202 protein-coding genes, 1 tRNA gene, 1 other RNA gene and 3 pseudogenes (2 of these 207 only partly in view) are annotated in these 227037 nt (G+C 68.8%); 93 read left to right on the plus strand and 114 right to left on the minus strand.

All coding sequences use genetic code 11. The features are described 5' to 3' along the window. Positions 1-1385, plus strand: partial view of a TrlF family AAA-like ATPase gene (locus tag G9Q37_RS07190; RefSeq protein WP_240936560.1) — the 3' portion only. It extends 1243 nt beyond the left edge of the window; only the last 1385 of its 2628 coding nucleotides appear in the window; the start codon falls outside the window, past its left edge; the stop codon is at positions 1383-1385. After that, positions 1367-2542: an RNA-binding domain-containing protein gene (locus G9Q37_RS07195; RefSeq protein ID WP_166226536.1), complete on the plus strand. Its 1176-nt coding sequence runs from the start codon at positions 1367-1369 to the stop codon at positions 2540-2542. The genes G9Q37_RS07190 and G9Q37_RS07195 overlap by 19 nt, the downstream gene beginning before the upstream one ends. A 35-nt stretch (positions 2543-2577) precedes the next feature. Here G9Q37_RS07195 and G9Q37_RS07200 read toward each other — a convergent pair whose 3' ends face one another. Then, complete coding sequence (locus tag G9Q37_RS07200; RefSeq protein ID WP_003131969.1) at positions 2578-3012, minus strand: mercury resistance transcriptional regulator MerR; 435 nt, start codon at positions 3010-3012, stop codon at positions 2578-2580. Positions 3013-3083: 71 nt separating this feature from the next. Here G9Q37_RS07200 and merT point away from each other — a divergent pair, with 71 nt between their 5' ends. From merT to G9Q37_RS07240, 8 genes are all read left to right on the plus strand, one after another. After that, positions 3084-3434 (plus strand): mercuric ion transporter MerT, encoded by a 351-nt coding sequence (merT, locus tag G9Q37_RS07205; protein ID WP_003131974.1) that lies wholly within the window; start codon positions 3084-3086, stop codon positions 3432-3434. Positions 3435-3446: 12 nt separating this feature from the next. Then, on the plus strand, positions 3447-3722 hold the full coding sequence (gene merP / locus G9Q37_RS07210) for a mercury resistance system periplasmic binding protein MerP (RefSeq protein ID WP_003131987.1): 276 nt from the start codon (positions 3447-3449) through the stop codon (positions 3720-3722). A 71-nt stretch (positions 3723-3793) separates the two neighbouring features. Then, the gene (gene merA / locus G9Q37_RS07215) at positions 3794-5479 is read left to right on the plus strand and encodes a mercury(II) reductase (RefSeq protein WP_003158917.1); all 1686 of its coding nucleotides are present in this window, start codon (positions 3794-3796) and stop codon (positions 5477-5479) included. Between the two features lie 17 nt (positions 5480-5496). Next, positions 5497-5862 (plus strand): mercury resistance co-regulator MerD, encoded by a 366-nt coding sequence (gene merD / locus G9Q37_RS07220; RefSeq protein ID WP_000995360.1) that lies wholly within the window; start codon positions 5497-5499, stop codon positions 5860-5862. Continuing rightward, positions 5859-6095, plus strand: coding sequence for a broad-spectrum mercury transporter MerE (gene merE / locus G9Q37_RS07225; protein ID WP_003132004.1), 237 nt, complete (start codon positions 5859-5861; stop codon positions 6093-6095). Before merD ends, merE begins: the two co-directional genes overlap by 4 nt. Further along, positions 6092-7081, plus strand: a complete 990-nt coding sequence (locus G9Q37_RS22015) for a DUF3330 domain-containing protein (protein ID WP_003132006.1) — start codon at positions 6092-6094, stop codon at positions 7079-7081. The genes merE and G9Q37_RS22015 overlap by 4 nt, the downstream gene beginning before the upstream one ends. A 129-nt stretch (positions 7082-7210) precedes the next feature. Next, complete coding sequence (locus tag G9Q37_RS07235; protein ID WP_011239984.1) at positions 7211-7771, plus strand: recombinase family protein; 561 nt, start codon at positions 7211-7213, stop codon at positions 7769-7771. Positions 7772-7773: 2 nt separating this feature from the next. Then, complete coding sequence (locus G9Q37_RS07240) at positions 7774-10743, plus strand: Tn3 family transposase (RefSeq protein WP_011239983.1); 2970 nt, start codon at positions 7774-7776, stop codon at positions 10741-10743. A gap of 32 nt (positions 10744-10775) precedes the next feature. On the opposite strand, the pseudogene G9Q37_RS07245 reads toward G9Q37_RS07240, so the two are convergent. Beyond that, positions 10776-11660: pseudogene (locus G9Q37_RS07245) on the minus strand (acyl-CoA dehydrogenase family protein); the annotation flags it as partial. A gap of 273 nt (positions 11661-11933) precedes the next feature. On the opposite strand from G9Q37_RS07245, the gene G9Q37_RS07250 reads away from it, so the two are divergent. From G9Q37_RS07250 to G9Q37_RS07275, 6 genes are all read left to right on the plus strand, one after another. Then, complete coding sequence (locus tag G9Q37_RS07250) at positions 11934-12836, plus strand: alpha/beta hydrolase (RefSeq protein ID WP_067399857.1); 903 nt, start codon at positions 11934-11936, stop codon at positions 12834-12836. Between the two features lie 120 nt (positions 12837-12956). Next, on the plus strand, positions 12957-14552 hold the full coding sequence (locus tag G9Q37_RS07255; protein ID WP_125953050.1) for a flavin-containing monooxygenase: 1596 nt from the start codon (positions 12957-12959) through the stop codon (positions 14550-14552). Between the two features lie 36 nt (positions 14553-14588). Then, positions 14589-15341: a glucose 1-dehydrogenase gene (locus G9Q37_RS07260; RefSeq protein WP_067399863.1), complete on the plus strand. Its 753-nt coding sequence runs from the start codon at positions 14589-14591 to the stop codon at positions 15339-15341. 89 nt (positions 15342-15430) lie between these two features. Next, positions 15431-16321: a transporter gene (locus tag G9Q37_RS07265; protein WP_067399865.1), complete on the plus strand. Its 891-nt coding sequence runs from the start codon at positions 15431-15433 to the stop codon at positions 16319-16321. A 140-nt stretch (positions 16322-16461) separates the two neighbouring features. After that, on the plus strand, positions 16462-17514 hold the full coding sequence (locus G9Q37_RS07270; protein ID WP_067399868.1) for an alcohol dehydrogenase: 1053 nt from the start codon (positions 16462-16464) through the stop codon (positions 17512-17514). Positions 17515-17545: 31 nt separating this feature from the next. Further along, positions 17546-18976: an NAD-dependent succinate-semialdehyde dehydrogenase gene (locus G9Q37_RS07275; protein ID WP_067399871.1), complete on the plus strand. Its 1431-nt coding sequence runs from the start codon at positions 17546-17548 to the stop codon at positions 18974-18976. 319 nt (positions 18977-19295) lie between these two features. Here G9Q37_RS07275 and G9Q37_RS07280 read toward each other — a convergent pair whose 3' ends face one another. Together G9Q37_RS07280 and G9Q37_RS07285 are read right to left on the minus strand one after the other, a co-directional pair. Next, positions 19296-20333, minus strand: a complete 1038-nt coding sequence (locus G9Q37_RS07280) for a helix-turn-helix domain-containing protein (protein WP_233146004.1) — start codon at positions 20331-20333, stop codon at positions 19296-19298. Positions 20334-20517: 184 nt separating this feature from the next. Beyond that, complete coding sequence (locus G9Q37_RS07285; RefSeq protein ID WP_067407181.1) at positions 20518-21564, minus strand: acetyl-CoA C-acyltransferase; 1047 nt, start codon at positions 21562-21564, stop codon at positions 20518-20520. A 160-nt stretch (positions 21565-21724) separates the two neighbouring features. Between G9Q37_RS07285 and G9Q37_RS07290 the strand changes: the two genes are divergently transcribed. The 3 genes from G9Q37_RS07290 to G9Q37_RS07300 all read left to right on the plus strand — a co-directional run bounded on the left by G9Q37_RS07290 (position 21725) and on the right by G9Q37_RS07300 (position 26319). After that, positions 21725-24640 (plus strand): Tn3-like element IS1071 family transposase, encoded by a 2916-nt coding sequence (locus G9Q37_RS07290; protein WP_166226538.1) that lies wholly within the window; start codon positions 21725-21727, stop codon positions 24638-24640. A gap of 194 nt (positions 24641-24834) precedes the next feature. Then, on the plus strand, positions 24835-25230 hold the full coding sequence (locus G9Q37_RS07295; protein ID WP_240936638.1) for a transporter: 396 nt from the start codon (positions 24835-24837) through the stop codon (positions 25228-25230). Positions 25231-25428: 198 nt separating this feature from the next. After that, the gene (locus G9Q37_RS07300; protein ID WP_166226540.1) at positions 25429-26319 is read left to right on the plus strand and encodes a helix-turn-helix domain-containing protein; all 891 of its coding nucleotides are present in this window, start codon (positions 25429-25431) and stop codon (positions 26317-26319) included. 17 nt (positions 26320-26336) lie between these two features. Here G9Q37_RS07300 and G9Q37_RS07305 read toward each other — a convergent pair whose 3' ends face one another. Further along, a complete protein-coding gene (locus tag G9Q37_RS07305; RefSeq protein WP_086920794.1) occupies positions 26337-27230 on the minus strand; it encodes a LysR family transcriptional regulator in 894 nt (297 codons plus the stop codon). A gap of 131 nt (positions 27231-27361) precedes the next feature. On the opposite strand from G9Q37_RS07305, the gene G9Q37_RS07310 reads away from it, so the two are divergent. The 10 genes and pseudogenes from G9Q37_RS07310 (at position 27362) to G9Q37_RS07355 (ending at position 39761) form a co-directional block, all read left to right on the plus strand. Next, the gene (locus G9Q37_RS07310) at positions 27362-28522 is read left to right on the plus strand and encodes an acyl-CoA dehydrogenase family protein (protein WP_086920795.1); all 1161 of its coding nucleotides are present in this window, start codon (positions 27362-27364) and stop codon (positions 28520-28522) included. Positions 28523-28564: 42 nt separating this feature from the next. Then, positions 28565-29554, plus strand: a complete 990-nt coding sequence (locus tag G9Q37_RS07315) for a Bug family tripartite tricarboxylate transporter substrate binding protein (RefSeq protein WP_166226542.1) — start codon at positions 28565-28567, stop codon at positions 29552-29554. A gap of 4 nt (positions 29555-29558) precedes the next feature. Further along, positions 29559-30779, plus strand: a complete 1221-nt coding sequence (locus G9Q37_RS07320) for a CaiB/BaiF CoA transferase family protein (protein WP_166226544.1) — start codon at positions 29559-29561, stop codon at positions 30777-30779. Between the two features lie 4 nt (positions 30780-30783). After that, positions 30784-32859 (plus strand): 3-hydroxyacyl-CoA dehydrogenase NAD-binding domain-containing protein, encoded by a 2076-nt coding sequence (locus tag G9Q37_RS07325; protein WP_240936561.1) that lies wholly within the window; start codon positions 30784-30786, stop codon positions 32857-32859. A gap of 57 nt (positions 32860-32916) precedes the next feature. Beyond that, complete coding sequence (gene pcaF, locus G9Q37_RS07330) at positions 32917-34119, plus strand: 3-oxoadipyl-CoA thiolase (RefSeq protein ID WP_166231060.1); 1203 nt, start codon at positions 32917-32919, stop codon at positions 34117-34119. A 13-nt stretch (positions 34120-34132) separates the two neighbouring features. Next, complete coding sequence (locus G9Q37_RS07335; RefSeq protein ID WP_166226545.1) at positions 34133-34882, plus strand: electron transfer flavoprotein subunit beta/FixA family protein; 750 nt, start codon at positions 34133-34135, stop codon at positions 34880-34882. Positions 34883-34894: 12 nt separating this feature from the next. Further along, on the plus strand, positions 34895-35824 hold the full coding sequence (locus G9Q37_RS07340; RefSeq protein ID WP_166226547.1) for an electron transfer flavoprotein subunit alpha/FixB family protein: 930 nt from the start codon (positions 34895-34897) through the stop codon (positions 35822-35824). A 341-nt stretch (positions 35825-36165) separates the two neighbouring features. Continuing rightward, positions 36166-39081, plus strand: coding sequence for a Tn3-like element IS1071 family transposase (locus tag G9Q37_RS07345; protein WP_166226538.1), 2916 nt, complete (start codon positions 36166-36168; stop codon positions 39079-39081). Positions 39082-39224: 143 nt separating this feature from the next. Beyond that, positions 39225-39464 (plus strand): annotated as a pseudogene (locus G9Q37_RS07350) (Tn3 family transposase); the annotation flags it as partial. 99 nt (positions 39465-39563) lie between these two features. Continuing rightward, the gene (locus G9Q37_RS07355; protein WP_063570105.1) at positions 39564-39761 is read left to right on the plus strand and encodes a hypothetical protein; all 198 of its coding nucleotides are present in this window, start codon (positions 39564-39566) and stop codon (positions 39759-39761) included. Positions 39762-39872: 111 nt separating this feature from the next. Here the strand turns inward: G9Q37_RS07355 and G9Q37_RS07360 are convergent, their stop codons facing one another. Continuing rightward, on the minus strand, positions 39873-40676 hold the full coding sequence (locus G9Q37_RS07360) for a class I SAM-dependent methyltransferase (protein WP_205710733.1): 804 nt from the start codon (positions 40674-40676) through the stop codon (positions 39873-39875). A 32-nt stretch (positions 40677-40708) separates the two neighbouring features. Here G9Q37_RS07360 and G9Q37_RS07365 point away from each other — a divergent pair, with 32 nt between their 5' ends. Continuing rightward, entirely contained in the window at positions 40709-41716 is a 1008-nt protein-coding gene (locus G9Q37_RS07365) for a LysR family transcriptional regulator (protein WP_166226549.1), read from the plus strand. 10 nt (positions 41717-41726) lie between these two features. On the opposite strand, the gene G9Q37_RS07370 is transcribed toward G9Q37_RS07365, so the two are convergent. Then, complete coding sequence (locus tag G9Q37_RS07370; RefSeq protein WP_166226551.1) at positions 41727-42692, minus strand: tripartite tricarboxylate transporter substrate binding protein; 966 nt, start codon at positions 42690-42692, stop codon at positions 41727-41729. Between the two features lie 143 nt (positions 42693-42835). Then, the gene (locus tag G9Q37_RS07375) at positions 42836-43615 is read right to left on the minus strand and encodes a class I SAM-dependent methyltransferase (protein ID WP_166226553.1); all 780 of its coding nucleotides are present in this window, start codon (positions 43613-43615) and stop codon (positions 42836-42838) included. 125 nt (positions 43616-43740) lie between these two features. Between G9Q37_RS07375 and G9Q37_RS07380 the strand changes: the two genes are divergently transcribed. Then, positions 43741-44526, plus strand: coding sequence for an FkbM family methyltransferase (locus G9Q37_RS07380; RefSeq protein ID WP_166226555.1), 786 nt, complete (start codon positions 43741-43743; stop codon positions 44524-44526). Here the strand turns inward: G9Q37_RS07380 and G9Q37_RS07385 are convergent. Genes G9Q37_RS07385 through G9Q37_RS07395 form a run of 3 tightly spaced genes read right to left on the minus strand, consistent with a single transcriptional unit; the run spans position 44467 to position 47545 of the window. Further along, positions 44467-46164: an alkaline phosphatase family protein gene (locus G9Q37_RS07385; RefSeq protein WP_166226557.1), complete on the minus strand. Its 1698-nt coding sequence runs from the start codon at positions 46162-46164 to the stop codon at positions 44467-44469. The two genes, G9Q37_RS07380 and G9Q37_RS07385, sit on opposite strands and share 60 nt — an antisense overlap. Next, positions 46161-46763 carry a YceI family protein gene (locus G9Q37_RS07390; protein WP_166226559.1) on the minus strand — a complete coding sequence of 201 codons (603 nt, stop codon included), beginning with the start codon at positions 46761-46763 and terminating at the stop codon, positions 46161-46163. The genes G9Q37_RS07385 and G9Q37_RS07390 overlap by 4 nt, the downstream gene beginning before the upstream one ends. After that, positions 46760-47545, minus strand: coding sequence for a CDP-alcohol phosphatidyltransferase family protein (locus G9Q37_RS07395; protein ID WP_166226561.1), 786 nt, complete (start codon positions 47543-47545; stop codon positions 46760-46762). Before G9Q37_RS07395 ends, G9Q37_RS07390 begins: the two co-directional genes overlap by 4 nt. Positions 47546-47691: 146 nt before the next feature. On the opposite strand from G9Q37_RS07395, the gene G9Q37_RS07400 reads away from it, so the two are divergent. Genes G9Q37_RS07400 through G9Q37_RS07415 form a run of 4 tightly spaced genes read left to right on the plus strand, consistent with a single transcriptional unit; the run spans position 47692 to position 51035 of the window. Then, a complete protein-coding gene (locus G9Q37_RS07400) occupies positions 47692-48663 on the plus strand; it encodes a zinc-dependent alcohol dehydrogenase (protein ID WP_166226563.1) in 972 nt (323 codons plus the stop codon). Between the two features lie 22 nt (positions 48664-48685). Continuing rightward, the gene (locus tag G9Q37_RS07405; protein ID WP_166226565.1) at positions 48686-49111 is read left to right on the plus strand and encodes a 6-pyruvoyl trahydropterin synthase family protein; all 426 of its coding nucleotides are present in this window, start codon (positions 48686-48688) and stop codon (positions 49109-49111) included. Continuing rightward, the gene (locus tag G9Q37_RS07410; protein WP_166226567.1) at positions 49108-50175 is read left to right on the plus strand and encodes a glycosyltransferase family 4 protein; all 1068 of its coding nucleotides are present in this window, start codon (positions 49108-49110) and stop codon (positions 50173-50175) included. The genes G9Q37_RS07405 and G9Q37_RS07410 overlap by 4 nt, the downstream gene beginning before the upstream one ends. Beyond that, on the plus strand, positions 50172-51035 hold the full coding sequence (locus G9Q37_RS07415; protein ID WP_166226568.1) for a class I SAM-dependent methyltransferase: 864 nt from the start codon (positions 50172-50174) through the stop codon (positions 51033-51035). Before G9Q37_RS07410 ends, G9Q37_RS07415 begins: the two co-directional genes overlap by 4 nt. Positions 51036-51059: 24 nt before the next feature. Here G9Q37_RS07415 and G9Q37_RS07420 read toward each other — a convergent pair whose 3' ends face one another. Both G9Q37_RS07420 and G9Q37_RS07425 read right to left on the minus strand, forming a co-directional pair. Further along, a complete protein-coding gene (locus G9Q37_RS07420; protein WP_166226570.1) occupies positions 51060-52004 on the minus strand; it encodes a RibD family protein in 945 nt (314 codons plus the stop codon). Positions 52005-52082: 78 nt separating this feature from the next. Then, complete coding sequence (locus G9Q37_RS07425) at positions 52083-52679, minus strand: hypothetical protein (protein ID WP_166226572.1); 597 nt, start codon at positions 52677-52679, stop codon at positions 52083-52085. Positions 52680-52795: 116 nt separating this feature from the next. Between G9Q37_RS07425 and G9Q37_RS07430 the strand changes: the two genes are divergently transcribed. Then, positions 52796-53419: an FMN-binding negative transcriptional regulator gene (locus tag G9Q37_RS07430; RefSeq protein ID WP_166226574.1), complete on the plus strand. Its 624-nt coding sequence runs from the start codon at positions 52796-52798 to the stop codon at positions 53417-53419. Between the two features lie 8 nt (positions 53420-53427). After that, positions 53428-54165 carry an SGNH/GDSL hydrolase family protein gene (locus tag G9Q37_RS07435; RefSeq protein ID WP_166226576.1) on the plus strand — a complete coding sequence of 246 codons (738 nt, stop codon included), beginning with the start codon at positions 53428-53430 and terminating at the stop codon, positions 54163-54165. A 12-nt stretch (positions 54166-54177) separates the two neighbouring features. Here G9Q37_RS07435 and opgC read toward each other — a convergent pair whose 3' ends face one another. After that, entirely contained in the window at positions 54178-55305 is a 1128-nt protein-coding gene (gene opgC, locus G9Q37_RS07440) for an OpgC domain-containing protein (protein WP_166226578.1), read from the minus strand. A 101-nt stretch (positions 55306-55406) separates the two neighbouring features. Here opgC and tadA point away from each other — a divergent pair, with 101 nt between their 5' ends. Then, a complete protein-coding gene (tadA, locus tag G9Q37_RS07445) occupies positions 55407-56783 on the plus strand; it encodes a tRNA adenosine(34) deaminase TadA (protein ID WP_166226580.1) in 1377 nt (458 codons plus the stop codon). Positions 56784-56785: 2 nt separating this feature from the next. Then, entirely contained in the window at positions 56786-57745 is a 960-nt protein-coding gene (locus tag G9Q37_RS07450; protein WP_166226582.1) for an LD-carboxypeptidase, read from the plus strand. A gap of 20 nt (positions 57746-57765) precedes the next feature. Here the strand turns inward: G9Q37_RS07450 and G9Q37_RS07455 are convergent, their stop codons facing one another. Then, entirely contained in the window at positions 57766-58104 is a 339-nt protein-coding gene (locus G9Q37_RS07455) for a hypothetical protein (RefSeq protein WP_166226583.1), read from the minus strand. Between the two features lie 299 nt (positions 58105-58403). Here G9Q37_RS07455 and G9Q37_RS07460 point away from each other — a divergent pair, with 299 nt between their 5' ends. Further along, positions 58404-59348, plus strand: a complete 945-nt coding sequence (locus G9Q37_RS07460; protein ID WP_166226585.1) for an adenylate/guanylate cyclase domain-containing protein — start codon at positions 58404-58406, stop codon at positions 59346-59348. A gap of 83 nt (positions 59349-59431) precedes the next feature. Then, positions 59432-61927: a penicillin acylase family protein gene (locus G9Q37_RS07465; protein WP_166231066.1), complete on the plus strand. Its 2496-nt coding sequence runs from the start codon at positions 59432-59434 to the stop codon at positions 61925-61927. A 13-nt stretch (positions 61928-61940) separates the two neighbouring features. On the opposite strand, the gene G9Q37_RS07470 is transcribed toward G9Q37_RS07465, so the two are convergent. From G9Q37_RS07470 to G9Q37_RS07490, 5 genes are read right to left on the minus strand one after another with little or no spacing between them, the layout of a single operon-like run. After that, positions 61941-62735, minus strand: a complete 795-nt coding sequence (locus G9Q37_RS07470; RefSeq protein WP_166226587.1) for an ABC transporter ATP-binding protein — start codon at positions 62733-62735, stop codon at positions 61941-61943. 22 nt (positions 62736-62757) lie between these two features. After that, positions 62758-63894, minus strand: a complete 1137-nt coding sequence (locus tag G9Q37_RS07475) for a M14 family metallopeptidase (protein WP_166226589.1) — start codon at positions 63892-63894, stop codon at positions 62758-62760. Between the two features lie 28 nt (positions 63895-63922). After that, positions 63923-64636, minus strand: a complete 714-nt coding sequence (locus G9Q37_RS07480) for an ABC transporter permease (RefSeq protein ID WP_166226591.1) — start codon at positions 64634-64636, stop codon at positions 63923-63925. Between the two features lie 12 nt (positions 64637-64648). Further along, positions 64649-65335, minus strand: a complete 687-nt coding sequence (locus G9Q37_RS07485; protein WP_205710734.1) for an ABC transporter permease — start codon at positions 65333-65335, stop codon at positions 64649-64651. Between the two features lie 12 nt (positions 65336-65347). Then, positions 65348-66184, minus strand: a complete 837-nt coding sequence (locus G9Q37_RS07490) for an ABC transporter substrate-binding protein (protein WP_166226593.1) — start codon at positions 66182-66184, stop codon at positions 65348-65350. A 226-nt stretch (positions 66185-66410) separates the two neighbouring features. Between G9Q37_RS07490 and modA the strand changes: the two genes are divergently transcribed. The 4 genes from modA to G9Q37_RS07510 are packed head-to-tail and all read left to right on the plus strand — an operon-like array spanning position 66411 to position 69434. Beyond that, entirely contained in the window at positions 66411-67166 is a 756-nt protein-coding gene (modA, locus tag G9Q37_RS07495; RefSeq protein WP_166226595.1) for a molybdate ABC transporter substrate-binding protein, read from the plus strand. A gap of 12 nt (positions 67167-67178) precedes the next feature. Then, positions 67179-67853, plus strand: coding sequence for a molybdate ABC transporter permease subunit (gene modB / locus G9Q37_RS07500; RefSeq protein WP_166226596.1), 675 nt, complete (start codon positions 67179-67181; stop codon positions 67851-67853). Between the two features lie 3 nt (positions 67854-67856). After that, positions 67857-68558, plus strand: coding sequence for an ATP-binding cassette domain-containing protein (locus G9Q37_RS07505; RefSeq protein WP_166226597.1), 702 nt, complete (start codon positions 67857-67859; stop codon positions 68556-68558). A gap of 33 nt (positions 68559-68591) precedes the next feature. Beyond that, positions 68592-69434, plus strand: a complete 843-nt coding sequence (locus tag G9Q37_RS07510; RefSeq protein ID WP_166226598.1) for a TOBE domain-containing protein — start codon at positions 68592-68594, stop codon at positions 69432-69434. A gap of 120 nt (positions 69435-69554) precedes the next feature. On the opposite strand, the gene G9Q37_RS07515 is transcribed toward G9Q37_RS07510, so the two are convergent. The 8 genes from G9Q37_RS07515 to mltG all read right to left on the minus strand — a co-directional run bounded on the left by G9Q37_RS07515 (position 69555) and on the right by mltG (position 76396). After that, the gene (locus G9Q37_RS07515; RefSeq protein WP_166226599.1) at positions 69555-71066 is read right to left on the minus strand and encodes a tripartite tricarboxylate transporter permease; all 1512 of its coding nucleotides are present in this window, start codon (positions 71064-71066) and stop codon (positions 69555-69557) included. A gap of 18 nt (positions 71067-71084) precedes the next feature. Further along, entirely contained in the window at positions 71085-71570 is a 486-nt protein-coding gene (locus tag G9Q37_RS07520; RefSeq protein WP_166226600.1) for a tripartite tricarboxylate transporter TctB family protein, read from the minus strand. A gap of 118 nt (positions 71571-71688) precedes the next feature. Beyond that, entirely contained in the window at positions 71689-72354 is a 666-nt protein-coding gene (locus G9Q37_RS07525) for an ankyrin repeat domain-containing protein (protein ID WP_166226601.1), read from the minus strand. A 23-nt stretch (positions 72355-72377) separates the two neighbouring features. Then, entirely contained in the window at positions 72378-73196 is an 819-nt protein-coding gene (locus G9Q37_RS07530) for a TatD family hydrolase (protein WP_166231072.1), read from the minus strand. Positions 73197-73265: 69 nt separating this feature from the next. Then, the gene (locus G9Q37_RS07535) at positions 73266-73631 is read right to left on the minus strand and encodes a PilZ domain-containing protein (RefSeq protein ID WP_166226602.1); all 366 of its coding nucleotides are present in this window, start codon (positions 73629-73631) and stop codon (positions 73266-73268) included. Between the two features lie 94 nt (positions 73632-73725). Next, positions 73726-74736, minus strand: a complete 1011-nt coding sequence (locus G9Q37_RS07540; RefSeq protein ID WP_166226603.1) for a DNA polymerase III subunit delta' — start codon at positions 74734-74736, stop codon at positions 73726-73728. Continuing rightward, a complete protein-coding gene (gene tmk / locus G9Q37_RS07545; RefSeq protein WP_166226604.1) occupies positions 74733-75383 on the minus strand; it encodes a dTMP kinase in 651 nt (216 codons plus the stop codon). Before tmk ends, G9Q37_RS07540 begins: the two co-directional genes overlap by 4 nt. Positions 75384-75388: 5 nt before the next feature. Beyond that, positions 75389-76396: an endolytic transglycosylase MltG gene (gene mltG / locus G9Q37_RS07550; protein WP_166226605.1), complete on the minus strand. Its 1008-nt coding sequence runs from the start codon at positions 76394-76396 to the stop codon at positions 75389-75391. 136 nt (positions 76397-76532) lie between these two features. On the opposite strand from mltG, the gene ygfZ reads away from it, so the two are divergent. Continuing rightward, positions 76533-77468 (plus strand): CAF17-like 4Fe-4S cluster assembly/insertion protein YgfZ, encoded by a 936-nt coding sequence (gene ygfZ / locus G9Q37_RS07555; RefSeq protein WP_166226606.1) that lies wholly within the window; start codon positions 76533-76535, stop codon positions 77466-77468. 6 nt (positions 77469-77474) lie between these two features. Then, on the plus strand, positions 77475-78308 hold the full coding sequence (locus tag G9Q37_RS07560) for an NRDE family protein (protein ID WP_166226607.1): 834 nt from the start codon (positions 77475-77477) through the stop codon (positions 78306-78308). Here G9Q37_RS07560 and G9Q37_RS07565 read toward each other — a convergent pair. Both G9Q37_RS07565 and G9Q37_RS07570 read right to left on the minus strand, forming a co-directional pair. Then, positions 78295-79161, minus strand: a complete 867-nt coding sequence (locus G9Q37_RS07565; RefSeq protein WP_166226608.1) for a YbgC/FadM family acyl-CoA thioesterase — start codon at positions 79159-79161, stop codon at positions 78295-78297. The genes G9Q37_RS07560 and G9Q37_RS07565 overlap by 14 nt on opposite strands. Before the next feature lies 1 nt (position 79162). Next, on the minus strand, positions 79163-80149 hold the full coding sequence (locus tag G9Q37_RS07570; protein ID WP_240936563.1) for an alpha/beta hydrolase: 987 nt from the start codon (positions 80147-80149) through the stop codon (positions 79163-79165). Between the two features lie 85 nt (positions 80150-80234). Here G9Q37_RS07570 and G9Q37_RS07575 point away from each other — a divergent pair, with 85 nt between their 5' ends. Together G9Q37_RS07575 and G9Q37_RS07580 are read left to right on the plus strand one after the other, a co-directional pair. Then, the gene (locus G9Q37_RS07575) at positions 80235-81374 is read left to right on the plus strand and encodes an iron-containing alcohol dehydrogenase (RefSeq protein ID WP_166226609.1); all 1140 of its coding nucleotides are present in this window, start codon (positions 80235-80237) and stop codon (positions 81372-81374) included. A gap of 93 nt (positions 81375-81467) precedes the next feature. Beyond that, positions 81468-83654: a winged helix-turn-helix domain-containing protein gene (locus G9Q37_RS07580; RefSeq protein WP_166226610.1), complete on the plus strand. Its 2187-nt coding sequence runs from the start codon at positions 81468-81470 to the stop codon at positions 83652-83654. Here G9Q37_RS07580 and trhO read toward each other — a convergent pair. The 5 genes from trhO to G9Q37_RS07605 form a co-directional block, all read right to left on the minus strand. After that, a complete protein-coding gene (trhO, locus tag G9Q37_RS07585) occupies positions 83603-84592 on the minus strand; it encodes an oxygen-dependent tRNA uridine(34) hydroxylase TrhO (protein WP_166226611.1) in 990 nt (329 codons plus the stop codon). The genes G9Q37_RS07580 and trhO overlap by 52 nt on opposite strands. Before the next feature lie 42 nt (positions 84593-84634). Further along, positions 84635-85729, minus strand: a complete 1095-nt coding sequence (locus tag G9Q37_RS07590; RefSeq protein WP_166226612.1) for a patatin-like phospholipase domain-containing protein — start codon at positions 85727-85729, stop codon at positions 84635-84637. A gap of 46 nt (positions 85730-85775) precedes the next feature. Continuing rightward, a complete protein-coding gene (locus G9Q37_RS07595; protein WP_166226613.1) occupies positions 85776-86639 on the minus strand; it encodes an HDOD domain-containing protein in 864 nt (287 codons plus the stop codon). A 76-nt stretch (positions 86640-86715) separates the two neighbouring features. Further along, positions 86716-87543, minus strand: a complete 828-nt coding sequence (locus G9Q37_RS07600) for an HDOD domain-containing protein (protein WP_166226614.1) — start codon at positions 87541-87543, stop codon at positions 86716-86718. Between the two features lie 130 nt (positions 87544-87673). Continuing rightward, positions 87674-89986: a Tex family protein gene (locus G9Q37_RS07605; RefSeq protein ID WP_166226615.1), complete on the minus strand. Its 2313-nt coding sequence runs from the start codon at positions 89984-89986 to the stop codon at positions 87674-87676. Positions 89987-90223: 237 nt separating this feature from the next. On the opposite strand from G9Q37_RS07605, the gene G9Q37_RS07610 reads away from it, so the two are divergent. Beyond that, complete coding sequence (locus tag G9Q37_RS07610; protein WP_166226616.1) at positions 90224-91159, plus strand: response regulator; 936 nt, start codon at positions 90224-90226, stop codon at positions 91157-91159. Between the two features lie 9 nt (positions 91160-91168). Continuing rightward, entirely contained in the window at positions 91169-92197 is a 1029-nt protein-coding gene (locus tag G9Q37_RS07615; protein WP_166226617.1) for a DUF72 domain-containing protein, read from the plus strand. Here G9Q37_RS07615 and G9Q37_RS07620 read toward each other — a convergent pair whose 3' ends face one another. From G9Q37_RS07620 to G9Q37_RS07685, 14 genes are all read right to left on the minus strand, one after another. Continuing rightward, positions 92198-93103, minus strand: a complete 906-nt coding sequence (locus G9Q37_RS07620; protein WP_166226618.1) for an SDR family oxidoreductase — start codon at positions 93101-93103, stop codon at positions 92198-92200. It lies immediately after the preceding gene. Positions 93104-93132: 29 nt separating this feature from the next. Then, positions 93133-93588, minus strand: a complete 456-nt coding sequence (locus G9Q37_RS07625; protein ID WP_240936565.1) for a GNAT family N-acetyltransferase — start codon at positions 93586-93588, stop codon at positions 93133-93135. Beyond that, positions 93585-94523, minus strand: a complete 939-nt coding sequence (locus tag G9Q37_RS07630; RefSeq protein WP_166231081.1) for a glutathione S-transferase family protein — start codon at positions 94521-94523, stop codon at positions 93585-93587. The genes G9Q37_RS07625 and G9Q37_RS07630 overlap by 4 nt, the downstream gene beginning before the upstream one ends. Before the next feature lie 25 nt (positions 94524-94548). Then, positions 94549-96198 (minus strand): isovaleryl-CoA dehydrogenase, encoded by a 1650-nt coding sequence (locus G9Q37_RS07635; RefSeq protein ID WP_166226619.1) that lies wholly within the window; start codon positions 96196-96198, stop codon positions 94549-94551. Positions 96199-96289: 91 nt separating this feature from the next. Then, on the minus strand, positions 96290-97306 hold the full coding sequence (locus G9Q37_RS07640; protein WP_166226620.1) for an NADP-dependent oxidoreductase: 1017 nt from the start codon (positions 97304-97306) through the stop codon (positions 96290-96292). Between the two features lie 16 nt (positions 97307-97322). Further along, positions 97323-97751 carry a PaaI family thioesterase gene (locus tag G9Q37_RS07645; protein ID WP_166226621.1) on the minus strand — a complete coding sequence of 143 codons (429 nt, stop codon included), beginning with the start codon at positions 97749-97751 and terminating at the stop codon, positions 97323-97325. A gap of 5 nt (positions 97752-97756) precedes the next feature. Further along, complete coding sequence (locus tag G9Q37_RS07650) at positions 97757-98548, minus strand: SDR family oxidoreductase (protein WP_166226622.1); 792 nt, start codon at positions 98546-98548, stop codon at positions 97757-97759. Then, positions 98545-98871, minus strand: coding sequence for a Dabb family protein (locus tag G9Q37_RS07655; protein WP_166226623.1), 327 nt, complete (start codon positions 98869-98871; stop codon positions 98545-98547). Before G9Q37_RS07655 ends, G9Q37_RS07650 begins: the two co-directional genes overlap by 4 nt. Before the next feature lie 20 nt (positions 98872-98891). Continuing rightward, on the minus strand, positions 98892-100715 hold the full coding sequence (locus G9Q37_RS07660; protein WP_166226624.1) for an acyl-CoA dehydrogenase: 1824 nt from the start codon (positions 100713-100715) through the stop codon (positions 98892-98894). 1 nt (position 100716) lies between these two features. Next, positions 100717-101562 (minus strand): hypothetical protein, encoded by an 846-nt coding sequence (locus G9Q37_RS07665; RefSeq protein WP_166226625.1) that lies wholly within the window; start codon positions 101560-101562, stop codon positions 100717-100719. A gap of 259 nt (positions 101563-101821) precedes the next feature. Then, complete coding sequence (locus G9Q37_RS07670) at positions 101822-103528, minus strand: AAA family ATPase (RefSeq protein ID WP_166226626.1); 1707 nt, start codon at positions 103526-103528, stop codon at positions 101822-101824. Positions 103529-103582: 54 nt separating this feature from the next. After that, positions 103583-104017 (minus strand): PaaI family thioesterase, encoded by a 435-nt coding sequence (locus G9Q37_RS07675; RefSeq protein ID WP_166226627.1) that lies wholly within the window; start codon positions 104015-104017, stop codon positions 103583-103585. Between the two features lie 10 nt (positions 104018-104027). Next, positions 104028-105203, minus strand: a complete 1176-nt coding sequence (locus tag G9Q37_RS07680) for an acetyl-CoA C-acyltransferase (protein WP_166226628.1) — start codon at positions 105201-105203, stop codon at positions 104028-104030. Between the two features lie 28 nt (positions 105204-105231). Further along, the gene (locus G9Q37_RS07685) at positions 105232-107346 is read right to left on the minus strand and encodes a 3-hydroxyacyl-CoA dehydrogenase NAD-binding domain-containing protein (RefSeq protein ID WP_166226629.1); all 2115 of its coding nucleotides are present in this window, start codon (positions 107344-107346) and stop codon (positions 105232-105234) included. A gap of 403 nt (positions 107347-107749) precedes the next feature. Here G9Q37_RS07685 and G9Q37_RS07690 point away from each other — a divergent pair, with 403 nt between their 5' ends. Beyond that, positions 107750-108412 carry a hypothetical protein gene (locus tag G9Q37_RS07690; RefSeq protein ID WP_166226630.1) on the plus strand — a complete coding sequence of 221 codons (663 nt, stop codon included), beginning with the start codon at positions 107750-107752 and terminating at the stop codon, positions 108410-108412. A gap of 126 nt (positions 108413-108538) precedes the next feature. Beyond that, positions 108539-110596, plus strand: coding sequence for an ATP-binding response regulator (locus tag G9Q37_RS07695; RefSeq protein ID WP_166226631.1), 2058 nt, complete (start codon positions 108539-108541; stop codon positions 110594-110596). Between the two features lie 22 nt (positions 110597-110618). On the opposite strand, the gene G9Q37_RS07700 is transcribed toward G9Q37_RS07695, so the two are convergent. The 8 genes from G9Q37_RS07700 to G9Q37_RS07735 all read right to left on the minus strand — a co-directional run bounded on the left by G9Q37_RS07700 (position 110619) and on the right by G9Q37_RS07735 (position 120414). Continuing rightward, positions 110619-112163, minus strand: a complete 1545-nt coding sequence (locus tag G9Q37_RS07700) for a hypothetical protein (protein WP_166226632.1) — start codon at positions 112161-112163, stop codon at positions 110619-110621. Between the two features lie 95 nt (positions 112164-112258). Continuing rightward, positions 112259-112954, minus strand: coding sequence for an ABC transporter ATP-binding protein (locus tag G9Q37_RS07705; protein WP_166226633.1), 696 nt, complete (start codon positions 112952-112954; stop codon positions 112259-112261). Next, on the minus strand, positions 112954-113742 hold the full coding sequence (locus tag G9Q37_RS07710) for an ABC transporter ATP-binding protein (protein ID WP_166226634.1): 789 nt from the start codon (positions 113740-113742) through the stop codon (positions 112954-112956). The genes G9Q37_RS07705 and G9Q37_RS07710 overlap by 1 nt, the downstream gene beginning before the upstream one ends. Next, positions 113739-115016: a branched-chain amino acid ABC transporter permease gene (locus tag G9Q37_RS07715; protein ID WP_166226635.1), complete on the minus strand. Its 1278-nt coding sequence runs from the start codon at positions 115014-115016 to the stop codon at positions 113739-113741. The genes G9Q37_RS07710 and G9Q37_RS07715 overlap by 4 nt, the downstream gene beginning before the upstream one ends. 1 nt (position 115017) lies before the next feature. Next, a complete protein-coding gene (locus G9Q37_RS07720; protein WP_166226636.1) occupies positions 115018-116052 on the minus strand; it encodes a branched-chain amino acid ABC transporter permease in 1035 nt (344 codons plus the stop codon). A gap of 84 nt (positions 116053-116136) precedes the next feature. Further along, on the minus strand, positions 116137-117369 hold the full coding sequence (locus G9Q37_RS07725; RefSeq protein WP_166226637.1) for a branched-chain amino acid ABC transporter substrate-binding protein: 1233 nt from the start codon (positions 117367-117369) through the stop codon (positions 116137-116139). Between the two features lie 141 nt (positions 117370-117510). Next, positions 117511-119154, minus strand: a complete 1644-nt coding sequence (locus G9Q37_RS07730) for a 3-(methylthio)propionyl-CoA ligase (RefSeq protein WP_166226638.1) — start codon at positions 119152-119154, stop codon at positions 117511-117513. A 93-nt stretch (positions 119155-119247) separates the two neighbouring features. After that, positions 119248-120414 carry a hybrid sensor histidine kinase/response regulator gene (locus G9Q37_RS07735; RefSeq protein ID WP_166226639.1) on the minus strand — a complete coding sequence of 389 codons (1167 nt, stop codon included), beginning with the start codon at positions 120412-120414 and terminating at the stop codon, positions 119248-119250. Between the two features lie 148 nt (positions 120415-120562). Between G9Q37_RS07735 and G9Q37_RS07740 the strand changes: the two genes are divergently transcribed. From G9Q37_RS07740 to G9Q37_RS07750, 3 genes are read left to right on the plus strand one after another with little or no spacing between them, the layout of a single operon-like run. After that, entirely contained in the window at positions 120563-122062 is a 1500-nt protein-coding gene (locus tag G9Q37_RS07740; protein WP_166226640.1) for a protein adenylyltransferase SelO, read from the plus strand. Between the two features lie 19 nt (positions 122063-122081). Then, complete coding sequence (gene msrB / locus G9Q37_RS07745) at positions 122082-122489, plus strand: peptide-methionine (R)-S-oxide reductase MsrB (protein WP_166226641.1); 408 nt, start codon at positions 122082-122084, stop codon at positions 122487-122489. A gap of 4 nt (positions 122490-122493) precedes the next feature. Further along, the gene (locus tag G9Q37_RS07750) at positions 122494-123516 is read left to right on the plus strand and encodes an LLM class flavin-dependent oxidoreductase (protein WP_166226642.1); all 1023 of its coding nucleotides are present in this window, start codon (positions 122494-122496) and stop codon (positions 123514-123516) included. A 16-nt stretch (positions 123517-123532) separates the two neighbouring features. On the opposite strand, the gene G9Q37_RS07755 is transcribed toward G9Q37_RS07750, so the two are convergent. Continuing rightward, positions 123533-124507 carry a YcjF family protein gene (locus tag G9Q37_RS07755; protein WP_166226643.1) on the minus strand — a complete coding sequence of 325 codons (975 nt, stop codon included), beginning with the start codon at positions 124505-124507 and terminating at the stop codon, positions 123533-123535. An 80-nt stretch (positions 124508-124587) separates the two neighbouring features. On the opposite strand from G9Q37_RS07755, the gene G9Q37_RS07760 reads away from it, so the two are divergent. The 3 genes from G9Q37_RS07760 to G9Q37_RS07770 all read left to right on the plus strand — a co-directional run bounded on the left by G9Q37_RS07760 (position 124588) and on the right by G9Q37_RS07770 (position 126266). Further along, positions 124588-125130, plus strand: coding sequence for a septation protein A (locus G9Q37_RS07760; protein ID WP_166226644.1), 543 nt, complete (start codon positions 124588-124590; stop codon positions 125128-125130). Continuing rightward, the gene (locus G9Q37_RS07765; protein WP_166226645.1) at positions 125127-125402 is read left to right on the plus strand and encodes a BolA family protein; all 276 of its coding nucleotides are present in this window, start codon (positions 125127-125129) and stop codon (positions 125400-125402) included. Before G9Q37_RS07760 ends, G9Q37_RS07765 begins: the two co-directional genes overlap by 4 nt. An 84-nt stretch (positions 125403-125486) precedes the next feature. Further along, positions 125487-126266, plus strand: coding sequence for a foldase protein PrsA (locus G9Q37_RS07770; RefSeq protein WP_166226646.1), 780 nt, complete (start codon positions 125487-125489; stop codon positions 126264-126266). A gap of 53 nt (positions 126267-126319) precedes the next feature. Here the strand turns inward: G9Q37_RS07770 and G9Q37_RS07775 are convergent, their stop codons facing one another. Together G9Q37_RS07775 and G9Q37_RS07780 are read right to left on the minus strand one after the other, a co-directional pair. Next, a complete protein-coding gene (locus G9Q37_RS07775) occupies positions 126320-127060 on the minus strand; it encodes a heparan-alpha-glucosaminide N-acetyltransferase (protein WP_166226647.1) in 741 nt (246 codons plus the stop codon). 2 nt (positions 127061-127062) lie between these two features. Further along, entirely contained in the window at positions 127063-127797 is a 735-nt protein-coding gene (locus G9Q37_RS07780; RefSeq protein ID WP_166226648.1) for an alpha/beta fold hydrolase, read from the minus strand. Between the two features lie 48 nt (positions 127798-127845). On the opposite strand from G9Q37_RS07780, the gene G9Q37_RS07785 reads away from it, so the two are divergent. Then, positions 127846-129813 (plus strand): peptidase U32 family protein, encoded by a 1968-nt coding sequence (locus tag G9Q37_RS07785; protein WP_166226649.1) that lies wholly within the window; start codon positions 127846-127848, stop codon positions 129811-129813. A gap of 9 nt (positions 129814-129822) precedes the next feature. On the opposite strand, the gene G9Q37_RS07790 is transcribed toward G9Q37_RS07785, so the two are convergent. The 3 genes from G9Q37_RS07790 to G9Q37_RS07800 form a co-directional block, all read right to left on the minus strand. Next, positions 129823-130350, minus strand: coding sequence for a hemerythrin domain-containing protein (locus G9Q37_RS07790; protein WP_166226650.1), 528 nt, complete (start codon positions 130348-130350; stop codon positions 129823-129825). A 10-nt stretch (positions 130351-130360) separates the two neighbouring features. Continuing rightward, positions 130361-130906 carry a hemerythrin domain-containing protein gene (locus G9Q37_RS07795; RefSeq protein ID WP_166226651.1) on the minus strand — a complete coding sequence of 182 codons (546 nt, stop codon included), beginning with the start codon at positions 130904-130906 and terminating at the stop codon, positions 130361-130363. A 92-nt stretch (positions 130907-130998) separates the two neighbouring features. Continuing rightward, positions 130999-132177, minus strand: a complete 1179-nt coding sequence (locus G9Q37_RS07800) for an FG-GAP repeat domain-containing protein (RefSeq protein ID WP_166226652.1) — start codon at positions 132175-132177, stop codon at positions 130999-131001. A 229-nt stretch (positions 132178-132406) separates the two neighbouring features. Between G9Q37_RS07800 and moaA the strand changes: the two genes are divergently transcribed. Genes moaA through moeA form a run of 3 tightly spaced genes read left to right on the plus strand, consistent with a single transcriptional unit; the run spans position 132407 to position 135436 of the window. Further along, the gene (gene moaA, locus G9Q37_RS07805) at positions 132407-133525 is read left to right on the plus strand and encodes a GTP 3',8-cyclase MoaA (protein ID WP_166226653.1); all 1119 of its coding nucleotides are present in this window, start codon (positions 132407-132409) and stop codon (positions 133523-133525) included. Between the two features lies 1 nt (position 133526). Continuing rightward, on the plus strand, positions 133527-134153 hold the full coding sequence (gene mobA, locus G9Q37_RS07810; RefSeq protein ID WP_166226654.1) for a molybdenum cofactor guanylyltransferase MobA: 627 nt from the start codon (positions 133527-133529) through the stop codon (positions 134151-134153). After that, a complete protein-coding gene (gene moeA, locus G9Q37_RS07815) occupies positions 134150-135436 on the plus strand; it encodes a molybdopterin molybdotransferase MoeA (protein WP_166226655.1) in 1287 nt (428 codons plus the stop codon). The genes mobA and moeA overlap by 4 nt, the downstream gene beginning before the upstream one ends. Before the next feature lie 12 nt (positions 135437-135448). On the opposite strand, the gene G9Q37_RS07820 is transcribed toward moeA, so the two are convergent. The 5 genes from G9Q37_RS07820 to G9Q37_RS07840 all read right to left on the minus strand — a co-directional run bounded on the left by G9Q37_RS07820 (position 135449) and on the right by G9Q37_RS07840 (position 142747). Continuing rightward, on the minus strand, positions 135449-137017 hold the full coding sequence (locus G9Q37_RS07820; protein ID WP_166226656.1) for a Fic family protein: 1569 nt from the start codon (positions 137015-137017) through the stop codon (positions 135449-135451). A 98-nt stretch (positions 137018-137115) separates the two neighbouring features. Continuing rightward, positions 137116-140196: an efflux RND transporter permease subunit gene (locus tag G9Q37_RS07825; protein WP_166226657.1), complete on the minus strand. Its 3081-nt coding sequence runs from the start codon at positions 140194-140196 to the stop codon at positions 137116-137118. 19 nt (positions 140197-140215) lie between these two features. Beyond that, positions 140216-141382 carry an efflux RND transporter periplasmic adaptor subunit gene (locus G9Q37_RS07830; protein ID WP_166226658.1) on the minus strand — a complete coding sequence of 389 codons (1167 nt, stop codon included), beginning with the start codon at positions 141380-141382 and terminating at the stop codon, positions 140216-140218. Positions 141383-141511: 129 nt separating this feature from the next. Continuing rightward, on the minus strand, positions 141512-141946 hold the full coding sequence (rnhA, locus tag G9Q37_RS07835; protein WP_166226659.1) for a ribonuclease HI: 435 nt from the start codon (positions 141944-141946) through the stop codon (positions 141512-141514). Between the two features lie 33 nt (positions 141947-141979). Further along, positions 141980-142747, minus strand: coding sequence for a class I SAM-dependent methyltransferase (locus tag G9Q37_RS07840; RefSeq protein WP_166226660.1), 768 nt, complete (start codon positions 142745-142747; stop codon positions 141980-141982). A gap of 116 nt (positions 142748-142863) precedes the next feature. Between G9Q37_RS07840 and gloB the strand changes: the two genes are divergently transcribed. Together gloB and G9Q37_RS07850 are read left to right on the plus strand one after the other, a co-directional pair. Next, positions 142864-143637: a hydroxyacylglutathione hydrolase gene (gene gloB / locus G9Q37_RS07845; RefSeq protein WP_166226661.1), complete on the plus strand. Its 774-nt coding sequence runs from the start codon at positions 142864-142866 to the stop codon at positions 143635-143637. Further along, positions 143634-145301 carry a transglycosylase SLT domain-containing protein gene (locus G9Q37_RS07850; RefSeq protein ID WP_166226662.1) on the plus strand — a complete coding sequence of 556 codons (1668 nt, stop codon included), beginning with the start codon at positions 143634-143636 and terminating at the stop codon, positions 145299-145301. Before gloB ends, G9Q37_RS07850 begins: the two co-directional genes overlap by 4 nt. 26 nt (positions 145302-145327) lie before the next feature. Here G9Q37_RS07850 and G9Q37_RS07855 read toward each other — a convergent pair whose 3' ends face one another. The 4 genes from G9Q37_RS07855 to dnaX form a co-directional block, all read right to left on the minus strand. After that, complete coding sequence (locus G9Q37_RS07855) at positions 145328-146428, minus strand: ABC transporter substrate-binding protein (protein WP_166226663.1); 1101 nt, start codon at positions 146426-146428, stop codon at positions 145328-145330. A 103-nt stretch (positions 146429-146531) separates the two neighbouring features. Then, positions 146532-147134 (minus strand): recombination mediator RecR, encoded by a 603-nt coding sequence (gene recR / locus G9Q37_RS07860; protein WP_166226664.1) that lies wholly within the window; start codon positions 147132-147134, stop codon positions 146532-146534. A 34-nt stretch (positions 147135-147168) separates the two neighbouring features. Continuing rightward, complete coding sequence (locus tag G9Q37_RS07865; RefSeq protein ID WP_166226665.1) at positions 147169-147501, minus strand: YbaB/EbfC family nucleoid-associated protein; 333 nt, start codon at positions 147499-147501, stop codon at positions 147169-147171. Positions 147502-147523: 22 nt separating this feature from the next. Further along, entirely contained in the window at positions 147524-149464 is a 1941-nt protein-coding gene (gene dnaX, locus G9Q37_RS07870; RefSeq protein ID WP_166226666.1) for a DNA polymerase III subunit gamma/tau, read from the minus strand. 69 nt (positions 149465-149533) lie between these two features. Here dnaX and ffs point away from each other — a divergent pair. Continuing rightward, positions 149534-149630: signal recognition particle sRNA small type (gene ffs / locus G9Q37_RS07875), an RNA gene on the plus strand. Between the two features lie 134 nt (positions 149631-149764). Next, positions 149765-151801: a fused MFS/spermidine synthase gene (locus G9Q37_RS07880; RefSeq protein WP_166226667.1), complete on the plus strand. Its 2037-nt coding sequence runs from the start codon at positions 149765-149767 to the stop codon at positions 151799-151801. Here the strand turns inward: G9Q37_RS07880 and G9Q37_RS07885 are convergent. The 3 genes from G9Q37_RS07885 to G9Q37_RS07895 are packed head-to-tail and all read right to left on the minus strand — an operon-like array spanning position 151794 to position 158850. Then, positions 151794-153080, minus strand: a complete 1287-nt coding sequence (locus tag G9Q37_RS07885; protein ID WP_166226668.1) for a TIGR03862 family flavoprotein — start codon at positions 153078-153080, stop codon at positions 151794-151796. The genes G9Q37_RS07880 and G9Q37_RS07885 overlap by 8 nt on opposite strands. Beyond that, complete coding sequence (locus tag G9Q37_RS07890; protein WP_166226669.1) at positions 153077-156367, minus strand: UvrD-helicase domain-containing protein; 3291 nt, start codon at positions 156365-156367, stop codon at positions 153077-153079. The genes G9Q37_RS07885 and G9Q37_RS07890 overlap by 4 nt, the downstream gene beginning before the upstream one ends. After that, entirely contained in the window at positions 156364-158850 is a 2487-nt protein-coding gene (locus G9Q37_RS07895) for a PD-(D/E)XK nuclease family protein (RefSeq protein WP_240936567.1), read from the minus strand. The genes G9Q37_RS07890 and G9Q37_RS07895 overlap by 4 nt, the downstream gene beginning before the upstream one ends. Before the next feature lie 221 nt (positions 158851-159071). Here G9Q37_RS07895 and trxA point away from each other — a divergent pair, with 221 nt between their 5' ends. From trxA to G9Q37_RS07915, 4 genes are all read left to right on the plus strand, one after another. After that, positions 159072-159404, plus strand: a complete 333-nt coding sequence (gene trxA, locus G9Q37_RS07900; RefSeq protein ID WP_166226671.1) for a thioredoxin TrxA — start codon at positions 159072-159074, stop codon at positions 159402-159404. Between the two features lie 205 nt (positions 159405-159609). Beyond that, positions 159610-160875: a transcription termination factor Rho gene (gene rho / locus G9Q37_RS07905; RefSeq protein WP_166226672.1), complete on the plus strand. Its 1266-nt coding sequence runs from the start codon at positions 159610-159612 to the stop codon at positions 160873-160875. A gap of 96 nt (positions 160876-160971) precedes the next feature. After that, positions 160972-161226, plus strand: a complete 255-nt coding sequence (locus G9Q37_RS07910) for a type B 50S ribosomal protein L31 (RefSeq protein ID WP_166226673.1) — start codon at positions 160972-160974, stop codon at positions 161224-161226. A gap of 92 nt (positions 161227-161318) precedes the next feature. After that, positions 161319-163031, plus strand: coding sequence for a hypothetical protein (locus G9Q37_RS07915; protein WP_166226674.1), 1713 nt, complete (start codon positions 161319-161321; stop codon positions 163029-163031). 10 nt (positions 163032-163041) lie between these two features. On the opposite strand, the gene phoR is transcribed toward G9Q37_RS07915, so the two are convergent. The 7 genes from phoR to pstS form a co-directional block, all read right to left on the minus strand. Then, positions 163042-164364, minus strand: a complete 1323-nt coding sequence (phoR, locus tag G9Q37_RS07920; RefSeq protein WP_166226675.1) for a phosphate regulon sensor histidine kinase PhoR — start codon at positions 164362-164364, stop codon at positions 163042-163044. Further along, positions 164361-165095 (minus strand): phosphate regulon transcriptional regulator PhoB, encoded by a 735-nt coding sequence (gene phoB / locus G9Q37_RS07925; RefSeq protein WP_166226676.1) that lies wholly within the window; start codon positions 165093-165095, stop codon positions 164361-164363. Before phoB ends, phoR begins: the two co-directional genes overlap by 4 nt. Then, positions 165092-165793, minus strand: coding sequence for a phosphate signaling complex protein PhoU (gene phoU / locus G9Q37_RS07930; RefSeq protein ID WP_166226677.1), 702 nt, complete (start codon positions 165791-165793; stop codon positions 165092-165094). The genes phoB and phoU overlap by 4 nt, the downstream gene beginning before the upstream one ends. A gap of 26 nt (positions 165794-165819) precedes the next feature. Continuing rightward, positions 165820-166641: a phosphate ABC transporter ATP-binding protein PstB gene (pstB, locus tag G9Q37_RS07935; RefSeq protein WP_240936569.1), complete on the minus strand. Its 822-nt coding sequence runs from the start codon at positions 166639-166641 to the stop codon at positions 165820-165822. A 39-nt stretch (positions 166642-166680) separates the two neighbouring features. Beyond that, positions 166681-167535, minus strand: coding sequence for a phosphate ABC transporter permease PstA (gene pstA, locus G9Q37_RS07940; RefSeq protein WP_166226678.1), 855 nt, complete (start codon positions 167533-167535; stop codon positions 166681-166683). Between the two features lie 22 nt (positions 167536-167557). Further along, positions 167558-168550, minus strand: coding sequence for a phosphate ABC transporter permease subunit PstC (gene pstC / locus G9Q37_RS07945; protein ID WP_166231086.1), 993 nt, complete (start codon positions 168548-168550; stop codon positions 167558-167560). Between the two features lie 148 nt (positions 168551-168698). Further along, positions 168699-169730, minus strand: a complete 1032-nt coding sequence (gene pstS / locus G9Q37_RS07950) for a phosphate ABC transporter substrate-binding protein PstS (protein ID WP_166226679.1) — start codon at positions 169728-169730, stop codon at positions 168699-168701. Positions 169731-169918: 188 nt separating this feature from the next. Here pstS and G9Q37_RS07955 point away from each other — a divergent pair, with 188 nt between their 5' ends. Then, positions 169919-171403 carry a Ppx/GppA phosphatase family protein gene (locus G9Q37_RS07955; protein ID WP_166226680.1) on the plus strand — a complete coding sequence of 495 codons (1485 nt, stop codon included), beginning with the start codon at positions 169919-169921 and terminating at the stop codon, positions 171401-171403. Positions 171404-171489: 86 nt separating this feature from the next. Beyond that, positions 171490-171918, plus strand: a complete 429-nt coding sequence (locus tag G9Q37_RS21765) for a hypothetical protein (RefSeq protein WP_205710735.1) — start codon at positions 171490-171492, stop codon at positions 171916-171918. A 4-nt stretch (positions 171919-171922) separates the two neighbouring features. On the opposite strand, the gene G9Q37_RS07965 is transcribed toward G9Q37_RS21765, so the two are convergent. The 5 genes from G9Q37_RS07965 to G9Q37_RS07985 are packed head-to-tail and all read right to left on the minus strand — an operon-like array spanning position 171923 to position 177293. Further along, positions 171923-172420, minus strand: coding sequence for a SixA phosphatase family protein (locus G9Q37_RS07965; RefSeq protein ID WP_166226681.1), 498 nt, complete (start codon positions 172418-172420; stop codon positions 171923-171925). A gap of 7 nt (positions 172421-172427) precedes the next feature. Then, positions 172428-174503 carry a polyphosphate kinase 1 gene (gene ppk1 / locus G9Q37_RS07970; protein ID WP_166226682.1) on the minus strand — a complete coding sequence of 692 codons (2076 nt, stop codon included), beginning with the start codon at positions 174501-174503 and terminating at the stop codon, positions 172428-172430. Beyond that, positions 174500-175573, minus strand: coding sequence for a glycosyltransferase (locus tag G9Q37_RS07975; protein ID WP_166226683.1), 1074 nt, complete (start codon positions 175571-175573; stop codon positions 174500-174502). Before G9Q37_RS07975 ends, ppk1 begins: the two co-directional genes overlap by 4 nt. A gap of 14 nt (positions 175574-175587) precedes the next feature. Then, entirely contained in the window at positions 175588-176508 is a 921-nt protein-coding gene (locus G9Q37_RS07980; protein ID WP_166226684.1) for a UDP-2,3-diacylglucosamine diphosphatase, read from the minus strand. Further along, complete coding sequence (locus G9Q37_RS07985) at positions 176508-177293, minus strand: GNAT family N-acetyltransferase (RefSeq protein WP_166226685.1); 786 nt, start codon at positions 177291-177293, stop codon at positions 176508-176510. Before G9Q37_RS07985 ends, G9Q37_RS07980 begins: the two co-directional genes overlap by 1 nt. A gap of 108 nt (positions 177294-177401) precedes the next feature. On the opposite strand from G9Q37_RS07985, the gene G9Q37_RS07990 reads away from it, so the two are divergent. Further along, positions 177402-177932, plus strand: a complete 531-nt coding sequence (locus tag G9Q37_RS07990; RefSeq protein WP_166226686.1) for a DOMON-like domain-containing protein — start codon at positions 177402-177404, stop codon at positions 177930-177932. Positions 177933-177953: 21 nt separating this feature from the next. After that, positions 177954-179159 carry an exo-beta-N-acetylmuramidase NamZ family protein gene (locus G9Q37_RS07995; protein ID WP_166226687.1) on the plus strand — a complete coding sequence of 402 codons (1206 nt, stop codon included), beginning with the start codon at positions 177954-177956 and terminating at the stop codon, positions 179157-179159. A 27-nt stretch (positions 179160-179186) separates the two neighbouring features. Here G9Q37_RS07995 and G9Q37_RS08000 read toward each other — a convergent pair. From G9Q37_RS08000 to G9Q37_RS08020, 5 genes and pseudogenes are all read right to left on the minus strand, one after another. Next, a pseudogene (locus tag G9Q37_RS08000) lies at positions 179187-179447 on the minus strand (GNAT family N-acetyltransferase); the annotation flags it as partial. Between the two features lie 2 nt (positions 179448-179449). After that, entirely contained in the window at positions 179450-180784 is a 1335-nt protein-coding gene (glmM, locus tag G9Q37_RS08005; RefSeq protein WP_166226688.1) for a phosphoglucosamine mutase, read from the minus strand. Positions 180785-180847: 63 nt separating this feature from the next. Next, positions 180848-181672, minus strand: a complete 825-nt coding sequence (gene folP / locus G9Q37_RS08010; RefSeq protein WP_166226689.1) for a dihydropteroate synthase — start codon at positions 181670-181672, stop codon at positions 180848-180850. Between the two features lie 59 nt (positions 181673-181731). Beyond that, complete coding sequence (ftsH, locus tag G9Q37_RS08015) at positions 181732-183645, minus strand: ATP-dependent zinc metalloprotease FtsH (RefSeq protein WP_166226690.1); 1914 nt, start codon at positions 183643-183645, stop codon at positions 181732-181734. Positions 183646-183806: 161 nt separating this feature from the next. After that, complete coding sequence (locus G9Q37_RS08020; RefSeq protein WP_166231089.1) at positions 183807-184472, minus strand: RlmE family RNA methyltransferase; 666 nt, start codon at positions 184470-184472, stop codon at positions 183807-183809. Between the two features lie 40 nt (positions 184473-184512). Here G9Q37_RS08020 and G9Q37_RS08025 point away from each other — a divergent pair, with 40 nt between their 5' ends. Genes G9Q37_RS08025 through G9Q37_RS08035 form a run of 3 tightly spaced genes read left to right on the plus strand, consistent with a single transcriptional unit; the run spans position 184513 to position 187784 of the window. Next, positions 184513-184983, plus strand: a complete 471-nt coding sequence (locus tag G9Q37_RS08025; RefSeq protein WP_166226691.1) for a YhbY family RNA-binding protein — start codon at positions 184513-184515, stop codon at positions 184981-184983. Positions 184984-185041: 58 nt separating this feature from the next. Further along, a complete protein-coding gene (locus tag G9Q37_RS08030) occupies positions 185042-187105 on the plus strand; it encodes a M3 family metallopeptidase (RefSeq protein WP_166226692.1) in 2064 nt (687 codons plus the stop codon). Between the two features lie 28 nt (positions 187106-187133). Further along, entirely contained in the window at positions 187134-187784 is a 651-nt protein-coding gene (locus G9Q37_RS08035) for a glutaredoxin family protein (protein WP_166226693.1), read from the plus strand. A gap of 9 nt (positions 187785-187793) precedes the next feature. Here G9Q37_RS08035 and rpiA read toward each other — a convergent pair whose 3' ends face one another. Further along, complete coding sequence (gene rpiA / locus G9Q37_RS08040; protein ID WP_166226694.1) at positions 187794-188465, minus strand: ribose-5-phosphate isomerase RpiA; 672 nt, start codon at positions 188463-188465, stop codon at positions 187794-187796. Positions 188466-188506: 41 nt separating this feature from the next. Between rpiA and G9Q37_RS08045 the strand changes: the two genes are divergently transcribed. Continuing rightward, positions 188507-189589, plus strand: coding sequence for a quinone-dependent dihydroorotate dehydrogenase (locus tag G9Q37_RS08045; RefSeq protein ID WP_166226695.1), 1083 nt, complete (start codon positions 188507-188509; stop codon positions 189587-189589). A 119-nt stretch (positions 189590-189708) separates the two neighbouring features. Next, entirely contained in the window at positions 189709-190749 is a 1041-nt protein-coding gene (locus tag G9Q37_RS08050; RefSeq protein WP_166226696.1) for a hypothetical protein, read from the plus strand. 14 nt (positions 190750-190763) lie between these two features. Here the strand turns inward: G9Q37_RS08050 and G9Q37_RS08055 are convergent, their stop codons facing one another. The 14 genes from G9Q37_RS08055 to G9Q37_RS08120 all read right to left on the minus strand — a co-directional run bounded on the left by G9Q37_RS08055 (position 190764) and on the right by G9Q37_RS08120 (position 207863). Continuing rightward, positions 190764-191861, minus strand: coding sequence for an enoyl-CoA hydratase/isomerase family protein (locus G9Q37_RS08055; RefSeq protein WP_166226697.1), 1098 nt, complete (start codon positions 191859-191861; stop codon positions 190764-190766). A gap of 24 nt (positions 191862-191885) precedes the next feature. Then, on the minus strand, positions 191886-192902 hold the full coding sequence (locus G9Q37_RS08060) for a DMT family transporter (RefSeq protein WP_166226698.1): 1017 nt from the start codon (positions 192900-192902) through the stop codon (positions 191886-191888). 7 nt (positions 192903-192909) lie between these two features. Then, positions 192910-194736 (minus strand): translational GTPase TypA, encoded by a 1827-nt coding sequence (gene typA / locus G9Q37_RS08065; protein ID WP_166226699.1) that lies wholly within the window; start codon positions 194734-194736, stop codon positions 192910-192912. Continuing rightward, positions 194733-195710, minus strand: a complete 978-nt coding sequence (gene truB, locus G9Q37_RS08070) for a tRNA pseudouridine(55) synthase TruB (protein ID WP_166226700.1) — start codon at positions 195708-195710, stop codon at positions 194733-194735. Before truB ends, typA begins: the two co-directional genes overlap by 4 nt. Next, complete coding sequence (gene rbfA / locus G9Q37_RS08075; RefSeq protein WP_166226701.1) at positions 195710-196087, minus strand: 30S ribosome-binding factor RbfA; 378 nt, start codon at positions 196085-196087, stop codon at positions 195710-195712. The genes truB and rbfA overlap by 1 nt, the downstream gene beginning before the upstream one ends. 24 nt (positions 196088-196111) lie before the next feature. Beyond that, positions 196112-198970 (minus strand): translation initiation factor IF-2, encoded by a 2859-nt coding sequence (gene infB, locus G9Q37_RS08080; protein ID WP_166226702.1) that lies wholly within the window; start codon positions 198968-198970, stop codon positions 196112-196114. A 28-nt stretch (positions 198971-198998) separates the two neighbouring features. Further along, a complete protein-coding gene (gene nusA, locus G9Q37_RS08085) occupies positions 198999-200501 on the minus strand; it encodes a transcription termination factor NusA (protein WP_166226703.1) in 1503 nt (500 codons plus the stop codon). Between the two features lie 49 nt (positions 200502-200550). Beyond that, on the minus strand, positions 200551-201135 hold the full coding sequence (gene rimP, locus G9Q37_RS08090) for a ribosome maturation factor RimP (protein WP_166226704.1): 585 nt from the start codon (positions 201133-201135) through the stop codon (positions 200551-200553). A 136-nt stretch (positions 201136-201271) separates the two neighbouring features. After that, positions 201272-201496 carry a DUF2788 domain-containing protein gene (locus tag G9Q37_RS08095; RefSeq protein WP_166226705.1) on the minus strand — a complete coding sequence of 75 codons (225 nt, stop codon included), beginning with the start codon at positions 201494-201496 and terminating at the stop codon, positions 201272-201274. Between the two features lie 3 nt (positions 201497-201499). Then, positions 201500-202246 (minus strand): DUF2189 domain-containing protein, encoded by a 747-nt coding sequence (locus G9Q37_RS08100; protein ID WP_166226706.1) that lies wholly within the window; start codon positions 202244-202246, stop codon positions 201500-201502. Positions 202247-202292: 46 nt separating this feature from the next. Beyond that, positions 202293-203912 carry an ABC transporter ATP-binding protein gene (locus G9Q37_RS08105; protein WP_166226707.1) on the minus strand — a complete coding sequence of 540 codons (1620 nt, stop codon included), beginning with the start codon at positions 203910-203912 and terminating at the stop codon, positions 202293-202295. After that, the gene (locus tag G9Q37_RS08110; RefSeq protein WP_166226708.1) at positions 203905-204960 is read right to left on the minus strand and encodes an ABC transporter permease; all 1056 of its coding nucleotides are present in this window, start codon (positions 204958-204960) and stop codon (positions 203905-203907) included. Before G9Q37_RS08110 ends, G9Q37_RS08105 begins: the two co-directional genes overlap by 8 nt. Beyond that, the gene (locus G9Q37_RS08115; RefSeq protein ID WP_166226709.1) at positions 204960-205985 is read right to left on the minus strand and encodes a microcin C ABC transporter permease YejB; all 1026 of its coding nucleotides are present in this window, start codon (positions 205983-205985) and stop codon (positions 204960-204962) included. Before G9Q37_RS08115 ends, G9Q37_RS08110 begins: the two co-directional genes overlap by 1 nt. Positions 205986-205991: 6 nt before the next feature. After that, a complete protein-coding gene (locus G9Q37_RS08120) occupies positions 205992-207863 on the minus strand; it encodes an extracellular solute-binding protein (RefSeq protein WP_240936571.1) in 1872 nt (623 codons plus the stop codon). A gap of 38 nt (positions 207864-207901) precedes the next feature. Between G9Q37_RS08120 and fabI the strand changes: the two genes are divergently transcribed. Continuing rightward, on the plus strand, positions 207902-208690 hold the full coding sequence (fabI, locus tag G9Q37_RS08125; protein ID WP_166226710.1) for an enoyl-ACP reductase FabI: 789 nt from the start codon (positions 207902-207904) through the stop codon (positions 208688-208690). 28 nt (positions 208691-208718) lie between these two features. Here the strand turns inward: fabI and G9Q37_RS08130 are convergent, their stop codons facing one another. Beyond that, entirely contained in the window at positions 208719-211007 is a 2289-nt protein-coding gene (locus G9Q37_RS08130; RefSeq protein ID WP_166226711.1) for an arginine/lysine/ornithine decarboxylase, read from the minus strand. Positions 211008-211139: 132 nt separating this feature from the next. Here G9Q37_RS08130 and G9Q37_RS08135 point away from each other — a divergent pair, with 132 nt between their 5' ends. The 8 genes from G9Q37_RS08135 (at position 211140) to proX (ending at position 217193) form a co-directional block, all read left to right on the plus strand. Beyond that, positions 211140-211565, plus strand: coding sequence for an NfeD family protein (locus tag G9Q37_RS08135; protein ID WP_166226712.1), 426 nt, complete (start codon positions 211140-211142; stop codon positions 211563-211565). Between the two features lie 40 nt (positions 211566-211605). Further along, on the plus strand, positions 211606-212523 hold the full coding sequence (locus G9Q37_RS08140; protein WP_166226713.1) for an SPFH domain-containing protein: 918 nt from the start codon (positions 211606-211608) through the stop codon (positions 212521-212523). 24 nt (positions 212524-212547) lie between these two features. After that, positions 212548-212943: a DUF2237 family protein gene (locus G9Q37_RS08145; RefSeq protein WP_166226714.1), complete on the plus strand. Its 396-nt coding sequence runs from the start codon at positions 212548-212550 to the stop codon at positions 212941-212943. A gap of 20 nt (positions 212944-212963) precedes the next feature. Further along, a tRNA-Ser gene (locus G9Q37_RS08150) sits at positions 212964-213053 on the plus strand. An 82-nt stretch (positions 213054-213135) separates the two neighbouring features. After that, on the plus strand, positions 213136-213339 hold the full coding sequence (locus tag G9Q37_RS08155; RefSeq protein WP_166226715.1) for a SlyX family protein: 204 nt from the start codon (positions 213136-213138) through the stop codon (positions 213337-213339). 464 nt (positions 213340-213803) lie between these two features. Continuing rightward, positions 213804-215003: a glycine betaine/L-proline ABC transporter ATP-binding protein ProV gene (gene proV / locus G9Q37_RS08160; protein ID WP_166226716.1), complete on the plus strand. Its 1200-nt coding sequence runs from the start codon at positions 213804-213806 to the stop codon at positions 215001-215003. 16 nt (positions 215004-215019) lie between these two features. After that, on the plus strand, positions 215020-216129 hold the full coding sequence (gene proW / locus G9Q37_RS08165; RefSeq protein ID WP_166226717.1) for a glycine betaine/L-proline ABC transporter permease ProW: 1110 nt from the start codon (positions 215020-215022) through the stop codon (positions 216127-216129). A 38-nt stretch (positions 216130-216167) separates the two neighbouring features. After that, on the plus strand, positions 216168-217193 hold the full coding sequence (gene proX, locus G9Q37_RS08170; RefSeq protein ID WP_166226718.1) for a glycine betaine/L-proline ABC transporter substrate-binding protein ProX: 1026 nt from the start codon (positions 216168-216170) through the stop codon (positions 217191-217193). A 6-nt stretch (positions 217194-217199) separates the two neighbouring features. Here the strand turns inward: proX and G9Q37_RS08175 are convergent, their stop codons facing one another. After that, positions 217200-218459, minus strand: a complete 1260-nt coding sequence (locus G9Q37_RS08175) for an NRAMP family divalent metal transporter (RefSeq protein ID WP_205710736.1) — start codon at positions 218457-218459, stop codon at positions 217200-217202. Between the two features lie 105 nt (positions 218460-218564). On the opposite strand from G9Q37_RS08175, the gene G9Q37_RS08180 reads away from it, so the two are divergent. Then, on the plus strand, positions 218565-219401 hold the full coding sequence (locus G9Q37_RS08180) for an SIR2 family NAD-dependent protein deacylase (RefSeq protein ID WP_166226719.1): 837 nt from the start codon (positions 218565-218567) through the stop codon (positions 219399-219401). On the opposite strand, the gene G9Q37_RS08185 is transcribed toward G9Q37_RS08180, so the two are convergent. Next, positions 219402-220160, minus strand: a complete 759-nt coding sequence (locus tag G9Q37_RS08185) for a sulfite exporter TauE/SafE family protein (protein ID WP_166226720.1) — start codon at positions 220158-220160, stop codon at positions 219402-219404. A gap of 21 nt (positions 220161-220181) precedes the next feature. Further along, entirely contained in the window at positions 220182-220703 is a 522-nt protein-coding gene (locus G9Q37_RS08190) for a TlpA family protein disulfide reductase (protein ID WP_166226721.1), read from the minus strand. 293 nt (positions 220704-220996) lie between these two features. Here G9Q37_RS08190 and G9Q37_RS08195 point away from each other — a divergent pair, with 293 nt between their 5' ends. Further along, the gene (locus tag G9Q37_RS08195; protein ID WP_420810310.1) at positions 220997-221554 is read left to right on the plus strand and encodes a glutathione peroxidase; all 558 of its coding nucleotides are present in this window, start codon (positions 220997-220999) and stop codon (positions 221552-221554) included. An 81-nt stretch (positions 221555-221635) separates the two neighbouring features. On the opposite strand, the gene G9Q37_RS08200 is transcribed toward G9Q37_RS08195, so the two are convergent. The 3 genes from G9Q37_RS08200 to G9Q37_RS08210 form a co-directional block, all read right to left on the minus strand. Next, positions 221636-222829, minus strand: coding sequence for a branched-chain amino acid ABC transporter substrate-binding protein (locus G9Q37_RS08200; RefSeq protein ID WP_166226722.1), 1194 nt, complete (start codon positions 222827-222829; stop codon positions 221636-221638). 177 nt (positions 222830-223006) lie between these two features. Further along, the gene (locus G9Q37_RS08205; RefSeq protein ID WP_166226723.1) at positions 223007-223444 is read right to left on the minus strand and encodes a DNA polymerase III subunit chi; all 438 of its coding nucleotides are present in this window, start codon (positions 223442-223444) and stop codon (positions 223007-223009) included. Between the two features lie 9 nt (positions 223445-223453). Continuing rightward, positions 223454-224935, minus strand: coding sequence for a leucyl aminopeptidase (locus G9Q37_RS08210; protein WP_166226724.1), 1482 nt, complete (start codon positions 224933-224935; stop codon positions 223454-223456). A 27-nt stretch (positions 224936-224962) separates the two neighbouring features. Between G9Q37_RS08210 and lptF the strand changes: the two genes are divergently transcribed. After that, positions 224963-226075 carry an LPS export ABC transporter permease LptF gene (lptF, locus tag G9Q37_RS08215; protein ID WP_166226725.1) on the plus strand — a complete coding sequence of 371 codons (1113 nt, stop codon included), beginning with the start codon at positions 224963-224965 and terminating at the stop codon, positions 226073-226075. Next, positions 226072-227037, plus strand: the 5' portion of a protein-coding gene (gene lptG / locus G9Q37_RS08220; protein WP_166226726.1) for an LPS export ABC transporter permease LptG. The gene runs 153 nt beyond the window's last position; the window shows 966 of its 1119 coding nt (coding positions 1-966); its start codon is at positions 226072-226074; the stop codon falls past the right edge of the window. Before lptF ends, lptG begins: the two co-directional genes overlap by 4 nt.

Raw genomic sequence — 227037 nt, forward strand, 5'->3', positions numbered from 1 at the left:
TGCTGCGTGACGAAATAGAGGTTCAACGCCAGCGCGTGCGTGACGCTGCTCAGCGCTGGCTCAAGCTCAGCAACACGGCCGAACTCAAGCGCGACTTCGAGACCCAACTAAATGATGCCAACTTCCGTCTGACCAAGTTCGCGGAGCACGGTGTCGCCGATAAGCTCCAAAAGCGACTTGGCTTCCAGCAGGACGCCACAGCGCTCGCGCGCATGATGGAGCGGGCAGACAGCTTCATCCTCGCTCTAGGAAGTCTGATTGCCGAGCATGAGGACGAGCTGCGGAACGCAACGAGCTACGTTTCCAAGCAGAACCCGGATTTCTTCACGGCCTACTACGCTGAGTTCTCCAGCCTCGTTGCCAAGGTCGATCAGCTCAAGCAGATCGAGCGAGAAGCGAACGTCATTGCAGCTCGCCTCAAGACCAAACAGGGCGAATTTGAAGGCGCAAGCAGGAGCCTTCAGGAGGAGTTCGCACAAGTCGAGCGCCAACTGGCTCAGGAGCTCAAGCAAACCGGCATGACTGCCATCCAGCCGGACGACTTCCTGGCCCAGCAGCAGCGCAAAACCAAGGCGGAGCAAATGCTGGAGGCGCTGGCCAAGCAGGAATCACAGCAGACCAGCATCCGCGACGCGCTGTTTGCCGAGATCGACAAACTCAATGAACTATGGCTGCGCGAGTTCAATACCATCAAGGTAGAGCTGGACCGCGTGAACGCTGGCCACACCGCCCTGCAGATCGAAGCGGACTTCAAGGGCGACAAGGAAGCCGCCATCAGCTTCATGCAGCAGCTCTTCAAGGGCAGCAACATTCGCGAAACCACGCTGCGCGCAGTGATGGAGGACTATGCCGATTTTGGCGGCCTCCTACGTGCCTTGCCGGGAGCCTTGGCGAAGGCCGGCAGCACCCCCGAGGTCTTCGAAAAGACCTTCATGCAGAACCTGACCGATTTCGTCACCTGGCAGGTGCCCAACCGCTTCGTCATCCGCTATCGCGGCAAAGAGTTGAAGCACCACTCTCTCGGGCAGCGCGCTTCGGCGCTGTTGCTGTACGTGCTCAGTCAACGCCAGAACGACGTGATCATCATCGACCAACCGGAAGACGATCTGGACAACCAGACCATTTACGACGATGTGATCAAGCTGCTACGGGAAATGAAGCCTCACGCCCAATTCATCTTCGCCACCCACAACGCCAACTTCCCGGTGCTGGGTGACGCGGAACAGGTGCACGCCTGCCAATACCAGGACGAGAAGGTCGCCACGCGAAGCGGCAGCATCGACGCCCGCCCGGTGCAGGACGCCATCATCAACATCATGGAAGGAGGCCAGGAAGCCTTCAACCGTCGCAAAGAGGTCTACAACCTATGGAAACCACAGAGCTGATCGACCTGCTCAGCCGGGGCGAGGACAGTCGGCAGCAGTTCAAGACGGACATCAACAATGCCGACGCCTTGGCAGCAGAGATCGTTGCCTTCAGCAACACCGCTGGTGGTCGCATCTTCATTGGGGTGAACGACGACGGTTCGGTGCGCGGTCTATCCGGCGCCGACGTTGCTCGTCTCAACATGCTCATCGCCAACGTGGCCTCGCAGGTCGTGCGTCCCGCCGTGAACCCGCTCACGGAAAACGTGCCTCACCCGGCAGGCACGGTGCTGGTGCTCTCTATCGCTGAGGGCGTCAACAAGCCCTACATGGACAAGAACGGCGCGATTTGGGTGAAGAACGGCTCGGACAAGCGCCGCGCCACCTCGCGCGAGGAATTGCAGCGCCTGTTCCAGCAGGCGGGTTTGGTGCACGCCGACGAAACGCCCGTAGCGGGCTTGAGCGCGGGCGATGTGGACATGCCCTATTTCGAAACCTTCTTCGAGCAGCAATTCGGTGAGCCGCTCGCCCAGCATAACCAGCCGCTGCCGCAGTTGCTGACCAACATGAACCTGATGAACCAGGGGCAGCTCAACGTGGCGGGCGGTCTGCTGTTCGCCAAATCACCGCACTACGCGCTACCCGCCTTCGTCGTCAAGGCCGTCGCCTTTGTCGGCACCCAGATTGAGGACGAACGCTACATCGACAGCCGCGACATCGTCGGCAAGCTGGCCGACGTGTTCCAGCAGACGTTGGGCTTTATCGTCGCTAACACCCGCGCCGCGCAGGGCGAGCAGGGCTTCAACTCCCAGGGGCAGCCTGAGATTCCCCGCATCGTCTGGGAAGAACTGGTCGCCAACGCCCTCATTCACCGCGACTACTTCGTCAGCGCGCCGATCCGCGTACTGGTCTTCGCGGATCGTGTCGAGATCATCAGCCCTGGCCACCTGCCCAACAACCTGACTATCGAGAACATCAAGGCCGGCAACTCCAATATGCGCAACCCCATCCTGGCGTCCTTTGCCGCCAAGCTCCTGCCTTATCGCGGATTGGGTAGCGGCCTGCTGCGCTCACTGAGGGCATGGCCGCAGATCGAACTCATCGATGATCGGTCCGCCAATCTGTTCAAGGCTATCGTGGCGCGTCCCAGCTTGCTGGAGCCGGCCGGAAGTTCTTGACTGGGGTCGTCTCAGAAAACGGAAAATAAAGCACGCTAAGGCATAGCCGAACCTGCCAAGCTTGCTCCACCCTGTAGTGACGCGATCAGCGGGCAGGAAACGTTCCCCCTTCGCGCATGGCAGGCGCACACCAACTCAGACAGCACGGCCTCCATGCGCGCCAGGTCAGCCATTTTCTCGCGCACGTCCTTGAGCTTGTGCTCGGCCAGACTGCTGGCTTCCTCGCAATGGGTGCCATCCTCCAGCCGCAGCAGCTCGGCGATCTCATCCAGGCTGAAGCCCAGCCGCTGGGCTGATTTCACGAAGCGCACCCGCGTTACATCCGCCTCGCCATAGCGGCGGATGCTGCCATAGGGCTTGTCAGGCTCCAGCAACAAGCCCTTGCGCTGATAGAAACGGATGGTCTCCACATTGACCCCGGCCGCCTTGGCGAAAACGCCAATGGTCAGGTTCTCCAAATTGTTTTCCATATCGCTTGACTCCGTACATGAGTACGGAAGTAAGGTTACGCTATCCAATTTCAATTCGAAAGGACAAGCGCATGTCTGAACCAAAAACCGGGCGCGGCGCGCTCTTCACTGGAGGGCTTGCCGCCATCCTCGCCTCGGCTTGCTGCCTCGGGCCGTTGGTTCTGATCGCCTTGGGGTTCAGCGGCGCTTGGATCGGCAACTTGGCGGTGTTGGAACCCTATCGCCCCATCTTTATCGGCGTGGCGCTGGTGGCGTTGTTCTTCGCCTGGCGGCGCATCTACCGGCAGGCAGCGGCCTGCAAACCGGGTGAGGTCTGCGCGATTCCCCAAGTGCGAGCTACTTACAAGCTCATTTTCTGGATCGTGGCCGCGCTGGTTCTGGTCGCGCTCGGATTTCCCTACGTCATGCCATTTTTCTACTGATCGGAGTTCACCATGAAGAAACTGTTTGCCTCCCTCGCCCTCGCCGCCGTTGTTGCCCCCGTCTGGGCCGCCACCCAGACCGTCACGCTGTCCGTACCGGGCATGACCTGCTCCGCCTGCCCGATCACTGTCAAGAAGGCGATTTCCAAGGTCGAAGGCGTCAGCAAAGTTGACGTGACTTTCGAGACACGCCAAGCGGTCGTCACCTTCGACGATGCCAAGACCAGCGTGCAGAAGCTGACCAAGGCAACCGCAGACGCGGGCTATCCGTCCAGCGTCAAGCAGTGAGTCACTGAAAACGGCACCGCAGCACAACGGACGTCATTGTCTGGCGCCACAAACGATAAAGGATCTGTTGCATGACCCATCTAAAAATCACCGGCATGACTTGCGACTCGTGCGCGGCGCACGTCAAGGAAGCGCTGGAAAAAGTGCCAGGCGTGCAGTCGGCGCTGGTGTCCTATCCGAAGGGCACAGCGCAACTCGCCATCGTGCCGGGCACATCGCCGGACGCGCTGACTGCCGCCGTGGCCGGACTGGGCTACAAGGCAACGCTAGCCGATGCGCCACTGGCGGACAACCGCGTCGGACTGCTCGACAAGGTGCGGGGATGGATGGCCGCCGCCGAAAAGCACAGTGGCAACGAGCCCCCGGTGCAGGTAGCGGTCATTGGCAGCGGTGGAGCCGCGATGGCGGCGGCGCTGAAAGCCGTCGAGCAAGGCGCGCAGGTCACGCTGATCGAGCGCGGCACCATCGGCGGCACCTGCGTCAATGTCGGCTGTGTGCCGTCCAAGATCATGATCCGCGCCGCCCACATCGCCCATCTGCGCCGGGAAAGCCCGTTCGATGGCGGTATTGCGGCAACTGTGCCTACGATTGACCGCAGTAAGCTGCTGGCCCAGCAGCAGGCCCGCGTCGACGAACTGCGGCACGCCAAGTACGAAGGCATCCTGGGCGGTAATCCGGCCATCACCGTTGTGCACGGTGAGGCGCGCTTCAAGGACGACCAGAGCCTTACCGTCCGTTTGAACGAGGGTGGCGAGCGCGTCGTGATGTTCGACCGCTGCCTGGTCGCCACGGGTGCCAGCCCGGCGGTCCCGCCGATTCCGGGCTTGAAAGAGTCACCCTACTGGACTTCCACCGAGGCCCTGGCGAGCGACACCATTCCCGAACGCCTTGCCGTAATCGGCTCGTCGGTGGTGGCGCTGGAGCTGGCGCAAGCCTTTGCCCGGCTGGGCAGCAAGGTCACGGTCCTGGCGCGCAATACCTTGTTCTTCCGTGAAGACCCGGCCATCGGCGAGGCGGTGACAGCCGCTTTCCGTGCCGAGGGCATCGAGGTGCTGGAGCACACGCAAGCCAGCCAGGTCGCCCATATGGACGGTGAATTCGTGCTGACCACCACGCACGGTGAATTGCGCGCCGACAAACTGCTGGTTGCCACCGGTCGGACACCGAACACGCGCAGCCTCGCGCTGGACGCAGCGGGGGTCACTGTCAATGCGCAAGGTGCCATCGCCATCGACCAAGGCATGCGCACGAGCAACCCGAACATCTACGCGGCCGGCGACTGCACCGACCAGCCGCAGTTCGTCTATGTGGCGGCAGCGGCCGGCACCCGTGCCGCGATCAACATGACCGGCGGCGATGCGGCGCTCGACCTGACCGCAATGCCGGCCGTGGTGTTCACCGATCCGCAAGTGGCGACCGTGGGCTACAGCGAGGCGGAAGCCCACCACGACGGGATCGAGACCGACAGCCGCACCTTGACCTTGGACAACGTGCCGCGTGCGCTCGCCAACTTCGACACACGCGGCTTCATCAAGTTGGTTATCGAGGAAGGCAGCCATCGGCTGATCGGCGTACAGGCGGTCGCGCCGGAAGCGGGTGAACTGATCCAGACGGCGGCTCTGGCCATTCGCAACCGCATGACGGTGCAGGAACTGGCCGACCAGTTGTTCCCCTACCTGACGATGGTCGAGGGGTTGAAGCTCGCGGCGCAGACCTTCAACAAGGATGTGAAGCAGCTTTCCTGCTGCGCCGGGTGAGAAAAAGGAGGTGTTCAATGAACGCCTACACGGTGTCCCGGCTGGCTCTTGATGCCGGGGTGAGCGTGCATATCGTGCGCGACTACCTGCTGCGCGGATTGCTGCGCCCGGTGGCGTGCACACCAGGCGGCTACGGCTTGTTCGATGACGCCGCCTTGCAACGGCTGTGCTTCGTGCGGGCGGCCTTCGAGGCGGGCATCGGCCTCGACGCGCTGGCGCGGCTGTGCCGGGCGCTGGATGCGGCGGACGGCGACGAAGCGGCCGCGCAGCTTGCCCTGCTGCGTCAGTTCGTCGAGCGTCGGCGCGAAGCGTTGGCCGATCTGGAAGTGCAGTTGGCCACCCTGCCGACCGAGCCGGCACAGCACGCGGAGAGTCTGCCATGAACAACCCCGAGCGCTTGCCGTCCGAGACGCACAAACCGATCACCGGCTACCTGTGGGGCGGACTGGCTGTGCTGACTTGCCCCTGCCACCTGCCCATCCTCGCTGTCGTGCTGGCCGGCACAACCGCCGGTGCTTTCCTCGGCGAGCATTGGGTCATCGCGGCGCTCGGTTTGACCGGCCTGTTCCTTCTGTCCCTGTCGCGGGCGTTGCGGGCATTCAGGGAAAGAGAATGAGCGCTTTCCGGCCGGATGGATGGACGACGCCGGAACTGGCCCAAGCGGTCGAGCGCGGGCAGCTTGAACTGCACTACCAGCCCGTCGTCGATCTGCGCAGTGGTGGGATTGTCGGCGCGGAAGCCCTGTTGCGCTGGCGTCATCCGACGCTTGGACTATTGCCACCGGGCCAGTTCCTGCCCGTGGTCGAATCGTCCGGCCTGATGCCTGAAATCGGCGCTTGGGTGCTGGGCGAAGCCTGCCGCCAGATGCGTGACTGGCGAATGCTGGCATGGCGACCGTTCCGGCTGGCCGTCAATGTTTCGGCGAGCCAAGTGGGACCGGACTTCGACGGGTGGGTAAAGGGCGTGCTGGCTGATGCCGAGTTGCCCGCCGAGTATCTCGAAATCGAGCTGACCGAATCGGTCGCGTTTGGTGATCCGGCGATCTTCCCCGCCCTGGACGCCTTGCGGCAGATCGGTGTGCGCTTCGCCGCCGATGACTTCGGGACGGGGTATTCCTGTCTGCAACATCTGAAGTGCTGCCCAATCAGCACGCTCAAGATCGACCAATCGTTTGTCGCCGGGCTCGCCAACGACCGCCGCGACCAAACCATCGTGCACACCGTGATTCAGCTTGCGCACGGGCTGGGCATGGATGTGGTGGCTGAAGGCGTGGAAACATCGGCGAGTCTTGATCTATTGCGACAAGCGGACTGCGACACAGGACAAGGCTTCCTGTTCGCGAAGCCAATGCCGGCGGCGGCATTCGCCGTCTTCGTCAGTCAATGGAGGGGTGCCACCATGAATGCAAGTGACTCGACCACCACCAGTTGCTGCGTGTGCTGCAAGGAAATCCCGCTCGATGCCGCCTTCACCCCGGAAGGCGCGGAATACGTCGAGCACTTCTGCGGGTTGGAGTGTTATCAACGCTTCGAAGCGCGTGCCAAGACAGGGAACGAAACCGATGCCGATCCGAACGCCTGCGACTCGCTACCGTCAGATTGAGGCATACCCTAACCGGATGTCAGGGTAGACTGCCTCACAACGTCAGAATAGAGTCGGTTGTGTTATTTATTGACACTAGCTGAAAAAGGTCATAGATTTCTTCCTGACATTTTCGTCCAGGGAGGCATCTTGCAGGGTCAACGCATCGGCTACGTCCGGGTCAGCAGCTTCGACCAGAACCCGGAACGGCAACTTGAACACGTCGAAGTCGGCAAGGTGTTCACCGACAAGGCGTCGGGCAAGGACACCCAGCGGCCCGAGCTTGATTCGCTGCTGGCCTTCGTGCGCGAAGGCGACACCGTGGTGGTTCACAGCATGGATCGCTTGGCGCGCAACCTCGATGACTTGCGCCGCCTCGTGCAAAAGCTCACCAAGCGCGGCGTGCGCATCGAGTTCGTCAAGGAGAGCCTGACCTTCACCGGCGAGGATTCGCCGATGGCGAACCTGATGCTGTCGGTCATGGGGGCGTTCGCTGAATTCGAGCGGGCCTTGATCCGCGAGCGGCAGAGGGAAGGCATCGCGCTCGCCAAGCAACGCGGAGCCTACCGGGGCCGCAAGAAAGCGCTGTCGCCCGAACAGGTAGCCGATCTGCGGCAGCGGGCCGCCGCCGGCGAACAAAAAGCGAAGCTGGCCCGCGAGTTTGGTGTCAGCCGGGAGACCCTGTATCAATACTTGAGAGCGGATCAGTAAATATGCCACGTCGTTCCATTCTGTCCGCCGCCGAGCGGGAAAGCCTGTTGGCGTTGCCGGATACCAAGGACGACTTGATCCGATACTACACGTTCAGCGATACCGACCTCTCCATCATCCGGCAACGGCGCGGGCCTGCGAACCGCTTGGGCTTTGCAGTTCAGCTCTGCTACCTGCGCTTTCCCGGCATCCTCCTTGGCGTCGATGAGCCGCCGTTTCCGCCCTTGCTGAAACTGGTCGCCGACCAGCTCAAGGTCAGTGTCGAAAGCTGGGGCGAGTACGGGCAGCGGGAGCAGACCCGGCGCGAGCATCTGGTCGAGTTGCAAACGGTGTTCGGCTTCCAGCCCTTCACCATGAGCCACTACCGGCAGGCCGTCCACACGCTGACCGAGCTGGCCATGCAAACCGACAAGGGCATTGTGCTGGCCAGCGCCTTGATCGAGCATCTGCGGCGGCAGTCGGTCATTCTGCCTGCCCTCAACGCCGTCGAGCGGGCGAGCGCCGAAGCGATCACCCGCGCCAACCGGCGCATCTACTACGCCTTGGCCGAACCACTGTCGGACGCGCATCGCCGCCGCCTCGACGATCTGCTCAAGCGCCGGGACAACGGCAAGACGACTTGGCTGGCCTGGCTGCGCCAGTCACCCGTCAAGCCCAATTCGCGGCATATGCTGGAGCACATCGAACGACTCAAGGCATGGCAGGCGCTCGATCTGCCTACCGGCATCGAGCGGCTGATCCACCAAAACCGGCTGCTCAAGATCGCCCGCGAGGGCGGCCAGATGACACCCGCCGACCTGGCCAAGTTCGAGGCGCAGCGGCGCTACGCGACCCTGGTGGCGCTCGCCATTGAAGGCATGGCCACCGTCACCGACGAAATCATCGACCTGCACGACCGCATCCTGGGCAAGCTGTTCAACGCCGCCAAGAACAAGCATCAGCAGCAGTTCCAGGCGTCCGGCAAGGCGATCAACGCCAAGGTGCGGCTGTTCGGGCGTATCGGTCAGGCACTGATCGAGGCCAAGCAATCGGGCCGCGATCCGTTTGCCGCCATCGAGGCCGTCATGTCCTGGGACGCCTTCGCCGAGAGCGTCACCGAAGCGCAGAAGCTCGCGCAGCCCGAGGACTTCGATTTCCTGCACCGCATCGGCGAGAGCTACGCCACGCTGCGTCGCTACGCGCCGGAATTCCTCGCCGTGCTCAAGCTGCGGGCCGCGCCCGCTGCCAAGGATGTGCTGGAGGCCATCGAAGTGCTGCGCAACATGAACAGCGACAACGCCCGCAAGGTGCCCGCCGACGCGCCAACCGATTTCATCAAGCCGCGCTGGCAGAAGCTGGTGATGACCGACACCGGCATCGATCGGCGCTACTACGAACTGTGCGCGCTGTCGGAGATGAAAAACGCCCTGCGCTCCGGCGACATCTGGGTGCAGGGATCGCGCCAGTTCAAGGACTTCGAGGACTACCTGGTGCCACCCGCGAAATTCGCCAGCCTCAAGCAGGCCAGCGAATTGCCGCTGGCCGTGGCCACCGATTGCGACCAGTACCTGCATGACCGGCTGACGCTGCTGGAAACGCAGCTCGCCACCGTCAACCGCATGGCGCTGGCCAACGAGCTGCCGGACGCCATCATCACGGAGTCGGGCCTGAAGATCACGCCGCTCGATGCGGCGGTGCCCGACACCGCGCAGGCGCTGATCGACCAGACAGCAATGATCCTGCCGCACGTCAAGATCACCGAACTGCTGCTGGAGGTAGACGAATGGACAGGCTTCACCCGGCACTTCGCGCACCTGAAATCGGGCGACCTGGCCAAGGACAAGAACCTGCTGCTGACCACGATCCTGGCCGACGCCATCAACCTGGGTCTGACCAAGATGGCGGAGTCCTGCCCCGGAACGACCTACGCCAAGCTCGCCTGGCTCCAAGCCTGGCATACCCGCGACGAAACCTATTCGTCGGCGCTGGCCGAACTGGTCAATGCGCAGTTCCGGCATCCCTTCGCCGAGCACTGGGGCGACGGCACCACGTCATCGTCGGACGGCCAGAATTTCCGAACCGGCAGCAAGGCCGAGAGCACTGGCCACATCAACCCGAAATATGGCAGCAGTCCTGGGCGGACTTTCTACACCCACATCTCCGACCAGTACGCGCCATTCCACACCAAGGTGGTCAATGTCGGCGTGCGCGACTCGACCTATGTGCTCGACGGCTTGCTGTACCACGAGTCCGACCTGCGCATCGAGGAGCACTACACCGATACGGCAGGATTCACCGATCATGTATTTGGCCTGATGCACCTGCTGGGCTTCCGCTTTGCGCCGCGCATCCGCGACCTGGGCGACACCAAGCTGTTCATCCCCAAGGGCGACACCGTCTACGACGCGCTCAAGCCGATGATTAGCAGCGACAGACTGAACATCAAGGCTATTCGCGCCCATTGGGATGAAATTCTACGGCTGGCCACGTCGATCAAGCAGGGCACGGTGACGGCTTCGCTGATGCTGCGCAAGCTCGGCAGCTATCCGCGCCAGAACGGCCTGGCCGTGGCCCTGCGCGAGCTGGGGCGTATCGAGCGCACGCTGTTCATCCTGGATTGGTTGCAAAGCGTGGAGCTGCGCCGTCGCGTGCACGCTGGGCTGAACAAGGGCGAAGCCCGCAATGCGCTGGCCCGCGCCGTGTTCTTCAACCGTCTGGGTGAAATCCGCGACCGCAGCTTTGAGCAGCAGCGCTACCGTGCCAGCGGCCTCAACCTGGTGACGGCGGCCGTCGTGCTATGGAACACGGTCTATCTGGAACGGGCTGCGCACGCGCTGCGGGGCAACGGCCACGCCGTCGATGACGCGCTGTTGCAGTACCTGTCGCCGCTCGGCTGGGAGCACATCAACCTGACCGGCGATTACCTCTGGCGCAGCAGCGCCAAGATCGGCGCGGGCAAGTTCAGGCCGCTGCGGCCGTTGCAACCTGCTTAGCGTGCTTTATTTTCCGTTTTCTGAGACGACCCCAGGTAGCCCACGGCGCCTGGCTCGCCATCCACAGGGTACTTGCCTTCACCAAAGTTCAGCAGCGTGTTGGTGGTGCCGCGCCAGCCGAGCTTGTGGTTCAGGCCCGCCAGGGCCACGTCGTTGCGCACGCCAGTCAGTTGGCCTTCGGCATCCACCAGTTTCTTGGGCACGATGAACAGCGAGATGCCCTTGGTGCCCGGCACCAGCTTGCCGTCCGGCCCCGGGATCTTGGCCAGCACCAGGTGCACGATGTTTTCGGTCAGCTCGTGGTCGCCGGAACTGATCCACATCTTGTTGCCTTTGAGGCGATAGCGCGGGCCCAGCGGGTCGCTCTCAAAGCCCTCGCCATCCGGCACGGCGCGCGTGGCCACGTCGGACAGGGACGAGCCCGCCTGCGGCTCCGACAGGCACATGGTGCCCGACCAGCGGCCGTTGAATTCGTTGAGCGCAAACACCTGCTTTTGCAGATCGGTGCCATGCACCATGAGCAGGTTGGCGTTGCCCGAGGTGAGCAGGTTGGACCCAATGCTGATCGACGCGGCCGCAAAAAAGCTGTTGGCCGCAGCCTCCACCGTGTAGGGCAGCTGCATGCCGCCAATGTCGTAGTCCTGCGCCGCGCTGAGCATGCCCGAGGCGGCGTAGGCGTCATACGCATCCTTGGTGGCCTGCGGCAGCGTGACGCGTTCACCATCGAAATGCGGCTCGTGCGTGTCCACCGTGCGGTTGAACGGCGCGTACTTCTCGCGCGCGATGCGCTCGCAGGTGTCGAGCACCGCGTCAAACGTCTCGCGCGAATGGTCGGCAAAGCGCTCGCGTGTGTTCAGCGTTTCGGCTTGCAGCCAGTTGTAAAGCAGGAAATCGAGGGTGGAGCGCAGGGTCGTCATGCGGGAAATTATGGGTGTGCACATCCCGTCGGGCATGTCCGTTGCGCGACGCGGCGAGGAGGGTGACCCAGGCCGACCGCTCCCGCACATTACTGCGGCCACACCCCTGCTGTGGCAATGGAATGCCATTGGCTCCGTAAATCCCGGGGGTTTACCCGTAGAACCATCCGTCACTGCGCATTTTCTACAACGCGCGTGCGCAGGACCTTCAATACGGGAGGGCAATGCCTCCGAATAATCAGTCGCTGCTCACCACAACCGAAGGAGACATGCATGGGTACTTCACCCCAATCCGATTTTCTGCGCGCGCTGTACCAGTCCTGGTCAGACCGCATGGCCGCCAACCCCGCGATGACCCTCGCCGACCTGCGCAGCCTGTTCGACGAGTGGCATCAACCCACGCTCGAGCCTGAAGGCGTGACCTACAAGTCGGACGTGCTCGCCGGCGTGGAAGCCATCTGGGCCCTGCCCCATGGCGCAGACACCAAGAAGGTCATCCTGTACACGCACGGCGGCGGCTTTGCCGTGGGCTCGGCCGCCAGCCATCGCAAGCTGGCCGGTCACCTGGCCAAGCATCTGGGCGCGACCGCGGTGGTGATCGACTACCGCCGGGCGCCCGAGCATCCGTATCCGGCCCAGATCGAGGATTCGACGGCTGTCTACAAAGAACTGCTGGCGCGTGGCTTCAAAGCAGCCGACATCGTCACCAGCGGCGACTCGGCGGGCGGCAACCTGGCCATCTCCACGGTGCTGAAGCTGCGCCAGGACGGCGTGGCGCTGCCGGGCGCGGTGATTGCCTTTTCGCCCTGGCTCGACATGGAGCATGTCGGCAAGACGCTGCAGACCAACGCGGCCACCGACGCCCTGGTCAGCAAGGCCGTTCTGGAGGGCATGTCGGGCATGTTCCTGGGCGAGAAGGGCTCACGCACCGACCCGCTGGCCAATCCGCTGAAGGCCGACTACACGGGCTTTCCGCGCCTGTACATCAACGCCGGCAGTGCCGAAACCCTGCTGGACAACGCGCAAGACCTGGAGCGCATCGCCAAGGCGGCGGGCGTGAACGTCACGCTATCGGTGGTGGACGGCATGCAGCACGTCTTCCCGTTCCTGGCGGGTCGCGCCCCCGAGGCCGACGACGAGCTGCGGCGCATTGCCCAGTGGTTCAAGGGCGCCTGAGCTCCAGTTAGCCAAGACCCCGAGGCCGAGGAGCCTTGGGGAAATTTTCCTCATTGCAACAACGCAGGCCACTACGTCGCCGCCAGGCGCAGCTGTGGCCGCAACTTAGAGAGACTCACCATGAAAAACACCAAACATCTGGACGCAATCGTCATCGGCGCCGGCTTTGGCGGCATGTACATGCTGAAAAAGCTGCGCGACGAGCAGGGCCTGAAAGTGCGCGTCTTCGACAAGGCCGGCGGCGTGGGCGGCACCTGGTACTGGAACCGCTACCCCGGCGCGCTGTCGGACACCGAGACCTTTGTTTACTGCTATTCGTGGGATAAAGAGCTGCTGCAGGAGATGCACATCACCACGCGCTATGTGACGCAGCCGCAAATCCTGTCGTATCTGGAGCATGTGGCCGACCGCTACAACCTGCGCCCCGACATTCAGCTGAACACCGGCGTCACGGCCGCGCACTTCAACGAAACCACCAACCTGTGGGAAGTGAAAACCGACACCGGCGAGGCCTACACCGCCAAGTTTTTGGTGACCGCGCTGGGCCTGCTGTCGGCCACCAACGTCCCCAAGATCAAGGGCCTGGACACCTTCCAGGGCGAGTGGCTGCACACCGGCAACTGGCCCGAAGGCGTGCAATACGACGGCAAGCGCGTGGGCGTGATTGGCACGGGCTCCACCGGCACCCAGGTCATCACCGCCATTGCGCCCAAGGTGGGCCATCTGACGGTGTTCCAACGCTCGCCCCAGTACAGCGTGCCCGTGGGCAACGGCCCGGTCACGCCCGAATACGTGGCAGAGGTGAAGAAGAACTACGACGAGATCTGGGAGCAGGTGAAGGGCTCGGTGGTGGCCTTTGGCTTCAAGGAGAGCACCGTGTCGGCCATGAGCGTGTCGGAAGAAGAGCGCCAGGCCGTGTTCCAGAAAGCCTGGGACAACGGCGGCGGTTTCCGCTTCATGTTCGAAACCTTCTGCGACATCGCCACCGATGAGCGCGCCAACAAGGCGGCGCAAGACTTCATCCGCGGCAAGATTGCCGAAATCGTCAAGGACCCCGAGACGGCGCGCAAGCTCATGCCGCAAGACCTGTACGCCAAGCGCCCTTTGTGCGACAGCGGCTACTACGCCACCTACAACCGGCCCAATGTCGATCTGGTCGATGTCAAGGCCAACCCGATTGTCGAAATCACCCCCAAGGGCGTGAAAACCACCGATGGCGTGGAGCACGAACTGGACATGCTGATTTTTGCCACCGGCTTTGATGCGGTGGATGGCAACTACACCAAGATCGACATCCGTGGCCGCAATGGCCTGACGATTCAAGAGCAATGGAAATCGGGCCCCAGCAGCTACATGGGCGTGGCCAATGCCAACTTCCCCAACATGTTCATGGTGCTGGGCCCCAACGGCCCGTTCACCAACCTGCCGCCGTCGATTGAGAGCCAGGTCGAGTGGATTGCCGCGCTGATCAAGGATGTGAACGCCAAGGATCTGAAAACCGTGGAAGCCACCACCGAGGCCGAAGCCGGTTGGACCAAAACCTGCCACGACATCGCCCACATGACGCTGTTCCCCAAGGCCGACTCCTGGATTTTTGGCGCCAACATCCCGGGCAAAACCAACACCGTGTATTTCTACATGGCCGGCCTCGGCGCTTACCGGCAAGAGCTGTCTGCAGTGCAAAACAAGGGCTACGAGGGTTTCGTATTCCAGTAAATGCGCATTTTTTAAAAAACCAACCAAGGAGACAACATGAAACGCGTAGAAAACAAAGTGATTTTGGTGACCGGCGGTGCCATGGGCATGGGCCGCTCGCACAGCGAGCTGCTGGCAGCGCAAGGCGCCTGGGTGTTCGTGGCCGACGTGAACGCAGCCGAAGGGCAAGCCACCGTGGACAGCATCCGCAAAAACGGTGGCAAGGCCGACTTTTTGCAGCTGGATGTGACACAAGAAGCCCAATGGAACGCCGCGCTGGCGCAAATCACAGAGCGTGCAGGCCGTCTGGATGTGCTGGTGAACAACGCCGGCATTCTGATCCTCAAGCCCATGCAAGACACGACCAACGACGAGTGGGATCGCGTCTTCGATGTGAACGTGCGCGGCCTGTTCATCGGCACCCGTGCGGCGGTGCCGCTGATGCAAAAGGCCGGCGGCGGCACCATCGTCAACGTGTCGTCGATTTACGGCCTGGTCGGTGCCCCCGGTGCCAGCGCCTATGAAGCCTCCAAGGGCGCGGTCCGCCTGTTCACCAAGTCTTGCGCCGTGGATCTGGCACCGTTCAATATCCGCGTCAACTCGGTGCACCCCGGCGTGATTGAGACCCAGATGACCAAGGCCATGCTGGACGACCCGGTCATCCGCCCGGCACTGCTCGGCCCCACGCTGCTCAAGCGCCCCGCGCAACCGATCGAGGTGTCACAGGCCGTGCTGTTCCTGGCCTCGGACGAATCATCGTTCGTGCATGGCGCAGAACTGGTCGTTGACGGCGGCTACACGGCCAATTGATCGTCAACCGCAACGCGCCGGACTCAAGCCGCGAGCGGGTAGTCCGGGGCGTCGCTGCAAGCACAAGACCCCCATCAGGAGACAAACCAATGAAGCAATTTTTCAAGCGACTGGCACCCCTGGCCACCGCACTGGCTGCCCTCGCGCAGGCCGGCACGGCCAGCGCCATCGAACTTGACGCCGGTGACTACACACCGCTGCCGGCCGGCACCACCGCGCTGGTGGTCTATGGCCAGCACACCACGCGCGACAAGCTATACAGCCAGGGCAACCGGCAGGCGATCAACCCGCAGCTGGACTCCACCGTGGGCATCTTGCGCGGTGTGCGCTTCATGGAAGTGGGCGGCCTCATCATCGACCCGCAGTTTCTGCTGCCCTTTGGCCGGCTCAGCGCCAAGGACGACATTGCGGGCCTGGGCTCGAAAAGCAGCGTGGGCGACCTGATCCTCGCGTCCGCAATCTGGTTCACCAAACCCGGTGACAAGAACCACTTCGCCATCACGCCTTACCTGTGGCTGCCGACCGGCTCGTATGACCGCAACCAGTCTTTGGGCCTGGGCGAAAACCGCTACAAGTTTGCGCTGCAGGCTGGCGGCATCGTGCAACTGGCGCCCGGCATCCACTGGGACTACGCCGGTGACGTGACGCTCTTTGGCAAGAACGACGACTTCAACAACGGCGCGGGCGGCAGAACCGAGATGAAGCAAAAGCCGCTGTACCAGCTGCAGACCCATTTGCGCTACCAGCTCAGCCCGACGCTGGACCTGCGCGCTGCCCTGTTCCACACCTTCGGTGGCGAGACCAAGGTGGGCGGCGTGGACCAGAACAACCGCCAGTCCACCACCAAGTTCAACGTGGGCACCGCGTGGTTCATGCAGCCCGACCTGCAGTTGATCGCCACCTATGGCCGCGACATCCATGTGCGCGAAGGCTTCAAGGCCAACAACCAGATCAACCTGCGCCTGCTGAAGCTGTATTGATCGCGCAGGCGGCCGCCGGGCACCGACGGCCGCCTGAAGAATTGGATGGCTCAGTTATAGCAAGCTGCCATTAGGCGATGGCCGCTGCGATGTAGCGTCTGCCATTTTTTGAAATCCAGATACTCAAGGAAACACACACCATGCGCTGTTATTGCGTGATGCACCATTCAAAGCCGCTTGAACTCGTCGAGCGTGAGACTCCGCAGCCCGTGGAAACCGAGGTGCTTGTGCGGGTGAAGGCCGCTGGCCTTTGCCACACGGACCTGCACATCTGGGAGGGCTTTTACGACCTGGGAGGCGGCAAGCGGCTGAACCTGGCGGACCGGGGCATCAAGCCGCCCATCATCCTCAGCCACGAAATCTGTGGCGAGGTGGTATCGGCCGGTGCGGACGCTGGTGAGGTCAAGGTGGGTGGCCGCTTCCTGATCCATCCCTGGATCGGTTGCGGTGAATGCCCCACCTGCCTGCGCGGCGACGAGAATCTCTGCCTGAAGGGCCGCGCCCTTGGCGTGGCACGCCCCGGTGGTTTTGCCGACTACGTGATCGTTCCCCACCCGCGCTACCTGGTCAACATCGACGGCCTGGACGAGGCCGAGGCAGCGCCTCTGGCCTGCGCGGGCGTGACGACCTACAGCGCCATCAAGAAGCTGGGCGACGGCATCCACCATGAGCCCGTCGTCATCATCGGTGCCGGCGGCCTGGGCCTGATGGCCATCGAGGTGCTCAAGGCCCTGGGAGGCAAAGGCGCCATCGTGGTGGACATCGACCCTGCCAAGCGCGAAGCCGCATTGGCCGCTGGCGCGCTGTCGGTGATCGACGGCAAGGCGGCCGATGCGGCCAGCCAGATCATCGCGGCGACCGAAGGCGGTGCCGGCCAGATTCTGGACCTGGTGGGCTCGGCCCCGACTGTCTCGCTGGCGATGCAAAGTGCCCGCCGCGGCGGACACATCGTCATCTGCGGGCTTATGGGTGGTGACCTGACCATCTCGCTGGCGACCATCCCGCTGCGCCCGCTGTGCATCGAGGGCAGCTACGTCGGCACCCTGTCCGAACTGCGAGAGCTGGTGGAACTGGTCAAGCGCAGCGGCATGAAGTCGATTCCGGTGTCGCGCCGCCCGATGGCCCAGGTGAACCAGGCCATTGACGACCTGCACCACGGCAAGGTGATCGGGCGTGCCGTACTGATCCCATGACTGATCCCATGAGTTTCTGAAAGAGCACACCATGTATCCCCAACTCAGCCTCTACATTGACGGACAAATGCTGCGCGGCGAAGGCCGCCGCGAGCAGGATGTACTGAACCCCGCCAACAACCAGGTGATCGGCCAGCTGCCGCATGCCACCCAGGCCGACCTGGACATGGCGCTGGCAGCGGCACAGCGCGCCTTCGCGTCGTGGCGCAGCAGCACGGCGATGCAGCGCGCGCAGGTGCTGAAAGCCGTCGCAGGATTGATTCGCGAACGTGCGCCGCAAATCGGCCGCAATCTCACCCTGGAGCAGGGCAAGCCCCTGGCCGAGGGCGTGGGCGAAGTGGCGGTCTGCGCCGAGCACGCCGAGTGGCATGCCGAGGAATGCCGGCGCATCTATGGCCGCCTCATTCCACCCCGCGATGCCAGCGTGCAGCAGACGGTGCTGCGTGAACCCATCGGCGTGTGCGTGGCCTTCTCGCCCTGGAACTTCCCGTTCAGCCAAGCCTTTCGCAAGGTGGTCGCGGCCATTGGCGCGGGGTGCACTGTCATCCTCAAAGGTTCCAGCGACACACCGGCCTCGGTGCTGGCAATTGCCCAGCTGTTTCATGACGCCGGCTTGCCGCCGGGCGTGCTGAATGTGGTGTCGGGCGATTCCGGAATGATCTCGGACTACCTGATCCGCTCTCCCATCGTGCGTAAGATTTCCTTCACGGGCTCCACACCTGTGGGGCAGCAGCTGGCAGCGCTGGCCGGTGCGAACATGAAGCGCAGCACCATGGAGCTGGGCGGCCACGCGCCCGTGATCGTGTGTGACGATGCGGACATCGACCGCGCGGCAGACGTGCTGTCGGGCTTCAAGTTCCGCAACGCGGGACAGGTGTGCATCTCCCCCACGCGCTTTTATGTGCAGGACGGCGTGTATGACCGTTTCGTCGAACGATTTGCGCAGCGGGCACAGGCACTGGCGGTCGGAGACGGGCTGGTTGAAACCAACCGCATGGGGCCGTTGGCGCAACCGCGCCGCGTCGCTGCCATGGAGGGTTTCGTGGAAGACGCCCGCCAGCGCGGCGCCAAGATCGTAACGGGCGGCCATCGGCTGCAAGGCGACGGCAACTTCTTCGCCCCCACGGTGCTGGCCGACCTGCCCGACGACTCGCGCTTCATGACCGAAGAGCCCTTCGGCCCGATGGCCGGCATGGTGCGATTCAAGACCGTGGAAGAAGTGCTTTCGCGCGCCAACAGCCTGCCCTTTGGCCTGGCGTCGTATGCCTTCACCACGTCACTGAAGAACGCGCACCAGATCTCGCGCGGGCTGGAAGCCGGCATGGTGTCCATCAACCACATCGGGCTTGCGCTGGCCGAGACACCGTTTGGCGGCATCAAGGAAAGCGGCTATGGCAGCGAGGGCGGCAGTGAAACCTTCGACGGCTACCTGACCACCAAGTTCGTGTCGCAACTCAATTAAGGCGCAAAGACTGCCAATCCACAAAAATGGGCAGTCTCACTGAAGCGCAGGCTGCCATTGCCCGCCAGCAGCACCCCATGGCGGCGCGGGCGTGTCGCGAACGGGCAGCTGACATTGGTACTCGTCAATTATTGATATTGCACGGTTTATTGCTGAGACATAACCCCGTTCAACCTGTGCTTGTCGAAGGGCTCAGCCCGAACGGGGTTGGCGAATAAATCCCGCCGGATCAACAGATCGCCCCCAGGCCCCGCTTGGCGCGTGCCACATGGATGAGGACCCTGACCTCGTCCATCGTCGGGTTTGACCAGCAGGCCGCTCAGTTGATGAAATTTTCGGTCGCGCGCAGCGCCGCCGCGTTCACCGTGCTGCGGTACTCCACGGGCGTTTGCTTGAAAGCCCGCTTGAAGTGGCGCACCAGATGGCTCTGGTCGGAGAAGCCGCAGTCCATGGCAATGCACTTCAGCGGCACAGCCACCGGACGGCTGAGCAGGCGCCGGGCGCGCTCCAGGCGCTGGCGCAAAACATAGGCGTGCGGTGCGCAGCCAAACTCTGCATGGAACTTGCGGATCAGCCCGGACACACTCACGCCCGCCTCGCGCGCCATCTCATCGAGCTTGAGGTTGCGATCCAGGTTGTCCTCGACATACTGCACAAGGCGCCGCCGCTGCCAATCTGCCATGCGGCCGGCCAGCGGCACCTCGCGCACGCCGGCCTTGGCATAGCGGCGAAGCAGATGAACGCAAAGCTGATTCACCAGCGACGACCGGTACAGCCCGCCGCCAAGCCCGCCGCTTTCCAACTCGGACTCGAAGGCGGACATTAGGCCGGGCAGGATGTCGTCCTGGGCACGCACGCAGTCTTCCATGCCCACATCACTCACGCTTCGCTCAAAAACTTCTTCGGCGACACGGCACAGCTCGGTGTGCGCCAGGTAGATGTGCGTGACGTCAATCGGGCGGTCCCACTTCCACTGAGACGACTCGCCGCGCGTCAGCAGCGAACACACGCCCCGCCCCACCCGCTCGCTGCGCCAAGCGCCACCTGCGCGCCGGCTCATGACCGCGTCATCGCACTTGTAACGCACGAGCATGTAGTCGCGCATGGAGGGAATTTCAACGTCAAGGGACGTGTACTGATAGCCCTTGAGCGTCACCTGATCCCAACCGACCGGCACGCTGTCAAGCGTCAGCTGGCCGGGTATCCAGCGGGGAACTTCATCAGGCGCAACAAGTTGACTCATAAACAGCAACTCCGGCAGGCCCATATGCAGGCCAAAGGTTTGATTTTCATCAAAGCAACCGGCGCCTACATCGGGGTTAACCCCATTTGCGGACTGCGCTCTGAGAACGAGCAAGATTGGACGTGGCCTTCATGCGGTCGAGCGGCGCGCACCCTTGGCATCTCCTCTGCGCGACACAGCGCGACGAAGCTGCGTTGTCAACTTGAAGCCGCCCGTTGGCAGGCCGTTCCACCCCCGACTGTGGAAGGCTGGCGTCCGGCCTGCGCAGGGCGTGTTCGCTTCAACCCGTCGTCAGCAACTACAACACTTCAAACACGCCCGCCGCGCCCATGCCGCCGCCAATGCACATGGTCACGCAGACTTTCTTTGCCCCGCGGCGCTTGCCTTCGATCAGCGCATGGCCCGTGAGGCGCTGGCCCGACACACCATAGGGGTGGCCCAGGGCGATGGCGCCGCCGTTCACGTTCAGGCGGTCCGCCGGGATGCCCAGCTTGTCGCGGCAGTACAGCACCTGCACGGCAAAAGCCTCGTTCAGCTCCCACAGGTCGATGTCCTGCACCGTCAGGCCCAGCTTCTTGAGCACCTTGGGCACGGCGAACACGGGGCCAATGCCCATTTCGTCAGGCTCGCAGCCGGCCACCGCAAAGCCGAGGAAACGGCCCAGAGGCTTCAGGCCCTTCTTGCTGGCGTACTCTTCGCTGGCCACCACGCAGGCGCCAGCGCCATCGCTGAACTGGCTGGCGTTGCCAGCAGAGATCAGACCACCCGGCAGTGCCGAGCGCAGGCCGCTGATGGCATCCACCGTGGTGCCTTCCCGCGTGCCTTCGTCCTTGCTCACCGTGACCTGCTTGGTGATCAGGCCCAGCGTCTTGTCAGCCACGCCGGCCGTCACGGTGATGGGGGCGATTTCGGCATCGAACAGGCCGGCGGCCTGGGCAGCGCAGGCCTTTTGCTGGCTGCCCGCACCGTACTCGTCCATGGCTTCGCGGCCGATGTTGTAGCGCTTGGCCACCTGCTCGGCAGTCTGCAGCATGCTCCAGTAGATCTCGGGCTTTTGCTTGGCCAGGGCCAGGTCCTGGATCATGTGCAGATTCATCTCCTGCTGCACGCAGGAGATGCTTTCGACGCCCCCGGCCACAAACACATCGGCCTCGCCCGCGATGATGCGCTGGGCAGCCATGGCGATGGTCTGCAGGCCCGACGAACAGAAGCGGTTGACGGTCACGCCCGATGCCGTGATGGGCAGGCCGGCCTTCAGCGCGATCTGGCGTGCGATGTTGCTGCCCGTGGCGCCTTCGGGCGTAGCGCAACCCATGATGACGTCGTCCACGTCAGCGGCGTCGATGCCGGCGCGCTGTACGGGGTCTCCTCGTTTTCAGTGCAATAAGTGACGGTACGCAAAGCTAGCACTGGCGCGGGGGTGGTCTGGGTAGACCGTTGATTTCATTGACTTTCCTGTTCGCTTTGTAAACGGGTATGGTGGCCTCCCACTTTTGAGGTTCACGATGCAGGGTTGGCACACAACGTTTTTGGGGATGCGTGGGCTCCCCCGCGATATCAGCGACTTCGAGATGAAGGCATTTTTCACCCTCGATGGTGCCGAGCGCGACGCAATCAATGCACGCCGAGGTGATTCCCACAAGCTTGGTCTGGCGCTCCATATTGGTTTCCTGCGCATGAGTGGGCGTTTGCTCGGTGCCTTTCGGGTAATTCCAGTAGCCTTGTGGCGCCACCTTGGCAACGAGCTTGGCATTGCAGCACCAGAAGTCGCCTCGCTGAGAGCCATGTATGAACGCGGGCGCACGCTATTCGATCACCAACAAGTAGCCTGCACGGTCCTTGGATTCCAGTGGATGAGCGAGCACCAGCGCCGCTCACTGGTACGTGAACTGCGCGACGAAGTGGCGCGCTGCGCCGACCGCGATCAGCTACTCGTGCGGGCGCGTCAATGGCTGTACAAGAACAAGCTGGTGATCGTGCACGAGCGGGCAATTCGGACACTGATTGCGGCGGCACTTGCCCAGCTTGAAGTTGAAACAGGCACCGCCATCGCCGCCAGCGTTGATCCAGCAACACTTGATCGCTGGCGAGCCTCAGTTTCAGAGCTGCGCCCAGATGGACAAACCCAGCAGAGTTGGCTATGGGCTGCACCGGCGAAACACTCAACCCGCCAAATCAGCGAGGTACTGGAGCGCATCGACCTGCTTTACACGCTGGACGTTCATAAGCACCTGGCAGACATCCCCGATCTCATCTTGCGCCGCTACGCGCGCCGACTTGTCTCCAGGCCGCCCTCAGCCGGAGCCAAGATCAAAGAGCCAGCGCGCACCGTGGAGGTCGCATGCTTTCTTCGGTATTGCCTGTTCACCACCACAGACCAGTTGATCCTTATGGTGCAGCGCCGGATCGCCGATCTGTGGCGTCAGGCTGCCGCCGATGTCCCCGCTACCGTCAATTGGGCCGCAATGTACAAAACGCTGCTCGGCGAACTTGTTGCCTTGAGCGCGCAAGGTGCGGTGCCAGATGCTGAGTTGCGTGCCCGTCTTGAAGCCTTGATCACCGAAACCCAGAAACGCAAACCACCGAGCAGGGCCTCCCTGGTCCGCGAGGGATTGATTGATGGAATTCGCCCCGTGCGGTCGTTGCTCGTCGCCATTGCAAAGCTGCCCTGGCAGGCCACCGGCGAGCATCCTGCCATCGAGTACCTTGCCAAGCTGCAAGCTTTATATCTCAAAGGATCCAGAAAGCTGCCAGTTGAAGTGGTGGCACCAAGTCTGGGAATGATCTGGCAGGTTTCGATCTCCAGCCCAGACCGGGAACGGGCGTTTCAGGCGTTGGAGGTGGCCACCCTGTTTGCCCTGCGCCGCGCGGTGCGCAATGGCTCGGTCTGGATTGAGCACAGCCTGAGCTTTCGGGGTCGTGCGCGCTTGTTCTTCACGGACGAGCGTTGGCAGGCAGAGTCCAAGAAACACTATGCCCGTCTATCGTTACCCAGCAAGGCTGCCACTTTCTTGAAGCCTTTGCTGGCCAGAGTAACTGCCGGTGTCGATGCGGTGGCCGCTGCAGCCCGCAGTGGCGTACTGCGCGTGGATGATGAACTCCATTTGTCGCCATTGCCCGCAGAGGACGAAGACCCAGAAGTGACCAAGCTGCGCGCGGCTTTGGATCACCGCATCGGTGAGGTTCAATTGCCGGAAGTGATTCTGGCCGTTGACGCCCAGGTGCGCTTTAGCTGGATCATGCTCGGACGTGAGCCGCGCTCTACCGACGAGCTGCTGATGGTCTATGCCGGCATCATGGCCCACGGCACCAGTCTGACTGCGGTCGAATGCGCGCGCATGATTCCGCAATTGTCTGCCACCAGCATTCGCCAGGCCATGCGCTGGGCGCGGGACGAACGGCGTCTGAGCCAGGCCTGCCAGGCTGTGCTGGAATTCATGCAGCGACACCCGATTGCCGCCACCTGGGGGCGGTCCGATTTGGCATCTTCTGACATGATGACCATGGAGACCACCAAACGGGTGTGGCAAGCCCGGCTTGATCCTCGGCGCAACACACCTTCCATTGGAATCTACTCCCATGTAAAAGACCGGTGGGGCATCTTCCATGCGCAGCCCTTTGTGCTCAATGAGCGCCAGGCGGGCGTGGCCATTGAAGGTGTCATCCGCCAAGAAAAGCTGGAGACCAGCCAGCTTGCTGTGGATACCCATGGCTACACCGACTTTGCCATGTCACATGCCCGTTTGCTTGGTTTTGATCTTTGCCCGCGGTTGAAGGAACTCAAACAGCGCCACCTCTTTGTGCCACGCGGCACCAAAGTGCCCGCAGAAATCGCTGCGGTGTGCGAAGCCAATGTCGACGTCGCTTTGATCGAAAAGCATTGGGATAGTCTGGTGCACCTGGCAGCCTCGGTCATGAGCGGACATGCCAGTGCGGTGGCAGCTCTTGCGCGGTTCGGTTCTGCCGCCCAGGGCGATCCAATCTATGAGGCTGGCGTGCAATTGGGGCGGTTGCTGCGTACGGCGTTTTTGGCTGACTACTTTGTCAAGGACGCTTTCAGGAACGAGTTGCGCCGGGTGCTCAATCGGGGCGAGGCTGTTAACGCCCTCAAGCGCGCCATTTATACCGGCCGGATCAGCCCGGCGCAGGCCAAACGTATCGATGAAATGCAGGCTGTGGCCGATGCGTTGAGCCTGATGGCCAACATCGTGATGGCGTGGAATACCTCACAGATGCAGGCGGTCCTGGATCGCTGGTCGAACCGCCGCCAGGTCATTCCACCGGAACTGATCGGGAAGATTGCGCCCACCAGGCTGGAGAGCATCAACTTGCGGGGTGTGTTTCGCTTCCCGGTTGACCGCTATGCTGACCAAATCCTGCCTTCGCGGCCAAATGCATCGATAACTGGCACCAATGGATGAAACCGACCACGGTTTGACGCCACGAATCGCAGATTTGAAAGTGAACAGGAAAGTCAATGAAATCAACGATCTACCAACACCACCTCCGCGCCAGTGCTAGCTTTTCGTACCGTCACTTATTGCACTGAAAACGAGGAGACCCCGACTACGACACAGGTCAGACACTAAACATTGGAGAGAACCGATGGAAAGCCATTTTCCAGTTCGGTGGCACGTATCAATTGAGCCAACAGCTTGATGCGGAGGGAGCTGTCGACGCAACCCTGTTTGGGAAGAACAAGAAATTTGGTGCCTCCGGAGCGGACACGCTTCAACAAAAAGCCCTCTACCAACTGCAGGGTTCTCTGAACTGGCACCAAGGCCCAGGCACCTTGTTGGCGGCAGGTCTGTCGCACACCTTTGGTGGTATTCAGAGAGTGAACGGTGTGTCCCTGGAAAACGAGATCACCACCACGAAAGCGACACTGACAGCATCAACTTTTGTGAGCCCTTCGTTGCAAGTACTGGTGTCTGTCGGTCGCGATCTGAAGGTCGGCAACGGGTTCAAAGAGTCCAGTCGACTGAACGTGAGGTTGCTCCAAGTATTTTGACTTGGTAGTGCTTGCCCTAACAAACAATCATCGATTTTTGCAGTGTCGACGGTTGGGTGTGAGCGCTGCAGCCGATAGGCATTGACTGTCTTAGCCGTTGGAATATTCGGCACTGACTGCACAGCATGGGTAAACCCTAGGGGCGGTCTCGCCGGGAAACGGTAATTTGGCCAGTTGGTGAACGTGGAGCACCGGTGTATGAACTCATTGATCACGCCCGACGAAGTGCCGCGCTGGATCCCCGGCCGGCTCACTCTGGATAGCTCACCTCTTGGGTGGGAAGAAACCATTTTGAAGGGTTATCGCTACGACAGCCTCGACGTTGAGATACCCACAATGCGTGATTACATGATCGTCGTGTATCGGAGTGGGGTGGCAGAGATGAGCCGGCGAAGCGGGGGGCCCTGGCAGTCCGCGAGGGTCGAACCAGGCGTTGTTTCCGTTTTGACCCGTGCCGAACAATCACAGTGGCGTTGGGACAAAGGGATCAATGTGTCTCATCTCTACCTTTCCCAAAGCGCTGTCGCTCGTGTCGCAGGCGAGGTTTTCGACAAAGACGTGAGGGATGTGGAGATGCAGGACATGGTTCGATCCGAAGATCCAGTTCTGCCGGCTTTAGTCTCCCTGTTTGAGAACGAACTGAAATGCGGATTGGTTGGCGGTCAGATTTATGTGGACGCTCTTAAGGCTCAGCTATGCATTCATATGCTGCGCCAATATGCAAAAGTCGTTTTTCGGGATTACCGCAACTATGGTCGGCTGTCTCGTGCCCAATGTCGACTGGTGGTTCAGTACATAGAAGAACACCTTGATAAGAACATTTCGCTGCAGGATCTGGCCAGCCTTTCCCAATTGAGCGTCTTCGCCTTCATGCGAAAGTTTCGGGCTGATTTCCAGTGTGCACCGCACGCCTACGTACTGGCCCAGCGTGTCAAGCGAGCACAACAACAACTTGCGCGCCCTGACATTCCGCTCAAGGTGGTTGCCGCAAACTGCGGATTTTCTGATCAGAGCCACATGACCCGCGTTTTTCGACGCATGCTGAATGTGACACCTGCCGAATACCGGCGGTCTTCGTCCACCGCATGACAATCCAGGCCCCTGCATCACCGCCAGCGTGAAGCTTTCTCGATGACGAAATCGATGAAAGTTCGCACCGCCTGGGTCTGGTAGCGCCCTGGCATGCGCAGCAAAAACAGCCGGGTTCCGAAGATGCTCAGGCGCCAGTTGTTCAGCGCGGTCACAACACGGCCGGTGTTCACGTCTTCCTGAACCACATAGCTCGGCACCAGACCAACCCCCAGCCCCGACAGGATGGCCTCTCGCAGAAACTGGAAGTTCTCGGAAGCCAGCGTCGGGCTCAGTGTGACTTCCTGACGCACCTGATCCTTGTAGGCCGAAAGCCTGAGTTCCCGTCCAACCACCGACGAGGTGATCAGCGGCATGCGCCGCAGGTCTTCCAGATCATCCGGCAGACCGTGTATGCGGGTGAACACGTCCGAGGCACACGCCACGTATCGCACCTGCGCCAGTTCTCTGGCCACAAGTGCTTCCGGTGGCTCGGACATCACCCGAATCGCCACATCCACCTCGTCGCGCAGCAGGTCGTCCACCCGGTTCTCGAACAGCAACTCCAGACTGATGTCGGGGTATTGGCGCTTGAATTCCAGCAGCCAGCCGGTCATGACCAGTTGCCCGAAGCCGGTGGGCACGCTGACCCGCACGGCGCCGTGCAGGCCGCGACCCAGGGAGTCTATGGCTTCCCTGGCGGCGGTCAGTTCGTCTCGGATGGCGCGTCCGTGGCGGTAGAGCGTTTGACCGATCTCCGTCGGTTCGATGCGCCGGGTGGTGCGCCGCACCAGCTGCGCGCCCACCGATTTCTCCAGCTGCTGCAGGTGGTAGCTCACGTTGGCGCGGCTGACTTTGAGTTTGCGCGCCGCGCTGCTCAGGTTGCCGGCATCGAGGATGTCCACCAGCAGCACCAGTCCGGTCAGGTCCATGGGATGACTGTCAAACAGCGTTTGACAGAGTGTTAAACATTGATCGGATTGTCAAGTCAATGTGCGATCAACACAATCCCCCAACCCCAAACAGCCCTGATCCCAGGGCCCTCTTCGGAAATTCAAATCACATGGCACTCGACACGGAAACCTTCTCCCTGCTCAAGGACAGCGTGCAACGCTTCATTCGCGAGCGTCTGGTCCCCTCTGAAAACAGCGTGGAAGAGCACGACGACGTTCCCTCGGACATCGTGGATGACATGAAAGAGCTGGGCCTGTTTGGCCTGTCGATCCCGGAAGAGTTCGGCGGTATCGGCCTGTCGATGGCGCAAGAGTGCGAGGTGGCCTTCGAGCTGGGGCAGACCGCGCTGGCGTTCCGCTCGGTGGTGGGCACCAACATCGGCATCGGGTCGCAGGGCATCCTGATGGACGGGACGGCCGAGCAGAAAGCCGAGTACCTGCCTCGTATCGCCAGTGGCGAGCTGATCATTTCGTTCGCGCTGACCGAGCCCAACGCCGGTTCGGACGCCGCAGCCCTGCAGACCCGTGGCGTGCGCGACGGTGACGACTACCTGCTCAGCGGCAGCAAGCGCTACATCACCAACGCACCGCGCGCCGGCGCCTTCACGCTGATGGCGCGCACCGACGGCCCGGGGGCCGGCGGCATCTCGGCCTTTATCGTGCCCTCGGACCTGCCCGGCATCACCCTGGGCAAGCCGGACAAGAAGATGGGCCAGCGCGGCACCAAGACCTGCGATGTCAACCTGGACAACGTGCGGGTGCCGGCGTCCCACATCATCGGCGGCGTACCCGGCAAGGGCTTCAAGACGGCCATGAAGGTGCTGGACCGCGGACGGCTGCACGTCTCGGCCCTGGCTTGCGGCATGGCCCAGCGCATCCTGAACGAGTCTGTCGCCTATGCCCAGGAGCGCAAACAGTTCGGGCAACGCATCGGTGACTTTCAGCTGGTGCAGGCCATGCTGGCCGACAGCCAGGCCGAGCTGCTGGCGGGTTGGTCCATGGTGCAGGCGGTGGCGCAGCGCTACGACGCCAAGCCCTTTAGTGTGACCGATCCGGCGGTGAGCATGCAGGCCTCGTGCACCAAGCTCTTCACGACAGAGATGGTGGGCCGCGTGGCCGACCGTGGTGTGCAGATCCATGGCGGCGCGGGCTACATCAACGAATACAAGGTTGAGCGCTTCTACCGCGACGTTCGCCTGCTGCGACTGTATGAGGGCACGACCCAGATCCAGCAGCTCATCATTGGCAAGCAGCTGATGCGTCAAGACTGATCCGAGACCGCCATTTCGCATTCCAAACACCGGAGACACACCATGTCCAGACCACACGATCCCAGCATCAATCGTCGCCAGATCCTGACCCTGACAGCCATGACTCTGGCAGTGCCCACTTGGGCACAAACGGGTTATCCGAGCAAACCGATCACCATGCTGGTGCCTTTCCCGGCTGGTGGAACCACCGACATTCTGGGGCGTCTAGTCGGCCGCCATCTGGCCACCCGCCTCGGAGGCACCGTGGTGGTCGAAAACAAGCCAGGCGCTGGTGGCGCCGTGGGATCCGCCCTGGTAGCGAAGGCTGCGGGGGACGGTCACGCCCTGCTGATGGGAACCATTGGGACCCATGCCATCAACCAGTATCTCTACAAAAAGCTGGCCTACGATCCGTTCAAGGACTTTTCCCCAATCAGCCTGGTCGCCATGGTCCCGAACGTGCTGGTGGTTAATGCATCCTCACCAATCAAGACGGTGAAGGATCTGATCGCTGCCGCCAAGGCCGAACCTGGAAAGCTGAGCTATGCATCAGCCGGCAATGGGACCTCGATACACCTGTGCGGGGCGCTGTTCGAGCAGATGGCGCAGGTTTCCATGGCGCACGTACCCTATCGGGGGAGTGCCCCAGCCATCACGGATCTGCTGGGAGGTCAGACCACCTGCATGTTCGACAACCTGCCGTCGGCTATGCCGCACATCAGATCCGGCGCATTGCGTGCTGTAGCGGTAACGACAGTCCGGCGTTCCGCTGCGCTGCCCGATGTGCCCACCATCGCAGAGGCCGGTGTGGCGGGCTATGACGCCAGTTCATGGTTTGGAATCTGGGCACCCGCGTCGACGTCCGCAAGCCTGGTCAGCCGTCTGAATGAGGAAATCAGACAGATCCTGGCCCAGCCCGATGTCAGGCAGACATTGAAGGAGCAGGGGGCAGAAGCCGCACCCGATAGTCCGTCGCAGTTCGCAGCCTTCATCCAGGCAGAGGCTGCCAAGTGGGCGAAGGTGGTTAAAACGGCCAACGTGCAACTGGACTGAAGACATGGGAGCCCTCAGCCACATTCGGGTGCTGGACCTGACGCGGGTCCTGGCAGGCCCCTGGTGCACGCAGACGTTGGCCGACCTAGGTGCCGACGTGATCAAGATCGAACGTCCTGGCCAGGGCGACGACACACGGCAATGGGGGCCGCCCTATGCGCGCGATGCGCATGGGCAGGACACCACCGAGGCCGCGTACTACCTGGCGGTGAACCGCAACAAGCGGTCCGTCACGCTCGACATCGCCACCGCCGAGGGCCAGGACCTGGTCCGCCGCCTGGTGGCCCAATGCGATGTGCTGGTCGAGAACTTCAAGGTGGGCGACATGCAGCGTTACGGGCTCGACCACGAAAGCCTGCGCCGCGAGCACCCCGGTCTCATCTACTGCTCCATCACCGGCTTCGGCCAGACCGGTCCGTACGCGCCGCGCGCCGGCTACGACTTCATCGTGCAGGGCATGGGCGGCTTCATGAGCGTCACCGGGGAGCGCGACGGCCAGCCTGGCGCGTCGCCCCAGAAGGCCGGTGTCGCGATCGCCGACCTGTTCACCGGGGCGCACGCCACCATCGCCATCCTGGCGGCGTTGAACCACAAGGAGCGCACCGGCGAAGGCCAGCACCTGGACATCTGCCTGCTGGACACCCAGGTGGCCATGATGGCCAACATGGCCACAAACTACCTGGCCACGGGAAAGCCGCCCACGCGCTGGGGCAACGCGCACCCCAACATCGTCCCTTACCAGGTGTTCAAGGTGGCGGATGGCTGGGTCATCGTCGCCTGTGGCAACGACAGCCAGTTCCGCAAGCTGACCCAGGTCGCAGGGCAGCCGGAACTGGCCGACGACCCTCGTTTCGCCACCAACCCCGCCCGGGTGCGGCACCGCGACCAGCTGGTGCCCTTGCTGGAGGTGCTGATGCAGCAGCGCCCTCGCGACGAGTGGATCCGTCTGCTGGAAGCGGTGGGCGTGCCCTGTGGGCCCATCAACGACATGGCCGACGTGTTCCGCGACCCGCAGGTGCTGGCCCGCGACATGCGCCAGGAACTTCCCCATCCCACCGCCGGGCAGGTCAGCGTGCCGGGCAGCGCGCTCAAGCTCTCGGCCACGCCCGTGACCTACCGCAGCGCGCCGCCGCTGCTGGGCCAGCACACACAGGAAGTGCTGCAGTCGCTCGCTGCCCTGTCGGTGGACGAGCTGGACGCCTTGAAGAACCGACAGATCATCTGAACCCGTGAACCATCCCATGAGCCAGCCCTTACCGACAGCGCTTCGCGTCGAACGCATCGAACTCAATGCCCCTCCCGTCAACAGCCTGGGTATCGCGCTGCGAAGGCACATCGTCGACGCGGTGCGCGCCGCCGAGGCAGATCCCGAAGTCGCGGCGATCGTGCTCATCGGCAACGACAAAGCCTTCTCGGCTGGTGCCGACGTTTCCGAGTTCGGCACGCCGCTGCAGTTTGAAACACCCATGCTGCGCGATGTCATCGCCACCCTGGAAGGCTGCTCGAAGCCGGTGGTGGCCGCCATCTCGGGTGTCGCCCTGGGTGGTGGGCTGGAGCTGGCCCTGGGCTGCCATGCCCGCGTGGCCCTGGCATCGGCCCGCCTGGGCACGCCGGAAATCCAGCTGGGCCTGATCCCCGGTTCGGGGGCGACCCAGAAGCTGCCGCGGCTGATGGGGCCCGAGAAAGCCCTGGCGATGATGCTCTCGGGCCAGCCCCAGGCGGCCGCCGACCTCTCGGCCTCCGGCCTGCTGGACCAAGTGGTGTCGCAAGATCTGTGGGCAGCGGCCTCCGCACTGGCCCTGGCGCTGGCACAGGACGGCAAGGTCCTGCCTCGGGCACGGGACCGCAGCGTCGATGCCGCGGCCTGCCAGGCCGCGGTCGATCAGGCGTCCGCCCGCTTCAACCCGCGCCAGCGCGCCCAGCCTTCCTACCAGGCCCTGCTGGACGCGGTGCAGGCCAGCGCGCTGCCGTTCGACGCCGGCATGCAGCGCGAGCGCGAACTGTTCCTCTCGCTGATGCAGAGCGGCGAAGCCGCCGCCTTGCGCTACCAGTTCCGGGTCCAGCGCGAATCGGCCAAACTGCCAGCCCACCTTTCGGCCGAGCCCCGTGCGTTGGAGCGCGTGGCCGTCATCGGCGCCGGCACCATGGGCTCGGGCATCGCCATCGCCGCGCTGGAAGCCGGCTTGCAGGTCTGCCTGCTGGAGCAGTCGGGCGATGCGCTGGCGCGCGGTTCGGCGCGCATCGCCGAGCACTTCGCCTCGCGCGTGAAGGCCGGCAAGGTGGACTCGGCCAAAGCCGAGCGCCTGCTGGGCTGCCTGACGGCGACGCTGGAGTGGTCGGCGCTGCAGGCAACCGATGTGGTGATCGAGGCGGTTTTTGAAGACCTGGCGGTCAAGCAGTCGGTGTTCCGTCAGATCGACCAGCACGCCCGGCCGGGTGCGGTGCTGGCCACCAACACCTCGTACCTCGACATTGATGCGATTGCCTCGGCCACTGCCCGGGCCCAGGACGTGGTGGGCTTGCACTTTTTCAGTCCGGCCAACGTCATGAAGTTGCTGGAGGTGGTGCAAGGCCGCGACAGCGCGCCCGACGTCATCGCCACCGGCATGGCCCTGGGGCGCCAGCTCAAGAAGACGCCCATCCTCTGTGGCAACGCCTTCGGCTTCATTGGCAACCGCATCTACAACGCTTACCGCAAGCAGTGCGAGTTCATGCTGGAAGACGGTGCCTGGCCCGAGGACGTGGACCGCGCCCTGACCGATTTCGGCTTTGCCATGGGACCGTTTGCCGTGGCCGATCTGTCGGGGCTGGACATCGCGTGGCGCATGCGGCAGGCCAACGCGGCCTCCCGCGACCCACGGGAGCGCTATGTGCACATCCTGGACCGCCTGTGCGAGATGGGGCGCATGGGCCGCAAAACCCAGGCGGGCTATTACAGCTACGCCGACGGCAAGCCCAGCCCCGCAACCGATGAGGTGGTGCGCGAAGTCATCGTCCAGGCCGCGGCCGAGCGCGGCATCGTGCGTGTGCCGCTGGAGGCCGGCGCGATCCAGCGCCGTGCGCTGCTGGCCATGGTGAACGAGGCCGCGCTGCTGTTCAGCGAAGGTGTCGCGCACCGGGCTGGCGACATCGATGTGGTGCTGGTCAACGGCTACGGTTTTCCGTCCTGGGTGGGCGGCCCCGTGCACTGGGCCCGGACTCAGCCCCGCGCCCGTCTGGAGCAGGAGCTTGACCAGCTCATCGCAGCCAACGGCTTTGGCGCGGTGCGCGCCACGCCGGCCATGCTGGTCCGCCTGCTCGATTGAAACGTTCGAACCCATTTTTCCGCTGTTGTCCCTTTTCCTTTCTGCATTGCCATGACCATGTCCCATGCCTTCATCTGCGACGCGATCCGCACCCCGTTTGGCCGCTATGGCGGCGCCCTCAGTTCTGTCCGGGCCGACGACCTGGGCGCCGTCCCGCTGCGCGCGCTGATGGCGCGCAACCCAGGCGCGGATTGGGCCGCCGTAACCGACATCATCTTCGGCTGCGCCAACCAGGCCGGTGAAGACAACCGCAACGTGGCGCGCATGAGCGGCCTGCTCGCCGGTCTGCCGATGGAGGTGCCCGGCAGTACAGTCAACCGACTGTGCGGCTCGGGCCTGGACGCCATCGGTACCGCTGCGCGTGCCATCAAGTCAGGCGAAGCCGGGCTGATGATCGCCGGCGGTGTGGAGAGCATGAGCCGCGCCCCCTTCGTCATGCCCAAGGCCGAGAGCGCCTTCAGCCGCGCCAACGCCGTCTACGACACCACCATCGGCTGGCGCTTCGTCAACAAACTCATGAAGGCGCAGTACGGCGTGGACTCCATGCCAGAGACGGCCGAGAACGTGGCGACCGATTTCAAGGTCGAGCGTGAGGCGCAGGACCGCATGGCCCTGGCCAGCCAGATGAAGGCCGTGGCGGCGATCAAGGCTGGCCACCTGGCGCGCGAGATCTGCGCGGTGAGCATTCCGCAGAAGAAGGGCGATGCCCTGATCGTCGACACCGACGAACACCCGCGTGAGACCAGCCTGGAAGCCCTGGCCAAGCTCAAGGGCGTGGTGCGTCCGGACGGCACGGTGACCGCGGGCAACGCCAGCGGCGTCAACGATGGTGCCTGCGCACTGCTGCTGGCCGACGAGGCCACGGCGGCGAAGAACGGCCTGACGCCCAAGGCTCGTATCGTCGGCATGGCGACGGCCGGTGTGGCGCCCCGCATCATGGGCATCGGCCCGGCCCCGGCGACGCAGAAGGTGCTGGCGTTGACCGGCCTCACGCTCGAACAGCTGGACGTGATCGAACTCAACGAAGCCTTTGCCGCGCAAGGCCTGGCTGTGCTGCGCCAGCTGGGCTTGCAGGACGACGATGCACGCGTCAACGCCTGGGGTGGCGCCATCGCCCTGGGCCATCCGCTGGGCGCCAGCGGCGCGCGGCTGGCCACCACCGCCATCAACCGCCTGCACGCCACCGGCGGCCGCTACGCGCTGTGCACCATGTGCATTGGGGTGGGGCAGGGCATTGCCTTGATCATCGAACGCGTCTGAAGGGAGTCGCACCATGAGAATCCTCGTCCCCGTCAAACGTGTGGTGGACTACAACGTCAAGGTGCGCGTCAAGAGCGACGGCACCGGTGTGGACATCGCCAACGTCAAGATGAGCATGAACCCGTTTGACGAAATCGCGGTGGAAGAAGCCGTGCGCCTGAAGGAAAAGGGCGCGGCCACCGAGGTGATCGCCGTCTCCTGCGGCGTGGCCCAGTGCCAGGAAACCCTGCGCACGGCCATGGCCATCGGTGCCGACCGCGCCATCCTGGTCGAGACCGATGTCGAACTGCAGCCCCTGGCCGTGGCCAAGCTGCTCAAGGCCCTGGTGGACAAGGAACAGCCGGGTCTGGTGATCCTGGGCAAGCAGGCCATCGACGACGACGCCAACCAGACCGGCCAGATGCTGGCGGCCCTGGCCGACCTGCCGCAGGCCACCTTCGCCTCGAAAGTGGAAGTGGCCGGTGACAAAGCCAAAGTCACCCGCGAAATCGACGGCGGCCTGGAAACCCTGGAAGTGAGCCTGCCGGCTGTCGTCACCACCGACCTGCGCCTGAACGAGCCGCGTTACGTGACGCTGCCCAACATCATGAAGGCCAAGAAGAAGCCGCTGGAGACGGTCAAGCCGGCGGACCTGGGGGTGGATGTGACACCGCGCCTGAAGACGCTCAAGGTCGCCGAGCCGGCCAAGCGCGGTGCCGGCATCAAGGTTCCTGACGTGGCTGCCCTGGTGGACAAGCTGAAAAACGAAGCCAAAGTGATCTGAGGAAGAAACACCATGACCGCACTCGTCATTGCCGAACACGACAACGCCTCTATCAAAGGCGCGACCCTCAACACCGTGACCGCTGCCGCCCAGTGCGGGGGTGATGTGCACGTCCTGGTCGCCGGCCACAACGCCGGCGCCGCCGCCGCACAAGCTGCCCAGATCGCCGGCGTGGCCAAGGTGATCCACGCCGACGCCGAAGGCTTCGCCCACGGCCTGGCCGAGAACGTCGCCGCCCAGGTGCTGGCCATTGCCGGCGGCTACAGCCACATCCTGTTCCCCGCCACGGCCGGCGGCAAGAACGTGGCCCCGCGCGTGGCCGCCAAACTCGACGTTGCGCAGATCAGCGACATCACCAAGGTGATCAGCGCCGATACCTTCGAACGCCCGATCTACGCCGGCAACGCCATCGCCACCGTGCAGAGCGGTGACGCCACCAAGGTCATCACCGTGCGCACCACCGGCTTCGACCCGGCCGGCCAGGGCGGTTCCGCCGCCGTGGAAACGGTCGCGGCAGCAGCCGGCAACGGCAAGAGCGCCTACCTGGGCAGCGAGATCGCCAAGAACGACCGCCCCGAACTGACCGCCGCCAAGATCATCGTCAGCGGTGGCCGCGCGCTGGGCAGCAGCGAGAAGTTCAACGAAGTCATGACCCCGCTGGCCGACAAGCTGGGCGCGGCCATCGGCGCCAGCCGCGCGGCAGTCGATGCGGGCTACGCGCCCAACGACCTGCAGGTGGGCCAGACCGGCAAGATCGTGGCGCCGCAGCTGTACATCGCCGCGGGCATCTCCGGGGCCATCCAGCATCTGGCGGGCATGAAGGATTCGAAGGTGATCGTGGCGATCAACAAGGACCCCGAGGCCCCGATCTTCTCCGTCGCCGACTACGGCCTGGAGGCTGACCTGTTCTCAGCGGTGCCGGAACTGTCGGCTGCACTCTGAAAGCGCCTGCCCCTGAACGACAAGGGCGCCCACGGGGCGCCCTTTGTGTGTGGTGGGCGAGGCTCAGTCCAGAGACCAGGTGGCCGTCATTTCCGGGCGCTGGCCGTAGGTGGCGTACCAGTCGGCCACGTGGGGATGCCGCTCTCGCCAGCCCCAGTCGGCAAAGCGCAGGTCCAGGTACCACAGCGCACAACCCGGGGTCTCCTCGTTTTCAGTGCAATAAGTGACGGTACGCAAAGCTAGCACTGGCGCGGGGGTGGTCTGGGTAGACCGTTGATTTCATTGACTTTCCTGTTCGCTTTGTAAACGGGTATGGTGGCCTCCCACTTTTGAGGTTCACGATGCAGGGTTGGCACACAACGTTTTTGGGGATGCGTGGGCTCCCCCGCGATATCAGCGACTTCGAGATGAAGGCATTTTTCACCCTCGATGGTGCCGAGCGCGACGCAATCAATGCACGCCGAGGTGATTCCCACAAGCTTGGTCTGGCGCTCCATATTGGTTTCCTGCGCATGAGTGGGCGTTTGCTCGGTGCCTTTCGGGTAATTCCAGTAGCCTTGTGGCGCCACCTTGGCAACGAGCTTGGCATTGCAGCACCAGAAGTCGCCTCGCTGAGAGCCATGTATGAACGCGGGCGCACGCTATTCGATCACCAACAAGTAGCCTGCACGGTCCTTGGATTCCAGTGGATGAGCGAGCACCAGCGCCGCTCACTGGTACGTGAACTGCGCGACGAAGTGGCGCGCTGCGCCGACCGCGATCAGCTACTCGTGCGGGCGCGTCAATGGCTGTACAAGAACAAGCTGGTGATCGTGCACGAGCGGGCAATTCGGACACTGATTGCGGCGGCACTTGCCCAGCTTGAAGTTGAAACAGGCACCGCCATCGCCGCCAGCGTTGATCCAGCAACACTTGATCGCTGGCGAGCCTCAGTTTCAGAGCTGCGCCCAGATGGACAAACCCAGCAGAGTTGGCTATGGGCTGCACCGGCGAAACACTCAACCCGCCAAATCAGCGAGGTACTGGAGCGCATCGACCTGCTTTACACGCTGGACGTTCATAAGCACCTGGCAGACATCCCCGATCTCATCTTGCGCCGCTACGCGCGCCGACTTGTCTCCAGGCCGCCCTCAGCCGGAGCCAAGATCAAAGAGCCAGCGCGCACCGTGGAGGTCGCATGCTTTCTTCGGTATTGCCTGTTCACCACCACAGACCAGTTGATCCTTATGGTGCAGCGCCGGATCGCCGATCTGTGGCGTCAGGCTGCCGCCGATGTCCCCGCTACCGTCAATTGGGCCGCAATGTACAAAACGCTGCTCGGCGAACTTGTTGCCTTGAGCGCGCAAGGTGCGGTGCCAGATGCTGAGTTGCGTGCCCGTCTTGAAGCCTTGATCACCGAAACCCAGAAACGCAAACCACCGAGCAGGGCCTCCCTGGTCCGCGAGGGATTGATTGATGGAATTCGCCCCGTGCGGTCGTTGCTCGTCGCCATTGCAAAGCTGCCCTGGCAGGCCACCGGCGAGCATCCTGCCATCGAGTACCTTGCCAAGCTGCAAGCTTTATATCTCAAAGGATCCAGAAAGCTGCCAGTTGAAGTGGTGGCACCAAGTCTGGGAATGATCTGGCAGGTTTCGATCTCCAGCCCAGACCGGGAACGGGCGTTTCAGGCGTTGGAGGTGGCCACCCTGTTTGCCCTGCGCCGCGCGGTGCGCAATGGCTCGGTCTGGATTGAGCACAGCCTGAGCTTTCGGGGTCGTGCGCGCTTGTTCTTCACGGACGAGCGTTGGCAGGCAGAGTCCAAGAAACACTATGCCCGTCTATCGTTACCCAGCAAGGCTGCCACTTTCTTGAAGCCTTTGCTGGCCAGAGTAACTGCCGGTGTCGATGCGGTGGCCGCTGCAGCCCGCAGTGGCGTACTGCGCGTGGATGATGAACTCCATTTGTCGCCATTGCCCGCAGAGGACGAAGACCCAGAAGTGACCAAGCTGCGCGCGGCTTTGGATCACCGCATCGGTGAGGTTCAATTGCCGGAAGTGATTCTGGCCGTTGACGCCCAGGTGCGCTTTAGCTGGATCATGCTCGGACGTGAGCCGCGCTCTACCGACGAGCTGCTGATGGTCTATGCCGGCATCATGGCCCACGGCACCAGTCTGACTGCGGTCGAATGCGCGCGCATGATTCCGCAATTGTCTGCCACCAGCATTCGCCAGGCCATGCGCTGGGCGCGGGACGAACGGCGTCTGAGCCAGGCCTGCCAGGCTGTGCTGGAATTCATGCAGCGACACCCGATTGCCGCCACCTGGGGGCGGTCCGATTTGGCATCTTCTGACATGATGACCATGGAGACCACCAAACGGGTGTGGCAAGCCCGGCTTGATCCTCGGCGCAACACACCTTCCATTGGAATCTACTCCCATGTAAAAGACCGGTGGGGCATCTTCCATGCGCAGCCCTTTGTGCTCAATGAGCGCCAGGCGGGCGTGGCCATTGAAGGTGTCATCCGCCAAGAAAAGCTGGAGACCAGCCAGCTTGCTGTGGATACCCATGGCTACACCGACTTTGCCATGTCACATGCCCGTTTGCTTGGTTTTGATCTTTGCCCGCGGTTGAAGGAACTCAAACAGCGCCACCTCTTTGTGCCACGCGGCACCAAAGTGCCCGCAGAAATCGCTGCGGTGTGCGAAGCCAATGTCGACGTCGCTTTGATCGAAAAGCATTGGGATAGTCTGGTGCACCTGGCAGCCTCGGTCATGAGCGGACATGCCAGTGCGGTGGCAGCTCTTGCGCGGTTCGGTTCTGCCGCCCAGGGCGATCCAATCTATGAGGCTGGCGTGCAATTGGGGCGGTTGCTGCGTACGGCGTTTTTGGCTGACTACTTTGTCAAGGACGCTTTCAGGAACGAGTTGCGCCGGGTGCTCAATCGGGGCGAGGCTGTTAACGCCCTCAAGCGCGCCATTTATACCGGCCGGATCAGCCCGGCGCAGGCCAAACGTATCGATGAAATGCAGGCTGTGGCCGATGCGTTGAGCCTGATGGCCAACATCGTGATGGCGTGGAATACCTCACAGATGCAGGCGGTCCTGGATCGCTGGTCGAACCGCCGCCAGGTCATTCCACCGGAACTGATCGGGAAGATTGCGCCCACCAGGCTGGAGAGCATCAACTTGCGGGGTGTGTTTCGCTTCCCGGTTGACCGCTATGCTGACCAAATCCTGCCTTCGCGGCCAAATGCATCGATAACTGGCACCAATGGATGAAACCGACCACGGTTTGACGCCACGAATCGCAGATTTGAAAGTGAACAGGAAAGTCAATGAAATCAACGATCTACCAACACCACCTCCGCGCCAGTGCTAGCTTTTCGTACCGTCACTTATTGCACTGAAAACGAGGAGACCCCTACCGGGCTAGCGGCCTCAATCTGGTAACGGCTGCCGTCGTGTTGTGGAACACGGTCTATCTGGAACGGGCTGCGCACGCGCTGCGTGGCAACGGCCATGCCGTTGATGACGCGCTGTTGCAGTACCTGTCGCCGCTCGGTTGGGAGCACATCAACCTCACCGGCGATTACCTCTGGCGCAGCAGCGCCAAGATCGGCGCGGGCAAGTTCAGGCCGCTACGACCGCTGCAACCGGCTTAGCGTGCTTTATTTTCCGTTTTCTGAGGCGACCCCTTGACTGATCGGCTGGGAGGGAGGTGGATAGACTTCTGGTTTTTAGAACGTCGCTATGGTGTCAGCATGAAACTGAACGAAGAAAACGAACCGTTCTTCATCACCGAGGACATGGCCGCCGAGATGGCTGCTGCCGGCTACGAGTTCAAGCCTCCCGGCCATGCCAGAACGAAGAGCGTCCGCGACCTGTACGGATGGCAGCCTGGGGAGACTCTGGAGCAGGCCATTGCCCGTCAACAGCGAAGGCAGTGTTCATCCTCTTGATCTGAGCATGGCATTATTCATGGCATTAGTTGGTTGCCGTATTGTAAGTCATTGATATTTAACATGGTTTTGTGACTATAGATAATCGAGTGGGAGTGAGCCGGCCCGCGCTCAGGGCCTGCGCCCCTTGACCGCGGTCGCGCGGGCCCGCAGCACCAGCGGCTGCCCTTCGCGCGCGCCGAGTTGATCGCGCACCCGCGCCTGCAGGCGTTCGCGCGCCTCGGGGGCGAGCGAGGCGAAGAGGGCGCGCAGGCGCGGGTTGCCCTGGGCGCTGCGCCAGACCTGATCGGTGCTGTCGAAGGCCCGTTGCACCTCGAAGCAGGCCGTCTGCACGCCGACCAGGCCGGCCTCGCGCCAGAGCGTTTGCGAGGCCTCGGGCGATGACACCCAGTTGCTCGGCGGCGGCGGCAGCCCGTGCCCGTCGGCGCGCACCGCGTCGAGGATGGCCTGCAGCGGAAAGCCGCCGCCGGCCATGTCCCAGTGGTAGGCGGCGATGGTGCCGCCCGGGCGCACCACCCGCACCAGCTCGCGCAGGCCCAGCGCCGGATCGGGCAGAAAGAACAGCACCAGGGCCATCACGGCCGCGTCCACGCTGGCGTCGGGCAGGGGCAGCGCCTGGGCGTCGCCCGCGTGCCAGCGCGCACCGGGCAGGCCCGGCCGCTCGCGCGCATACGCCAGTTGCGCGGGCGAAGGGTCCACCCCCACCAGCGAGGCTGGCCGCTGGCGGCGCGCCAGCACCTCGGTGAAGCTGCCGTTGCCGCAGCCGTCGTCGAGCCAGTCGAGGCCCGGGGGCAGCGCCAGCCAGTCGAGAAAAGGGTCCGCGACCCGCGCGCTCCAGCGGCCCATCATCTCTTCGTAGGCCACGCCGTCGTCGAACAGGAAGCGCGGCGGGCCGCTGCCGTTCGTGGTTGCCAAGGGCTGCTCGCTCACGCCACACTCCTTTCATCATGGACAAGCTCAAGGCGATCCAGTACTTCCTGGCCGCGGCGCAAACGGGCAGCCTGTCGGCGGCGGCGCGCCAGCAGGGCGTCAGCCTGCAGGCCGTGGCCAAGCTTGTGGGCGCCCTTGAGGCACAACTGGGCACGCCTTTGTTCCAGCGCGGCAGCCGGGGCCTGCGGCTCACCGCCGATGGGGCGCAGTACGCCGAAGCCTGCGCACCGCTGCTTGCCCAGTTGCAGGCGGCCGACGAGGGCCTGCGCCAAGCCCGGCTGCGTCCGCAGGGCACCCTGGTGGTGGGCGGCACGCCCTTTCTGATCCAGCACTGCATCGTGCCGGCGCTGCCGGCCTTTCACGCCGCCTACCCCGATCTCACGCTCGATCTGCGCACGGTGCTTCACCTCGAAGAGTCGGCCAGCAAGGACTGCGATCTGCTGCTGCTGCACGGCTGGTTCGAGGCCGGCAGCTGGGTGCGGCGCGAGCTGCCGGTGATGGCGCAGGTCACCGCGGCCACGCCGGGATACTGGAAGCGCCACGGCACGCCACGCCACCCGCGCGATCTCACCGACCACATCTGCCTGAGCTACCGCAACCCTTACGGCAAGCTGCTCGATCTGTGGCGCTACCGCCAGGCCGGGGCGCAAGGCGACCAGATCGAGGAGGTGGTGGTTCGCGGGTGGCTCAGTTCGAACCACCGCGACAACCTGCTCGAACTGGCGCTGGCCGATGGGGGCGTGATGCGCATCGCCTACGCCACCGCCCAGCCCGAGCTGGCGAGCGGCCGTCTGGTGCCGGTGCTGCCCGATTGGGAGCTCATGGACCCGCCGCCGCTGGCCATGTATTTCCGGCCGGCATTGCGGCGTGCCTTGCGCCTGCGCGTGTTTGCCGACTTCGTCGCGGCCCACTGCGCCGACCTGTCGCGCCTCACCAGCGCCAAGGGCGAGTCGAGCGTCGACGGTCGCCCCGCCTGGCACCACGGCAACAGCCGCCGCGCCTCGAGCTGGCTCGCCCATCGCTAGCCTGCGCGCATCAGTCGATGCTGGCGCCGGTTTCGCGCACGAACTGCACGTACTGCGCCTCGGCCTGTTGCATGAGCTCGCGTGTCTCGGCCGGCGAGCGGGCGTTGCCCACGATCATCAGCCGCTCCATCTCCTGGCGGAACTCGGGCGTCTGGGCGGCCTGGCGGGCCGCGCTGGCGAGCCGCTCGACGATGTCTGCGGGCAGCCGGGGCGGGCCGAGCACGAAATGCGCCGTGATCAGCGGCGGCACCGCCACGCCGGCCTCGGCCAGGGTGGGCACGGTGGGCAGCGCTGCGATGCGCTCGGACATGCTGCAGCCGAGCATCACGAGCTTGCCGGCCCGCACGTGCGGCACGCTGGCCCCCACGGGCAGCACCGCGGCCTGGATGCGTCCTTCGAGCAGGTCGGGCAGCAATTGCGGCGCGCCCTTGTAGGGCACGCGGTCGAGCGCGAATCCGAGCGCCGAGGTGACCTGTCCGGCCACCATGTCTTCCGACACGTTGTTGGAGCCGCGCAGCAGCGGTCGGGGGCTGGCCTTGGCGTGGGCCGCGAACTCGGCGAGCGTGCGCACCGCCAGGCCGGCCGGCACCACCAGGCATTGCGTGTTGCCGCCGATGGCCGCGATCGGCGTGAACTCTGCCAGCGACCTGTAGGGCGAGGCCTTGCTCAGGTGGGGCAGGCCGGCGTTGGAGGCCAGCGCAAAGAACAGGGTGTGGCCATCGGCAACGGCATTGAGCACGGCCGCGGCACCGATGCCGGTGTTGCCACCGGGGCGGTTGTCCACCACAACCTCCTGGCCGAGCGTGGCGCCCATGCCCTTGGCCAGCGCGCGGGCCGCGGCGTCGCTCGGGCCACCGGCCGGTGTGGGCACGATCAGGCGCACCGGCCTGGCGGGAAAGGCCACCTGCGCGAGCGCAGAGGCGGTGCACAGCGCGAGCGCGGCCCACACGATCAGGCGGCGGGTCGGGCGGATCATTTGCGGCGTCGGGTGCATCTGCGGCTCCTGAGGGGGAATGGGCGCAGTGTGGCCGTGCGGGGCAGCCCTTGGGAAGGCACGCGCGTGCGCAGGCAGCCTGAACTTTCGGTTCAGGCTGGCCGGGTGGGCGGGTGCCGCCCGGCTCAGCAGAAGCTGAGGTTCGCCCCCAGCCGCCCGTTGCGGATGCGCGCCGCCGTGATGAGCTGGTGCGGCAGCTCCACGAAGGGGATGTCGGCGTTCACCAGCACGGTGTCGATCGCCTCCACCATGTGCGATCCCTTGCGTGCCAGCACCACGTCGGTCCAGTCGGTGTTGGTCATGGCCACGGGCACGAAATCGCTGCGCTTGATGAAGCTGCCCAGGGCTTCGAGCACGCCCAGGTTCTGGCGCGCGCCTTTCTCGCTGTGGCAGCAGTCGTTGAGCATGAGCAGGCCGTCGGGGCGCACCAGGTCCTGGTAGGTCATGAGGTCGCGCAGCACGTATTCGTACTGGTGGTTCGCGTCCACGTAGAGCAGGTCGAGCCCGCGGCCGGCCACGCGCTGGCGCACGGTTTCGTAGGCGCTGTAAGAGTCCTGGCGGATCAGGCTCACCTCGCTGTGGCCTTCGAACTTGCTCGCGCAGCTCTGGTACAGGCGCTCCCAGGTCTGCGGGTCGTCCATCGGCCCGCCGTAGTAGTAGGCGTACTCGGCCACCGGCGTGACCCAGGGCGGCAGTTGTTCGAAGGGGCAGTAGGCGGCGTTCGACGCGGCGCTCCAGGCGTCCACCAGCAGCAGTTGCTCGGGGCGCAGGGCCTGGTGCAGTTGCAGCGCGTTGTCGCCCTTGAGCACGCCGAGTTCGGCCACGGTGGGCACGCGGTCGAAGGCGTCGAACACGGCGGCCAGCACCTGGTACAGGCCTTCGCGCGGGGTGATGCAGATCTTCATGCGGGGAGCTCGGGTGTGGGCATGCCACGAGGCTACCGGCTGCGCCCGACGGCGATGCGCCGAAAAGCCCGGCGATTCGCGCGCAAACCGCCGGCGCGGGCCAGACCCGCAGCTATCCTGCGGCCATGACCGCACGCGCCCCCTGGATCGACGCCCTCCACAGCCGCCTCGGCCTGTGGCGCTCGCTGCTGATCTACCACGGCATTCCGGGGCGGCGCGCGCGGCTGCGGCGCTTCTACCGCCGCTTCGTGCCCGCGGGCGGGCTGGCCTTCGACGTCGGCGCGCACACGGGCAACCGCCTGCAGGCCTTTCTCGAGCTGGGCGCGCGCGTGGTCGCGGTGGAGCCGCAGCCCGCACTCTCGGCGCGGCTGGCGCGGCGTTTTGCGCCCGCGGTGCAGGCCGGCCGGGTGGTGCTGTTCGAGGGTGCGCTGGGCCGCGCCGAAGGCCGTGCGCCCCTGTTCGCGAGCCCGCGCACGCCCACGGTGGCCACGCTGTCGGGCGACTTCGTGGCGCGCGCCGGGGCGAGCGCGTCGTTTCGCGGCGTGCGCTGGCAGCCCGGGCCCTCGGTGGCGGTGGGCACGCTCGACGCGCTCATCGCGCAGCACGGCGTGCCCGACTTCGTGAAGATCGACGTCGAGGGTTTCGAGCCCGAGGTGCTCATGGGCCTGAGCCAGGCGCTGCCCGCGCTGTCCTTCGAATTCGTGCCCGCGGTGCGCGACCTGGCGCTGGCCTGCGTGGACCGGCTCGAAGCACTCGCCGGCCCCGGCCGCTACCGCTATGCGGTCTCGCTGGGCGAGCAGTTGCGGCTGCGCCCGCCCGAAGGCCTGAACGCCGCAGCCCTGCGCGCCTGGCTAGGTGCCTTGCCCGAGGGCGCGCCGTCGGGCGACGTGCATGCCTGGCTCGCCGGGTGAGTCGGCGTCGTCGGGCGGCTGCGGCGCATCGAAGGCGTCGAGCAGCACGCGCGTGAGGCGGTGCAGGGGCCCGAGGCTTTGCGCCGGCGGCGTGAGGCCGGGCACGAAGCCTTCGTCGATCAGGTGCTGGCGCAGCGCACCGCGCGCGCCCACCACGTGCACCGGCACCTCCCAGGGCGCGCCGCGCCCGCTCACCGCACCGGGCGGCTGGTGGTCGCCCACCACGATCAGCAGCTGCGGCGCGGCCCGCGGCTGGCGCAGGTGCTGCGCGAGCCAGGCGTACTGGCCGCGCAGGCTGTCGAGGTAGGGCGCGAGCGGATCGCGCAGCGCGAGCGGCGCGGCCAGCGCGCGGGCCGCCTCGTCGGCGCTGTAGGCCTGCGGACCGGTGAGGCGCTGCACCTCGTCCACGAAGGGCGCGAGCGGGTGGAAGGGCGCGTGCGTGCTGGTGGTGGGAAACACCACGAAGCGCGGCCGCGCGTCGTCGGCGCGCGCGGGCGCATCGAGCTCCTGCGCGCGCAGCAGCGCCATCGCGGCCTGGTCGGGGATGCGCCAGTAACCGAAGTCGGGCCCCTGGTAGCCGATGCCGGCGTCGTCGGCGAGGCGCTCGAAGCCGTAGAAGCGGCCCTCGGGCCAGGGGCGTTTGAGGCCCGGCATCCAGCCCACGGTGCGGTAGCCGTGGTTCGCGAAATGCCGAACGAGTGTGGGCCGATCGCTGGTGAGCAGCAGGTCGTGGTCGGCCGGGTCGTGCGTGTCCACGCCCGCGAGCAGCCCCGCGTGGGCGAGCCAGGAAGCGCCGCCGAAGGTGGGCGAGCCCACGCGCGCGCTCAGCACCTCCAGGCCTTGCGCGCGAGCCGTGGCCTCGAAGGCCGCGCGCGCGCCGGCCAGGGCCGCGGCCTGATCGGGCCGGTCGAAGGCCACCATGCCGTACGACTCGGCGAACACCAGCAGCACGTCGCCCGGCCCCTGCGGCGTGGCCAGGGCCTGCAGGCCGCCGTCGAAGGCCGGGCTCTCGCCCAGGCCGTCGTGCTGGGCGGGCAGCACCACGCGCGCCAGCAGCCCGGCCTGCTGCCACAGCGTGGGCGTGACCGGCAGCGAAAAGAACCAGCGCGTGTCGCGCTCGCCCGGCACGTAGGCCGCGAAGCTCGCGCTGAGCGCGGCCACCCCGGCCAGCAGCCAGGGCCGCGGGCGCGGCGCCTGCAAGGCCTGCGCGAGCACCGCGATCAGCGCGCGCACGGCGAGCACGAGCAGCGCGCCGCCGAGCAGCAGGGCGGCTGCGGCCGCCGCCACCTGCCACGCGGGCACCGAGCCCGCGGCCACGCGCAGCAGCTCCAGCGCGTGCCGGCCGTCCCAATAGAGATTCACCGGGCGCCCGAGCAGCGCGGGCGCGGTCACGTTGGCGTAGCGCACCAGCACCAGCGCCACGAAGCCCAGCGCGAGCAGCGTCAGCGCACGCCGGCCCGGCAGGCCGCGCCAGGCCATCCAGGCCAGCAGCGCGGCCAGGCCCAGGCAGAGCTCGAACGACAGCCGCGGCATGGCGTGCACGCCGAGACCGGGCCAGCGGTTCTCGAAGGTGAGCAGGGCGTTGAGCAGCGCGAACGCGCCGCCGAAGCGCAGCAGCCAGGCCAGGCCTGGCGTCACTGGCGCACCGCCTCGAACTCGATGATCAGCGGCACCTCGTCGCCCACCCAGCCGTTGGCCACGGCGTAGTTCATGCCGTAGGCGCTGCGCTTGAAGCTGCCGCGCGCGGACACGCCCATCACATAGGGCTTGCGGCCGAAGCCGCCGGCCACGGGCGACTCGCCGCTCTTGTTCCAGGTGGCCTGCAAGGTGAGCGGCTGCGACTTGCCCAGCAGCTCGAGCTGGCCCGCGATCTCGAACTGCCGATCGCCCGTGCGTTTGGCGCTGCTGGCGGTGAACACCATGCGCGGGAACTCACTGCTGTTGAGGAAGTCGGGGCCCTTGAGGTGCTCGTCGCGCTTGCGCTGGTTGGTGAACACGCTCGCGGTTTCCACTTCGATGCGCACGTCCGACAGCGCGCCCGTGGCCTCGTCGAAGCGGTAGCTGCCGCGCGCCGAGCGGAACAGGCCCAGCACCTTGGCGTAACCCACGTGGTCCACCAGGAAGCCGATGGAGATGTGGTCGGGGTCGAGCTCGTAGCGCGCGGGCTGGGCCTGGGCGGCGGGGGTGGCCAGGGCCAGCGCGAGGGCGGCCGTGGCGAGCAGGGCAGGGGTCTTCATGGCGCGGTCTCCGGTGAGGCCCGGTGCTGCCGGGCCAGGTAACGCACGTCCACGGCGAACGAGGCCGTGAGCAGCAGCAGGCTGAGCGCCGCGATGGCCGTGGCCAGCGGCGCGGGCACGATGGGCCCCAGGCACACGATGAGCGCGGTGATCTGCACCACGCACACGGTCTGGCGGCGTTTGCTGGGCGGCAGCGGGCCATTGAGCCAGGGCCACAGCGCCGCCGCGGCCACGAAGGCGTAGCGCATCAGGCCCGAGGCCAGCACCCAGGGCCCCGCCTGCCCGGCCTGCCACACCAGCGCACTCAGCACCAGGGTGAAGGCGGCGTCGGTCTCCATGTCGAAGCGCGCGCCGAAGCGGCTCGCCAAGCCTTCGCGCCGCGCGAGGTGGCCGTCGAGCAGGTCGAGCACGGCGATCAGCGTGGCGAAGCCGATCAGGGCCCAGCCCGCCGGCCCCTGGGCCAGCGGCAGGCCGTCGCCCACCAGCCCCGCCACCAGCGCCATACCGGCCAGGCGCAGCAGCGTCACGCGGTTGGCCGCGCCGAAGCGCGCGTGCGGGTGCGCGCCGCCGGCCAGCCCGCGCCACACCAGCAGCGCGCCGATCGAATAGGCCGCCAGCGCCTTGAGCACGTGGTCGGCCCCGAGGCCGAACACCGCATCCAGCGCGGCCGTCGCGGCCGCCAGCAGCAGGCCCACGGCCAGCAGCGCACGCGCGGCCTCGCGCCGCAGCGCGCGGGCCGGTGCGTCGGCGGGGGCATGGTCGGGTGCGAGGGTGGGATTCATGGCGGGTCGCGGAGCGGGTCGCGGTCAGGCCTTCTAAGATGCGTGCAGCCCCCCGAGGTTGCGCGGCTTGGCCGCGCGGCGCAAGTCGGCGCCCCGAATAACCCCAACCCAGGCCCGTGACCGCTCCTTCGCCCCCCGACGCCCCCATGGCCGCGCTGGCCTGCTGGATCACCGGTCCTTCGCGGGCCGAGATCCGCGCCGAAACCCTGGGCCCGCTGCGCGAGGGCGAGGTGCGCGTGCGCTGCCTGCACAGCGGCGTGAGCCGCGGCACCGAAGGCCTGGTGTTCCGCCACGAGGTGCCCGCGAGCGAGGCGCAGCGCATGCGCGCCCCCTTCCAGGTGGGCGATTTCCCTTCGCCCGTGAAGTACGGCTATGTGAGCGTGGGCCGCGTGGAGGCCGGGCCCGCCGATCTGCTCGGCCGCGTGGTGTTCTGCCTGCACCCGCACCAGACCGTGTTCCAGGTGCCCGCGGCCGCGGTCACGCCGCTGCCCGAGGGCGTGCCGCCCGCGCGCGCCGTGCTCGCGGCGAACCTGGAGACCGCGGTCAACGCGCTGTGGGACGCGCCCCCGCGCGTCGGCGACCGCGTGAGCGTGGTGGGCGGCGGCACGCTGGGCCTGCTGGTGGCCTGGCTCGCGGCGCGCATGCCGGGCTGCGCGGTGCAGGTCGTGGACACGAACCCCGGCCGCGCCGCGCTCGCGCAGGCGCTGGGCGCGGACTTTGCACTGCCCGAGGCCGCGCGCGGCGAGGCCGACCTCGTCGTGCACGCGAGCGGGCACCCGGCGGGCCTGGCCACGGCGCTGCGGCTCGCGGGCTTCGAGGCCACGGTGCTCGAACTGAGCTGGTACGGCACGCGCTCGGTGCCGTTGCCGCTGGGCGAGGCCTTTCACGCGCAGCGCCTCACGCTGCGCAGCTCGCAGGTGGGGCAGGTGGCCACGGCGCAGCGCGCGCGCTGGACGCATGGCCGCCGGCTCGCGCTGGCCCTGTCGCTGCTGACCGACCCGGCGCTCGACCGCCTCATCACCCACCACGCGCCGTTTCACGAACTGCCCCAGGTGCTGGCGCGCCTGGCCGCGGGCGACCGCGACACGCTGTGCCAGCGCATCGACCACCCCGCCTGAGACCGACACCCGAGACCTCCGCATGTACAGCGTCACCGTCCGAGACCACTTCATGATCGCGCACAGCTTCCGCGGCGCGGTCTTCGGCCCCGCCCAGGCCCTGCACGGCGCCACCTACGTGGTCGATATCGAACTGCGCCGGCCCGCGCTCGACCCCGACGGCATCGTGGTCGACATCGGCCTGGCCACGCAGGTGCTGCACGAAGAACTGGGCCGCCTGAACTTCCGCAACCTCGACGAGCTGCCCGAGTTCGCGGGCCGCAACACCACCACCGAATTCCTCGCGCGCGTGGTGTTCGACCGCCTCGCACAGCGCATCGCTGCGGGCGATCTGGGCCCGCACGCGGTGCCGGGCAGCGCCACCGGCGGGCTCACGGCCCTGCGCGTGTCCTTGCAGGAATCGCACGTGGCCTGGGCGGCCTACGAAGGCCCGCTCGTGGCGGCATGAGTGCGCGCGCGCCCTGGGTGCTGCTGGTGCCGGGCGATCTGCACACGCCCACGGGCGGCTACGCGTACGACCGCCGGCTGCTCCAGGCCTGGCGCGCGCAGGGCCGGGCGGTGGACGTGCTGCGCCTGGACGGCGACTGGCCGCACCCCGACGCCGTGGCGCTGGCGCGCGCTGCGGCTGCGCTGGCCGCGCTGCCCGATGGCGCCTGCGTGGTGGCCGACGGCCTGGCCTTCGGCGTGCTGGCCGCGCAGGTGGCGCCGCACGCGCAGCGCCTGCGCTGGGTCGCGCTGGTGCACCACCCGCTGCACCTCGAAACCGGGCTGGCTCCCGCGCTCGCCGAAGGCCTGCGGCGGCAGGAAGGTGAAGCCTTGCGCCACGCGCACCAGGTGGTGGTGCCCAGCCCGCACACCGCGCACGACGTGGCCGCATTGGGCGTGCCGGCCGCGCGCATCGCGGTGGTCGAGCCGGGCGCGGACCCGGTTGCGGTGCCCGCGCCGCGGCCGCGCGCACCCGACGGGCCGGTCGAACTGCTCTGCGTGGCCACGCTGACCCCGCGCAAGGACCACGGCCTGCTGCTGCGCGCGCTCGGCGGGCTGCTGCACCTGGACTGGCGGTTGCACGCCGTGGGCAGCGCCACGCGCGACGCCGCGCACGCCCGGGCCCTGCACGCGTTGACCGCGTCGGGCCCGCTCGCGCCGCGCGTGGTGTGGCACGGCGAGCTGGCCGAGGCCGCGCTGCAGGCGCGCTATGCCGCGGCCGACGCGTTCGTGCTGGCCTCGCGCCACGAGGGCTACGGCATGGTGATCAACGAGGCCCTGCAGCACGGCCTGCCCGTGGTGGCCAGCCGCGCGGGCGCGCTCGCGCAGACCGTGCCGCCCGAGGCCGGCCTGCTGGTGCCGGCGGGCGACGAGTCCGCGTGGCGCGCGGCGCTCGCGGCCGTGATCGGCGACGCCGCGCTGCGCGCGCGGCTCGCGGCCGGTGCGCGTGCCGCGGCCCAGCACCTGCCCGCCTGGCCGCAGCAGGCCGCGCGCTTCGCGGCGCTGATCGACGCGGTGGTGGCATGAAGGCCGGCGCCGCGTTCAGCGCCGACTGGCTCGCGCTGCGCGAGCCTTTCGATGCCGCGGCGCGCGCCGCATCGGCGCCGCTGCTGCAGGCCTTGCGCGCGCGCGCGCCCGCCAGCGGGCCCTGGCGGGTGATGGACCTGGGCTGCGGGACCGGCGCCAACCTGCGCTGGCTCGCGCCGCGCCTGGGCGGCGCGCAGCAATGGCTGGTGATCGATCACGACGAATCGCTGCTCGCGCGCTGGGACCATCAGCCCGGCTTCGCGCCTTCGGACGCGGGGCGCCTGCGCTGGCAGGGCGCGGGCTTCAGCGCCGAGGTGCTGCGCCGCCAGACCGATCTCGCGCGCGGCTTTGCGGCCTTGCCCTGGGCCGCGGCCCAATTGGTCACGGCCTCGGCGCTGCTCGATCTGGTGGGCGAGGCGTGGTTGCGCGCGCTGGTGGCGCACGCCAGCGGCGCGCGCGCCACGCTGTTCTTCGCGCTCAGCGTGGACGGCCGTCACGCCTGGTCGCCGCGCGATCCGCACGACGCCGCCGTGGACACGCTGTTCGCCGCCCACCAGCGGCGCGACAAGGGCCTGGGACCGGCGCTGGGCGCGCAGGCCGTGCCCATGCTGGCGCGGCTGCTGCGCGAGCGCGGCTACCGCGTGCGGCTGGCGCGCAGCGACTGGCGCGTGGCCGCGCCGCACGACCCGGACGGCGCGCTGCAGCGCGCGCTGATCGAGGGCCTGGCGCGCGCTGCGCAGGAGCAGGATCCGGCGCAGGCGCCGCTGGTGCGCGGCTGGCGCGAGCGCCGGCTTGCGCAGGTGGCGCGCGGCCGCCTGCGGGTGGGGCATCTGGACCTGCTGGCCTGGCCCGCGCGCTGAGGCCCGCCGCGCGGCGCGATGGACTCAGCCGCCCGCGGCGCCGGCTGCGAGGTCGAGGTCCCAAAGCACGTCGTCGCCCAGCACCACCATGCGCGCGGGCGGGCGGGGGCAGTCGGCCATCACCGCGTGCGGCGGCACGCGCAGGCCGCGCCGGCCTTCGCCCACCAGCACCGGCGCCACCGACAGGTGCAGCCGCTGCAGCAGCCCGGCCGCGAAAAAGCGCGACACCGTGACACCGCCGCCTTCGACGAACAGCACACGCAGGCCGCGCGCGGCCAGGGCCTGCAGCGCGCGCGGCAGCTCGCACGCGCCGCCGTCGCCGAGCAGGCCGGGCACGGGCACCACCTCGGCCGTCGCGGCCGCGCCCGGCGCCGCGGCGCTGCGCCAGCGCGCGCGGGCGGACTCGGCGTGGCGCGCGTCGCAGACCCACAGCGTGGGCGCCTGGCCGTCGTGCAGGGCGCGCGCCTGGCCATCGAGCCGTGCCTCGGGGTCGAGCAGCACGCGCACCGGGTGCGGCCCGCTCACCCGGCGGGTGGTGAGCTGCGGGTTGTCGATCGCCACCGTGCCCGCGCCCACCAGCACCGCGTCGCACAGCGCGCGCAGGCGATGCAGGTGCACCAGGCTGTGGGCGCCGTTCACGTAGTAGGAATCGCCCGTGGCGGTGGCCACGAAGCCGTCCAGGCTCTGGCCCATCTGGGCCACCACCCAGGGCGTCTCGTGCGCCCGGCTGCGCGCGTCGAGCAGCGGGCGGTAGAGGTCGAACAGCGCCTGGCAGCGCGCGTCCACCGGCTGCGCCAGGCGCCAGCCCGTGTCGGGCTGGAAGGCGAGGGCGGTGGTGGGCCGGCCGTGGCGCACCGCGAGCAGGGCCTCCCACACGGCGGGCCAGTCGGGTGGCACGTCGGCAAGCCCGCCCGGTCCAGGCTCGGTCGGGTCGGGCAGGCGGCGCGCGGACTCGGGGGACAGCAGCATGCGGGCATCATGGCACCGCCCCCCCGCGGCCGGCCAGCGGCGCGTGTTACACCCTGTGGCCCGCTCACCTACCCGTGTTCAGCGCCAGCCGGGCGTGTAATAAGGGTCGTCCGTCTTGGGTGCGCCGCGGGCCGCCTCAGCCACGCGCCACTGCCCGGCCACCAGCAGCGCGAGGGCCAGCAGCACGGCCGCGAGCGGCAGCAGCGCGGCCAGGCCGGGGCGCGTGCCCGCCTTCGGCGGCAGCCACACGGCGGCGAGCAGCACCGCGAGCGCCGCGGCGGGCATGAGCGCGAGTTGCGCGAGCAGCAGCGATCCGCCCAGCCCCGCGAGCGCCGCCAGGGCCAGCGCGAGCAGGCCCGTGGTCACCAGCACAGCGGTGGCGCGGCCGCGCGACAGCGGCGCCGCGGCGCGGGGCCAGCGCGCCAGGGCCAGCCCGGCGCCCAGCGCCAGCAGCCCGACCCAGGGCAGCCACTGCGCGTGCGCCGTGGGCGGCCACACCGGCCCGGGCCACACCAGGAACGCCGCGGCGAGCCCGAGTGCCGCGCCCCAGGGTGCCCACGCCGGCCGCAGCGCACGCAGGGCCAGCAGGGCCAAGGCACAGGCCAGCGCGGGCAGCACCAGGCTCTGGAACAGCGGGTGGTGGACGAAGGACCAGTCGGTGATCGGGACAGGCATGGGCGGCCCCCGTGGCAGTGACCGGCGGCCATCATCGCACCGGGGCCGGTCCGGGGGAACCGCGGCGCATGCATTACGCTTGCGACTACCCCCTACCCGTACCCGCCGAGTCTTTCGTGTACCTGCCTCCCCAGTTCGCCCACCCCGATCCCGCGGTGGCGCGCGACCTGATGCGCCAGCACCCGTTCGCGCAGCTCGTCTCCACCGACGACGAGGGCTTTCCCTTCGTGACGCCACTGCCCATCCACGTCCCCGCGGACGGCCCGGTGGGCGAGGGCATGGTGCTGCTGGGCCACGTGGCCCGGCCCAACCCGCACGCCGCGCACCTGCGCGCGCGGCCGCAGGCGCTGCTGGTGTTCCAGGGGCCGCAGGCCTACATGACGCCGCGCGTCTACCCCGACCTGGCGCGCGTGCCGACCTGGAACTACCTGATGGTGCAGGCGCGCGTCGAGGCCCGCTTCGTCGAGGCCTTCGACGACAAGGACCGCTTGCTCAAGCACCTGATCCACGACCACGACCCGGCCTATGCGGCGCAGTGGCGCGGCCTGCCCGAGGATTTCCAGACCGGGCTCATGAAAGGCATCCACGCGCTCGAGTTCCGCGTGCTCGAACTGCGCTGCAAGGTCAAGCTCAACCAGCACCGGCGCGAGTCGCACGCCGAGATGCTGCGCCTGTACGAACAGGGCGGCGCGCAGGAGCAGGCACTGGCGGGCTGGATGCGCCGCCTCGGTCTCGTGTGAGGGCGGCCATGCACACCCGCCTCGTGCCGCTGGTGCTGGCCTTGTGCGCCGGCGGGGTCCTCGCCGCCGACGCGCTGCCGCCGCCGCCCCTGCAGGGACCGCCCCAGCCGCCGTCGCTCGCGGTGAGCGCCATCGATCTGGCGAGCGCCGAACTGCGCTGGCGCAGCAGCCTGGACGCCTTCGCCGAACAGGACCGCCGCGCGCGGCCGCCCGCGGGCGGTGTGCTGTTCGTGGGCAGTTCCTCGATCCGGCTGTGGGACGGCCTGGAGACCGCGTTCGCGCCGCACCCGGGGGTGCTCAAGCGCGGCTTCGGCGGTTCGCGGCTGGCCGACTGCGTGTTGTTCGCCGACCGGCTGGTCACGCCCTACCAGCCGCGGCAGGTGGTGCTGTACGCGGGGGAAAACGACATCGACGAGGGCGCTTCGCCGGTGGACGTGCTGCTGCGCTACGAGCGCTTCGTGCAGTACGTGCACAAGATCGCGCCGGGCACGCGCATCGCGTTCGTGTCCATCAAGCCCAGCCCCGCGCGCCAGGCGCTGCTGCCCGCGATCCAGAGCGCCAACCGCCTGATCCGCGCCTACACCGAGGGCCAGCCGCTGCTCGATTACATCGACGTGCACGGCCCCATGCTCGACGATCAGGGCCGGCCCCGGCCCGAGCTGTACGCCCCCGACCGACTGCACCTGAACGCCGCGGGCTATGCGCTGTGGCGCGAGCTGATCGCGCCGCGCCTGAGGCAGCCCTGAGCCCGCGCTGACTCAGCGCAGCGCGTCGGCCAGGCGCAGGCCGCCGCCCTGGTCGCGCCGCTGCGCCACGAGCGCCACCGCGAACAGGCCCGCGAAGGCCGCGGCCAGCAGCAGCAGGTCGGTGCTGCGCGGGCGCAGCACCTCGACCGAGCCGAAGAAGGCGAGCGTGAACAGCGCGATCACGATGTGGGCGCAGAACACCGGCAGCGATTGCCGGCCCAGCAGCTCCAGCGGCCGCGGGCGGGGCAGGGCGCGCCACAGCGGCGCGCTGGCCAGCAGCAGCGCCACCATGGCCGCGAGGTTGAGCAGGCGCAGCGGGCCGAGCGACCATTTGTCGAACAGCGCGGCCACCGCGGGCACGCCGGGCATGGGGTCCTGGCCCACGGTGTGGCGCCACACCAGCGTGGTCGACACGAACACCAGCGCGGGCAGCCAGACCCACCAGCGCAGCACGGGCCAGGGCGCGCGGCGCGCGCCCAGCCACAGGCCCACCACCCACAGCAGCTGCCAGCCGAAGGTGTGGAAGGCGCCCATGTCGCGGTAGGGCACGGGCCAGCCCAGGTCCCGGGCCAGCGCGTGCAGGCCCGCGCTCAGGCCCCACTGCTCGGCCAGCCACACGAGCACGCTCAGGCACAGCAGACCGCGCCAGCCGTGGCGCTGGCCGTGCGCGATCAGCCAGGGCGACACCAGCATGAGCACGATGTAGAGCGGCAGCACGTCGAGCAGCGGCGGGTTGTAGGCCAGGGCGAAGGCCGCGGGCACCGCGGTGGCGGGTGCGATGAAGAAGTACTCGAGCAGGCCCGTGACACCGCCCTGGTGCCGCACCACGCCCAGCCAGGCGATCAGCGTGAAGGCCAGCAGCAGCAGGCCCGCGTGGCACAGGTAGAGCTTGCCCGCGCGCTGCCACAGGCCGCGGCGCAGCGCGGCGAAGCCGTGGCGCTCGCCGCGCGCCGCATACACCCGCCCGGCCAGGATGGCCGAGATCAGCACAAAGCCTTCGGCCGCGGACACGAAGCCGAAGGGCTGGCTGAGCACCGGCGAGAAGCCGGTGGGCATGTGGGTGAGCGTCATCAGCACCAGCATGAGCCCGCGCAAGGCGTCGAGCTCCCATTGCCGGCCGCTGCTCGGGGTGGGCTGCATGGGGAAGGAAGAAACGTCCGGGTTTACCCGGGCAACCCGCGATCATGCCAGAGCACCGGCGGCGGCGCGGGCGCTGCGCGGGGCTCCCCTACACTCGCCGCATGCCCTTGCCCGACGATTCCGCGTTCATGCAGCTCGCGCTTGCCGAAGCGCGCGCCGCCGCCGCGGCGGGCGAGGTGCCGGTGGGCGCGGTGGTGGTCAAGGACGGCGTGGTCATCGCCAGCGGCCGCAACGCCCCGATCGCGCGCCACGACCCCACGGCCCACGCGGAGGTGCAGGCGCTGCGCGCCGCCGCCGAGCGCCTGGGCAATTACCGGCTCGAAGGCTGCACGCTCTACGTCACGCTCGAACCCTGCGCCATGTGCAGCGGCGCGATGCTGCACGCGCGGCTGGCGCGCGTGGTGTACGGCGCGGCCGACCCCAAGACCGGCGTGGCCGGTTCGGTGCTCGACCTGTTCGGCGAGCCGCGGCTGAACCACCAGACCCGCATCGAAGGCGGCGTGCTGGCCGCGGACTGCGGCGCGCTGCTGCGCGACTTTTTCCAGGAGCGACGCATGCAGACCCCAACGCACCCGCTGCGCGAAGACGCGCTGCGCACGCCCGAGCGCGCCTTCGAAGACCTGCCCGGCTACCCCTGGGCGCCGCACTACCTGAGCGAGCTGCCCGCGCTCGCGGGCCTGCGCCTGCACCACCTCGACGAAGGCCCGCGCGATGCGCCGCGCACCTGGCTGTGCGTGCACGGCAACCCTGCGTGGAGCTACCTGTACCGCCACATGATCCCGGTGTTTCTGGCCGCGGGCGACCGCGTGGTGGCGCCCGACCTGATCGGCTTCGGCAAGAGCGACAAGCCCAAGCGCGAAGGCGCGCACCGCTTCGGCTGGCACCGGCAGGTGCTGCTGGAATTCGTGGAGCGGCTCGATCTGCGCCGCGTGGTGCTGGTGGTGCAGGACTGGGGCGGCATCCTGGGTCTCACGCTGCCCATGGCCGCGCCCGAGCGCTACCGCGGCCTGCTGGTGATGAACACCACGCTGGCCACCGGCGAGACGCCGCTGTCGCCCGGCTTCCTGGCCTGGCGCGAGATGTGCGCGAAGAAGCCCGATTTCGCCGTCGGCCGCCTGTTCGCGCGCGGCAACCCGCACATGAGCGAGGCCGAGTGCCGGGCCTACGACGCGCCGTTTCCCGACCGCGGCCACCGCGCGGCGCTGCGCGCGTTTCCGCCGCTGGTGCCCGAGCACCCGGACAGCGAGGGCGCGGCGGTGTCGCGCGAGGCCCGCGACTTCTGGCGCGAGCGCTGGCAGGGCGAGAGCCTGATGGCGATCGGCCTGCAGGACCCGGTGCTCGGCGAACCCGTGATGCAGGCCCTGCGCGCCGACATCCGCGGCTGCCCCGAACCCCTGTTGCTGCCGCAGGCCGGCCACTTCGTGCAGGAGCACGGCGAGGCCATCGCACGCGCCGCGGTGACGCATTTTTCCCGCTGACCATGAGCCACATCTACATCTATTCCCCTTCCAGCGCGGTGCGCGACAAGGCCGCGTTCCGCCGCGGCGTGAAGCGGCTCCAGGCCCTGGGCCACGAGGTCGAGATCGACGAGGCCGCGCTCGCGAGCCACACCCGCTTCGCCGGCGACGACGCCACCCGCGTGGCCGCGATCGGCCGCGCCGCGGCCAGCGGCGCCGACGTGGCGTTGATCGCGCGCGGCGGCTACGGGCTCACGCGCATCCTGCCCGCGCTGCCCTACAAGGCGATCGCCCGGGCGATCGAGAAGGGCACGCGGTTCGTGGGCCTGAGCGACTTCACCGCGCTGCAGCTCGCGGTGCTCGCCAAAACCGGCGCCACCACTTGGGCCGGCCCGGCCCTGGGTGAAGACTTCGGCCCCGAGGGCGAGCCCGACGAGATCATGCAGGCCTGCTTCGACGACCTGCTGGCCGGCGCGGGCGAGGGCTCGGGCTGGACCCTGCCCGCGGCCGACGCCAAGGCCCATGCCGCCAAACCCGAGCGCCACGTGCGCCAGGCCACGCTCTGGGGCGGCAACCTCAACGTGTTGTGCGCGCTCGTGGGCACGCCCTACCTGCCTGCGGTGAAGGGCGGTGTGCTGTTCCTCGAAGACGTGAACGAGCACCCGTACCGCATCGAGCGCCAGCTCACGCAGTTGCTGCGCAGCGGCATCGTCGATGCCCAGAAGGCCGTGCTGCTGGGCGGCTTCAACCGCTTCAAGCTGGTGCCGGGCCACGACCGCGGCTATTCGCTCAAGACCGTGGTCGACTGGTTCCGCTCACAGACCAAGACCCCGGTCTACACCGGCCTGCCGTTCGGCCATGTGCCGACCAAGGTGCTGCTGCCCGTGGGCCGCACGGTGGATTTCGCGGTGGAAGGGCGCAATGCGCTGATCTACTGGGGCCACCTGGGGCACGGGCACGACGCGCACGATCACGGCCACTGAGGCCGTGCGGTGCCGCGGCTTCAGTGCCGGCGGCCGCGCGCGGAGGCGTCGATCAGGGCCTTGGGGATCAGGCCCTGGAAGTGCGGCGACAGGCCCTGCACGCGGTGCACCGCGAGCGCTTCGCCATGGATCTGGCTGAGCACGGCCACCAGTTCGCCGCGCGCGTACCAGAGGCTGTGCGCGTCGTGCATGAACTTCAGGCGGCGCTTGAGCGCCGGGTTCATGCGCGCCCCTTCCTCACCCAGCACGTCGAGCATGGCGCGGCGCACCGGCTCGAGGGCGTCTTCTTCGTCCGCATGCGGCTGCGGCCCGATGAGGGCCGAGATGCTGTTGCGAAGACTGGGTTTGAACCAGCGCATGGGCTTGCTCGTGGACAAAAGGGGTATGCAAAGGGAAACGCAGGATACGGTTTGATGTATATCGGCGCAATGACACAAGATCTGTAGCACAAAAAAACAACAGCAAAATCAGACACTTGTTGCAAGGGTTTGAGGTGATGCCTCAGCTTATTAATACCTTTGCATACCCCGGGCGCAGCACCGGCGATCCGTTCAAGTTGCACTTTGATCCGTGTGTCGTTGAAGAAAACCGTCTCGGCGGCCGATGAACCAAGGCGTGAACATGTGCATGCTTTAATCGCCGCGACCCCGCCTGTCCCATGTCAGATCTCACGATTGCCTTCGTCGACCTCACCGGCAGCACTTCGGTTTTCGAAACGCTGGGGAACGACCGCGCCACCAAGGCCGTGACCAAGCTCACCCAGTGGATCGGCTCGCGTGGCCAGGCGCACGGCGGCACGGTGGTCAAGATGCTGGGCGACGGTGTGCTCATGGCCTTTGCCGACAACCGCGCGTGCGTCGAGGCCATGACCCAGATCCAGCAGGAGCACGCCAAGCGCGTGCAGCAGTGGCCGCCGCACCTCAAGCTGCTGATGCAGGTGGGCCTGGCGCGCGGTCCGGTGGTGTGGGTCGACGGCGACTGCTTCGGTGACGCGGTGAACCTGGCCTCGCGCCTGAGCGACCTGGCCGGGCCCGAACAGATTTTCGCCACCGACACGGTGGTGCAGCAGCTCGAAGCGCGCTCGGGCGTGCGCAGTCGCAGCCTGGGGCCGATCCGCATCAAGGGCAAGGTCGACCCCTGCGAGGTCTTCCGCATCGAATGGCAGCTCGACATGCAGTCGGAGTTCCTGACCATGCCGGCCGCGCTGCACGCGGTCTCGCCGCGCGAAGACTCCGATTTCGTCGGCATCGAACTCGCCTGGCTCGACGCCACCCGCACGTTCGGCGCCGACGACCTGCCGGTGCGCATCGGCCGCGTGCCCGAGGCGGGCTTCGTGGTGAACGACCCGCGCGTGTCGCGCATGCACGCGCAGATCGAACTGCGCGCGGGCAACTACGTGCTCGAAGACCTGAGCAGCTACGGCACCTGGGTGCGCTTCACCGGCAGCGACACGCTCGTGGCCCTGCGCCGCCAGGAGGTGCTGCTCACCGGCGACGGCGAGATCGCGCTCGGTGCGCCGTTCTCGGACTTCAGCGCGCCCACCGTGAGCTTCAAGCTCGTCAACGGGCGCATGGTGCTCGGCCGCAACCCCGCCACGGCCTGATCGGACGCGACAGCGGTCGGTACCCCATGGGGGTATCTGGCGATATGCTCGCCGGCTCCTTCCGAGCCCGTGAGAACACCGTGATGCGCTGGATCCGCCGAGTATTTGCCGCCCTGGGCCTGTTGCTGGTGGTGGCCGCCGCCTCTGGCCTGTGGTACGCGCGCCAGACCCTGCCGGTGCTGGACGGCCAGCTGCAACTGAGCGGCCTCAGCGCGCCCGTGCAGGTGCGCCGCGACGCGAGCGATGTGACCCATGTGCTGGCCAGCCGCAGCACCGATGCCTGGATGGCGCTGGGCTATGTGCACGCGCAGGAGCGTGGCTGGCAGCTGGCGTTCAACCGCGCGGTCATGCGCGGCACGCTGTCGTCGTTCCTGGGCCCGGCCACGCTGGAGACCGACAAGCTCATGCGCACCCTGGGCATCCGCCAGGCCGCGGTGCGCCAGCTCGGTCTGCTGCCGCCCGAGGCCAAGGCCGCGGTGGAGGCCTACAGCGCGGGCATCAACGCCTATTTCGCCCACACCGACGAAGCGCGCACGCCCGAGTTCCTGCTGCTGGGGGTGAACCCGCGCGAGGCGGCCGCGGCCGGCGGCTGGTGGGACGCAGCCGACAGCGTGGGCTGGTCGATCATGCTGGCGCTCGATCTGGGCGGCAACTGGGGCAACGAGTTCGCGCGCCTGTCCGCGCTGCAGGTGCTCGACACCGATGCGCTGTGGGAGCTGTTCCCGCCGTACCCGGGCGAGCCGCGCGCCGCGTCGGCCGACCTGGGCAAGCTCTACCGCGAACTCGGCGTGTACCGCAATGGCGCGGGGCAGAAGCTGTCGGCCGCGCCCGAGCCGCCCGCGCACGACCTGCGCAGCCGCATCGCCCAGGACCTGCGCGCCTGGACCGACACCTTCGGCCATTCGGAGGGCAAGGGCTCGAACAACTGGGTGCTGGCCGGCTCGCGCACGCGCAGCGGCAAGCCGCTGCTCGCCAACGACCCGCACCTGGGCCTGAGCGCACCCGCCATCTGGTACTTCGCGCGGCTGCAGGCGCCCGATACGCCCGATCAGAAGGGCCTGGACGTGATCGGCGCCACGCTGCCCGGCACGCCCTTCGTGGTGCTGGGGCGCACGGCCAACGCGGCCTGGGGCTTCACCAACACCGGCCCCGACGTGCAGGACCTCTACCTCGAGCAGATCAACCCCGACAACCCGGGCCAGTACCGCGTGCCCTCGGCCGACGGCCAGCCCGCGTGGGCGCCGTTCACGGTGCGGCCCGAGGTGATCCAGGTCAAGGGCCAGCCCGACGTGACGCACCTGGTGCGCCACACGCGCCATGGCCCGGTGCTCAGTGACGCGCAGGCGCTGCACCGCGAGGTGATCGACACCAGCCGCTTCGTGCTGTCGCTGCGCTGGACCGCGCTCGAGGCCGACGACGGCAACGTGCTGGCCACGCTCGAAGCCAACCGGGCGCAGTCGGTGGACGAACTGCTGAAGGCCTTCGCCGACTTCCAGGCGCCCATGCAGAGCGTGGTGATGGCCGACCGCGCGGGCCGCATCGCCTACAAGGCCGCAGGCCGTGTGCCGGTGCGAGCGCACGACAACGGCATCCGTGGCGTGGCGCCGTCGCCGGGCTGGGAGGCGCGCTACGACTGGACCGGCTGGCTGCCCTATGCCGACACGCCGCAGGACGACGGCGGCGCGCGTGGGTGGGTCGCCACCGCCAACCAGCGCGTGCACGGGCCCGACTACCCGCACTTCCTCACGCAGGACTGGGCCGCGCCGTACCGCATGGAGCGCATCGCGCAGTTGCTCGAACAGACGCCGCAGCACGACCTCGCGAGCCTGCAGCGCATCCAGGGCGATCTGTACGCCGCGTCCACGCTGCGCCTGTTGCCCTTCCTGCAGAAGGCGCAAAGCGCCCACCCGCTGGCCGCGGCCGCGCAGCAGGCGCTGCAGGGCTTCGATGGCGTGATGCGCGCGGACGCCGCGGCCCCGCTGATCTACAGCGCCTGGGTCGACGAGTTCACGCGCGGCGTGGTGGGCGGCCGCCTGGGCGAGCAGCGCTTCAAGACCCTGTACGGCAAGCGCCTGTTCCGCAACGCGGTCGAAGGCATCCTGGAATCGGACAACAAGGCCTGGTGCGGCCCGGCGGGCTGTGCCCAGGCCAGCGGCGCCGCGCTCACGCGCGCGCTCGACCGCCTGCAGACCGTGCACAGCGCCGACGTGGCCCGCTGGCGCTGGGGCGACGCCCACCCCGCGATCTCGGTGCACCGGCCGATGTCGGAGGTGAAGCCGCTGGCCAGGCTGTTCGAGGTGCGCGTGCCCACGGGCGGCGACCCGTTCACCGTGAACGTGGGCCAGTACCACCTGGACAAGGCCGACGCGCCCTACGCGAACCGCCACGCCGCGAGCCTGCGCGCGCTCTACGACCTCGAGGACCTGGACCGCTCGGTGTTCATCTACCAGACCGGGCAGAGCGGCAACCTGTTCTCCAGCCGCTACCGCGACATGAGCGCCACCTGGGCCGCCAACGAACACCGGCCGCTGAGCCTGAACCCCTCGGCCTGGAAGCACACGCTCGAACTGCGGCCCTGAGCGGGCCGGGGGCCTACTTCAGGTTGCCCTTGAGGAATTGCGAGAGACGCTCGCTCTTCGGGCGCGCGAGCACCTCGGTGGGCACGCCCTGTTCCTCGATGCAGCCCTTGTGCAGGAAGATCAGGTGCGAGGACACCTCGCGCGCAAAGCCCATCTCGTGCGTGACCACCACCATGGTGCGGCCTTCCTCGGCGAGCAGCTTCATCACGCGCAGCACCTCGCCCACGAGCTCGGGGTCGAGCGCCGAGGTGGGCTCGTCGAACAGCATCACGGCCGGCTCCACCGCGAGCGCGCGGGCGATCGCCACGCGCTGCTGCTGGCCGCCGCTCATGTGCGCGGGGTAGCGGTCTTCGACGCCACGCAGGCCCACGCGTTCGAGGTACTTGCGCGCCGTCTCCACCGCCTGCTCGCGCGGCACACCCAGCACGTGTACCGGCGCTTCGATGATGTTCTGCAGCACCGTCATGTGGGCCCAGAGGTTGAAGTGCTGGAACACCATGGCCAGGCGCGTGCGCAGCCGCTGCAGCTGGGCGGCGTCGACCGCCTGCAGCTCGCCGTGCTTGTCGGCCTTGAGCCGCAGCTCTTCGCCGCCAAGCACGATGCGGCCCGCGTTGGGCTTTTCGAGCAGGTTGATGCAACGCAGCAGCGTGCTCTTGCCCGAGCCCGAGCTGCCGATCAGGCTGATGACGTCGCCCGCGCGCGCTTCGAGCGACACGCCCTTGAGCACCTCGTTCTGGCCGAAGCGCTTGTGGATGTCGTGCACCGAAAGCAGCGGCGCGCTGGAAGACGGGGTGGGGGCAGCGGTCATGGACTCAGGGAATAAGGCGGTGTCAGGCGCCGAGCAGGGCGCCGGTGCGAAAGGGTTTGGCGCCGGCGATCTTGCCCAGCTCGCCCCCGGCCACGCAGTAGCGTTCGGCCACGGTGGCGTAGAGCACACCGGCCACGCCCGCGGTGACGCGGTGCACGCGCGAGGCGCCGGGCGCGGTCGGGTCGATCACCTCGGCCACGAGATCGCCCGCGGCGAGCACGTCGCCGGGGCGCGCGCGGTACACCACCACGCCGGGCACGGGGCTGGTGAGGGTCTCGGAGCCCGCGAGCGGGGTGGGCTGGCAGCTCGGCGCCGGGATGGCGGGCGCTTCGCCCGCGATCACGCCCAGGTGCACGAGGTAGGCCATGAGCGCGGCCGCGTCGCGCTCGGCGTGCTCGTGCGCCACGTCGGCCTCGCCGCGGAATTCGAGCGTGGTGCTCGCGCAGCCCTGGGGCAGGGGGTGCTGGATGCCCGCGGCCTGCAGCCGCTCGGCGAGCTGCCACCACAGGCCCGACAGGCATTCGTCGAACGGCCCGCCGCCCGAGTCGCGCGCGATCAGCACGGCCCGGCAGCCCAGCAGCCAGGCCAGCGGCTCCAGCGGCGGCCAGCACGCACCTTCGGCGTACAGGTGCATCACGGCTTCCCAGTCGCAGTGCATGTCGAGCACCACGTCGGCGTCGTGCGCGAGCTGCAGCAGCTGGCGGCGCAGGCTCTCGAGTTCGGTCTTGGGCGACCAGGCGGCGAGCCAGTCGGTCACGGCCTGGCGCACCAGGGCCACGTTGGCCGCGCCGTCGGGGCCGAGGCGCTCGCGCACGGTGTCGAACACCGCGGCCGCGAGGTCGGGGTAGTGGCGGTTGAAGTTCTGCGCGGTGTCGAACTCGAAACGGCCCATGGCCTTGTGGTCGAGCCGCTGCGCCAGGCCGATGGGGTTGGCCGCGGGCACCAGCACCAACTGGCCGCGCATGCGTCCCTCGCGCTCGGCCTGCTCGAGTGCGGTGCGCAGGTGGTGGGCCACCAGCATGCCGGGCAGTTCTTCGGCGTGCAGGCTGGCCTGCAGGTAGACCTTGGGCCGCGCTGCGGGGTCGCCGGCGTGGAACGACACCAGGGTCTTCTGCACGCCCAGGCTCGGGCTCAGCAAGGGGTGTTCGGTGCGGCGCATGGGGCGGTGTCCTCGGTGCCGGCCGGCGTCAGTGCGTGCGCGGCGCCAGGTGCGCGAGCAGGCGGCGTTCGCCCAGCTTGAACAGCCCCACCAGGCTGAAAGTGATGGTGAGGTAGATGCCGGCCGCGAACAGGTAGGCCTCGAAGGGCAGGTAGAAGTCGGAGTAGATGCGGCTCGCGGCGGCGGTGATGTCGAGCATGGCGGGCACCGCGCTCGCGAGGCTGGTGCTGTGCAGCATCATGACCACCTCGTTGCTGTAGGCGGGCAGGGTGCGGCGGATGGCGCTGGGCAGCACGATGCGGCGCAGCGCGAGCCATCGGCCCATGCCCATGGCCTGCGCGGCCTCGATCTCGCCGGCCGCGGTTTCGCGGATCGAGCCCGCGAGCATTTCGGCGGTGTAGCCCGCCGTGTTCAGGCTGAACGCAAGCAGGATGCAGAAGAACGCGTCCTTGAAGTAGATCCAGGGCCAGACCGCGTCCCAGCGCGCCTGGATCCATTCGAGCTGCGCGAGCCCGTAGTAGATGAGGTAGACCTGGATCAGCAACGGCGTGCCGCGGATCACGTAGGTGTAGGCCCCGACCAGCCAGCGCAGCGGCCGCGGCCCCTGCGTGAGCGCGATCGCGAACACCAGCGCCAGCACCGCGCCGATGAGCAGCGAGGCCAGCAGCAGGCTCAGCGTGGTGGCCGCGCCCTGCGCGTACAGCGCGAGGTGCTTGGCCTGGAAGATGACGTCCCAGCGCATGCGTGTGGGGCCTCAGACGGTGCCGCGCTTGACGCCGAGGCTGAAGCGGCGGTCGACCCAGCGCAGTGCCCACAGCGACACCGAGGTGTAGACCAGGAACAGCGCGGCGGCGAACAGGAAGAAGGTGAACGGTTCGCGCGTGGCCGAGCTGGCCTGCTTGGCCAGGTAGGTCATTTCGTGCAGGCCGATCAGGCTCACGAGCGCCGTGGTCTTGATCAGCACCAGCCAGTTGTTGGTGAAGCCGGGAATGGCGTAGCGCACCATCTGCGGCAGCGTGATGCGCAGGAAGGTGCGCAGCGGCCCCATGCCGAAGGCCCAGGCGGCTTCCATCTGCCCGCGCGGAATGGCGAGGATGGCGCCGCGGAAGGTCTCCGTCATGTAGGCGCCGTAGATGAAGCCGATGGTGAGCACCCCGGCGAGAAAGGGATTGATGTCGACCGAGCGCTGGCTGCCGAAGGCCGCGAGCAGGTGGTTCAGGCCGATGGTGCCGCCGTAGAAGATCAGCAGCATGAGCACCAGTTCGGGTACGCCGCGCACCACGGTGGTGTAGACCGTGGCCAGCACCACGAAGGGCGGGCGGCCCGAGAGCTTGGCTGCCGCGCCCGCCAGGCCCAGCACGATGGCCACCGCGAGGGAGGCCAGCGAGACGCCCACCGTGAGGAGGGCGCCCTGCAGGATCAGCAGGTAGTAGCCGGACAAGATCCGCTCGGCTTACTTGCCGTACACGTCGAAGTCGAAGTACTTCTTGGCGACGGTGTCGTAGACGCCGTTGGAGCGGATGGTCTTGATGGCGTTGTTGACCGCGGTCTTGAGCTCGGTTTCGCCCTTGCGCATGGCCACGCCCACGCCGGTGCCGAAGTACTTGGGATCGTCGAGCACCGGGCCCACGAAGCCGTAGCCGGCGCCTTCGGGCTTGCTCAGGAAGCCGCCGTTGACCTCGACCTGGTCGGCCACGGTGCCGTCGAGGCGGCCCGACTTGATGTCGAGGTAGACCTGGTCCTGGGCCTCGTAGGGCACGATGTTCGCGCCCACGGTCTTGAGCTCACCCAGCGCGTACTTCTCTTGCGTGCTGCCCTTGAGCACGCCGATCTTCTTGCCCTTGAGGGAGGCGTTGTCGGTGTAGGGGGTTTCCTTCTTCACGACGATGCGGCTGGGCGTGAAGTAGTACTTGTCGCTGAAGTCGACCACCTGCAGGCGCTCGTCGGTGATGGTCATGGAGCTGACGATCACGTCGTACTTCTTGGCTTGCAGGCCGGGGATCATGCTGTCCCACACCTGTTCGACGTAGGTGCACTTGCGCTTGATCTCGTTGCAGATGGCTTCGGCGATGTCCACGTCGAAGCCGGTGGGCTTGCCGTCGGGGGTCTTGAAGGTGAAGGGCTCGTAGGTGGGGTCGATCGCGACCTTGAGCTCGGGCAGTTCGGCGGCCGGGGCAGGGGCGGCGGCGGCCGGGGCGGGCGCAGGCGCCGGAGCGGCTTCTTCCTTCTTGCCGCAGGCCACCAGGGCGGCGGCGGCGATCAGGGTGGTGGTGATCAGGAGCTGTTTCATGACGAGGTTCCGGTGATGAGGCCTTGGGCCCCGGTGATGGAAAGTGGGGCGATTGTAGGTCTGTGAAAACGGGGGGGCCGGGGCCGCTGGCTGGTGTTTCTACCGACCGCGCGCGGGCCGAAGTGGCACCAGCACCGAGGGACTTCGCAAGAAAAATGCCATCAAGCGTTATATATACTTGGATACAACGCTTTTCCCCCTTCACCGTCTGCCATTCCACCGTCCCATGCGCGTGCCCCTGATCCGCGGCCTTTCTCTCGTGTTCGGCGCCGGCCTGGCCCTGGGGGTGCAGGCCGCCGACCTCACGGTGTCGGCCGCCGCCAGCCTCAGCAACGCCTTGCGCGACATCGCGCCGCTGTTCGAGGCCGCGAACCCCGGCACCCGGGTGCAATACAACTTCGCGGCTTCGGGCGTGCTGCTGCAGCAGATGGCCAAGGGCGCGCCGGTCGACGTGTTCGCAAGCGCCGACCAGGACACCATGGACCAGGCCCAGGCGCGGGGGCTCGTGCGGGCCTCGCAGCGGCGCGACTTCGTGTCCAACCGCCTCGTGGTGATCGTGCCCGCCAACAGCCCGCGCACGCCGGCGTCGCTGGCCGATCTGGCCCAGCCCGGCTACGCGCGCATCGCCATCGGCCTGCCGGCCAGCGTGCCCGTGGGCCGCTACACCAAGGGCGTGCTCGAAGCGGCAGGGCAGTGGAGGGCGATCGAAGCCCGCATGGTGGGCGCCACCAACGTGCGCCAGGCGCTCGATTACGTTCAACGCGCCGAGGTCGACGCGGGCTTTGTCTACGCCACCGACGCGGCGCTGATGCCCGACAAGGTGCGCGTGGCCTTCACGGTGCCCACGGCCAAGCCCATCCTGTACCCGGTGGCGCCGCTCACGGCCGGCCCGAACGCGGCCATGGGCGAGCGCTTCGTGGCGTTCCTGCTCACGCCCGCGGCGCAGGCCGTGCTGGCGCGCCACGGCTTCGGCAAGCCCTGAGGCCGCGCGACCGTGACCGAGGCCTGGACGCCGCTCGCCCTCACCCTGCAGGTGGCGGGCTGGGCCACGGCCATCAACCTGGTGCTGGGCACAGCCGTGGGCTTCGCGCTCGCGCGCGGCCGCTTCCCGGGGCGCGACGTGCTCGACGCCGCGCTCACCCTGCCCATGGTGATGCCGCCCACGGTGCTGGGTTATTACCTGCTGGTGGTCATCGGCACGCAAGGCGTGCTGGGCGCGTGGCTGCTGCAGCACTTCGGCATCCGCCTCATCTTCACCGCAGAGGCGGCCATCATCGCGGCCACCATCGTGTCGTTTCCGCTGGTGTTCAAGGCCGCGCGCGCGGCCTTTGAAACCGTGGACCCGCAACTCGAGGACGCCGCGCGCACGCTCGGGGTGGGCGAGGGGGCGTTGTTCTTCCGGGTCACGCTGCCCCTGGCGTGGCGCGGCATTCTGGCGGGCCTGCTGCTGGCGTTCGCGCGCGCGCTCGGCGAGTTCGGCGCCACGCTCATGGTGGCGGGCAGCATCGTGGGCAAGACGCAGACGCTGTCGATCGCGGTCTACGAGGCGGTGCAGGCCGGCCAGGACCACACCGCCAACTTCCTCGTGGCCGTCACGTCCCTCACCTGCATGGCGGTGCTGCTCGCGGCGGGGCGGCTCGCGCCGGGCCGTGTGGCGAGCCGGGGCTGAGCCATGGCACCCGTCAACGCCGCGCCTCAACCGGTCTGGGACATCGCACTGCGCAAGCGTTTGCGGCAGGGCGATTCGGTGTTCCAGATCGACCTCGCGTTTCTCTCGCACGCCCGGCGTGTGGTGCTGTTCGGCCCGTCGGGTGCGGGCAAGACGCAGACGCTGCGTCTGGTCGCGGGCATCGCGGCGCCCGACGCGGGCCGCGTGGCGGTGGCCGGGCGCACGCTGTTCGACAGCGCGCAGGGCCTGAACCTGAGCCCGCAGCAGCGCCGGCTGGCCTACATGTTCCAGGACTACGCGCTGTTCCCGCACCTCACGGTGCGCCAGAACCTGGCCTTCGCGCTGAGCCGCGGCCTGCGCAACCCGCCGCGTGGCGTGCGCAGCGATGCGGTGGACCACTGGATCGACCGCTTCGACCTGGGCGGCGTGGCCGGCCATTACCCGCACCAGATCTCGGGCGGCCAGCGCCAGCGCACGGCGCTGGCGCGCGCGCTGGTGTCGCAGCCCGCCGCGCTGCTGCTCGACGAGCCCTTCGCCGCGCTCGACAAAGGTCTGCGCGAGCGCCTGCGCGACGAGCTCAAGGCGCTGCAGACGACGCTGCAACTGCCCATGCTCGTGATCACGCACGACGACGATGACGTGCGCGCGCTGGCCGAAGACGTGGTGTGCCTCGACGCGGGCCGCGTGGCGGCACCGGCGCGCTGATACGCTCGGATTCCAATCAGCGCAGGGGCGGCGATGGCGACGAAAAAAAACCGGGGCAAGCAGCGGCTGCAGGTGCACGGCGCGTTGTGGCTGTCCATGGACGGGGCGAACGTGGCGGGGCAGGGCCGCATCGCGCTGCTGCGCGCGGTGGCCAAGCACGGCTCCATCACGCAGGCCGCCAAAGCCTTCGGCATGAGCTACAAGGCCGCCTGGGACGCCATCGACACCATGAACCAGCGCTCGCGCACACCCGTGGTCGAGCGCGTGACGGGCGGGCGCGGCGGCGGCTCCACGCTGCTCACGGCCTATGGCCAGCGTCTGGTGGAGCGCTACGCCCAGGTGCAAGCGGTGCACCAGCGATTCCTGCAGCTGCTCGAACAGGACGCGATGGACCTGGAGCAGCCGTTCTCGATGTTGAAGGTGTTGAACATGAAAACCAGTGCGCGCAACCAGTGGCTGGGCGAGGTCACGGCCGTGCACAGCGGTGCGGTCAACGACGAGGTGGAACTGCGCCTGCCGGGTGGCCAGCGCCTGTCGGCCATGGTCACGCGCGACAGCACCGGGGCGCTGGGCCTGAAGCCGCAGCTGCCGGTGATCGCGCTCGTGAAGTCGTCGGCCGTGTTGCTGGCGGTTGACCTGGAAACCGCGCGGGTGTCGGCCGGCAACCGCCTGGCCGGCACGGTGGTGCGGGTGACGCCGGGCGCGGTGAACGCCGAGGTCATCGTGCGCACGCCGGATGCGGCTGGCGTGGACGGGGCGCTCGAGGTGGTGGCCGTGGTGCCGCAGACGGCGGTGGCGGAACTTGGCCTCAAGCCGGGCGCGGCCGTCACGGCGCTGGTGAAGGCGTCGGACGTGGTGCTGGCGGTGGTGAGCTGAGGGACGTCGGGGCCATTTGCCATGGTTCCTCCTTATATTTACATAATATACATCGTGGAATGTCATGAGCCCCAATAAAAGCCCCGACCAGGCCAGCTGGTCGGGGCTTGACTCAGCCCGTCATTCCTCGACGAAGGCTTCCTCGCGCTTCTTCTTCACGGCCGGCAGCAGCACGATCACGAGCAGCAGCACGGCAGCGGCCAGCAGCGAGGCCGAGATCGGGCGCGTGACGAACACCGACCAGTCGCCGCGCGAAATCAGCAGCGCACGGCGCAGGTACTCTTCCATCATCGGGCCCAGGATGAAGCCCAGCAGCAGCGGCGCAGGTTCGCAACCGAGCTTGATGAACACGTAGCCGATGAGGCCGAAGGCCGCCACCATCCAGATGTCGAAGCTGTTGTTGTTGGTCGAGAACACACCGATGGCGCAGAACAGCACGATGGCCGGGTACAGCCACTTGTAAGGCACGGTCAGCAGCTTGATCCACATCCCGATCAGGGGCAGGTTCAGGATGATCAGCATCGCGTTGCCGATCCACATCGAGGCGATCAGGCCCCAGAACAGGTCCGGGTTGCTGGTCATCACCTGCGGGCCGGGCTGGATGTTGTGGATGGTCATGGCACCCACCATCAGCGCCATCACGGCGTTGGGCGGAATGCCCAGCGTCAGCAGCGGAATGAACGAGGTCTGCGAGCCGGCGTTGTTGGCCGACTCGGGCGCCGCCACACCGCGGATGTTGCCCTGGCCGAACGGCAGTTCACCGGGCTTGAGCTTGGTCTTCTTCTCGATCGTGTAGGCCGCGAAGGACGACAGCAGCGCGCCGCCGCCGGGCAGGATGCCGAGCGCCGAACCGAGCGCCGTGCCGCGGATCATGGCCGGGAACATGCGTTTGAAGTCTTCGGCGGTCGGGAAGATGCCGGTGACCTTGCCCGTGAACACCTCGCGCTCGGACTCGTCCTGCGCCAGGTTGGCGATGATCTCGCCGTAGCCGAAGATGCCCATGGCCACCACGACGAAGTTGATGCCGTCGGTGAGTTCGGGCACGTCGAACGAGAAGCGCGCGACGCCGGAGTTGATGTCGGTGCCGACCAGGCCCAGCAGCAGACCCAGCACGATCATGGCCAGCGCCTTGATCAGCGAGCCCGAGGCCAGCACCACGGCGCCGATCAGGCCCAGGATCATGAGTGCGAAGTACTCGGCGGGGCCGAAGCTCAGGGCAACCTCGGTGAGCGGCGGCGCGAAGGCGGCCAGCACCAGGGTGCCCACGCAGCCCGCAAAGAACGAGCCGATGCCCGCAGCGGCCAGGGCAGGACCCGCCCTGCCCCGGCGCGCCATCTGGTAGCCGTCGAGCACCGTCACCACCGACGAAGACTCACCGGGCAGGTTGACCAGAATGGCCGTGGTGGAGCCCCCGTACTGGGCGCCGTAGTAGATGCCGGCCAGCATGATCAGCGCCGACACCGGCTCCAGGCCGTAAGTGACGGGCAGCAGCATGGCGATGGTGGCCACGGGGCCCAGGCCCGGCAGCACGCCGATCAGGGTGCCCAGCAGACAGCCCACGAAGGCGTAGAGCAGGTTCTGCGCCGTGAAGGCGACGCTGAAGCCCAATGACAGGTTTTGGATCAGGTCCATGTTGTTATGTCTCCGAGATCACTGGCCCAGGAACCACGGCAGCACCGGGAACTGAAGGTTGAGGGCGTAAACGAAAGCCACGTAGCTGCCGACGGCCAGGATGGTGGCCAGCACGACCGATTCCTTGAGGCTGCTGTTGGGCCGGGCATAGCCCGAGATGATCACCAGCGCGTAGATCGCGACGATCAGACCGAAGTGCGGCAGGCCCACCGACGGCAGACCCACGAGCAGCACGCCGAACGCGAGGTTGGCGAGCAGGATGAAGACCAGGGGGCGCCAGGCGATGTTGTCGATCTTGTCCTGGGCCGCGCTGCGCCTGAAGGACTGCAGCGTGACCAGCACGCCCAGCAGGGCCAGCACGATGCCCAGCAACAGCGGGAAGTAACCGGGGCCCATGCGGGCGGCCCCACCGATGTCGAAGTTGGTTGCGCCCACCGCGAAGGCAATGCCCACGGCGGTGAACAGCAGACCCGACACGAAGTCTTTCTGGCTTCTGAATTGCACGACGTCTCCTCGGGGATGCAAAGCCTGGGATTGTCGTCATCCGGTGAAGCCACCGCCATGTGGGATTCACCTACGCCGCGCCTTAAGTTTGCGCGAAGTTTTCAGGCGCCCGGAGCGGCTACCAGCGGCCCGCCGGTTGCTGGGCGCGCACCGCGGCGGCAATCGTCGCGGCCACGGCATCGCGGCTCGCACGGCGCGCGAAATCGATGGCGGTCAGGCCCTGCTCGTTCTTGAGCAGCGGGTCGGCGCCTGAGTCGAGCAGCAGCTTCACCACGCGCGCATGCCCGTAGAGCGCGGCCATCATGAGCGGGGTGCTGCCGTTGGGCGACTGTGCATCGATGTAGGCGTGGTGCTCGAGCAGCAGGTCCACCATCGCGACGCTGCCCTCCCCCGGGTTCGTGGCGGCGTAATGCAGCGGCGCCCAGCCCGGCTTGTTGACCTCGGCCTCGCGCTCGATGAGCTTTTTCGCAAGCGCCAGCCGGCCCTTGAGCGCGGCCATCATCAGCGGCGACTCGTCCTTGGCGTTGCGGTACTCGACCTTCACGTCGGGCTGGTTCAGCAGATAGGCCGCCACCCGCTCGGCCCCGTCGCGCAGCGCCAGGTACAGCGCGTGCTGGCCGTTCGGATCCAGGGTGTTGAGGTCGAACCCGCGCAGGTGCAGCAGCAGCAAGGCGCTGGTGTCGTCGCGCTTGATCGCGGTGAAGAAGTCGTCGTAGGCGGCGGCGAACGCCGCTGGGGCAACGGATAGCGCCAAAAAGGCTTTCAGAACATCGCGCTTTTTCATGTTTTTCACGCAGAACATGAGGTTTATTCGGCGCCCGTGGCGGGCCGCACGCGGTTGAAAAGGCGCAGGAAATTGGCGGTCGAGGCCTCGGCCACGCGTTCCACGCTCACGCCGTGGATCTCGGCCACCTGCTGCGCCACGTGCGGCACCAGCGCGGGGGTGTTGGTCTTGCCGCGGTGGGGCACCGGGGCCAGGTAGGGGCTGTCGGTCTCGATCAGCAGCCGGTCCAGCGGCACCAGGCGCGCGGTGTCGCGCAGCTCGGCGGCGTTGCGGAAGGTCAGGATGCCCGAGAACGAGATGCAGAAGTCGAGGTCGAGCGCGGCGCGGGCCACAGCCGCGGTTTCGGTGAAGCAGTGGAACACGCCGCGCGCGTGGGGCAAGTCGCCGGCGCCGCCGAAGCCGCCCTCCTCGCGCAGGATCGCCAGCGTGTCGTCCGAGGCCGAGCGCGTGTGGATCACCAGCGGCAGGTCGGTCTGGCGCGCGGCGCGGATGTGCACGCGAAAGCGCTCGCGCTGCCATTCCATGTCGGCCAGGGTGCGCTCGCCCAGGCGGTAGTAATCGAGCCCGGTTTCGCCGATGCCCACCACGCGCGGCCGCGCCGCGCCGGCCAGCAGGTCATCGAGCGTGGGCTCGCGCACGTCTTCGTTGTCGGGGTGCACGCCCACGGTGGCCCACAGGCGGTCGTGTTCGAGGGCGAGCCGGTGGACGGTGTCGAACTCTTCGAGCGTGGTGCAGATGCACAGCGCACGGTCCACGCGCGCGGCGCTCATGGCGTCGAGGATCTGGGGGAGCTGGCTGTGCAGCTCGGGAAAGCTCAGGTGGCAGTGCGAGTCGGTGAACATCGGGGAATGATCCATGAAAAACGCCTCGCGGCCCGGGGCGGCGAGGCGTTGTCCTGAAGGCGCGCGAGGTCAGAGCGTCTGCGTCTGGCGGTCGGAAGCCAGGCTGGTGCCCAGGATTTCTTCGATCTTGATCTTGAGCTGGCGGGATTTTTCGTCCGACGGGAAACGGATGCCCACGCCCTGGGTGCGGCCGCCCTGTGCCTTGGCGGGCGTGACCCAGGCCACCTTGCCGGCCACCGGGTAGCGCTGCGGGTCGTCGGGCAGGCTCAGCAGCACGTACACGTCGTCACCCAGGCGGTAGTCGCGCGACGAGGGGATGAAGATGCCGCCATCGGCGAACAAGGGCACGTAGGCGGCGTAGAGCGCGGCCTTCTCCTTGATCGAGAGCTGAATCACGCTCGGACGGGCCGCAGCGGTGCTCGGATTGGTACTCATGGGGGTAGTTTAAAGGCTCGGCTCCGGGGCATTGCGGGGATTCAAGCCGCAGACCCGGGCCTTGTCTCGGCACTGGGTCACGATCGGACACGTTTCAACGACGGGCGGCGTTCAGGGCTTCGCGGGCGCGTGCGGCCCAGGCCTCTTGCAGCAGCCCGGGCTGGTAGGGGTGTTCGACGCTGCGCGCCGCCAGCAGCAGCTCGCGCGACCACAGGGCCAGCACCCGCCAGGGCGGCGGCGGCGGCAGGTGCTCCTGCGGAAAGAAGCGCGACGGCGCGCCGGCCGCGCGCGCCATGAGGTCGTGGCAGAGCTTTTGCAGCACGTCGAGCTGGGCCGCGGGTGGGTGTTCGGCCAGCGCGCTCCAGTCGCCGCGCGCCAGCGACTGCGGCAGCTTGAGCCACTGCTCGGGCGTGAGCCCGCTGCGCGACAGCGTCAGCGCCATGTCGGGGCGTCCGCCCGAGGCGTGCCACCAGGCAAACGCCGCCGCGGCGTTCAGGCCGCCCTGGGCCTGCAGCCAGGCCATGCCCTCTTCGGCCCCGGGCCAGCCCAGTTGCACGGTCTGGCAGCGGCTGCGGATCGTGGGCAGCAACTGGTGCGCGGCCTCGGTGGCGAGCACGAAGCGCACGCCGGGCGCGGGCTCTTCGAGTGTCTTGAGCAAGGTGTTCGCGGCCTCGATGTTGAGGCGGTCGGCCGGGTAGACCATGACCACCTGCTGGCCACCGCGCGCGCTGGTGGTCTGCGTGAAGGCCACGGCCTGCCGTGCGGCCTCGACGCGGATGAAGCGGCTGGGCTTGCGCTTTTTCTCGTCGATCTCGCGCTGTTCGCTCTCGCCGAGCGGCCAGCCCAGCGTGAGGCACAGGGTTTCGGGCATCAGCACGCAGAGGTCGGCATGGGTGCGCACGTCGATGGCGTGGCAGCTCGTGCATTCGCCGCAGGCGCCTTGCGGGCCGGGCCGCTCGCACAGCCAGGCGCGCGCCAGCGCCAGCGCCAGCTCGTACTGGCCCAGACCCGAAGGGCCCGCGAGCAGCACCGCGTGCCCGCGCTGGGCGAGCACCGCCTGCAGCTGGGCCTGCAGCCAGGGGGCGAGAACCGCCGGGGCGCTCATGGGGGTGACAGCCAGCCGCGCTGGACGAAAGCCTGATGCACCGCGAGGGCCACGGCTTCGCGCGGCTGGTCGGCGTCGATGCGCGCGAAGCGCCCGGGGTGCTGCACCGCGCGCGCCGCATAGCCCTGCGCCACGCGTTCGAAGAAGGCCTGCGGCTGGGATTCGAAGCGGTCGGGCACGCGCGCAGCCACCAGGCGTTCGGCGGCCACGGCCGCGGGCAGGTCGAACCACACCGTGAGGTCGGGCTGACGAAGCCCGCCGCCCTCGCCCTGCTGCACCCAGCGTTCGAGCTGGCCGAGCACCGCGAGGTCGAAGCCGCGGCCATGGCCCTGGTAGGCGAAGGTGGCGTCGGTGAAGCGGTCGCAGAGCACCACGGCGCCCTCGGCCAGCGCGGGCTCGATCACCTGCACCAGGTGGTCGCGCCGCGCCGCGAACACCAGCAGGCTTTCGCACAGCGGGTCCATGGGGTCGTTGAGCACGAGGGCGCGCAGCTTCTCGGCCAGCGGCGTGCCGCCGGGCTCGCGCGTGAGCACCACGCGCCGTCCCCGGGCTTCGAAGGCGCGTGCAAGGGCCTCGATGTGCGTGGACTTTCCCGCGCCATCGATGCCTTCGAACGTGATGAACAGACCGGCTGAGGTGAGGGTCATGCGGATCAGCGGCCCAGCTGGAAGCGGCGCACCGCTGCGTTGTGTTCCGGCAGCGTGGCACTGAACTGGCTGGAGCCGTCGCCGCGCGCGACGAAATACAGCGCACTGGTTCTGGCCGGTTGAACGGCCGCCATCAGCGAGGCCATGCCGGGCAGCGCGATCGGCGTCGGCGGCAGGCCGGCGCGGGTGTAGGTGTTGTAGGGCGTGTCGGTGCCGAGGTCGGCACGGCGCAGGTTGCCATCGAAGCGATCGCCCAGGCCGTAGATCACGCTGGGGTCGGTCTGCAGCCGCATGCCGATGCGCAGCCGGTTGCTGAACACGCCGGCCACGCGGGCGCGGTCGGCGTCGCGGCCGGTCTCCTTCTCGATGATGCTCGCGAGGATCAGGGCTTCTTCGGGTGAGCGCAGCGGCGACGAGGGGTCGCGTTTCTCCCAGGCCTGGGCCAGGCGCTGGTCCATGGCCCGCGCCGCCTGGCGCAGCACGCTGGAGACAGGGGCGTTCTTGACCACCCGGTAGGTGTCGGGAAAGAAACGGCCCTCGGGGTGCACGCCAGGCAGGCCCAGGCGCTCCATCACCTGCTCCAGGCTCAGGTCCTTGAGGTCGTTCGTGAGGTCGGGCGATTCGCGCAGGGCGTCGATCGCCTGGCGCGCCGTGAGGCCTTCGATGATCTGGGCGTTGCGCAGCGCCTGCTCGCCGCGCACGAGCTTGCCCAGCAGTTGCCGCGGGGTGGTGCCCGGCGCGATCTCGTACACGCCGGCCTTGATCTCGCGCGAGTCGCCCGAGAGCCGGAACCAGGCGAACAGCAGGTCGGGCATCACGTCGACCCCCGCGTCCGCGATGCGTTGCGCCGACTGCCGCGCCGAACTGCCAGGCGGGATCTCGAAGACCAGCGGCGCCTCGGCGCTGGCCGACGCGGGCAGCGTGAGCGGCTTGAGCACCCACCATTGGCCCAGCATGTAGGCGATGCCGAGCAGCAGCAGCGGGTAGACCACCAGGATTCGGAAAACGCGCATCGAGAACTTGTTGTCGGCAGGGAAAATGCGCCGGGCAGCGACGGCGTGCGAAGCCCGTCATGATAATTCGCACGCCCGATCAGTCCTGCGGCGGTCCCCGCCACCGATCACGGACTTTCCACCCCTCATCGAACGCATGACCACCCTTCCCGCCCCCGACACCGCCCGCCCCGCGCCGACCGCCCTGCATGGCGCCGCCGCCCTGCCCTCGCTGGGCGTGATCGCCGCGGAAGGCGAGGAGGCGACCCGCTTCCTGCAAGGCCAGCTCACGCAGGACTTTGCCCTGCTCGGCCTGTCCGAGGCGCGGCTGGCAGCCTTCTGTACGGCCAAGGGCCGCATGCTCGCGAGCTTCGTGGCCTTCAAGCGCGCACACGACCGCGTGCTGCTGGTGTGCAGCCGCGACCTGCTCGCGGCCACGCTCAAGCGGCTGCAGATGTTCGTGTTGCGCGCCAAGGTGAAGCTCAGCGACGCGAGCGAGGCGCACGCCGTGTACGGCCTGGCGGGCGATGCCGTGCCGGCCGCCCTGCCCGCCAGCCCCTGGAGCCAGTGGGCCGACGGTGAGGCGAACCTGGTGCGCCTGTACCCCGCCGATGGCACGCCGCGCGCGCTCTGGGTGGGCCCGGCCGGCAGCGCCCCTGCGGGGCAGGCGCTCGACCCCGCGCGCTGGGCCTACCTCGATGCCGCCAGCGGCGTGGCCACGCTCACCCAGCCCGTGGTCGAGGCCTTCGTGCCCCAGATGCTCAATTACGAGTCGCTCGGCGGCGTGAACTTCAAGAAGGGCTGTTACCCGGGCCAGGAGGTGGTGGCGCGCAGCCAGTTCCGCGGCACGCTCAAGCGCCGCGCCTACGTGGTGCAGGCCAGCGCGGCGGTGCAGGCGGGCCAGGAGGTGTTCCACCCGAGCGACGCCGAGCAGCCCACCGGCACCGTGGTGCAGGCCGCGCCCGATCCCGCGGGCGGCTGGCGCGCCATCGTGTCCATGCAGACCAGCTCGGGCGATGGCCAGCCGCTGCGCGCGGGCGAGGCCCGCCTCACGGTGCTGCCCCTGCCTTATCCCCTGGCCGACGACATCTGACGCGCCATGTGCCTGATCGCCTTCGCGATCGATGCCGCCGCCGACTGCCCGCTGCTGGTGGCGGCCAACCGCGACGAGCATTTCGCGCGACCGACCGCGCCGCTGCAGCGCTGGCGCCTCGAGGGCGGCGCCGACGTGGTCGCGGGCCGCGACCTGCGCGAGGGTGGCACCTGGATGGGCCTCACGCCCGGCGGCCGCGTGGCCTGGCTCACCAACGTGCGCCAGCCCGGCCTGGAGCGCGGCGACCGCAGCCGCGGCGAACTGGTCTCGCGCTGGCTGGACTCGCGCGCCGACGCCGAGGGTTTCGCCGACGGTCTGGAAGCCGAGCGCTACGGCGGCTTCAACCTCGTGGTGGGCGACCTGCGCCGCGGCCGCTGGCACTGGTTGAGCAACCGCGACCCCGCCCAGCCGCACGCCCCCCCGTCCGAGACACAGGCGGTGCGGCTGCACCTCGCGCCGCTGTCCGCGGGCGTGCACACGCTGTCCAACGCCACGCTCGACACGCCCTGGCCCAAGGCCCGGCGGCTGGCCGAGGCGCTGCGGCAGGCGCTGGCCGAACCCCATGCGGCCGAGCCGGTGCTGGCCGATGCCCTCACAGACACCCGTCACGCCGACGACGCCGAGCTGCCGCAATCGGGCGTGCCGCTGGCGATCGAGCGGGCGCTGTCCAGCCCCTTCGTGCGCATGCCCGAGCGCCGCTACGGCACGCGCAGCAGCACCCTGCTGCGCTGGCACTCGAGCGGCGTTCTGCAGGTGGACGAATGGACCCACGGCCCCGGCAGCGATCGGCCCGTGCTCGCGGCCGATCGGCACCGGCGCGAGGCCTTCACAGTGGCTTGACCATCTCCAGGTGCTCGATGCCGGCCTCCTGGAACGGCTCGCCGCGCGCCTGAAAGCCCAGCCGGTCGTAGAAGCCCACCGCGCTGCGCTGCGCATGCAGCACCACCTCGCGGTCGCCGCGCGCGCGCGCCGCTTCCATCAGCGCGAGCAGCACGCGCCGGCCAACGCTGCTGCCGCGCAGCACGCGGTGCACCGCCATGCGGCCGATCTTGCCCACACCCGGTTCGGCCTGCAGCAGCCGGCCCGTGCCCACCACCTGGCCCAGACGGTTGCGTGCCACGGCATGCACGGCGGTGGCGTCGGCCGCGTCCATCTCGAGTTCGAGCGGGATGCCCTGCTCCTGCACGAACACCGCGCGCCGCAGGCCGGCCGCGCCGTCACCGAGCTGGTCCCAGCTGCCGACCTGCAGTTCGAGCACGTCCTCGCGCGCCTCGAAGGCCTGAAGCAGCTCGCGCAGCGCGGCCGGCACCGGCCGTGAGGTCTGCGTGGCCGGGTCGGCGAACACGTAGACCAGCTCACCGCTGATGAGGTGCTCGTCGCCGCGGAAGATGGCCCCGTGAAAGCTCAGCGAACTGTTGCCCACGCGCGAGCATTTGAGCGCCACGTCGAGCTGGTCGTCCATGCGCGCCGAGGCGTGGAATTCCACCGTGGCCTTCACGACGTACAGGTCGCCGCCCAGGCTGGCCATGCCTTCTTCGTACGGCATGCCCAACGCGCGCCAATAGTCGGTGATGGCGGTGTCGAAGTACATCAGGTAGTGCGCGTTGAACACGATCTTCTGCATGTCCACCTCGGCCCAGCGCACGCGCAGGCGGTGGAACAGGCGGAAGTCCTGGCGTTGGTGTTGCGGCATGTCAGGCTTCTCCGGAAAAGGCGCGGCGCAGCGCGCGCGCCGCGTCGTGGTGGGCTTTGAGGGCTTCGGGAATGGCGCGGCCGAACTGGATGAAGCCGTGCACCACGCCCGCGTAGATCTCGAGATCGACCGGCACGCCCGCGAGCCGCAGGCGGTCGGCGTAGGCAATGCCCTCGTCGGTGAGCGGATCGCACTCGGCCAGGCCCACCCAGGCCGGCGCCACGCCCTCGAGGTCGCGTGTCTGGCCGTCGGCGTCGCGGCCGTCGAGCGGGGCAAAACGCCAGTCGTCGCGGTCACGCGCGTCGCGCAGGTAATGGCCGAAGAAGTAGCTGATCTGCGGTTCGTCCAGCAGGTAGCCATGCGCGAAGCTGTGGTGCGAGGGCGTGTCCTGGTGGCCCGCGCAGCCCGGGTAGAACAGCAGTTGCAGCGCCAGGGTCTGACCGGCATCGCGCGCGGCGATCGCGGTCACGGCGCTCAGCGTGCCGCCGGCACTGTCCCCGCCCACCGCGATGCGGGCCGCGTCCAGCCCGAGCGCCGCGGCCTGAGCGCGCAGCCATTGCAGGCTGTCCCAGGCGTCGTGCACCGCGGTCGGAAACTTCGCATCGGGGGCCAGGCGGTAGTCGACCGACACCACCGCGCAGCCCGCGCCGTGGGCCAGGGTGCGGCACAGCGGCTCGTGCGTGGCCACGCTGCCGATGGTGAAGCCGCCGCCATGGAAGTAGAGCAGGACCGGCAGGGCCGCATCGGCCTCGGGCGCATAGAGCCTGGCGGGCAGGCGTGCGCCGTCGCGCGTGGAAATCTCGAGTGCGGTCTCGCGCGGCAAGGGTGCGGGCCGCACGTCGAGCACGCCCGCGCTTTGCGCGTAGGCCGCGCGCGCCTCGTGGGGCGCGAGGGTGTGGAACGGCGGGTAGCCGGCGCGCTCGATGCGCTCGATGAGGCCGCGCATGGCCGGCGTGAGCCGATGGCGCGGTGGACGGGGGTGGGACATGCGTGCTTTGTCTTTTGGGCGACCGCCTTCGCGGGCGGCTTGCCTATAGTGCGCGGCGAAGCCCGAAACATAACCGGAGACACCCATGCCCCAGATCCTGTACGTGACAAACATCGTCATCGACTTCGGCGCGCTGGCCCAATTGCAGGCCGAGTGCGAGCGCATCGGCATGGGCCGGCCGCTGGTGGTGACCGATGCCGGCGTGAAGGCCGCGGGCCTGCTCGATCGTCTGCTGGCGGCCCTGCCGGGCCTGCGGCCCGTGGTGTTCGACCAGACCCCGTCCAACCCCACCGAGGCCGCGGTGCGCGCCGCGGCCGATCTGTACCGCTCGCAAGGCTGCGACGGCCTGATCGCGCTCGGCGGCGGCAGCGCCATCGACTGCGCCAAGGGCGTGGCCATTGCGGCCACACACGAAGGCCCGCTCAAGACCTACGCCACCATCGAAGGCGGCTCGCCCAGGATCACGGCCGCCGTGCCGCCGCTGATCGCGGTGCCCACCACCGCAGGCACCGGCAGCGAGGTCGCGCGCGGCGCCATCATCATCGTGGACGACGGCCGCAAGCTCGGCTTCCACAGCTGGCACCTGGTGCCCCGCACCGCCCTGCTCGATCCCGAGCTCACGCTGGGCCTGCCGCCGCTGCTCACGGCGGCCACGGGCATGGACGCCATCGCCCATTGCATGGAGACCTTCATGAGCGCGGCTTTCAACCCGCCGGCCGACGGCATCGCCCTCGACGGGCTGCGCCGCGGCTGGGCCCACATCGAGCGCGCCACCCGCAACGGCAACGACCGCGAGGCCCGCCTGAACATGATGAGCGCGAGCATGCAGGGCGCCATGGCGTTCCAGAAAGGCCTGGGTTGTGTGCACAGCCTCAGCCACAGCCTGGGTGGCATCAACCCCCGCCTGCACCACGGCACGCTCAATGCCGTCTTCCTGCCCGCGGTGATCGGCTTCAACGCCGCCACCGAATCGATGCAGAAAGAGCAGCGCCTCCAGCGCATGGCCGAGGCCATGGGTCTTGGATCCATCGGCGATGTGGCCGAGGCCGTGCGCGATATGGGCGCGCGGCTCGGCCTGCCGCCGGGGCTGCGCGCCATGGGCGTGGACCCGGGCGTGTTCGATCGCGTGATCGACGGCGCGCTGGCCGATCACTGCCACAAGACGAATCCCCGCCTGGCCACGCCCGAGGACTACCGCGAGATGCTCGAAGCGTCCTGGACCTGATTCACTTTTGACGTACATATCACCCCCCTAGATCACGAAAAACTGACGACTTTGGCAGTGCTTTAATCGCCTTTTCAGGTGAGGAAAGCCGTCATGCCCAAGCACAGCAATGGGGGCAGCGCGAGGCGCTGGCGCGATGCCCGCGACGCCGCGTCCCACGACGCCGCGTGGACCGCGGAAGAGTTCCGCTTCGGCGCGTTCGTGCTGCGCACGGACCGCCGCGAACTCCGATGCGAAGACATCGTGCGGCCCATGGAGCGGCGCTGTTTTGATCTCCTCGTCTACCTCCTGCGCCACGCCGGCCGTGTCGTGAGCAAGGAAGAGCTGCTCGACAACGTCTGGTCGAACCGCTTCGTGACCATGTCGGTGATCGCCCAGAGCGTGCTCAAGGTGCGCAAGGCACTGCGCCTGGCCGACGGCACCGACGGGCCATTGCGCACCGTGCACCGGGTGGGCTACCGCGTGGTGGGCGAGGTGCTGCACCGGCGCATCGAGCCCGCCGAGCTGCAGGCACCCTCGGGGGCCAAGGCCTGGAGCTGGGAAGAGCCCCGGCTGCGCAACATGCCCGGCGCGCCGGCCTGGCTGCCGTCGGCATTGGGCGCGTTCGGCGCCTGGGCCCTCAACAGCCACGGCATCGCCATCCACGGCACACCGCCCGAGCGCGGGCCGTTGCGCCCGCCCGAAGCGCGCTGCGAGGTGGCGCCAGGGCCCCAGGGGTTTGACGCCTGCCTCGACCTGCTCATCGAACCCTCATCGCCGGTGCGCCTGCGCGCGAGTTCGTCCTCGCCGTTCCAGGCGGTGTGGCGCGCGGCCGAGTCGGCGGCCTGGCTGGTGCGCCTGCAAGACATGCTTGCGAGCCCGTCCGACGCCTCTGAAGACATGCGCTGGGAGCGCCTGGCCTCGCTGTCGCACGCCACGCCGCCCACCCTGGGCGACGGCGGGCCCACGCTGTCCAGTGTTTGGACCATGCCGCTCGTGCAGTCCACGCCGGCCCAGCAGGCCGATCTGGTGATGGAGGCCGCGTGGCGCGGCGACCCGGCGGCGCTTTCGCAGGCGCTGCAGCTGCGCGACCAGGCCCACGCCACGGGCGACTCCGACACCGAGTCCTGGGCCGATCTCGCGGCCGCCCAGGCCGAATGGCACCGGGGCGACACCCGCGGCGTGGCCGCACGCGTGCAGCGCGCCATGGCCCGGCTCGCACGGCCGCACTGGCCGGTGCGGGCGCAGCGCGCGGCCGCGGTGGCCGCGCACCTGTTGTGCGCCACGCAATCGGTGGTGGACACGCCCGACTGGTGGCGTCAGGCCCTGCTGTCGCGCGACGTGGTGCCGACCTCCGCGGCGCGCCGCTGGTGGCTGTTGTCGCAGCTCGAGCACCGCCTGAGCGGCGGTGAAGTGGTCGAGCTCGCGGGCATCGAGCGCCTGGACGCCAGCATCGACGCCCTCGTCGCCACCGACGGGCTGCAGGCCCTGCTGCTCAACCTGTGCGGCATGCTCCGCGCCGAAGACGGTGAACTCAACCTCGCCTGGCAGCGCATGAAGCGGGCCCACGAACTGGCCCAGCGCTGCGGCTGGACGGGCATCCGCCCGCTGTGCCTGCTCACGCTGGGCGACCTCAGCGCACGCCTGGGCGAACACCCCACGCTCGACGCCTGCGTGGCCACGCTCGGGGCCGACCCCGCGCGCGACGAGCCGCGCCCGCAGGCCGTGCTCGCCTGGCTGCAGGCGCGGCGGCTGGCGCTGCACGCCCAGCACGCGAACGCCCTCCCCCTGATCGAAAAGGCCTGGCCCGCGCTCTCTCAGGCCGGCATCTGGTTCCGCGACGACGCCTGGCTGTTCGCGATCGACACCGCGCTGCAGGCCCGCTCGCGCCACGCGCTCATGCGCTGGCGCGGCCTGCTGCAGGCCCCCGAGGGCCCGACGGGACGATCGCGCACCGCGCTGCTCACGGCCGTCAACGCCTCGCTGGCCCTGCTCGAAGGCGACCCGGTGCGTGCGCAGGCGCTGATGGTGAGCGCCTGGCGCGGTGCCCCGCCCTCCACGGCCAAGCGGCTGCTGGCCATGGCCGCAGCCTCGGCCGCGCGCTGGCTGAGCGCGCCCCAGCCCGAGGTGTGTGAACAGGCCCTGTTGCACGCGGGCGCCTGGCTCAAGCTGTCGCCCGCGGGGCGCCGCCTGCGGCAGGTGCTGGGTGATCGGCCCGGCGAGGCCACGGCCGCGCGCGCGGGTGCGTCTCAGTCGGTCGGCGAGTCGGACGCCGACGCGTTCTGGGTCTGGGCCGCTTGAGGCGGCGGAGGCAGCGGCACGGCCGAGCCGATGTGCGGGCGGCCGCGGCGGCGCGCCAGCTCCACCTGGCGGTGGCGCTCGGCCAGCCGGGCCCGATCCTCGTCGCTGCGCTGGGCGTGGCAGTGCGGACAGCTCACCCCTTCCTGGTACAGCGGTGAACGGCGGTCCTCGTCGCTCAGCGGCCAGCGGCAGGAGCGGCACAGCGACGAGGCCCCGGGCCTGAGGCCATGGCCAACGCTCACGCGCTCGTCGAACACAAAACACTCGCCCTGCCAGCGGCTCTGCTCGGGCGGGACCTCTTCGAGGTACTTGAGAATGCCGCCCTCGAGGTGGTAGACGGACTCGAAGCCCTGCATCCGGAGCAGCGCGGTGGACTTCTCGCAGCGGATGCCCCCGGTGCAGAACATGGCGACGCGGGTCTTCTTGTCGGCCTGCAGCGCCTGCTGCTGCGCGAGCCAGGCCGGCAGTTCGGTGAAGCTGCGGATGCCCGGGTTGATCGCGCCCTCGAAGCTGCCGATCTTGACCTCGTAGTCGTTGCGCGTGTCGATGAGCAGCACGTCGGGCTGGCCGATCAGCGCGTTCCAGTCGGCCGGCTTCACGTACTCACCCACGGTGCGCGTGGGATCGAGCCCGGGCACGCCCAGCGTCACGATCTCGCGCTTGAGGCGCACCTTGAGGCGGTGGAACGGCGGCGTGGGCGACCACGATTCCTTGTGCTGAAGCCGCGCCAGGCGCGGGTCGCGGCGCAGCCAGTCGAGCACGGCGCGCACGCCCGCCTCGGGGCCGGCGATGGTGCCGTTGATGCCTTCGCGCGCCAGCAGCAGCGTGCCCTTGACGCCGTGCGAGGCGCACAGCGCCTGCAGGGGCTCGCGCCACTCGGCGTGGTCGGGCAGGTCGACGAACTGGTAGAGGGCGGCGGTGAGGTAGGCGGCGGTCACGGCGCGATTATCCCGCCCGGCAGGCCGCGGGCCGGGCGCGGTTCAGAGCGCTTCGACGCGCGACGGGTCGGGGCGCGCCAGCCACTCGCCCAGCTCGTCGGCCAGTTGCTGCGCGGCCTTCACGGCGGCCTGCCACACCGCCACGCGCGCGCCCAGGTCCTGGCCGTAGCGCTGGAAGTCGGTTCGGTCGGGCAGCTTGCCGTTGGGCAGCGTGCGCACCCAGGCCGGGTCGGGCGCGAGCACCAGCATGTGGTCGAGCGCGTCGCTGCTGCGGTGGCGCCGCTTCCAGGCCTTGTCGAGCCAGCCCGGCACCACCGCCTTCTGGAAGTGCGGGTAGAGCACGATCGGGGCCTCGGGCCTGGCGTGGTAGCGCAGGTGCAGGTGGTAGTCGGTGATGCCGCCGTCCCAGTAGGTGCCCTGGGGCGCGCCGGGGATGTCGGCCACGGGCCGCAGCACGAAGGGAATGGAGCAGCTCGCCTGCATGGCGGGCATGAAGTTGCCCGGGCCGAGCGGGATCTGGCGCGTGCGCAGGTCCTGCGTGCCGAAGGGCAGCGCGCTCACGCCGCCCAGTGGCGCATCGGGCGCTGAAAACACCACGCGCTCCATCCAGCCGCCCAGGGCCCGGCGGTGCAGCGCGTTGGCCGCGAAAGCGCCCATGTAGCCCAGCGGCGTGCGCCAGCGGCCGTCGCGCGCCAGCAGGCGCAGCCCGCGCGAGGTCACGATGTGCAGCCGCCAGCGCGGGTGCTGCAGCACCTCGTCCACGCGCCCGCCGTAGAAGGCCTGCAGGTTGGCCGAGAAGGCCTCGCTGACCTGCTGCGCCGTGAGGCGGCGCTGGCCCGGGGGCAGCTCGAAGTGCTGGTGGATGTAGTCGTGCTCGAGCCGCTCGAGCGCGGCCACCGGGTCGCGCAGGCAGGCCGTGCCCATGCGCCAGGCGCCGATGGAGGCGCCGATGAGGTGGATGGTCTGGGGCGCATCGCGCAGCCAGTGGCCGAACAGCAGCCGGTCGATGGGCCCGAGGATCAGGCCCTTGGGGCCGCCGGCGGCGGCCGGGATCACGCCCACATGGTCGGGGCGCAGGCCGTGGTCTCGCAGGTGTTGCAGGGCCAGGGGCCCGGCGTAGAGGCGCAGTGCTCGCATGGCGCGGATTGTCCGCGAGCCGCGGGCCTGCCGTCGGGGCCGCTGCTCAGTGCGCGACCGAATCCTTGTTGTTTGCGGCCGCGGGTTCTTCGGGCTCGTCGAAGTCGGTCTCGCGCGAGATCGAGGGAATGCGGTCGGCGACCACGGTGTCGGGGTCGATGCCCAGCACCAGGCCCACGGGATCGGGGTAGGTGTTGATCAGCAGCTCGCCGCGCATGTCCTGCTCCTCGGCGCGCGCGCGCCACGAGGCGATGTGGATCACGCCCGCGATCGGCTCGTACACGTCGTTGTCGAACGGCGCGGTCTGGTGTTCGATGGCGTTGATCATGCGGCGCGGGAACTTCCATTCGCGCGCCAGCGCGGCCCCCACCTCGGCGTAGCTGTAGCCGAACAGGCTGCGCTCGGCGCGGGCGCGCTTGAGGTCGAGCATGGGCACGGCGCGATCGAGCTCGATCATGGCCTCGGGCATGCCCACGTGCATCACGAGCTCGCCCACGCCGTGGATCAGGCCCGCGGTGAAGGCGGTGTTCTCGTCGATGCGGATCGGCAGCGCGATGTAGCGCGCCAGGTTGGCGGCATTGAGGCTGTAGCGCCAGAACTGGTTGAGGTTGACGCCACCGACGGTGTGGAAGCCTTCGCCCAGGGCGCTGGCCACGACCAGGGCGCGCACCTTGATCAGGCCCAGGATGTTCATGGCCTCGCGCGCATTGGTCACGTTGCGCGACAGACCGAAGAAGGCCGAGTTGGCGGTCTTGAGCAGCTTGGCCGTGAGCACCGGGTCTTCTTCGATCAGCGAGGCCACGCGCATCGGGTCCACGTCGGGCTGCTCGAAGGTGTCGATCAGCTGGCGCACGACCTTGGGGACCGACGGTAGGGCCTGAGGTTGCTTGAGGAGCTTTTCGAGGTTCATGGCAGTACCCGCAATTGAAGTGTGACCTGTTGCCTGCTTTATCGATGGACGGCAGGAGAACTTGAGGACTTTCGATTCAATCCACGAAGGCCGCGAGCGCGTCCTCGAACGACCACTCCTCGGGGTCCTTGCCCAGCACCGCGCCCAGATCGAGACCGAGCGAGATGCCGACCATGTCCGGGAAGGTCGCGGCCAGACCGCTGTCGTCGAGCTGGATCTCTTCGGCGCGCGCGCGCCACGAGGCCAGGTGCAGCACGCCCGCCAGCGGCTCGTAGACCTCGCCCTCGAAGGGCTCGGTCTGGTGCTTGAGCGCATTCACGATGGCTTCGGGGAAGTTCCAGCGCTCCACCATGCCGGCACCCACCTCGGCGTAGGTGTAGCCAAAACGGTTGCGTTCGGCGCTTGCGCGCTGCAGGTCCAGCGGCGGCGTGCCCATGTCGAGCGGACCGATGTCGTCGGGCATGGCGATGTGCATCACCAGATCGCCGATGGCGTGGATCAGGCCCGCGGTGTAGGCGTTGGCCTCGTTCAGGCGCAGCAGGCCCGCGAGCGACTTCGAGATGTCGGCCGCGCGCAGGCTGTAGCGCCAGAATTGCGGCAGGTTCACCCCGGGCACGTTCTTGAAGCTCGAGCCCAGCGCGGCCGCCATCACCAGCGAGCGCACGTGGGTCATGCCCAGCATGGCCACGGCCTCGTGGGCGTCGCCGATCTTGCGGCTGGCGCGAAAGAACGAGGAGTTGGACAGGCGCAGCACGCGCGTGGTCAGCGAGGGGTCCTGGGCGATCAGCTCGCCCACGCGGCGCGGGCTCGGATCGTCCTTGTTCATCTCCGACATGAGATCGGCGACGGTGCGCGACATCGCGGGCAAGGCGCCCGGGTAATTGAGCAGGGCTTGTAAGTCCATGGATTGACGCGCGAAGAGACCAGGAATTTCTTCCTGGGTCATCGGCAGATCGCGGCCGGACTTGATGGGGATTTGCCTACCGTCCAGCCGCCTGGCAGCGCCGTCTGTGCCCGCGCGGCGGGCCCCGCCCTCAGCGCTTGAGCTTCGCGAAGGCCGAGGCCATGGCCGACGGGGCCGCCGGCTCCTGGCGCCCGCGCCCGCCGCCGCGCGCCGGCTCGAAGCGGTTGTCGCGCGGGCCGTCGCCGCGCCGCGCGGGCATGGCGTCGAGCTTCATGGTGAGCGAGATGCGCTTGCGCGCCGCGTCCACCTCGAGCACCTTGACCTTCACGATGTCGCCGGTCTTCACGACCTCGCGCGCGTCGTTGACGAACTTGTGGCTGAGCTGGCTCACGTGCACCAGGCCGTCCTGGTGCACGCCCAGGTCGACGAAGGCGCCGAACTGGGCCACGTTGCTCACCGTGCCCTCGAGCACCATGCCCTCGCGCAGGTCGGCGATGTCTTCCACGCCCTCGTTGAAGCGCGCCACCTGGAAGTCGGGCCGCGGGTCGCGGCCGGGCTTCTCGAGCTCCTTGAGGATGTCCTTGACGGTGATCACGCCCACCGTCTCGTTGGCGAACAGCTCGGGGCGCAGCCTGCCCAGCATGTCGGCGCGGCCCAGCAGCGACTGCACGGGCTGGCCGGTGGTCTCGATGATCTTCTGCACCACCGGGTAGCTCTCGGGGTGCACGCCGGTCATGTCGAGCGGGTTGTCGCCGTCGCGGATGCGCAGGAAGCCCGCCGATTGTTCGAAGGTCTTGGCGCCCAGGCCGCTCACCTCGAGCAGTTGCTGGCGGCTGCGGAACGCGCCGTGCGACTCGCGCCAGCGCACCACCGCCTTGGCCACCGCGCCCGACAGGCCCGACACGCGCGAGAGCAGCGGCACGCTCGCGGTGTTCAGGTCCACGCCGACCGCGTTCACGCAGTCTTCCACCACCGCGTCGAGTTGGCGCGCGAGCTCGCTCTGGTTCACGTCGTGCTGGTACTGGCCCACGCCGATGCTCTTGGGGTCGATCTTCACCAGCTCGGCGAGCGGGTCCTGCAGGCGGCGCGCGATGCTCGCGGCGCCGCGCAGGCTCACGTCCACATCGGGCATTTCCTGGCTCGCGAACTCGCTGGCCGAGTACACCGACGCGCCCGATTCGCTCACCACCACCTTCTGCGCGCCCGGGTGGCGCTTGAGCAGGTCGGCCGCGAGCTTGTCGGTCTCGCGGCTCGCGGTGCCGTTGCCGATGGCGATGAGCTGCACGCCGTGCTTCGCGCACAGCTGGCCCAGGGTGTGCAGCGCGCCGTCCCAGTCGCGGCGCGGCTCGTGCGGGTACACCGTGGCCGTGTCCACCAGCTTGCCGGTGGCGTCCACCACCGCCACCTTCACGCCGGTGCGGATGCCCGGGTCCAGGCCCATCACCACCTTGGGGCCGGCCGGTGCGGCCAGCAGCAGGTCGCGCAGGTTGTTGCCGAACACCTGGATCGCCACCGCCTCGGCGCTCTCGCGCAGGCGCGCGAACAGGTCGCGCTCGCTGGAGAGGCTGAGCTTGACGCGCCAGGTCCAGGCCACGCACTTGCGCAGCAGGTCGTCGGCCCGGCGGCCCTGGTGGCGCCAGCCCAGGTGCAGGGCGATGCGGCCTTCGGCCAGGCTGGGCTGGCCGGGCACCGCCTCTTCGGGCAGGGTCAGCTTGGCGTCGAGCAGTTCGAGCGTGCGGCCGCGGAACACCGCGAGCGCGCGGTGCGAGGGCACGCGCGCGATCGGCTCGCTGTAGTCGAAGTAATCGCGGAACTTGGCGACCTCGGGCGCGTTTTGATCCTTGCCCGCCACGAGCTTGCTGGTGAACAGGCCCTCGGCCCAGAGCCATTCGCGCAGCGCCTTCACGAGCGTGGCGTCTTCGGCCCAGCGCTCGGAGAGGATGTCGCGCACGCCGTCGAGCACGGCGGCGGTGGTGGTGAAGTCGCTGCCGTCCTCGCCCTTCTCGGCCTTCACGTAGGCCGCGGCTTCGGCCGCGGGGTCGAGCGTGGGGTCGGCCCAGAGCGCGTCGGCCAGCGGCTCGATGCCCGCTTCGCGCGCGATCATGCCCTTGGTGCGGCGCTTGGGCTTGTAGGGCAGGTACAGGTCTTCGAGCTCCTGCTTGGTCGGCACGGCCTCGATCGCGGCGCGCAGTTCGGGCGTGAGCTTGCCCTGCTCCTCGATGCTCTTGAGCACCGTGGCGCGGCGGTCTTCGAGCTCGCGCAGGTAGGCCAGCCGGCCGTCGAGTTCGCGCAGCTGCACGTCGTCGAGGCCACCGGTGGCTTCCTTGCGGTAACGGGCGATGAAGGGGACGGTGGCGCCACCGTCGAGCAGGTCCACGGCGGCCTGCACCTGGGATTCGCGGACCTTCAGGTCCTGCGCGATCTGCGCAACGATCTTCTGCATGTCTCGGGTCGAAGCGGTGGCGGCCGACGGCGGGGCCGGCCGGCCACGGGGAAAGCGCGCGAGTGTGCCACAGCACCCGCGGCCCGCCATTCGAAAACGCCCGGGCGCGGCGGTCGCGGCAAGCCCCGGCGCGGGCCGGGCACTTGTTCACGCGCAGCGGTCCGAAATACTGCCGTAGCAGTATCCGGAGGGCCGTATGCCCTGCCTAGCATCCCGCGGTTTCAGCCACCGCCCGCCATGAAATCCCACGCGTTGCCCAAAGTGCTGTGTGTCGACGACGAGCCTGCCCTGCTGCGCGCGCTGCGCTGGCAATTGAGCCGGGAATTCGAAGTGGCCGTGGCCTCGGACGGCGCGCAGGCGCTGGCGCTGCTGCGCGGCGACCGCTTCGACGTGATCCTGTCGGACCAGCGCATGCCCGGCATGAGCGGCACCGAGTTCCTGCAGCAGGCCAAGGTGCTGTCGCCCCATTCCGTGCGGCTCTTGCTCACCGGGTACGCCGATTTCAACGCGGTGGTGGCCGCGATCAACGAGGGCGATGTGTTCCGCTTCATCAGCAAACCCTGGGACACCCAGAAGCTGCTGCAGGCCGTGCAGGAGGCCGCGCGGCTGGCGCGCATGAGCCGCATGGGCTGGAGCGATTTCCAGGCCACCGCACCCGACACGCTCGCCGAGCACTTGCCCGAGCTGCTGCTGGTGCAGGCCGATGCGGCGCTGGCCGCGCTTTGCCAGGACGCCTGCGAGGGCCTGGCCCGCCCCCTGGCGGCCGACGACGCCGCCGATGCGCTCACGCTGCTGGCCCAGCGCCGCGTGGCCGTGGTGCTCGTGCAGCAGGTGCCCCTGTCGGGCGACACCGCGGCCCTGGTGCGCGCGCTGCGGCGGCGCCAGCAGCGCCCGGCGGTGGTGGTCTGCAGCGCCTCGCAGGACGCGCTGGGCCTGCAGCACCTGATCAACGAAGGCCTGATCCACCGCTTCGTCACCCTGCCCACCACCCGCGACAGCCTGCGCCGCGCGATCGAGGGCGCGCTGCAGCGCCACCGGCCGGTGGCCGTGCCGTTGCCGGAGCCCGAGCCCGACGAGGCCGCTGGTGGTCCCGATTCCGTGCCGCCGGCGGCCAGCGCCCGGCCAGGCTGGCGCGAATGGCTGGTACGCTGGCGTGCCCCGGGCCGGCGATGATCGCGCCCGATGCAGAACCCGCTGTTCCCCGATCCCGATGCGCCGCCGCCGGCGCCCGCCCGCGGCGTGCAGCCCGCTGAGCACGGGCCGGCGCTGCGCACGCTCGCCCAGGCCCTGCCGCCGCGGCTGCGCCTGGGCAGCTCCTCGTGGAGCTACCCGGGCTGGGCCGGCATCGTGTGGGCGCGCGAGTACGCCGAGTCCACGCTGGCCCGGCAGGGCCTGTCGGCCTACGCGCAGCACCCCTTGCTGCGCACCGTGGGCATCGACCGCGGCTTCTACCGCCCGCTCACCGAGGCCGAGTACGCGCGCTACGCGGCCCAGGTGCCGGCGGACTTCCGCTTCGTGGTGAAGGCCCCGGCCCTGGTGACCGACGCGCTGGTGCGTGGCGAAGACGGCCAGGGCCGCCAGCCCAACCCGCTGTTCCTCGACCCGGCGGCGGCCGTGCAGGCCTTCGTGCAGCCCGCGCTCGCGGGCCTGGGCGAGCGCACCGGCCCCCTGGTGTTCCAGCTCAGCCCCCTGCCTTTCGCGCAGCTGCAACGCCTGCCGCACGTGCTCGAGCGCCTGCGCGCGCTGCTCCAGGCGCTGCCCGACGTGCGCAGTGCCACGCCCGATGGCGTGATCGCGGTCGAGGTGCGCAACCCCGAATGGCTGTCGCCCGAGGTCGCGCCCGCGCTGGCCGCGGTGCTGCGCGACAGCGGCGCCACCTACTGCCTGGGCCTGCACGCCAAGATGCCGCGCCTGGCCGAACAGCTGCCGCTGCTGCGTGCGCTCTGGCCGGGGCCGCTGGTGTGCCGCTGGAATCTCAACCCGCTGCACGGCGCGTACGGCTATGAAGACGCGCAACGCGAGTACGCACCCTACGACCGCATCCACGACGTGGACGAAGACACGCGCGCGCTGCTGGTGCGCACGCTGCGCGGCGTCACGGGCGCGGGGCAGAACGCCTTCGTCACCATCAGCAACAAGGCCGAAGGCTGCGCGCCGCTGTCGGCGCAGGCGCTGGCCGAGGCACTGGCCGGGGCGCCCGCGCGGGGCTGATCAGCCGGCGCGCAGCGCCTGGCGCAGTTGCTCGCCCACCTCGGGCCGCTCCAGGAAAGGGTCGGGCGGGTTGGTGGCGTTCACGATGGCCTCCATGCGCGAGCGCACGTTGCCCAGCGCCCGGGGGTGGCTGAAGATGTAGAAGCGGTCCTCGCGCAGCGCGTCGAACACGCGGCCGGCCACCTCGGCCGCCGTGACCTTGCCCGAGCTCACGGCCTTGTCGGTCATGGCCTGGCCGATCAGCTGGCTGCGGGTGGGCTTCTCGTCGGCCAGTTCGGCGGGCTTGTTGCGGTGGCTCTGACTGATGCCCGTGGGCACAAAGTACGGGCACAACACGCTCGCGCCGATCTGGTCGGTGACCAGGCGCAGGTCCTGGTAGAGCGTTTCGCTGAAGGCCACCACCGCGTGCTTGGCCACGTTGTAGATGCCCATGTTGGGCGGGGTGAGCAGGCCCGCCATACTCGCGGTGTTCACGATGTGGCCGCGCCACTGCGGGTCGGCCTTGGCGGCGGCCAGCATCATCGGGGTGAACAGTCGCGTGCCATGGATCACGCCCCACAGGTTCACGCCCAGCACCCACTCCCAGTCCTTGACCGAGTTCTCCCAGATCATGCCGGCCGAGCCCACGCCTGCGTTGTTGAAGACGAAGTGCGGTGCGCCGAAGGTGGTGTGCACGTCGCGCGCCAGGGCATCCATCTGCGCGGCGTCGGACACGTCGACGCGGCGCGCCAGCACCTTCACGCCCGCGGCCTTCATCTCGGCCTCGGCGCGTTCGAGCGCGTCGGCCTGCACGTCGACCAGCACCAGGTTCATGCCCAGGCCCGCGCCGATGCGCGCGCATTCGAGCCCGAAGCCCGAGCCCGCGCCCGTGAGCACCGCGGTCCGGCCGGCAAAGTCCTGCATCATGGTTGTGTCTCCTCGTTGGGTTGTGGGGGTCAGCGGCGCAGCATCTCGATGTGGTCGATGCCGTCCTCCAGGTAGATGTCGCCATCGCGCACGAAGCCGTGCTGCTCGTAGAAGGCCTGCAGACGCGCCTGCGCGCCGATGCGGATGGGCTGCGCGCCCCAGAGCCGCTGCAGGTGCTGCACGGCCTCGCGCATGAGCACATGGCCCAGGCCGGTGCCGCGCGCGGCCGGGTCGCTCACCACGCGGCCGATGCTGGCCTCGCTGAACTTGAGGCCGGCGGGCACCAGGCGCGCGTAAGCCAGCAGGCGGCCGTCGTGCTCACCCAGCAGGTGGTGGCAGTCGGGGTCGGCGCCGTCCATGTCCTGGAACAGGCACTGCTGCTCCATCACGAAGACCTCGGTGCGCAGGCGCAGCAGCGCGTACAGCGCGTGCGGGCCCAGGTCGGCAAAGGGCAGGCAGCGCCAGCGGATGTCGGACGGGGTCAAGCCTTGATTTCCTTCAGCACATAGCCCACGCGCGGGAAGTGCACGTGCACCGAGCCCGCGCGCTCGTCGTGGCGTTCCAGGGTGTAGCGCGTGCGCGTGGCGCCCACCAGGGTGCCCTCGGTGGCCTCGGTGCCGAAGGCCTCGGCGGCCACGCTCACGCGGCTGCCCAGGGGAATGCCGTGGTCGTCCTGGAACACCTCGTCGGGCCGGATGGGCTCGGGCGTGGCCGCGTGGGCGATGCCCACGGCCTCGGTGCTGCTCAGGCGCTGCGGCCGGCCATGGCCGATGGCGGCGATGCGGTCCATCCACTCGAGCACGTCGGGCGTGGCGTCGAAGATGTCGGCCAGCACGGGGTTGAGCGTGCGCGTGAACCACAGCGGGTGGTAGGCCGCGAGGTCGGCGATGCAGGGCACCTCGCCCAGCAGGTAGGGCTGGTCGTCGAGCATGTTCGCCAGGCGGCGCAGGTAGCTGCGGTAGGCGCTGGTGCCGTCGGCCGGGCGCAGCAGCGTCATGTTCGTGCGCATGGCCGCGCGGTCGGCGGCGAAGGCCTGGCCCTCGCCGGGCGGGCGGTTGGCGAACATCGCGGCCGCGCCCTTGGGGCTGAGCGTGTAGGCCATGGAGGCCCAGAACAGCGGCGTGTCGGCCCACTGCGCGAGCGCGCGCGAGAGCCCTCGCGCGTGCGCGGGGAACAGCGGCGGCTCGGCCACGCGGTGTTCGAGCACGTCGGCGATCAGCGCGGTGTCGCAGTAGATGTCGGCGCCGATCTGCAGGATGGGCGTCTTGCGGTAGCCGCCGGTGAGCGCGATCACGTCGGGCTTGGGCATGACGGCCGGGATGTGCACGCTGTGCCAGGCCAGGCCCTTCAAGCCGAGCATGAGGCGCACCTTCTCGGCGAACGGCGACATGGGGTAGTGGTGCAGGATCAGGTCGTGCATGGTGGTGGCGTGCATGGCCGTGAGGTTAGCGCGGCAGCGCGCGCGCGAGGATGGCGTCGACCTCGGTGCCCGCGGACAGCGAGCCGAAGCTGTGGCCCCAGTGCCCGCCGATGCGGGAATCGCAGAAGGCGTGGAACACGGCCGCGGGCGCGGTCTGCGCGAGCAGCGCGGCCTGCACCGCCAGCGCCACGTCCTGGGCGAGGCGGCGCGCCTCCATTTCGGTGGCCATTTCTTCCACGCGCAGCGGCAGCCGCGCGGCCAGGTGGTCGAGCGCGGGGTGCATGCCTTTGGCGGGCGCCAGTTCGTGCGCGAGCGCGGCGGCGGCATCGGCCTTGCGGATCGCGCGCAGCAGGTCGAGCGCCATGATGTTGCCCGCGCCTTCCCAGATCGAGTTGAGCGGCATCTCGCGGTAGATGCGCGCCATGATGCCTTCGCCGCCCTCCTCCACGTAGCCATTGCCGCCCAGGCATTCCATGGCCTCCTGCGCGAAGTGGCTGCCGCGCTTGCAGATCCAGAACTTGGCCACGGGCGTGAGCAGGCGCGCCATCACGGCCTCGTGGGCGTCGTCGGGGCGGTCGAAGGCGCGCGCCAGGCGCAGCGCGAGCGCGGTGGCGGCTTCGCTTTCCAGCGCCAGATCGGCCAGCACGTTCTTCATCAGCGGCTGGTCGATCAGGAACTTGCCGAAGGCCTTGCGCTGCGTGGTGTGGTTCAGCGCGATGGACAAGGCCTGGCGCATCAGACCGCTGGTGCCCAGCGCGCAGTCCAGCCGCGTGAGCGTGCCCATGGCGAGGATCTGCGGCACGCCGCGGCCCTCCTCGCCCACCAGCCAGGCGCTGGCGCCGAGGAACTCGACCTCGGAGCTCGCGTTGGCCTTGTTGCCGAGCTTGTCCTTCAGCCGCTGGATCGCGATCGCGTTGAGCGAGCCGTCGGGCAGCACGCGCGGCAGGAACAGGCAGCTCAGGCCGCTCGCGGTCTGCGCGAGGATGAGGAAGGCGTCGCACATGGGCGCCGAGAAAAACCACTTGTGGCCCGTGACCACGAAGCGCCGGCCCCAGGCGTCCTCGCCCGCGGGCTCGGCATGCGTGGTGTTGGCGCGCACGTCGGAGCCGCCCTGCTTCTCGGTCATGCCCATGCCCATGGTGGCGCCGGGCTTGTCGCGCCAGACCTTGAGCGCCGGGTCGTAGGCGCGGCTGGTGAGCTGCGGCGCCCAGTCGCCGTAGATCGCCGCATTGCCCTGCAGCGCGGGCGTGACCGCGTAGCTCATGGAGATCGGGCACAGGATCGAGGGCTCGAGCTCGGTGAACAGCATGAAGCCGGCCGCGCGCCGCAGGTGCGCATGGCCCGTGGCCCGCGCTTCGGGCGCAAAGGCCGCGCCATGAAGGCCCGCACCCACGGCCGCGCGCATCAGCGCGTGGTAGCTCGGGTGGAACTCCACCTGGTCGATGCGTTGCCCCACGCGGCTGTGGGTCTTGAGCTGGGGCGTGAACACGTTGGCCAGGCGCGCATGGGTCTGGTACTCGGCGCTGCCCGCGAGCGCGCCGAGTTCGCGCAGCGCCGTGGTGTCGAGCCCGGGCGCGTTGAAGGCCAGCGCGGCCTGCAGCGGCCGGTTGGTCTCGAACAGGTTCACATCGGCCAGGGGCGCCGGCTGGTTGAAGACCTCGTGTGTCACGGTCATGGCATCTCCATTCGAGGGCCAGCGCGGAACCGGCTTTGCCGGGCCGCTGCTGGCGCCCCCTGGGGGGTGACGCCGCAGGCGGCGCGGGGGGTTACACCAGTTTCACGAGCTGCTTGCCGAAGTTCTTGCCCTTGAGCAGGCCCAGGAAGGCCTCGGGTGCGGCCGCGATGCCCTGGGCGATGGTCTCGCGCGGGCGCAGCTTGCCGGTGGCCACGAGCGTGCCCAGTTCCTTGAGCGCCTCGGGCCAGACCTCCATGTGCTCGCTCACGATGAAGCCCTCGACCTTGAGGCGGTTCACCAGGATCAGCGCGGGGTTGGCCAGCGGCAGCGGCTGGCCGTCGTAGCCGGCGATCATGCCGCACACGGCGATGCGGCCGAAGGCGTTCATGCGCAGCAGCACGGCGTCGAGCACCATGCCGCCCACGTTCTCGAAGTAGCCGTCGATGCCCTTGGGGCAGACCTCTTTGAGCGCCTTGGCCAGCGAGTACATGTCCTTGTGCAGCCGGTAGTCGATGCAGGCGTCGAAGCCCAGCTCCTCGACCGCGTACTTGCACTTGTCGGGCCCGCCCGCGATGCCCACCACGCGGCAGCCGCGCGCCTTGGCGAGCGCGCCGAAGGCGCTGCCGACCGCGCCCGTGGCCGCGCTCACCACCACGGTGTCGCCGGGCTGGGGGTTGATGATCTTCACCAGGCCGTACCAGGCGGTGACGCCGGGCATGCCCACGGCGCCCAGGTAGTGGCTCAGCGGCACGTGCGTGGTGTCGACCTTGCGCAGCGCGCCGGGCTGCTCGGCGTCGACCACGCTGTATTCCTGCCAGCCGCCCATGCCCACCACCTTGTCGCCCACGGCGTACTTGGGGTGCTTCGATTCGGCGACCTCGCCCACCGTGCCGCCGATCATGACCTCGCCCAGCGGCTGCGAGGCCGCGTAGCTCTTGCTGTCGTTCATGCGGCCGCGCATGTACGGGTCCAGGCTCAGGTAGTGGTGGCGCACCAGCACCTGGCCGTCCTTGAGCGCGGGCGTCTCGGTGGTCACGAGCTTGAAGTTGCCGGTGGTGGCTTCGCCCTGCGGGCGGTTGTCGAGCAGGATCTGGCGGTTCGCGGGCATGGGGGTCTCCTCGGGGTCAGTCGGTCGAAATGCGGTTGAGGGCTTGCGTGCTGCCGGCCCCGGTGGGCAGGCGCGGCACGAACTTGAAGGTACCGGTGGCATGGCTGCACAGCCGGCCCTGGGCGTCGAACACCTGGCCTTCGGTGAAGGCCATGGTGGCCGAGCGGTGCAGCAGACGGCCCCTGGCCGTGAGCGCGCCCTGCGAGGCGCGCATGAAGCTGGTCTTCATCTCGATGGTCACGGCGCCCATGCTGGGCTCCACCGAGCGCGCGGCGTGCGCCATGACCACGTCGAGCAGGGTCATGGTGGCGCCGCCGTGCACCACGTCGAACGAATTCAGGTGCTCGCCCGAGGGCTCGAAGCCGATCTCGGCCTCGCCGCCTTCCATGCGGCGCAGCTTGAAGCCGAGCAGCTCGACGAAGGGGATGCGAACGGAGAACTCCAAAGCGATCAGCCTCCGGTGATGATGGACACGCCGCCGTCCACCGCCATCCACTGGCCGGTGATGTGCTTGCCGGCGTCGCTCGCGAACAGCAGCGTGAGGCCCTTGAGGTCTTCGTCGTCGCCCAGTCGGCCCAGCGGCGCGTGCGCGGCCAGTTTCTCTTCGCCCATGGCCTTGAGCGTGCCCTGGGTCATCTTGCTCGGGAAGAAGCCCGGGCAGATGGCGTTGACGCGGATGCCGTGGTCGCCCCACTCGGCCGCGAGCGCGCGCGTGAAGTTGATGACCGCGCCCTTGGACGTGTTGTACGCAATCGTTTTCATGCCGCGCGGGTTGCCGCCCAGCCCCGCGATGGACGCGGTGTTGATGATGGCGCCGCGCTTGTTCGGGATCATGCTCAGGCGCGCGACTTCCTGGCTCAGGATGAAGTAGCTGCGCACGTTGAGGTCCATCACCTTGTCCCAGGCCTCGACCGGGTGGTCTTCGGCCGGCGCGCCCCAGGCCGCGCCCGCGTTGTTCACCAGGATGTCGATGCGGCCCAGGCGCTGCATGGCCTCTTGCGCGAGGCGGCGGCACTCTTCTTCGCTCTGGCCGTCGGCCGCGATCCATTGCGCATCGATGCCCGCGGCCTTGAGTTCGGCCGTGGCGGCTTCGAGGTCGCTGGCCTTGCGCGAGCTGATCAGCACGCGCGCGCCGGCCTCGCCGAGCGCGTGCGCCATCTGCAGGCCCAGGCCGCGCGAGCCGCCGGTGATGAGCGCGGTGCGGCCCTTGAGGTCGAAGAGTTGGGAGATGGTGCGGGTCATGTCTTGTCTGCCTCGGTGTTGTCGGTGATGAAGTCCATGCACTGCCGTTCGGCCACCACGGCCTTCATGAAGGGCTTGATGGCCACGTGCGTCGGGTGATTCTGGTAGGCCGCGAGCGCCGCGGCATCGGTGAAGGTGCTGTCGAGCACCAGGTCGTAGGTGCACTCCAGCCCCGGGCGGGCCAGGCCCACCTGGAACTGCACGGTGCCGGGGTGCAGCTTCGCACAGCCCATGAGCAGGGCCTCGGCCTTGCGCAGGTTGGTCTCGCGATCGGCGCCCTCGGCCTCGTCCTTGAACTTCCACATCACGATGTGGCGCAGCATGTCGGTCCTCCCGTCGGTCGTCAGAAAGCGGCTTCGGGCAGGTCGGCGCAGGTCGCATCGCGCCGGCTCACCACCCCGAGCCAGGCGCCCATTTTCGGCAATTCGTAGTGGAAGAAGAAACGCATGGCCGCGAGCCGGCCGGTGCGCGCGGCGCTCTCGGGCGCGCTGTGTGCAGCCAGCGCCACGTCGAGCCAGATCCAGGCCAGCACCGTGTGGCCGAAGGCCTGCAGGTAGGGCACGGCATTGGCCAGCGCCTCGGCCGGGTTCCCCGTGGCCCAGGCGGCCTTGGTGGCCGCGCCCACGTCCTGCAGCGCCTTGCCGAGCGCATTGGCGTGCGCCGCCAGGTCGGGCATCTGGATGGCGCGCTCGATGGTGGCATTGATGCGCTGCGCGAGCAGCTGCAGGCCGCGGCCGTTTTCCATCAGCACCTTGCGGCCCAGCAGGTCCATGGCCTGGATGCCGTGCGTGCCCTCGTGGATCATGTTCAGGCGGTTGTCGCGCCAGTACTGCTCCACCGGGAAATCGCGTGTGTAGCCGTAGCCGCCGTGCACCTGGATGGCCAGGCTGTTGGCCTCCAGGCACCACTCGCTGGGCCAGCTCTTGGCGATCGGGGTGAGCACCTCCAGCAGCAGCCGCGCTTCGTCGGCGGCCTCGGGTGCGCCGGTGTGCTGTTCGTCGACCAGGCGCGCGCAGTACAGCTCGAGCGCGAGCGCGCCCTCGCAGTAGCTCTTCTGCGCCAGCAGCATGCGCTTCACATCGGCGTGTTCGATGATGCGGCTCTGCGGCCGGTTCGGGTCTTTGCCCTCGGGCCCCACGGGTCGGCCTTGCGGGCGGTTCTTCGCGTAGTCGAGGCTCGCGTGGTAGCCCGCCATGCCGAGCATGGTGGCGGCCATGCCCACGCCGATGCGGGCCTCGTTCATCATGTGGAACATGCAGCGCAGGCCCTCGCCGGGCTGGCCCACGAGGTAGCCGATGGCGCCGGCCGCGCCGCGCACCGGGTACTTGCCTTCGCCGAAGTTCAGCAGCGTGTTGGTGGTGCCGCGCCAGCCGCACTTGTGGTTGAGGCCGGCCAGCGCCACGTCGTTGCGCTCGCCCGTGAGCGCGCCCTCGGTGTCCACGAGCTTCTTGGGCACGATGAACAGCGAGATGCCCTTGACGCCCGGTGGCAGCTGGCCATCGGGCCCGGGGATCTTGGCCAGCACCAGGTGCACGATGTTCTCGGTCAGCTCGTGTTCGCCGGCCGAGATCCACATCTTGTTGCCCTTGAGGCGAAAGCGCGGGCCCAGCGGATCGCTCTCGAAGTCCTCGCCGTCGGGCACGGCGCGGGTGGCCACGTCGCTCAGGCTCGACCCGGCCTGCGGTTCGCTCAGGCACATGGTGCCCGACCAGCGGCCCGAGAACTCGTTGAGCGCAAAGACCCGCTTCTGCGTCTCGGTGCCGTGCGCCATCAGCAGGTTGGCGTTGCCGGTGGTCAGCATGCCGCTGCCGATGCTGACCGAGGCCATGGCGAAAAAGGCATTGGCGGCCGCCTCCACCGTGTACGGCAGCTGCATGCCGCCGATGGCGTAGTCCTGCGCGGCGCTGAGCATGCCGCTCTCCGCATAGGCTTTCTGCGCGTCGTGCGTGGCCTGCGGCAGGATCACCCGCTCGCCGTCGAACTGCGGCTCCTGCGTGTCCACCAGGCGGTTGAAGGGCGCGTATTTCTCGCGCGCGATGCGCTCGCAGGTGTCGAGCACCGCGTCGAAGGTTTCGCGGCTGTGGTCGGCGAAACGCTCGCGCTGGTTGAGCTGTTCGGCCTGCAGCCAGTGATGGAGCAGGAAATCGACCGTGGGTCGCAGGCTCATCTCAAATCCTTTGGATTGATAGGGCGACACCGACATCGAATGCAATCGACCCAATTTCCAGCCATTCAGCAGATTCTTTAAATAACTCTAAGGACTTCGGAACGCTTTGCATTTTAGCCCAGTCTCGCACCAGCTTGAGAGAGGCGTCCCCGAACCCTTGGCTTATTGAGCATTGACAGTTTTCCATTGCGCAATCGCGCGCCTCAATGCACTCAGAGAAAGCTGCTCTGAGCAGCGGGTTTGCCTCAATAACAGAAAGCCAATAGCGCCTAGTATTTTCATCCGTCTCGGATAGTAGAGCCTTTAACGTTAAACCGTTTTTACGATTAAGGAATTTACTTGGAACCGGCTGACTTTCGTCGCAAAATTGATCGAGCAACTCCAGTCGTTCGATTTCCTCATGTCGATCACCAAATTCGCACGCTTCCCCAAAAACCTTGAGAGGTATCAAATTTTCGCAGGCATAACCCTCTAAGACATAATGCCAAGCTATTCCACCCATAGAATCGGCAATTAACTGGCAGCGCCTCGAAGTCAAACTAAACTCCTGCATCGGATGACGGCGATCGCCGTCAGTTACCGATAATGTTGCGACGCCCTCATCTATGAGGCGAGCGAACTCTACGTCGATCTGAGACCCTCCGCCGCCCCTAAGCGAAAAGGCCGCATGAAGACCCTTTGCCCCTAATAGCTTCTGGAAATGGTGCGCAGCGAGAAAGTATAGATCAGCATCTACCGCATTCTCGGCCAGAAGCGCCGACTTACGGAAATATCGCTCAGTTAGTTGCCCGGCATACATCTCCCATGATAGCTCCCCAAGTTTAGCAAGCGCGGGGGTTTGCTTCATTCGCAGTATCACATGCCTTTTGACTAGCTGCGGCAATTGAGCGATCTCTGAGTATCTCCCCAACAATTGCTGTGCCACAGATTTCTCTCTCTGAGACAAACTATTGTTGGTGGCAAGAGCCTTTAAAATGGGACGTGATGCAAAAAGCGCATGCTCCCCCCGCCTTACGGCCGTAAGTAGGTTCTGAATGCCTTCAATTTCATGACCGCTGCTGGCAGAGCAAGCGCTCAGCAATTCCTCATGCAAAATAAAAAGCACGTCAAACCTCAGGCTCGAAAAAACCAAAGGGCCAATTCAGCAAAACACCTTCATCATCAAAGGTCGACTTACTGATCGTTGTGGTTCTTCCGTTCTTGTCCTGCTCGAAGAGTAGCACCTGAACATCTTCTGATTTAAGTCGACCCGATGAAACAAGTGCCCCGAGCCTATTAACGAGTGCGGGCGAATGAGTTTCGACCACCACTTTGCCCCTTCGGCCAACCGCCCTATCGGTTGGGGAAACCACTTCACAGAGGAGATCAGCGACTGCTGCTTGATATGCAGGGTGTAAATGCAGTTCTGGTTGTTCAATTACCAATGTAGAGTATGTTGCTCTGCCGTAACGCCCATATTTGCCTCCGTGATCTTCATCGTTTGCAGCCCACACTTGAATGATAATCGGCAACATCTGCGAGAATCCAACACCTGCATCAGCCAGGTTGACAATGTGTTGATCACTTGCCTGAGCCAATTGCAACTCGATGTGCCCCCCTTGAATATGAGTGTGCACTTTAAATCCGAACAATCGTTCGGAGAAATTATCGAAACGCTGCTTCTTCCAGTAGGGAAGCCCATGCAAGAAGTGAGCAACATTCCCGCCCTTCGAATCTAGTTCATCAATTGCCAGATCCTGCTTCCGGTAGTATCGCTGAGCAGTCGCACGGAGCGGTTCAACATACCTCGTTTGAGAGAAAAGCCCTGATAGAACTTGATTTGCCGCTGAAAGTACGATGGGGAATTTTGCCAGAAAGGTGTAGCGCTTCAAAGGCTGCATTACGCCAGAATTAATTCGGCAGGACTGAATATACTCCAGCCAACGCTTATTGCCGCCCCCGGCATTTACTGCACTCTGCAGAAAGTATTCATCGTCGCCAAAACTCAAGCGAGAGGCAATTTGCCGAACCCTCTCTTCTTTCAAGTTGCCATGCAGGTGGCGTTTGATTTCACCAATGAGCAACCCAGAGAACGGATTCAAATCTTCCAAAAAAACAGAATGCTCTTGTTCATCGCCGGATGGCTCAAGCCGTTCCTTGAAGAAGTTCAAGTCAGGCATGATTGAATCGAATAGAGCCGCACCAGACTCGCCCGCCCTCTTTCGCCACACCTCTTTGTTGTCAAGCAAGATTCTTGCGATTGAACTTGCATCTTCGAATTCTAGTCGAACTTTTATTTTCTCACATTCAATCTCTAACGATTCCGCCACCGTGTCGGTTGCGTCGTCTTCTTTGCCGGGTTTAAGATTTATCGCGATGTCTAATTGAACTGGACGTGTTGGCGTCCTATCTTTGCGAGAATGAGGAAATCCAAAGAAATAGTAGTCCTCCTCTAGTTCAAGCGGTGTGAAGCTCGTTCGGAACGAAAAAACAATTCGCTTGTTTAAGTCATTGTTGTTTACGGCAGTGCTAAACTGCCCGAAGTCCACTAATTCTCCAAACCACAACAGTGGTGATCGTCGCTTGACGCCCGTGCTCTGCCTTAGCAGCGGGAATGTACGAGCGAATGTGCTCTTTCCAGCGCTATTCTTGCCAACGAGAACAGTAATGGGGCGCTGCTCAAGCCAACCCGTATCGGTCAGGCTTCTCAGGTTCTGAATCCGTATTGCATCAACTGTTGCCACTGCCTTCTCCACAAAGTCTTGTGCTCGCTCTATTGATCCACGAGCGTAGTCCGGATCTGAGGAGTGGGTCCTGCGGCCGAACAGGCGCATTCAAGCACGCCGTTTGTCTTTAAGCCTAGCTAGGTACAAAGAAACATAGTCGAGTCATCTAGCGGGCAGCACAGCGATGGTGCCCTGCGCCACCGCGCAGAGCCTGTCCTCGCCGTCCTGGCGCACGAACACGTCGCAGCGGCACACGGCCTGGTTGCGTCCCACGTGCACGGCCTCGGCGCGTGCGATCAGGCGCTCGCCGATGGCCGGCCGCAGGTAGTTGATCTTGAACTCGCTGGTGACCACGGGCACCCGCAAGGCGGTGCCCCCGGCATAGGTGAGCGCGTTGTCCGCGGCGTAGCTGAGCACACCGCCATGCACGAAGCCGTGCTGTTGCTGGACCGAACCGGTGATCGGCACGTGCAGCTCGCAGCGCCCCGGGCTCAGGGCGGCCAGCTCGGCGCCGATGAGCTGCGAAAAGGTCTGCTGCGCCAGCACCTCGCGCCCCATGGCCAGAAAGGCCTCGGGGCTCACGGTGACGGGCTCCATGGCCGCGGCCTCAGAGCACCTCGAACACGCCGGCCGCACCCATGCCGCCGCCGATGCACATGGTGACGCACACGCGCTTGGCGCCGCGGCGCTTGCCTTCGATCAGCGCATGGCCGGTCAGGCGCTGGCCCGACACGCCATAGGGGTGGCCGACCGCGATCGCACCGCCGTTGACGTTGAGTCGATCGGCCGGAATGCCCAGCTTGTCGCGGCAGTAGATCACTTGCACGGCGAAGGCCTCGTTGAGCTCCCAGAGGTCGATGTCGCTGACCTTCAGGCCCAGCTTCTTGAGCACCTTGGGCACGGCGTACACCGGGCCGATGCCCATTTCGTCGGGCTCGCAGCCGGCCACGGCGAAGCCCAGGAAACGGCCCAGGGGCTTGAGGTTGTGCTGCGCGGCGTACTGCTCGCTCACCACCACGCAGGCGCCCGCGCCGTCGCTGAACTGGCTGGCGTTGCCGGCCGTGACCACGCCGCCGGGCAGCGCGGGCTTGATGCCGCTGATGCCTTCCTTGGTCGTGCCTTCGCGCAGACCTTCGTCGGCGCTCACGGTGACCTTCTTGGTGATCAGGCCCAGGGTCTTGTCGGCCACGCCCGCGGTCACGGTGATGGGCGCGATCTCGTCGTTGAACTTGCCCGCGGCCTGCGCGGCGCAGGCCTTCTGCTGGCTGGCGGCGCCGTACTCGTCCATGGCGTCGCGCGAGATGTTGTAGCGCTTGGCCACCTGCTCCGCGGTCTGCAGCATGCTCCAGTAGATCTCGGGCTTCTTCTTGTCGAGGTCGAGGTCGCGCAGCATGTGCAGGTTCATCTCCTGCTGCACGCACGAGATGCTTTCCACACCGCCGGCCACGTACACATCGCCCTCGCCCGCGATCACGCGCTGGGCTGCCAGGGCAATGGTCTGCAGGCCCGACGAGCAAAAGCGGTTGACGGTCATGCCCGAGACGCTCACCGGCAGATCGGCCATGAGCGCGATCTGGCGCGCGATGTTGGCGCCCGTGGCGCCCTCGGGGTTGGCGCAGCCCATGATCACGTCTTCGACGTGCGCGGCCTCGACGCCCGCGCGCTCGAGCGCGGCGCGCACCGCATGGCCGCCGAGGGTGGCGCCATGGGTCATGTTGAAGGCACCCTTCCAGCTCTTGGTGAGCGGCGTGCGGGCGGTGGAAACGATGACGGCGTTGCTCATGTGAAGTCTCCTGATTCGGGGGCGGCCATCAGCCGTTGAAATTCTTGCCTTCGGCGACGAGGCGCTGGATGAGCGGTGCGGGCTCCCAGAACTTCGCGTCGTCGAGCGGGTTGCGCTGGAAGCGCTTCATGGCCTGCACCACGTTGAACAGGCCCACCTCATCGGCGTACTTGAGCGGGCCGCCGCGGTGCACCGGGAAACCGTAGCCGAAGATGTAGACGACGTCGATGTCGCTGGCCTTGTTGGCAATGCCTTCTTCGAGGATGTGCGCGGCCTCGTTCACCAGCGAGAACACCAGGCGCTGCACGATCTCTTCGTCGGAGATCTTGCGCGGCGTGATGCCCAAGGCCTTGCGGTGGTCGGCGATCATCTGCTCGACCTCGGCGTTGGGGATGGCGTCGCGCTTGCCCGGCACGTAGTCGTACCAGCCCTTGCCCACCTTCTGGCCGAAGCGGCCCTTCTCGCACAGCAGGTCGGCGGTCTTGCTGTACTTCATGTCGGGCTTCTCGGTGTAGCGGCGCTTGCGGATCGCCCAGCCGATGTCGTTGCCCGCGAGGTCGCCCATGCGGAACGGGCCCATGGCAAAGCCGAACTTCTCGATCGCGCGGTCCACCTGCGCCGGGGTGCAGCCTTCGTCGAGCAGGAAGCCGCCCTGGCGGCCGTACTGCTCGATCATGCGGTTGCCGATGAAGCCGTCGCACACGCCCGAGACCACGGCGGTCTTCTTGATCTTCTTGGCCACGCTCATCACGGTGGCCATCACGTCCTTGGCGGTCTTGTCGCCGCGCACCACCTCGAGCAGCTTCATCACGTTGGCGGGGCTGAAGAAGTGCAGGCCCACCACGTCCTGCGGGCGCTGGGTGAAGTTTGCGATCTTGTTGACGTCGAGCGTGGAGGTGTTGGACGCGAGGATCGCGCCCGGCTTCATCACCGCGTCGAGCTTCTTGAACACCGCCTCTTTCACGCCGATCTCTTCGAACACGGCCTCGATCACGAGGTCGGCGTCCTTGATGGCGTCGTAGTCCAGCGTGGTGGTCAGCAGGGCCATGCGCGCGTCGAGCTTGTCCTGCTTGAGCTTGCCCTTCTTCACCTGGGCCTCGTAGTTGCCTCGCATCACGCCCACGCCGCGGTCCAGCGCTTCCTGCTTGGTCTCGAGGATGGTCACGGGAATGCCCGCGTTGAGGAAGTTCATCGAGATGCCGCCGCCCATGGTGCCGGCGCCGATCACGGCGACCTTTTCGATCTTGCGCTGCGGCGTGTCCTCGGGCACGTCGGGGATCTTGCTCGCGGCGCGCTCGGCGGTGAACAGGTGGCGCAGCGCGCGGCACTCGGGCGTCCACATCAGGTTGATGAAGATCTCGCGATCGAACAGCATGCCCTGGTCGAACTTCTGCTTGGTCGCGGCCTCCACCGCGTCCACGCACTTGGCGGGCGCGGGGAAGTTCTTGGCCATGCCCTTGACCATGTTGCGCGCGAACTGGAAGTAGGCGTCGCCGTCCTTGTGCTTGCAGGGCAGGTTCCGCACCAGCGGCAGCGCGCTGCCGTCGGCGTGTTTCGCCGCCACCTCGCGCGCGAAGGCCAGGGCCTCGTCGAGCAGGCTCTCGGGGCTGGCGGCCAGTTTGTCGAACAGCTTCTGGCCGGGCAGTTGCGCGAGCATCTCGCTCTTGACGGGCTCGCCGCTCACGATCATGTTGAGCGCAGCCTCCACGCCGATCACGCGCGGCAGGCGCTGCGTGCCGCCGGCGCCGGGGATCAGGCCCAGCTTGACTTCGGGCAGCGCGATGTTGGCGCCCGGTGCGGCGATGCGGTAATGGCAGCCCAGCGAAAGTTCGAGGCCGCCGCCCATGGCCACGCTGTGGATCGCGGCCACCACGGGCTTGCGGCAGTTCTCCACCGCCAGGATCACGCTCAACAGGTTGGGCTCGGCCAGCGCCTTGGGCGTGCCGAACTCGCGGATGTCGGCCCCACCCGAGAAAGCCTTGCCCGCGCCCGTGATCACCACGGCCTTCACGGCGGGATCGGCCTGCGCCTGGTCCAGGCCGTTGGTGATGCCCTGCCGCGTGGCCAGGCCCAGGCCGTTGACCGGCGGGTTGTTCAGGGTGATGAGGGCGATGTCTCCGTGGACCTTGTACTCGGCAGTCATGTGGCTTCCTTGATAACGGGAAAAGAACGGTCGTTCGCTTTTGCGATTCTAGGAACGCCACCTTACCCGGCAATCGGGGTTTGTCGCGGTCGGGACAAACGGGCGTGTGCACGGGTTTCCCCGAGTCGGGACCCGTTTTTGCGGCGTGGCCGTGTCATCACCCCGCGCGTCCACGGGGCCTGAACCGGCGAGGTGTTGTCGATGAACAACTGCCGGGCCTGGCGGACAGGCCCGCACAAGCGGCTCCATCCCCGCGCCTCTTGGCGGGCCGAGGCCGCCTTTAAAGCCACAAATGCAAGCCCATTGGCGCTCACCTGGGCCTGGGTGTTGCTGGGATGTCGTCAGAAAATGGTCAAGTGTCAAATTTGACACATACCCCCAACCCTTTTTTTGAGGACGCGCCATGGACCTGACCAAAACCCTTGCTTCTTCGCCGGTTCAACCCTTTGGCTGGAGCACGCCGGGCGCGGGCTGGCAGCAAGCACCACAGGAACTCAATGCGGTGGTGCTGCGCACGCGCGCACAGCGCCTCATGGTCAAGCACCTGCGCGCGCTGGCCGACACCCAGACCGAGTACCGCATCGACCCCGCGCTTGCCGCCATGGAGGAGCTCAAGGATGAACTTGGTGTGGTGATGGCCATCATGCTGGGCAACGAGCCCATCGCCACCATCCGATTCATTCCCTCGGGCCACGGTGTGACCGTGACCGAACGCTTCTGGGGCTTTGCAAGCGCCGGCACCGAGCTGGTGGGCCCTGACAGCTGGGAGGCCGGCCGCCTGATCATGTCACCCGACCATCGCCGCGGGGACATGCTGCCCAAGTGCATGTCGCTGGCCTTTGCCGAACTGGTTCAGACCGTGAAGGTGCGCCACCTGCATGGTTCCTGCCACATGCGCCTGTACCGCCTCTACCGCCGCTTCGGCTTCCAGATCCACACCCGCACCACCACGGTCGATGGCGCAGACGCCGCCCTGGTGCACGGGGACGTGCGCTCCGTGGCGCGCGCGCTCAAGGTGGATCTGCCCGAGTTCATGGACAGCCAGATTCCCGCCCTGCTCGTCTGATCTTTCAGACATGGGGACCCTGGCGCCGTCGGGCCGTCGGGGGCAACTGCTAGAGTCCGCCCGCGACCCTAGCGTGAACACAACAAGAGGCCGGTCGTCAGGGAGAGGAGTCCAATGAGGCAGGTCTTGCGTCGTCTGTACGAACGTTACTGCTTGCAGCACGAGAACCAGCCACTGCTGCAGTGGATCGGCGTGGTGGGCGCGCTGGCGTTTCCCATTCTTTATCTGCTGCGGCTCACTTCGATCGTGCCGCCGCGTTACGACGACATCTATTGGCGCGTGGCCGCCACCCTGCTGTGTATCGGGCTCGCGCTGCGTCGCTGGTGGCCAAGCCGGTTGCGGCCCTGGTACACGGCCTATTCGTATCTTGTCGTTCTCTACTGTCTGTCGTTCCTGCTCACCTTCACCGCCTTGAAGAATCAGGGCGGCGCCCTGTCGGTGGTGAATATGGTGATGGGCACGGTGCTCATCATTCTGCTGGCCGACTGGCGCAACGCGGTGGTGATGCTGGTGAGTGGCTATGCGCTGGCGGCTGCGACCTACCTGTACACCGAACCCGATGCCCAGATACCGTCGGCATTCACGATTGCGGCGCTGACGTCCATCCTCGTGGTCGTGGCGGGGGCGTTGTCCCACTATGGCCAGAAGCGCGCCGAACTCGAACGCTTGCGCAAGGTGTACGCAGGCTTGGCCGGGGCCATCGCGCATGAGGTTCGCACCCCGCTGGCCCAGGTGCAGCACGCCTTGCGCGTGATCGATGGTGAAGTGGCGCGCGGCTCTGCCGCCGCCCGCGCCGTCGAGCAGGGCCATGCGGCCATCAGCCGCGGCCTGCAATCCATCACCATCACACTGCAGCAGATCAGCGACCGCCGTCCGCGCCAAGAAGATCTCGTGCCCTTGTCGGCCGAGCGCTGCGTTCGCCGGGCCTTGGCGGATTACGCCTACGAATCGGTCCAGGCGCGCGAATGCGTGCAACTGCGGGTCGATGGCGACTTCGGCTTCCGTGGGGAGCAGACCGCATTTGAGCTGGTGCTGTTCAACCTGTTGCGCAACGCGCTGTACTACCTGCCCCTGCACCCCCGGATGAAGGTGGAGGTGGTGGTGCAGGCCGAGCCCGAGCCGCTCGTGCGGGTTCGCGACACGGGCCCCGGCATAGACCCCCGCTTGTTGCCGACGTTGTTCCAGGAATTCCAGACCCTCGGCAAGGCTGAAGGCACAGGTCTGGGGTTGTCGTTCTGCCGACGCGTCATGCGGGCGCTGGGTGGCGACATCCAATGCCGCTCTGAGCGCGGGGCCTTCACCGAGTTCGTCCTCGTCTTTCCCCGCGGTTCGGTTGAGGCCATGCCCCTGCCCGGGGCAGCTGTGCCGAGTGCGCTCGCCGGCCGCACCGTCCTCGTCGTCGACGACCAGGCCCTCAACCGCACCATCGCGCGCGCCCTGCTCGGCGAACTGGGCGTGAACGTGATCGAGGCCGAGCATGGCCAGCACGCGCTGGATCTGTTGCAGGCCGGCCCGCTGCCGGATGCCGTGCTCATGGACGTGAACATGCCCGGGCTCAGCGGCATCGAGACCACGCAGCGCCTGCGGGCCCTGCCTGGCGAGGTGGGGCGCGTGCCCGTGCTGGCGCTCACGGCCAACGATTCGGCCAACGTGCAGGCGGCCGCTCGCGAGGCGGGCATGCAGGGTTTGCTGGCCAAACCCATCGACGCCACCGCCCTGCAGCGCGCGCTCGCGGCCGCGTTCGAAGGCCGCGTGGCCGAGCCCGCAGCGCCGGCGCCGGTACCGGCGCCAGCAGCCTCCGGCCCTGCGCGGCAGGCCGAGCTGCTCAACCTGGCCCGCCTGGACAACTTCGAGCGCCTGGGCATGCTGCACGAGTTGCTGCCCCACGCGCTGCTCGACCTGCGCGGCCACCTGCAGGCCATGCAGCAGGCGGCCGAAGCGGGCCAGGCCGATCAGGTGTCGGAGCGCCTGCACGCGCTCGTGGGCCTGGCCGGTGAGGTGGGCGCACAAGCCCTGCACGCGCGGGCGCGCGAACGTTATGCCGTTTGGCTCGAGGGCAAACGCCCCGCGGGCACCGCCTGGACGCGAGAGCTCAAGGAACTGCTCGAAGCCAGCGAGCAGGCGCTGTGGCGGCATTGCGGGGTGAAGGCGGCGGATCCCTCCGCGCCGGTGCCGCCGGTGTGATCGCCCCGCCCGGCGCGCAGGCTCAGTCGTGGCTGATCAGCGTCGGTGAGCCGGCGGCCAGGACGGCTTCGAGCAGCCGCTCGATCTTCGCCCGGGTCTTGTCGTTGGTGCCGCTGAATTTCAGTTTCAGGATGGCCCCTTCCTTGACCAGCGCCTTGAGGTTTGCCCAGTCGCTCTTCCTGAGGCTGTCGGCATTGAGCGCCAGCAGCTGCAGGTGGGCGCTGGGTTTGATGGCCAGGCGTTGATCGAGCTCGTGCAGCAGCTTCGAGATGGCCGTTGAGTCGCTGGGCAACAGCTTCCATTTCGATGGCGCAGGCTCGTAGTAGGTGCAGGCCGACAGGTCGAGGCCCAGGAGGCAATCCGCTTGGTCGCACAGCGCGTAGCCCACGCGGCTGGCATCGGCCCAATCCATGGAAGCGTAGGGCCAGCGCAGCGTGGCATTGCTGGCAGACAGGTGGCGGGCCAAGGCCGCGCTGTCGCGTCGGCGAAGACACTCGACAAGCGCGTGGTCTTCCAGGATGGCATCGCTCGGCCTCGCATCGGGCACGGGGCTGTGCATGACAGGCGGTTTCGACGAAGACGGGCGTTCAGGCCGGGCCTCGGCGGGGTGGATGCAGCGATCGCCTTGCCAGATCTTCACGCCCTGCAAGGCGAGACGTCGGGCCAATTCCGGCATCTTTTGAAGGTTGCGCTTCTGGATTGCCTGACGCTCCGTCAGGGCTTCGGGGTTGATCACGAGCTCACGGATCTTCTGGTGCATGAGCAATTGCACCAGCGCGATCCAGTGGTCATCCGTGTTGAGCACGAAGGCGTCGATCCACAAGGTGTCCAGGGGCTGGGTGCGCATCTCGAGGCCTTTGAGCAGCAGGTCGAGGCGATCGACCTTGGCGCCGCGCAGATCGAGGCTGAGCACCGTGTCCGCGCTGGAAGAGAGCAGGATCTCCAATTGAATGCAGCCCGCGAGCGTCACATGCGTGCCCGTCAGCGCAATGTGGCTTTGATGGGTCTCGATCAGATGAACCAAAACCAACGCTATGCCCCCGGTGTTCAGGTAGGTCTTGGTGAGCACGTTGGGCGGCAGGGGCAGCTGCAGCATGTCCGGCGCACGCGGGGCCGCAGGGCCTTCGGGGCGTGGCGGTGGCGTTTCCGTCGGAATCACGGCGGTGCCGCTGTGGGCCAGCCGATCGAGCTGATCGACCGTGAAGGCGTTGCCGGGTGCGTACAGCAGCTCCAGCGGCCGCTGCGGGGAACGCTGCTCAAGACACTCCACGAGGTACTGGTAGTCCTGCGGCTCGAGGGGCTTGAAGGTGGCGCTTGTGTCGTCGAGCTTGCGGGTGTGCTCGATGTTCAAGGACACCAGGCTCGTGTTGAACGGCAGGCATTCGAAGATGTGCAGCGGCGAGCCTGAATCCTGCAGTTCGAGGTCGCGGATCTCGCAGTCGCGCTTTCGCAAGACATCACCCAGTGCCTGACACGCCGCGTGCTGCCTGGCCTGTTCGGAGGGAGGGAGCGCCGCGCTTTGGCGGCTGGGCGGGCTTGAGTAGACGGGCCGGCTGGCTTTGATCATGGGGGTTCCTTCCTGGTGACAACAAAGAGCCCCTTGTGTCTCCCCCTCCCCAGGCGGGTTCCGCGCCGCCCGTCAATCCGTGCGCCGCCTGCGCGTCACACCTCCAGCCACTCCTTGCGCACCGCAGGATCGGCCTTGAGCTGCTCGGGTGTGCCTTCGAACACGATGCTGCCGTGCCCCATCACGAGCACACGGTCGGAGATGCTCATGGCGATGGTGAGCTTCTGCTCGATCAGCAGCACCGAAATGCCGCGCGCCTTGAGCTTTTGCAGGTACTCGGCCACAAGCTCCACGATCTTGGGCGCCAGGCCCTCGGTGGGCTCGTCGATGATGATGAGATCGGGGTCGCCCATGAGCGTGCGGCACAGCGTGAGCATCTGCTGCTCGCCGCCCGAGAGCACGCCCGCTTCGGTGTGCTGGCGTTCCTTCAGGCGCGGGAACATGGCGTACATGTCGTCGAAGCCCCAGCGCGAGCCCTTGCCTTTGCCCTTCTGACCCAGCATGAGGTTCTGGTGCACGGTGAGCGTGGGAAAGATGTCGCGGTTCTCGGGCACGTAGCCCAGGCCCAGGTGGGCCACTTCGTAGGCCTTGCGGCCCACGATCTGCTGCCCCTTCCATTCCACGCTGCCCTCGCATTCCACCAGGCCCATCACGGCCTTGGCGGTGGTGGATCGGCCCGAGCCGTTGCGCCCCAGCAGGGCCACGATCTCGCCGGCCCCGACCTCGAGGTTCACGCCATGCAGCACATGGCTTTTGCCGTAGTAGGCGTGCAGGTTCCGGATGTTCAGCATCAGTGCCCCGCTCCCTGGGCGTCGGCCACGTGCGAGCCGAGGTAGGCCTCTTGAACGCGCGCGTTCGCGCGCACGGCGTCGGGCGTGTCGAAGGCCAGCACCTCGCCATACACCACCACGGCGATGCGATCGGCCAGGCCGAAGACCACGCCCATGTCGTGCTCCACGGTGAGCAGGGTCTTGCCCACGGTCACCTCCTTGATGAGGTCGATGAAGCGCGCGGTCTCGCTCTTGCTCATGCCCGCGGTGGGTTCGTCGAGCAGCACCACGTCGGCCCCGCCCGCGATGGTGATGCCGATCTCGAGCGCGCGCTGCTCGGCGTAGGTGAGGTTCATGGCCAGCACGTCGCGCTTGCGCTCCAGGTGGATCATGCGCAGCAGCTGCTCGGCGCGCTCGTTGGCGTCGTGCAGGCGCGACAGGAACTTGAGGAAGCTGTAGCGGTAGCCCAGGCTCCACAACACCCCGCAGCGCAGGTTCTCGAATACGCTGAGTTTGGGGAAGATGTTGGTGATCTGGAAGCTGCGCGACAGCCCCGCGCGGTTGATCTCGAACGGGCGTTTGCCGTCGATGCGCTGGCCGTTGAGCAGCACCTCGCCGCTCGTGGGCGCGAAGCGCCCGCTGATGAGGTTGAACAGCGTGGACTTGCCGGCGCCGTTGGGGCCGATGATGGCCACGCGCTCGCCCGCGTTCACGGCCAGGTTCACGCCGCGGATGATCTCGGTCTTGCCGAAGCGCTTGCGCAGGTCGCGCAGCTCCAGCGCCGGGGTGGTCGGGGTGCCGGCGCTCATGCCGCGCTCCTTTGCTGCAGGCGGTTCTCGATGTCTTCCTGGATGGCGCCCCAGTGGCGCACGAAACCGCGGCGCACGAACTCGAACAGACCGAAGCCCACGGCGGTGGCCGCCAGCGCGCCGGCCCAGCTGGCCATGCCGCGCGCGTGCAGCGTGAGGCCCAGGAAGCGCAGCTCGTCGCCCAGCGTGGTGCTGAGCTGCAGGTGGTAGACCATTTCGATCACCGCGGCCGCGCCGAGCAGCATGAGGCTGCCGGTGGCGAACAGCGCCAGGTAGCGCCACAGCAGCTCGCGCAGCCGGCCGAAGGCGGCCACGCGCAGGTTCATCATGATCAGGCTCGCGATGCCGCCGGGCGCGTAGATCACCATGAACAGGAAGATCAGGCCCAGGTAGAGCAGCCAGGCCTTGGTGAGCTCGGACAGCAGCACGAAGGCCAGCACCATGAGCACGCCGCCGATGATGGGGCCGAAGAAGAAGGTGGCGCCGCCCAGGAAGGTGAACAGCAGGTAGGCGCCTGAGCGCGCCGCGCCCACCACCTCGGCGGTCACGATCTCGAAGTTCAGCGCGGCCAGCCCGCCCGAGATGCCCGCGAAGAAGCCCGCGATGATGAAGGCGAAGTAGCGCACCTTCTGCGTGTCGTAGCCCACGAACTCCACCCGCTCGGGGTTGTCGCGCACGGCGTTGAGCATGCGGCCCAGCGGCGTGTGCGTGAAGGCGTACATGGCGGCCACGCACACGAAGGTGTAGACCGCGATCAGGTAATACACCTGGATCTGCGGGCCGAAGGTGATGCCCATGAAGGGCTGGCCCGCCATGCGGTTGCCCGACACCCCGCCCTCGCCGCCGAAGAACTCGGGGATCATGAGCGCCAGCGCGAACACCAGCTCGCCCAGGCCGAGCGTGATCATGGCGAAGGTGGTGCCGGCCTTGCGCGTGGTGACGTAGCCGAACAGCACCGCAAAGCCCAGGCCGGCCACGCCGCCCACCAGCGGGATCAGCGACACCGGCATCTGCAGCGCGCCTTCGGTGACGCGGTTGAGCGCGTGGATGGCCATGAACGAGCCCAGGCCGGTGTACACCGCGTGGCCGAAGCTGAGCATGCCGCCCTGGCCGAACAGCATGTTGTAGGACAGGCAGGCGATGATCGCGATGCCCATCTGCGACAGCACAGTGAGCGCGAGGCCGCTGCTGAAGAGCATGGGCGCAATGACCAGCAGCAGCGCGAAGCCGCCCCAGATCGCGGTGCGCGCGAAGCGCGAGGACCGTGCTTTCATGTCAGCCCTCCCGCTTTCCGAGCAGACCGCGCGGGCGGAAGATCAGGATCAGCACCAGGAACAGGTACGGCAGGATGGGCGCCACTTGCGACAGGGTGAGCTTGATGTAGGAGTTGTTGCGCAGCGCGTCCGACAGTGGCATGCCGAGCTGTTCGAGCAGCGTGAGCAGCGAGTACTCGAAGGCCACGGCGAAGGTCTGGATCACGCCGATCAGCAGCGAGGCCACGAAGGCGCCCGAGAGCGAGCCCATGCCGCCCACCACCACCACCACGAAGATCACCGAACCCACGGTGGCCGCCATGGCCGGCTCGGTGAGGAAGGTGCTGCCGCCGATCACGCCGGCCAGGCCCGCAAGCGCCGAGCCCGCGCCGAACACCAGCATGAACACGCGTGGCACGTTGTGGCCCAGCGATTCCACCGCCTCGGGGTGGGTGAGCGCGGCCTGGATCACCAGGCCGATGCGCGTGCGCGTGAGCAGCAGCCACACCGACAGCAGCATGACCACGGCCACCAGCATCATGAAGCCGCGCGTGGCCGGAAACGGCGAGCACACCACGCGCACCGCGGCGTCGGCCGCGCTGCACAGCTCGGCCGGCGCGCTGCCCCACACCAGGCGCATGCCGTCGATGGAGTGGTTGATGAGGGTGAACACCGGGCCGCGCAGCACCTCGGGCGGGCGGAATTCCACCGCGATGCGGCCCCACACGAGCTGCACGATCTCGACGATCACGTAGGACAGGCCGAAGGTGACGAGCAGCTCGGGCACGTGGCCGAACTTGTGCACCTTGCGCAGGCACTGGCGCTCGAAGGCCGCGCCCAGCAGCCCCACCACGACGGGTGCGATGAGCAGCGCCGGCCAGAAGCCCACGAACTGCGCCACCGAGTAGCCCACGTAGGCGCCCAGCATGTAGAAGCTCGCGTGCGCGAAGTTGAGCACGCCCATCATGCTGAAGATCAGCGTGAGCCCCGAGCTGAGCATGAACAGCAGCAGCCCGTAGCTGAGCCCGTTCAGCATCGAGATGATGAAAAACTCCATTCCCTCGGACCTCTCCTGGTCGGTGAAATCAAAGAGCCCGAAACGGCACCCCGTGTCGGGCTCTGTGGGTCTGACGCCGGCGCGTCAGGGGCGCTTCATCTGGCAGCTCGTGGGCGTGCTCGACACGTAGTTCGGGTACTCGGCCACCGGCGCCAGCGTCATGCCGGTCTTCTCGGGACTGTACGGGTACTTGGCGTCGGCCTTCTGCCACACCGACATGTACAGCGGCTGCTGCAGCTGGTGGTCGGTCTTGCGCATCTGCACTTCGCCGTTGAAGCTCTTGACCTCCAGGCCTTCGAGCGCCGCCGCCACCTTCACCGGGTCGGTCGACTTGGCCTTGGCCATGGCCGCGCCCAGCATCTCGAAGATGCGGATGGTGGAGCCGGTGTAGAAGTCGTCGTTGTACTTCTGGTTGAACTCCTTCATCCACTTGTCCATCTGCCCACCCATGTTGTAGTGGTTGTAGGCGATCTGGTACACGCGGCCGGCGCCGTTGGTGCCGAGCGCGGTGGGCGTGCCGGTGACGCCCGCGTAGTAGGTGAAGAAGTTGCCGTTGAAACCGTTCTCGTTGGCGGCCTTGATGAGCAGCGAGAGGTCCGAGCCCCAGTTGCCGGTGATCACGGTGTCGGCGCCCGAGGCCTTGATCTTGGCGATGTAGGGCGCGAAGTCGCGCGTCTGCGCGAGCGGGTGCAGGTCTTCGCCCACGATCTGGATGTCCGGGCGCTTGCGGCCCAGCGTCTCTTTGGCGAACTTCACGACCTGGTGGCCGTGCGAGTAGTTCTGGTTGAGCAGGTAGACCTTCTTGATGTCGGGCCGCTTGGCGATGAAGCTGGACATGGCCTCCATCTTCATGGAGGTGTCGGCGTCGAAGCGGAAGTGCCAGTAGCTGCACTTGCTGTTGGTCAGGTCGGGGTCGACCGCCGAGTCGTTGAGATACAGCACCTCTTTGCCGGGGTTGCGCGCGTTGTGCTTTTCCACCGCGTCGGCCAGCGCCAGCGCCACCGACGAGCCGTTGCCCTGGATGATGTAGCGCGCGCCCTGGTCGATCGCGGCCTTGAGCGCGTTCAGGCTTTCGGCCGGGCTCAGCTTGTTGTCGATCGAGGTGATCTCGAACTTCACGCCCGCGGGGTTGCCCTTGCCGCTGAACTTCTCGGCGAAGAACTGGTAGCCCTTGAACTGGCTCACCCCCACAGGCCCGAGCAGGCCGGTCAGCGGGTCGATGCGAACCATCTTCACCGTTTCTCCGGCCTGGGCGAACACGGCGCCGGCGGCCACCAGCATGGCGGCACCCGCCACGGACTTCATGCACCACTTCATCGCTTGTCTCCTTGAAAGAACCTGTTGATCCGGGAACACCGCCGCAGCGTAAGTCGTTACCGCGGTGGCCCGTTTCAGGGATTGCCCGCGCTCCTATCCCGCAGGCGACACCCGGACGGTTACAGGTCTTTCAAGGCGGGCTCACAGGCCCGGCAGCACGTAGTCCTTGAGCTGCTGGCGCAGCGTCATCTTCTGCATCTTGCCGGTGGCGCCGAGCGGGATCGCCTCGACGAAGACCACGTCGTCGGGGATCTGCCACTTGGCGGTCTTGCCCTCGTAGAACTGCAGCAGTTCGGCGCGCGTGACCTCGGCCCCGGGTTTCTTCACCACCACCACGATGGGACGTTCGTCCCACTTGGGGTGCTTCATGCCGATGCACGCCGCCATGGCCACGGCCGGGTGCGCCATGGCGATGTTCTCGACGTCGATCGAGCTGATCCATTCGCCGCCCGACTTGATCACGTCCTTGCTGCGGTCGGTGATCTGCATGAAGCCGTCGGCGTCGATCACGGCCACGTCGCCCGTGGGGAACCAGCCGCGGCCCTGCTCGTCGTAGCGCAGCGGGTCACCGCCCTCGCCCTTGAAGTAGCTCGCAATGATCCAGGGCCCGCGCACCAGCAGGTCGCCGTAGGTCTTGCCGTCCCAGGGCAGCTCCTGGCCCGCCTCGTCGACGATCTTCATGTCGACGCCGAACACCGCGCGGCCCTGCTTGAGGCGCACCGCCATCTGCTCGGCGGGCGAGAGGTCGAGCTGCGCGTTCTTGAGGTGGCACACCGTGCCCAGCGGCGACATCTCGGTCATGCCCCAGGCGTGCAGCACTTCGACGCCGTACTGGTCGTTGAAGGCCTTGATCATGGCGGGCGGGCAGGCCGAGCCGCCGATGACGGTGCGCTTCAAGGTGCTGAACTTCAGGCCGTTCTGCTGCAGGTGGCCCAGCAGCATCTGCCACACCGTGGGCACGCCCGCGGCCATGGTCACCTTCTCGGCCTCGATCAGTTCGTAGACGGACTTGCCGTCGAGCGCGGGGCCCGGGAACACCAGCTTGCAGCCCACGGCCGCGCCGGAGTACGGCAGGCCCCACGCGTTCACATGGAACATGGGCACCACGGGCAGGATGGCGTCGCGCGCCGAGCAGCCCAGGGCGTCGGGCAGCGCCGCGCCGTAGGCGTGCAGCAGCGTGGAGCGGTGCGAGTACAGCGCGGCCTTGGGGTTGCCCGTGGTGCCGCTCGTGTAGCACATGCTGGAGGCGCTGTTCTCGTCGAACTCGGGCCACACGTAGCTGTCCTTCTGGCCCGCGATCCAGGCCTCGTAACTCACCAGGCCGGGGATGCCGTGGTCGGCGGGCAGCGCGTCGGCCTCGCACAGCGCGATCCAGTGTTTCACCGTGGAGCACTTGCTCCAGACCGCCTTCACCAGCGGCAGGAAGCTCATGTCGAAGCACAGCGCCTTGTCCTCGGCGTGGTTGGCGATCCACACCAGCTGCTCGGGGTGAAGGCGCGGGTTCAGGGTGTGCAGCACGCGGCCGGTGCCGCTCACGCCGAAGTAGAGCTCGAGGTGGCGGTAGCCGTTCCAGGCCAGCGTGGCCACGCGGTCGCCGAAGGCCAGGCCCAGGGCGTCGAGCGCGTTCGCCACCTGGCGCGAGCGGCGCGCCACCGTGGCCCAGTTGGAGCGGTGGATGTCGCCCTCGACCCGGCGCGAGACGATCTCGGTGCTGCCGTGGTGCCGCTCGGCATGCACGATGAGGTTGGAAATCAGCAGCGGTTGGCTCTGCATCTGGCCCAGCATGTGAAGGTCTCCGGAGTTTTGAAGGGGTGCGGCCATGCTAGCCCGCCCTTCGGCCTTTTCGCGCCGGGGTTGTCCCGAAGGCAACAGAAATGCTCAGGCAGAACCGGGCGCGGCGGGCATCACGTTGCGTTCGAACCCCAGCTCCACCCGCGTGCCCTGCCCTTCGGTCGACGCCACGCGCACCGTGCCGCCGGCGGCCTGCATCACGCGCTGGCAGAACATCAGTCCCATGCCGTTGCCGCCCGAGGCCGCGCGTGTGGTCACGGGCTCGCGCGTGAGCCGCGACAGCACCTCGGGCGCGATGCCCGGGCCGTTGTCGGTGAAGCGGATCCAGGCATGCGGGCCCAGGGGGCCGTCCTCGCAACCGGCCTCGATGCACAGCTCGGGCGCGAGCCGGCCGCGCAAGGCCTGCAGCGCGTTCTTGGCGAGCGTGCACAGCACCAGGTACAGCAGGTCGCGCCGGCCCGGCAGGCGGAAGTCGCGCTGCACCCGCGTGTGCACCCACTGGCGCTCGGTGTCGTCGAACGGGTATTCGTCGAGCAAGGCGCCGATCAGGCCGCTGGCGCTCACGGTCTGCGGCTGCGCGCCCGGGTGGGCGTCGCGCGCCGACTGCACGAAGGTCGACACCAGCGACTGGCAGTACAGCGCCCGGCGCTCGGCGCGTTGCAGCGCCGACAGCACCTCGCCGGGCTGCCCCTCTTCGAAGCGCACCGTGCCGGGCAGGTCGCCGGGCTGCGCGGGGCGCAGCCGCTCGATCACCGCGCCCACGCTGCCGCGCACCGTGGTGAGCGGGGTGTTGAGTTCGTGCGCGAGAAATCCCAGGGTTTCGCGCAGGCCCGCGGCCCGGCTTTCGTTGAGCGCGCGCTCCACCGCGGTGCTGCGAAACAGCGCCAGCGCCTCGCGCAGCGCTTCGCGCGTGAGCGCGTCTTCGAGCGGCTTTTCCAGGATGCGCAGCACGTGGCCCTGGTTGATCGCGGCCATGGCCACGTCTTTTTCGGCATAGGCCGTGACCAGCATGCGCACCAGGTGGCGGTAATCGCGCCGCGCGCGCGCCAGCAGCTTCATGCCGTCCTGGCCGGGCATGCGGTAGTCGGTGATCAGCACCGCGAAGTCGTCGCCGCGCGCGGCCAGCAGGGCCAGCGCCTCGTCCACGCTGGCGGCGCTGGCGATCTCGAATTCGTCGCTGAAGCAGCGCTCGAACCATTTGCGCGACAAGGCTTCGTCGTCGACGAAAAGAATTGCGCGGGCGTCAGTGCGCATGGTCGGTGTTCATCTCGTTGTGGGTCCCCCGGCGCGGGCCTGGAACACGCCCCCACCAAACCGCGCATTGTCAACATTGCGGCGGGGTGGACCGCACACAAGGCCCTGAGACCATGCCGGATTACACGCCCGGCCGACAATATCGCCCATGAACACCGCGCTCGCCGCCCCCGCCCACGCCGCCGACGCGCTGGACCTCGGCCCCGCCTGGCACGCCGGCTTTGCCGATCTGGGGCCCGCCTTCCACACCGACACCCCGCCCACCGCCCTGCCCGAGACGCAGCTGGTGGCGCTGAATGCGCCGCTGGCGCGCGAGCTCGGCTTCGATCCCGCCCGCCTGACCGGGCCCGAGGCCGTGGCCGCGCTGAGCGGCTCGCGGCCCATCGCGGGCACCCGGCCCGTGGCCACCGTGTACAGCGGCCACCAGTTCGGCGTCTGGGCCGGCCAGCTCGGCGACGGCCGCGCCATCCTGCTCGGCGAACTGCGCACGCCCCAGGGGCCGATCGAGGTGCAGCTCAAGGGCGCCGGCCTTACGCGCTACTCGCGCATGGGCGATGGCCGTGCCGTGCTGCGCAGCTCGATCCGCGAGTACCTGTGCAGCGAGGCCATGCACGGCCTGGGCATTCCCACCACGCGCGCGCTCAGCCTCACGGGCTCGCCGCAGCCCGTGATCCGCGAGACCGTGGAGACCGCCGCCGTGGTCGCGCGCGTGGCGCCCAGCTTCGTGCGCTTCGGCCACTTCGAACACTTCTCGGCCAACGGCCTCACACCCGAGCTGCGCCGGCTCGCCGACTTCGTGATCGACCGCCACTACCCCGACTGCCGCAGCGCCGCAGGCAACGCCTACGCGAACCTGCTCGAGGCCGTGAGCGCGCGCACGGCGGCGCTGCTGGCGCAGTGGCAGGCCGTGGGCTTCTGCCACGGGGTGATGAACACCGACAACATGAGCATCCTCGGGCTCACCATCGACTACGGCCCGTTCCAGTTCATGGACGCCTTCAACCCCGCCCACGTCTGCAACCACAGCGACCACGGCGGGCGCTACGCCTACCACCGCCAGCCCAACATCGCCTACTGGAACCTGTTCTGTCTGGGCCAGGCCCTGCTGCCGCTGATGGACGAGCAGCAGCAGGCGCTGGACGCGCTCGAGCCCTACAAGGCCCTGTTCCCGGCCGCGCTCACGCGCCGCATGGGCGCCAAGCTCGGCCTGCAGGCCACGGCCGAGGGCGACGCCGAACTGGTCGAGGCCCTGATGCAGCTCATGGCCCGGGACGCGGTCGACTTCACCATCTGCTTCCGCCGCCTGTGTGACGCGGTGGCCGGCGACAGCGCGCCGGTGCGCGACCTGTTCCTGCAGCGCGAGGCCTTCGACGCCTGGGCCGAACGCTGGCGCGAGCGGCTGCAGTCCCAGCCCGGCTTCGACGCCGCCGCCACGGCCGCGGCCATGCGCCGCGTGAACCCGCGCATCGTGCTGCGCAACCACCTGGGCCAGATCGCCATCGAGCGCGCCCAGCAAGGCGATTTCACCGAGGTGCGGCGGCTGCAGCAGGCGCTGGCCGCGCCCTTCGACGATCGTGAGGGCGAAGACGACCTCGCCGCTTTCCCGCCCGATTGGGCGCAACAGATCGAGATCAGCTGTTCTTCCTGACCCGAAAGGAGCCCGCGACATGGACTTCCCCATCAAAAAGACCGACGCCGAGTGGCGCGAGATCCTGGCCGCCAAGGGCGCCGAGCCGCGCGCCTTCGAGGTCACACGCCAGGCCCACACCGAGCGCCCCTTCACCGGCAAGTACGAAGAGATCTGGGCCGACGGCAGTTACCACTGCATCTGTTGCGGCAACCACCTGTTCGACGCCGGCACCAAGTTCGACGCCGGCTGCGGCTGGCCCAGCTTCTGGAAGGCCGTGCCGGGCGCGATCACCGAGATCGTCGACCGCAGCCACGGCATGGTGCGCACCGAAACCGTGTGCAGCCAGTGCGGCGCCCACCTGGGCCACGTGTTCGAAGACGGCCCTGCGCCCACCGGCCTGCGCTACTGCATGAACTCGGCCGCCATCGACCTGCAGGAGAAGTGAACCCATGGCCCGCCTTGCCGACATCCGCCTCTCCATGCTCGATCTTGTGGCCGTGCGCGAAGGCGGCACCGTGGCCGACGCCATCGCCATCGCCACGCGCACCGCGCAGCACGCCGAGCAACTGGGCTTCACGCGCTACTGGCTCGCCGAGCACCACAACATGAGCGGCATCGCGAGCTCGGCCACGGCCGTGCTCGTGGGCCACATCGCCGGGGCCACGAAACGCATCCGCGTGGGCTCGGGCGGCGTGATGCTGCCCAACCACGCGCCGCTGGTGGTGGCCGAGGCCTTCGGCACCCTGGCCTCGATCTACCCGGGCCGCATCGACCTGGGCCTGGGCCGCGCGCCCGGCACCGACGGCCTGACCATGCGCGCGCTGCGCCGCGACCGCGTGGAAACCGAGGACGACTTTCCGCGCGACGTGGCCGAGCTGCAGGCCTTCCTGGGCCCGGTGCAGCCGGGCCAGCGCGTGGTGGCCATGCCGGGCCAGGGCACGAACGTGCCGATCTGGCTGCTGGGCTCCAGCCTGTTCTCGGCCCGCCTCGCGGCCCAGCGCGGCCTGCCCTTCGCGTTCGCCTCGCACTTCGCGCCGCGCATGCTGTTGCAGGCGCTCGAGATCTACCGCGCCGAGTTCCAGCCCTCGGCCACGCTGGCCAAGCCCTACGCGGCGATCGGCGTGCCACTGATCGCCGCGCCCACCGACGATGAAGCGGAGTACCTGGCGAGCAGCACCTACCAGCGCGTGCTGGGCATCCTCACGGGCCGGCGCGGGCAACTGCCGCCGCCGCGCGAGAACTACGTGGCCTCGCTCGCGCCGCACGAGCGCCAGGGCATCGGCGACTTCCTCGCCGCGGCGGTGATCGGCGGGCCCGACGCGGTGCGCAGCGGCCTGCAGCGCCTGGCCGACCTCACCGAAGCCGACGAGTTCATCCTGGTGAGCGACGTGTTCGACCCGGCGCTGCGCTTGCGCTCGCTCGACATCGCCGCGGTGGCGATGCGCGAAGGGGCCGCCGCGGTGCCGGCCTGAGCCGGCTCAGGCCGCCTCAGCGCCCCCGCACCATCGCCATCACCGACGCCGCGTCCAAGGTCGACGCCTTCTGCTGGATCTGCGGCAGGTACTGCTGCTGCATCTGCTTCGCCGGGCCCAGCAGGTCCTGGAACGTCTGCTTGAGCAAGGCCGTGTTCATCTGCCGGCCACCGGCGTAGTAGCGCTTGGCCACCTGCCCCAGCGCATAGGTGGTGGCGAACGAGAACGCCATGCCCGTGGCCGCGCGCCCCACCCCGCCGAGGGTGCGCCCCGCCGCCTTGCCCAGCAGCCCGCCGATCAGCTTGCGGCCGAACTGCTCCAGGTACTGCGAGGTCAGCCCCACCCCCACCGCCGCGATGAATTCGCGGATGTGGCCCTGGTCGAGCTCCACGCCGTGCGCCTTGCCGATCTCGTAGACCATCTTCACCTGCAGCGGGATGATCGCCATCGACGCCCACGACTGCGGCAGCAGTTCCAGCGCGCCATTGAGCAGCGCGTAGTTCAGGATGGATTTGTCGAGCGCCGTGCTGTCGGGGCCGCGGCGTTCGCCAGCCGTGGCGGTGTCGGCCGTGGCGGCCGAGGTGGCCACCCCCGCCGGCGCGGCCACCGCCGCCGCCTGCACCAGCTCGGCCTCGGTCTTCTCGAAAGCCGCGGACGCGGCGGCGTCGGGCTGGAGCCGGGCCTTCAGGTCGCTCAGAAAGGCCGCTTCGGCCGCGCTGCGCGCGCCGTCGGCCTCGCACACGCAAACCGCCATCTCGTAGGCGAGTTCACGCTGGTCCGCGTCGGCTAGGCTGGCAACCGCAGCGGACACATCCACGCGGCGCAGCAGCACGTCCTGGTACACGCGGGCCAGGCCGGCGGCGCCGCCCGCGCCGCCCAGCGATTCCGCGATGCCGCGGATGCTCTCGCGCTCGGCGTCGGCCTTGTCGCCGTCGGCCAGGGCGGCCATGAGGGCAATGGTGAGGATGGCTTGTTGTTCCTGGGGGGTCATGGGTTCTCCTGTGGCAGCCGGTCGGAGCCCGCAAACCCCGCGCCGGTTCCCGGCCGCGGCCGCCGCGGATAATCGCGCCCATGCGCTTCCTGATCGATTTTTTCCCCATCCTGCTGTTCTTCGGCGCCTACAAGTTCGAGGGCATCTACCTCGCCACCGGGGTGCTCATGGCGGCCACGGTGGTGCAGACGGGCATCGTCTATGCGCTCGACCGCAAACTGCAGAACATCCACAAGATCACGCTGGTGCTGGTGCTGGTGTTCGGCACGCTCACGTTGATCCTGCAGGACGAGCGCTTCATCAAATGGAAACCCACGGTGCTCTACGCGGGCATGGCCGTGGTGCTGGCGGCGGCCCTGTGGGGCTGGAAGAAGAACTTCCTGCAGATGCTGCTGGGCAGCCAGCTCAAGCTGCCCGAGCCGGTGTGGGCGCGGCTCACCGTGGCCTGGGTGGCCTACTTCCTGTTCATGGCCGGCATCAACGCCTGGTTCGCGGCCTACCAGACAACCGAGCAGTGGGTGAACTTCAAGCTCTGGGGCTATGTGTTCCCGCTGGCCTTCATCATCGGCCAGGGGCTCTACATCGCGCGCTTCCTCAAGGACGAGCCGGAGAGCAAGCCATGACCGCGGCGGCGATCCCCACCGCGGCCGCCATCGAGGCCCGCCTGCGCGAACAACTGGCCCCGAGCGCGCTCGAGGTGATCGATGAAAGCGCCGCCCACGCGGGCCATGCGGGCGCCAACGGCATGGGTTATGGCACCCATTTCCGGGTGCGAATCGCCGCGCCGGCGTTTGTCGGCCTGGGCCGGGTGGCGCAGCATCGCCTTGTGTATGATGCCCTGCGCCCGTTCACCGACGCCGGCCTGCATGCGCTGGCCATCGAAATCCAGCGCTGACTGACAACCTTCTGTCACATACCGAACGCGAACCCTGCCCGAGGCAGCGGCTCCAACCGTTTTTCATCCCCCTGTAGGAAGTCCATGAAACACACCCTGTCGGCCCTGACCGCGGCCGTGCTGATCGCATCCGCTCCCTGGGCCGCTGCCCAGAACGTGGCCGTCGTCAACGGCAAGCCCGTGCCCACGAGCCGGGTGGAAGCGCTGGTCAAGCAGATCGAGGCCGCAGGCCGCCCGGTGGACGACGCCACGCGCGCCCAGATCAAGGAAGAGGTGGTGCTGCGCGAGATCTTCATGCAGGAAGCGCAGAAGCGGAACGTGGCCAGCACGCCCGAGTTCAAGAGCCAGATGGAGCTCGCGCGCCAGACCATCATGATCCGCGCGCTGTTCGCCGACTACCAGGCCAAGAACCCCGTGACCGACGCCGACATGAAGGCCGAGTACGACAAGTTCGTGGCCGCCAACGCCGGCAAGGAATACAAGGCCCGCCACATCCTGGTCGAGAAGGAAGACGAGGCCAAGGCGATCATCGCGAACATCAAGAAGGGCGCGAAGTTCGAAGACGTGGCCAAGAAGGAGTCGAAAGACCCGGGCTCGGGCGCCAACGGCGGCGACCTCGACTGGGCCCCGGCCGCCAACTACGTGCCCGAGTTCTCCGAGGCCATGATGAAGCTGCAGAAGGGCCAGATGACCGACGCCCCGGTGAAGAGCCAGTTCGGCTGGCACGTGATCCGCGTCGACGACGTGCGCGACGCGCAGCTGCCGAGCTTCGAGGAAGTGAAGCCCCAGCTCAAGCAGCAGATGACGCAGCAGAAGCTGCAGCAGTACCAGCAGGACCTGCGCGCCAAGGCCAAGATCCAGTAAGGCCGCGGCGGCACCCGAAAAGGCGAGGCAAACCCTCGCCTTTTTTCATGGGCTCAGCGCCACAGCCACACGGCGCCGCCGATCAGGCCCATGAGCACCGGCTGGTGCAGCAGGTAGTAGCTCAGGCTCCAGCGGCCCCAGGTGGCCATGCCCCGGCCCACCGCGCCGCCCTGCCCGCTGCCGCCGAGCCAGCCGGGGCGGTGCGCGAGCACCCAGCGGCCGCTCGCCAGCCCCCACCACACCACGCCCAGCCAGGGCAGCAGCGGCACGTAGTCTTCGGTGAAGGGCTTCTGGCTGATGAAACCCAGCACGTTGGGGCCGCGTTCGTTGAACACGGCCAGTGCGGGCCATTGCGCCATCGCCCAGGGCGCGAACCACGGCAACGCGAGGGCGAGCGCCCCCAGCGGCCACAGCCAGCGGCCACAGCCGGCCGTGAGCCGCGCGATCACCAGCATCACCGCGATGCCGTGCAGCACGCCGAAGTAGATGAAACTCTTGGGGAACACCAGCCAGGAACCCAGGCTCACCAGCAGCGCTGCGCCGGCCACCTGCGCCCAGCGGCGCCAGAAACGCGGCCAGCCCTGGCCCTGGTGCAGCGCCACGGCCTGCGACAGACCGGCGGTGAACAGGAACAGGCTCACGATGGCGGTGCGCTGGGTGGTCCAGAACGGGTCGACCAGCATGTCCTGCCGGATCAGGCCGAAGTGGTTCAGGTCGAAGCAGAGGTGGTAGACCGTCATCCACAGCAGCGCGACGGCGCGCAGACGGTCGATGCGGTCGAAACGCTGCGCCATGCTCAGGCCGCGCGGGCGATGGCGAGCAGGTGTGCGGCCAGGGTCGCGGGCTCGCTCACCATGGGGTCGTGGCCCGTGGCCATCTCGATCAGGTGCCAGCCCGGCTCGCGGCGTACCCGCGCGCGCGAGGCCGCGATGGTGGCGAGCGCGGGCGCGGTGCAGTCGATGAAGGTGCGCGGCACGCGGGCCACGGCGTCGGCGTCGAAATCGAGCGGCTGGTCGTAGAGCCGGAAGGGCTGCGGCGTCTGGCGGCGGTTCACCCAGGCGCGGTCCTCGCCGTGCAGGCCGAACACCTCGGCGTCGGGCGGCGGAAAGTGCAGGCCGCCGCTGGACTGTGCCGAGGCGGCGCGTTGGGCGCGCGTCTCGGGCGTGTGCGGGCTGCTCCAGCTGTCACCCGGGTAGGGCAGCACCGCGTCGAGGTAGACCAGGTGGCGCAGCACGCCGGGGGCCGCGGCCTGCAGCCGGTCGGCCGCGCCCGTGACCACCATGCCGCCGTAGCTGTGGCCCACCAGCACCACGCGCTGCAGTTCCTCGGCCTCGATCAGGCCCACCACGTCCTGCACGTGGGTGTGCAGGTCGATGGCAGGCGACATCAGGTGGGCGCGATCGCCCAGGCCGGTGAGCGTGACGGCGTGCGCCTCGACACCGCCCTCGCGCAGCAGCGGCAGCACGCGGCGCCAGCACCAGGCGCCGTGCCAGGCACCATGGACCAGAACGATGGACGTGGCGGCGTTCATGCGGCTTCTCCCCGAAAATACGGTACCCCGCATTCTGCCCGCCTCCCCATGCTGCCCCACCAGATCGAGCTGCTCTCCCCCGCCCGCACCGCCGACATCGGCATCGAAGCCGTCAACCACGGCGCCGACGCGGTCTACATCGGCGGCCCCTCGTTCGGCGCGCGCACTTCGGCCGACAACAGCGTGCAGGACATCGCGCGGCTGGCGAAGCACGCGCACCGCTTCGGCGCGCGCATCTACGTCACGGTCAACACCATCCTGCGCGACGACGAACTCGAGCCGGCGCGCAAGCTGATCCGCCAGCTCTACGACGCCGGCGCCGACGCGCTCATCATCCAGGACATGGGCTTGCTCGAGCTCGACCTGCCGCCGATCCAGCTGCACGCGAGCACGCAGACCGACATCCGCACCGTGGAGAAGGCCGTGTTCCTGCAGAACGCGGGCCTGTCCAAGCTGGTGCTGGCGCGCGAACTCACGCTGCCGCAGATCCGGGCCATCTACGACGCGCTCGACGCCGATCGCTGCATCGTCGAGTTCTTCATCCACGGCGCGCTGTGCGTGGCCTACAGCGGCCAGTGCTACGTGAGCCATGCCCAGACCGGCCGCAGCGCCAACCGCGGCGACTGCTCGCAGGCCTGCCGCCTGCCCTACGAAGTCAAGGACAGCCAGGGCCGCATCGTGGCGCACGACAAGCACGTGCTCTCGATGAAGGACAACAACCAGAGCGACAACCTGCGCGCGCTGATCGAGGCGGGCGCGCGCAGCTTCAAGATCGAGGGCCGCTACAAGGACATGGGCTACGTCAAGAACATCACCGCGCACTACCGCCGGCTGTTCGACGAGATCCTGGAAGAGCGCCCCGAGCTCGGCCGCGCCTCGTCGGGCCGCTGCACCTTCAGCTTCACGCCCGACCCCGACCAGAACTTCAACCGCGAGTTCACCGACTACTTCGTCAACGGCCGCAAAGACGACATCGGCGCCTTCGACACGCCCAAGAACCCGGGCCGCCCGATCGGCTGGGTGACGCAGGTGGGGCCGAACTGGGTCGAGCTGCAGTGCGACGACACGGCCACCGTGATCCACAATGGCGACGGCCTGTGTTACCTCGACCTGCACCGCGAGCTCGTGGGCCTGCAGATCAACCGCGCCGAGCCCCAGGCCGAAGCGGGGCGCTTTCGCGTCTACCCCAAGGACGCGCTGGAAGGCCTGCGCCACCTCAAGCGCGGCACCGTCGTCAACCGCAACCGCGACATGGACTGGGTGCGCACGCTCGACAAGAAGTCGGCCGAGCGCCGCATCGGCGTGTGGATGCAGCTCGCGCGCACCGCCGACGGCCTGCGCCTGGAGCTGACCGACGAAGATGGCCACACGGGCCACGCCGAACTGGCCTGCGCGCTGGAGCCCGCGCGCGACGCCGCGCAGGCGCACCAGAAGCTGCGCGAAGCGCTGGGCCGCCTGGGCGAGACCCTGTTCACGCCGATCGACATCGCGCTGGCCTTCGACGAGCCGCTGTTCGTGCCGGCCTCGCTGCTCAACCCGCTGCGCCGCGACGCCGTGGCCGCGCTCGAAGCGGCACGCGCCAAGGCCTTCACCCGGCTGCCACGCGGCGTGCCGGTGGAGCCGCCCGCGCCCTACCCCGAAGACACGCTGACCTACCTGGCCAACGTCTACAACCACAAGGCGCGCGACTTCTATGCGAAGCACGGCGTGAAGGTGATCGCGAGTGCCTACGAGTCGCACGAAGAGGCCGGCGAGGTCAGCCTCATGATCACCAAGCACTGCGTGCGCTTCTCGCTGAGCCTGTGCCCCAAGCAGGCCAAGGGCGTCACGGGCGTTCAGGGCACGGTGCGCGCCGAGCCGCTCACCATCACGCACAACAACGAGAAGCTCACGCTGCGCTTCGATTGCAAGCCCTGCGAGATGCACGTGGTGGGCCGCATCAAGCCCGCGGTGATGCAGGCCGTGCCGGCCAGCCCCATCACCTTCTACCGCCAGCGCCCGGCCGCCACGGCCTGAGCGCGCGGCTCAGACGTAGGGCGCGGGCTGCGGCGCGTGCCGCAGGTGCAGCGACAGGCCGAGCGCGGCCAGGTGGTTGCCGTTGCGGCCCAGGATGGCCTGGGCCAGCGGCAGGAAGTCCAGTTCTTCGAACAGCGCGTGCGCCTGGTACTCGTTGACCAGCCGGCGCACGTCGGCCGTGTCGAGATCGCTGTCCTGGCCCTTGGCCACGCGGCGCAGGTCTTTCTCCATCGACTTCCACAGCGCTTCGAGTTCGCGGTGCTGCTGCGTGAGCCGCTGGACGATGGCCTGCACGCGGTTGTGTTCGTCACCCGGCTCGGCGCTGGCCAGCACCGCGGGAAAGAGCTCGCGCTCCTCGTCCATGTGGTGCTCGAAGACCGCCTCGCGGAAGAAGGCGAGCGAGCGCTCGGCCAGCGAGCGCGCGCGCGCCGCGGGCTCGATCAGCTCGGGCAGTTCGTTGAGCTCGTGCAGCCGGCGCACGATGCCGGTGTGGCAGTGCCGGAAGCCGGTCAGCGGATCGTCGGTGGTGGCGTTCATCAGGGGCTCCTCAGGCCGCGTACTGCAAGGGCCATTCAGGCGCGTGGCGCTGGTGCACGGCCAGGGCCAGGGCGGCGGCGTCCACGCCGTTGCGCTCCAGGATGCTCTCGGCCATGGGCAGGAACACGGCTTCTTCGAAACGCGCGTGGGCCTCGTACTCCGTCGCCAAGCGCTTGAGGTCGTCGAGTTCGATGCGGCTGGCGCAACCGGTGACGCCACGCACCAGTTCACGCTCGACCGAGGTCCACAGGGCCTCGATGGCGCGGTGCTGGGCGGTGAGGCGTTCGATCACGGCCTGCACGTGCATGCGCTCGGCCCCGGGCGCGGCGCTGGCCAGCACGGCGGCAAACAGGTCGCGCTCCTCTTCCACGTGGTGCTCGAAGATCGCGTCGCGCGCGGCGTTGAGCGAGCGCTGGGCCACGCTGCGGGCGCGCGCGATGGCGGCCACGAGCTCGGGCATTTCGTCGAGTTTCTGCAGGCGCTGGGCAATGCCCGCGTGGCAGCTGGCGTACTTGGCCGACGGCGAGTCGGTGAGGGGCGTGTCGTGGTGGTTCATGGGTTCTCTGACGGTTGCACCAGTCTAGGCGGGCGCGCGATGCGTGGGCTTGATTCAGGTCAAGCGCAGGCCAGGGCATGCCCGCATCTCGATCAGGGCAGCGGCGCGGCCGACAGGAAGCGGCCCGCGGCCGTGCCCGACTGCGGATACACCACGGGCCCGTCGACCACGATGTCGGGCTTGCCATCGCCCGTCACATCGCCCGCGGCGATGAAGCTCGCGTTGTACGGTCCTTCCCAGACCTGCGAGACGCCGAATGCACCGGGCGTGACGCTCGACTGCAGCATCACGGTGATGCGTGTGCTGTTGGCCTGAGTCTGGTAAACGGTGGAGATCGCGGCCAGGTCCGGCCGGCCGTCCTGATCGAGGTCGCGCACCAGCACGCGGCGCGCGCCGTCGGCCACGGCCTGCGACTGGGTGGTGAAGACACCGGGCGCGGTCTGGCGCCACCAGCGCACCGCGGCGCCCCCTGGGGCCCCTGCCGGTGCGTTGCCGGCGTCCGCGGCCACGATGTCGACGCGGCCGTCGGCGTCGACATCGGCCAGGACCACGCCGACCAGCGCAGTCCCGGTGCCGAGCACGGCCGCGCCGGCCCAGGCGCCGCCGGCCTGGCCCGCGCACCACCAAAGCTGCGTGCCGCCAACGCCCACCAGATCGGCGCGGCCGTCGCCATCGAGATCGCCCACGGCCAGCGCACTCCAGCCTTGCGACATCCCGGGACACACGGCCTCGGGCGCGGCGAAGCCGCCCGGCGCCTGTTGCGCCAGCCGCAGCGCCCGGTGGTTGGCGATGGCGGCATCGGCCACCAGCAGATCGGTGCGGCCATCGCCGTCCGTGTCGGCCATCGCCGCATCGCTGGCCACGCCGCCCGTGGGCAGCACCTGCGCCGGCTCGAACACCCCGGGTGTGACAGCGCTCTGGCGCAGCAGCGCGAGCGCTCCGCTGTCACCCACCGTGTTCGCCGGCGCCGGCACCGTCATGGGCGAGACCGCCAGCAGATCGGGCCTGGCATCGCCGTTCACATCGCCCGCCACCAGCACCCAGGGATCGGCCGCCACCGCGTAGCGCTGCAGCGGCCCGAAGCGCCCGCTGGCCGTCTGCCGCCAGACATCCACATAGCCCGGGTGCGGCGGCGCAGCCGCAACGTAGGTGCTGGTCATGGCCACATCGTCGCGGCCGTCACCGTCCAGATCGGTCACCACCACGCCGCCACCCACCCAGTACGGCGCGATGAACGCCGTGCCGCCATCGCCGCCGCAAGCGGCCAGCAAGGCCAGCGCGACGACAGCGGGTCCGCGGACGACCGAGCGGACCAGCGAACCACTTGTTGTCACAGCACGCTCCTGCGCCGGGCGACGGCCCGGCCCGTGCAGCCAATCTACGCCCGTGGCTGCGCCCCGGCTTGACACGCATCAAGGATCGCGGCCACCGTCCAAGCCCGCACCCGCATCGGGGATGTGCCGGAGGTGGCTGGTACGGGCGTTCGACCATAATCGAACCATGTCCGAACGCGTGATTCCCCTGATCGACCAGCGCCTGCGCTCGCGCGCGGTGCCGGTGCCCGAGCGGGCCATCCCCGCCACCGGCCTGCTCGGTGACGCCCTGGGCCGTCCGCTGCGCGACCTGCGCATCAGCGTGACCGACCGCTGCAACTTCCGCTGCAGCTACTGCATGCCCAAGGAAGTCTTCGACAAGGACTACCAGTACCTGCCGCACAGCGCGCTGCTGAGCTTCGAGGAGATCACGCGCGTGGCGCGGCTGTTCGCGGCCCACGGGGTGCAGAAGATCCGCCTCACCGGCGGCGAGCCGCTGCTGCGCAAGAACCTCGAGATCCTGGTGGAACAACTGGCCGCGCTGCGCACCCCCGACGGCCGGCCGCTGGACATCACGCTCACCACCAACGGCTCGCTGCTCAAGAAGAAGGCCGCGCAGCTCAAGGCCGCGGGCCTGCAGCGCGTCACGGTCAGCCTCGACGGCCTCGACGACGCCGTGTTCCGCGCCATGAACGACGTCGACTTTCCCGTGGCCGACGTGCTCGAAGGCATCGCGGCCGCGCGCGCCGTGGGCCTGGGCCCGATCAAGGTCAACATGGTGGTCAAGCGCGGCACCAACGACGACCAGATCCTGCCCATGGCGCGCCACTTCAAGGGCACGGGCGTGGTGCTGCGTTTCATCGAATACATGGACGTGGGCGCCACCAACGGCTGGCGCATGGACGAGGTGCTGCCCAGCGCCGACGTGGTGCAGCGCATCGCGCGCGAATTGCCGCTGGTGCCGCTCGAACCCTCGGCGCCCGGCGAGACCGCCGAGCGCTGGGGCTATGCCGACGGCAGCGGCGAGATCGGCGTGATCAGCAGCGTGACCCAGGCCTTCTGCGGCGACTGCAACCGCGCGCGCCTGTCCACCGAAGGCCAGCTCTACCTCTGCCTGTTCGCCACCGAAGGCCACGACCTGCGCCACCTCATTCGCGGCGGCGCCAGCGACGACGCGCTCTCGAGTGCGATCGCTGCGGTGTGGCAGCAGCGCAGCGACCGCTATTCCGAACTGCGTGCCACGCTGCCCCCCGACGCCGCGGGCAGCGGGCAGCGCCGCGTCGAAATGTCATACATCGGAGGCTGAGTTGATCGGCGCACAAGAGATCACCGCGATGGTGCTCGCGGGGGGGCGCGGTTCGCGCATGGGCGGGGCCGACAAGGGCCTGCAGAAGTTCAATGGCACGCCGCTCGCGCTCAATGCGCTCATGCGCCTGCAGGTGCAGCAAGGCGGCCTGCTCGGCGAGCTCATGCTCAACGCCAACCGCAACCTGGGCGCCTACGAGGCCTTCGGCGTGCCCGTGTGGCCCGACACCCTGAGCGACTACGCGGGCCCGCTCGCGGGCTTTCTCACCGGGCTGGAGCGCGCCGAGTTGCCCTACCTGCTCACCGTGCCCTGCGACGTGCCGCGCTTCCCGCTCGACCTGGTGCAGCGCCTGGCCCAGGCCTTCGACGATCCCGCGACCGAGATCGCCATGGTGAGCGCGCCCGAAGACGGCCAGTTGCGTCCGCAACCGGTGTTCTGCCTCATGAACGTGGGCCTGCTCGAGAGCCTGGTGGCCTTCACCCAGGCCGGCGGCCGCAAGATCGACCGCTGGACCGAGCAGCACCGCTGCGTGCTCGTGCCCTTCGACCGGCCAGGCGACGATCCGAACGCCTTCGTCAACACCAACACGCTCGACGAGCTGCACACGCTGGAACAATCGGGTTCATGAGCAGCACCCCGAAGACCCTCGAACAGATCGCCGCCGAACTGCAGGGCTACGACCCGCAGGCGCTGTCGGCCGATCGCGTCAACGATTTCCTGGCCCGCCTGGTCGAGCCCACCACCGAGGCCGAAACCGTGGGCATCTTCGACGCCCTGGGCCGCGTGCTGGCCGACGACGTGGTCTCGCCCATCAGCGTGCCGCCGCACGACAACTCGGCCATGGACGGCTTCGCGCTGCGCGGCAGCGAACTCACCGACCGGCCGCTCACGCTGCGCAACCAGGGCACGGCCTACGCGGGCAAGGCCTGGGCCGGCGCCGTCGGCCCGGGCGAGTGCGTGAAGATCATGACCGGCGCCATCATGCCCGCGGGCCTGGACACCGTGGTGCCGATCGAGTTCGTGAAGGTCGACGGCGACACCGTGACCCTGCCGCCCGGCGTGGTCAAGCCCGGCGACAACCGCCGCCTGCTCGGCGAGGACCTGATGGCTGGCCAGCCCGCCTTGCGCCGCGGCCAGACCCTGGGCCCGGCCGCGCTGGGCCTGCTCGCCAGCCTGGGGCTGGCCACGGTGCGCGTGGTGCGCCGCGCGCGCGTGGCCTACTTCTCCACCGGCGACGAGATCCTGAGCCTGGGCGAGCCGCCGCGCGAGGGCGCGGTCTACGACAGCAACCGCTACACCGTGTTCGGCCTGCTCACGCGCATGGGCGTGGAGGTGATCGACCTGGGCGTGGTGAAGGACGAACCCGCCCTGCTCGAAGCCGCCTTCCGCGACGCGGCCGCGCGCGCCGACGCGATCATCACCAGCGGCGGTGTGAGCATGGGCGAGGCCGACCACACCAAGGCCATGATGAAGCAGCTCGGCGACGTCGCCTTCTGGCGCATCGCCATGCGCCCGGGCCGGCCCATGGCGGTGGGCCGGCTGAACCAGGCGGGCCGCTCGGCCGTGCTCTTCGGCCTGCCGGGCAACCCGGTGGCGGTGATGGTGACCTTCCTCGCCTTCGTGCGCCCGGCCCTGCAGCGCCTCATGGGCGCCGAGGTGCAGGCCCCCGTGCTGCTGCAGGCGAAAAGCGGCGAGGCCATGCGCAAGAAGCCCGGCCGCACCGAGTACCAGCGCGGCACCGTGGTGCGCGAGGCCGACGGCTCGCTGGTGGCGCGCACCACCGGCAACCAGGGCTCGGGCGTGCTCAGCTCCATGGTGCAGGCCAACGGCCTGATCGTGCTGCGCCACGACCAGGGCAACGTGGCCGTGGGCGACACCGTCGAGGTGATGCTGTTCGACGGGGTGATCTGAGGCCTCGGCCAGTCAGGCGCGCTCGGCGTCCGGCTTGGGCTTTGCGTCATCGAAGGCCTGGCGTACGGCCTTCACCAGTTCTTCCCACACCGCTTCGCTGGCCAGTTCGGGCAACTCCCTGGCCAGCTTGCTTGTCAGCTCGCCCCGGTTCTGTTCGATGGACCGCACCACCCGATCGGCCTGGACATCGGGCATCTCGATGATGTTTTTGATGGCCTCGCGGGCCCTCAGGTGGCTGCGCAGGGTCCGCGATTCCTGCCGCATGTCTTGCGTGATCGTTCGCGCGATCACATCGGCCAGGTAGCGCACGTGTGGCGTCAGATCGGGCAGGCGCCACACCGGGCGCAGGCGCTCGGGCGCATCCACATGCAGGTTGGACGAGATGCCATCGGGGTACGGCACCGGCGCGCCGAACGTGTAGTGCCCGGCCGCCGCCGCCATCAAGGGGACTGACACCGCTTCCAGGATGCGGTCGTAGGCACGGCGCTCTGCGGGGTCGGCGGTGATGAGGGAGGAAATGGGCAGGATCAAGGGCTCGGGAACCGCGCCGTCGCGCCGGAGCATGTCGTTGATCAGGAAGCGGTGCAGGCGCCCATTGCCATCGGCAAGCGGATGCAGGTAGACGAAGCCGAATGCCGCGACCGCCGCGCGCATCACCGGCGATTGGCCCGTTGTGCGATGGAGGAAGGTCGCCAGCCCTTCGAGCATGGCCGGCAGGTCCTCGGGCGGCGGTGCGATGTAGTGAACCACATCCTGGAAGTGCACGGACTCTCCGACGAACACGGGCGACTGGCGCAGGCCGAACGCCCGCACCGTCGTCCGGGGACCCAGGATGTCGCGTTGCAGGACGGCCAGGCTGTCCGACGTCAACGGCACATCGCCCCGGCCGGTGCGCCGGCCGAGCACGCTCGCGAAGCGCTGGATGCGATCGGCCTGGTGACCTTCGCCCTCGATCGCGAACGACGAGCGGCTTTCGCGCAGAGTCATCCAGACCGCGGATCGCATGAGCACCTCTTCGCCGAACTCGTCGCTGAGCTGGCCCAGCAAGGCGGGGATGTCCAGGGCCATGGACGCGCCCAGGTCCGTGCCCTGCCGCACGAAGGGACAGAAAGCGGGCGTGCCGGGCATGTTGTCGTTCACCCGCCAACGTCGGCTCGGCACCGATCGACCTGCAGAGGCCGTGACCACCCGCTCGGGGTTGAGGGCATCGACATAAGCGCCCTTCGTTGCGCCTTCGACCGCCAGCCGCCGCCCGGTGAACCACTCGTAGAGAAAGCAGGCGCGGCGCGCGTACTGCCCCGTGGGCTCATTGAGGAACCAGGCCTGCAGTTCCAGGGGGTCGCACACCTCGAACAGCCGCGACAAGAGCTCGAAATGGGGCACCTCATGCTTGAGCAGAAAGCCCAGGTGCCCGCGCAACGTGGGTTCGGGCCGCATGGCCTCGGTGTAGCGCTCGCGCTGCGCGCCGTCGACCCGACGGCTCTCGCGCCGCCCGCCGATTTCGCTCAGGACCGGCAGAGGCTGCGCAACCTGCAAGGCGTACCGATGCACCAGCCAGGCGGTGCCGATGGGGTTGTTCATCGGCACATTCTGATCAAAAACGCGAATGCCGGCTCAAAAATGTTGCAGAAGCGCCGCCGTTGCTCAAAAACAATTTCGACACACGCCGCAACGGACCCTCATTTCGCCGGAATGGCCCCGTGGTCCTCGTGCATCACCGGGTGCGCCGGCTGGTGCGACACCCGGCGCGACAGCAGCGTGTACATGGTGGGCACCACGAACACCGTGAGCAACGTGCCCACCGACATGCCGCCCACGATCACCCAGCCGATCTGCTGACGGCTCTCGGCGCCCGCGCCCGTGGCGATCGCCAGCGGGATCGCGCCCAGCACCATGGCGCCCGTGGTCATCAGGATGGGCCGCAGACGCAGGCCCGCCGAACGCTTCACCGCTTCGAGCTTGTCCAGCCCCTGCTCGCGCAGCTGGTTGGCGAACTCCACGATCAGGATGCCGTGCTTGGTGATCAGGCCCACGAGCGTGATGAGCCCGATCTGGCTGAACACGTTGAGCGTGCCCCCCGCGAGCTGCAAGGCCATGAGCGCACCGAACATGGACAGCGGCACCGACAGCATGATGATGAAGGGGTCGACGAAGCTTTCGAACTGCGCCGACAGCACCAGGTAGATGAACAGCAGCGAGAGCGCGAACACCAGCGCGAGCGAGCCCGAGGCGCTGCGGTACTCGCGGCTCTGGCCGTTGAGGTCGGTGGTGTAGCCCGGTGGCAGCAGCTCGCGCGCGGCCTGGTCGAGGTATTGCAGCGCTTCGCCCAGCGCGTAGTCGGGCGCGAGGTTGGCGGTGATGGAGGCGCTGCGCCGCTGGCCGAAGTGGTTGAGCTCGCGCGGCACCACCACCTCGCGCGTGGTCACGAGCGAGGCCAGCGGGATCATGGCGTCGCCGCGGCCGCGCACGAACAGGCGGTCGATGTCTTCGGGCGTGCTGCGGTTGGCCGATACGGTCTGCACCACCACGTCGTACTGCTCGCCGTCGCGCTTGTAGCGCGTCACGGTGCGTCCGCCCAGCATGGTCTCCACGGTGCGCGCGATGGCGTCCACGCTCACGCCCATGTCGGCCGCGCGCTCGCGGTCCACGTCGAGCCGGATCTCGGGTTTGTTCAGGCGCAGGTCGGTGTCGACCTGCACGAAGCCCGGGTTCTGCGCCAGCCGCTCCTGGAACTTGCGCACCACGCCGGCGAGGTTCTCGTAGCTGTCGCCGGTGATGATCACGTAGTTGATGGGCCGCTCGCGAAAGCCCTGGCCCAGCGAGGGCGGCGTGATCGCGAAGGCGCTCACGCCCGGCAGGGCCGCGAGCTTGGGCGCGATCTCGCGCGCGATCTGCAGCGTGGAGCGCGTGCGCTCCTCCCAGGGCGTGGCGCGCAGGAACACACTGCCTTGCGCCACCGAGGGGTTGCCGGTGTTGCTGAAGATGCGGTCGAACTCGGGGTACTGCGCGCCGATCTTCTCGATCGCCTCGGCGTAGCGGCGCGTGTAGGCCAGGGTCGCGCCGTCGGGGCCGTTGATGGACGCGAGGATCACGCCGCGGTCTTCGAGCGGCGCCAGTTCGGAGCGGATGTGCTGCAGCATCCACCAGCTGCCGAAGGCGCTCGCCGCCATCACGCCCACCACCAGCCAGCGCACCTGGAGCGACAGCGCGAGCACACGCTCGTAGCCGCGGTTGATGCCGCCCAGCACCCGCTCCATGAAGCGGTCGAAGCGGCCGGGCTGATCGACGTGCCTGAGCAGCTTGGAGCACATCATGGGCGAGAGCGTGAGCGCCACGAAGCCCGACACCACCACCGCGCCCGCGAGCGCCAGTGCGAACTCGGCGAACAGGCGGCCGGTGCGGCCCGGCGTGAAGGCCAGCGGCGCGTACACCGCGGCCAGCGTGAGCGTCATGGCCACGATGGCGAAGCCGATCTCGCGCGCGCCTTGGATCGCGGCCTCGAAGGGCTTCATGCCCTCTTCGATGTGGCGGTAGATGTTCTCCAGCATCACGATGGCGTCGTCCACCACCAGGCCGATGGCCAGCACCAGCGCGAGCAGCGTGAGCGTGTTGATCGAGAAGCCGAACAGCGCCATCAGCGCGAAGGTGCCGATCAGGCTCACCGGGATGGTGACCAGCGGGATCACCGAGGCGCGCAGCGTGCGCAGGAACACGAAGATCACCAGCGCCACCAGCACCACGGCCTCGGCGATGGTCTGGTACACCGCCTTGATCGAGCGGTCGATGAAGACCGAGTTGTCGTTGGCGATGTCGAAGCGGATGTCCTTGGGCAGGTCGGCCTCGAGCCGCGGGATCATGGCGCGCACCGCGGCCGAAAGCTCCAGCGGGTTGGCCGTGGCCTGGCGGATCACGCCGAGCGAGATCGCATCGCGCCCGTTGAGGCGGATCGAGGTGCGCTCGTCCTGCGGGCCCTGCACCACGTTGGCCACGTCGCCGATGCGGATCGCCTGGCCGTTGATGTTGCGGATGACGATGGCGCGGAACTGCTCGGGGGTCTGCAGGTCGGTGGCCGCGGTCACGTTGAATTCGCGCTGCGCACTTTCGATGCGGCCGGCCGGCACCTCGAGGTTGGAGCGGCGCAGCGCGTCTTCGGCGTCCTGCACCGTGAGGCCGTAGGCCGCGAGCCGGTCGGGGTCGAGCCACAGGCGCATGGAGAAGCGCCGCTCGCCGAAGATGCGCACCTCGGCCGCGCCGGGCGCCGTCTGCAGCAGCGGCTTGGCAATGCGGTTGGCCAGGTCGGACAGCTCCAGCGGCGAGCGCGTGTCCGAGTTCATCGCAATCCAGATCACCGGCGTGGCGTCGGCCTCGACCTTGGCGATGGTGGGTTCGTCCACGTCCTGCGGCAGGCGCTGGCGCACGCGGCTGACCTTGTCGCGCACGTCGGCGGCGGCCGAGTCGGGGTCGCGCTCGAGCTTGAAGCGCACCGTGATCTGGCTCTGCTCCTGGCGGCTGATCGAGGTGATGATGTCCACGCCCTCGATGCCCGCGAGCGAGTCTTCGAGCACCTTGGTCACCTGCGATTCGATGACTTCGCTGGACGCGCCCACGAAGCGCGTGGTGACGGTGACCGTGGGCTCGTCGATGCGCGGGTACTCGCGCACGCTCAGGTTCTTGAACGAGACCAGGCCCACCAGCACGATGAGCAGCGAGAGCACGGTGGCGAACACCGGGCGGCGGATGGAGATCTCGGGCAGTTGCATGGCGCGGCTCCGCCCGGCGTCAGTTGGCCGGTGCAGGCTGTGCCTGCGCCAGGTTCACGATGCGCACCGGCGTGCCGTCGCGCTGCAGGCGCTGCTGGCCCGCCATCACCACCGTCATGCCGGGCTCCAGGCCCTTGAGGACCTGCACCTCGGCGCCGCGGCGCGCGCCCAGCTCCACCGGCACGCGGCGCGAGACCAGCTTCTTCGCATCGCCCTGGCCCTGCTCTTCCACCACCACCACGAACTGCTTGCCGCCCTGCGGGAAGACGGCCTCTTCGGGCACCACGAGCGCGTTCTCGTTCACCGAGAACACGATCAGCACGCGCGCGAACATGCCGGGCCGCAGCTCGGCGCCGCCCTCGCGCGGCATGGTCGCGCGCACCGAGATCGAGCGGCCGTTGGCGTCGAGCAGCGGGTCGACCGCGAGCACCTTGGCCACGAAGCGCTTGCCAGGCAAGGCGTCGAGCTGCACCTGCACCGGCTGGCCCGGCGCCACCTGGCTCTGGTAGCGCTCGGGCAGGCGGAAGTCGACCGTGAGCAGCGTGGTGTCTTCCAGATTGACCAGCGCGTCGCCGTCCTTGACGTACTGGCCCAGGTTGATGCTGCGCAGGCCCAGCGTGCCGTCGAAGGGCGCGGTGATGCGCATGCGCTGCAGCCGCGCATCGGCCAGCGCCACCTGGGCCTCGGCCACCTGCAGGGCGGCGCGGCTTTCGTCCACCACGCGCGCGGCCACGAAGTTCTGCGCCAGCAGCTCTTCGTTGCGCTTGAGGTTGGCGCGCGCGATCGAGAGCTGGGCCTGGGCCTGGCTTAGTTCGGCGCGCTGCAGCGTGTCGTCGAGCTGCACCAGCAGCGCGCCGCGCTTGACCTGGGCCCCGTCGGCAAAGGCGATGCGCGAGACCCGGCCCGCGGTTTCGGGCTTGAGCGTGACGCTCTGGCGCGAGCGCAGCGTGCCCACGGCCTGGGCGTCGTCCTGCAGCCGCGCGGTCTTCACGCGCGTGACCTCGACCGAGGTCGGGCCGCCTGCGCCGCCCTGGCCACCGGGGCCGGCTGCGGGCCGCGCGCCGGGCGCGGCCGCCGGCGCGGCCGGCGCCGTGGCCCTGGGGTGCTGCTGCCACCACCAGGCGCCCGCGGCGGCCAGCGCCAGACCGATGACCGCCAGCCAGGCGGTCGCTTTGGGTTTCGCCATGAAAACTCCGCTCGAAGTCAGATCGGCACGTAACAGTTTCCATGCCAACGATGGCCGGGATTGTGCAGTGTCCGCGGCCGCGGCTGACAATCGGTAACACCTACCCCAGCGCCGGGCCGGGAAAACGCCTCAGCCCGGCACGCCGCGGTTGGCCAGGGCGTCGGCGCGCTCGTTGCCCGGGTCGCCCGAATGGCCCTTGACCCAGTGCCATTCGATCTGGTGGTGGCCGCCGTGCACCAGCGCGTCCAGCCGCTGCCAGAGCTCGGCGTTCTTCACCGGCTGCTTGGCCGCCGTGACCCAGCCCTTCTTCTTCCAGCCGTGGATCCACTCGGTGATGCCCTTGCGCACGTACTCGCTGTCCAGGTGCAGCGAGACGCGGCAGGGCCGCTTGAGCGCCGACAGCGCCTCGATCACGGCCATCAGCTCCATGCGGTTGTTGGTGGTGTTGCGCTCGCCGCCCCACAACTCCTTCTCGCGGCCGGCGCTGCTCAGGAATGCGCCCCAGCCGCCCGGGCCAGGGTTGCCCTTGCAGGCGCCATCGGTGTAGATCACCACGTGGTCCAAGAATGTCTCTCCAGGAAAAAGGCGAAAGAAAGGTCAGCGGCGGTTGGCCACCGACACCGGCGCCGTGGCCGGCGTGCGGCGCGGCTTCCAGGCCGGCCCGAGCAGGCGCATGCCACGCACGCGCTTGACGGCCACCACGAAGTGCACCGCGCCGAAGATGGGCCACCAGCGCGCGCCCACGCGGTCCATCCACGCGGTGCGCTGCAGCCATTTGTCGCTGCGCACCGCGGGGCGGTAGCAGCCATAGTGTTCGGTCTCGATCTCCAGGCCCAGCAGGCGCAGCCAGTCGCGCAGCCGGCCGGTGCCGATGAAGGCGCCCGAGTCGGGCAGGTACAGGCGCGAGGCGCCGAAGGCGTGGATGCCCAGGCGCGCCATGGCGTGGCCGCGGCCCTGGCGCCAGCCCCACAGGCTGGTGGGGTTGAAGCCGCTGATGACCAGGCGGCCCTCGGGCACCAGCACGCGCTCGACCTCGCGCAGCACGTGGTGCGGGTCGGCGCTGAATTCGAGCGTGTGCGGCAGCACCACGAGATCGAGGCTGGCGGCGGGAAACGGCAGCGCGGCGGCGTCGGTCACGAGCGCGGCCTGCGGGTCGGGCGCGGCGGGCACCTCGTGCAGGGCCAGCCAGCGGTGCGGCATGCGGTTGGCGCGCAGCGTCTGCAACTGCGGCAGCCCCAGCTGCAGCGCGTTGAAGCCGAACATGTCGGCCACGGCCAGGTCGAAGCCGTCCTGCTCCCAGGCCAGCAGGTAGCGCCCGGGCGGGGTCTCGAACCAGTCGGTGAGGCTCTGCTGGGAATCGGTCATGCGGCGAAGGGCGGGCGGCGGCGCAATGTCTGCGACACTCGGGTGTTTCGAGCGAGCCCGACACTCTACACGGCCCCGCACATCCCCGCCCTCCCGCCCCCTGCCCCGACGCCCCCATGCAACTGCTCGCCATCCCGGCCTTCAGCGACAACTACGTCTGGATGCTGCGCGACGGCCAGCGCGCGCTGGTCGTGGACCCCGGCGAAGCCGGCGGCGTGCGCGACACCCTGGCCCGGCTGGGCCTGCGGCTGGACACCATCCTCATCACCCACCACCACGCCGACCACACGGGCGGCGTGGCCGAGCTGCGCGAGGCCACCGGCGCGCGCGTGCTCGGCCCGGCCTTCGAGACCCTGCCCGAGCCGCTGGCGCGCGTGAGCGGCGGCGAGCGCGTGCAGGCCCTGGGCCTGGACTTCGAGGTGATCGACGTGCCCGGCCACACCGCGGGCCACATCGCCTACCACTGCGCCCAGGTCGACGGGCGGCCGCTGCTGTTCTGCGGCGACACCCTGTTCTCGGGCGGCTGCGGTCGCCTGTTCGAGGGCACGCCGGCCCAGATGCACGACTCGCTCGCGCGCCTGGCCGCGCTGCCCGGCGACACGCGCGTGTGCTGCACCCACGAATACACGCTGTCGAACCTGCGGTTCGCGCTGGCGGTCGAGCCCGGCAACGCCGCGCTGCAGGCCTACCAGCAGCAGTGCGAGGCCTTGCGCGCGCGCGGTGAACCCACGCTGCCGAGCTCGATCGAAACCGAGCGCCGCATCAACCCCTTCCTGCGCTCGAACGAGCCGGCGGTGGTGCAAGCGGCCCTGTCCCATGCCCCTGGCAGCGGCGCCGACCCGGTTTCGGTGTTCGCGACGCTGCGCGAATGGAAGAACGTTTTTCGATGACCCAAGACCTGTCGACGGCGCAGCGCCCGCGCCGCCCCGGGGCCCGCTGCCTGGGCGCCCTCCTGCTGTGCCTGAGCCTGCTCGCCGGCTGCGCCAGCACCCTCCCCACCCCGTCCTCCGCGCCGCGCACCGACGCCGCCGACAGCGGCCCCGCCGCCGTCTCCACCGTGCGCGGCCCGTCCCAGCGCCTGCCCGCCAACGTGCCGCTGAGCGAGATCGCGGTCGCGCCCGTGAGCGCGCCCGCCGTGACCACGCTGGCCGCGCCGGCCGACCTGTGGGAGCGCATCCGCCGCGGCCTGTCCATGAACGACCTCGACGGCGACCTGGTGCGCCAGCACGAGCAGTGGTACCTCGCGCGGCCCGACTACATCCAGCGCATGACCGAGCGCTCGAGCCGCTACCTGTTCCACATCGTCGAAGAGATCGAACGCCGCGGCCTGCCCATGGAGCTCGCGCTGCTGCCCTTCATCGAAAGCGCCTTCAACCCGGCCGCCGTGTCGAGCGCGCGCGCCGCGGGCATGTGGCAGTTCATGCCCGCCACCGGCGCCTCGTTCGACCTCAAGCAGAACGTGTTCCGCGACGACCGCCGCGACGTGCTCGCGTCCACGCGCGCCGCGCTCGACTACCTCGAACAGCTCTACGGCCGCTTCGGCGACTGGCACCTCGCGCTGGCGGCGTACAACTGGGGCCAGGGCAATGTGAACCGCGCCATCACGCGCAACCAGCGCGCGGGCGAACCCACGGGTTACCTCGACCTCAACATGCCCGCCGAGACGCGCCACTACGTGCCCAAGCTGCAGGCGGTCAAGAACATCGTGGCCAATCCGCAGCGCTACGGTGCCACCCTGCCGGTGATCGGCAACCACCCGTTCTTCGACACCATCACCGTGCTGCGCGACATGGACGTGGCGCTGATCGCCCGGCTGGCCGAGGTGAGCGAGGCCGACTTCCGCATGCTCAACCCCTCGCTCAAGCAGCCCGTGGTGATGGCCGCGGGCACGCCCACGGTGCTGCTGCCCTGGGACAACGCCACCACCTTCCAGCGCAACCTGCAAAGCTACAACGGCCCGCTCGCGAGCTGGACCGCCTGGGTGGTGCCGCACAACATGAGCCCGGCCGAGGCCGCCGAGCGCATGGGCATGAGCGAGGCCGAGCTGCGCAGCGTCAACAACATCCCGCCGCGCATGCGGCTGGCCGCGGGCTCGAGCCTGCTGGTGCCGCGCAACGGCCGGCTCGACCGCGACGTGCCCGCGCACGTGGCCGACAACGCGGCGCTCAACCTGCAACCCGAGGTGACCACCCGGCGCGTGGTGGTCAAGGCGCGCAAGGGCGACAACGTGGCCCGGCTGGCCAGCCGCCACGGCGTGAGCGCGGTGCGCGTGGCCGAGTGGAACCGGCTTTCGGTGAACAGCGCGCTCAAGGCCGGCCAGAGCATCACGCTCCAGCTGCCGCAGCGTGCGGCCGCGCCCGCGGTGGCCAAGGGCAAGGCCAAGGCCCCGGCGGTGCAGGCGCGCAGCGGCGCGGGCAAGACCACCGCCAAGGCCGGCAAGGCCAGCGCCACCCGCACGGCCAAGGCGGCCAAAACCACACCCACCACCAAAGCCGCCAAGGCCGCCAAATCCACGCCGGCCAAGACCCGCGTGGCCACGGGCAACAAGCCCTGAAACCGGCCTGAGCCCGGCCAGCGCGCTCAGGCGCGGAACCGCTCCTTGGCCTTGCTCGCGAAGCCGTTGGTGAAGCAGCGCGCGAGTTCGGCCGGCGCCATCGGCTTGAGCGCGGCCGCGCGCAGCGCGGTTTCGGGGCCGCCGCGCGGCATCAGGCCGTCGGCCGTCCAGGCCTCGCGCGAACGCTCCACCGTGGACAGGTAGAGCGCGCGGTCGCCCTGGAAGTGGCTCTCGGGCACGGTCTTGATGAGGTCCGATGGCCCGGCGGTCTGCAGCCATTTGAGCGCGTGCACCAGCGCGTCGGTGAGCGCCTGCGCGATGCGTGGGAACTGCGCGATGAACTCGCCCGGCGCGCTCAGGCAGCCCACGGGCAGCGGACCGCCGAAGACCTCGGTGGTGCCGCGCAGGTTGCGTGTGTCGGCCACCACGCGCAGCTCGCCCTGCTGCTCCATCTGCGTGATCAGCGGGTCGGTGTGGCAGAGCGCGTCGAGCGGGCCGAAGCGCATGGCCTGCAGTGCGGCGCCCGCGTCGGGGAATGGCTGCAACTGCAGCTCGTCGAGCCGCACGCCGTCGCGCTGCAACAAGGCCTGCAGCAACTGCAGGCCCAGCGGGTCGTTGGCGCGCAGGCCCACGCGGCGCCCGCGCAGGTCGGCCGTGCTCTTGAAGCCCGCGAGCGACCGCGCCGACACGCCCAGCGCGAGCTGCGGCGCGCGCCCCTGCACCACGAAGCTCTGCCAGCCCTGGCTGCGCGCGGCCGGCTGCAGCAGTGGCGCCAAAGAGCTGCACAGCACGTGCGCCGCGCGCGCCTGCACCGCGGCCATGGCCTGGGCTTCGTCGGGGAACTCGCGCAGCTCCACGTCCAGGCCCTCTTCGCGGAAGAAGTGCAGCTGCTCGGCCACCGTGAGCGGCAGGTGGCTCAGCGCGAAGCGGTGGTCGACCGCGATCACGATGCGCGTGTCCACGAGCTTGGGCGGCAGCACCGGCGGGCGCGTGACGCCCGCGCCCTGGGCGCGCGCCGCCCCGCCCGGCAGGGCCAGCAGCAGGCCTGCGCCGGCCAGGGCCCATTGGCGGCGGTTGAGGCCGCGGCGCGGCGCTGTGCTCTCGTCTGGCTCCCGGGTCTCCGTCATCCGCCCAAGGTTAGGGCGCGTGGGCCGGATCGCCATCCGGTGGAGTCCCGAGCGGGTTTACACCGATCGGGCGTGGGTACCTCGCGGTACCGCAGGTCGCGGCTCAGCGGCGGTCGACCAGCGCGTGCGCGATGGTGCCGAGGTCGACGTACTCGAGCTCGCTGCCCACGGGCACGCCGCGCGCCAGCCGCGTGACCTGCAGGCCATGGTCCTTGAGGGCCTGGGCGATCACGTGGGCCGTGGTCTCGCCCTCGGCGGTGAAGTTGGTGGCGAGGATGACCTCGCGCAGCGGCACCTCGGGGTCTTCCTCGGCGATGCGCTCGAAGAGCTTGTCGAGCCCGATCTCGCGCGGGCCCACGCCGTCGAGCGCGCTGAGCTTGCCCATGAGCACGAAGTACAGGCCCTTGTAGGCGCCGGTGCGCTCCATGGCGGCCTGGTCGGCCGGCGTTTCGACCACGCACAGCAGGCCGCGGTCGCGCCGCGGGTCGCGGCAGGTGCTGCAGACCTCGTCTTCGGTGAAGGTGTGGCAGCGGCTGCAGTGGCGCACCTTGCCCACCGCTTCGCTGAGCGCGCCGGCCAGGCGCTGGGCGCCGTGCGGGTCGTGCTGCAGCAGGTGAAAGGCCATGCGCTGGGCCGACTTGAGGCCCACGCCCGGCAGGCAGCGCAGGGCCTCGATCAGGCGTTCGAGCGAACGGGTGTCGGCCACTGCGTTGCGGTTCTGCGGGAACGGGCGGCGCGGCTCAGAACGGGAACTTCATGCCACCGGGCAGGCCCGGCATGCCCGCGGTGAGCTTGCCCATTTTTTCGTTCGAGGTCTCTTCGGCCTTGCGCACCGCGGCGTTGAAGGCGGCGGCCACGAGGTCTTCGAGCATGTCCTTGTCGTCGGCGAGCAGGCTGGGGTCGATGGTGACGCGCTTGACGTCGTGCTTGCAGGTCATGACGACCTTCACGAGGCCCGCGCCGGACTCGCCGGTGACCTCGATGTGCGCGAGCTCTTCCTGCGCCTTCTTGAGGTTGTCCTGCATGGCCTGGGCCTGCTTCATGAGGCCGGCGAGTTGTCCTTTGTTGAACATGGGGTGCTTTCTGGGAGGGGGATCAGGAAACCGGCTTGAGCGTGCCGGGCACGATTGTGCCGCCGAAGTCGCGCATCATCGTCTGCACGAAGGGGTCGGCGAGGATCTGCTGCTCGGCCTCGCGCTGGCGGCGCTCGGCCTCGGCGGCGTTGCGGCGCGCGGGCGAGTCGACCACCACGCCCGGCTCCACCACGAGCTCGACCGCATGCCCGATCGACTGCAGCGCCGCCGCCAGGCGTTCGCGGTTGTTGCCCTGGTTGAGCGATTCGCGCTCGATGCGCAGCACCCAGCGCGGGCCGTCGTGCGAGAGCAGTTGCGACTGCAGCGCGAGTTCGCGCACCAGCGCGGCGATGGCGCCGGCGTCGATGAGCTGACGGACGACGCCAGCCCAGAACTCGCCCTCGGGCGTGGGCTGCAGCGGGGCGCTGGGGCGCGGCTGGTCGAGCCGGCCCGGCGCGCCGGGGTCGCGCACGGGCACGCGCACCACCGGGGCCGCGGCCGCCACCGGCCGGGCGGCGGGCGCGGCGGGCGGCAGCGCGTCCCAGGGCGGGGTGTCGTCGTCGGGCTCGGGCCAGGGGGCGTCGTCGAGCGGGGGTTCGTCGGCGGCGGGCGCGGGGCGCGCCACCGGGGCGGGCGCGGGCGTGGGCGACGGCGCCGTGGGGCGCTGGGGCGCGGTGGGCACCGCGGCCGGGGTCGGCGCAACAGGCGCGGCGAGAACGGGCGCTGCCACCGGCGGTGTGGTCGGTGCGGTCGGTGCCGCAACGGGCGTGGCGGTGGGGCGGGCCGCGGGCGCCGCGGGGCTTGCCGCCGCCGCCGGCCGCGGCTCAGCGGGACTCAGCGAAGTTTTTTTTTCTGCCGCGCCAGAGGGCTTGAAGGCCAGCAGGCGCAGCAAGACCATGGTGAGGCCGGCGTATTCGTCGGGTGCAAGGCCGAGTTCGGCGCGGCCGTGCAGGCACAGGCTGTAGAGCAGCTGGGTCTCGTCGGCCGGCAGGGCCTGGGCGAGTTGGGCGATCTCGGCCTCGTCGGGGTCGGTGCTCGCGGCCAGGGCCTGGGGCGCCATCTGGTGCACCGCCATGCGTTGCAGCACGCCGGTCATTTCTTCGAGCGTGGACGCGGCGTTCAGGCCGTTGGCGCGCAGCGCCTCGACGGTCTGCACCACGGCCGCGCCGTCGCCGCCGGCCAGCGCGGCGATCAGGCGCAACGCATGCCCGCGGTCGACCGCGCCCAGCATCTGGCGCACCGGGGCTTCGAGCAACTGCCCGCCGCCGAAGGCGATCGCCTGATCGGTGAGCGAGAGCGCGTCGCGCATGGATCCGCGCGCGGCGCGCGCCAGCAGCCGCAGCGCGCCCGGCTCGCTGGCCACCTGTTCGGCCTGCAGCACCTGCTGCAGGTGCTCGGCCACGGTCTCGGGCGCCATGGGCCGCAGGTTGAACTGCAGGCAGCGCGACAGCACGGTCACCGGCACCTTCTGCGGGTCGGTCGTGGCGAGCACGAACTTGAGGTATTCGGGCGGCTCCTCCAGCGTCTTCAACATCGCGTTGAACGCGGTGTTGGTGAGCATGTGGACCTCGTCGATCATGAAGACCTTGAAGCGCCCCTGCACCGGCTTGTAGACCGCCTGCTCGAGCAGCGACTGCACCTCGTCCACGCCGCGGTTGGACGCGGCGTCGAGCTCGGTGTAGTCGACGAAGCGGCCGCTGTCGATGTCGGTGCAGGCCTGGCAGACGCCGCAGGGCTCGGCCGTGATGCCGCCCTGCCCGTCGACACCCACGCAGTTGAGCGACTTGGCCAGGATGCGCGAGACCGTGGTCTTGCCCACGCCGCGCGTGCCGGTGAACAGGTAGGCGTGGTGCAGGCGCTGGCTTTGCAGCGCGTTGGACAGGGCCTGAACCACGTGCCCCTGGCCGACCATTTCGCGGAAGTTGCGCGGTCGGTATTTGCGGGCCAGGACGACGTAGGACATCGGGCGATTCTATGCGTGGGGGTACCCGCGTCCCTGGGGTGGCCTTGCCCGTCGCCTACAATCGCGCCTGACGGGCCTTCCCGCATGGGGAAGCGGCCAACCGGGTCAGGTGGGGAACCAAGCAGCCCTAACCGTGGAGCCAGTGCCGGGGTCAAGGCTCGTCACCCCCACACCCCAAGCCGCAGGCAGGCCCTGCGGCTTTTTTGTTGGGCGCACACGCCCCACCCTCGGGTAAACGTCAGCCAATCGCCCCTGGGGCGCCGATAGCATCGCGGGCCGGAACCACCACCGAGCCCGCCCATGCGCAACCCCGCGATCCAGTGGCTTTTTGCCGGCGCCATTTTTGCCAGCGCGTTTTCGCTCTTCCTGGTCCAGCCCCTGATCGCCAAGCAGATCCTGCCCTGGTTCGGCGGCACCGCGGCGGTGTGGGCGATCTGCATGGTGTTCTTCCAGACCACGCTGCTCGCGGGCTATGCCTATGCCGATCTGGTGGCGAGCCGGCTCGCGCCGCGCCGCCAGCTCGCGCTGCACGCCACGCTGCTGCTGGCCAGCCTGTGGTTCCTGCCCATCGTGGCGAGTTCGGCCTGGAAGCCGCAGGACGCGCAAGACCCTTCGCTGCTGATCATCGGCCTGCTGCTGGCCACGGTGGGCCTGCCCTACTTCATGCTGTCCACCACCGGGCCGCTGGTGCAGTCGTGGGTGGCGCGGGCCCGCGTGGGCCAGCAGGTGTACAGGCTGTTCTCGCTGTCCAACATGGCCTCGCTGGTGGCGCTGATCAGCTACCCCTTCCTGATCGAGCCGGTGGCCACGCTGCGCGCCCAGGCCCTGGGATGGTCGGCGCTGTACCTGGGCTTCGCGGGGCTGTGCCTGGCCTCGGGCGTGTACTTCGTGCGGCACGCGCACGGGCCTTCGGCGCAGACCGAGGCCGCCGCCGACGGGTCCGACGCCGGCCCGCGCCCGGGCTGGCGCGACGCCCTGCTCTGGCTCTCGCTCGCGGCCATGGCCTCGTGGCTGCTCGTGGCCATCACCAACCACATCACGCAGAACGTGGCGGCGATCCCGTTCCTGTGGGTGCTGCCGCTCACGCTGTACCTGCTGACCTTCGTGCTGTGCTTCGAGAGCGACCGCTGGTACCGGCGCGGCCTGTTCGTGCCCGCGGGCGGCGCGCTGCTCGCGCTGTGCGCCTACGGCCTGCACGAGGGCAGCATCGGCTTCGAGGTGAAGGTGGCGGTGCCGCTGTACGCGCTGGGCCTGTTCGTGCTGTGCATGTTCCTGCACGGCGAGATGGCGAGGCTGCGGCCGCACACGCGCCACCTCACGCGCTTCTACCTGATGCTCTCGGTGGGCGGGGCGCTGGGCGGCTCGCTCGTGGGCCTGATGGCGCCGCGCGTGTTCCCGGCCTACTACGAGCTGGGCCTGGGCTTCGCGCTCACCGCCCTGCTCGCGGCCGTGGTGCTGCGCCGCCAGCGCGCGCTGAGCGCCACCGCGCTCGCGCTGGTGGTGTTCTGCGGCGTGTTCCTGGCGCAGCAGGTGCGCGACGATCTCTCGTCCACGCGGCGGCTGCAGCGCAACTTCTACGGCACGCTCTACACCGTCGACGTGCCCGACGAGACGCTCAAGGACACGGTGCGCCTGCTCTACCACGGCTCGATCCAGCACGGCGAGCAGTACCTCTCGCCCGAGCGCCGGCGCGAGCCCACGGCCTACTACGGCCGCAGCGCGGGCGTCGGGCTGGCGATCGAGGCCACGCGCCGGCCCGGGCAACGCGTGGGCGTGATCGGCTTGGGCGCGGGCACGCTGGCCGCCTATGGCCGGCCCGGCGACGTGCACCGCATGTACGAGATCAACCCCGAGGTGATCGACATCGCCCGCAGCGAGTTCAGCTTCGTGGCTGACAGCGCCGCGCAGGTGGAGATGGTGCTGGGCGATGCGCGCCTGTCCATGGAGCGCGAGGGGCCGCAGGGCTACGACGTGCTCGCGGTGGACGCCTTCTCGGGCGACTCGGTGCCGGTGCACCTGATCACCATGGAGGCGATGCAGGTGTACCTGAGCCACCTGCGGCCCGGCGGCATCGTGGCCTTCCACGTGACCAACCGCTTCCTCAACCTGCCGCCGGTGGTGGCCGCGATCGCGCAGGCGCAGGGCCTGCAGGTGGCGCACATCCGCGACGAGAACGACAACCCCTTGCTGCGCAACACCGACTGGGTGCTGGTGGCGCGCGAGCCCGAGGCGCTGGCGCACGCGGGCATCGCGCAGCGCGCGCGGCCGGTGGTGCCGATCCCGGGCCTGGCGCCCTGGACCGACGACTTCAACAACCTGTTCGCGATCCTCAAGTAGCGCGCCCGGACGCCTGCAGCCAGCGCTGCACGCCCTGCCCGGCCCAGGCGCCGCTGGCCATGGTCGCGGTGAGCAGGTAGCCGCCGGTGGGGGCTTCCCAGTCGAGCATCTCGCCGGCCACGAACAGGCCCGGGCGCGCACGCACCATCAGGCCCTCGTCGAGCGACTCGAAGCGCACGCCGCCCGCGCTGCTGATGGCCTCGGCCACCGGCCGCGGCCGCAGCAGCGTGAGGGGCAGCGCCTTGATGGCCTGGGCCAGGCGCGGCGGGCTGTGCATGGCCTCGCGGTCCAGGCATTCGTGCAGCAGCGCGAGCTTGATGCCGTCGAGCCCGAGCCGGCCCTTGAGGTGGCTCGAGAGGCTGCGCGAGCCGCGCGGGTGGGCGACGTCGGCGAGCACGCGCGCGGCGTCGCGGTCGGGCAGCAGGTCGAGCGTGAGCGTGGCGCTGCCGTCGCGCGCGATGCGATCGCGCAGCACCGACGACAGCGCATACACCAGGCTGCCCTCGATGCCCGTGGCCGTGGCCACGAACTCGCCGCGCAGCGTGTGGTGCCGGCCCGCGAGGTCTTCGGTGCTGAGCGCCACGGTCTTGAAGGGCTGGCCGGCCCAGCGCTCGCGAAACAGCGCGCTCCAGCCTTCGCCGCCGCCGTGCACGCCGGCCGCGGCCACGTCGAAGCCGCAGTTGGCGGGCGCCAGCGCGGCCACGTCCACCCCGAGGGCGCGCAGCCAGGGTTGCCACGCGCCGTCGGAGCCCAGGCGCGGCCAGCTCGCGCCGCCGAGCGCGAGCAGCACGGCGCGGGCCTGCACGACACGCTCGCCCTCGGGCGTGGCGAAGCGCAGGGCGCCGTCGGGCGAGAGGCCCAGCCAGCGGTGGCGCATGTGAAAACGCACCGGCACGCCGCCCGGCGCGGGATGGCGCAGCCGCTGCAGCCAGGCGCGCAGCAGCGGCGCGGCCTTCATGTCGGTGGGAAAGACGCGGCGCGAGCTGCCCACGAAGGTGGCGATGCCCAGGCCCTCGCACCAGTCGCGCAGCTGCGCCGGGCCGAAGGCTTCGAGCAGCGGGCGCAAGGTCGCGGCGCGCGCGCCGAAGCGCGTCACGAAGGCCTCGAAGGGCTCGGCGTGCGTGAGGTTGAGTCCGCCCTTGCCGGCGAGCAGGAACTTGCGGCCCACCGAGGGCATGGCGTCGTACAGGTCGACGGCGGTGCCGGCGCGCGACAGCACCTCGGCGGCCATGAGGCCCGCGGGCCCGCCGCCGACGATGGCGACCGTGTTGTCATTCATGCGGGAGCGTCCAGTTCGATGAAGCGGCCCTGGGCCGTGATGAAGGCCAGCCGCACCGGCTCGCCCGGGCGGGCGGCCTGCAGGGCGGCGCGGTAGTCGCGCAGCTGCTGCTGGTACTCGGGCACCCGGTGCGGGTTGTCGGCGCTCTTGAAGTCGATCACCCACCAGGCGCCGCTGGCACGTTCGCGCACCAGGCGGTCCAGGCGCAGCGCGCGGCCCTCGTGCACGAGGTCGACCTCGTTGCTCCAGTGGTCGATGGCCTGCGGGTCCCAGACCCAGGCGGCCGCGCCCTGCACGATGCGGCGCGCCGCGGCCAGCGCTTCGGCAGCGCGGCGGGCGTCGAGCTCGAAGTCGCGTTCGACCGCGCGCTGGTGCGCGGCGGTCCAGTCGAAGCCCGCCGCGGGCGTGGGGTGCCACTGCAGCAGGCGGTGCACGGCTTCGCCCCAGCGCGCGTTCGGGTCGTCGGCGGCGCTGCCGTCGGCCAGCGGTTCGGGCGTGGCCGAGAGCGCGGGCAGGCTGTCCAGGCGCCAGGGCTCAGCGGGCCCGTCCTGGCGCGCGGCCGCGGGCGCGGGGGGGTCGAGCGCCTGCGCGAGCGGCGCCAGGCGCTGCCACCAGCTGGGCTGGGTGGCGCTCTGGTGCGGCTCGAAGGCCGAGATCACCAGGCGCGTGGCGGCGCGCGTCATGGCCACGTACAGGGTGTTGAGTTCTTCGAGCGAGCGCGCGCGGCGTTCGGTGTCGAGCAGGTCTTGCGCGCACCGCGGCGCGAGCTTCTCGCTCAGCAGGAACACGAAGCGCCGCGGCTGCGCGGCCTCGCCGGGCCAGTCGATCAGCACGCCCTGGCTCTCGGGCCGCGAGGGCGGGGCCTGGGTGTCGAGCAGCAGCACGGTGTGGGCTTCGAGCCCCTTGGCGCCGTGGATGGTGAGCAGGCGCACGGCGCCCGGCACCGCCACCGGCGCGAGCGTGAGGCCGCCCGCCTTCACCGCGCGCACCAGGCGGTAGGCGGTGAGGAACCGGCCGCCCTCGTGCTGCAGCGACAGCGCCAGCAGCGCCTGCAGCTGCGCCAGCACCGCGGCGCGCTGCGGCGCGGGCGCGGCCTGCACGTAGCGCGCCATCAGGTCGCCTTCGCGCACGATGCGCGTGAGCGCGTCGTGCGGCGGCAGCGCCCGCAGCACCTGCTGCCAGCCGGCCCAGCGTTGTGCGGTCTCGCGCCAGTGCGCGGGCGCGTCGGCGCGCGTGGCCTGGGCTTGCAGCACGGGCCACCAGCCGGCGCCGCTGCCGTCGGCCTGCACCTGCTCGGCCAGGCGCACCAGGTCGTCGTCGGTCCAGCCGCCGATGGGCGAGCGCAGCGCGCGCGCCAGGCTCAGGTCGTGGCCGGGCGAGACCAGCGCGTCGACCAGCGCGATCAGGTCCTGCACGGCCGCGGCATCGGCGAGGTCGGTTTTCTCGGGCTCGTCGCTCGCGATGCCGCGCTCGCGCAGGGCCTCGTGCATCCAGCCCAGGCGCTCGCGCTTGCGGGCCAGCACCATCACCTGCTCGGCGCGCAGTTCGCCGGCGGCGATCTGCGCCGCGATCCAGTCGGCGGCCTGGCGCGCTTCGAGCGCGCTCATGGCGTCCTCGGGCGGGTGGCGCGGCACGAGCAGGCTGTCGCGCCAGGCGCCGGTGTCGGCCTCGGCGCGCACGCGCGCGCTGCGCGGCACGGCGGGCAGCGCGAGCACGCTGCCCGCGGTGCCGCTGCCGGTGGTGTGGGGCCGGAAGGCCGCGCCCGCGGCCTCGCCGTATTCGCCGTCGGCCACGGCGCGCTGCATCACCTCGTTGACCGCGTCGACCACGGCCACGGCGCAGCGGCGCGTGTGGTCGCAGGCCAGCAGCGCGCCGCCCAGGCCCTGCACCACGAAGGCCTGGGCCGCGCGGAACACCTGCGGCTCGGCGCGGCGGAAGCGGTAGATGGATTGTTTGGGGTCGCCCACCAGGAACACGCTGGGCGCCTCGCCCACGCCCGCGCCGGCATAGGCCGAGAGCCAGCCGTAGAGCGCCTGCCACTGCAAGGGGTTGGTGTCCTGGAACTCGTCGATCAGCAGGTGGCGCACGCGGGCGTCGAGCCGCTGCTGCAGCCAGCCCGAGAGCTCGGCGTCGCCGAGCAGGCGGCGTGCCGCGCCCTCGACGTCGTTCATGTCGACCCAGCCGCGCTCGCGCTTGAGCGCAGCTAGGCTGTGCAGCAGCACGCGCGTGAGCCTGGCCATGCGCTGGTGATGCAGCCAGGCCGCGTGCTGGCGTTCGGCGGCGCACAGCGCCTGCAGCTCGGCCTCGGCCGCTTCGGCGGCGGCGAACTTCTGCAGGTGGCGCGTGAGGCGGTCTTCGTCCTTCACGAGGAAGGCCTTGCGCAGGCGCGCGAGCCGGGCCGCGGCCTGCGCGGGCTCGTCGGGCAGCAGGAAGGCGTCGACCACGGCGTCGGCGGCCTTGCGCGGGGTGGCGGCGCTCTCGGCCCCGAGCGCGCGCGCCCAGCCGTGCCAGCGCTCGCGCGCGGCCGGCGTGAGCAGCGACAGCGCTGGCCGCTCGAGGCCGGCCCACTGCGGGTGGCGCGCGGCGAAGGGCTCGACGCTGCCGTCGACCACGCCCGCGGCATCGGCCAGCGCAAATTCCACCCGCTTGTGGGCCGCGGTCTTGAGGGCCTGCAGCGTCGCATGGCGGCCGATGTCGGCCACGCTGGCGAAGAAGTCGGCCTGCAGCGCGGCGTCCTGCGCGACAGCGGCGAAAAAGCCGGGCCAGCTGCGCTGGATCAGCGGCGCGTCGTCCTCCTGCAGTTCGTAGGACGGCGGCAGGCCCAGCGACTGCAGCAGCGACAGCGGCGCGGCGCGCAGCAGCGCAGCGAACCAGCCGTGAAAGGTGCGCAGCTGCACCGGGCGGCCGTGCGCGCGCACGCGGGCCTGCAGACCGCGCGCGGCGGGCAGCAGCGAGCGCGCCTCGGCCTCACCCAGGCCGCGCTGGCACAGGGCCGCGTGCAGCGCGGCGTCGTCGAGCCTGGCCCAGGCGGCGAGTTCCTGCTGCAGGCGTTCGCGCATTTCGCCCGCGGCCTTCTTGGTGAAGGTGATCGCGAGGATGTCCTGCGGCTCGGCGCCCGCGAGCAACGCGCGCAGGATGCGCGAGACCAGCATCCAGGTCTTGCCCGCACCCGCGCAGGCCTCGACGGCCACGCTGCGCGCGGGGTCGCAGGCGCGTGCATAGAAAGCCTCGGGCGGCACCTCGCGGCCGTCGATGCGGTAGGCGAGCGCACGGGGGCTTGAGCTCATGCCAGGAAATCCTTGCGGCACAGGCCGCGCGCACCGCAGTGCTCGCAGGCCGCGCCCTCGCCGAGCGCGGGCAGCGGCGCACCGGCGGCGATGCGGTCGAGGTCGCTGGCCAGGCCTTGCAAGAGCGCGTCGCGCGCGGCGGCGAGGTCGTCGGGTTCGAGCAGCAGCGCCGGCTCGCCGTTGCGCGCATCGGTGAGGCTGAGGTAGCCGGCGCGCAGCACGGGGGCGTCGATCAGCGCGGCGTAGAACGCGAGCTGGGTGTCTTCGAAGGGCACGCGGATGCGCGCCTCGGTGCGCTGGCGGCTCTCGGTCTTGTAGTCGATCAGCACCGGCGTGCCGTCGGCGGCGTGGTCGATGCGGTCGAGCCGGCCGTACAGCCGCCAGCGGCCGACGCGGGCCTCGTGCGCGGCCTCGGCCTCGACGAAGCGGTGGCCCTGGGCCTCGTGTGCGTACAGCCAGCGCAGGTAGCCCTCGCGCAACGCGGGCCACTGGGCGCGGTACGGCAGAAAGCCGCTTGCGCCGTGCTCGAGCGTGAGGCCCTGGCTGTGGGCCACCGATTCGGCCAGGCGGTCGAGCGCCTCGCGGTCGGCGGCCTCGCCGGGGCGCGCCTCGCGCCGCTCGGCGTGGAAGGCGTGCAGCACGTCGTGCAGCCAGTTGCCCAGGTCGCGCGCGTCGGCTTCGGTGTCGAGCTCGTCGGCCTCGGCCAGGCGCAACTGGCGCAGGGCAAAAAAGCGGTAGGGGCAGCGCCGCAGGTCTTCGTAGGCGCTGGCCGACACGCGCTCGGGCACCAGCGTGGGCGCGCGGGGACGGGGTGCCGCGGTGCCGGCCGGGGCCAGCTCGCGCGGCGGCAGGGCCGCGTCGGCGGGCGCGATCGGCAACTGCTCGGCCCAGGGGCTGGGCAGCAGCGGGTCGCCGTTGTCGTGCTGGCGCCAGAGCACGTCGAGCGGCGTGCCATCGAGCAGGCTGGCCCAGGCCGAATCGGCGGCGGCGCGCAGGGCTTCGCGATCGGGCAGGCCCAGGGCCTCGCGCTGCTCGCGGGTCCAGGTGCCCACGGGGTCGGGGCTTGCGGGCAGGTGGCGCTCGTCGCAGCCCGGCGCCACCACGGCCGCGAACGCACGCCCCAGGCGATGGGCCAGGGGCAGCACCACGACCTGGGCTTCGCCTTGCACCGCCGGCTGGAAACCCGCGCCTTCGAGCACCTCGCGCACCCAGGCGTTGAAGCGCGCCGGCCGCCAGCGCGGGCGGCGCGGCGTGTCGCCACCGGCCGCAGCCGCTTCGCCCAGGCCCTCGAACTCGTGGGCCGCGTCGCCCAGGCGCAGCACGCGCAGCAGTTGTGCGCCCGCGGCATCGGCCTGCAAGGCGGCACGCTGGCCACTCAGCGCAAGCGCGGCGTCGGTGTCGCGCAGCCATTGCACCAACGGGCGCGGGGCCTGCAGGCCTTTGAGCAGCGCGTCCACGCCCTCGGGCCGCAGCGCCTCGGGCACGGCCGACCACAGCGCGATGCCCAGGCGGCGCAGCTCGCGTTCGAGCGCGCGCACCGCGCCGGCGTCGAAGGCCGGTGCGAGCTTGAGCCAGTCGAGCACGTCGTCGGTGCTGGCGCGTGGCGCGGCGGCGCGCAGCAGCGCCATCAGACCGGCGCCGGCCTGCGTGGTCGAGAGCTTCCAGCCCGCCTCGTCGCGCAGCCGCACGCCGGCTTCGTGCAGCAAGGCGCTCACGCGGCGCGTGAGCAGGCGGTCGTTGGCGATCAGCGCCACCGGGGCGCGGCCCGCATTGAGGTGTTCGAGCACGCAGGCCGCGGCGCTCAGGGCCTCGTGCTCGAAGTCGGCGCAGCGCAGCACGCGTGCGTTCGGGGCCGGGGCCTCGGCCGGACCCCAGTCGAGCACCACGCCCTGCTCGCCGCGTGCGCGGCACAGGGCTTCGGCCAGGGGATCGCTCTGGTGGCCAGGCAGCAGCACCAGGGCATCGGCGTCGGCCTGGGCCAGGGGCGACCAGAGCACGTCGGTGTCGAAGCCGCAGGCGCCGACCCAGGCCAGCGCCACGTGCGAGACCAGGCTTTCCCAGCGCGCATGGCCCACGCCCGGCAGGCCCAGGGCCTCGCGCGCGGCGTCGGCCCAGGCCTGGCGCTCGGCCGGCGGCCGGGCCGCGGCCAGCGGGGCGAGCTGGCCCGCGGTGTCGACCAGGCGTGCCACGAGTTCGCGGCGCAGGCCGGGCTCGGTGCCCGCGCCGAGCACGCGGTCGAGCCAGCCTTCGGCGACCAGCGCATCGCGCGCGGGATCGCGGCTAAGGTCTTCGGGGCTGCCGCTCCAGGGCATGAGGGTTTCGGCCCACTGGCGCGGCGTGGCAAAGCGCGGCACGAGGCCATGCGCGTGAGTGGCCGACCAGGCCTGGCGCGCCTGCGCAGCCAGCCGCGGGTGCGGCAGCAACACCACGACGCGCGAGGCCGGCCAGCGGCGCGCCGCCAGCAAGGCATCGATCGCGGCCATGGCCGCGGGCCACGAACCGCATCTGGCGCGGCGCTGCAGGCCGTCTGCGGCAAGGGCCGACTCGCTGTGAGGTCTCGCGGGCGCGGGCGTCATCGATAGGGGGTTTCTGTCACAATGCGGCCGCTCGCGTGAGGGGCCTGGGGGCGCAGCGACAACGTCGTGCCGTCCACCCCGAGCGATGAAACTGTAACCTCCCCCGCCTATCGAATCCGAGGACGACCATGGCCAGCGATCTCATCAAACACGTTTCCGACGCGACCTTCCAGGCCGACGTGCTGGACAGCAAGGCCCCCGTGCTGGTGGACTTCTGGGCCGAGTGGTGCGGTCCGTGCAAGATGATCGCGCCCATCCTCGACGAGGTGGCCGGCTCGTACAACGGCAAGCTGCAGATCGCCAAACTCAACGTCGACGACAACCGCGACGTGCCCGCCAAGTTCGGCATCCGCGGCATCCCCACGCTGATGCTGTTCAAGGACGGCCAGCTCGCCGCCACCAAGGTCGGCGCGCTGAGCAAGGCGCAGCTCACGGCCTTCATCGATCAGCAGCTCGCCTGAGAAAGATCCAGCGGCCCGGGCACGCCCCGGGCCCGCGGGCCGCGTGCGGGCCCGATGACAGGCGGTGGGCACTGCGTTTCCTGTCATAATCCGCCGCACATCGGCCTCACCGGCGCCGATGCTCTCCTCGCGCAACGTCCGACATCCGGACCTCAGCGCACACCCCCCCGCATATCCCTACCGCCTCCACGCTGGAGTGACGTCCATGCACCTCAACGAACTCAAGGCCCTGCACGTATCCGAAGTGGTCAAGCAGGCCGAAGCGCTCGAGATCGAGAACACCGGCCGCATGCGCAAGCAGGAGCTGATGTTCGCCATCATCAAGAAGCGCGCGAAGACCGGCGAACAGATCTACGCCGATGGCGTGCTCGAAGTGCTGCCCGATGGCTTCGGGTTCCTGCGCGCGCCCGACACCAGCTACACGGCGAGCACCGACGACATCTACATCTCGCCCAGCCAGATCCGCCGCTTCAACCTGCACACCGGCGACATGATCGAGGGCGAGGTGCGCATTCCCAAGGACGGCGAGCGCTACTTCGCACTCAACAAGCTCGACAAGATCAACGGCCTGCCCCCCGAGGACAACAAGCACAAGATCATGTTCGAGAACCTGACGCCGCTGTTCCCCAAGGAACAGATGCGCCTCGAACGCGACAACCTAAAGGGCGATGAGAACATCACCGGCCGCATCATCGACATCATTGCGCCCATCGGCCGCGGCCAGCGCGCGCTGATCGTGGCCCCGCCCAAGAGCGGCAAGACGGTGATGATGCAGCACATCTGCCACGCCATCACGGCCAACCACCCCGACGTGGAGCTGATGGTGCTGCTGGTGGACGAGCGCCCCGAGGAAGTGACCGAGATGCAGCGCACCGTGCGCGGCGAGGTCATCGCCTCCACCTTCGACGAGCCCGCCGCGCGCCACGTGCATGTGGCCGAGATGGTGATCGAGCGCGCCAAGCGCCTGGTCGAGCTCAAGAAGGACGTGGTGATCATGCTCGACTCCATCACCCGCCTGGCCCGCGCCTACAACAACGTGCTGCCCTCATCGGGCAAGGTGCTCACCGGCGGCGTCGACGCCAACGCGCTGCAGCGCCCCAAGCGCTTCTTCGGCGCCGCGCGCAAGGTTGAAGAAGGCGGTTCGCTCACCATCATCGCCACCGCGCTGGTCGACACGGGCTCGCGCATGGACGAGGTGATCTTCGAAGAGTTCAAGGGCACCGGCAACTGCGAGATCCACCTCGACCGCCGCCTCTACGAAAAACGCGTCTTCCCCTCCATCCAGCTCAACCGCAGCGGCACGCGCCGTGAAGAGCTGCTGCTGCAGCCCGAGATCCTGCAGAAGACCCGGATCCTGCGCCAGTTCATGTACAACATGGACGAGATCGAGTCCATGGAGATGGTGCTCAAGAGCATGAAGGCCACGAAGAACAACTCGGAGTTCTTCGACATGATGAGGCGCGGCGGTTGATCTACCTGCCTGGGCTATAATCGTCGACTTTGCTTGGCGGCAAGTACGTCGGAAGGGTTCCGGCGCGGCTGTCGCACCCGACCACAAGGAATCGCCATGAAAGAAGGCATCCACCCCAACTACCGCGACGTCTGTTTCCTCGACCTGTCGAACAACTTCAAGTTCGTCACCCGTTCGTGCGCGAACACCAAGGAAACCATCAAGATGGACGACGGCCGCGAACTGCCGCTGTTCAAGCTCGATACCTCGAGCGAATCGCACCCCTTCTACACCGGCACGCAAAAGAGCGTGGACAACATGGGCGGCCGCGTCGAGAAATTCCGCAACCGCTACGCCAAGACCGCCAAATAAGCCGGCGCCTGGCCCCAGAAAAGCAGCCGAATCCCGGCTGCTTTTTTTTCGCCCCTCTGCTGGCGCGCAGCCCGCTTGTATAGTCCCCAGCCGTGAACCGACCGACGCCCGCCATCGTGAGCCAGTCGGCCGTGCGCCGCCTGCCGCGCCCGGCCCTGATCCTGTTCTGTGTGGCCTATGTGCTGCCCGGTTTTCTCGGCCGCGAACCCTGGAAGGTGGACGATGTGGGTGCCCTGGGCGCCATGCTGGAGCTGGCCGCGGGGCAGGCGTCATGGTGGCAGCCCACGGTGCTGGGCCTGCCGGTGGAAGAAGCCGGCCCGCTGCCCTACTGGCTGGGCGCGGTGTTCATCCGCGCATTGCCTTTCCTGTCTCCCGATTTCGCGGCCCGCATCCCGTTCGGCGTGCTGCTGTCGCTCACGCTCGCGGCCACCTGGTACGCGAGCTACCAGCTGGCGCGCCAGCCCGCGGCGCTGCCCGTGGCCTTCGCCTTCGGCGGTGAGGCCCAACCCGCCGATTACGCGCGCGCCCTGGCCGACGCCGCGCTGCTCGCGCTCGTGGCCTGCCTGGGCCTGGCGCAGCTCTCGCACGAGACCTCGCCCGACCTCGCGCGCCTGGCCTGCACGGCCATGAGCCTGCTGGGCGCGGCCCGGCTTTCACACCCTGGCGCGTCCCAGCCCTGGCGCGCCCTGCCCTGGTGGTTCGCGGGGGTGTTCGGCCTGGCGCTCAGTGGCGCGGCCGGCCTCGCGGCGCTGCTGGGCGCGGGCTGGCTCGCGGTGCTGGCCTGGCGGCTGCTGCACACCGATGCCGACGCTTCGCGCGACAAAGCCTATTTCCCTGTGCTGGGCCTGGCCGCCGCCGCTTGGCTGGGCATGGCGATGGCGAGCCAGTGGCTGGACGCCTGGAACTGGCCCGATGTGCAGGCCACCCTGAGGGCGCCCTATTGGGAGAGCTGGGGCCGGCTGCTGGTCTGGTTCACCTGGCCCGCATGGCCGCTGGCGCTGTGGACGCTGTGGCGCTGGCGCCGCCAATGGGTGCAGGCGCATGTGGCGCTGCCGCTGTGGGCGGTGCTGGTGGTGGTGGGCTTCTCGGCGGTGTCCGACGACCGCGACCGCACCCTGCTGCTGGCCCTGCCGGCGCTGGCCGCGCTGGCCGCCTTCGCGCTGCCCACGCTGCGGCGCAGCGTATCGGCCCTGATCGACTGGTTCACGCTGCTGTTCTTCTCGTTCTGCGCCCTCGTGATCTGGGTGATCTGGTTCGCCATGATGACCGGCGTGCCCGCCAAGCCCGCGGCCAACGTGGCCCGCCTGGCCCCGGGCTTCGTGCCCGAGTTCTCGTTCGGCCTGTTCCTGGCCAGTGCGCTGGCCACCGGCGCCTGGCTCTGGCTGGTGGGCTGGCGGGTGGGCCGGCACCGCGAAGCGCTCTGGAAAAGCCTGGTGCTGCCCGCCGCGGGCGCCACGCTGTGCTGGCTGCTGCTCATGACGCTGTGGCTGCCGCTGCTCGATTTCGGCCGCAGCTACGGCCCGATTTCGCGCCGCATCGCCACGCTGGTGCCGCCCGGCAGTTGCGTGCTGGTCGACGGACTCACGCAGGCGCAGATCTCGGCGCTGCGCTACCACGGCAAGCTCGAGCTCGTGCGTACCACGGGCGGGTCGGACGCGCGCTGCCAGGGCATGGTGGTGTCGCCCGACACGCAGGCCACGCTGGCCGAGCGCGTCGACCTCACGCAGTGGGCCTTCAAGGCCACCGTGCGCCGCCTCACGGACAACAAGGAAAGCCTGCTGTACTACCAGCGCGTAGGCGGCTGAGGCTGAATGTTCAGCCGGGTTCGGCTTCGCGCACGCGCGTGGGCGGCAGCACGAGGTTGAAGCTCGAGCCGCGGCCCAGCTCGCTGCTGACCTCGAGCCGGCCGCCGTGGCGCTGGGCCACGTGTTTCACGATCGCCAGCCCCAGGCCGGTGCCGCCGGTCTCGCGCGAGCGGCTGCGGTCCACGCGGTAGAAGCGCTCGGTCAGGCGTGGCAGGTGCTCGGCCGCGATGCCCGGGCCTTGGTCGCGCACGAAAAACTCGGCGCAGCCGTCGTCGCGCAGCCGCCAACCCGGCTCGATGAGACCGCCACCCGGCGTGTAGCGCACGGCATTGCTCATGAGGTTGGACATGGCGCTGATGAGCTCGGACTTGGCGCCCGAGATCCAGAACGGCGGGCTGTCCAGCGGCTCGATGCGGTGCGGCGCCGCGGCCGAAATGGCCTGGGTGAGCCCGCGGCCCTCCTGCACCACGTGGTCGAGCAGTTCCTGGGTCGACACCCACTCGCCCTGCCCCGGCGCCGGGCTGCCTTCGAGGCGCGAGAGGGTAAGCAGGTCGTTGACCAGCGTCTGCATGCGGTGGGCCTGCTGGCTCATGAGGCCCAGGTACTGGTGGCGCTCCTCGGGGCTGAGCTCCAGGCTTTGCATGGTTTCCACGAAGCCGCTGAGCACGGTGAGCGGCGTGCGGATCTCGTGCGAGACGTTGGCGACGAAATCGCGCCGCATGGTTTCGGCGAGCTGCACCGCGGTCACGTCGCGCGTGAGCATGAGCTTGCGCTTCTTGCCGTAGGGGTGCAGCTGCAGCGAGATCTTGGTGGGTTGCGAGGGGCGAGGCCCGACGCCGTCGATGGTGATCTCGTGGCCGAAGTCGCCCGCGTTGAGGTAGGCGTTGAAGGCCGGATGCCGCACCATGTTGCGCACGTACTGGCCGAGATCGCGCTGCGGGTCGAAGCCGAGCTGGTTGGCCGCCGTGAGGTTGCACCACTCGATGCGGCCCGACGCGTCGAGCAGCACCACGCCATTGGGCGAAGCCTGAATGGCCGCAAGGAAGTCCTCGAGCCGCGCGTCGCTGTTCTGCGCCTTCTTCTCGAGCTTCTTGGCGAGCTTGCGCGCGCGGTCGAGCAGTTCGCCCCAGAAGCCGCCATACGCGGGCATGCGCGAGGGATCGGCCTTGTTGAACCAGCGCAGCACGCGCACCGACTGGATGGTGTCGCGCAGGGCCCAGAGCCCGGCACCGACGAGCGCACCCCCAAACGTCAGGGCCGCCTCGTTGGCGGCCCAGCCCACCGATGCCCCCAGTGCGACCAGGAGCATCAATTCGAGAACACGACGGCTCATGTCGCCGACATCGGCGTGTTGTGCGGATTGCGCCCCGAGGTGCTGGCCATGGCGGTGAGGCGGTAACCCGCGCCCCGCACGGTCTCGATCATGCCGGCCGCGTCACCCAGCGACTCCCTCAAGCGTTTGACATGAACGTCCACGGTGCGCTCCTCGATGAACACATGGTCTCCCCAGACCTTGTCGAGCAGCGTACCACGCGTGTGCACACGTTCGGCGTGCTTCATGAGGTAGTGCAGCAGCTTGAACTCGGTGGGGCCCACCTTGAGTTCGCGGCCGCGAAAGCTCACGCGGTAGGTGGCGGCGTCGAGCGCGAGCTCGCCCACCTGCACCGAGTCGTTCACGATCTCGGGCGCGCGGCGGCGCAGCACGGCGCGGATGCGCGCGAGCAGCTCCTGGGTCGAGAACGGTTTGGTGATGTAGTCGTCAGCGCCGGCGTCCAGGCCCTGCACCTTGTCGCTCTCGTCGCTGCGCGCCGTGAGCATGAGGATGGGGACGGTCTTGGTGCGATCGTTCTTGCGCCACTGCTTGGCCAGCACCGCCCCGCTCTCGCCGGGCAGCATCCAGTCGAGCAGGATGACGTCGGGCAGCACGGCATCGACCTCGCGCTGCGCGGCCACGCCGTCGAAGACGACGGTGGGCGCGAAGCCGTTGTGCCGGAGGTTGACGGCAATCAGTTCGGCGATGGAGGGCTCGTCCTCCACCACGAGGACGCGGGGCAGCTTTCTCATCCTGCGATCGATTCCACTTTGTCCACGGGCGAGTGACGGACGTCTTCGCCCTTGACGATGAAGATGATCTGTTCGGCGATGTTCTTGGCGTGGTCGCCCACGCGTTCGATGGACTTCGCGAGGAACAGCAGGTCCAGGCTCGGCGAGATGGTGCGCGCGTCTTCCATCATGTAGGTGATGAGCTTGCGCAGGAAACCGTTGTACTCGCGGTCGATGTCGTCGTCGGCCTTGATGATGGACACGGCCATCTGCGTGTCCAGCCGCGCGAACGAGTCGAGCGAGCGGCGCAGCAGCGCGGTGGCCAGGTCGGCCGCCAGGCGGAGCTCGGAGATCGGCAGGTTGCGCGGCGTGCCGCTCTCGATGATGGACTTGACCATGCGCGCGATGCGCGCCACCTCGTCGCCCGCGCGCTCGAGGTTCTGCGTGGTGCGCGAGATCGCCATCAGGAAGCGCAGGTCGCGCGCGGTGGGCTGGCGGCGGCCGATGGTGGAGATGATCTCGTGGTCGATCGTCACTTCCATCTGGTTGATGCGGGTCTCGTTCTCGAGCACCTGGTCGGCCGATTCCAAGCTCATGTTGACCAGGGCGTAGATCGCCTGGTGCAGCTGCGATTCGACCAGGCCGCCCATTTCGAGCACATGGGTGGAGATGGAGTTGAGTTCGGCGTCGAACTGGCTGGAGAGGTGTTTGTCGCTCATGGGGGTGTCTCCCTTGGGGCCGGGTATCAGCCGAAGCGGCCGGTGATGTAGTCCTCGGTGGCGGTTTTGGTCGGCTTGAAGAAGATCTGCTCGGTGGCGCCGAACTCGATCAGCTCGCCCAGGTACATGTAGGCGGTGTAGTCGCTGCAGCGCGCGGCCTGCTGCATGTTGTGCGTGACGATGGCGATGGTGTAGTCGCTCTTGAGCTCGTGCACGAGTTCTTCGACCTTGCCGGTGGAGATCGGGTCGAGCGCCGAGGTGGGCTCGTCGAGCAGCAGCACAGAAGGCTTCACGGCCACGCTGCGCGCGATGCACAGGCGCTGCTGCTGGCCGCCGGAGAGCGAAAGCCCGCTCTGGTTGAGCTTGTCTTTCACTTCCTTCCAGAGCGCGGCCTTGGTCAGCGCCCATTCCACGCGGTCGTCCATGTCGCTGCGCGAGAGGTTCTCGTACAGGCGCACGCCGAAGGCGATGTTGTCGTAGATCGACATCGGGAACGGCGTGGGCTTCTGGAACACCATGCCGATGCGCGCACGCAGCAGGTTCAGGTCCTGCTTGGGGTCGAGGATGTTCTCGCCGTAGAAGTTGATCTCGCCCTCGGCGCGCTGGCCCGGGTAGAGGCTGTACATGCGGTTGAGCGTGCGCAGCAGCGTGGACTTGCCGCAGCCCGAGGGGCCGATGAAGGCGGTGACGCGCTTCTCCTGGATGTCCAGCGTGACGTTCTTGAGGCCCTGGAACTTGCCGTAGAAGAAGTTGAGGTTGCGCACCTCGAGCGCGTTGCGGGACTCGCCCTGCTGCGCCGGCTTTTCGGCGAAGTTCTCGGGGCGGATGGCGAATGCGGTGTCGGACATGGTGGTTTTCCTTGGATGCGTGGCGGTGCGGCGTGGGCCTCAGGCCTTGACCTTGTCGCGGAAGAACACGCGCGCCAGGATGTTCAGGACGAGCACGGTGAGCGTGATGATCAGGGCGCCGGCCCAGGCCAGGCGGATCCAGTTGTCGTAGGGGCTCATGGCGAACTGGAAGATCACCACGGGCAGGTTGGCCATGGGACGGCCCATGTCGGTGCTGAAGAACTGGTTGTTGAGCGCGGTGAACAGCAGCGGCGCGGTCTCGCCGCTGATGCGCGCCACGGCCAGCAGCAGGCCGGTGATCACGCCGCTCTTGGCCGCGCGCAGCGTGACCATGAGCGAGACCTTCCAGCGCGGCGCACCGAGCGCAAAGGCCGCTTCGCGCAGGCTGCCCGGCACCAGGCGCAGCATGTTCTCGGTGGTGCGCACCACCACCGGGATGGCAATCAGCGCGAGCGCGAGGCTGCCCGCGTAGCCCGAGAAGTGGCCCGTGGTGGCGACCGCGATGGCGTACACGAACAGGCCCAGCACGATGGACGGGGCCGACAGCATGATGTCGGTGACGAAGCGGGTGAACTCGGCCACCTTGCTGTTGTCGCCGTATTCGGTGAGGTAGATGCCCGCGAGGATGCCCAACGGCGTGGACACCAGCACCGACAGGCCGACGATCATCAGGCTGCCCAGCAGCGCATTGCGCAGGCCGCCACCTTCGGAGCCCGGTGCGGGCGTGTCGGCGGTGAAGACGTTGGCATCCAGGCCCGCGATGCCATTGGAAAACAGCACCCACAGGATCCACAGCAGCACCACCAGGCCCAGGGCCATGGCCCCCATGGACAGGGTGAGGCCGACGAAGTTCGTGGTCTGGCGGCGTTTGTAGAGCGCTTGATTGATTTGCATGGTGGGTCTCGCTCTTGCGTGCTCAGGCGCCCTTGGCCTTTTCGGTGCGCAGGATCATCCACTTGGCCAGCGCCAGCACCACGAAGGTGATGCAGAACAGCACGAAGGCCAGGGCGAACAGGGTGTTGAAGTGCAGGCCTTCGGCTTCGCCGAACTCGTTGGCCAGCACCGAGGCGATCGAGGTGCCCGGGGAGAACAGCGAGCCCGGCATGCGGTTGGCGTTGCCGATCACGAAGGTGACCGCCATGGTCTCGCCGAGCGCGCGGCCCAGGCCCAGCATGATCCCGCCGATCACGCCCTTCTGCGTGTACGGCAGCACCACCTTGGACACCACCTCCCAGGTCGTGCAGCCCAGGCCGTAAGCCGATTCGCGCAGGATCGGCGGCGTGATCTCGAACACGTCGCGCATCACCGCCGCAATGAAGGGCAGCACCATGAACGCGAGGATGATGCCCGCGGCCAGGATGCCCAGGCCGTTGGGCGCGCCGCCGAAGAGCCAGCCGATCAGGGGCATGCCCATCATCAGTTCGCGCACCGGCACCTGCACGTAGTCGGCGAACACGGGCGCGAACACGAACAGGCCGAACATGCCGTAGATGATGGACGGCACGGCCGCGAGCAGCTCGATGGCCGTGCCCAGCGGGCGGCGCAGCCACACCGGGCAGGTTTCGGTGAGGAACAGCGCGATGCCGAAGGCCAGCGGCACGCCGATGAGCATGGCGATGCCCGCGCTGATCAGGGTGCCGACGATGGCGATCGCGGCCCCGTATTGTTCATTGACGATGTCCCACTCGACCGTCCAGAGGAATTGGAGTCCGAAGGTCTTGAAGGTGGGCCAGGCGTTGAGGAACAGCGAAACGATGATGCCGACCAGCGCCACGAGCACCAGCAGCGAGAAGGCCTGGGTGAGGCGGTGGAAGACGGCGTCCTGCCATTGCTGGCGTCGGGCCACGGCGAGCATGGACGCCTCGCTGCGTTGTTCGCGTGTGGCGCTGGAACGGGATGGCTTGGGCATGCTGGCGTCTGCGCTGCTGGTTGTGGTGTTCATGGGACCCTCCTCGGGTCTTGATTGACAGACTGTATGACAGACACGGATCTGCAAAAAACCCACCGGCCGGCCAGCCGCCCACCGGTGGGTCGTGCTCAGGCGCGAGGCCCGGGCATCAGCGCTTGACCTGCGACCAGACCTTGCTGCGGATCTGCTCGGTCACGGCGTCGGGCATGGGCACGTAGTCGAGCTCGACCGCGGCGGCCTTGCCGTTCTTGAACGCCCAGTCGAAGAACTTGAGCACCTCGGCCGACTGCGCCTTGTCGGCCGGCTCCTTGTACATGAGGATGAACGAGGCGGTGCTGATGGGCCAGCTGTCCTTGCCCTTGGCGTTCACCATGGACACGCCCATGCCGGGCACGCTGAACCAGTCCACACCGGCCGCGGCGGCGGCGAAGGTCTTGTCGTCGGGCTGCACGAACTGGCCATCGGCGTTCTGCAGGGCCATGTGCGGGATGTTGTTCTTCTTGGCGTAGGCGTATTCCACGTAGCCGATGGCGCCGCGGGTGCGGCTCACGTTGGCGGCCACGCCTTCGTTGCCACGGCCGCCCACCGAGGTGGATGCGGGCCACTTCACGGCGGCGCCCTTGCCCACCGTGTCGGCCCAGTCTTTGCTGACCGTGCTCAGGTAGTCGGTGAAGTTGAAGGTCGTGCCCGAACCGTCGGCGCGGTGCACCACGGTGACGGGGGTGTTGGGGAAGGTCTTGCCGGGGTTGAGCGCGGCGATCTTGGGATCGTTCCAGGCGGTGATCTTGCCCAGGAACATCTCGGCCAGCACCGGGCCGCTGATGCGCACCGAGCCGGGCGCGAAGCCTTCGAGGTTGAACACGGGCACCGTGCCGCCGATGATGGCGGGGAACTGCACCATGCCGTCCTTGTCGAGGTCGGCGCCGCTCACGGGCGCGTCGGAAGCGCCGAAGGCCACGGTCTTGGCGCGGATCTGGCGCAGGCCGCCCGACGAACCGATCGACTGGTAGTTCAGACCCGTGCCGGTCTGGGCCTTGTACATCTCGGCCCACTTGGCATAGATCGGGAACGGGAAGGTCGCGCCGGCGCCGGTGATGTCGGCAGCGTGGGCCGAGCCCAGGGCGACGGTGGCCATCGCGGCGGCGGCCAGGGCCTTCAGAAGGGTGCGTTTGCTGTTCATGCGGGTCCTCGGATGTGCATGTGAAGGGGACAGGCGGGACTCTAGGCAGGCTGTGTGACAACCAAATGACACCGATCGCTTGTCACAAAAACCGCCGCCCGGGCGCCGCCCTGTACCGGCCGTGTCAGGGGCATGCGTCACAATCGCGGCCCGCGGCCAGCCCTCCGCACCACGGCCGCCATTTCTCCATGCAAAACGGAACCCTTCTCGCCGCCATCGACCTTGGCTCCAACAGCTTTCGTCTGGAGATCGGCCGCTACCACTCGGGCCATATCGAACGCGTCGAATACCTCAAGGAAACCGTGCGCCAGGGCAATGGCCTGGATGCCGAGAAAAACCTCAGCATGGCTGCCATGCAGCGCGGCTGGGAATGCCTGGCGCGCTTTGCCGAGCGCCTGCATGGCTTCAAGAAGCACCAGGTGCGCGCCGTGGCCACGCAGACGCTGCGCGAGGCGCGCAACCGCGACGAGTTCCTGCGCCGCGCCCAGGAGGTGCTGGGCTTTCCCATCGAGGTGGTCTCGGGCCACGAAGAGGCCCGCCTGATCTACCAGGGCGTGTCGCGGCTGCTGCCGCACTCCGACGAACGCCGCCTGGTGGTCGACATCGGCGGGCGCTCGACCGAGATGATCCTGGGCGTGGGCTACACGGCCGAAACGCTGGAGTCGTACCGGCTGGGCAGCGTGGCCTGGTCGACGCGCTACTTCCCGCGCGGGCAGTTCACGAGCGCGGCGCTCAAGACCGCCGAGGTCGCCGCCAAGGCCGTGCTCGACGAGGCACTGGACCGCTTCCCGCCCACCCAGTGGCAGGTGGCTTACGGCTCCTCGGGTACCGTGGGCGCCATCGCCGACATGCTGGGCAGCAATGGCTGGGCCATGGGCCTGGTGACGCGGCCCGGGCTCGACTGGCTCACCGACCGCCTGCTCAAGGCCGGCCAGGTGGACAACCTGCGCCTGGACGGTCTCAAGGACGACCGCCGCCCGGTGCTTGCGGGCGGCCTGTCGGTGCTGCGCGCCATCTTCGACCTCTTCGGCATCGATCAGATGATGCCGGCCCAGGGCGCGCTGCGCCATGGCGCGCTCTACGACCTGATCGACCGCGAGAGCGACGGCGGCGACGTGCGCGAGCGCACGGTGCGCTGGCTCGCCCAGCGCTTCTCCGCCGACGAGGGCCAGGCGCGGCGCGTGGGCGAGGTGGCCAACGCGCTCTTCTCGCAGATCGCCGCGCCCGACGAGCGCGACGGCCGCTACTCGCAGAAGCTGGCCTGGGCGGCGCAGCTGCACGAGATCGGCACCCACATTTCGCACGAGCGCAGCCACCACCACGGCGCCTACATCCTCGACCACGTGGACGCACCGGGCTTTTCTCTGCGCGAGCTGCACCGCATGAGCCAGCTGGTGCTGGGCCAGCGCGGCAAGCTGCGCAAGCTCGAGGAGCCGCTGCAGGACGAGCTGTTCGCCAAGCAGCTGCTCTGCCTGCGGCTGGCGGTGCTGCTGTGCCATGCGCGCCAGATGCCCGAGCACCTGGACATGCGCCTGGGCTACAAGGCCGGCGCGTTCCGCCTGAGCACGCCGCCGGGCTGGGCCAAGCGCTACCCGCAGTCGGCCTGGCTGCTCGGTGAAGAGGTGCTGGCCTGGCAGAAAACCACCTGGAAGTTCAGCGCCGACATCCGCTGAGCCGTCCGCCGGGTCGGTTTCCGGCCTTCGTATAAACCGTTTATACGGTTTATACTGCGCGCCCCTGCAACTGCCCGGAGTGCCGCATGGCCCATGCCGTCGACAAGAACGCCGCCAAGAAGCCCAAGCTGGTGCGCGACAGCTTCACCATTCCCAAGAACGAGTTCGCCGCCATCGATGCGCTCAAGGCGCGCGCGATCTCGCTCGGCCTGAGCGTGAAGAAAAGCGAGCTGCTGCGCGCCGGCCTGATGGTGCTGCAAGGCCTGAACGACGCGGCTTACAAGGCGGCCCTGGCGGCCGTGCCCACGCTCAAGACCGGCCGCCCGGCGAGCGAGAAGCCGGCCAAAGCCGAGCCGGCGAAAAAGAAGGCGGCGGTGAAACCCGCGGCCAAGCCCGCCACCCAGCCTGCGGCCCAGCCCGCCGCGAAACCCGCCGCGAAACCCGCTGCGAAACCCGCTGCAAAGGCGTCCAAGCCCGCGCCCCGGAAAGCCGCCGCGCCGCGCAAGGCAGCCTGAGCCTTCAGAGCATCTCGGGGGTCTGCACCGTGACGATCACGGTCTGCCCCTGCCCGGCGCGCTCGCGGTGGCGCAGCCACCAGACCGCACCCTTCTTCACCGAACACTCGGCCTGCGACAGCGACAGCAGCCGCGCGATCACGCGGCCCAGCGTGGGCTGATGGCCCACCACCACCACGGGCGAGCGCCCCGCGGGCCATTGCACCAGCGACAGCAGCGCCTCGGCCCCGGCCTCGGGCGCGATCGCCTCGCTGGTCTTGAAGCGCCGTCCCAGGGCCAGCGCGGTCTGCTCGCAGCGCGTGGCCGGGCTGCACCAGATGCGCGCGCCTTCGGGCAGTTGCCGGTCGAGCCAGGCACCGATGCGCGCCGCCTGTTTCTCGCCCCGCGCGGTGAGGCGGCGCGCGAGGTCCTGGGCGTCGCCAGGCTGGCCGTTGGCCGGGTCGGGGTGCTCCTGGGCCTCGGCGTGGCGCCACAGGATCAGGTCGGTCCCGCGCGCCGGCATGTCGGCCTCATCCCTTGTGGCCATAGCGGTGCATCAGGCTGCTTTGCGCCGATTGCGCGTGCGTGCGGCCGCGCCCGCCCGCCGCTCCCGCGGGCACGTAGCGGCCGTCGGGCTGCAGCAGCCAGGCATCGCGCGTGTCCTGCAGGTAGGCGATCAGGCATTCGTCGATCACCCGCTGGCGCAGCGCCGGGTCGGTCACGGGCCAGGCGAGCTCCACGCGCCGCAGCATGTTGCGATTCATCCAGTCGGCGCTCGACAGCCAGACCTCTTCGTTCGCGCCGACCCGGAAATGGAACACGCGCGAGTGTTCGAGCAGGCGGCCGATCACCGAGCGCACGCGCACGTTGTCGGTGAAGCCCGGTACGCCCGCGGGCAGCACGCAGGCGCCGCGCACGATCAGGTCGATCTTCACGCCCTGCTGCGAGGCCGCGGCCAGGGCGCGCGCGAGCGCTTCGTCGGTGAGCGCGTTCATCTTGAGCGTCACGCGCGCCTCCTCGCCGCGCGCGGCCGCCTCGCCCGCGGCGGCGAGCTTGTCGAGCAGGGCCTTGTGCAGCAGGAACGGCGCCATCAGCGCCTGGTTGAGCCGGCCCAGCCGGTTCTGGCTCGCCAGGTGCAGGAAGATCTGGTCGACGTCGGCGGTGAGCGTTTCGTCGGCCGTGAGCATGCTGAGGTCGGTGTAGACGCGCGCCGTGCCCGGGTTGTAGTTGCCGGTGGACAGGTGCGCGTAGCGGCGCAGGCCCGTGGCCTCGCGGCGCGTGATGAGCAGCATCTTGGCGTGGGTCTTCAGGCCCACCACGCCATAGACCACCTGCGCCCCCACGGACTCGAGCCGCTCGGCGTAGTTGATGTTGGCCTCTTCGTCGAAGCGGGCCTTGAGTTCGACCACCGCGGTCACTTCCTTGCCGCGGCGCACGGCCTCGCGCAGCAGGTCCATGAGCTCGCTCTTGGCGCCGGTGCGGTAGATGGTCTGCTTGATCGCGAGCACGTCCGGGTCTTCGACCGCTTCGCGCAGGAAGGACAGCACCGCGTCGAAGCTCTCGTAGGGCTGGTGGATCAGCACGTCGCCCTGCTGCAGCCGCTCGAAGAACGACTGCCCCGGCGTGAGCTGCTGGGGCCAGCCCGGCAGGTAGGGCTCGAAGCGCAGCTCGGGCGCGTCGATCTTGTCGATGAGCTGGTTGAGCCGCACCAGGTTGACCGGGCCGGGCACGCGGTACAGGCTGGCCTCGGGCAGGCCGAACTGCTCGAGCAGGAAGTCGGACAGGAATTCGGATGCACCGGCCGACACCTCGAGCCGCAGCGCCTGGCCGTAATGGCGCTGCTGCAGCCCCTTGCGCAGCGCGGTGCGCAGGTTCTTCACCTCTTCCTCGTCCACCGCGAGGTCCGAATGGCGCGTGACGCGGAACTGCGAGAACTCGGTGACCTGGCGGCCCGGGAACAGGTCGCCCAGGTGGGTGCGGATCAGGCTGGAGATGGACACGAAGTGCACCTGCCGCGAGCCCTTGACCGAGGGCAGCCGGAAGAAGCGCGGCAGGATGCGCGGCACCTTCACGATCGCGATTTCGTTCTCGCGGCCGAAGGCGTCCTTGCCCGAGAGCCGCACGATGAAGTTGAGCGACTTGTTGGCCACCTGCGGGAACGGGTGCGCAGGGTCCAGGCCCACGGGCATGAGCAGCGGTTGCACCTCGTTGACGAAGATCTCGCGCACGTGGCGGCGCTGGCGTGAATTGCGCTCGCTGTGCGCCACGATCTTGATGCCCTTCTTCTCGAGCGCGGGCAGCACCTCGTCGTTGTAGATCGCGTACTGCTGGGACACGAGTTCGTGCACGCGGGCCGACAGGGCCTGGAAGGTCTCGGCGGTGTAGAGGCCGCGGGTCTCGTTGATGCGCGCGGCCGCGAGCTGCGGCGCCATGCGCACCTCGAAGAACTCGTCGAGGTTGCTCGAGACGATGCTCAGGTAGCGCAGGCGCTCGAGCACGGGCACGTCGGTGCGACGCGCCCAGTCCATCACGCGCTCGTTGAAGGCAAGGATGCTGAGGTCGCGGTCGAGCAGCGGGAACCTGGGGGCATTCGGGTGGCCGGTCATGCCTGCATTATCTTGAAAGGTGTGGCCGCGGCAGTCGCGTCGGTGCGCCGATCGAGCCGGTGCAGTTCGTGCACGAAACGCTCGGCCGCGCGCGGCCACGCGAAGCGCAGCGCACCGGCGCGCGCCTCGTGGCGGCCGATGCGCAGCGCCTCGTGCCAGGCCTCGCGCAGGTCGTCGTGCAGGGCGGCGGCGCGGGTCTGGCCGATGAGCTGCAGCAGCACCTCGGTGGGATAGGCCGCGACCGGTGTGCCACAGGCCAGCGCTTCGAGCACGGTGGCCGGCGGTTCTTCGCCGCGCCCGGGGTGCACCAGCACGTCGGCCGAGGCGTACACCGCGGCCAGCGCGGCGCGCGGCAAAAAGCCCAGCCAGTGCACGTTGGGGTAGCGCTGGCGCAGGGCCGGCTGGTCGGGGCCGGCGCCGCAGACCAGCTTGCAGCCCGGCACGTCCAGGCGCAGAAAGTCTTCGACCCGCTGGTCCAGCGCGACGGCGCCCACGTACAGGCTCACCGGGTGTGCGAGCGGGCCCAGCGGTCCGTGCGGCTGCCGGCTGGACGTGCCGCGCGCCGGCGCGAACAGGCGCGTGTCCACGCCCGCCACCCAGGCGCGCGCCTGCGCCAGCCCGGCCGCCTGCAGCGCGTCGGCCTGGGCCTGGCTGCCCGCGAGCACGCGTTGCGCCGGCCGGTGGAAATGGCGCAGCAGGGCCGCGGTCCAGGGCGCCGGCAGCCGCAGGCCGCGCCGCAGGCGCTGTGGCAGCCGCAGCCACCACGCGCTGGTGAAGCCCCAGCCCTGCGCCAGACAGATGCGGCGCGCGGCCCAGCCCAGCGGCCCCTCGGTGGCGATGTGGATGGCGTCGGGCGCGGCCTCGCGCATCAGGCGCAGCAACGCCCGGCCCGGCAGCAGCGCGAGGTCCATGCCCAGCCAGCCCGGGCCGGCGCGGTGGCGGAACAGGCCCGGGTGCAGCACCTGCGGCTCGTGGCCGTCGGCCTGCAACTGGCGCACCAGCTCGGTCAGCGCCATGACCAGGCCGTGCGTGTGGGGCGTCCAGGCGTCGGTGACGATCAGGATCTTCATCGCCACCCCCGCGCTCAGGCGCTCATTTCCGGCAGCCCTTGCGCCCCGGCCGGGGCCAGCAGGCCGGGCAAGGCGCCGGGCGCCCAGTGCACCAGTTCGAGCCGGCCGTCGAGGTGCTCGACCAGGGCCGACAGGCTCTCCACCCAGTCGCCGTCATTGCAGTACAGCGTGCCGTCGATGGTGCGCATCTCGGGCCGGTGGATGTGGCCGCAGACCACACCCTGGTAGCCGCGCGAGCGCGCTTCGGCGGCCACGGCGCGCTCGAAGTCCATCACGTAGTTCAGCGCCTTCTTCACCTTGTGCTTGAGGTACTGCGACAGCGACCAGTACGGCAGGCCCATGCGGGCGCGCAGCGAATTGAGGTGGCGGTTCATGCGCAGCAGGAACTCGTAGGCGTTGTCGCCCAGGTAGGCCAGCCACTTGGCGCACTGGATCACGCCGTCGAAGTGGTCGCCGTGCACCACCCAGAGCCGGCGGCCGTCGGCCGTGACGTGCACCGCCTCGTTCGCGACTTCGATGCCGCCGAAGTGGTGGCCGTCGAACTGGCGCGCGAATTCGTCGTGGTTGCCCGGCACGAACACCACGCGGCAGCCCTTGCGCGAGCGCCGCAGCAGCTTCTGCACCACGTCGTTGTGGGCCTGCGGCCAGAACCATTTGCGGCGCAGTTGCCAGCCATCGATGATGTCGCCGACCAGGTACAGCGTTTCGCTCGGGTGCTGCTTGAGGAACTCGAGCAGTTCCACGGCCTGGCAGCCCGCGGTGCCCAGGTGCAGGTCCGAAATGAACACGGCCCGGTAGCGCGCACGCTCCGGGCCGTCGGGGGTGCCGTCGTCGGCGTCGGCGTCGATGGCCAGGGGCACCGGCGCGGCCGGCGTGCCCTCGCGCAGGCTGGCACGCGCCGCCCAGCCGCCCATCAGGTCGAAGGCCGAGCGCATCAGCCGCCCCCCAGCAGGTGGTTGCGGTGGCGCGGCGCGAGGTCTTGCAGGCGCATCACCAGCGGCAGGTCGGCGACGTTGAAGTCCGGGTCCCAGGCGGGCGGGCCCATCACCTTCGCGCCGAGCCGCAGATAGCCCTTGACCAGCGCCGGGGGCTGCACGCCAGGCGCGGGGTCGATGCGGTCGATCGGCAGCGGCAGGCGCGGTCGCACCTGCCAGTCGATCGGGGCCAGCGTGTCCTGGCGCAGGCGCTGCCACAGGCCCGCGGCGTAGCGGCCGTCCTGGTGCATGGGCACGCTCGCGCAACCGATCATCACGTCGAGCCCGTTGCGCTGCATGAAGCCGCTGAGCGCGCTCCACAGCGCGAGGATCACGCCGCCCGTGCGGTGATCGGGGTGCACGCAGCTGCGGCCCAGCTCGACCATGCGATCGCGCACCTGGCGCAGCCGCGTGAGGTCGAACTCGGTGTCGCTGTAGGTGCTGCCCACGCGGCGCGCCTGCGCGGGGGTGAGCACGCGGTAGGTGCCGATGACGTCGTCGCTGCCGGCCTGGGTGACCAGCAGGTGCTCGCAGTAGTCGTCGAACAGGTCGATGTCGTGGCCGGGCAGCGGGCTGCGCAGGCGCGCGCCCATCTCGCCCGCGAACACCGCGTGGCGCAGGCGCTGGGCCGCGCGCACTTCGTCGAGGTGGCGGGCCCACCGCACCGACCAGGGGGCAGCGGCCGTTGCGGGTACCGGCGTTGTCAGGGGCCGGTGGTGAAGGTGCAGCATGGGGAAGGTGTCCATGGCCTTTCATGCTCGGCGCCGGCCATGACCGGCCCGTGGCCACGGCATGAAGCTTTGATGACACGCGGCGCTCCCGCCACGGCGCACGCGCCTGACACAATGCGGCCCGTGACCACGCCACTGACCCTTTTGCCCCACCCGCTGTCACCGCTGATCCCGCTGCTGCTGACGGTGGAATGCCGGCCCGAGCCGCGCGAGCTGGTGCTGCATTACCGGCTGCGCGGCGACATGCGCCTGCTGCGCTGGCCGGCACCGCCCGGCGGCCGCGCCGACGGCCTGTGGCAGCACACCTGCTTCGAGGCCTTTGTCGCCGCCGAGGGGGTGTCCGCGTACCACGAGTTCAACTTCGCGCCTTCGGGCCAGTGGGCGCACTACGCCTTTCGCGCCGAACGCGAACGCGACAGCGACCCCGACGCCGCCCCGCCGCCCCTGATCGACCGCCAGGACCAGGCCGACGGGATGGACCTGATCGCGGTGATCGACCGCCGCGCCCTGCCCCACGGCCCCTGGCAGATCGGGCTGAGCGCCGTGCTCGAAGACACGCTCGGCCGCCTCGCGCACCTGGCGCTGCGCCACCCCGGGGACAAACCCGATTTCCACAACCGCGCGGGCTGGACCTTGCACCTGCCCGCGGGCTGACCCTTGCCGCCCACAGAACCCATGCAGATCGGACTCGAACGACTGGTGGCCGATGCCACCCTGCGCGCCCCCCTCGCGGGCCGGCGCGTGGCCCTGCTCGCCCACCCCGCCTCGGTCACGCGCGGCCTCACGCACGCGCTGGACGCGCTCGCGGCCCTGCCCGAGGTGAAGCTCAGCGCGGCCTTCGGCCCGCAGCACGGCCTGCGCGGCGACAAGCAGGACAACATGGTGGAGTCGCCCGACTTCACCGACCCGCGGCTGGGCATTCCGGTGTTCAGCCTGTATGGCGAGGTGCGCCGGCCCACCGACGCCATGATGGACAGCTTCGACGTGCTGCTGGTGGACCTGCAGGACCTGGGCTGCCGCATCTACACCTTCATCACCACGCTGCGCTACGTGCTCGAAGCGGCCGCGAAGCATGGCAAAGCGGTCTGGGTGCTCGACCGCCCCAACCCCGCGGGCCGCCCGGTCGAGGGTTTCACGCTGCGCGAGGGCTGGGAAAGCTTCGTGGGCGCGGGCCCCATGCCCATGCGCCACGGCCTGACCATGGGCGAGCTCGGCCACTGGTTCGTGGCCACGCTGGGGCTGGACCTGGACTACCGCGTGATCCCCATGCAGGGCTGGCAGCCCGAGGCCGCGCCCGGCTTCGGCTGGCCGCTGGGCGAGCGCAGCTGGGTCAACCCGAGCCCCAACGCCCCCAACCTCTCCATGGCGCGCGCTTACGCGGGCACGGTGATGCTCGAAGGCACCACGCTCAGCGAAGGCCGTGGCACCACGCGCCCGCTCGAGCTGTTCGGCGCGCCCGACCTCGACATCCCACGCCTGCTGCGCGACATGCACGCGCTGGCCCCGCAATGGCTGCGCGGCTGCGTGCTGCGCGAATGCTGGTTCGAGCCCACCTTCCACAAGCACGTGGGCCGGCTCTGCGCGGGCGTGCAGATCCACGTCGAAGACCCGGTGCACTACGACCACGCGGCCTTCCAGCCCTGGCGGCTGCAGACCCTGGCCTTCCGCGCCATCCGCCTGCAACAGCCCGACTACCCGCTGTGGCGCGACTTCCCCTACGAGTACGAGCGCGACCGGCTGGCGATCGACCTCATCAACGGCAGCCCGCTGCTGCGCGAGTGGGTGGACGACGTGCAGGCCGCGCCCGAAGACTTCGACCAGGCCGTGCGCGCAGACGAAACCGCCTGGCTGGAAGCGCGCCGGCCGCACCTGCTCTACTGAGCCGAGGCGCGGCGGCCGGGCCTCGGCTCAGAGCCACTTCTGCAGGAACTGGGCGGTGCCCATGGCCGGATCGAGCCGGTAACCCGCGAAGCCGATGCGCTCGTAGAGCCGCATCGCCGGCCGGTTGCCCGAGAGCACCTCGAGCGTGAGCTTGCACGCGCCGCGCCGGCGCGCCTCCTGCTCGACCGCGCGCAGCATCTGTTCGGCAATGCCGCGGCCGCGGTGGCTCGCGAGCACGGCCACGTCGTGCACGTTCACCAGCGGCCGGCCTTTGGAGGTGGAGAAGCCTATCAGGCGGTGCGCAGCGTGTCGGCCAGGCGCTCGGCGCAGCGCTGGGCCATTGCGGCATCGCGCGCTTCCACCATCACGCGCACCAGCGGTTCGGTGCCGCTCGCGCGGATCAGCACGCGGCCGCTGTCGCCGAGCTCGGCTTCCACCGCCTGGGTTTCACTCGCCAGTCGCGCATTGGTTTTCCAGTCCTGGCCTGGCTGCAGGCGCACGTTGATCAGCGTCTGCGGGAACAGGGTCACGTCGGCCAGCAGTTGCGCCAGGCTCTTGCCGCTGTCCACGCAGGCGTGCAGCACCTGAAGCGCCGAGACCAGGCCGTCGCCGGTGGTGTGGCGGTCGAGCACCAGCAGGTGGCCCGAACCTTCGCCGCCGAGCAGCCAGCCGCGTTTGTCGAGCTCTTCGAGCACATAGCGGTCGCCGACCTTGGCGCGCACGAACTGCACGCCGCGTGCCTTCAGCGCCACCTCCACCGCCATGTTGGTCATGAGCGTGCCCACCACGCCGGGCACATCTTCGTCGCGCGCCAGGCGGTCCATGGTCATGAGGTAAAGCAGTTCGTCGCCGTTGTAGAGCCGGCCCTGGCGGTCGGTCATCTGCAGGCGGTCGGCGTCGCCGTCGAGCGCGATGCCGTAGTCGGCGCCGTGCTGCCTGACCGCGTCGATCAGGGCCTCGGGGTGGGTCGCGCCCACGCCGGCGTTGATGTTGAGGCCGTCGGGCGTGCAGCCGATCTTCACCACCTCGGCGCCGAGTTCGTGGAACACCGAGGGCGCGATGTGGTACGCCGCGCCGTTCGCGCCGTCGACCACGATCTTGAGCCCGCGCAGGCTCAGGTTGTGCGAGCAGGTGCTCTTGCAGAACTCGATGTAGCGGCCCGCCGCGTCGTCGAGCCGGCGCGACTTGCCGAGTTCGGCCGCGGGCACCCACACGGGCGGCTCATCGAGCGCGGCCTCCACATCGAGCTCCCACTGGTCGGGCAGCTTGGTGCCCTTGGCGCTGAAGAACTTGATGCCGTTGTCGGCGAAGGGGTTGTGGCTGGCCGAGATCACCACGCCCAGGCTGGCGCGCTGCGCGCGCGTGAGGTAGGCCACGGCGGGCGTGGGCACCGGGCCCAGCAGCACCACGTCGACCCCGGCCGAGTTGAAGCCCGATTCGAGCGCGGCCTCGAGCATGTAGCCCGAGATGCGTGTGTCCTTGCCGATCAGCACCGTGGGGTGGGCCTGCTGGCGCTTGAGCACGCGGCCGACCGCATGGGCCAGGCGCAGCACGAAGTCGGGGGTGATGGGCGCCTGGCCGACGGTGCCTCGGATGCCGTCGGTGCCGAAATACTGGCGGGCCATGGGTGCTTCTCCTCGCGGGGTGTTTTGTGTGACGCGCGGATTATCGGGGCGCGGCACCCGGCTTCAACGCGCGGCGCGCCAGACCTTCAACGCTTCGACGGTTTCGCGGACATCGTGCACACGCACCACGTGCGCGCCCCGGTCCACGGCCAGCACGGCGGCCGTCACGCTGGCGTGCACGCGCGCGGCCGGCGTCTCGATGCCCGTGACCGCGCCCAGCGACGATTTGCGCGACCAGCCGGCCAGCAGCGCGAAGCCGTCGTCGAGCAGTTCGCGCTGGCGCGCGAGCAGGCTGAAGTTCTGCGCCACGGTCTTGCCGAAGCCCACGCCCGGGTCGAACACGACGCGCTCGCGCGCCACGCCCAGCGCCTGCAGCGCCTGCGCGCGCTCGCGCAGGAAGGCCCGCACGGCGGGCAGCACGTCGCCGTCCATGGGCGCCACCTGCATGGTCTGCGGGTCGCGGTGCATGTGCATGAGGCACACGCCCGCGCGCGGGTGGGCCGCCACCACCGCCAGCGCGTCGCCGCGGCGCAGGGCCCAGATGTCGTTGACGATGTCGGCGCCCAGGTCGAGAACGGCGCGCATCACCTCGGGCTTGTAGGTGTCCACCGACACCGGCACCCCGAGCTTCACGGCCTCGCGCACCACGGGCAGCACGCGCGCCAGTTCTTCGTCGAGCGGCACCGCGGGGCTGCCCGGGCGCGTGGATTCGCCGCCGATGTCCAGGATGTGTGCGCCCTGTGCAAGCAGCGCCTCGGCATGGGCCAGCGCGGCCGCGGTGCCGGCATGGCGGCCGCCGTCCGAGAACGAGTCGGGCGTGACGTTGACGATGCCCATCACCTGGGGCTCGCTCAGGTCGATGTCGAAACGGGTGGTGGTCCAGCGCATGGGAGGTCCCTGAAATGGCAACGGGGCCCGAAGGCCCCGTCGAGGTGGGTCGGCGCGGATCAGGCCGCGTTGGGTGCCGCGTCGGGCGACACGGCGGGGGTGCCGCCGCTGCCACCGCCACCCACGGGGTTGCGCGGCGTCCAGTCCTTGGGCGGCCGCGGCGGCTTGCCGGCCATGATGTCGTCGAGCTGTTCGCCGTCGATGGTTTCCCATTCGAGCAGGGCCTTGGCCATGGCGTGCATCTTGTCGCTGTGCTCCTCGATCAGGCGGCGCGCCTCGGCGTACTGCTCGTCGATGATGCGGCGCACCTCGGCGTCGACCTTCTGCATCGTCTGTTCGGAGATGTTGGTGGTCTTGGTGACCGAGCGGCCCAGGAAGACCTCGCCCTCGTTCTCGGCGTAGACCATGGGGCCCAGCGCGTCGGTCATGCCGTAGCGCATCACCATGTCGCGCGCGATGTGCGTGGCGCGCTCGAAGTCGTTGCTGGCGCCGGTGGTCATCTGGTTCATGAACACCTCTTCCGCGATGCGGCCGCCGAACAGCATGCTGATCTGGTTGAGCATGTACTCGCGGTCGTAGCTGTAGCGGTCTTTCTCGGGCAGGCTCATGGTCACGCCCAGCGCGCGGCCGCGCGGGATGATGGTGACCTTGTGCACCGGGTCGCACTTGGGCAGCAGCTTGCCGATCAGGGCGTGGCCGGCCTCGTGGTAGGCGGTGTTGCGGCGCTCTTCCTCGGGCATGACCATGCTCTTGCGCTCGGGGCCCATGAGGATCTTGTCCTTGGCCTTCTCGAAGTCCTGCATTTCCACGGTGCGCGCGTTGCGGCGCGCGGCCATGAGTGCGGCCTCGTTGCAGAGGTTGGCCAGGTCGGCGCCGCTCATGCCGGGCGTGCCGCGCGCGATGATGGCGGCGTTCACGTCGGTACCCAGCGGGATCTTGCGCATGTGCACGTTGAGGATCTGCTCGCGGCCGCGGATGTCGGGCAGCGTCACGTAGACCTGGCGGTCGAAGCGGCCCGGGCGCAGCAGCGCGGCGTCGAGGATGTCGGGGCGGTTGGTGGCGGCCACCACGATCACGCCCAGGTTGGTCTCGAAGCCGTCCATCTCGACCAGCATCTGGTTGAGGGTCTGCTCGCGTTCGTCGTTGCCGCCGCCCAGGCCTGCGCCACGCTGGCGGCCCACGGCGTCGATCTCGTCGATGAAGATGATGCAGGGCGCGTTCTTCTTGGCGTTCTCGAACATGTCGCGCACGCGGGCCGCGCCCACGCCGACGAACATCTCCACGAAATCGGAGCCCGAAATGCTGAAGAACGGCACCTTGGCTTCGCCAGCGATGGACTTGGCCAGCAGCGTCTTGCCGGTGCCCGGCGGGCCCACCAGCAGCAGGCCGCGCGGAATGCGACCGCCCAGCTTCTGGAATTTCTGCGGGTCCTTGAGGAAGTCGACGACCTCTTTCACCTCTTCCTTGGCCTCGTCGCAGCCCGCGACATCGGCGAAGGTGACGGTGTTGTTGTTCTCGTCGAGCATGCGCGCCTTGCTCTTGCCGAAGCTGAAGGCGCCGCCCTTGCCGCCACCCTGCATCTGGCGCATGAAGTAGATCCAGACCCCGATCAGCAGCAGCATGGGGCCCCAGCTCACGAGCAGCGTCATGAGCAGCGAACCCTCTTCGCGCGGGCGCACGTCGAACTTCACGTCGTAGCGGATCAGGTCGCCCACCAGGCCGCGGTCGAGGTAGGTGGCGGTGGTGCGCACGCGGCGGTCGTCTTGCGTGACGGCCACGATCTCGGTGCCGCCCTGGCCTTCCTGGATGGTGGCGCTCTTGATCTGGCGCGCCTTGACCTGGTCAAGGAATTCGGAATAGCCGATGTAGCCGGCCCCTGCCGTGCTGCGACCGTCGAATTGCTTGAAGACGGTGAACAGCACCATGGCGATGACCATCCACACGGCAATTTTCGAGAACCACTGGTTGTTCAAAGAGAACTCCTAAGCACACGGGCGGTGCCAGCACAAACGCATATGCCGGGCATTCTAGGACTTTCAAGTGCCCCTCCTGCCCTGGCGTGACAAGGCAATGTCAATCGCCGGGTTAGCTTTTGTCACGACCCGGCTGCCAAACGGCTGGCCGGCGGGCCGGTTCAGGCCTTCAGACCGCGGCCCACCAGGAAGGTTTCCGCCGATTTGTCGCGGCTGGCCTTGGGTTTGACCGGCTTGACCACCCGGAAGGTGTCGCGAAACAGCGCCACCATGGGCTCGTAGGCCCCGCCGTGGAACAGCTTGACCACCAGCGCGCCCTCGGGTTTGAGCTGCTGGCGGGCGAAATCCACCGCAAGCTCGATCAGGTGCTCGATGCGCGCGGCGTCGGTGTCGGCGATGCCCGAGAGGTTGGGCGCCATGTCGGACACCACCAGATCGAGCTTGCCGATGCCCTTGGCGGCCAGGGTGGCCTGCAGCCCGGCCAGCACCGACTCTTCGCGGAAATCGCCCTGGATGAAGTGCACACCTTCGATCGGCTCCATGGGCAGCAGGTCGAGCGCCACGATGGTGCCATCGAGCTGACCAACGGCAGCGCCCTGCGGGCTCAGGCGCCGGCGCAGGTACTGGCTCCAGGCGCCCGGGGTGCTGCCCAGGTCGGCGATGGCCATGCCCGGACGCACCAGCCCCAGGCTTTCGTCGATCTCCTTGAGCTTGTAGGCCGCACGCGCGCGGTAGCCGTCTTTCTGGGCCTGGCGCACGTACGGGTCGTTCACGTGCTCGTTGAGCCAGGCCTTGTTGACCTTCTTGCTCTGGGTTTGAACCTTGATGCCCATGGGGTCTCGGGTGTGGGTAGCCGATAATTCTCCCATGCCCGCCATCACCCTCACCCCCGCCCAACGCAAAGTCCACCGCGCCGAGGCCCACCACCTCGACCCCGTGGTCCACATCGGCAACGATGGCCTCACCCCCGCCGTGCAGAAAGAAGCCGACGCCGCGCTCAAGGCCCACGGCCTGATCAAGGTGCGCGTGCTCAGCGACGACCGCGCCCTGCGCGAGTCCATGCTCGAACAGCTGGCCGACGCGCTCGACGCCGCGCCCATCCAGCACATCGGCAAGCTGCTGGTGCTGTGGCGCCCCCTGCCCGAGAAAGAGCGTGCGCCCGACGAAGACCGCAAGCCCGGCCCCAAGGACGTCAAGGTGCTCAAGTTCGGTAAGCGCCCGGGCCAGAAGCCCGAAATCAAAGTGGTGCGCGTGCTGGGCAACCAGCGCCTCACCCCGGGTGGCCAGGTCAAGCGGGCCAAGGTGCGCCAGAAGAGCGTCAAGAAGTCCGGCCAGTGAGCGCGGACCTTCGGTCCGGCGCTTGAAACCCCCGCCCCAACCACCCATCTGAGCCGCCATGAACGTCCGCACCGATCCCAGCCAGCTCAACCCCCTGCTCGATTTCTCCGACCTGCCGCGCTTCGACGCCATCGCGCCCGAGCTGGTCGGCCCGGCGATCGACACCCTGCTGGACGAGGCCGACCGGGCCCTGCGGACCGCCACCGCCCCCGATTTCCCCGCCGACTGGGCCCGCCTGGCCGCCACGCTCGACGTCGCGACCGAGCGCCTCTCGCGCGCCTGGGGCGCGGTGAGCCATCTCAACAGCGTGGCCGACACGCCGGCCCTGCGCGCCGCCTACAACGCGGCCCTGCCCAAAGTCACCGAGTTCTGGACCCGCCTGGGCGCCGACGAGCGCCTGTACGCCAAGTACAAGGCCATGGATCCCGGCACCCTCAATGCCGAACAGGTGCAGGCCCGGCGCAACGCGCTGCGCGGCTTCGTGCTCGGCGGCGCCGAGCTCAAGGGCGCCGACAAGGCGCGCTTCGCCGACATCCAGGAACGCTCGGCCGAGCTGGCGCAGAAGTTCAGCGAGAACGCGCTCGACGCCACCGACGCCTTTGCCATCTACGTGGGCGCCGACGAGCTCGCCGGCGTGCCCGACGACGTGCTGCAGGCCACGGCCGCGGCCGCACGCGCCGACCAGCAACCCGGCCACAAGCTCACGCTCAAGATGCCGGTGTACCTGCCCGTGATGCAGTTCGCCCACAACAGCGCGCTGCGCGAGCGCCTGTACCGCGCCTACGTGACGCGGGCCAGCGAGCAGTCCGAGGCCAGGCAGTTCGACAACTCGGCCATCATGGTCGAGCTGCTCGCGCTGCGCCACGAAGAGGCGCAACTGCTCGGCCACCGCCACTTCGCCGACGTCTCGCTGGTGCCCAAGATGGCCAATTCGCCCGAGCAGGTGATTGCCTTCCTGCGCGACCTGGCGCACAAGGCGCGCCCGTTCGCCGAGCAGGATCTGGCCGACATGCGCGACTTCGCGGCCAAGGAGCTCGGCCTGGCCGATCCCCAGGCCTGGGACTGGCCCTACATCGGCGAGAAGCTCAAGGAAGCGCGATATGCCTTCAGCGAGCAGGAGGTCAAGCCCTACTTCACCGCGCCCAAGGTGCTCGCGGGCCTGTTCCACATCGTCGAGACCCTGTTCGAGGTGGCCATCCGCAAGGACAACGCGCCCACCTGGCACCCGGGCGTGGAGTTCTACCGCATCGAACGCGACGGCCGCCTGGTCGGCCAGTTCTACCTCGATCCCGGCGCCCGCACCGGCAAGCGCGGCGGCGCCTGGATGGACGACGTGCGTGCGCGCTGGCGCCGCCCCGACAACGGCACCCTGCAGACGCCCGTGGCCCACCTGGTGTGCAACTTCGCCGAGGGCGTCGACGGCAAGCCCGCGCTGCTCACGCACGACGACGTCATCACCCTCTTCCACGAATTCGGCCACGGCCTGCACCACATGCTCACGCAGGTCGAGGAGCGCGATGTCTCGGGCATCAGCGGCGTCGAATGGGATGCGGTGGAGCTGCCCAGCCAGTTCATGGAGAACTTCTGCTGGGAATGGGAGGTGCTGCGCCACATGACGGCCCACGTGGACACCGGCGCACCGCTGCCGCGCGCGCTGTTCGACAAGATGCTCGCGGCCAAGAACTTCCAGAGCGGCCTGCAGACCCTGCGCCAGGTGGAGTTCGCGCTGTTCGACATGCTGCTGCACAGCCAGACGCCACCGCCCGCCGACGGCGCGGCCATCATGGCCCTGCTCGATGGCGTGCGCCGCGAGGTGGCCGTGCTGCAGCCGCCGGCCTACAGCCGCACGCCGCACACGTTCAGCCACATCTTCGCGGGCGGCTACTCGGCCGGCTACTACAGCTACAAGTGGGCCGAGGTGCTGAGCGCCGACGCCTACGCGGCCTTCGAGGAGGCCGCGCGGCAAAACGGCCACAGCACCCTGGACGTTGAGACCGGTCGCCGCTACCGCCGGTCGATTCTGGAAGCCGGGGGCAGCCGTCCTGCGATGGAATCGTTCACGGCCTTCCGCGGCCGCGAGCCGTCGATCGACGCCTTGCTGCGCCACCAGGGCATGGCCTGAGCCCCGCCACCCCCGTCCACCGACACCCATGAAGACCCGCACCGCGCTGATCGTTGCCAGCTTGAGCCTGGGGGCCGCCCTGTCCGCCTCCGCCCAGGGCGTGTACCGCATCGTCGGGCCCGATGGCCGCGTGAGCTTCTCGGACCAGCCGCCGCCCGCCAACAGCGGCAGCCGGCCCCAGCCCGTGACCCCGGGCGCAGCCGGCACCGGCGGCGGCGCACAACTGCCCTTCGAACTGCGCCAGACCGCCACGCGCTATCCGGTCGTGCTCTACACGGGCAAGGACTGCGCCCCGTGCAACAGCGGCCGCAACCTGCTCAACGCGCGCGGCATCCCCTACACCGAAAAAACCGTCACCACGGCAGAAGACGTTGAGGCGCTCAAGCGGCTGGCCGGCGAAGCCTCGCTGCCCCTGCTGTCCATCGGCTCGCAGCGGCTGCGCGGTTATTCCGACGCCGAATGGACGCAGTACCTGAATGCGGCCGGTTACCCGGCGCAGTCGGCGCTGCCACCCGGCTACCGCCGCGCGGCCCCCAGCCCGCTGGTCGACGTTGCGCCCGCGGCCGGCAATGCGGCCCCGTCGGGTGCCGCGCGCGGCAACGACAGCACGGCGCCCACCGCGCCGGCCGAGGTGCCCGTGACGCCCCCGCCGAGCAACCCTGCGGGCATCCGCTTCTGAGCCAGGCGCTCAGAAGCTGAGGGTGCGAACGCCCTCGGCCGTGCCCAGCAGGCACACACTGGCCTTCTGGTGCGCGAAAACGCCCACCGTGACCACACCGGGCCACTGGTTCACTTCGCTCTCGAAGCCCAGCGGGTCGCTGATCTTCAGGCCGGTCACGTCGACGATGTGCTGACCGTTGTCGGTCACGAGGGGCACGCCGTCCTTCAGGCGCACGCGGGCCTGGCCGCCCAACGCCGCGAACTGGCGGATCACGCGCGCCGTGGCCATGGGGATCACCTCCACCGGCAGCGGGAACGCGCCCAGTGTCGCGACCAGCTTGGATTCGTCGGCGATGCACACGAAGCGGCGCGATTGGGCCGCGACGATCTTCTCGCGCGTGAGCGCGGCGCCGCCGCCCTTGATCATGTGGCCCTGGCCGTCGATCTCGTCGGCGCCATCGATGTAGACGCCGATGGTCTCGACCGCGTTGGCCTCGAGCACGGGAATGCCGATGGCCTTCAGGCGCGCGGTCGACGCCTCGGAGCTCGACACGGCGCCCGGCACGCGGTCCTTGAGGGTGGCGAGCGCCTCGATGAACTTGTTGACCGTGGAGCCCGTGCCCACGCCCACGATCTCGCCCGGGGTCACGTATTGCAGGGCCGCCTGGCCCACCAGGGCTTTGAGTTCGTCTTGGGTCATTTGCGAGAATTGCGGGTTGGTCTAAAGCTGCGGATTATCCGATGTCACTCCTTCCCTACGGCGCGGCGCGCCCCTTCCTCTTCGGCATGGACCCGGAGGCGGCCCACGAACTCACGCTGGGCGCGATCGCGCGGCTGCAGCATTCGCCGCTCACCTGCCTCTACAGCGAGCCGCGCGTGAACGATCCCTTCACGCTCGCGGGCCTGGGCTTTCCCAACCGCGTGGGCCTGGCCGCCGGGCTCGACAAGAACGCGCGCTGCATCGACGGCCTGGCCGCCATGGGCTTCGGCTTCGTCGAGGTCGGCACGGTGACGCCCAAGGGCCAGCCGGGCAACCCGAAGCCGCGCATGTTCCGCATCCCCGAGCGCCAGGCGCTGATCAACCGCCTGGGCTTCAACAACGAAGGCCTGGACGCCTTCCTGGCCAACGTGCAGCGCGCGCGCTTTCGCGCCGAGCGCGGCGGCACGCCCATGCGCCTGGGTCTGAACATCGGCAAGAACGCGAGCACGCCGATCGAGCGCGCCACCGACGACTACCTGACCTGCCTCGACGGCGTCTACCCGCACGCCGACTACGTCACCGTCAACATCTCCAGCCCCAACACCCAGAACCTGCGCAGCCTGCAGAGCGACGCGGCGCTCGACGCGCTGCTGGGCGCGGTGATGGAGCGGCGCGAACAGCTCGCGCAGCGCCACGGCCGGCACATTCCGGTGTTCGTGAAGATCGCGCCCGATCTCGACGACGCGCAGATCGCGGTGATCGCGGCCACGCTCAAGCGCCACGGCTGCGGCAGCGACGGCAGCGCCACCGGCGCGCTGGGCGTGATCGGCACCAACACCACGCTCTCGCGTGAGGCCGTCAAGGGCCTGCGCCATGCCGGGGAAACCGGCGGCCTGTCGGGCGCGCCGGTGCTCGAAGCAAGCAACCGCGTGATCCGCGCGCTGCGCGCGGCGCTGGGCCCGGGCTTTCCCATCATCGGCGTGGGCGGTGTGTTGAGCGCCGACGACGCCGTGAGCAAGATCGCCGCGGGCGCGGACCTGGTGCAGATCTACACCGGCCTGATCTACCGCGGGCCGGCGCTGGTGCGCGAATCGGCGCAGGCGATCGCCGCGCTCAGGCGCTGAGGGTGCCGCCGGCTGGCGCCGGCCCAAGGCAAACGGATTGGTGGGGATCGGGGAGGAACCGCCCTGGCGGGGGATGGACACAGGACCGTGTCCGTCAACCGCAACGCCAGCGCCTTCCCATGGAAAAGAAAAGGGTGTCCATCGGCACGTACCGCCAACCCATTGCCACCCCGCACGCGCCCCGGCACCCCCCGCAAGAGCCGGCGCCGCCGGTTCGGCCCGAGCAGGGCTACGCGCTGCCGCCCCTGCCCCGGATCGACAAGCGAAAGAGCCTGAAGCGGTCTGAAGAACTCGACGGCCCACGCACGGTGTCGGTGCGCCCATCGCCCAGCGCCTCGCGCAACTCGAGTCCCGTCAAGACCGGTGTGACCAGCCCGCGCACCCCGCGACTTTCGAGCCTCAGGCAACGCCTGGGCGAGGTGTGGGAAACGGTGAGCCGATCCCCACGCGACGCATCCCGCGACGAGCCGGTCCACGGTGATGCCGCGCAACGCCGCGCCACCCGGGAGGCCGAAGATGCCGAACGCGCCACCTGGCCGCTCGGCGTGCAGATCGTGGCCTGCATCGACGAACTCAAGCCCACCGAGACCCTGCTTCGCAACGACAGCTGCACCTCGCGCGCCCTCAAGAGCCACTTTTTCGAACACATGCCCGCATCGCCCGAGGCGCTCGTGATCGAGGCCAGCCGATGTGGGGTGCCGGCGTGGCCGACCCTGGGGGGCGGCAGCAAACTGGACACGGCCGCACTGGCCGATGACCCCGCGAGGCTGGACGCCTTGTGCGAGCTGCTCGCGCGGAGCACCGCCCTCGCGGTCTCCTTCCTCGCGTCCCTGCAGCAAGGGCTCGACGGTCTGGGGCTGGGTGCCGCCCTGGCCGCCATGCAGCGGCGGTTTCCCGACCGCGGGGCCCACGCCAACGCCCGCGCACTCGGCAGCGCCCTCTTCTACCGGAACGTGCTGGCGCCGTTTTCCGATGCGTTCACCCAGGTGCAGCACCTGCCCCCGGACCAGCGCGCGCACCTGAGCTTCTGCAACCGGGTCATCCAGCAGGCGGTGAACGGCAAGGCACCCGAGGGGGACGCCAAGGCCCCGGTGCCGCTTCAAACGGCCATCCGGGCGGCCCACGAGGCCATCGGCGCGCGCCTGGCCGTGGGCGACTGACGGGGGTCGCCGAGTCAGCCCAGCGCGCGCAACGGGTGCGCGAACGCGGGCCAGGGCGGCTCGAAGAAGGCCGCCACGTGTTCGGGGCTCACGTCCTCGATGCGGGCCGGATTCCACCGCGGGCTGTGGTCCTTGTCGACCGCGAGCGCGCGGATGCCTTCCACCGTTTCGCTCGCCGCGCCCGGGCGCAGGTGGAAGCAGCGCCGCACCAGGTTGCGTTCCATGCGCAGGTCGTCGGCCAGTCCCATGCCGCGCGCGCGGCGGATCTGCTCGAGCACCACGTGCAGCATCAGCGGCGATCGCTGGCGCAGCGTGGCCAGGGTCTCGGCGGCCCAGGCGTCGCTGGCCGCGGCTTCGAGCGCCGCGACGATGGCGGGCACGCTGGCCTGCCCGAACGCGGCGTTCACTTGCGCCATCGGCCAGGGCGCCGCGGGCGCGGCGGACTGCAGGTGGCTTTCGACCCAGCGCTGCACCGCTTCGCCATTCTCAAACGGCGTGCTGCCCAGGCTGGCCCAGAGGTTGGGCAGGCGCTGCGCCTCGATGTGCCCGTCGGCCAGGCCCGCGCTCAGCGCTTCGCGGCCCTGCAGCACGCGGCCCGTGAGCGCGAGGTACTCGCCCAGGTGGCCGCTGCAGCGGCTCAGGAAGTAGCCGCCGCCGACGTCCGGGAACAGGCCGATGTTGGTCTCGGGCATGGCGAGCTTGCTGCGCTCGGTGACCACGCGCAGGCTTGCGCCCTGGCTGATGCCCATGCCCCCGCCCATGCAGATGCCGTCCATGAAGGCGATGTAGGGCTTGGGGTAGGTGTGGATCAGGTGGTTGAGCGCGTATTCCTCGGTGAAGAAGTCTTCGAGCTCGGGGTTGCCGGCCAGCGCGGCCTGGTGGAAGAAACGGATGTCGCCGCCCGCGCAGAAGGCGCCGAACGGGCCTTCCTTGTTGACGCCGCGGATGGCCACCGCGATCACGCCCGGGTCCTCGCGCCACGCGATCAGCGCGGCGCCGAGCGCGCGGATCATCTCGAGCGACAAGGCGTTGAGGGCCTTGGGGCGGTTGAGCGTGATCAGGCCGACACGGCCCTGGACTTCGACGATGACGGTGGGCTCGGGCGAGGACATGACCAATCTCTCCTGCGAAAAAACTCAGTCGGGTCGCTGGGGTGAGGATTCCAGCGTCTGGATGCGGGGCGCGCCACTGCGCGAACGCCAGCCCAGCAGTTCGTTGACGACCAGCGCACCGATCACCAGCGTGCCACCGAACAGCACCTCGCGACCGGGCGCCTCGCCCGCGCCGAGCCAGGCCAGCAGGATGCCGAAGATCACTTCGAGCAGGGCCAGCAGCGAGACCTCGGGCGCCTTGAGCGAACGCGCGCAGACCACGGCCAGCGCGCAGGGAATGGCCAGTTGCACCAGACCCAGCAGCGCGAGCCAGCCGATGTCGGCCGCGGTGGCATTGAAGGGCAGCGCGAGCGGCAGCGTGAACAGCGAAGACACCAGCGCGCCGAGCAGCACCGAGGGCACGAGGTCGATCTTTTCGCCATGGGTCTGGCTGCGCTGCACCACGGTCCAGTTGATCGCCGCGGCCGTCGGCACGCACAGCGCCGCGAGCGAGCCGGCCACCAGCGCGCCGGTGTCCACGGCCGCGTCGCCGAAGGCCTGCAGGAACTGGCTGCCGTACATGTAGACGATGCCCAGGCCCGCGGCCACGATGGCCGCCCAGGTGCGCAGCGCCAGCCGCTGGCCGAGCGTGAAACGCGCCACCAGCGCCGTGAGCAGCGGGCCCACCGACATGATGATGAGCACGTTGGCGACGGTGGTGAAGGTCAGCGCCAGCATGAAGGCAGTGAACATCACGCTCCAGCACAGGCCGCTGATCCAGAACGGGGTGGAGCCGGGCAGCACGCCCCAGTGGCGGTGCAGCAGGCCCTCGCCCGCCTTGGGCACCAGCGCGCCGCTCGCGCGGTCGGCCGCGCGCCACAGCGGCAGGATCAGCAGCAGCGACAAGGCCGTGAAGGCGCTGCGCCAGAACGTGACCTCGAAGCGCGCCGCCGATTCGAGCTGGCGCGACACCACGCCCGCGATCGACCACATGAGGGTGACCGCGACCATGAGCAGCACCGCCTGCGTGTGCGTCAGGCGGCTGAGCGCGCGAAACGGCATGGCGGGATCAGGCTTCGCGGCTGGCGCGCTTGCGCTCGTGCTCCTTCAGGAAGCGCTTGCGCAGGCGGATGCTCTTGGGCGTGATCTCGACCAGCTCGTCGTCTTCGATGAACTCGACGCCGTATTCGAGCGTGAGCTGGATCGGCGGCGTGATCTTGATCGCGTCTTCCTTGCCGCTGACGCGGAAGTTGGTGAGCTGCTTGGTGCGGGTGGCGTTGACCACGAGGTCGTTGTCGCGGCTGTGGATGCCCACGATCATGCCCTCGTACACCGGGTCGTTGGCCTTCACGAACATGCGGCCGCGGTCGTCGAGCTTGCCGAGCGCGTAGTTGAAGATCTCGCCGTCGTCCATGCTGATGAGCACGCCGTTCTTGCGGCCGGCCACCTCGCCCTTGTGCGGCTCGTAGCCGTCGAAGATGTTGGCGATCAGGCCCGAGCCACGCGTGAGGTTCAGGAACTCGTTGCTGAAGCCGATCAGGCCGCGCGCCGGGATGCGGTACTCCAGGCGCACGCGGCCACGGCCGTCCGGGTCCATGTTGAGCAGCTCGCCCTTGCGCTCGCCCAGGGCCTGCATCACGGCGCCCTGGTGGGCTTCCTCGATGTCGGCGGTGACGAGTTCGATCGGCTCCAGGCGTTCGCCGTTCTCTTCCTTGAACACCACGCGCGGCTTGGACACGGCCAGCTCGTAGCCTTCGCGGCGCATGTTCTCGAGCAGGATGGTCAGGTGCAGTTCACCGCGGCCCGAGACCTCGAACACGCCGTCTTCGTCGGTGGCCTTCACGCGCAGGGCCACGTTGCTCTGCAGTTCTTTCTGCAGGCGGTCCCAGATCTGGCGGCTGGTGACGAACTTGCCTTCGCGACCGGCCAGCGGGCTGGTGTTGACGCAGAAGTTCATGGTCAGCGTGGGCTCGTCCACCTTGAGCATGGGCAGCGGCTGCGGGTTGGCGGGGTCGGTCAGCGTCACGCCGATGCCGATGTCCTCGATGCCGTTGATGAGCACGATGTCGCCGGGGCCGGCTTCGGGGGCCTGCACGCGGTCCAGGCCCTGGAAGGTCAGCACCTGGTTGACGCGGCCCTTGAAGCTCTTGCCGTCCGGCCCTTCCATCACGAGCACGTCCATGGCGGGCTTGATGGTGCCGGCGCTGATGCGGCCCACGCCGATGCGGCCCACGAAGCTCGAGTAGTCGAGCGCGGAGATCTGCAGCTGCAGCGGCGCGGCGGGATCGCCCTGGTGCGCCGGCACGTGCTTGAGCACGGTCTCGAACAGGGCCGACATGTCGGGGCCCCACTGCTCGCCGGCCGGGCCTTCTTCGAGCGAAGACCAGCCGTTGATGCCCGAGGCGTAGACCACGGGGAAGTCGAGCTGTTCGTCGGTGGCGCCGAGCTTGTCGAACAGGTCGAAGGCGGCGTTGATGACCTTGTCGGGGTTGGCGCCGGGCTTGTCGACCTTGTTCACCACCACGATGGGCTTCAGGCCCAGGGCCAGCGCCTTCTTGGTCACGAAGCGGGTCTGCGGCATGGGGCCTTCCTGGGCGTCGATCAGCAGCAGCACGCCGTCGACCATGGACAGCGCGCGCTCGACCTCGCCGCCGAAGTCCGCGTGGCCCGGGGTGTCGACGATGTTGATGTGCGTGCCCTTCCAGCTCACCGCGCAGTTCTTGGCGAGGATGGTGATGCCGCGCTCGCGTTCGATGGCGTTGTTGTCCATCACGGTGTCGACCACCTTCTCGTGTTCGGCGAAGGTGCCCGACTGGCGCAGCAGCTGGTCGACCATGGTGGTCTTGCCGTGGTCGACGTGGGCAATGATGGCGATGTTGCGGATGGGTCTGCTCATGGTGTGGCCTCTGAGGTGTCGAGGATTTGCTGGATGTCGGTCGGGCTCAGCAAGCGGCCCGGAATGAGTTCACCGCCCTGCGTGTGGGCGGTGCCCAGCAGAACGGCTTGGGGGTGTGCGGACGAGGCGGCGGGGCCGAACACGGCCACGCGCTCGCGGTTGGGCCAGTCGCCGCGGCGGCGCACGCCGCTCAGAAAGCGCCCGGCATGCTCGGCATCGAGCGTGACGCGCTCGTGACCGCCAAGCAGCGCATCGACCGGCCGCAGCGCCGCCAGGCGCTGCGCTTCGGGCAAGGCCTCGAAGGCCTCGAGCGTGATCGCGTCGGTCACGCTGAAGGGGCCGGTGGCCACGCGGCGCAGCGCGATCAGGTGGCCACCGCAGCCCAGGGCTTCGCCGATGTCTTCGCCCAGGGTGCGGATGTAGGTGCCCTTGCTGCAGACCACGCGCAGGCGCAGCTGCGGCGCGTCGCCATCGAGGCGCATGTCGAGCAGCTCGATCTCGTGGATGGTCACGCGGCGCGGCTCGCGCTCCACGGTTTCGCCATCGCGCGCGTATTCGTAGAGGGCCTTGCCGTCTTTCTTGAGCGCGCTGTGCATGGGCGGCACCTGCTCGATCTCACCCATGAAGCGGTCGAGCACCTCGACCACCTGGCCCACGCTGCATTGCACCGCGCGCGTGGCGATCACCTCGCCCTCGGCGTCGGCCGTGCTGGTGCGCACGCCCAGGCGCACCGTGGTCTCGTAGGTCTTGTCCGCGTCGAGGTGGAGCTGGCTGAACTTGGTGGCCGCGCCGAAACACAGCGGCAGCACGCCGGTGGCCAGCGGGTCGAGCGTGCCGGTGTGGCCGGCCTTCTCGGCGCGCAGCAGCCACTTGGCCTTCTGCAAGGCCTGGTTGCTGGAGAGACCCAGCGGCTTGTCGAGCAACAACACCCCATGCACAGGGCGCCGTTGCACCCTGGTGCGTGGCGCGTGCATCACTCGTCCTCGTTCTTGGAACGCGAAGCCACGGCCTTGGAGATCAAGGCGTTCATGTCGGCCGCGCGCTCGGTGGTGCGGTCGAACACGAAGTGCAGCGTGGGCACGGTGTGGATGTGCAGGCGCTTGAACAGCGCGTTGCGCAGGAAACCGGCCGCGGCGTTGAGGCCTTCGGCGGTTTCCTCCGGGTTGCCGGTGAGCAGGCTGAAGAACACCTTGGCGTGCGCGTAGTCGGGCGTGACCTCGACCGCGTTGAGCGTGACCATGCCCACGCGCGGGTCCTTCAACTCGCGCGCGATCAGCTCGGCCAGATCGCGCTGGATCTGGTCGGCCACGCGGTAGCCGCGGTTGGGAACGGAAGACGCCTTGCGGGGCATGGGAATCTCGCTTTGCCGGGGTGCTTACAGCGTGCGCGCCACTTCCTTGACCTCAAAGAACTCGAGCTGGTCGCCCTCTTTGATGTCGTTGTAGTTGCGCAGCTTGATACCGCACTCGAAGCCTTCCTTGACCTCGCGCACGTCGTCCTTGAGGCGCTTGAGCGATTCGAGCTCGCCCGTGTGCACCACCACGTTGTCGCGCAGCAGCCGGTAGTGGGCCGAGCGCGTGACCTGGCCCGAGGTGACCATACAGCCGGCCACGGTACCGATCTTGGAGGCCACAAACACCGTGCGGATCTCGGCCATGCCGATGACCTCTTCGCGCTTTTCGGGCGCGAGCATGCCGGACATGGCCGCTTTCAGCTCGTCGACCGCGTCGTAGATGATGTTGTAGTAGCGCAGGTCGATCTCGTTGCCCTCGGCCAGCTTGCGCGCACCGGCATCGGCGCGCACGTTGAAGCCGATGACCACAGCGCCCGAGGCGATCGCGAGGTTGATGTCGCTCTCGCTGATGCCGCCAACGCCCGCGTACACGAGCTGCACCCGCACCTCTTCGGTCGAGAGCTTGAGCAGCGCGGCGGCCAGTGCCTCCTGCGAGCCCTGCACGTCGGCCTTGAGGATGATGGGCAGGGTCTTGACCTCGCCCGCCGACATGTCGGCGAACATGTTCTCGAGCTTGGCGGCCTGCTGCTTGGCGAGCTTGGTGCTGCGGTACTTGCCCGCGCGGTAGGTGGCGATCTCGCGCGCGCGGCGCTCGTCGGCCATCACCATGAACTCGTCGCCGGCCTGCGGCACTTCGGCCAGGCCCTGGATCTCCACCGGAATGGAGGGGCCGGCTTCCTTGGTGTTGCGGCCGTTCTCGTCGAGCATGGCGCGCACGCGGCCCGAGGTCTGGCCCGCCAGCACCACGTCGCCGACCTTGAGCGTGCCGCTTTGCACCAGCACGGTGGCCACGGCGCCGCGGCCCTTGTCGAGGCGGGCTTCGATCACCAGGCCCTTGGCCATGGCGTCCACCGGCGCCTTGAGCTCGAGCACCTCGGCCTGCAGCAGCACCTGCTCGAGCAGTTCGTCGATGCCCAGGCCGGTCTTGGCCGACACCGCCACGAAGGGCGATTCACCGCCGAATTCCTCGGGCACCACCTCTTCGCCCACGAGCTCGGACTTCACGCGCTCGATGTTGGCTTCGGGCTTGTCGGCCTTGGTCATGGCGACCACGATGGGAACGCCCGCGGCCTTGGCGTGCTTGATGGCTTCCTTGGTCTGCGGCATCACGCCGTCGTCGGCGGCGCAGACCAGGATCACGATGTCGGTGGCCTGGGCACCGCGCGCACGCATGGCCGTGAAGGCCTCGTGACCCGGGGTGTCGAGGAAGGTCACCATGCCGCGCGGCGTGTCCACGTGGTAGGCGCCGATGTGCTGCGTGATGCCGCCGGCCTCGCCCGCGGCCACCTTGGCGCGGCGGATGTAGTCGAGCAGCGAGGTCTTGCCGTGGTCCACGTGGCCCATGACGGTGACCACGGGCGCGCGCGGCAGCGCCTCGGCCTGCTGGCCCTGCACCTCTTCCTCGGTGAAGGCCTCGGGGTCGTCGAGGGCGGCCTGCACCGCCTTGTGGCCCAGTTCTTCCACCAGGATCATCGCGGTGTCCTGGTCGAGCGACTGGTTGATCGTGACCATCTGGCCCAGCTTCATGAGCTGCTTGATCACCTCGGACGACTTCACCGACATCTTGTGCGCGAGCTCGGCCACCGTGATGGTCTCGGGCACGTGCACCTCGATCTGCTTGAACTCGGCGGGCGCCTGGAAGCTGCCCTGGCCGTCGCGGCTGTCGCGGCTGTCGCCGCGGCGGCCCTTGGGCCCGCTGCGCCAGTTGCTGCGGCCCGAGCTGGTGTCGCCACGGGTCTTGATCTCTTTCTTCTTGGCCGCGTCGTCCTTCCAGGTGGAAGACAGGTTCTCCGACTTGACCTCTTTCTTGCCGGCGGTGCCGGGCGCGGCCGGCGTGGCGGCCGCGGGCGCCTTGGCGGGCGTGCCCGCGGGCTTGTGCAGCGTGCCCTTGAGGCCGGCCTTCGCGTCGGGCGCGGGCTCGGGCTTCTTGGCCACCAGCGTCTTCGCGGGCGCGGCCATCATGGCGCGGATGTTGGCGGCCTCGGCTTCGGCCTTGCGGCGGCGCTCGAGCAGGTCGGCGGCGCGCGCCTCTTCGGCCTTCTTGTCTTCGGCGGCCTTGGCCGCGGCGGCCGCGGCAGCGGCTTCCTTGTCCGGCCCCTTGACCTTCACGGCCACGGGCTTGGCCGGCGCAGCCGCTTCGGCGGCAGGCGCAGCGGCCTCTTTGGGCGCGGCGGCGTCGGCCGCGGCTTTGGCGGCCGCAGCGGCTTCGGCCGCGGCCTTGGCGGCGGCCGCGGCTTCGGCGGCACGGGCCTCTTCGGCTTCACGCGCGGCGCGCTTGGCGGCCAGCTCTTCTTCCTGGCGGCGGATCAGCTCGGCCTGGCGGCGGGCCTCTTCCTCGCGGCGGGCCAGCTCGGCCGGGTCGATCGCCGGCACCGCGGGTTCGGCCGCGGGCGCCTCGGCCTCGGTCGTCGTGGGCTCGTCATCGCGCTTGATGAAGGTGCGCTTCTTGCGCACCTCGACCTGGATCGTGCGCGCACGGCCCATGGCGTCGGCCTGCTTGATCTCGGACGTGGACTTCTTGACCAGCGTGATCTTTTTGCGCTCGCCGCTGGCGGTGCCGTGTGCGGCCTGCAGGTGGCCGAGCAGGCGCTGCTTGTCGGCTTCGGTGATGGGATCGGACGGCGCGGACTTGCGCACACCCGCGGCCGTGAGCTGCTCGAGCAGCACGGCGGCGGGTTTGTTCAGTTCGGCGGCGAATTCGGCGACGGTGGTACTGGTCATGTGTGCTGTGCTCCGTGGGCCTCCGTGATCAGGATTGCGGCTGCGCTTCGTCACCGGCGGTGAACCAGTGGGCGCGGGCTTTCATGATCAGGTCGGTGGCGTCCGCATCGGACTGGCCGGTGATCTCGGTCAGTTCGTCGGTGGCCAGGTCGGCCAGGTCGTCGCGGGTGTGGATGCCGGCCTCGGCCAGCTTGGCAATCAGTTCGGGCGTGATGCCCTCGAGGTCCTTGAGGTTCTGCGACACCTCTTCGACGTTTTCCTCGCGCGCGATTTCCATCGTGAGCAGGGCGTCCTTGGCGCGCGTGCGCAGCTCGTTGACGGTGTCTTCGTCGAAGGACTCGATCTCGAGCATTTCCTGCAGCGGCACGTAGGCCACCTCTTCGAGGCTGGTGAAGCCTTCCTCGATCAGGATGTCGGCGATCTCCTGGTCCACGTCGAGCTTGGACATGAACAGCTCGCGGATGCCGCTGGCCTCTTCGGCCTGCTTCTGGGCCGATTCGTCGGCCGTCATGATGTTGATGCGCCAACCCGTGAGTTCGCTGGCCAGACGCACGTTCTGGCCGCCGCGGCCGATGGCGATCGCGAGGTTCTCCTCGTCGACCACCACGTCCATGGCGTGGCGCTCTTCGTCGACCACGATGGACACCACGTTGGCCGGCGCGAGCGCGCCGATCACGAACTGCGCCGGGTCTTCGGACCACAGCACGATGTCCACGCGCTCACCCGCGAGCTCGTTGGTGACGGCGTTCACGCGCGAACCGCGCACACCCACGCAGGTGCCGATCGGGTCGATGCGCTTGTCGAAGCTGTGCACGGCGATCTTGGCGCGCGAGCCCGGGTCACGGGCACATTTCTTGATTTCGAGCAGGCCCTGCTCGATCTCGGGCACTTCCTGGCGGAACAGCTCGATCATGAACTCGGGGGCCGAGCGCGACAGCAGGATGGGCGCGCCACGCAACGTGAGGTCGACCTCCATGATCATGGCGCGCACGCGATCGCCGGTGCGGAAGTTTTCCTTGGGAATCATCTCGCCGCGCTTGAGGCGGCCTTCAACGCGGCCGCTCTCGACGATCAGGTCGCCCTTGTCCATGCGCTTGATGGTGCCGACGAAGATCTTGTCGCCGCGCGACATGAAGTCGTTGAGCAGCATCTCGCGCTCGGCATCGCGGATCTTCTGCAGGATGACCTGCTTGGCGGCCATGGCGCCGATACGGCCGATGGGCACGCTCTCGACCGGCTTCTCGATGTAGTCGCCTTCTTCGATGTCGGCGATCTCGTCGCGCGCATCGGACAGCAGCTCTTCGGCGTCGGGGTTCTGCAGGCCGGCTTCATCGGGCACCACGAGCCAGCGGCGGAAGGTTTCGTAGGCGCCCGTGTCCGGGTCCATGGCCACGCGGATGTCGACCTCGCCCTTGTAGAGCTTCTTCGTCGCCGAGGCCAGCGCCTGCTCGACCGCACCCAGCACCACGTCGCGCTCGACGTTCTTCTCGCGCGAGATGGCATCGATCAGCATCAACATTTCGCGGTTCATCGTTTTGCCTGCCTTTCCAGTTCGATCCTTGGTCTTGTCCTGCGGCGCCTCAGGCACCCGGGGCGCCCCGCCCCTTGAAATTCACGATCGGCGCCAGCCGCGCCTGTGCGATTTCGTCCAGCGTGAAGCCCAGCGCCTGCAACGGCGCGGCTTCGCGCTTCTTGCTCACGCGCTGGCCCGGCTTGGGCGGCGGCTCGTCGCTCCAGACGATCTGCCACTGCCCGGTCTGCGCCCAGCCCTCGGCCCGCTCGAGCGTGCCGCGGAATTTCTTGCGGTTGGCCGCCACAGCGCCATTGGCGCCGAGCGCGGCCTTGAGCGTGATGTCGACCACCTGGCCCTCGAAACGGCGGAAGTCGTTCTCGTGGCGCAGCGGGCGGTCGATGCCCGGCGAGCCCACCTCGAGCCGGCGGTAATCGGTGCCCTCGACCTCCAGCGCGTACTGCAGCTGGCGCGTGACGCGCTCGCAGTCCTCGACGGTCACGAACTGCTCGGTCGGCAGCGGCTGGCCCGCTTCGGGCGGCGTCCAGGGCAGGTCGATCGTCACGCGCAGCAAGCCGCCGGCGGACCGCTCCAGGTCCACCAGGTCAAAGCCGAGTCCGGCCACGGTTTGTGCGACGGTGTCTTGCCAGCCCATGAATGAAATGCGTCGAGCCGGTGACGGTTTCCCGCCCGGCCAAAAAAAATGGGCCGGTGGTAACCCGCCCATTTGGTCGTGAAGCGCGCATTGTAGCCGCCCGGGGGGCCGCTAGCAAGCCGCGAGCCAGGCTTTTTCAGATGCCGATCACCCACTGGATGAGGCTCTTGGCCAGAAACCCCACCATGCCGAAGGACAGCACCAGGAACAGCACGAAGGTGCCGAAGCGCCCGGCCTTGGATTCGCGCGCGAGCTTGTAGACGATGAACAGCATGTAGGCGATGAAGGCGCCGATGCCGAAGGTGAGACCGAATTGCGCGATCTGGGCCTCGGTGAAGCCCCACAGGGTGCCGGGGGGCATGGCTCAGGCCTCCCGCCGGTCCGGGGCGAGCTCGCGGTAAGCGTGCCAGCTCGCGTGTGCCAGCCAGGGGATCACCACCACCAGGCCCAGCAGCGCCGGCAGCATGGCCAGCGCCACGAGCAGCGCAATCAGCAGTGCCCAGGCCACCAGCAGCACCGGGTGGTTGGCCACCGCGCGCCAGCTCGCGCCCACGGCCACGTGCACCGGCACCGGGCGGTCGACCAGCATGGGCAGGGCCACCACGGTGCTCGCGAACACCGGCGCGGCCAGCAAGGCGCCCTGCAGCATCCAGACCTCGAACAGCCCGGGCTCGGGCGCAAGCACGACCACGCGCAGGAAGTCCAGCGGCTTTTCGATCGGCATCGGCGCCGCCAGCGTGATGAGGCCGGCCGAGCTCAGCACCCAGCCCGTGCCCGCCAGCGCCAGCAGCAGCCCGAAGCGCACCAGCCGCGGGTCGCGCGAGCGCCACACCGCGAGCACCTCGCGCAGCGCCAGGCGCCGGCCGGCGGCGAGCGCACGGCTCACCGCGTACAGGCCCGTGGCCAGGATGGGCGCCACGATCAGAAAGCCCGAGAACGCGCCCGCGAGCAGCCAGAAGCGGTCGTGCGCCACCAGCAACAGGAGTTGGCCGAACAGCGCGATCAGCACCCCGTGCAGCAGGCCGGGCGCGGGGTGGGCGAGCAGGTCGCGCCAGCCCAGGGCGAGCCAGCGCAGGGGCGACGGGTGGGGGTTCGGGGAAACGTCGGGCATGGCCGGTGATTGTGGCCGCGGCACCGTGCCGCCGCCCTGACCTGGATCAAGCGGCCGCGCGCACCAGCAGCTGCGTGTAGGGGTGCTCGGGCGCGGCCAGCACCTCCAGCGCGGGGCCGCGCTCCACCACCGCGCCGTCCTTCATCACGATGACCTCGTGCGCCATGGCGCGGATCACGTCCACATCGTGCGTGATGAGCAGATAGCTCAGGGCCCGCTCGCGCTGCAGGCGCTGCAGCAGCGCCAGCACCTGCTTTTGCACCGTCACGTCGAGCGCGCTGGTGGGCTCGTCGAGCACCAGCAGTTGCGGCTCCACGATCAGCGCGCGCGCGATCGCCAGGCGCTGGCGCTGGCCGCCCGAGAATTCGTGCGGGTAACGCTGCATCAGGGCCTGGGCGGCGGCCGGGCTCTCGGCCAGCCCCACCTCGGCCAGCAGCGCGGCCACGCGTTCGCGCCGCTCGGCCACCGACAACTCAGCTCGGTGCACCTGCAGGCCCTCGCCCACGATCTGCTCGATGGTGAGCCGCGGCGAGAGCGAGGAGAACGGGTCCTGGAACACCACCTGCACCCGCTGGCGCAGCGCGCGCAGGCCGCGCTGGCGGCGGGCCTCTTCCCAGTCGGTGCCGGCCACCACCAGACGGCCCTGGAACGGCAGCAGGCCCAGCGCCGCCAGCGCGAGCGTGCTCTTGCCCGAGCCCGACTCGCCAATGACGCCCAGTGTGCGGCCCGCGGGCACGGCGAGCGTGGCGTTCTGCACCGCGGTGAACACACCCTTGCGGAACCAGCCCTTGAAGCCGGAGAGCGGCACGGGGTAGTCCACGCGCAGGCCCTCGGCCTGCAGCGCGGGCGCGGCACTGGCGGGCGCAGGCGATTCGTCCACCGCGCGCTCGGGCCGGCTCGCGAGCAGCTTGCGCGTGTAGGCGTGCTGCGGGCGCTCGAACACCTCGGCCACCGTGCCCTGCTCCACCAACTGGCCTTTCTCCATCACGGCCACGCGGTCGGCGAAGCGGCGCACCAGGTTCAGGTCGTGCGTGATGAGCAGCACCGCCATGCCGTGCGCGCGCTGCAGCTCGGCCAGCAGTTCGAGGATCTGGCCGCGCAGGCTCACGTCGAGTGCCGTGGTGGGCTCGTCGGCGATCAGCAGCTTCGGGCGGCTCGCCAGCGCCATGGCGATCATGGCGCGCTGGCGCTGGCCGCCGCTCAACTGGTGCGGGTAGGCGCGGGCGCGGCGTTCGGGCTCGGGGATGCCGGTGGACCGCAGCAGCTCGACCACGGCGGCGCGCGCCTGGGCGGCGTCGAGCCCGCGCTTGAGCTGCAGCACCTCGGCGATCTGGTTGCCCACGGTGTAGAGCGGGTTGAGCGCCGTCATGGGCTCCTGGAAGATCACGGCCACTTCGTCGCCGCGCACGCCGCGCAGTTCGCGCTCGCCCAGCGCGAGCAGGTCGCGCCCACCCAGCCGCGCCTGGCCCGAGACCTCGGCGTTGACCACCAGGCGCAGCAGCGACAGCGCCGACACGGTCTTGCCCGACCCCGACTCGCCCACCAGCGCGAGCTTCTCGCCCGGCGCGATGGCAAAGCTCACGCCGTGCACCACGGGCTGGCCGCCAAAGGCCACACGCAGGCCTTGCACTTCGAGCAGCGGCGCGGCGGGCTGGGGCTCAGACATCCTGTTTCCTCGGGTCGAGGGCGTCGCGCAGCGCGTCGCCCATGAAGGTGAGCAGCAGCAGCGTGATCACGAGCACGCCGAAGGTGGACAGCGAGATCCACCAGGCGTCGATGCTGTTCTTGCCCTGGCTCAGCAGCTCGCCCAGCGAGGGCGTGCCCGGCGGCACGCCCAGGCCGAGGAAGTCGAGCGAGGTGAGCGCGAGGATGGCCGCGCTCATGCGGAACGGCAGGAAGGTGACCACCGGCGTGAGGCTGTTGGGCAGGATGTGGCGCCAGATGATCTGCGCATTGCTCAGGCCCATGGCGCGCGCGGCGCGCACGTAGTCGAGCTGGCGGTTGCGCAGGAATTCGGCGCGCACGTAGTCGGACAGGCCCATCCAGCCGAACAGGCTGAGCAGGATGAGCAGCAGGCCCACGCTGGGCGCAAACACCGCCGAGAAGATGATGAGCAGGTAGAGCTCGGGCATGGAGCCCCAGATCTCGATGAAGCGCTGGAAGGCCAGGTCGGTGCGGCCGCCGAAAAAGCCCTGGATCGCGCCCGTGATCACGCCCAGCACCACGCCGATGGCGGTGAGCGCGAGCGCGAACAGCACGCTCACGCGAAAGCCGTAGATGAGCTGGGCCAGCAGGTCGCGCCCACGGTCGTCGGTGCCCAGCCAGTTCGCCCGGCTCGGGCCCGAGGGGTTGGGCTGCTCGGCGAAGTAGTTGATGGTCTGCGAGCCGTAGGGATTGGGCGCGTAGAGGGCCCAGTTGCCGCCCTGGGTGATGCGCTCGCGGATGAAGGGGTCGAGGTAGTCGGTGGGGGTCTGGAAATCGCCGCCGAACACCGTCTCGGGCAGGTCCTGCACGATGGGGAAATAGGTCTTGCCCTCGTAGCGCACGACCAGTGGCCGGTCGTTGGACAGCAGCTCGGCGCCCAGGCTGGCCACCACGAGCACGCAGAACAGCACCAGGCTCCAATAGCCCAGGCGGTTGCGCTTGAAGCGCTGCCAGGCGCGGCGGCCCGGGCTTGGCGAGGGGATGGCGGGGGTGACGGTGATGGAGGCCATCAGTCGAACTTCACGCGCGGATCGACCCACACGTAGCACAGATCCGAGACCAGCTTGGTGACCAGACCGATCAGGGTGAACAGGAACAGCGTGCCCATCACCACCGGGTAGTCGCGGCGGATCACGCTCTCGTAGCTCAGCAGGCCCAGGCCATCGAGTGAGAACAGGGTCTCGATCAGCAGCGCGCCCGTGAAGAAGGCGCCGATGAAAGCCGCGGGAAAGCCCGTGACGATGGGGATCATGGCGTTGCGCATCACGTGCTTCCAGAGCACCTGGCGCTCGCCCAGGCCTTTGGCGCGCGCGGTCATCACGTACTGCTTGCGGATCTCTTCGAGAAACGCGTTCTTGGTGAGCATGGCCGTGACCGCGAAGCTGCCCAGCACCATGGCGGTGACGGGCAGCGCGATGTGCCAGAGGTAATCGACGATGCGCGCGCCCCAACCCAGTTCGTCCCAGTTGGCCGAGGTGAGGCCACGCAGGGGGAACCACTGCAGCTGCCCGCCGAAGATCACCAGCAGGGCCACGCCGAGCACGAAGCCCGGGATCGCATAGCCCACGAGCACGATCAGCGTGGTCACGAGGTCGAAGCGCGTGCCCGCGCGCACCGCCTTGGCCACGCCCAGCGGCACGGCCACGCCGTAGCTGATGAGAAAGGTCCACAGCCCCAGGCTGATGGACACCGGCAGCTTCTCGGCGATGAGCTGGCCCACGGGCTTGTTCTGGAAGAAGCTGGTGCCGAGGTCGAAGCGCGCGAAGCGACCGAGCATCTCGATGAAGCGCTGGTGCGCGGGCTTGTCGAAGCCGTAGAGGGCCTTGATCTGCTCGATGCGATTGGGGTCCACGCCCTGCCCGCCGCGGTAGACCGAAGCACCTTCGGCCCCCGCCCCCGCGGCCGCGCGCGCCTCGGCCAGGTACTGCTCCACCGGCCCGCCGGGCACGAACTGGATCACCACGAAGGTGATCAGCAGCACGCCGAACAGCGTGGGCAGCATGAGCAACAGGCGCTTGAGGATGTAGACCCACATGGCGTGTCAGTCCTGTCTCGGCGGGGCGGCCCACCAGGTGTCGATGGCCCACGATTCGCCTTGGGCATAGGGCGGCATGTCGGCCGGGCGCTGCAGCCGCCACGCGTTGTAGGCCATGCGGTGCGTGGACGCCGACCACTGCGGGATCAGCACATGGCTGTGCGCGACCGCGCGGTCGAGCGCGCGGCACGCGGCGAGGAAATCGGGCTTGGTGGCCGCGCCCACCATGCGCGCGATCAGCCGGTCGACCGCGGGGTTGGCCAGGCCCGCGTAGTTGCCCGAGTCGGGCGTCTTCGCGGCCTCGCTGCCGAAGATGTCGGCGTACTCCGCGCCCGGGTTGGGCGTGCCCTGGAAGTTGATCGAGATGATGTCGAAATCGAAGGTGCGCAGGCGCTGCTGGTACAGCGCGAAATCGACCGGCCGGAAACGCAGCGTGACGCCGAGCTTTTGCAGGTTGCGGATCCAGGGCGAAACCACGCGCGCGCCGGTCTCGGCGCTGTCGAGGTACTCGAGCTCCAGCGGCTGGCCTTGGGCATTGCGCAGCACGCCGTCCTGCACCGTCCAGCCCGCTTCGCGCAGCAGGGCCTGGGCCTTGCGCAGATTGCCGCGCAGCGAATCGGCGCCGTCGGTGCGCGGCGGCGCGTACATAGGGCCGAACACCGCGGGCGGCAGTTGCTCGCGGCCGGCTTCGAGCAGGGCGAGCTCGGGTGGCGCGGGCAGGCCGTCGGCCGCGCATTCGGTGTTGCCGAACAGGCCGCGCACGCGCTGGTAGGCGCCGTAGAACATCTGGCGGTTCATCCACTCGTAGTCGAGCGCCAGGCCCAGGGCCTCGCGCACGCGGATGTCGTCGAGCGGCTTGCGCCGGGTGTTGAGCACATAGCTCTGGAACCCCGTCGGCAGCTTGTGCGCGAACTCGCCCTTGACGAGCTCGCCGCTGTCGAACTTGCGGCCGTTCACGCGGCGCGCCCAGTCGCCTGCCGAGAAGAAGCGCATGAGGTCGAACTCGCCCGCCTTGAGGGCTTCGAGGCGCGCCGTGCTGTCCTTGTAGATCTTGACGGTGATGCGGTCGAAGTTGGCCGTGCCGCGGCGCACCGGCAGGTCGCGCGCCCAGTAGCCGGGGTCGCGCACGTAGGTGATGTCGCGGCCGAACTTCACCGGGCCGATCTTGTAGGGCCCGCTGCCGATGGGCACGTCCATCACCACCTTGTCGAAGGTCTTGCGCTGGCCCGTGGCCGGGTCGATCTGATTGCCCCACTGGCGGCTGAAGATGGGGATGCCGCCGACCGTGAGCGGCAGCTCGCGGTTGGGCACCTTGAAGCGAAAGCGCACCATGCGCTCGCCCAGCACGTCCAGGCCCGCCACGTCGGCGAGGATGGTCTTGTACGCGGGCGAGGTGTGCGGCCCGAGCAGGGTGTCGAAGCTGAACTTCACGTCGGCCGCGAGCACCGGGTCGCCGTTGTGGAAGCGCGCGGTGTTGCGCAGCCGGAAGGTAACCGACAGGCCGTCGGGCGCGGCCTGCACGTCTTCGGCCAGCAGGCCGTAGGCGGCGCCGGTTTCATCGAGCGCGCCCGTGAGCAGGCTGTCGAACATCAGGCCGCTCAGGTAGGCGGGCGCGCTGCCGCGCAGCGTGAAGGGGTTGTACTTGTCGAAGGTGCTCGTGCGCAGGTTGCTCACGAGGCGCAGTTCACCGCCCTTGGGCGCCTGCGGGTTCACGTAGTCGAAATGGCTGAAGCCGTTCGGGTACTTGAGCTCGCCCCACAGCGCATAGCCGTGTGCGGCCCGGGCGGCCGGCACCGCCACCGCCAGCGAGGCCCCCAGCAGCAGTCCGGCGGTCCAACGGGCCAGGGTTCTGCGTAAAAGGGGTGCGGGTACCTGCATGCGACAATTCTGCGGCAAATTTTTCTGGAGTCAGCACCATGGGTTTTCTCGCCGGCAAGCGCTTCCTGATCACGGGCGTGTTGTCCAACCGGTCCATCGCCTACGGCATCGCCAAGGCCTGCCACGCACAGGGCGCCGAGCTCGCCTTCAGCTACGTGGGTGAGCGTTTCAAGGATCGGATCACCGAATTCGCGGCCGAGTTCAACTCCACGCTGGTGTTCGATTGCGACGTGGGCGACGACGCCCAGATCGAGGCCATGTTCACCGAGCTGGGCAAGACCTGGCCCAAGTTCGACGGCTTCGTGCACGCCATCGGCTTCGCGCCGCGCGAGGCCATCGCGGGCGACTTCCTCGACGGCCTCTCGCGCGAGGCCTTCAAGATCGCCCACGACATCAGCGCCTACAGCTTCCCGGGCATGGCCAAGGCCGCCCTGCCCTACCTGAGCGACAAGGCCGCGCTGCTCACGCTGAGCTACCTGGGCGCCGTGCGGGCCGTGCCCAACTACAACACCATGGGCTTGGCCAAGGCCAGCCTGGAGGCCTCGGTGCGCTACCTGGCCGAATCGCTGGGCCCCAAGGGCATGCGTGTGAACGGCATCAGCGCCGGCCCGATCAAGACGCTCGCGGCCAGCGGCATCAAGGGCTTCGGCAAGCTGCTCAACCTTGTGGCCGACGTGTCGCCGATCCGCCGCAACGTGACCATCGAAGACGTGGGCAACGTGGCGGCCTTTCTGCTGTCGGACCTCTCGGCCGGCGTGACCGCCGAGATCATCTACGTGGACGGCGGTTTCAGCCAGCTCGTGGGCGATTCGAGCCAGGTCGCCTGAGGCCTGGCCCCGCGCGTGAAAGCCTGGCTCAGGCTTTCACGCAGTCGGCGAAGTAGGCCTTGCGCCCGTCTTCGCCCACCACCTCCACGAGGCCGTGGATGTCGGTCTCGAAGCCCGGGCACTCGCGCGCGAACTCGCGGTTGAACTTGAGGTAGTCGACGATCTTGCGGTTGAAGACCTCGCCCGGGATCAGCAGCGGAATGCCCGGCGGGTACGGCGTGACCAGGCTGGTGGTGATGCGGCCTTCGAGCTCGTCGATGGCCACGCGCTCGGTGCGGCGCTGCGCGATGCACGCAAAGGCATCGCTGGGCTTCATGGCGGGCGTGAGGTCGCTCAGGTACATCTCAGTGGTCAGGCGCGCGATGTCGTGGCGCGCGTACAGCGTGTGCACGTGCTGGCACAGGTCGCGCAGGCCCATCTGCTCGTAGCGCGGCTGCTTGGCGCAGAACTCCGGCATGATGCGCCACATCGGCTGGTTCTTCTCGTAGTCGTCCTTGAACTGCTGCAGCGCGGTCAGCAGCGTGTTCCAGCGGCCCTTGGTGATGCCGATGGTGAACATGATGAAGAAGCTGTAGAGGCCGGTCTTCTCCACCACCACGCCGTGCTCGGCGAGGAACTTGGTGACGATGGACGCGGGAATGCCCGTTTCACCGAAGCTGCCGTCGAGCTTGAGGCCCGGCGTGACGATGGTGGCCTTGATCGGGTCGAGCATGTTGAAGCCCGGCGCCATGTCGCCGAAGCCGTGCCAGTCGCGCTCGGTGTGCTGCTCCGCCGCGCCGTCGCGGCGGCGGTTGAGCACCCAGTCGCGTGACTCACCGATGCCTTCGTCGGTGAGGTGGTCGGGGCCCCAGACCTGGAACCACCAGTCGTCTTCGCCGAACTCGGCCTCGACCTTGCGCATGGCGCGGCGGAAATCGAGCGCCTCGAGCAGGCTTTCTTCCACCAGCGCACGGCCGCCCGGCGGCTCCATCATGGCCGCGGCCACGTCGCAGCTCGCAATGATCGCGTACTGCGGGCTGGTGCTGGTGTGCATCAGGTACGACTCGTTGAACAGGTGCCGGTCGAGCTTGACGTTCTGCGAGTCCTGCACGAGCACATGGCTGGCCTGGCTGATGCCCGCGAGCAGCTTGTGGATGGACTGCGTGGCGTACACCACCGACTCGAGCGGTCGCGCGCGCTTCTTGCCCATGGCGTGGTAGTTGCCATAGAAGGGATGGAAGGCCGCGTGCGGCAGCCAGGCCTCGTCGAAGTGCAGGTTGGCCACGTAGCCATCGAGCATCTGCTTGATGGCCTCGGTGTTGTAGAGCACGCCGTCGTAGGTGCTCTGCGTGATCGTGAGCACCCGCGGCTTCACCGCGTCCGCGTCCACGCCGGCCAGCAGCGGGTTGTTGCGGATCTTGTCGCGGATGGCCTCGATCTCGAACTCGCTTTGCGGGATCGGGCCGATGATGCCGTAGTGGTTGCGCGTGGGCTTGAGGAAGACGGGGATCGCGCCCGTCATGATGATGCTGTGGAGGATGGACTTGTGGCAGTTGCGGTCCACCAGCACCACGTCGCCCGGGGCCACCGTGTGGTGCCACACCATCTTGTTGCTGGTGCTGGTGCCGTTGGTGACGAAGAAGCAGTGGTCGGCGTTGAAGATGCGTGCCGCGTTGCGCTCGGACGCCCCGATGGCGCCGTTGTGGTCGAGCAGCTGGCCCAGTTCTTCCACCGCGTTGCACACGTCGGCGCGCAGCATGTTCTCGCCGAAGAACTGGTGGAACATCTGGCCCACCGGCGTTTTCAGGAAGGCCACGCCGCCCGAGTGGCCGGGGCAGTGCCACGAGTACGAGCCGTCTTCCGCGTAGTCGAGCAGCGCCTTGAAGAACGGGGGCTGAATGCCTTCGAGGTAGCTCTTGGCCTCGCGGATGATGTGGCGCGCCACGAACTCCGGCGTGTCCTCGAACATGTGGATGAAACCGTGCAGCTCGCGCAGGATGTCGTTGGGCAGGTGGCGGCTGGTCTTGGTCTCGCCGTAGATGTAGATCGGCACGTCGGCGTTCTTGCGCCGCACCTCGCCGATGAAGTTGCGCAGGTTGAGCACCGCGGGGTCGAGGTCGGGGCCCTGGGTGAATTCCTCGTCGTCGATGGAGAGGATGAAGGCGCTCGCGCGGCTTTGCTGCTGGGCGAACTGCGACAGGTCGCCGTAGCTCGTCACGCCCACCACCTCCATGCCCTCGCTCTCGATGGCCTGCGCGAGCGCGCGGATGCCCAGACCCGAGGTGTTCTCGGAGCGAAAGTCCTCGTCGATGATGACGATGGGAAAGCGAAACTTCATGCGGTTCTCCAGCGAAGCGCGCAAGTGTACGGAAAACACGTGTCGCCCCGTCCGCAGGGCGGCCCGTTTGGCGCAGAATGCCCGCAGCCGGGCCACGGGGCACGGCGCATTCCAACAAGGAGGAAGTGGCTCATGGCCGAATCGACCTGGTGGTGGCTGCTGGCGGGCGCGCTCGTGGCCGCCGAACTGCTCACCGGCACGTTCTACCTGCTCATGCTCGCGCTCGGCGCGGTGGCGGGCGCGCTCGCTGCGCACCTGGGGCTGCCGCTCACGGGACAGATCGTGGTGGCCGCGGTGGTCGGCGCGGCCGCGGTGGCAGGCTGGTACCTCAAGTCGCGCCGCCGCGAAGGCGACCCCTCTGTGCGCAGCCTGCGCAGCGTCAACCTCGATGTGGGCGAGGTCATCCACGTCGACCAGTGGAACCCCGACGGCACCGCCACGGTCAAGTACCGCGGGGCCGCCTGGACCGTGATCCAGCGCCCCGGCAACGCGCCCTCGCCCGGCGCCTACCGCGTGACCGAGCTGGTGGGCAACCGCCTGCTGGTCGAGAAGGTCTGACCGCCCTCGCCCCCTTGCAACTTCCAGACAGAACAAGACCATGGAACTCGCCATCCTGCTCATCGTCATCGCCGTCATCTTCGTCACGCGGGCCGTCAAGATCGTGCCCCAGCAAACCGCCTGGGTGGTGGAGCGCCTGGGCAAGTACCACGCTTCGCTGGCCCCGGGTCTGAACATCGTCATTCCCTTCATCGACAAGGTCGCCTACAAGCACAGCCTGAAAGAGATCCCGCTCGATGTGCCGAGCCAGGTCTGCATCACGCGCGACAACACCCAGCTGCAGGTCGACGGCATCCTGTACTTCCAGGTGACCGACCCGATGCGCGCGAGCTACGGCTCGTCGAACTACATCGTGGCCGTGACCCAGCTCGCCCAGACCTCGCTGCGCTCGGTGATCGGCAAGCTCGAGCTCGACAAGACCTTCGAGGAGCGCGACATGATCAACGCCCAGGTGGTCTCGGCCATCGACGAGGCCGCGCTCAACTGGGGCGTGAAGGTGCTGCGCTACGAAATCAAGGACCTCACCCCGCCGGCCGAGATCCTGCGCGCCATGCAGGCCCAGATCACCGCGGAACGCGAAAAGCGCGCGCTGATCGCCGCGTCCGAAGGCCGCCGTCAGGAGCAGATCAACATCGCCACCGGCGAGCGCGAAGCCTTCATCGCGCGCTCCGAGGGCGAGAAGCAGGCCGAGATCAACAAGGCGCAGGGCGAGGCCGCGGCCATCATTTCGGTGGCCGAAGCCACGGCCAGCGCGATTCGCCAGGTGGCAGAAGCCATCCGCCAGCCCGGCGGCCAGGAAGCGGTGCAGCTCAAGGTGGCCGAAAAGGCGGTGGACGCCTACGGCAAGGTGGCCGCCGACGCCACCACCACGCTCATCGTGCCCAGCAACATGACCGAGGTCTCGGCCCTGATCGGCTCCGCCATGAAGATGGTGCAGGCCGGCACGCCCAAGGCCTGAGCCCGCACCGGAGCCGAAGACACCATGGACGACCTCGCGCACAACGTGCTCGGCGGCGAGCTTCAGGCCTGCTCGTTCGACCCGCTCACCGGCTTCTACCGCGACGGCTGCTGCCACACCGGCCCCGACGACGCCGGCACCCACGTGGTGTGCGCGCGTGTCACGAGCGATTTCCTCGCGTTCTCGGTGGCGCGCGGCAACGACCTCGTGACACCGCGTCCCCAATGGCGCTTCGCCGGCCTCAAACCCGGCGACCGCTGGTGCCTGTGCGTGAGCCGCTGGCTCGAAGCGCTCGAGGCCGGCGTGGCGCCCCCGGTGGTGCTCGAAGCCACCCACCAGAACACGCTGCAGCACGTGCCCCTGGAGGTGCTGCAGCAGCACGCCTGGCGCAAGACGGAGGACGGCCGCACGGCGGGCTGAGCTACAATCGCGGGCTTCGCGGAGAGGTGGATGAGCGGTTTAAGTCGCACGCCTGGAAAGCGTGTGTGGGTTAATCCCCACCGCGGGTTCGAATCCCGCCCTCTCCGCCAAATGCAAATGCGAGTGGCAAACCCAAGTGATGAACTTCACTTGGGTTTTTCTTTTTGCCGGTGCACAGAGCCCCAGCCCGCCATGAACACCGACCAACGCCTCACCGAACTCGAGATCAAGCTGTCTTACGCCGAGGACCTGCTCGATGAGCTCAACCTCACGGTCTACCGGCAGCGGCAACAGATCGATACCCTGATGGCGCAGGTGGCGGCCTTGCAGCAGCAGGCGCCCGAACCCGGTTCGGCGCCGCGCAACCCCGCGCACGAGCTGCCGCCGCACTACTGAAGGCCGTTGCGCGACAGACCGCGCAAGAAGTCGCCATTTGCCAGCGGCACAGCCGGTTTTCGGACCCGTTGCGCGCCAATGCGGCCGCGCGCTCAAACCCCGGCCTTGACTCGCTTAGACCCAAAAGTTACAATGCGAGCTTCCTAACAGCCAACAGCTTCTGTTGGCGCTCCAGGCGCTACTCGCGGATCGTTCTGCATCCCGTCGCGGCGCCGGTGCCCTGGCCGGGCTTTGCCCGGCCGCCCCGGCTGACCCTGCTCAGCCACCCGACGCCGCGTCGCGCCACACCGCTCAGCCCCCTCGACCAGGCCCGCTGAACGGCCTCCCTGGCGTGCCACAGGCTCTGGCTCGTCGTTGTTTCGTCGTCTTCAGTGCCTGCTGCGTGGCTGCGGTTCGCGGCCGCCTGCGCCCCGTTTCCACAGGCGGCCATTGCCCAAAGCCCACCGCACAGGAGGCCCGCCGCAATGGCAAAAGACATTCAGATCGACCACGTGTTCAAGGTCTTCGGCGACGAGCCCGAGGCCGCGCTCGCCCTTGTTCGCGAGGGCCACAGCAAGCAGGACATCCTCGCGCAAACCGGCCAGTCCATCGGCGTGTTCGACGCGCACTTCGAGATCAAGGCCGGCGAGATCTTCGTCATCATGGGCCTGTCGGGCTCGGGCAAGTCCACGCTGGTGCGGCTGCTCAACCGCCTGATCGAACCCAGCGCGGGCCGCGTCGTGATCGACGGCCGCAACATCTTCGAGCACAGCGACCGCGAGCTGCGCGCCCTGCGCCGCAAGGACATCAGCATGGTGTTCCAGTCGTTCGCGCTCATGCCGCACATGACGGTGCGCGAGAACACCGCCTTTGGCCTGCAGCTGGCTGGCGTGGACAAGGCCACGCGCCTGGCCCAGGCCGACGAGGCCCTGGCCCAGGTGGGCCTCGAAGGCTGGGGCGACAGCTACCCCGACGAGCTCTCGGGCGGCATGCAGCAGCGCGTGGGGCTGGCGCGCGCGCTCGCGTCCGACCCGTCCATCCTGCTCATGGACGAGGCCTTCTCCGCGCTCGACCCCATCATCCGCAGCGACATGCAGAGCGAGCTGTTGCGGCTGCAGCAGGTCAGGCGCCGCACCATCGTGTTCATCTCGCACGACCTCGACGAGGCCATGCGCATCGGCGACCGCATCGCCATCATGAAAGACGGGCAGGTGGTGCAGGTGGGCACGCCCGAAGAGATCCTGCGTCACCCGGCCGACGACTATGTGCGCAACTTCGTGCGCGGCGTGGACGCGGCCGCGGTGTTCAAGGCCGGCGACATCGCGCGACGCAGCCAGGTGGTGGTGGCCGAGAGCCCCACGCGCGGTTCGCGCGCCGCCCTGTCCATGCTCGAACAGCAGGACCGCGAGTACGCCTATGTGGTCGACCCGCAGCAGCGCTTCCTGGGCATGGTCTCGGCCGATTCCCTGCGCACCGCGCTCAAGGGCCACGAAGGCCCGCTGGGCCTGCAGCACGCCTTCCTGCCGGGCGTGCAGACCGTGGCGCACAGCCACCCCGTGAACGAGCTCTTCGGCCAGGTGGCGCAGTCGCCCTGGCCGCTGCCGGTGGTGGACGAGGCGGGCCGCTACGCCGGCGCCATCAGCAAGACCACGCTGCTGCGGTTCATGGACCGCGGCAGCGATTGACGACGGAGGACGATCCATGCAGACCCAAGACCCTTACCTTCAGGACACGACGGCCGGCGATGCCTGGTCCGCCAGCACGCAGCCCTCGGGCGGCGACTGGCTCGACGCGGCCGTGGCCGATGCGTCCACCAGCCCCGACGCCACGGGCTTCGCGCTCAACCAGCTCTGGGACGGCAGCCTGCCCGTGCAGGACTGGATCAACACCGGCCTGGCCTGGACGGTGGAGCACTTCCGCCCCTTCTTCCAGAGTGTGCGCGGTCCCATCGACGCCACGCTGGCCGGTGTGGAGACGGCGCTGCTGGCCGTGCCCACACCGGCCATGGTGGCGCTGCTCGGCCTCATCGCCTGGCAGTGCGCGGGCCGCGCCGTGGCCATCGGCGCGGTGGTGTCGCTCTTGCTCGTGGCCCTGCTGGGCATCTGGCCCGAGGCCATGGTCACGCTCTCGCTGGTGCTCACCTCGCTGGCTTTCTGTGTGCTCATCGGCCTGCCACTGGGCATCGCGCTCGCGGCCAGCGACCGCGCACAGCGCGTCATGCGGCCGCTGCTCGACGCCATGCAGACCACGCCGGCCTTCGTGTACCTGGTGCCGGTGGTGATGCTGTTCGGCATCGGCAACGTGCCGGGCGTGATCGTCACCATCGTGTTCGCGCTGCCGCCGCTGGTGCGCCTCACCACGCTGGGCATCCGGCAGGTGCGGCCCGATCTGGTCGAGGCCGCGCGCGCCTACGGCGCCTCGCCGTGGCAGCTGCTCACGCAGGTGCAATTGCCGCTGGCCATGCCCTCGATCATGGCCGGCATCAACCAGGCGCTCATGCTCTCGCTGTCCATGGTGGTCATCGCCTCCATGATCGCCGTGGGCGGTCTGGGCCAGATGGTGTTGCGCGGCATCGGCCGCCTCGACATGGGCCTGGCCACCGTGGGCGGGCTGGGCATCGTGCTGCTGGCCATCACGCTCGACCGCATCACCCAGGCCATGGGCCAGCCCCGCCGCGGTGCGCGCCACTGGTGGCAGACCGGCCCCGTGGGCCTGCTGCTGCGCGGCGTGCACCGGCTCGTGGCGCCGCCCCGCCCTGCGGCGCCAGCCGCCCGCGAACCCGGCGGCGTGCTCGCCACGCGCAGCCGCTGACCCCCAACCCGATTCCAACGACCCGACAAGGAGAAACCATGACCCGACTGTCCCCCCGCTTCCCGCTGTGGCGCGCCCTGCTCACCTGCGGCCTGATCGCCGCCTCTGCCACCGCCCCCGTGGCCGCGCGCGACCTGCCCGGCCAGGGCGTGACGGTGCAGCCCGTCAAGAGCTCGATCGCCGAAGAAGCCTTCCAGACCCTGCTGGTGGGCCGCGCGCTGCAACAGCTCGGCTACACCGTGCGCCCGGTGCGCGAGGTGGAGTACGCCACCGGCCATGTGGCCCTGGCCAACGGCGACGCCACCTTCATGGCCACCCACTGGGACCCGCTGCACGCCGACTTCTACAAGAACGCCGGCGGCGACGCCAAGCTCTCGCGCACCGGCGCGTTCTCGCCCGGCGCGGCCCAGGGCTACCTGATCGACAAGAAGACCGCCGACGCGCACAAGATCACCAACATCGCCCAGCTCAAGCAGCCCGAGATCGCCCGGCTGTTCGACACCGACGGCGACGGCCGGGCCGACCTCACGGGCTGCAACCCGGGCTGGGGTTGCGAGGCCGTGATCGAGCACCAGCTGGGCGCGTTCGGCCTGCGCGACACGGTGCGCCACGTGCAGGGCAGCTACGCCGCGCTCATGGCCGACACCATCGCCCGCCACCGGCAGGGCAAGCCCATCCTCTACTACACCTGGACGCCCTACTGGGTGAGCGGCGTGCTGCGCCCGGGCCGCGACGTGGTGTGGCTGCAGGTGCCGTTCTCGTCGCTGCCCGGCGAACAGGCCAAGCTCGACACCCGCCTGCCCAACGGCCAGAACTACGGCTTCGTGATCAACACCCAGCGCATCGTGGCCAACCGCGACTTCGTGCAGAAGAACCCGGCCGCGGCCAAGCTGTTCGAGGTCATGACGCTGCCAGTGGGCGACATCAACGCGCAGAACCTGCGCATGCGCGACGGCGAGAACAAGCCCGCCGACATCGAGCGCCACGTGGACGGCTGGATCAAGGCCAACCAGAAGACCTTCGACGGCTGGATCGATCAGGCCATGAAGGCGGCCAGGGACTGACCCCCCTCACAGCGTGACCAGCATGGCGACCACGGTGGCCGCCATGGCCGCCGTGGCCAGCCAGCCCAGCACGCGCAGCCGCCGGCCGATCGCGTGTTCGCCCATCACCCGCGGCCGCGAGGCCAGCAGCATCATCACCACCATGATGGGCACGGCGATCACGCCATTGAGCACGGCCGACCAGAACAGCTCGCGCACCGGGTCCATGGGCGTGAAGCTCAGCAGCACACCGCCCACGGTGGCCGCGGCGATCACACCGTAGAAGCCCTTGCCCTCACCCTTGTCGAGCCGCGCGCTCAGCGAGCCCTGCCAGCCCGCGGCCTCGGCCACCGCGTAACCGGCCGAGCCCGCGAGCACCGGCACCGCGAGCATGCCGGTGCCGATGATGCCCAGGCTGAACAGCAGGAAGGTGGCGTCCCCTGCGAGCGGGCGCAGCGCCTCGGCCGCCTGGGCCGAGGTCTGGATGTCGGTCACGCCGGCCACGTGCAGCGTGGCCGCGGTGCTCAGGATCACGAAGAAGGCAATGAGGTTGGAGAAGCCCATGCCCACGAAGGTGTCGAGCTTGATGCGGCGCAGGTGCGCGCGCACCTGCCCGCGCGTGGGCGCGGGGCCCTCGCGCACGTCTTCCATCTCCTGCGCGGCCTGCCAGAAGAACAGGTAGGGGCTGATGGTGGTGCCGAACACGGCCACCACGGTGAGCAAGGCCTCGTGGCCCAGCGTGAGCCGCGGCCACACGAGGTGCCCGAGCACCTCGCCCCAGTCGAGCCGCACGGTGAACACCACGGCCACGTACGACAGCAGCGCGAGCGTGAGCCACTTGAGCCAGCGCACGTACACGGCATAGGGCAGGAACACCTGCAGCACCAGGCAGGCCAGGCCGAAGGTGACGGCGTACACGTGCGCCGAGCCGCCGAGCAGCAGGCGCAGCGCCTCGGCCATGGCCGCAAGATCGGCCGCGATGTTGAGCGTGTTCGCCGCCAGCAGCAGGCCCACCACCATGAGCAGCACCGGCCGCGGGAACGACTCGCGGATGTTGGCCGCCAGGCCGCGCCGTGTGACGTGCCCGATGCGCGCGCTGACCACCTGGATCGCGGCCATCAGCGGCAGCGTGAACACCATGGTCCACAACATCGAGAAGCCGAACTGCGCGCCGGCCTGCGAGTAGGTGGCGATGCCGCTGGGGTCGTCGTCGGCGGCGCCGGTGATCAGGCCCGGGCCCAGTTGGCGAAGTCGGCGTCGCAGGTGGAGGCGGTGCAGGATGTTCATGGCACGCGCGGTTGTGCCAGACGCCGCGCACCGCGGCGTGCCGGCGCGCGCGCAGCGTCATTACATCTGTCATGGGGCGGTGCGGCGCTGCGCTAACCTCGCGGCATGCCCGACCTGCCGCCCGCCGACCTCCACAAGGCCGCCGACCTCATCGCCCAGGCCGACGGCCTCGTCGTGGCCGCGGGCGCGGGCATGGGCGTGGACTCGGGACTGCCCGATTTCCGCGGCCCCGAGGGCTTCTGGAACGCCTACCCTGCGCTCGGCCGCGCCGGCCTGGGCTTCACCGACATCGCCAACCCCGCGGCCTTCGCGCGCCACCCCGAACTGGCCTGGGGCTTTTATGGCCACCGGCTCGCGATGTACCGGCGCGTGCGGCCGCACGCGGGCTTCGCGCTGCTGCGGCGCTGGGGCGAGGCCACGCTGCACGGGCTCGCGGTGTTCACGAGCAACGTCGACGGCCAGTTCCAGGCCGCGGGCTTCAACGCCGCGCTGATCGAGGAATGCCACGGCTCGCTGCACCACCTGCAGTGCACCCGGCCCTGCAGCGACACGGTCTGGCCGGCCGACGGCTTCGAGCCCGAGGTCGACGAAGCGCGCTGCGAGTTGCTCAACGCGCCACCGCGCTGCCCGCGCTGCGGCGCGCTCGCGCGGCCCAACGTGCTCATGTTCGGCGACGCCCAATGGCTGGCGCAGCGCCAGGCCGACCAGCGCGACCGGCTGGTGCACTGGCTCGCGCACTGCGAGCGGCCGCTGGTGATCGAGATCGGCGCGGGCACCGCGGTGCCCACGGTGCGGCACTTCTCGCACGCGGTGATCCGCTCGCACGCGGGGCGGCTGCTGCGCGTGAACCCATTGGCCCCGGCGGTGCCGGGCTCGCTCGATCTCGGCCTTGCGGGCCCGGCGCTCGCCACGCTCGAGGCGATCGACCGGCAGTTGCCGTGATCAGCGCGCCGCCATCAGGCGCAGCGCGTCGGCCACCATCGAGCCGCCCGTGGCCACCAGCAGCACGCACACCAGCCGCTTGAGCATGGCCGGCGACAACGGCGGCGGCCGGCGCGCCGACCAGGTGGTGACCAGCACCACCACGGGCACGGCGATCAGCGCGAGACCCGCCGACTGGCGCGAGAAGCCGCCCGTGGACAGCACCACCAGGAGCCGCACCAGCGCGCCCGCGCCGAACAGGTAGACCAGCGAGGCCTGGATGCGCTCGGTGGTCCATGGCTGGCGGTAGAACTGGTACACCAGGGGCGGGCCCGCGGTGGAGAACAGCCCGCCCATGAGGCCCGACACGAAGCCCACCGACACGAAGGCCGCGGTCGACGAGGGTGCCGGCAGCGGCCGCGCCGCGCGCCAGAGCAGCGCCGCACAGCCCACGATGCTCAGGCCCAGCAGCAGGCGAAGCACCTGGTAGGCGCTGCCCAGCACCCAGGAGAGCGCGAGCACGCCCACCACCGTGCCGAGCAGGCTCGCGCCCAGCGCGGGCCGCAGCAGCGGGTCCAGCCGCAGCGCGCCGCGGCGGTGCAGGAACACCCCCGCGTTGATCAGCGAGATGATGGACAGCACGTTCACCACGTCGTTGAGCGGGTAGAGGTCGATCGCGCCCACCAGGCCCAGCAGCACCAGGGCGAGCGCGAAGCCGGTGAGGCTTTGCACGTAGACCGCGATGGCCACGAACAAGAGGTACAGGGCAATGCCGGTCATGCGCGCAGACAGCCGGGCGGGTCAGAGAAAACGCGCGATCTGCTCGACGTCCTCGGGAAAGAGCTGGCCGTCTTCGGCCATCACGACGCGGCTGTCGCGGCCGAGCACCACGGTCACCGGCAGCGACTTGCCGGGCTTGGGCAGCACGGCGCCGGCCTGCCAGGCGCTCGGAAAGTTGTAGCCGCGCTGTTGCTGGTACTGGCGTGCGTCGTCGGCGCGGCGGTCGATCGACACCCCCAGCACATACAGGCCGCGCGCACGCTGCGCGGCCCAGAGCTTCTGCACGTGCGGCGACTGCAGGGCGCAGAACGGGCACCAGCTGGCCCACCAGTACAGCACCACCACCTGGCCCCGCGCTTCGGCGGCCTTGAAGGTGCTGCCATCGATCAGCGGCAGGTCGGCCAGTGCATAAGCGCTGCCCACCGCGGGCAGGGGCGCGCCCTCGCGCGCGCTCGCTGCGCCAGCGGCCAGCAAGGCCGAGGCACCTGCCAGGGCGCCCAGGGCGTCGCGGCGGCGCCAGCCGCGCGGGGGCTTGGGGTTCATGCGTCTCCTCGCTCTCGGTCGCCGGGCACGGGCCGGGCGGCCCGTTCCATCGATCCATCAGGGTTTGCGAATATATACCGCCCTTCTGCGCGAGAAACGTGGAACCCGCGGGGGTACGGCAGGATCGGCAAGAATGCGGGCGCGAACGCGCGGTGGTCGAACCGCCGGCGCACCGGTTGGTGAGAGGTACCCGGGCTGCGGCCCGGGTGCTTCCTTTGCAGCGCCAGGGCTTTGCCCTGGCGCTTTTTTCCGACGGTTTTGTGGGGTGGCGGGGGCCGGCCCACAATGCGCGCATGAACCGCCGTGACCTCTGCCTCGCCTCGCTGGCCCTGATGGGCGCCGGACCTGCCCTGGCGCAGACCGCCGCCTGCCCGGCCCTGCTCAACCACCGCTTCCCGCGCCTGCAGGACAGCGCGCCCCAGGACCTGTGCCAATACGCGGGCAAGGTGCTGCTGGTGGTGAACACCGCGAGCTACTGTGGCTTCACCTCGCAGTACGAAGGCCTGGAGGCGCTGTTCGCGAAGTACCGCGAGCGCGGCCTGGTGGTGCTGGGTTTTCCGTCCAACGATTTCCAGCAGGAAACCAACGACAAGCAGAAGATCGCCGAGCTGTGCTTCAACACCTACGGCGTGCGCTTCCCCATGTTCGAGCCGGGTGGCGTGCGCGGCGACAAGGCCAACCCGCTGTACCGCCAGCTCGCGCAGGCCACGGGCGTGGCGCCGCGCTGGAACTTCCACAAGTACCTGGTGGGCCGCGACGGCAAGGTGATCGACCAGTACGCGAGCAACACCGACCCCATGGGGCGCGCGCTCACGCAGGCGGTGGAGAAGGCGCTGGCGGCCAAGGGCTGAACACGCGCCGGCCTGCCGTCGCAAGAGCCGAAAAAAAAGCCACCGCAAGCGGTGGCTTTTTTGTGGCCGAAGGCCGCTGGATCAGCGGATCACGGCGATGGTGGTGCGCTGGCCGCCTTTGTAGGTCATCAGCGTGAGGGCGCCGTTCTTGATGTCGCCCTTCTCGTCGAACTCGATCTTGCCGGTCACGCCGTTGTAGCTGGTGGCCTTGAGCGCGGGCAGGTAGACCTTGGGATCGGCCGAGCCGGCGGTGACCATGGCGTTGGCCATGACCTTCACGGCGTCGTACACGTACGGGGCGTACACCTGAACGTCGGCGTTGAACTTGGTCTTGAAGTCGGCGCGGAACTTGTCCATGCCGGCCTTCTGTTCGCCTTCGACACCACCGGCCTCGGCGCAGAACACCTGCTCGTCGCTGATGCCGTCGCCGGCCAGCTTGGGCAGCTCGCTCGAGCAGATGCCGTCGCCGCCCATGAACTTGGCCTTGATGCCGAGCTGCTTCATCTGCTTGAGCATGGGGCCGGCCACGGCGTCCATGCCGCCGAAGAACACCACGTCGGGCTTCTTGGCCTTCAGGGTGGTCAGGATGGCGTTGAAGTCGGTCGCCTTGTCGTTGGTGAACTCGCGGCCCACCACGGTGCCGCCAGCGGCTTTCACGCCTTTTTCGAATTCGTCGGCGACGCCCTGGCCGTAGGCGGTGCGGTCGTCGATCACGGCCACGTTCTTGGCCTTGAGGGTTTCGATGGCGTACTTGCCGAGCGTGCCGCCCAGGTGCACGTCGTCAGCCACCACGCGGAACGCGCCCGCGAAGCCCTGGCGGGTGTACTTGGGGTTGGTCGCCGAGGGCGAAATCTGGGGGATGCCGGCGTCGTTGTAGAGCTGCGACGCGGGGATGGTGGTGCCCGAGTTCAGGTGGCCGATCACGCCGTTGACCTTGGCGTCGACCAGCTTCTGCGCGGCGGCCGTGCCCTGCTTGGGGTCGGCGGCGTCGTCTTCGGCCAGCAGTTCGAACTTGGCCTTGGCGCCACCGATGCTCAGGCCGGCGGCGTTGAGCTCTTCGATCGCCATGCGGGCGCCGTTTTCGTTGTCCTTACCCAGGTGGGCGATCGCGCCGCTGGTGGGGCCGACGTGACCGATCTTGACCACGACCTCGGCGGCCGGTGCGGGAGCGGCGGCCGGGGCGGCGGCGGCCGGGGCAGGAGCCTCTTCCTTCTTGCCACAGGCAGCCAGAGCAACGGCTGCGGCAAGCACTGCCAGTTTCATGTTCACTTGCATGGAAATTCCTCGGTAAGGATGGATTTGAATTGCGGAGGGAACGTTTTTTTCTCCACCGCGTGAATCTACTCCAATTCCGAAGCACTCCCGGCCGTTGCACGCCCCGCGAGGGCCCGTGACCAGGGTTTTCCACAGGAACTGGCGGGGCGCCGCAACACCCGCGCGGGCGCTGCGCCCTCAGCCCTGCGGATCGGCCTGCTTGAGGTCGTGCCGCTGCGGCTCGATGCCGGCCGCGACGTAGGCTCGCCAGCGCTGGCGCGCCGCCGCGCGATCGGCCTCGTCGAGCCCCACCACCTCGATCACGCGCTCGAAGCGCGCGGGCTCGGGCACGGGCTCGTCGTGCAGGTTCACGAGCACCGGCATGCCCTGCACCTCGGGCAGGCTGTCGGTGAGGCGGATGGGGGAGTGTTGCAGCACCGCGGGCGGATCGCCCGGGCGCGCGTGCGGCACGAAATCGCCCTGGCCCACGAGCCACACCAGGCGATCGAGCTCGTCAATCGCCGGGCGCGGCGCGAGCACCGCCACCCGGACCCCTTTGAGGTAGGCCTTGCGCAGCAGGCGCGCCGTGTAGGCGAGCCGGTCGGGCGCGTTGAAGTGGAAGGCGACTTCGGCCATGCGGCGGCGTCAGGCCTTGGCGCGGCGGCGCGCGGGCTTGGCCGGGGCGCGCTGCGACTCGCTCACCAGGTATTGCAGCAGCAGCGGCACGGGGCGGCCGGTGGCGCCCTTGGCCGCGCCGCCCTTCCAGGCCGTGCCCGCGATGTCCAGGTGCGCCCAGCGCAGTTCGGCGGTGAACTTCTGCAGGAACTTGGCCGCGGTGATGGCCCCGCCCGCGCGGCCCGCCACGTTGCCCATGTCGGCGAAGTTGCTCTTGAGGCCTTCGGCGTACTCGTCGTCGAGCGGCATGCGCCAGCACAGGTCGCCCACGGTCTCGCCGGCCACGCTCAAGTCGTCGGCCAGGGCGTCGTCGCTGCTGAACAGGCCGCTGCGCACCGCGCCCAGCGCGATCACGCAGGCGCCCGTGAGCGTGGCGATGTCGATCACCGCGCGCGGCTTGAAACGCGCCGCGTAGGTCAGCGCGTCGCACAGGATCAGGCGGCCCTCGGCGTCGGTGTTGAGGATCTCGATGGTCTGGCCGCTCATGCTCTTGACCACGTCGCCGGGCTTCACGGCCAGGCCGTCGGGCATGTTCTCGCAGCTCGGGATCAGGCCCACCACGTTGATGGCCGGCTTGAGCTCGGCCAGCGCCGCGAAGGTGCCGAGCACGCTGGCCGCGCCGCCCATGTCGAACTTCATCTCGTCCATTTCGGGCGCGGGCTTGAGGCTGATGCCGCCGGTGTCGAAGGTGATGCCCTTGCCCACCAGCACCACCGGGGCCTCGCCCTTGGGCGCGCCCTGGTAGTGCAGAACGATGAAGCGCAGCGGCTCGGCCGAGCCGCGCGCCACCGCCATGAACGAGCCCATGCCCAGGGCCTCGACCTGCTTGGGCCCGAGCACCTCGGCCTTGATCGCGCCGCCGCGGGCCAGCTTCTTCGCGGCCTCGCCGAGCAGCGTGGGCGTGGCGTGGTTGGCGGGGCGGTTGGCCCATTCCTTGGCGAACTCGACGCCGGCCACCAGGGCCTTGCCCAGGCGCAGGCCGTCGCGCAACGCGGCGGCGTCGCTCACGCCGAAGCTCACCCGCGCCAGCGCGCGCGGCTTGGCGCTGGGCTTGGTGGTGGTGAACACGTACGAGGCCTCGGCCGCGGCCTGGATGGCCGCGCGCAGGCCGTCGTTGTCCAGCGCCACCAACGTGGCCACCACGCCCAGGTGGGCCACGCCCGGACCCTTGAGCGCCTGCACCCCGGCGGTCACGGCCTTGCGCAGGGCCGTGGCGTCGGCCGCGCCGGCGCGCACCAGCAGCACCCGCGCCGCCTTGAAGCCCTCGGGCCGGTAGGCGGCGAGCAGCTTGCCCACGCCGGCTTCCAGGTCGCCCCCCTTGAGGGCCTGGGCCACCAGGCGGTGCAGCGGGGTGTCGCCCTTGGGCGCGGTGTCGGGCACGAGCACCAGCAGGGCATCGGCCGGGAATTCGGCGGCCTGTGCGGGGGTCAGGGTCTTGAGTTCGAAGTTCATAATCCGCTCTGGTTCTAACGACGATCGATGTTATTCCATTCATCCTTGCGCAGAGAGCTGGCCCGCAGCTTCGGGGCGACGCTGGTGATCCTGTTCACCATCGTGCTCACGATGCTGTTGATCCGCACCCTGGGCGCGGCGTCCAAAGGCAGCGTCAACCCCGAAGAGGTGATGCTGGTGCTGGGCTACACCGTGCTCGGCCGCATGCCCACGGTGCTCACGCTGGCGCTCTTCATCTCCATCGTGTTCACGCTCTCGCGCATGTACCGCGACAGCGAAATGATCATCTGGTTCGCCAGCGGCCGCTCGCTGGGGGGTTTTCTGCGGCCCATCCTGCGCTTCGCCTGGCCGGTGCTCATGGTGATCACGCTCATGGTGCTGCTGGTGTGGCCCTGGGCCAACCAGCAGGTGAACAACCTGCGCGACCGCTTCGAACGCCGCGGCGACCTCGAGCGCGTGGCGCCCGGCCAGTTCCAGGAGTCATCGAGCGGCCGGCGCGTGTTCTTCATCGACAAGGACACGGCCGACGGCACCGAGGGCCGCAACATCTTCATCTCGAGCACCGAGACCGACGGCCGCGAGACCGTGACCTCGGCGCGCTCGGGCCGCATCGAGTGGGACGGTGAACGCCAGCTGCTCATGCTCAACAACGGCCAGCGGCTCGAATCGCGCCCCAACGACGGCCTGCGCGTGAGCGAGTTCGCCGAGTACGGCACGCAGATCGGCGACGCCCTGCCCACGGGCAGCGCGGGCGTGGAGCTCAAGGCCCGGCCGAGCTGGGAGCTGGTGATGCAGCCCACCCAGGCCAACCTCGCCGAGCTGGGCTGGCGCATCGGCCTGGCGCTCACGGCCTTCAACTTCGTGCTGATCGCGCTGGCCACCACGGCGGGCAACCCGCGCGCGGGGCGCAGCGGCAACCTGTTCTTCACGCTGTTCGCCTTCGTCTTCTATTACAACCTGCTCAACATCGGGCAGAACTGGGTGGCGCGCGGCGTGATCGAGCTGATGCCCTACATGCTGGGCCTGCACGGCGGCGTGCTGCTGCTCACCCTGCTGTGGTTCTACAAGCGACACACCGGCGTGAGCCTGCGCACCCTGCTCGCGCAGTGGCTGGGCCGCCAGCGGGAGAAGCGCGCATGAAGACCATCCGCCGCCTCATTTACGGCGAGGTCTTCGCGGCCGTGTTCTTCGTGCTGCTCGCCTTTCTCTCGCTGTTCTTCTTCTTCGACCTGGTCGACGAGCTGCCCGATGTGGGCAAGAAGTCGGTGCTCGATCCGGCGCGCGTTTACAGCCTGGCCGACGCGCTGATCTACGTGGCGCTGCTGGTGCCCAGCCGCATCTACGAGCTCATGCCGATCGCGGTGCTGATCGGCTCGGTGTTCGTGCTCGCGCGGCTGGCCCAGGGCTCGGAGTACACCATCCTGCGCACCAGCGGCCTGGGCCCGTGGCGCGCGCTGCGCACCCTGCTGGGTCTGGGCTCGATCTTCGTGCTCGTGACCTTCGCGATGGGCGACTACGTGGCCCCGTTCGCCGACCGCGTGGCCCAGTTGCACAAGGCGCGCTTCGAAGGCGCGATCAGCCTCGGGCAGACCGGCGCCTGGCTGAAAGAGCGCCAGCCCTACAGCAGCTTCTCGGTCAACGTGGGCTCGCTGTCGGCCGAGGGCGGCCTGGGCAATGTGCGCATCTTCGAGTTCAACAACCAGGGCACGCTGGTGTCGACCCTGCGCGCCAAGACCGGCCAGATCGAGGCCGACGACAGCTGGACCCTGCACCAGGTGGAGCGGCGCGAGTTCGACGCCAGCGGCACCGGCGCCGCGCGCGTGGCGCGCACCCAGCACGACACCTTCCGCTGGCCCAGCGGCATCAACACCGAGATGGTGGCCGTGGCCCTGCTCAAGCCCGAGCGCATGCGCACCACCGACCTGTTCGCCTACATCCGGCACCTGCAGGCCAACGGCCAGACCGCGCAGCGCCACGAGATCGAGTTCTGGCGCAAGGTGTTCTACCCCTTGTCGTGCCTGGTGATGGTGGTGCTCGCCCTGCCCTTTGCCTACCTGCACTTCCGCTCGGGCAGCATCACGGGCTACGTGTTCGGCGGAGTG

Origin of the sequence: Hydrogenophaga crocea (genome assembly GCF_011388215.1) — a bacterium.
Lineage (GTDB): Bacteria > Pseudomonadota > Gammaproteobacteria > Burkholderiales > Burkholderiaceae_C > Hydrogenophaga > Hydrogenophaga crocea.

Bases quoted from the DNA above. Each gene is read 5' to 3' on its own strand.
- moeA (WP_166226655.1), top strand. From the start codon at position 134,150: ATGAGCAGCACCCCGAAGACCCTCGAACAGATCGCCGCCGAACTGCAG.
- G9Q37_RS07390 (WP_166226559.1), bottom strand. From the start codon at position 46,763: ATGAAGACCCCTGCCCTGCTCGCCACGGCCGCCCTCGCGCTGGCCCTG.
- G9Q37_RS07975 (WP_166226683.1), bottom strand. From the start codon at position 175,573: ATGAAGATCCTGATCGTCACCGACGCCTGGACGCCCCACACGCACGGC.
- G9Q37_RS08155 (WP_166226715.1), top strand. From the start codon at position 213,136: ATGAACACCGACCAACGCCTCACCGAACTCGAGATCAAGCTGTCTTAC.
- modA (WP_166226595.1), top strand. From the start codon at position 66,411: ATGCGCGTGCCCCTGATCCGCGGCCTTTCTCTCGTGTTCGGCGCCGGC.
- G9Q37_RS07535 (WP_166226602.1), bottom strand. From the start codon at position 73,631: ATGAGTACCAATCCGAGCACCGCTGCGGCCCGTCCGAGCGTGATTCAG.
- G9Q37_RS07590 (WP_166226612.1), bottom strand. From the start codon at position 85,729: ATGCGAGCACTGCGCCTCTACGCCGGGCCCCTGGCCCTGCAACACCTG.
- G9Q37_RS07890 (WP_166226669.1), bottom strand. From the start codon at position 156,367: ATGAGCTCAAGCCCCCGTGCGCTCGCCTACCGCATCGACGGCCGCGAG.
- G9Q37_RS07955 (WP_166226680.1), top strand. From the start codon at position 169,919: ATGCAAAACGGAACCCTTCTCGCCGCCATCGACCTTGGCTCCAACAGC.
- G9Q37_RS07365 (WP_166226549.1), top strand. From the start codon at position 40,709: ATGGACAAGCTCAAGGCGATCCAGTACTTCCTGGCCGCGGCGCAAACG.
- G9Q37_RS08120 (WP_240936571.1), bottom strand. From the start codon at position 207,863: ATGCAGGTACCCGCACCCCTTTTACGCAGAACCCTGGCCCGTTGGACC.
- proW (WP_166226717.1), top strand. From the start codon at position 215,020: ATGCAGACCCAAGACCCTTACCTTCAGGACACGACGGCCGGCGATGCC.
- G9Q37_RS07250 (WP_067399857.1), top strand. From the start codon at position 11,934: ATGGGTACTTCACCCCAATCCGATTTTCTGCGCGCGCTGTACCAGTCC.
- G9Q37_RS07475 (WP_166226589.1), bottom strand. From the start codon at position 63,894: ATGCGCCGCACCGAACACCCCTTGCTGAGCCCGAGCCTGGGCGTGCAG.
- G9Q37_RS07530 (WP_166231072.1), bottom strand. From the start codon at position 73,196: ATGTTCACCGACTCGCACTGCCACCTGAGCTTTCCCGAGCTGCACAGC.
- G9Q37_RS07760 (WP_166226644.1), top strand. From the start codon at position 124,588: ATGCGCTTCCTGATCGATTTTTTCCCCATCCTGCTGTTCTTCGGCGCC.
- G9Q37_RS07455 (WP_166226583.1), bottom strand. From the start codon at position 58,104: ATGCGCTGGTTCAAACCCAGTCTTCGCAACAGCATCTCGGCCCTCATC.
- G9Q37_RS07380 (WP_166226555.1), top strand. From the start codon at position 43,741: ATGACCGCACGCGCCCCCTGGATCGACGCCCTCCACAGCCGCCTCGGC.
- G9Q37_RS08145 (WP_166226714.1), top strand. From the start codon at position 212,548: ATGGACGACCTCGCGCACAACGTGCTCGGCGGCGAGCTTCAGGCCTGC.
- G9Q37_RS08190 (WP_166226721.1), bottom strand. From the start codon at position 220,703: ATGAACCCCAAGCCCCCGCGCGGCTGGCGCCGCCGCGACGCCCTGGGC.
- G9Q37_RS07750 (WP_166226642.1), top strand. From the start codon at position 122,494: ATGGCCCGCCTTGCCGACATCCGCCTCTCCATGCTCGATCTTGTGGCC.
- G9Q37_RS07540 (WP_166226603.1), bottom strand. From the start codon at position 74,736: ATGAGCGCCCCGGCGGTTCTCGCCCCCTGGCTGCAGGCCCAGCTGCAG.
- G9Q37_RS07620 (WP_166226618.1), bottom strand. From the start codon at position 93,103: ATGATGCAGGACTTTGCCGGCCGGACCGCGGTGCTCACGGGCGCGGGC.
- G9Q37_RS08060 (WP_166226698.1), bottom strand. From the start codon at position 192,902: ATGCCGTTTCGCGCGCTCAGCCGCCTGACGCACACGCAGGCGGTGCTG.
- nusA (WP_166226703.1), bottom strand. From the start codon at position 200,501: ATGAACCGCGAAATGTTGATGCTGATCGATGCCATCTCGCGCGAGAAG.
- G9Q37_RS07795 (WP_166226651.1), bottom strand. From the start codon at position 130,906: ATGAACCACCACGACACGCCCCTCACCGACTCGCCGTCGGCCAAGTAC.
- G9Q37_RS07690 (WP_166226630.1), top strand. From the start codon at position 107,750: ATGGACCTGACCAAAACCCTTGCTTCTTCGCCGGTTCAACCCTTTGGC.
- G9Q37_RS07435 (WP_166226576.1), top strand. From the start codon at position 53,428: ATGCACACCCGCCTCGTGCCGCTGGTGCTGGCCTTGTGCGCCGGCGGG.
- G9Q37_RS07880 (WP_166226667.1), top strand. From the start codon at position 149,765: ATGCGCAACCCCGCGATCCAGTGGCTTTTTGCCGGCGCCATTTTTGCC.
- G9Q37_RS07305 (WP_086920794.1), bottom strand. From the start codon at position 27,230: ATGGACCTGACCGGACTGGTGCTGCTGGTGGACATCCTCGATGCCGGC.
- G9Q37_RS07480 (WP_166226591.1), bottom strand. From the start codon at position 64,636: ATGCGCTGGGACGTCATCTTCCAGGCCAAGCACCTCGCGCTGTACGCG.
- G9Q37_RS07995 (WP_166226687.1), top strand. From the start codon at position 177,954: ATGCAGATCGGACTCGAACGACTGGTGGCCGATGCCACCCTGCGCGCC.
- G9Q37_RS07715 (WP_166226635.1), bottom strand. From the start codon at position 115,016: ATGAAAGCACGGTCCTCGCGCTTCGCGCGCACCGCGATCTGGGGCGGC.
- rimP (WP_166226704.1), bottom strand. From the start codon at position 201,135: ATGGGCTGGCAAGACACCGTCGCACAAACCGTGGCCGGACTCGGCTTT.
- G9Q37_RS07345 (WP_166226538.1), top strand. From the start codon at position 36,166: ATGCAGGGTTGGCACACAACGTTTTTGGGGATGCGTGGGCTCCCCCGC.
- G9Q37_RS07420 (WP_166226570.1), bottom strand. From the start codon at position 52,004: ATGCTGCTGTCCCCCGAGTCCGCGCGCCGCCTGCCCGACCCGACCGAG.
- G9Q37_RS07660 (WP_166226624.1), bottom strand. From the start codon at position 100,715: ATGAGCCTGCGACCCACGGTCGATTTCCTGCTCCATCACTGGCTGCAG.
- proX (WP_166226718.1), top strand. From the start codon at position 216,168: ATGACCCGACTGTCCCCCCGCTTCCCGCTGTGGCGCGCCCTGCTCACC.
- G9Q37_RS07320 (WP_166226544.1), top strand. From the start codon at position 29,559: ATGGGAGCCCTCAGCCACATTCGGGTGCTGGACCTGACGCGGGTCCTG.
- G9Q37_RS07610 (WP_166226616.1), top strand. From the start codon at position 90,224: ATGAAATCCCACGCGTTGCCCAAAGTGCTGTGTGTCGACGACGAGCCT.
- G9Q37_RS07340 (WP_166226547.1), top strand. From the start codon at position 34,895: ATGACCGCACTCGTCATTGCCGAACACGACAACGCCTCTATCAAAGGC.
- G9Q37_RS07780 (WP_166226648.1), bottom strand. From the start codon at position 127,797: ATGAACGCCGCCACGTCCATCGTTCTGGTCCATGGTGCCTGGCACGGC.
- G9Q37_RS07670 (WP_166226626.1), bottom strand. From the start codon at position 103,528: ATGCGCCTGTTCGGCCGCAGGACCCACTCCTCAGATCCGGACTACGCT.
- G9Q37_RS07710 (WP_166226634.1), bottom strand. From the start codon at position 113,742: ATGAGCGCCGGCACCCCGACCACCCCGGCGCTGGAGCTGCGCGACCTG.
- G9Q37_RS07315 (WP_166226542.1), top strand. From the start codon at position 28,565: ATGTCCAGACCACACGATCCCAGCATCAATCGTCGCCAGATCCTGACC.
- G9Q37_RS07855 (WP_166226663.1), bottom strand. From the start codon at position 146,428: ATGACGGAGACCCGGGAGCCAGACGAGAGCACAGCGCCGCGCCGCGGC.
- G9Q37_RS08195 (WP_420810310.1), top strand. From the start codon at position 220,997: ATGAACCGCCGTGACCTCTGCCTCGCCTCGCTGGCCCTGATGGGCGCC.
- pcaF (WP_166231060.1), top strand. From the start codon at position 32,917: ATGTCCCATGCCTTCATCTGCGACGCGATCCGCACCCCGTTTGGCCGC.
- G9Q37_RS07510 (WP_166226598.1), top strand. From the start codon at position 68,592: ATGGCGACGAAAAAAAACCGGGGCAAGCAGCGGCTGCAGGTGCACGGC.
- G9Q37_RS07355 (WP_063570105.1), top strand. From the start codon at position 39,564: ATGAAACTGAACGAAGAAAACGAACCGTTCTTCATCACCGAGGACATG.
- G9Q37_RS07830 (WP_166226658.1), bottom strand. From the start codon at position 141,382: ATGGCGAAACCCAAAGCGACCGCCTGGCTGGCGGTCATCGGTCTGGCG.
- phoR (WP_166226675.1), bottom strand. From the start codon at position 164,364: ATGAGCCGTCGTGTTCTCGAATTGATGCTCCTGGTCGCACTGGGGGCA.
- G9Q37_RS07335 (WP_166226545.1), top strand. From the start codon at position 34,133: ATGAGAATCCTCGTCCCCGTCAAACGTGTGGTGGACTACAACGTCAAG.
- G9Q37_RS08175 (WP_205710736.1), bottom strand. From the start codon at position 218,459: ATGAACATCCTGCACCGCCTCCACCTGCGACGCCGACTTCGCCAACTG.
- msrB (WP_166226641.1), top strand. From the start codon at position 122,082: ATGGACTTCCCCATCAAAAAGACCGACGCCGAGTGGCGCGAGATCCTG.
- merE (WP_003132004.1), top strand. From the start codon at position 5,859: ATGAACAACCCCGAGCGCTTGCCGTCCGAGACGCACAAACCGATCACC.
- G9Q37_RS07615 (WP_166226617.1), top strand. From the start codon at position 91,169: ATGCAGAACCCGCTGTTCCCCGATCCCGATGCGCCGCCGCCGGCGCCC.
- G9Q37_RS07515 (WP_166226599.1), bottom strand. From the start codon at position 71,066: ATGGACCTGATCCAAAACCTGTCATTGGGCTTCAGCGTCGCCTTCACG.
- gloB (WP_166226661.1), top strand. From the start codon at position 142,864: ATGCAACTGCTCGCCATCCCGGCCTTCAGCGACAACTACGTCTGGATG.
- G9Q37_RS07275 (WP_067399871.1), top strand. From the start codon at position 17,546: ATGTATCCCCAACTCAGCCTCTACATTGACGGACAAATGCTGCGCGGC.
- G9Q37_RS07850 (WP_166226662.1), top strand. From the start codon at position 143,634: ATGACCCAAGACCTGTCGACGGCGCAGCGCCCGCGCCGCCCCGGGGCC.
- G9Q37_RS07460 (WP_166226585.1), top strand. From the start codon at position 58,404: ATGTCAGATCTCACGATTGCCTTCGTCGACCTCACCGGCAGCACTTCG.
- rbfA (WP_166226701.1), bottom strand. From the start codon at position 196,087: ATGCCCCGCAAGGCGTCTTCCGTTCCCAACCGCGGCTACCGCGTGGCC.
- truB (WP_166226700.1), bottom strand. From the start codon at position 195,710: ATGCACGCGCCACGCACCAGGGTGCAACGGCGCCCTGTGCATGGGGTG.
- G9Q37_RS21765 (WP_205710735.1), top strand. From the start codon at position 171,490: ATGGCCCATGCCGTCGACAAGAACGCCGCCAAGAAGCCCAAGCTGGTG.
- G9Q37_RS07575 (WP_166226609.1), top strand. From the start codon at position 80,235: ATGCCCCAGATCCTGTACGTGACAAACATCGTCATCGACTTCGGCGCG.
- G9Q37_RS08100 (WP_166226706.1), bottom strand. From the start codon at position 202,246: ATGCCCGACGTTTCCCCGAACCCCCACCCGTCGCCCCTGCGCTGGCTC.
- pstC (WP_166231086.1), bottom strand. From the start codon at position 168,550: ATGCCCAAGCCATCCCGTTCCAGCGCCACACGCGAACAACGCAGCGAG.
- G9Q37_RS08140 (WP_166226713.1), top strand. From the start codon at position 211,606: ATGGAACTCGCCATCCTGCTCATCGTCATCGCCGTCATCTTCGTCACG.
- G9Q37_RS08030 (WP_166226692.1), top strand. From the start codon at position 185,042: ATGAACGTCCGCACCGATCCCAGCCAGCTCAACCCCCTGCTCGATTTC.
- G9Q37_RS07840 (WP_166226660.1), bottom strand. From the start codon at position 142,747: ATGACCGATTCCCAGCAGAGCCTCACCGACTGGTTCGAGACCCCGCCC.
- G9Q37_RS07980 (WP_166226684.1), bottom strand. From the start codon at position 176,508: ATGCGCTCGGCCTTCGACCTGATGGGCGGCTGGGCGGCGCGTGCCAGC.
- G9Q37_RS08115 (WP_166226709.1), bottom strand. From the start codon at position 205,985: ATGTGGGTCTACATCCTCAAGCGCCTGTTGCTCATGCTGCCCACGCTG.
- G9Q37_RS07770 (WP_166226646.1), top strand. From the start codon at position 125,487: ATGAAACACACCCTGTCGGCCCTGACCGCGGCCGTGCTGATCGCATCC.
- G9Q37_RS07725 (WP_166226637.1), bottom strand. From the start codon at position 117,369: ATGAAGTGGTGCATGAAGTCCGTGGCGGGTGCCGCCATGCTGGTGGCC.
- trxA (WP_166226671.1), top strand. From the start codon at position 159,072: ATGGCCAGCGATCTCATCAAACACGTTTCCGACGCGACCTTCCAGGCC.
- typA (WP_166226699.1), bottom strand. From the start codon at position 194,736: ATGAGCAGACCCATCCGCAACATCGCCATCATTGCCCACGTCGACCAC.
- G9Q37_RS07895 (WP_240936567.1), bottom strand. From the start codon at position 158,850: ATGGCCGCGATCGATGCCTTGCTGGCGGCGCGCCGCTGGCCGGCCTCG.
- G9Q37_RS07640 (WP_166226620.1), bottom strand. From the start codon at position 97,306: ATGCCCGCGAACCGCCAGATCCTGCTCGACAACCGCCCGCAGGGCGAA.
- G9Q37_RS07300 (WP_166226540.1), top strand. From the start codon at position 25,429: ATGAACTCATTGATCACGCCCGACGAAGTGCCGCGCTGGATCCCCGGC.
- merA (WP_003158917.1), top strand. From the start codon at position 3,794: ATGACCCATCTAAAAATCACCGGCATGACTTGCGACTCGTGCGCGGCG.
- phoU (WP_166226677.1), bottom strand. From the start codon at position 165,793: ATGAGCGACAAACACCTCTCCAGCCAGTTCGACGCCGAACTCAACTCC.
- G9Q37_RS07470 (WP_166226587.1), bottom strand. From the start codon at position 62,735: ATGACCGCTGCCCCCACCCCGTCTTCCAGCGCGCCGCTGCTTTCGGTG.
- G9Q37_RS07730 (WP_166226638.1), bottom strand. From the start codon at position 119,154: ATGCTGGGCCAGATGCAGAGCCAACCGCTGCTGATTTCCAACCTCATC.
- G9Q37_RS07785 (WP_166226649.1), top strand. From the start codon at position 127,846: ATGCTGCCCCACCAGATCGAGCTGCTCTCCCCCGCCCGCACCGCCGAC.
- G9Q37_RS07395 (WP_166226561.1), bottom strand. From the start codon at position 47,545: ATGAATCCCACCCTCGCACCCGACCATGCCCCCGCCGACGCACCGGCC.
- G9Q37_RS08110 (WP_166226708.1), bottom strand. From the start codon at position 204,960: ATGGCCTCCATCACCGTCACCCCCGCCATCCCCTCGCCAAGCCCGGGC.
- G9Q37_RS07885 (WP_166226668.1), bottom strand. From the start codon at position 153,080: ATGAATGACAACACGGTCGCCATCGTCGGCGGCGGGCCCGCGGGCCTC.
- folP (WP_166226689.1), bottom strand. From the start codon at position 181,672: ATGCGCTGGACCACCACCCGTTTCGACATCGACCTGAGCGAGCCCCAG.
- G9Q37_RS07450 (WP_166226582.1), top strand. From the start codon at position 56,786: ATGAGCCACATCTACATCTATTCCCCTTCCAGCGCGGTGCGCGACAAG.
- G9Q37_RS07200 (WP_003131969.1), bottom strand. From the start codon at position 3,012: ATGGAAAACAATTTGGAGAACCTGACCATTGGCGTTTTCGCCAAGGCG.
- G9Q37_RS07560 (WP_166226607.1), top strand. From the start codon at position 77,475: ATGTGCCTGATCGCCTTCGCGATCGATGCCGCCGCCGACTGCCCGCTG.
- G9Q37_RS07720 (WP_166226636.1), bottom strand. From the start codon at position 116,052: ATGGAGTTTTTCATCATCTCGATGCTGAACGGGCTCAGCTACGGGCTG.
- G9Q37_RS07765 (WP_166226645.1), top strand. From the start codon at position 125,127: ATGACCGCGGCGGCGATCCCCACCGCGGCCGCCATCGAGGCCCGCCTG.
- G9Q37_RS07580 (WP_166226610.1), top strand. From the start codon at position 81,468: ATGCCCAAGCACAGCAATGGGGGCAGCGCGAGGCGCTGGCGCGATGCC.
- G9Q37_RS07255 (WP_125953050.1), top strand. From the start codon at position 12,957: ATGAAAAACACCAAACATCTGGACGCAATCGTCATCGGCGCCGGCTTT.
- proV (WP_166226716.1), top strand. From the start codon at position 213,804: ATGGCAAAAGACATTCAGATCGACCACGTGTTCAAGGTCTTCGGCGAC.
- G9Q37_RS08035 (WP_166226693.1), top strand. From the start codon at position 187,134: ATGAAGACCCGCACCGCGCTGATCGTTGCCAGCTTGAGCCTGGGGGCC.
- G9Q37_RS07700 (WP_166226632.1), bottom strand. From the start codon at position 112,163: ATGATCAAAGCCAGCCGGCCCGTCTACTCAAGCCCGCCCAGCCGCCAA.
- G9Q37_RS08185 (WP_166226720.1), bottom strand. From the start codon at position 220,160: ATGACCGGCATTGCCCTGTACCTCTTGTTCGTGGCCATCGCGGTCTAC.
- G9Q37_RS07425 (WP_166226572.1), bottom strand. From the start codon at position 52,679: ATGCCTGTCCCGATCACCGACTGGTCCTTCGTCCACCACCCGCTGTTC.
- G9Q37_RS07595 (WP_166226613.1), bottom strand. From the start codon at position 86,639: ATGAACCTCGAAAAGCTCCTCAAGCAACCTCAGGCCCTACCGTCGGTC.
- G9Q37_RS07650 (WP_166226622.1), bottom strand. From the start codon at position 98,548: ATGACCCGCACCATCTCCCAACTCTTCGACCTCAAGGGCCGCACCGCG.
- G9Q37_RS07465 (WP_166231066.1), top strand. From the start codon at position 59,432: ATGCGCTGGATCCGCCGAGTATTTGCCGCCCTGGGCCTGTTGCTGGTG.
- G9Q37_RS07910 (WP_166226673.1), top strand. From the start codon at position 160,972: ATGAAAGAAGGCATCCACCCCAACTACCGCGACGTCTGTTTCCTCGAC.
- G9Q37_RS07375 (WP_166226553.1), bottom strand. From the start codon at position 43,615: ATGAAGATCTGCATCACCCCGCGCGAAGGCCTGTACCAGGTGCTGGCC.
- G9Q37_RS08105 (WP_166226707.1), bottom strand. From the start codon at position 203,912: ATGTCTGAGCCCCAGCCCGCCGCGCCGCTGCTCGAAGTGCAAGGCCTG.
- G9Q37_RS07195 (WP_166226536.1), top strand. From the start codon at position 1,367: ATGGAAACCACAGAGCTGATCGACCTGCTCAGCCGGGGCGAGGACAGT.
- G9Q37_RS08045 (WP_166226695.1), top strand. From the start codon at position 188,507: ATGTCACTCCTTCCCTACGGCGCGGCGCGCCCCTTCCTCTTCGGCATG.
- G9Q37_RS07985 (WP_166226685.1), bottom strand. From the start codon at position 177,293: ATGGACACCTTCCCCATGCTGCACCTTCACCACCGGCCCCTGACAACG.
- G9Q37_RS07790 (WP_166226650.1), bottom strand. From the start codon at position 130,350: ATGAACGCCACCACCGACGATCCGCTGACCGGCTTCCGGCACTGCCAC.
- G9Q37_RS07825 (WP_166226657.1), bottom strand. From the start codon at position 140,196: ATGCAACTGCCCGAGATCTCCATCCGCCGCCCGGTGTTCGCCACCGTG.
- G9Q37_RS07630 (WP_166231081.1), bottom strand. From the start codon at position 94,523: ATGCACGACCTGATCCTGCACCACTACCCCATGTCGCCGTTCGCCGAG.
- G9Q37_RS07755 (WP_166226643.1), bottom strand. From the start codon at position 124,507: ATGACCCCCCAGGAACAACAAGCCATCCTCACCATTGCCCTCATGGCC.
- glmM (WP_166226688.1), bottom strand. From the start codon at position 180,784: ATGGCCCGCCAGTATTTCGGCACCGACGGCATCCGAGGCACCGTCGGC.
- ygfZ (WP_166226606.1), top strand. From the start codon at position 76,533: ATGACCACCCTTCCCGCCCCCGACACCGCCCGCCCCGCGCCGACCGCC.
- merD (WP_000995360.1), top strand. From the start codon at position 5,497: ATGAACGCCTACACGGTGTCCCGGCTGGCTCTTGATGCCGGGGTGAGC.
- G9Q37_RS07635 (WP_166226619.1), bottom strand. From the start codon at position 96,198: ATGACCGTGACACACGAGGTCTTCAACCAGCCGGCGCCCCTGGCCGAT.
- phoB (WP_166226676.1), bottom strand. From the start codon at position 165,095: ATGAGAAAGCTGCCCCGCGTCCTCGTGGTGGAGGACGAGCCCTCCATC.
- infB (WP_166226702.1), bottom strand. From the start codon at position 198,970: ATGACCAGTACCACCGTCGCCGAATTCGCCGCCGAACTGAACAAACCC.
- G9Q37_RS07240 (WP_011239983.1), top strand. From the start codon at position 7,774: ATGCCACGTCGTTCCATTCTGTCCGCCGCCGAGCGGGAAAGCCTGTTG.
- G9Q37_RS07405 (WP_166226565.1), top strand. From the start codon at position 48,686: ATGTACAGCGTCACCGTCCGAGACCACTTCATGATCGCGCACAGCTTC.
- G9Q37_RS07965 (WP_166226681.1), bottom strand. From the start codon at position 172,420: ATGCCGGCGCGCGGGACCGACCTGATCCTGTGGCGCCACGCCGAGGCC.
- dnaX (WP_166226666.1), bottom strand. From the start codon at position 149,464: ATGTCCTACGTCGTCCTGGCCCGCAAATACCGACCGCGCAACTTCCGC.
- G9Q37_RS07675 (WP_166226627.1), bottom strand. From the start codon at position 104,017: ATGGAGCCCGTCACCGTGAGCCCCGAGGCCTTTCTGGCCATGGGGCGC.
- pstB (WP_240936569.1), bottom strand. From the start codon at position 166,641: ATGTCCGACACCGCATTCGCCATCCGCCCCGAGAACTTCGCCGAAAAG.
- G9Q37_RS07290 (WP_166226538.1), top strand. From the start codon at position 21,725: ATGCAGGGTTGGCACACAACGTTTTTGGGGATGCGTGGGCTCCCCCGC.
- G9Q37_RS07570 (WP_240936563.1), bottom strand. From the start codon at position 80,149: ATGTCCCACCCCCGTCCACCGCGCCATCGGCTCACGCCGGCCATGCGC.
- G9Q37_RS22015 (WP_003132006.1), top strand. From the start codon at position 6,092: ATGAGCGCTTTCCGGCCGGATGGATGGACGACGCCGGAACTGGCCCAA.
- mltG (WP_166226605.1), bottom strand. From the start codon at position 76,396: ATGCGCGTTTTCCGAATCCTGGTGGTCTACCCGCTGCTGCTGCTCGGC.
- G9Q37_RS07665 (WP_166226625.1), bottom strand. From the start codon at position 101,562: ATGAAGCAAACCCCCGCGCTTGCTAAACTTGGGGAGCTATCATGGGAG.
- G9Q37_RS08200 (WP_166226722.1), bottom strand. From the start codon at position 222,829: ATGCAAGTGAACATGAAACTGGCAGTGCTTGCCGCAGCCGTTGCTCTG.
- fabI (WP_166226710.1), top strand. From the start codon at position 207,902: ATGGGTTTTCTCGCCGGCAAGCGCTTCCTGATCACGGGCGTGTTGTCC.
- G9Q37_RS07260 (WP_067399863.1), top strand. From the start codon at position 14,589: ATGAAACGCGTAGAAAACAAAGTGATTTTGGTGACCGGCGGTGCCATG.
- G9Q37_RS07370 (WP_166226551.1), bottom strand. From the start codon at position 42,692: ATGATCCGCCCGACCCGCCGCCTGATCGTGTGGGCCGCGCTCGCGCTG.
- pstA (WP_166226678.1), bottom strand. From the start codon at position 167,535: ATGCAAATCAATCAAGCGCTCTACAAACGCCGCCAGACCACGAACTTC.
- G9Q37_RS07820 (WP_166226656.1), bottom strand. From the start codon at position 137,017: ATGAACAACCCCATCGGCACCGCCTGGCTGGTGCATCGGTACGCCTTG.
- G9Q37_RS07775 (WP_166226647.1), bottom strand. From the start codon at position 127,060: ATGGCGCAGCGTTTCGACCGCATCGACCGTCTGCGCGCCGTCGCGCTG.
- tadA (WP_166226580.1), top strand. From the start codon at position 55,407: ATGCCCTTGCCCGACGATTCCGCGTTCATGCAGCTCGCGCTTGCCGAA.
- pstS (WP_166226679.1), bottom strand. From the start codon at position 169,730: ATGAACAGCAAACGCACCCTTCTGAAGGCCCTGGCCGCCGCCGCGATG.
- rpiA (WP_166226694.1), bottom strand. From the start codon at position 188,465: ATGACCCAAGACGAACTCAAAGCCCTGGTGGGCCAGGCGGCCCTGCAA.
- merP (WP_003131987.1), top strand. From the start codon at position 3,447: ATGAAGAAACTGTTTGCCTCCCTCGCCCTCGCCGCCGTTGTTGCCCCC.
- G9Q37_RS07655 (WP_166226623.1), bottom strand. From the start codon at position 98,871: ATGCTGCGCCACATCGTGATGTGGAAGTTCAAGGACGAGGCCGAGGGC.
- G9Q37_RS08055 (WP_166226697.1), bottom strand. From the start codon at position 191,861: ATGTCCTCGCCCGAGCCCACCGTCATCGTCGAAGTCCAGGGCCGTGTC.
- moaA (WP_166226653.1), top strand. From the start codon at position 132,407: ATGTCCGAACGCGTGATTCCCCTGATCGACCAGCGCCTGCGCTCGCGC.
- G9Q37_RS07505 (WP_166226597.1), top strand. From the start codon at position 67,857: ATGGCACCCGTCAACGCCGCGCCTCAACCGGTCTGGGACATCGCACTG.
- G9Q37_RS07865 (WP_166226665.1), bottom strand. From the start codon at position 147,501: ATGTTCAACAAAGGACAACTCGCCGGCCTCATGAAGCAGGCCCAGGCC.
- opgC (WP_166226578.1), bottom strand. From the start codon at position 55,305: ATGCAGCCCACCCCGAGCAGCGGCCGGCAATGGGAGCTCGACGCCTTG.
- G9Q37_RS07600 (WP_166226614.1), bottom strand. From the start codon at position 87,543: ATGGACTTACAAGCCCTGCTCAATTACCCGGGCGCCTTGCCCGCGATG.
- G9Q37_RS07565 (WP_166226608.1), bottom strand. From the start codon at position 79,161: ATGCCGCAACACCAACGCCAGGACTTCCGCCTGTTCCACCGCCTGCGC.
- G9Q37_RS07490 (WP_166226593.1), bottom strand. From the start codon at position 66,184: ATGAAACAGCTCCTGATCACCACCACCCTGATCGCCGCCGCCGCCCTG.
- G9Q37_RS08095 (WP_166226705.1), bottom strand. From the start codon at position 201,496: ATGCCCCCCGGCACCCTGTGGGGCTTCACCGAGGCCCAGATCGCGCAA.
- G9Q37_RS08050 (WP_166226696.1), top strand. From the start codon at position 189,709: ATGGAAAAGAAAAGGGTGTCCATCGGCACGTACCGCCAACCCATTGCC.
- G9Q37_RS07400 (WP_166226563.1), top strand. From the start codon at position 47,692: ATGGCCGCGCTGGCCTGCTGGATCACCGGTCCTTCGCGGGCCGAGATC.
- G9Q37_RS07735 (WP_166226639.1), bottom strand. From the start codon at position 120,414: ATGCGCACTGACGCCCGCGCAATTCTTTTCGTCGACGACGAAGCCTTG.
- rho (WP_166226672.1), top strand. From the start codon at position 159,610: ATGCACCTCAACGAACTCAAGGCCCTGCACGTATCCGAAGTGGTCAAG.
- merT (WP_003131974.1), top strand. From the start codon at position 3,084: ATGTCTGAACCAAAAACCGGGCGCGGCGCGCTCTTCACTGGAGGGCTT.
- ppk1 (WP_166226682.1), bottom strand. From the start codon at position 174,503: ATGACCGGCCACCCGAATGCCCCCAGGTTCCCGCTGCTCGACCGCGAC.
- G9Q37_RS07740 (WP_166226640.1), top strand. From the start codon at position 120,563: ATGAACACCGCGCTCGCCGCCCCCGCCCACGCCGCCGACGCGCTGGAC.
- G9Q37_RS08025 (WP_166226691.1), top strand. From the start codon at position 184,513: ATGCCCGCCATCACCCTCACCCCCGCCCAACGCAAAGTCCACCGCGCC.
- G9Q37_RS07525 (WP_166226601.1), bottom strand. From the start codon at position 72,354: ATGAAAAAGCGCGATGTTCTGAAAGCCTTTTTGGCGCTATCCGTTGCC.
- G9Q37_RS07310 (WP_086920795.1), top strand. From the start codon at position 27,362: ATGGCACTCGACACGGAAACCTTCTCCCTGCTCAAGGACAGCGTGCAA.
- G9Q37_RS07705 (WP_166226633.1), bottom strand. From the start codon at position 112,954: ATGCTGAACATCCGGAACCTGCACGCCTACTACGGCAAAAGCCATGTG.
- G9Q37_RS08180 (WP_166226719.1), top strand. From the start codon at position 218,565: ATGCCCGACCTGCCGCCCGCCGACCTCCACAAGGCCGCCGACCTCATC.
- G9Q37_RS07265 (WP_067399865.1), top strand. From the start codon at position 15,431: ATGAAGCAATTTTTCAAGCGACTGGCACCCCTGGCCACCGCACTGGCT.
- G9Q37_RS07605 (WP_166226615.1), bottom strand. From the start codon at position 89,986: ATGCAGAAGATCGTTGCGCAGATCGCGCAGGACCTGAAGGTCCGCGAA.
- G9Q37_RS07685 (WP_166226629.1), bottom strand. From the start codon at position 107,346: ATGACTGCCGAGTACAAGGTCCACGGAGACATCGCCCTCATCACCCTG.
- G9Q37_RS08135 (WP_166226712.1), top strand. From the start codon at position 211,140: ATGGCCGAATCGACCTGGTGGTGGCTGCTGGCGGGCGCGCTCGTGGCC.
- G9Q37_RS08130 (WP_166226711.1), bottom strand. From the start codon at position 211,007: ATGAAGTTTCGCTTTCCCATCGTCATCATCGACGAGGACTTTCGCTCC.
- G9Q37_RS07270 (WP_067399868.1), top strand. From the start codon at position 16,462: ATGCGCTGTTATTGCGTGATGCACCATTCAAAGCCGCTTGAACTCGTC.
- G9Q37_RS08205 (WP_166226723.1), bottom strand. From the start codon at position 223,444: ATGGCCGAAGTCGCCTTCCACTTCAACGCGCCCGACCGGCTCGCCTAC.
- G9Q37_RS07680 (WP_166226628.1), bottom strand. From the start codon at position 105,203: ATGAGCAACGCCGTCATCGTTTCCACCGCCCGCACGCCGCTCACCAAG.
- lptF (WP_166226725.1), top strand. From the start codon at position 224,963: ATGTTATTCCATTCATCCTTGCGCAGAGAGCTGGCCCGCAGCTTCGGG.
- G9Q37_RS07415 (WP_166226568.1), top strand. From the start codon at position 50,172: ATGAAGGCCGGCGCCGCGTTCAGCGCCGACTGGCTCGCGCTGCGCGAG.
- G9Q37_RS08210 (WP_166226724.1), bottom strand. From the start codon at position 224,935: ATGAACTTCGAACTCAAGACCCTGACCCCCGCACAGGCCGCCGAATTC.
- tmk (WP_166226604.1), bottom strand. From the start codon at position 75,383: ATGACCCTCACCTCAGCCGGTCTGTTCATCACGTTCGAAGGCATCGAT.
- G9Q37_RS07410 (WP_166226567.1), top strand. From the start codon at position 49,108: ATGAGTGCGCGCGCGCCCTGGGTGCTGCTGGTGCCGGGCGATCTGCAC.